This is a genomic window from Neoactinobaculum massilliense (assembly GCF_900604955.1).
Classification (GTDB): domain Bacteria; phylum Actinomycetota; class Actinomycetes; order Actinomycetales; family Actinomycetaceae; genus Neoactinobaculum; species Neoactinobaculum massilliense.
The window spans coordinates 1,093,635-1,324,320 of record NZ_UWPE01000001.1; the positions used below are offsets into that span (position 1 = coordinate 1,093,635).

At 63.0% G+C, this 230,686-nt stretch carries 200 protein-coding genes, 5 tRNA genes, 1 pseudogene and 1 CRISPR repeat array (1 of these 207 running past the window's edge); of the genes and pseudogenes, 77 read left to right on the plus strand and 129 right to left on the minus strand.

Annotated features, from left to right (window positions below):
* The 5 genes from EIH27_RS04715 to EIH27_RS04735 form a co-directional block, all read left to right on the plus strand.
* On the plus strand, positions 1 to 63 hold the end of the coding sequence (locus tag EIH27_RS04715) for a type I-E CRISPR-associated protein Cas6/Cse3/CasE (protein ID WP_124039773.1). Its footprint begins 630 nt before the window's first position; the window shows 63 of its 693 coding nt (coding positions 631-693); the start codon falls outside the window, past its left edge; it ends in the stop codon at positions 61 to 63.
* A 9-nt stretch (positions 64 to 72) separates the two neighbouring features.
* Positions 73 to 2,796 carry a CRISPR-associated helicase Cas3' gene (gene cas3, locus EIH27_RS04720; RefSeq protein ID WP_124039774.1) on the plus strand — a complete coding sequence of 908 codons (2,724 nt, stop codon included), beginning with the start codon at positions 73 to 75 and terminating at the stop codon, positions 2,794 to 2,796.
* Between the two features lie 14 nt (positions 2,797 to 2,810).
* A complete protein-coding gene (cas1e, locus tag EIH27_RS04725; RefSeq protein ID WP_241152970.1) occupies positions 2,811 to 3,749 on the plus strand; it encodes a type I-E CRISPR-associated endonuclease Cas1e in 939 nt (312 codons plus the stop codon).
* Positions 3,749 to 4,108, plus strand: a complete 360-nt coding sequence (gene cas2e, locus EIH27_RS04730) for a type I-E CRISPR-associated endoribonuclease Cas2e (RefSeq protein ID WP_124039775.1) — start codon at positions 3,749 to 3,751, stop codon at positions 4,106 to 4,108. Before cas1e ends, cas2e begins: the two co-directional genes overlap by 1 nt.
* A gap of 103 nt (positions 4,109 to 4,211) precedes the next feature.
* Positions 4,212 to 5,219: a CRISPR direct-repeat array (repeat unit 29 nt; unit sequence CTCTTCCCCGCGCGAGCGGGGGTATTTCC).
* A 193-nt stretch (positions 5,220 to 5,412) separates the two neighbouring features.
* Entirely contained in the window at positions 5,413 to 5,874 is a 462-nt protein-coding gene (locus EIH27_RS04735) for a helix-turn-helix domain-containing protein (RefSeq protein WP_164461598.1), read from the plus strand.
* Positions 5,875 to 5,988: 114 nt separating this feature from the next.
* Here the strand turns inward: EIH27_RS04735 and EIH27_RS04740 are convergent, their stop codons facing one another.
* The 3 genes from EIH27_RS04740 to EIH27_RS04750 all read right to left on the minus strand — a co-directional run bounded on the left by EIH27_RS04740 (position 5,989) and on the right by EIH27_RS04750 (position 9,152).
* Positions 5,989 to 7,515: an MFS transporter gene (locus tag EIH27_RS04740; RefSeq protein WP_124039777.1), complete on the minus strand. Its 1,527-nt coding sequence runs from the start codon at positions 7,513 to 7,515 to the stop codon at positions 5,989 to 5,991.
* A gap of 242 nt (positions 7,516 to 7,757) precedes the next feature.
* On the minus strand, positions 7,758 to 8,189 hold the full coding sequence (locus EIH27_RS04745) for a hypothetical protein (protein WP_124039778.1): 432 nt from the start codon (positions 8,187 to 8,189) through the stop codon (positions 7,758 to 7,760).
* A 159-nt stretch (positions 8,190 to 8,348) separates the two neighbouring features.
* Entirely contained in the window at positions 8,349 to 9,152 is an 804-nt protein-coding gene (locus tag EIH27_RS04750) for an SDR family oxidoreductase (protein ID WP_124039779.1), read from the minus strand.
* A gap of 330 nt (positions 9,153 to 9,482) precedes the next feature.
* On the opposite strand from EIH27_RS04750, the gene EIH27_RS04755 reads away from it, so the two are divergent.
* Positions 9,483 to 10,193 carry a deoxynucleoside kinase gene (locus EIH27_RS04755; protein WP_124039780.1) on the plus strand — a complete coding sequence of 237 codons (711 nt, stop codon included), beginning with the start codon at positions 9,483 to 9,485 and terminating at the stop codon, positions 10,191 to 10,193.
* 60 nt (positions 10,194 to 10,253) lie between these two features.
* Here the strand turns inward: EIH27_RS04755 and gatB are convergent, their stop codons facing one another.
* From gatB to gatC, 3 genes are read right to left on the minus strand one after another with little or no spacing between them, the layout of a single operon-like run.
* On the minus strand, positions 10,254 to 11,750 hold the full coding sequence (gene gatB, locus EIH27_RS04760) for an Asp-tRNA(Asn)/Glu-tRNA(Gln) amidotransferase subunit GatB (RefSeq protein ID WP_124039781.1): 1,497 nt from the start codon (positions 11,748 to 11,750) through the stop codon (positions 10,254 to 10,256).
* On the minus strand, positions 11,750 to 13,270 hold the full coding sequence (gatA, locus tag EIH27_RS04765; protein WP_124039782.1) for an Asp-tRNA(Asn)/Glu-tRNA(Gln) amidotransferase subunit GatA: 1,521 nt from the start codon (positions 13,268 to 13,270) through the stop codon (positions 11,750 to 11,752). Before gatA ends, gatB begins: the two co-directional genes overlap by 1 nt.
* Positions 13,271 to 13,272: 2 nt before the next feature.
* Positions 13,273 to 13,572 carry an Asp-tRNA(Asn)/Glu-tRNA(Gln) amidotransferase subunit GatC gene (gene gatC, locus EIH27_RS04770; protein WP_124039783.1) on the minus strand — a complete coding sequence of 100 codons (300 nt, stop codon included), beginning with the start codon at positions 13,570 to 13,572 and terminating at the stop codon, positions 13,273 to 13,275.
* A 95-nt stretch (positions 13,573 to 13,667) separates the two neighbouring features.
* Here gatC and EIH27_RS04775 point away from each other — a divergent pair, with 95 nt between their 5' ends.
* Positions 13,668 to 14,924, plus strand: coding sequence for a phospholipase D-like domain-containing protein (locus EIH27_RS04775; protein ID WP_124039784.1), 1,257 nt, complete (start codon positions 13,668 to 13,670; stop codon positions 14,922 to 14,924).
* Between the two features lie 130 nt (positions 14,925 to 15,054).
* On the opposite strand, the gene EIH27_RS04780 is transcribed toward EIH27_RS04775, so the two are convergent.
* The 4 genes from EIH27_RS04780 to ligA all read right to left on the minus strand — a co-directional run bounded on the left by EIH27_RS04780 (position 15,055) and on the right by ligA (position 20,765).
* Positions 15,055 to 16,047, minus strand: coding sequence for an NAD(P)-dependent oxidoreductase (locus EIH27_RS04780; RefSeq protein ID WP_124039785.1), 993 nt, complete (start codon positions 16,045 to 16,047; stop codon positions 15,055 to 15,057).
* 7 nt (positions 16,048 to 16,054) lie between these two features.
* On the minus strand, positions 16,055 to 17,194 hold the full coding sequence (locus tag EIH27_RS04785) for a PTS sugar transporter subunit IIC (protein ID WP_124039786.1): 1,140 nt from the start codon (positions 17,192 to 17,194) through the stop codon (positions 16,055 to 16,057).
* Between the two features lie 145 nt (positions 17,195 to 17,339).
* Positions 17,340 to 18,332 (minus strand): NAD(P)-dependent oxidoreductase, encoded by a 993-nt coding sequence (locus EIH27_RS04790; RefSeq protein ID WP_124039787.1) that lies wholly within the window; start codon positions 18,330 to 18,332, stop codon positions 17,340 to 17,342.
* Between the two features lie 72 nt (positions 18,333 to 18,404).
* A complete protein-coding gene (ligA, locus tag EIH27_RS04795) occupies positions 18,405 to 20,765 on the minus strand; it encodes an NAD-dependent DNA ligase LigA (protein ID WP_124039788.1) in 2,361 nt (786 codons plus the stop codon).
* A 157-nt stretch (positions 20,766 to 20,922) separates the two neighbouring features.
* On the opposite strand from ligA, the gene EIH27_RS04800 reads away from it, so the two are divergent.
* A complete protein-coding gene (locus EIH27_RS04800) occupies positions 20,923 to 21,609 on the plus strand; it encodes an SOS response-associated peptidase (RefSeq protein ID WP_124039789.1) in 687 nt (228 codons plus the stop codon).
* Positions 21,610 to 21,835: 226 nt separating this feature from the next.
* The gene (locus EIH27_RS04805; RefSeq protein ID WP_124039790.1) at positions 21,836 to 22,093 is read left to right on the plus strand and encodes a WhiB family transcriptional regulator; all 258 of its coding nucleotides are present in this window, start codon (positions 21,836 to 21,838) and stop codon (positions 22,091 to 22,093) included.
* A 21-nt stretch (positions 22,094 to 22,114) separates the two neighbouring features.
* Here EIH27_RS04805 and EIH27_RS04810 read toward each other — a convergent pair whose 3' ends face one another.
* Positions 22,115 to 23,557: a sensor histidine kinase gene (locus EIH27_RS04810; protein WP_124039791.1), complete on the minus strand. Its 1,443-nt coding sequence runs from the start codon at positions 23,555 to 23,557 to the stop codon at positions 22,115 to 22,117.
* A 144-nt stretch (positions 23,558 to 23,701) separates the two neighbouring features.
* Between EIH27_RS04810 and EIH27_RS04815 the strand changes: the two genes are divergently transcribed.
* Positions 23,702 to 24,160 carry a DUF2505 family protein gene (locus EIH27_RS04815; protein ID WP_124039792.1) on the plus strand — a complete coding sequence of 153 codons (459 nt, stop codon included), beginning with the start codon at positions 23,702 to 23,704 and terminating at the stop codon, positions 24,158 to 24,160.
* Positions 24,161 to 24,177: 17 nt separating this feature from the next.
* Here EIH27_RS04815 and EIH27_RS04820 read toward each other — a convergent pair whose 3' ends face one another.
* Positions 24,178 to 25,656: an FtsX-like permease family protein gene (locus EIH27_RS04820; protein WP_124039793.1), complete on the minus strand. Its 1,479-nt coding sequence runs from the start codon at positions 25,654 to 25,656 to the stop codon at positions 24,178 to 24,180.
* Complete coding sequence (locus EIH27_RS04825) at positions 25,656 to 26,351, minus strand: ABC transporter ATP-binding protein (protein ID WP_124039794.1); 696 nt, start codon at positions 26,349 to 26,351, stop codon at positions 25,656 to 25,658. The genes EIH27_RS04820 and EIH27_RS04825 overlap by 1 nt, the downstream gene beginning before the upstream one ends.
* A 184-nt stretch (positions 26,352 to 26,535) precedes the next feature.
* Between EIH27_RS04825 and EIH27_RS04830 the strand changes: the two genes are divergently transcribed.
* The 4 genes from EIH27_RS04830 to EIH27_RS04845 all read left to right on the plus strand — a co-directional run bounded on the left by EIH27_RS04830 (position 26,536) and on the right by EIH27_RS04845 (position 29,621).
* Positions 26,536 to 27,342 carry a sensor histidine kinase gene (locus tag EIH27_RS04830; RefSeq protein ID WP_124039795.1) on the plus strand — a complete coding sequence of 269 codons (807 nt, stop codon included), beginning with the start codon at positions 26,536 to 26,538 and terminating at the stop codon, positions 27,340 to 27,342.
* On the plus strand, positions 27,335 to 28,021 hold the full coding sequence (locus EIH27_RS04835) for a response regulator transcription factor (protein WP_124039796.1): 687 nt from the start codon (positions 27,335 to 27,337) through the stop codon (positions 28,019 to 28,021). The genes EIH27_RS04830 and EIH27_RS04835 overlap by 8 nt, the downstream gene beginning before the upstream one ends.
* A gap of 137 nt (positions 28,022 to 28,158) precedes the next feature.
* Positions 28,159 to 28,971 carry a thymidylate synthase gene (locus tag EIH27_RS04840; RefSeq protein ID WP_420892138.1) on the plus strand — a complete coding sequence of 271 codons (813 nt, stop codon included), beginning with the start codon at positions 28,159 to 28,161 and terminating at the stop codon, positions 28,969 to 28,971.
* A 71-nt stretch (positions 28,972 to 29,042) separates the two neighbouring features.
* Entirely contained in the window at positions 29,043 to 29,621 is a 579-nt protein-coding gene (locus EIH27_RS04845) for a dihydrofolate reductase (protein WP_124039798.1), read from the plus strand.
* Positions 29,622 to 29,666: 45 nt separating this feature from the next.
* On the opposite strand, the gene EIH27_RS04850 is transcribed toward EIH27_RS04845, so the two are convergent.
* From EIH27_RS04850 to EIH27_RS04860, 3 genes are all read right to left on the minus strand, one after another.
* A complete protein-coding gene (locus EIH27_RS04850; RefSeq protein ID WP_164461599.1) occupies positions 29,667 to 30,341 on the minus strand; it encodes an NAD(P)H-dependent oxidoreductase in 675 nt (224 codons plus the stop codon).
* A gap of 160 nt (positions 30,342 to 30,501) precedes the next feature.
* Complete coding sequence (gene tal, locus EIH27_RS04855) at positions 30,502 to 31,605, minus strand: transaldolase (protein ID WP_124039800.1); 1,104 nt, start codon at positions 31,603 to 31,605, stop codon at positions 30,502 to 30,504.
* Between the two features lie 144 nt (positions 31,606 to 31,749).
* Positions 31,750 to 32,142 carry an OsmC family protein gene (locus EIH27_RS04860; protein ID WP_164461600.1) on the minus strand — a complete coding sequence of 131 codons (393 nt, stop codon included), beginning with the start codon at positions 32,140 to 32,142 and terminating at the stop codon, positions 31,750 to 31,752.
* A gap of 192 nt (positions 32,143 to 32,334) precedes the next feature.
* Here EIH27_RS04860 and EIH27_RS04865 point away from each other — a divergent pair, with 192 nt between their 5' ends.
* Positions 32,335 to 33,975 carry a class I adenylate-forming enzyme family protein gene (locus EIH27_RS04865; protein ID WP_124039802.1) on the plus strand — a complete coding sequence of 547 codons (1,641 nt, stop codon included), beginning with the start codon at positions 32,335 to 32,337 and terminating at the stop codon, positions 33,973 to 33,975.
* 3 nt (positions 33,976 to 33,978) lie between these two features.
* On the opposite strand, the gene lipA is transcribed toward EIH27_RS04865, so the two are convergent.
* Positions 33,979 to 35,031 (minus strand): lipoyl synthase, encoded by a 1,053-nt coding sequence (lipA, locus tag EIH27_RS04870; protein ID WP_124039803.1) that lies wholly within the window; start codon positions 35,029 to 35,031, stop codon positions 33,979 to 33,981.
* Between the two features lie 20 nt (positions 35,032 to 35,051).
* Positions 35,052 to 35,819 (minus strand): lipoyl(octanoyl) transferase LipB, encoded by a 768-nt coding sequence (gene lipB / locus EIH27_RS04875; RefSeq protein ID WP_124039804.1) that lies wholly within the window; start codon positions 35,817 to 35,819, stop codon positions 35,052 to 35,054.
* A 151-nt stretch (positions 35,820 to 35,970) separates the two neighbouring features.
* Between lipB and EIH27_RS04880 the strand changes: the two genes are divergently transcribed.
* Positions 35,971 to 36,963 carry an alpha/beta hydrolase gene (locus EIH27_RS04880; RefSeq protein WP_124039805.1) on the plus strand — a complete coding sequence of 331 codons (993 nt, stop codon included), beginning with the start codon at positions 35,971 to 35,973 and terminating at the stop codon, positions 36,961 to 36,963.
* Between the two features lie 178 nt (positions 36,964 to 37,141).
* Positions 37,142 to 37,921 carry an alpha/beta fold hydrolase gene (locus tag EIH27_RS04885; RefSeq protein ID WP_164461601.1) on the plus strand — a complete coding sequence of 260 codons (780 nt, stop codon included), beginning with the start codon at positions 37,142 to 37,144 and terminating at the stop codon, positions 37,919 to 37,921.
* A gap of 167 nt (positions 37,922 to 38,088) precedes the next feature.
* Here the strand turns inward: EIH27_RS04885 and EIH27_RS04890 are convergent, their stop codons facing one another.
* The 4 genes from EIH27_RS04890 to EIH27_RS04905 all read right to left on the minus strand — a co-directional run bounded on the left by EIH27_RS04890 (position 38,089) and on the right by EIH27_RS04905 (position 44,037).
* The gene (locus tag EIH27_RS04890) at positions 38,089 to 39,600 is read right to left on the minus strand and encodes an MFS transporter (RefSeq protein WP_277424096.1); all 1,512 of its coding nucleotides are present in this window, start codon (positions 39,598 to 39,600) and stop codon (positions 38,089 to 38,091) included.
* A gap of 478 nt (positions 39,601 to 40,078) precedes the next feature.
* The gene (gene nrdG, locus EIH27_RS04895; protein WP_241152971.1) at positions 40,079 to 40,906 is read right to left on the minus strand and encodes an anaerobic ribonucleoside-triphosphate reductase activating protein; all 828 of its coding nucleotides are present in this window, start codon (positions 40,904 to 40,906) and stop codon (positions 40,079 to 40,081) included.
* Entirely contained in the window at positions 40,875 to 43,031 is a 2,157-nt protein-coding gene (nrdD, locus tag EIH27_RS04900; RefSeq protein WP_124039807.1) for an anaerobic ribonucleoside-triphosphate reductase, read from the minus strand. Before nrdD ends, nrdG begins: the two co-directional genes overlap by 32 nt.
* 292 nt (positions 43,032 to 43,323) lie before the next feature.
* Positions 43,324 to 44,037 carry a 2,3-bisphosphoglycerate-dependent phosphoglycerate mutase gene (locus EIH27_RS04905; protein ID WP_124039808.1) on the minus strand — a complete coding sequence of 238 codons (714 nt, stop codon included), beginning with the start codon at positions 44,035 to 44,037 and terminating at the stop codon, positions 43,324 to 43,326.
* Positions 44,038 to 44,192: 155 nt separating this feature from the next.
* Between EIH27_RS04905 and EIH27_RS04910 the strand changes: the two genes are divergently transcribed.
* Positions 44,193 to 45,140, plus strand: a complete 948-nt coding sequence (locus EIH27_RS04910; RefSeq protein WP_124039809.1) for a lactate/malate family dehydrogenase — start codon at positions 44,193 to 44,195, stop codon at positions 45,138 to 45,140.
* 70 nt (positions 45,141 to 45,210) lie between these two features.
* Here the strand turns inward: EIH27_RS04910 and EIH27_RS04915 are convergent, their stop codons facing one another.
* Genes EIH27_RS04915 through EIH27_RS04925 form a run of 3 tightly spaced genes read right to left on the minus strand, consistent with a single transcriptional unit; the run spans position 45,211 to position 48,154 of the window.
* On the minus strand, positions 45,211 to 45,993 hold the full coding sequence (locus tag EIH27_RS04915; protein ID WP_124039810.1) for an ABC transporter ATP-binding protein: 783 nt from the start codon (positions 45,991 to 45,993) through the stop codon (positions 45,211 to 45,213).
* Positions 45,990 to 47,051: a FecCD family ABC transporter permease gene (locus EIH27_RS04920; protein WP_206424883.1), complete on the minus strand. Its 1,062-nt coding sequence runs from the start codon at positions 47,049 to 47,051 to the stop codon at positions 45,990 to 45,992. Before EIH27_RS04920 ends, EIH27_RS04915 begins: the two co-directional genes overlap by 4 nt.
* On the minus strand, positions 47,051 to 48,154 hold the full coding sequence (locus EIH27_RS04925) for an ABC transporter substrate-binding protein (protein WP_124039811.1): 1,104 nt from the start codon (positions 48,152 to 48,154) through the stop codon (positions 47,051 to 47,053). The genes EIH27_RS04920 and EIH27_RS04925 overlap by 1 nt, the downstream gene beginning before the upstream one ends.
* 439 nt (positions 48,155 to 48,593) lie before the next feature.
* Between EIH27_RS04925 and EIH27_RS04930 the strand changes: the two genes are divergently transcribed.
* The gene (locus EIH27_RS04930) at positions 48,594 to 49,817 is read left to right on the plus strand and encodes a gamma-glutamylcyclotransferase family protein (protein WP_164461602.1); all 1,224 of its coding nucleotides are present in this window, start codon (positions 48,594 to 48,596) and stop codon (positions 49,815 to 49,817) included.
* Positions 49,818 to 49,830: 13 nt separating this feature from the next.
* Positions 49,831 to 50,499 (plus strand): hypothetical protein, encoded by a 669-nt coding sequence (locus tag EIH27_RS04935; protein WP_124039813.1) that lies wholly within the window; start codon positions 49,831 to 49,833, stop codon positions 50,497 to 50,499.
* A gap of 125 nt (positions 50,500 to 50,624) precedes the next feature.
* Here the strand turns inward: EIH27_RS04935 and EIH27_RS04940 are convergent, their stop codons facing one another.
* Both EIH27_RS04940 and EIH27_RS04945 read right to left on the minus strand, forming a co-directional pair.
* On the minus strand, positions 50,625 to 51,095 hold the full coding sequence (locus EIH27_RS04940) for a hypothetical protein (RefSeq protein WP_124039814.1): 471 nt from the start codon (positions 51,093 to 51,095) through the stop codon (positions 50,625 to 50,627).
* A 156-nt stretch (positions 51,096 to 51,251) separates the two neighbouring features.
* Entirely contained in the window at positions 51,252 to 52,565 is a 1,314-nt protein-coding gene (locus tag EIH27_RS04945) for an MFS transporter (RefSeq protein ID WP_124039815.1), read from the minus strand.
* 945 nt (positions 52,566 to 53,510) lie between these two features.
* Here EIH27_RS04945 and EIH27_RS04950 point away from each other — a divergent pair.
* Positions 53,511 to 54,752 (plus strand): MFS transporter, encoded by a 1,242-nt coding sequence (locus EIH27_RS04950; RefSeq protein WP_241153003.1) that lies wholly within the window; start codon positions 53,511 to 53,513, stop codon positions 54,750 to 54,752.
* A gap of 156 nt (positions 54,753 to 54,908) precedes the next feature.
* On the opposite strand, the gene EIH27_RS04955 is transcribed toward EIH27_RS04950, so the two are convergent.
* Both EIH27_RS04955 and EIH27_RS08135 read right to left on the minus strand, forming a co-directional pair.
* A complete protein-coding gene (locus EIH27_RS04955) occupies positions 54,909 to 55,475 on the minus strand; it encodes a hypothetical protein (RefSeq protein WP_124039817.1) in 567 nt (188 codons plus the stop codon).
* A 618-nt stretch (positions 55,476 to 56,093) separates the two neighbouring features.
* Positions 56,094 to 56,642 (minus strand): phosphotransferase family protein, encoded by a 549-nt coding sequence (locus EIH27_RS08135; RefSeq protein ID WP_124039818.1) that lies wholly within the window; start codon positions 56,640 to 56,642, stop codon positions 56,094 to 56,096.
* A gap of 934 nt (positions 56,643 to 57,576) precedes the next feature.
* Here EIH27_RS08135 and EIH27_RS04965 point away from each other — a divergent pair.
* The 4 genes from EIH27_RS04965 (at position 57,577) to EIH27_RS04980 (ending at position 61,552) form a co-directional block, all read left to right on the plus strand.
* Entirely contained in the window at positions 57,577 to 58,098 is a 522-nt protein-coding gene (locus EIH27_RS04965) for an NUDIX domain-containing protein (RefSeq protein WP_164461605.1), read from the plus strand.
* Positions 58,099 to 58,320: 222 nt separating this feature from the next.
* Positions 58,321 to 58,641 carry a nucleoside triphosphate pyrophosphohydrolase family protein gene (locus EIH27_RS04970; protein ID WP_124039820.1) on the plus strand — a complete coding sequence of 107 codons (321 nt, stop codon included), beginning with the start codon at positions 58,321 to 58,323 and terminating at the stop codon, positions 58,639 to 58,641.
* A gap of 1,355 nt (positions 58,642 to 59,996) precedes the next feature.
* Positions 59,997 to 60,893, plus strand: coding sequence for a hypothetical protein (locus tag EIH27_RS04975; protein ID WP_124039821.1), 897 nt, complete (start codon positions 59,997 to 59,999; stop codon positions 60,891 to 60,893).
* Positions 60,890 to 61,552: an ABC transporter ATP-binding protein gene (locus EIH27_RS04980; RefSeq protein ID WP_124039822.1), complete on the plus strand. Its 663-nt coding sequence runs from the start codon at positions 60,890 to 60,892 to the stop codon at positions 61,550 to 61,552. Before EIH27_RS04975 ends, EIH27_RS04980 begins: the two co-directional genes overlap by 4 nt.
* Before the next feature lie 344 nt (positions 61,553 to 61,896).
* Here the strand turns inward: EIH27_RS04980 and EIH27_RS04985 are convergent, their stop codons facing one another.
* The 5 genes from EIH27_RS04985 to EIH27_RS05005 all read right to left on the minus strand — a co-directional run bounded on the left by EIH27_RS04985 (position 61,897) and on the right by EIH27_RS05005 (position 68,822).
* A complete protein-coding gene (locus EIH27_RS04985) occupies positions 61,897 to 62,148 on the minus strand; it encodes a hypothetical protein (RefSeq protein ID WP_164461548.1) in 252 nt (83 codons plus the stop codon).
* Between the two features lie 188 nt (positions 62,149 to 62,336).
* Positions 62,337 to 62,410: transfer RNA gene (locus EIH27_RS04990), tRNA-Met, on the minus strand.
* A 75-nt stretch (positions 62,411 to 62,485) separates the two neighbouring features.
* Entirely contained in the window at positions 62,486 to 63,772 is a 1,287-nt protein-coding gene (locus EIH27_RS04995; RefSeq protein ID WP_164461606.1) for an MFS transporter, read from the minus strand.
* Between the two features lie 597 nt (positions 63,773 to 64,369).
* A complete protein-coding gene (locus EIH27_RS05000) occupies positions 64,370 to 67,447 on the minus strand; it encodes a UPF0182 family membrane protein (RefSeq protein ID WP_124039825.1) in 3,078 nt (1,025 codons plus the stop codon).
* Between the two features lie 298 nt (positions 67,448 to 67,745).
* Positions 67,746 to 68,822 carry a YlbL family protein gene (locus EIH27_RS05005; RefSeq protein ID WP_241152972.1) on the minus strand — a complete coding sequence of 359 codons (1,077 nt, stop codon included), beginning with the start codon at positions 68,820 to 68,822 and terminating at the stop codon, positions 67,746 to 67,748.
* A gap of 84 nt (positions 68,823 to 68,906) precedes the next feature.
* Here EIH27_RS05005 and EIH27_RS05010 point away from each other — a divergent pair, with 84 nt between their 5' ends.
* Together EIH27_RS05010 and EIH27_RS05015 are read left to right on the plus strand one after the other, a co-directional pair.
* Complete coding sequence (locus EIH27_RS05010) at positions 68,907 to 70,358, plus strand: zinc-dependent metalloprotease (protein WP_124039826.1); 1,452 nt, start codon at positions 68,907 to 68,909, stop codon at positions 70,356 to 70,358.
* Between the two features lie 69 nt (positions 70,359 to 70,427).
* Positions 70,428 to 71,393, plus strand: coding sequence for a hypothetical protein (locus EIH27_RS05015; protein WP_124039827.1), 966 nt, complete (start codon positions 70,428 to 70,430; stop codon positions 71,391 to 71,393).
* A gap of 9 nt (positions 71,394 to 71,402) precedes the next feature.
* Here EIH27_RS05015 and EIH27_RS05020 read toward each other — a convergent pair whose 3' ends face one another.
* Positions 71,403 to 73,403, minus strand: coding sequence for an ATP-dependent helicase (locus EIH27_RS05020; protein ID WP_124039828.1), 2,001 nt, complete (start codon positions 73,401 to 73,403; stop codon positions 71,403 to 71,405).
* 454 nt (positions 73,404 to 73,857) lie between these two features.
* Positions 73,858 to 74,790, minus strand: a complete 933-nt coding sequence (gene nudC / locus EIH27_RS05030) for an NAD(+) diphosphatase (RefSeq protein WP_164461607.1) — start codon at positions 74,788 to 74,790, stop codon at positions 73,858 to 73,860.
* A gap of 175 nt (positions 74,791 to 74,965) precedes the next feature.
* Between nudC and glgX the strand changes: the two genes are divergently transcribed.
* From glgX to glgB, 6 genes and pseudogenes are all read left to right on the plus strand, one after another.
* Complete coding sequence (gene glgX / locus EIH27_RS05035) at positions 74,966 to 77,167, plus strand: glycogen debranching protein GlgX (RefSeq protein ID WP_241152973.1); 2,202 nt, start codon at positions 74,966 to 74,968, stop codon at positions 77,165 to 77,167.
* 112 nt (positions 77,168 to 77,279) lie between these two features.
* The gene (trpS, locus tag EIH27_RS05040; RefSeq protein WP_124039830.1) at positions 77,280 to 78,377 is read left to right on the plus strand and encodes a tryptophan--tRNA ligase; all 1,098 of its coding nucleotides are present in this window, start codon (positions 77,280 to 77,282) and stop codon (positions 78,375 to 78,377) included.
* Positions 78,378 to 78,839: 462 nt separating this feature from the next.
* Positions 78,840 to 80,828 carry a maltotransferase domain-containing protein gene (locus EIH27_RS05045; protein ID WP_277424091.1) on the plus strand — a complete coding sequence of 663 codons (1,989 nt, stop codon included), beginning with the start codon at positions 78,840 to 78,842 and terminating at the stop codon, positions 80,826 to 80,828.
* Entirely contained in the window at positions 80,828 to 82,645 is a 1,818-nt protein-coding gene (treS, locus tag EIH27_RS05050; protein WP_124039831.1) for a maltose alpha-D-glucosyltransferase, read from the plus strand. The genes EIH27_RS05045 and treS overlap by 1 nt, the downstream gene beginning before the upstream one ends.
* A gap of 552 nt (positions 82,646 to 83,197) precedes the next feature.
* Positions 83,198 to 83,773 (plus strand): annotated as a pseudogene (locus tag EIH27_RS07965) (phosphotransferase); the annotation flags it as partial.
* A gap of 423 nt (positions 83,774 to 84,196) precedes the next feature.
* Complete coding sequence (gene glgB, locus EIH27_RS07970; RefSeq protein WP_241153005.1) at positions 84,197 to 86,368, plus strand: 1,4-alpha-glucan branching protein GlgB; 2,172 nt, start codon at positions 84,197 to 84,199, stop codon at positions 86,366 to 86,368.
* A 165-nt stretch (positions 86,369 to 86,533) separates the two neighbouring features.
* Here glgB and EIH27_RS05060 read toward each other — a convergent pair whose 3' ends face one another.
* The 3 genes from EIH27_RS05060 to EIH27_RS05070 form a co-directional block, all read right to left on the minus strand.
* The gene (locus EIH27_RS05060; RefSeq protein WP_241152974.1) at positions 86,534 to 87,562 is read right to left on the minus strand and encodes a sugar ABC transporter permease; all 1,029 of its coding nucleotides are present in this window, start codon (positions 87,560 to 87,562) and stop codon (positions 86,534 to 86,536) included.
* A complete protein-coding gene (locus EIH27_RS05065) occupies positions 87,562 to 89,061 on the minus strand; it encodes an ABC transporter permease subunit (protein ID WP_124039833.1) in 1,500 nt (499 codons plus the stop codon). The genes EIH27_RS05060 and EIH27_RS05065 overlap by 1 nt, the downstream gene beginning before the upstream one ends.
* Before the next feature lie 153 nt (positions 89,062 to 89,214).
* Positions 89,215 to 90,477: a sugar ABC transporter substrate-binding protein gene (locus EIH27_RS05070; RefSeq protein WP_124039834.1), complete on the minus strand. Its 1,263-nt coding sequence runs from the start codon at positions 90,475 to 90,477 to the stop codon at positions 89,215 to 89,217.
* A gap of 274 nt (positions 90,478 to 90,751) precedes the next feature.
* Between EIH27_RS05070 and EIH27_RS05075 the strand changes: the two genes are divergently transcribed.
* The gene (locus tag EIH27_RS05075) at positions 90,752 to 92,485 is read left to right on the plus strand and encodes a glycoside hydrolase family 13 protein (RefSeq protein ID WP_206424884.1); all 1,734 of its coding nucleotides are present in this window, start codon (positions 90,752 to 90,754) and stop codon (positions 92,483 to 92,485) included.
* A gap of 28 nt (positions 92,486 to 92,513) precedes the next feature.
* Here the strand turns inward: EIH27_RS05075 and EIH27_RS05080 are convergent, their stop codons facing one another.
* The 3 genes from EIH27_RS05080 to EIH27_RS05090 form a co-directional block, all read right to left on the minus strand.
* Positions 92,514 to 93,428, minus strand: a complete 915-nt coding sequence (locus tag EIH27_RS05080) for a tetratricopeptide repeat protein (protein ID WP_124039835.1) — start codon at positions 93,426 to 93,428, stop codon at positions 92,514 to 92,516.
* Positions 93,429 to 93,526: 98 nt separating this feature from the next.
* Positions 93,527 to 94,549 (minus strand): DUF8094 domain-containing protein, encoded by a 1,023-nt coding sequence (locus EIH27_RS05085; RefSeq protein WP_124039836.1) that lies wholly within the window; start codon positions 94,547 to 94,549, stop codon positions 93,527 to 93,529.
* Entirely contained in the window at positions 94,542 to 95,672 is a 1,131-nt protein-coding gene (locus EIH27_RS05090) for a hypothetical protein (protein ID WP_124039837.1), read from the minus strand. The genes EIH27_RS05085 and EIH27_RS05090 overlap by 8 nt, the downstream gene beginning before the upstream one ends.
* A 269-nt stretch (positions 95,673 to 95,941) precedes the next feature.
* On the opposite strand from EIH27_RS05090, the gene EIH27_RS05095 reads away from it, so the two are divergent.
* Entirely contained in the window at positions 95,942 to 97,093 is a 1,152-nt protein-coding gene (locus EIH27_RS05095) for a coiled-coil domain-containing protein (RefSeq protein WP_206424885.1), read from the plus strand.
* A 95-nt stretch (positions 97,094 to 97,188) separates the two neighbouring features.
* Here the strand turns inward: EIH27_RS05095 and EIH27_RS05100 are convergent, their stop codons facing one another.
* The 18 genes from EIH27_RS05100 to argS all read right to left on the minus strand — a co-directional run bounded on the left by EIH27_RS05100 (position 97,189) and on the right by argS (position 113,791).
* Positions 97,189 to 97,470: an ATP/GTP-binding protein gene (locus EIH27_RS05100; RefSeq protein ID WP_124039838.1), complete on the minus strand. Its 282-nt coding sequence runs from the start codon at positions 97,468 to 97,470 to the stop codon at positions 97,189 to 97,191.
* An 86-nt stretch (positions 97,471 to 97,556) separates the two neighbouring features.
* Entirely contained in the window at positions 97,557 to 98,252 is a 696-nt protein-coding gene (nucS, locus tag EIH27_RS05105) for an endonuclease NucS (RefSeq protein WP_124039839.1), read from the minus strand.
* 61 nt (positions 98,253 to 98,313) lie between these two features.
* Positions 98,314 to 98,568 (minus strand): F0F1 ATP synthase subunit delta/epsilon, encoded by a 255-nt coding sequence (locus EIH27_RS05110; RefSeq protein ID WP_124039840.1) that lies wholly within the window; start codon positions 98,566 to 98,568, stop codon positions 98,314 to 98,316.
* On the minus strand, positions 98,568 to 100,022 hold the full coding sequence (gene atpD, locus EIH27_RS05115; RefSeq protein WP_124039841.1) for a F0F1 ATP synthase subunit beta: 1,455 nt from the start codon (positions 100,020 to 100,022) through the stop codon (positions 98,568 to 98,570). The genes EIH27_RS05110 and atpD overlap by 1 nt, the downstream gene beginning before the upstream one ends.
* A 14-nt stretch (positions 100,023 to 100,036) precedes the next feature.
* Positions 100,037 to 100,966, minus strand: a complete 930-nt coding sequence (locus EIH27_RS05120; RefSeq protein ID WP_124039842.1) for a F0F1 ATP synthase subunit gamma — start codon at positions 100,964 to 100,966, stop codon at positions 100,037 to 100,039.
* A gap of 2 nt (positions 100,967 to 100,968) precedes the next feature.
* On the minus strand, positions 100,969 to 102,591 hold the full coding sequence (atpA, locus tag EIH27_RS05125) for a F0F1 ATP synthase subunit alpha (protein WP_124039843.1): 1,623 nt from the start codon (positions 102,589 to 102,591) through the stop codon (positions 100,969 to 100,971).
* A 9-nt stretch (positions 102,592 to 102,600) separates the two neighbouring features.
* Positions 102,601 to 103,440 carry a F0F1 ATP synthase subunit delta gene (locus tag EIH27_RS05130; protein WP_164461609.1) on the minus strand — a complete coding sequence of 280 codons (840 nt, stop codon included), beginning with the start codon at positions 103,438 to 103,440 and terminating at the stop codon, positions 102,601 to 102,603.
* Positions 103,427 to 103,957 carry a F0F1 ATP synthase subunit B gene (atpF, locus tag EIH27_RS05135; RefSeq protein ID WP_124039845.1) on the minus strand — a complete coding sequence of 177 codons (531 nt, stop codon included), beginning with the start codon at positions 103,955 to 103,957 and terminating at the stop codon, positions 103,427 to 103,429. Before atpF ends, EIH27_RS05130 begins: the two co-directional genes overlap by 14 nt.
* A 30-nt stretch (positions 103,958 to 103,987) precedes the next feature.
* The gene (atpE, locus tag EIH27_RS05140) at positions 103,988 to 104,203 is read right to left on the minus strand and encodes an ATP synthase F0 subunit C (RefSeq protein WP_124039846.1); all 216 of its coding nucleotides are present in this window, start codon (positions 104,201 to 104,203) and stop codon (positions 103,988 to 103,990) included.
* A gap of 75 nt (positions 104,204 to 104,278) precedes the next feature.
* Positions 104,279 to 105,097: a F0F1 ATP synthase subunit A gene (gene atpB / locus EIH27_RS05145; protein WP_124039847.1), complete on the minus strand. Its 819-nt coding sequence runs from the start codon at positions 105,095 to 105,097 to the stop codon at positions 104,279 to 104,281.
* Positions 105,098 to 105,209: 112 nt separating this feature from the next.
* Positions 105,210 to 105,575 carry a hypothetical protein gene (locus tag EIH27_RS05150; RefSeq protein WP_124039848.1) on the minus strand — a complete coding sequence of 122 codons (366 nt, stop codon included), beginning with the start codon at positions 105,573 to 105,575 and terminating at the stop codon, positions 105,210 to 105,212.
* The gene (locus tag EIH27_RS05155) at positions 105,572 to 106,723 is read right to left on the minus strand and encodes a glycosyltransferase family 4 protein (RefSeq protein WP_124039849.1); all 1,152 of its coding nucleotides are present in this window, start codon (positions 106,721 to 106,723) and stop codon (positions 105,572 to 105,574) included. Before EIH27_RS05155 ends, EIH27_RS05150 begins: the two co-directional genes overlap by 4 nt.
* On the minus strand, positions 106,723 to 107,325 hold the full coding sequence (locus EIH27_RS05160; protein ID WP_124039850.1) for an L-threonylcarbamoyladenylate synthase: 603 nt from the start codon (positions 107,323 to 107,325) through the stop codon (positions 106,723 to 106,725). The genes EIH27_RS05155 and EIH27_RS05160 overlap by 1 nt, the downstream gene beginning before the upstream one ends.
* A complete protein-coding gene (gene prmC, locus EIH27_RS05165; RefSeq protein ID WP_124039851.1) occupies positions 107,319 to 108,215 on the minus strand; it encodes a peptide chain release factor N(5)-glutamine methyltransferase in 897 nt (298 codons plus the stop codon). Before prmC ends, EIH27_RS05160 begins: the two co-directional genes overlap by 7 nt.
* A complete protein-coding gene (gene prfA, locus EIH27_RS05170; RefSeq protein WP_124040162.1) occupies positions 108,215 to 109,306 on the minus strand; it encodes a peptide chain release factor 1 in 1,092 nt (363 codons plus the stop codon). Before prfA ends, prmC begins: the two co-directional genes overlap by 1 nt.
* A 184-nt stretch (positions 109,307 to 109,490) precedes the next feature.
* Positions 109,491 to 109,703: a 50S ribosomal protein L31 gene (gene rpmE, locus EIH27_RS05175; RefSeq protein ID WP_124039852.1), complete on the minus strand. Its 213-nt coding sequence runs from the start codon at positions 109,701 to 109,703 to the stop codon at positions 109,491 to 109,493.
* Between the two features lie 138 nt (positions 109,704 to 109,841).
* Positions 109,842 to 111,746, minus strand: a complete 1,905-nt coding sequence (rho, locus tag EIH27_RS05180; protein ID WP_124040163.1) for a transcription termination factor Rho — start codon at positions 111,744 to 111,746, stop codon at positions 109,842 to 109,844.
* A gap of 371 nt (positions 111,747 to 112,117) precedes the next feature.
* Positions 112,118 to 113,791, minus strand: coding sequence for an arginine--tRNA ligase (gene argS, locus EIH27_RS05185; RefSeq protein WP_124039853.1), 1,674 nt, complete (start codon positions 113,789 to 113,791; stop codon positions 112,118 to 112,120).
* A 226-nt stretch (positions 113,792 to 114,017) separates the two neighbouring features.
* On the opposite strand from argS, the gene EIH27_RS05190 reads away from it, so the two are divergent.
* Positions 114,018 to 114,090, plus strand: a tRNA-Arg gene (locus EIH27_RS05190).
* A 47-nt stretch (positions 114,091 to 114,137) separates the two neighbouring features.
* On the opposite strand, the gene EIH27_RS05195 is transcribed toward EIH27_RS05190, so the two are convergent.
* From EIH27_RS05195 to EIH27_RS05215, 5 genes are all read right to left on the minus strand, one after another.
* A complete protein-coding gene (locus tag EIH27_RS05195) occupies positions 114,138 to 116,615 on the minus strand; it encodes a phosphoketolase family protein (RefSeq protein ID WP_124039854.1) in 2,478 nt (825 codons plus the stop codon).
* A 224-nt stretch (positions 116,616 to 116,839) separates the two neighbouring features.
* Positions 116,840 to 117,118, minus strand: coding sequence for a metal-sensitive transcriptional regulator (locus tag EIH27_RS05200; protein ID WP_124040164.1), 279 nt, complete (start codon positions 117,116 to 117,118; stop codon positions 116,840 to 116,842).
* A gap of 141 nt (positions 117,119 to 117,259) precedes the next feature.
* A complete protein-coding gene (locus EIH27_RS05205; protein WP_124039855.1) occupies positions 117,260 to 118,030 on the minus strand; it encodes a glycerophosphodiester phosphodiesterase family protein in 771 nt (256 codons plus the stop codon).
* A 77-nt stretch (positions 118,031 to 118,107) separates the two neighbouring features.
* Entirely contained in the window at positions 118,108 to 119,136 is a 1,029-nt protein-coding gene (locus tag EIH27_RS05210) for a CNNM domain-containing protein (RefSeq protein WP_124039856.1), read from the minus strand.
* Complete coding sequence (locus EIH27_RS05215) at positions 119,129 to 120,433, minus strand: hemolysin family protein (RefSeq protein WP_241152975.1); 1,305 nt, start codon at positions 120,431 to 120,433, stop codon at positions 119,129 to 119,131. Before EIH27_RS05215 ends, EIH27_RS05210 begins: the two co-directional genes overlap by 8 nt.
* 292 nt (positions 120,434 to 120,725) lie before the next feature.
* Here EIH27_RS05215 and EIH27_RS05220 point away from each other — a divergent pair, with 292 nt between their 5' ends.
* Positions 120,726 to 121,316 carry a GDSL-type esterase/lipase family protein gene (locus EIH27_RS05220; protein ID WP_124039857.1) on the plus strand — a complete coding sequence of 197 codons (591 nt, stop codon included), beginning with the start codon at positions 120,726 to 120,728 and terminating at the stop codon, positions 121,314 to 121,316.
* A 242-nt stretch (positions 121,317 to 121,558) separates the two neighbouring features.
* Here EIH27_RS05220 and EIH27_RS08140 read toward each other — a convergent pair whose 3' ends face one another.
* The 3 genes from EIH27_RS08140 to EIH27_RS05230 form a co-directional block, all read right to left on the minus strand.
* Positions 121,559 to 121,633 carry a 50S ribosomal protein bL37 gene (locus EIH27_RS08140; protein WP_420892146.1) on the minus strand — a complete coding sequence of 25 codons (75 nt, stop codon included), beginning with the start codon at positions 121,631 to 121,633 and terminating at the stop codon, positions 121,559 to 121,561.
* A 136-nt stretch (positions 121,634 to 121,769) separates the two neighbouring features.
* Positions 121,770 to 122,099: a mycothiol system anti-sigma-R factor gene (rsrA, locus tag EIH27_RS05225; protein WP_124039858.1), complete on the minus strand. Its 330-nt coding sequence runs from the start codon at positions 122,097 to 122,099 to the stop codon at positions 121,770 to 121,772.
* A complete protein-coding gene (locus EIH27_RS05230) occupies positions 122,096 to 122,701 on the minus strand; it encodes a sigma-70 family RNA polymerase sigma factor (protein ID WP_124039859.1) in 606 nt (201 codons plus the stop codon). Before EIH27_RS05230 ends, rsrA begins: the two co-directional genes overlap by 4 nt.
* A 196-nt stretch (positions 122,702 to 122,897) precedes the next feature.
* Between EIH27_RS05230 and EIH27_RS05235 the strand changes: the two genes are divergently transcribed.
* From EIH27_RS05235 to EIH27_RS05255, 5 genes are all read left to right on the plus strand, one after another.
* On the plus strand, positions 122,898 to 123,362 hold the full coding sequence (locus EIH27_RS05235; RefSeq protein ID WP_124039860.1) for a DoxX family membrane protein: 465 nt from the start codon (positions 122,898 to 122,900) through the stop codon (positions 123,360 to 123,362).
* A gap of 12 nt (positions 123,363 to 123,374) precedes the next feature.
* Entirely contained in the window at positions 123,375 to 124,532 is a 1,158-nt protein-coding gene (gene rsgA / locus EIH27_RS05240; protein ID WP_124039861.1) for a ribosome small subunit-dependent GTPase A, read from the plus strand.
* A gap of 135 nt (positions 124,533 to 124,667) precedes the next feature.
* Entirely contained in the window at positions 124,668 to 125,144 is a 477-nt protein-coding gene (locus EIH27_RS05245) for a phosphoribosyltransferase (protein WP_124039862.1), read from the plus strand.
* Between the two features lie 171 nt (positions 125,145 to 125,315).
* Complete coding sequence (locus EIH27_RS05250) at positions 125,316 to 126,506, plus strand: exonuclease SbcCD subunit D (RefSeq protein ID WP_124039863.1); 1,191 nt, start codon at positions 125,316 to 125,318, stop codon at positions 126,504 to 126,506.
* Positions 126,507 to 129,590 (plus strand): AAA family ATPase, encoded by a 3,084-nt coding sequence (locus EIH27_RS05255; RefSeq protein WP_124039864.1) that lies wholly within the window; start codon positions 126,507 to 126,509, stop codon positions 129,588 to 129,590. It begins immediately after the preceding gene.
* Between the two features lie 101 nt (positions 129,591 to 129,691).
* On the opposite strand, the gene EIH27_RS05260 is transcribed toward EIH27_RS05255, so the two are convergent.
* From EIH27_RS05260 to EIH27_RS05275, 4 genes are read right to left on the minus strand one after another with little or no spacing between them, the layout of a single operon-like run.
* Positions 129,692 to 130,177, minus strand: a complete 486-nt coding sequence (locus EIH27_RS05260; RefSeq protein WP_124039865.1) for a DUF6912 family protein — start codon at positions 130,175 to 130,177, stop codon at positions 129,692 to 129,694.
* A 49-nt stretch (positions 130,178 to 130,226) separates the two neighbouring features.
* Entirely contained in the window at positions 130,227 to 131,090 is an 864-nt protein-coding gene (locus EIH27_RS05265; protein WP_124039866.1) for a CpaE/TadZ family protein, read from the minus strand.
* A gap of 53 nt (positions 131,091 to 131,143) precedes the next feature.
* Positions 131,144 to 131,602, minus strand: a complete 459-nt coding sequence (locus EIH27_RS05270) for a hypothetical protein (protein ID WP_124039867.1) — start codon at positions 131,600 to 131,602, stop codon at positions 131,144 to 131,146.
* Positions 131,599 to 132,168, minus strand: coding sequence for a hypothetical protein (locus EIH27_RS05275; RefSeq protein WP_124039868.1), 570 nt, complete (start codon positions 132,166 to 132,168; stop codon positions 131,599 to 131,601). Before EIH27_RS05275 ends, EIH27_RS05270 begins: the two co-directional genes overlap by 4 nt.
* A gap of 108 nt (positions 132,169 to 132,276) precedes the next feature.
* On the opposite strand from EIH27_RS05275, the gene EIH27_RS05280 reads away from it, so the two are divergent.
* On the plus strand, positions 132,277 to 132,486 hold the full coding sequence (locus EIH27_RS05280; protein ID WP_124039869.1) for a helix-turn-helix domain-containing protein: 210 nt from the start codon (positions 132,277 to 132,279) through the stop codon (positions 132,484 to 132,486).
* A gap of 18 nt (positions 132,487 to 132,504) precedes the next feature.
* Here the strand turns inward: EIH27_RS05280 and EIH27_RS05285 are convergent, their stop codons facing one another.
* Positions 132,505 to 133,005, minus strand: a complete 501-nt coding sequence (locus EIH27_RS05285; RefSeq protein WP_124039870.1) for a hypothetical protein — start codon at positions 133,003 to 133,005, stop codon at positions 132,505 to 132,507.
* 150 nt (positions 133,006 to 133,155) lie between these two features.
* Here EIH27_RS05285 and EIH27_RS05290 point away from each other — a divergent pair, with 150 nt between their 5' ends.
* Positions 133,156 to 133,929, plus strand: a complete 774-nt coding sequence (locus EIH27_RS05290) for a LysM peptidoglycan-binding domain-containing protein (protein WP_124039871.1) — start codon at positions 133,156 to 133,158, stop codon at positions 133,927 to 133,929.
* Between the two features lie 9 nt (positions 133,930 to 133,938).
* On the plus strand, positions 133,939 to 134,493 hold the full coding sequence (locus EIH27_RS05295) for an Rv3235 family protein (RefSeq protein WP_124039872.1): 555 nt from the start codon (positions 133,939 to 133,941) through the stop codon (positions 134,491 to 134,493).
* Positions 134,494 to 134,986: 493 nt separating this feature from the next.
* On the opposite strand, the gene secA is transcribed toward EIH27_RS05295, so the two are convergent.
* The 3 genes from secA to ubiE all read right to left on the minus strand — a co-directional run bounded on the left by secA (position 134,987) and on the right by ubiE (position 139,650).
* Positions 134,987 to 137,746, minus strand: a complete 2,760-nt coding sequence (gene secA, locus EIH27_RS05300) for a preprotein translocase subunit SecA (protein ID WP_124039873.1) — start codon at positions 137,744 to 137,746, stop codon at positions 134,987 to 134,989.
* Between the two features lie 204 nt (positions 137,747 to 137,950).
* A complete protein-coding gene (locus tag EIH27_RS05305) occupies positions 137,951 to 138,940 on the minus strand; it encodes a polyprenyl synthetase family protein (RefSeq protein ID WP_241152976.1) in 990 nt (329 codons plus the stop codon).
* Positions 138,937 to 139,650 carry a bifunctional demethylmenaquinone methyltransferase/2-methoxy-6-polyprenyl-1,4-benzoquinol methylase UbiE gene (gene ubiE, locus EIH27_RS05310; RefSeq protein ID WP_124039874.1) on the minus strand — a complete coding sequence of 238 codons (714 nt, stop codon included), beginning with the start codon at positions 139,648 to 139,650 and terminating at the stop codon, positions 138,937 to 138,939. Before ubiE ends, EIH27_RS05305 begins: the two co-directional genes overlap by 4 nt.
* Before the next feature lie 142 nt (positions 139,651 to 139,792).
* On the opposite strand from ubiE, the gene EIH27_RS05315 reads away from it, so the two are divergent.
* Positions 139,793 to 140,689, plus strand: coding sequence for a 1,4-dihydroxy-2-naphthoate polyprenyltransferase (locus tag EIH27_RS05315; RefSeq protein WP_420892139.1), 897 nt, complete (start codon positions 139,793 to 139,795; stop codon positions 140,687 to 140,689).
* A gap of 61 nt (positions 140,690 to 140,750) precedes the next feature.
* Positions 140,751 to 141,086 carry a PLD nuclease N-terminal domain-containing protein gene (locus EIH27_RS05320; protein WP_124039875.1) on the plus strand — a complete coding sequence of 112 codons (336 nt, stop codon included), beginning with the start codon at positions 140,751 to 140,753 and terminating at the stop codon, positions 141,084 to 141,086.
* 66 nt (positions 141,087 to 141,152) lie between these two features.
* On the opposite strand, the gene EIH27_RS05325 is transcribed toward EIH27_RS05320, so the two are convergent.
* The 4 genes from EIH27_RS05325 to EIH27_RS05340 all read right to left on the minus strand — a co-directional run bounded on the left by EIH27_RS05325 (position 141,153) and on the right by EIH27_RS05340 (position 142,790).
* Positions 141,153 to 141,824, minus strand: coding sequence for a histidine phosphatase family protein (locus tag EIH27_RS05325; protein WP_124039876.1), 672 nt, complete (start codon positions 141,822 to 141,824; stop codon positions 141,153 to 141,155).
* Positions 141,821 to 142,285 (minus strand): MarR family winged helix-turn-helix transcriptional regulator, encoded by a 465-nt coding sequence (locus EIH27_RS05330; RefSeq protein WP_124039877.1) that lies wholly within the window; start codon positions 142,283 to 142,285, stop codon positions 141,821 to 141,823. The genes EIH27_RS05325 and EIH27_RS05330 overlap by 4 nt, the downstream gene beginning before the upstream one ends.
* Positions 142,286 to 142,356: 71 nt before the next feature.
* Positions 142,357 to 142,455, minus strand: a complete 99-nt coding sequence (locus EIH27_RS05335; protein WP_005504750.1) for a 30S ribosomal protein bS22 — start codon at positions 142,453 to 142,455, stop codon at positions 142,357 to 142,359.
* 98 nt (positions 142,456 to 142,553) lie between these two features.
* Positions 142,554 to 142,790, minus strand: a complete 237-nt coding sequence (locus EIH27_RS05340) for a helix-turn-helix domain-containing protein (RefSeq protein WP_420892140.1) — start codon at positions 142,788 to 142,790, stop codon at positions 142,554 to 142,556.
* A gap of 124 nt (positions 142,791 to 142,914) precedes the next feature.
* Here EIH27_RS05340 and EIH27_RS05345 point away from each other — a divergent pair, with 124 nt between their 5' ends.
* From EIH27_RS05345 to radA, 3 genes are all read left to right on the plus strand, one after another.
* On the plus strand, positions 142,915 to 144,318 hold the full coding sequence (locus EIH27_RS05345) for a TrkH family potassium uptake protein (protein ID WP_241152977.1): 1,404 nt from the start codon (positions 142,915 to 142,917) through the stop codon (positions 144,316 to 144,318).
* 90 nt (positions 144,319 to 144,408) lie between these two features.
* Positions 144,409 to 145,071 carry a potassium channel family protein gene (locus tag EIH27_RS05350; RefSeq protein WP_124039878.1) on the plus strand — a complete coding sequence of 221 codons (663 nt, stop codon included), beginning with the start codon at positions 144,409 to 144,411 and terminating at the stop codon, positions 145,069 to 145,071.
* 86 nt (positions 145,072 to 145,157) lie between these two features.
* Positions 145,158 to 146,534 (plus strand): DNA repair protein RadA, encoded by a 1,377-nt coding sequence (gene radA / locus EIH27_RS05355; protein ID WP_124039879.1) that lies wholly within the window; start codon positions 145,158 to 145,160, stop codon positions 146,532 to 146,534.
* 118 nt (positions 146,535 to 146,652) lie between these two features.
* Here the strand turns inward: radA and EIH27_RS05360 are convergent, their stop codons facing one another.
* A complete protein-coding gene (locus EIH27_RS05360; RefSeq protein ID WP_124039880.1) occupies positions 146,653 to 147,750 on the minus strand; it encodes a hypothetical protein in 1,098 nt (365 codons plus the stop codon).
* Between the two features lie 152 nt (positions 147,751 to 147,902).
* Between EIH27_RS05360 and EIH27_RS05365 the strand changes: the two genes are divergently transcribed.
* The 5 genes from EIH27_RS05365 (at position 147,903) to EIH27_RS05385 (ending at position 153,833) form a co-directional block, all read left to right on the plus strand.
* Positions 147,903 to 148,757 (plus strand): HhH-GPD family protein, encoded by an 855-nt coding sequence (locus EIH27_RS05365; protein WP_124039881.1) that lies wholly within the window; start codon positions 147,903 to 147,905, stop codon positions 148,755 to 148,757.
* 190 nt (positions 148,758 to 148,947) lie between these two features.
* Positions 148,948 to 150,588, plus strand: coding sequence for an L-lactate permease (locus EIH27_RS05370; protein WP_124039882.1), 1,641 nt, complete (start codon positions 148,948 to 148,950; stop codon positions 150,586 to 150,588).
* Between the two features lie 219 nt (positions 150,589 to 150,807).
* Positions 150,808 to 151,596: a (Fe-S)-binding protein gene (locus EIH27_RS05375; protein WP_124039883.1), complete on the plus strand. Its 789-nt coding sequence runs from the start codon at positions 150,808 to 150,810 to the stop codon at positions 151,594 to 151,596.
* Positions 151,596 to 153,188: a LutB/LldF family L-lactate oxidation iron-sulfur protein gene (locus EIH27_RS05380; protein WP_241152978.1), complete on the plus strand. Its 1,593-nt coding sequence runs from the start codon at positions 151,596 to 151,598 to the stop codon at positions 153,186 to 153,188. Before EIH27_RS05375 ends, EIH27_RS05380 begins: the two co-directional genes overlap by 1 nt.
* A gap of 15 nt (positions 153,189 to 153,203) precedes the next feature.
* Positions 153,204 to 153,833: a LutC/YkgG family protein gene (locus EIH27_RS05385; protein WP_124039884.1), complete on the plus strand. Its 630-nt coding sequence runs from the start codon at positions 153,204 to 153,206 to the stop codon at positions 153,831 to 153,833.
* A gap of 136 nt (positions 153,834 to 153,969) precedes the next feature.
* On the opposite strand, the gene EIH27_RS05390 is transcribed toward EIH27_RS05385, so the two are convergent.
* Complete coding sequence (locus EIH27_RS05390; protein ID WP_124039885.1) at positions 153,970 to 155,175, minus strand: cobalamin-independent methionine synthase II family protein; 1,206 nt, start codon at positions 155,173 to 155,175, stop codon at positions 153,970 to 153,972.
* A gap of 152 nt (positions 155,176 to 155,327) precedes the next feature.
* Between EIH27_RS05390 and EIH27_RS05395 the strand changes: the two genes are divergently transcribed.
* Both EIH27_RS05395 and EIH27_RS05400 read left to right on the plus strand, forming a co-directional pair.
* Positions 155,328 to 156,083 (plus strand): class I SAM-dependent methyltransferase, encoded by a 756-nt coding sequence (locus tag EIH27_RS05395; protein ID WP_206424886.1) that lies wholly within the window; start codon positions 155,328 to 155,330, stop codon positions 156,081 to 156,083.
* Between the two features lie 295 nt (positions 156,084 to 156,378).
* On the plus strand, positions 156,379 to 157,740 hold the full coding sequence (locus EIH27_RS05400) for an amino acid permease (RefSeq protein WP_124039886.1): 1,362 nt from the start codon (positions 156,379 to 156,381) through the stop codon (positions 157,738 to 157,740).
* Between the two features lie 4 nt (positions 157,741 to 157,744).
* On the opposite strand, the gene EIH27_RS05405 is transcribed toward EIH27_RS05400, so the two are convergent.
* From EIH27_RS05405 to EIH27_RS05425, 5 genes are all read right to left on the minus strand, one after another.
* Entirely contained in the window at positions 157,745 to 158,038 is a 294-nt protein-coding gene (locus tag EIH27_RS05405) for a hypothetical protein (protein WP_124039887.1), read from the minus strand.
* Between the two features lie 294 nt (positions 158,039 to 158,332).
* Positions 158,333 to 159,214: an SDR family oxidoreductase gene (locus EIH27_RS05410; protein ID WP_124039888.1), complete on the minus strand. Its 882-nt coding sequence runs from the start codon at positions 159,212 to 159,214 to the stop codon at positions 158,333 to 158,335.
* Between the two features lie 108 nt (positions 159,215 to 159,322).
* On the minus strand, positions 159,323 to 160,015 hold the full coding sequence (locus tag EIH27_RS05415; RefSeq protein ID WP_124039889.1) for an MmyB family transcriptional regulator: 693 nt from the start codon (positions 160,013 to 160,015) through the stop codon (positions 159,323 to 159,325).
* 193 nt (positions 160,016 to 160,208) lie between these two features.
* The gene (locus EIH27_RS05420) at positions 160,209 to 161,063 is read right to left on the minus strand and encodes an HAD family hydrolase (RefSeq protein ID WP_124039890.1); all 855 of its coding nucleotides are present in this window, start codon (positions 161,061 to 161,063) and stop codon (positions 160,209 to 160,211) included.
* 121 nt (positions 161,064 to 161,184) lie between these two features.
* Positions 161,185 to 161,619, minus strand: a complete 435-nt coding sequence (locus EIH27_RS05425; protein ID WP_124039891.1) for an OsmC family peroxiredoxin — start codon at positions 161,617 to 161,619, stop codon at positions 161,185 to 161,187.
* Positions 161,620 to 161,770: 151 nt separating this feature from the next.
* Here EIH27_RS05425 and EIH27_RS05430 point away from each other — a divergent pair, with 151 nt between their 5' ends.
* The 5 genes from EIH27_RS05430 to EIH27_RS05450 all read left to right on the plus strand — a co-directional run bounded on the left by EIH27_RS05430 (position 161,771) and on the right by EIH27_RS05450 (position 167,640).
* The gene (locus EIH27_RS05430) at positions 161,771 to 162,955 is read left to right on the plus strand and encodes a pyridoxal phosphate-dependent aminotransferase (RefSeq protein WP_124039892.1); all 1,185 of its coding nucleotides are present in this window, start codon (positions 161,771 to 161,773) and stop codon (positions 162,953 to 162,955) included.
* A gap of 159 nt (positions 162,956 to 163,114) precedes the next feature.
* Positions 163,115 to 164,056: a carbohydrate ABC transporter permease gene (locus tag EIH27_RS05435; RefSeq protein WP_241152979.1), complete on the plus strand. Its 942-nt coding sequence runs from the start codon at positions 163,115 to 163,117 to the stop codon at positions 164,054 to 164,056.
* Entirely contained in the window at positions 164,053 to 164,916 is an 864-nt protein-coding gene (locus EIH27_RS05440; RefSeq protein ID WP_206424887.1) for a carbohydrate ABC transporter permease, read from the plus strand. The genes EIH27_RS05435 and EIH27_RS05440 overlap by 4 nt, the downstream gene beginning before the upstream one ends.
* A 136-nt stretch (positions 164,917 to 165,052) precedes the next feature.
* Positions 165,053 to 166,357, plus strand: coding sequence for an ABC transporter substrate-binding protein (locus EIH27_RS05445; protein WP_124039893.1), 1,305 nt, complete (start codon positions 165,053 to 165,055; stop codon positions 166,355 to 166,357).
* A 176-nt stretch (positions 166,358 to 166,533) separates the two neighbouring features.
* Positions 166,534 to 167,640 (plus strand): ABC transporter ATP-binding protein, encoded by a 1,107-nt coding sequence (locus EIH27_RS05450; protein WP_124039894.1) that lies wholly within the window; start codon positions 166,534 to 166,536, stop codon positions 167,638 to 167,640.
* Between the two features lie 116 nt (positions 167,641 to 167,756).
* Here EIH27_RS05450 and rbsK read toward each other — a convergent pair whose 3' ends face one another.
* The 12 genes from rbsK to EIH27_RS05510 all read right to left on the minus strand — a co-directional run bounded on the left by rbsK (position 167,757) and on the right by EIH27_RS05510 (position 183,824).
* Complete coding sequence (rbsK, locus tag EIH27_RS05455) at positions 167,757 to 168,671, minus strand: ribokinase (RefSeq protein ID WP_124039895.1); 915 nt, start codon at positions 168,669 to 168,671, stop codon at positions 167,757 to 167,759.
* Positions 168,671 to 169,690 carry an aldose 1-epimerase family protein gene (locus EIH27_RS05460; RefSeq protein WP_124039896.1) on the minus strand — a complete coding sequence of 340 codons (1,020 nt, stop codon included), beginning with the start codon at positions 169,688 to 169,690 and terminating at the stop codon, positions 168,671 to 168,673. The genes rbsK and EIH27_RS05460 overlap by 1 nt, the downstream gene beginning before the upstream one ends.
* 244 nt (positions 169,691 to 169,934) lie before the next feature.
* Positions 169,935 to 171,299, minus strand: a complete 1,365-nt coding sequence (fucP, locus tag EIH27_RS05465; RefSeq protein WP_124039897.1) for an L-fucose:H+ symporter permease — start codon at positions 171,297 to 171,299, stop codon at positions 169,935 to 169,937.
* Positions 171,299 to 171,943: a deoxyribose-phosphate aldolase gene (gene deoC, locus EIH27_RS05470; protein WP_206424888.1), complete on the minus strand. Its 645-nt coding sequence runs from the start codon at positions 171,941 to 171,943 to the stop codon at positions 171,299 to 171,301. The genes fucP and deoC overlap by 1 nt, the downstream gene beginning before the upstream one ends.
* Positions 171,944 to 172,186: 243 nt before the next feature.
* A complete protein-coding gene (locus EIH27_RS05475; RefSeq protein ID WP_241153006.1) occupies positions 172,187 to 173,173 on the minus strand; it encodes a sugar-binding transcriptional regulator in 987 nt (328 codons plus the stop codon).
* A gap of 332 nt (positions 173,174 to 173,505) precedes the next feature.
* Positions 173,506 to 174,954 carry an amino acid permease gene (locus EIH27_RS05480; protein ID WP_241152980.1) on the minus strand — a complete coding sequence of 483 codons (1,449 nt, stop codon included), beginning with the start codon at positions 174,952 to 174,954 and terminating at the stop codon, positions 173,506 to 173,508.
* Positions 174,955 to 175,048: 94 nt separating this feature from the next.
* A complete protein-coding gene (locus EIH27_RS05485; RefSeq protein WP_124039899.1) occupies positions 175,049 to 176,002 on the minus strand; it encodes an alpha/beta fold hydrolase in 954 nt (317 codons plus the stop codon).
* A gap of 430 nt (positions 176,003 to 176,432) precedes the next feature.
* Positions 176,433 to 178,058 carry an ATP-binding protein gene (locus EIH27_RS05490; RefSeq protein WP_124039900.1) on the minus strand — a complete coding sequence of 542 codons (1,626 nt, stop codon included), beginning with the start codon at positions 178,056 to 178,058 and terminating at the stop codon, positions 176,433 to 176,435.
* A gap of 327 nt (positions 178,059 to 178,385) precedes the next feature.
* Positions 178,386 to 181,124, minus strand: coding sequence for an alkaline phosphatase family protein (locus tag EIH27_RS05495; protein WP_206424889.1), 2,739 nt, complete (start codon positions 181,122 to 181,124; stop codon positions 178,386 to 178,388).
* 127 nt (positions 181,125 to 181,251) lie between these two features.
* A tRNA-Ala gene (locus tag EIH27_RS05500) sits at positions 181,252 to 181,324 on the minus strand.
* 68 nt (positions 181,325 to 181,392) lie between these two features.
* A complete protein-coding gene (locus EIH27_RS05505) occupies positions 181,393 to 182,454 on the minus strand; it encodes a hypothetical protein (protein WP_124039901.1) in 1,062 nt (353 codons plus the stop codon).
* Between the two features lie 149 nt (positions 182,455 to 182,603).
* Positions 182,604 to 183,824, minus strand: coding sequence for a molybdopterin molybdotransferase MoeA (locus EIH27_RS05510; protein WP_124039902.1), 1,221 nt, complete (start codon positions 183,822 to 183,824; stop codon positions 182,604 to 182,606).
* A 128-nt stretch (positions 183,825 to 183,952) separates the two neighbouring features.
* Between EIH27_RS05510 and EIH27_RS05515 the strand changes: the two genes are divergently transcribed.
* The 4 genes from EIH27_RS05515 (at position 183,953) to mscL (ending at position 186,198) form a co-directional block, all read left to right on the plus strand.
* On the plus strand, positions 183,953 to 184,570 hold the full coding sequence (locus EIH27_RS05515) for a 5-formyltetrahydrofolate cyclo-ligase (protein ID WP_124039903.1): 618 nt from the start codon (positions 183,953 to 183,955) through the stop codon (positions 184,568 to 184,570).
* Positions 184,571 to 184,790: 220 nt separating this feature from the next.
* The gene (locus EIH27_RS05520; protein ID WP_124039904.1) at positions 184,791 to 184,985 is read left to right on the plus strand and encodes an FmdB family zinc ribbon protein; all 195 of its coding nucleotides are present in this window, start codon (positions 184,791 to 184,793) and stop codon (positions 184,983 to 184,985) included.
* 99 nt (positions 184,986 to 185,084) lie between these two features.
* Positions 185,085 to 185,732: an SAF domain-containing protein gene (locus EIH27_RS05525; protein ID WP_124039905.1), complete on the plus strand. Its 648-nt coding sequence runs from the start codon at positions 185,085 to 185,087 to the stop codon at positions 185,730 to 185,732.
* Between the two features lie 34 nt (positions 185,733 to 185,766).
* The gene (gene mscL, locus EIH27_RS05530) at positions 185,767 to 186,198 is read left to right on the plus strand and encodes a large conductance mechanosensitive channel protein MscL (RefSeq protein ID WP_124039906.1); all 432 of its coding nucleotides are present in this window, start codon (positions 185,767 to 185,769) and stop codon (positions 186,196 to 186,198) included.
* Positions 186,199 to 186,342: 144 nt separating this feature from the next.
* Here the strand turns inward: mscL and EIH27_RS05535 are convergent, their stop codons facing one another.
* The 4 genes from EIH27_RS05535 to EIH27_RS05550 are packed head-to-tail and all read right to left on the minus strand — an operon-like array spanning position 186,343 to position 193,146.
* Positions 186,343 to 186,546: a hypothetical protein gene (locus tag EIH27_RS05535; protein ID WP_124039907.1), complete on the minus strand. Its 204-nt coding sequence runs from the start codon at positions 186,544 to 186,546 to the stop codon at positions 186,343 to 186,345.
* Positions 186,546 to 191,090, minus strand: coding sequence for a hypothetical protein (locus EIH27_RS05540; RefSeq protein WP_124039908.1), 4,545 nt, complete (start codon positions 191,088 to 191,090; stop codon positions 186,546 to 186,548). The genes EIH27_RS05535 and EIH27_RS05540 overlap by 1 nt, the downstream gene beginning before the upstream one ends.
* 50 nt (positions 191,091 to 191,140) lie before the next feature.
* Entirely contained in the window at positions 191,141 to 191,920 is a 780-nt protein-coding gene (locus tag EIH27_RS05545; RefSeq protein ID WP_164461610.1) for a PIG-L family deacetylase, read from the minus strand.
* On the minus strand, positions 191,917 to 193,146 hold the full coding sequence (locus EIH27_RS05550; protein WP_241152981.1) for a glycosyltransferase: 1,230 nt from the start codon (positions 193,144 to 193,146) through the stop codon (positions 191,917 to 191,919). Before EIH27_RS05550 ends, EIH27_RS05545 begins: the two co-directional genes overlap by 4 nt.
* Before the next feature lie 124 nt (positions 193,147 to 193,270).
* On the opposite strand from EIH27_RS05550, the gene EIH27_RS05555 reads away from it, so the two are divergent.
* Positions 193,271 to 194,017 (plus strand): sulfite exporter TauE/SafE family protein, encoded by a 747-nt coding sequence (locus EIH27_RS05555; protein WP_124039910.1) that lies wholly within the window; start codon positions 193,271 to 193,273, stop codon positions 194,015 to 194,017.
* A gap of 25 nt (positions 194,018 to 194,042) precedes the next feature.
* Here the strand turns inward: EIH27_RS05555 and EIH27_RS05560 are convergent, their stop codons facing one another.
* Positions 194,043 to 194,387 carry a hypothetical protein gene (locus tag EIH27_RS05560; protein WP_124039911.1) on the minus strand — a complete coding sequence of 115 codons (345 nt, stop codon included), beginning with the start codon at positions 194,385 to 194,387 and terminating at the stop codon, positions 194,043 to 194,045.
* Between the two features lie 117 nt (positions 194,388 to 194,504).
* On the opposite strand from EIH27_RS05560, the gene EIH27_RS05565 reads away from it, so the two are divergent.
* Together EIH27_RS05565 and EIH27_RS05570 are read left to right on the plus strand one after the other, a co-directional pair.
* Positions 194,505 to 195,812, plus strand: coding sequence for a chloride channel protein (locus tag EIH27_RS05565; RefSeq protein WP_124039912.1), 1,308 nt, complete (start codon positions 194,505 to 194,507; stop codon positions 195,810 to 195,812).
* A gap of 86 nt (positions 195,813 to 195,898) precedes the next feature.
* Positions 195,899 to 196,246 (plus strand): thiamine-binding protein, encoded by a 348-nt coding sequence (locus EIH27_RS05570; protein WP_124039913.1) that lies wholly within the window; start codon positions 195,899 to 195,901, stop codon positions 196,244 to 196,246.
* Positions 196,247 to 196,328: 82 nt separating this feature from the next.
* Here EIH27_RS05570 and EIH27_RS05575 read toward each other — a convergent pair whose 3' ends face one another.
* From EIH27_RS05575 to EIH27_RS05595, 5 genes are all read right to left on the minus strand, one after another.
* A complete protein-coding gene (locus EIH27_RS05575) occupies positions 196,329 to 196,571 on the minus strand; it encodes a hypothetical protein (RefSeq protein ID WP_124039914.1) in 243 nt (80 codons plus the stop codon).
* Positions 196,571 to 197,020, minus strand: coding sequence for a NanQ anomerase/TabA/YiaL family protein (locus EIH27_RS05580; protein ID WP_124039915.1), 450 nt, complete (start codon positions 197,018 to 197,020; stop codon positions 196,571 to 196,573). Before EIH27_RS05580 ends, EIH27_RS05575 begins: the two co-directional genes overlap by 1 nt.
* A gap of 80 nt (positions 197,021 to 197,100) precedes the next feature.
* Positions 197,101 to 198,600: a sodium:solute symporter family protein gene (locus EIH27_RS05585; RefSeq protein ID WP_124039916.1), complete on the minus strand. Its 1,500-nt coding sequence runs from the start codon at positions 198,598 to 198,600 to the stop codon at positions 197,101 to 197,103.
* Between the two features lie 14 nt (positions 198,601 to 198,614).
* Complete coding sequence (locus EIH27_RS05590) at positions 198,615 to 199,541, minus strand: dihydrodipicolinate synthase family protein (protein WP_277424092.1); 927 nt, start codon at positions 199,539 to 199,541, stop codon at positions 198,615 to 198,617.
* Between the two features lie 57 nt (positions 199,542 to 199,598).
* Positions 199,599 to 200,489 (minus strand): alpha/beta hydrolase, encoded by an 891-nt coding sequence (locus tag EIH27_RS05595; protein WP_124039917.1) that lies wholly within the window; start codon positions 200,487 to 200,489, stop codon positions 199,599 to 199,601.
* Between the two features lie 318 nt (positions 200,490 to 200,807).
* On the opposite strand from EIH27_RS05595, the gene EIH27_RS05600 reads away from it, so the two are divergent.
* Entirely contained in the window at positions 200,808 to 201,326 is a 519-nt protein-coding gene (locus EIH27_RS05600; protein WP_124039918.1) for an O-acetyl-ADP-ribose deacetylase, read from the plus strand.
* A gap of 75 nt (positions 201,327 to 201,401) precedes the next feature.
* Here the strand turns inward: EIH27_RS05600 and EIH27_RS05605 are convergent, their stop codons facing one another.
* The 10 genes from EIH27_RS05605 to EIH27_RS05650 form a co-directional block, all read right to left on the minus strand.
* Positions 201,402 to 202,781, minus strand: coding sequence for a threonine/serine exporter family protein (locus EIH27_RS05605; protein ID WP_124039919.1), 1,380 nt, complete (start codon positions 202,779 to 202,781; stop codon positions 201,402 to 201,404).
* A gap of 52 nt (positions 202,782 to 202,833) precedes the next feature.
* Positions 202,834 to 202,905, minus strand: a tRNA-Arg gene (locus tag EIH27_RS05610).
* A gap of 53 nt (positions 202,906 to 202,958) precedes the next feature.
* The gene (locus tag EIH27_RS05615) at positions 202,959 to 203,822 is read right to left on the minus strand and encodes a universal stress protein (RefSeq protein WP_124039920.1); all 864 of its coding nucleotides are present in this window, start codon (positions 203,820 to 203,822) and stop codon (positions 202,959 to 202,961) included.
* Between the two features lie 231 nt (positions 203,823 to 204,053).
* A complete protein-coding gene (locus tag EIH27_RS05620; RefSeq protein WP_124039921.1) occupies positions 204,054 to 204,809 on the minus strand; it encodes a C40 family peptidase in 756 nt (251 codons plus the stop codon).
* A 211-nt stretch (positions 204,810 to 205,020) separates the two neighbouring features.
* A complete protein-coding gene (locus EIH27_RS05625) occupies positions 205,021 to 205,725 on the minus strand; it encodes a metal-dependent transcriptional regulator (RefSeq protein ID WP_124039922.1) in 705 nt (234 codons plus the stop codon).
* Positions 205,726 to 205,889: 164 nt separating this feature from the next.
* Positions 205,890 to 207,350 (minus strand): MFS transporter, encoded by a 1,461-nt coding sequence (locus tag EIH27_RS05630; protein ID WP_124039923.1) that lies wholly within the window; start codon positions 207,348 to 207,350, stop codon positions 205,890 to 205,892.
* Positions 207,351 to 207,564: 214 nt separating this feature from the next.
* Complete coding sequence (locus EIH27_RS05635) at positions 207,565 to 209,019, minus strand: NCS2 family permease (RefSeq protein WP_124040178.1); 1,455 nt, start codon at positions 209,017 to 209,019, stop codon at positions 207,565 to 207,567.
* Positions 209,020 to 209,288: 269 nt separating this feature from the next.
* Complete coding sequence (manA, locus tag EIH27_RS05640; RefSeq protein ID WP_124039924.1) at positions 209,289 to 210,563, minus strand: mannose-6-phosphate isomerase, class I; 1,275 nt, start codon at positions 210,561 to 210,563, stop codon at positions 209,289 to 209,291.
* Positions 210,563 to 211,213: a DUF3027 domain-containing protein gene (locus tag EIH27_RS05645; protein WP_124039925.1), complete on the minus strand. Its 651-nt coding sequence runs from the start codon at positions 211,211 to 211,213 to the stop codon at positions 210,563 to 210,565. The genes manA and EIH27_RS05645 overlap by 1 nt, the downstream gene beginning before the upstream one ends.
* A complete protein-coding gene (locus tag EIH27_RS05650) occupies positions 211,206 to 211,580 on the minus strand; it encodes a cold-shock protein (RefSeq protein ID WP_124039926.1) in 375 nt (124 codons plus the stop codon). Before EIH27_RS05650 ends, EIH27_RS05645 begins: the two co-directional genes overlap by 8 nt.
* A gap of 358 nt (positions 211,581 to 211,938) precedes the next feature.
* Between EIH27_RS05650 and EIH27_RS05655 the strand changes: the two genes are divergently transcribed.
* The 5 genes from EIH27_RS05655 to EIH27_RS05675 all read left to right on the plus strand — a co-directional run bounded on the left by EIH27_RS05655 (position 211,939) and on the right by EIH27_RS05675 (position 218,407).
* Positions 211,939 to 213,204 (plus strand): dicarboxylate/amino acid:cation symporter, encoded by a 1,266-nt coding sequence (locus tag EIH27_RS05655; RefSeq protein WP_124039927.1) that lies wholly within the window; start codon positions 211,939 to 211,941, stop codon positions 213,202 to 213,204.
* Positions 213,205 to 213,315: 111 nt separating this feature from the next.
* The gene (locus tag EIH27_RS08060) at positions 213,316 to 215,289 is read left to right on the plus strand and encodes a TPM domain-containing protein (RefSeq protein WP_124039928.1); all 1,974 of its coding nucleotides are present in this window, start codon (positions 213,316 to 213,318) and stop codon (positions 215,287 to 215,289) included.
* Complete coding sequence (locus tag EIH27_RS05665) at positions 215,282 to 216,037, plus strand: PspA/IM30 family protein (protein ID WP_124039929.1); 756 nt, start codon at positions 215,282 to 215,284, stop codon at positions 216,035 to 216,037. Before EIH27_RS08060 ends, EIH27_RS05665 begins: the two co-directional genes overlap by 8 nt.
* 123 nt (positions 216,038 to 216,160) lie before the next feature.
* Positions 216,161 to 216,898 (plus strand): response regulator transcription factor, encoded by a 738-nt coding sequence (locus EIH27_RS05670; RefSeq protein WP_124039930.1) that lies wholly within the window; start codon positions 216,161 to 216,163, stop codon positions 216,896 to 216,898.
* 3 nt (positions 216,899 to 216,901) lie between these two features.
* Positions 216,902 to 218,407, plus strand: a complete 1,506-nt coding sequence (locus EIH27_RS05675) for a sensor histidine kinase (protein WP_124039931.1) — start codon at positions 216,902 to 216,904, stop codon at positions 218,405 to 218,407.
* A gap of 45 nt (positions 218,408 to 218,452) precedes the next feature.
* On the opposite strand, the gene EIH27_RS05680 is transcribed toward EIH27_RS05675, so the two are convergent.
* Together EIH27_RS05680 and EIH27_RS05685 are read right to left on the minus strand one after the other, a co-directional pair.
* Positions 218,453 to 219,187 carry a lysophospholipid acyltransferase family protein gene (locus tag EIH27_RS05680; RefSeq protein WP_124039932.1) on the minus strand — a complete coding sequence of 245 codons (735 nt, stop codon included), beginning with the start codon at positions 219,185 to 219,187 and terminating at the stop codon, positions 218,453 to 218,455.
* Positions 219,184 to 220,011: an SDR family NAD(P)-dependent oxidoreductase gene (locus tag EIH27_RS05685; RefSeq protein WP_241152982.1), complete on the minus strand. Its 828-nt coding sequence runs from the start codon at positions 220,009 to 220,011 to the stop codon at positions 219,184 to 219,186. Before EIH27_RS05685 ends, EIH27_RS05680 begins: the two co-directional genes overlap by 4 nt.
* Before the next feature lie 232 nt (positions 220,012 to 220,243).
* Between EIH27_RS05685 and EIH27_RS05690 the strand changes: the two genes are divergently transcribed.
* The gene (locus tag EIH27_RS05690) at positions 220,244 to 221,785 is read left to right on the plus strand and encodes an HD domain-containing protein (protein ID WP_124039933.1); all 1,542 of its coding nucleotides are present in this window, start codon (positions 220,244 to 220,246) and stop codon (positions 221,783 to 221,785) included.
* Positions 221,786 to 221,872: 87 nt separating this feature from the next.
* Here the strand turns inward: EIH27_RS05690 and groL are convergent, their stop codons facing one another.
* The 4 genes from groL to EIH27_RS05710 all read right to left on the minus strand — a co-directional run bounded on the left by groL (position 221,873) and on the right by EIH27_RS05710 (position 225,708).
* Entirely contained in the window at positions 221,873 to 223,495 is a 1,623-nt protein-coding gene (gene groL, locus EIH27_RS05695; protein WP_124039934.1) for a chaperonin GroEL, read from the minus strand.
* Positions 223,496 to 223,811: 316 nt separating this feature from the next.
* Positions 223,812 to 224,426 (minus strand): LytR C-terminal domain-containing protein, encoded by a 615-nt coding sequence (locus EIH27_RS05700; protein WP_241152983.1) that lies wholly within the window; start codon positions 224,424 to 224,426, stop codon positions 223,812 to 223,814.
* Positions 224,427 to 224,435: 9 nt separating this feature from the next.
* A complete protein-coding gene (locus EIH27_RS05705; RefSeq protein ID WP_164461611.1) occupies positions 224,436 to 224,714 on the minus strand; it encodes a DUF3263 domain-containing protein in 279 nt (92 codons plus the stop codon).
* A 31-nt stretch (positions 224,715 to 224,745) separates the two neighbouring features.
* Entirely contained in the window at positions 224,746 to 225,708 is a 963-nt protein-coding gene (locus EIH27_RS05710; RefSeq protein WP_124039937.1) for a nucleoside hydrolase, read from the minus strand.
* Positions 225,709 to 225,819: 111 nt separating this feature from the next.
* On the opposite strand from EIH27_RS05710, the gene EIH27_RS05715 reads away from it, so the two are divergent.
* Entirely contained in the window at positions 225,820 to 226,500 is a 681-nt protein-coding gene (locus EIH27_RS05715; protein ID WP_420892147.1) for a uracil-DNA glycosylase, read from the plus strand.
* A 90-nt stretch (positions 226,501 to 226,590) separates the two neighbouring features.
* Here the strand turns inward: EIH27_RS05715 and EIH27_RS05720 are convergent, their stop codons facing one another.
* The 4 genes from EIH27_RS05720 to EIH27_RS05735 form a co-directional block, all read right to left on the minus strand.
* A complete protein-coding gene (locus EIH27_RS05720) occupies positions 226,591 to 227,508 on the minus strand; it encodes a VOC family protein (protein ID WP_206424891.1) in 918 nt (305 codons plus the stop codon).
* Between the two features lie 175 nt (positions 227,509 to 227,683).
* Positions 227,684 to 227,759, minus strand: a tRNA-Thr gene (locus EIH27_RS05725).
* A gap of 43 nt (positions 227,760 to 227,802) precedes the next feature.
* The gene (locus tag EIH27_RS05730; RefSeq protein WP_124039939.1) at positions 227,803 to 228,684 is read right to left on the minus strand and encodes a DsbA family protein; all 882 of its coding nucleotides are present in this window, start codon (positions 228,682 to 228,684) and stop codon (positions 227,803 to 227,805) included.
* A gap of 167 nt (positions 228,685 to 228,851) precedes the next feature.
* Positions 228,852 to 230,594: a serine/threonine protein kinase gene (locus tag EIH27_RS05735; RefSeq protein WP_124039940.1), complete on the minus strand. Its 1,743-nt coding sequence runs from the start codon at positions 230,592 to 230,594 to the stop codon at positions 228,852 to 228,854.
* Positions 230,595 to 230,686 lie beyond the last annotated feature (92 nt).

Below are 230,686 nucleotides of genomic sequence, written 5' to 3' on the forward strand. Positions count from 1 at the left end.
GCGGGCGTGGGCCGCGAGAAGTCGTACGGCTGCGGCCTGCTCTCCGTGATGCCGATTGCCTAGAGGATCCGCATGACGAACGAACCCGGTTCCGAGCAGAAGGTTCATCCGCACCGCGCCATTTGGGCAAAGCAGTCCGGCCTAACCGGTACGTACCCACTGGCCGCACATCTGCTGGATACGGCCACGATTGCGGGCGCGCTCTATGACCTCTGGCTGCGCCCGGGTCTGCGCGCACTCATTAATGCGGGGCTCGGAGGCGCCCACGCCCGCAGCATCGTTCAATGGATAACTGGTACACACGATGTTGGGAAAGCCTCCCCCGTATTCCAGTACCAGCCCCGGCAGAAAGGCGAGCCGTGGCCTGCGGTTCGTGAGCGCATTCTTGCCGAGGAACCGGTGGAGTTCAGCGACCGGACCGAACTACTCGAATGGGCGAACGTTCCTGCTCACCGCCGCCACGAACGAGTCTCGGCACTCACGCTGGCAGGTGATACCGCCGTCCTCAGGAAATCGAATGCACCAGCAGCAGGTCGCTGGCTTACTCTTCCATCTCTTGGGCACCACGGGCGCTTTACGCTCCCGTTTGATGGGACGAGCGGAGTCAAGTTCATCGCCGAGGACTTTGACTACGCCACCACGGAATTGGGCTGGGGGCACGTCCGCCAGGATCTGCTTGACCTGGTGAGCGCGGGATGCGGCATCAGCTCCACTGATCTGCCGGAACGCGTGTCACCCGTCGTCACCGTGCTTCTCTCGGGCCTCACCGTACTGGCGGACCGCATCGCCTCAGGCACCGAGTGGGTAGTGCGTGGTACGGAAATGGTTGACGCGGGCCAGATTTCGCTGGATCGCCCGCGCGAGTGGATTCAAACCCGCGGCCTGGAAGCACCGGCCCGCTTGGAGTCAACCGTCGGCATTTACCATGACTGGGGCTCACCCGCGGCCGCGCAGCATGCCATCCTCCACGATTATTCGCCGCGCCCGCTCCAGGAGGCGGCGCGCACCACCGGAGGTGGGCTGTGGATCGCGATGGCGCCCACCGGCGTCGGAAAAACAGAAGCCGCACTACTCCGCCACTCCACCCGCGCCGAGCGTCTCCTCTTCCTTCTCCCCACCCAAGCCACCACGAACGCCATGATGGCACGCGTCCAGGAGGCCTTCCAGGGCACCCACAACGTGGGCGCGCTAGCACACGGGATGGCGCGAACGGCGTCGTTCTACCAGCAGGCCGTCACTACTGCGAGTACCCAGAGCGCGGATAGGCAGGACGGAACATCGATTAATGACGACGGCGGGCTCTATCCCACCGAGTTCGTGCGTTCGGGTAGTTCGCGGCTGCTGGCGCCGGTATGCGTCGCTACCGTAGATCAGGCGCTCTTCGCGGCCCTGCCCGCGAAGTGGACGCACCTGCGGCTGCTCGCTCTTGCGAACGCGCACGTGGTGGTGGACGAGGCGCACACCCTCGACCAGTACCAGAGCCAGCTCTTTACGGATTTGTTGACCTGGCTCGGCGCGACGGGCACTCGGGTCACCGTGCTGACGGCCACGCTGCCGAGCTGGCAGCGACGCGCGTTCACGGAAGCCTACGCGAATCACGAGCCCGAGGCGCCCACGGAATTCCCTTCCGCAGAGGAAGTCCCGCCCCGAGGACTCCAGGCGCTGCCGCAGCATACAGATCCACCCGCTCACGTTGCAGTGGCGGCAAACCCGCGTATCATCGCGCTCCACCTCGACCACACCCCAATTGACGACATGGTTGCAGGGCACGTGGAATGGATTCGTGCCATGCGAGCTAAGTATCCGCGGGCCCGTATCGGACTTATCTGCAACACCGTGGCACGAGCGCAGCAGGTGGCCGCCGAATGTCCGGACGCTCTGGTGCTTCACTCGCGGATGACGGCCGCGCATCGTAACCGGAGTGCGGCGCAACTTGAGGCGGAACTAGGTAAGAACGGCGACGGCGAGGGCACACTTGTCATCGGCACGCAGGTAATTGAGGCGTCGCTGGATATCGATCTAGATCTACTTCGCACCGAGCTCTGCCCGGCGCCCTCACTTATTCAGCGCGTGGGACGCTCATGGCGGCGCGAGGATCCGAAACGCTCCACGCGTGTACCGGGGCTCAGCCACCCCTCACTGAGTGTTGCCGCTATTACGTCCACAAGTACGAACGGTTGGGAGACAAAACCTTACTTCCGCGCCGAACTCAAGCGCGTGGAGGCCTGGCTGACGGAGCACAGCACGCTGCGGGTGCCGGAGGACTGCCAGGACTTTATCGATAGCTGCGCCGCCACGCTGGAGACGCTGCAGAACGAGGATGACGATGCCCTCGATGAATTCGCGGCACACGCCCTTGCGGCAAGCCGTGGTGAAAACGCGCGGATCGAACTGATGCCCCTACTGGATGACTCTATGACTGAACTGGGCGATTTTGTTGCACTCACACTCAGTGACGTAAATGACGAGGAAGCCTCCACCCGCCTCATTGACGATCCCGCGACACCCGCGATTCTCTGCGGGGATCCGGCCGTTATTCCGGGGGCCTGGGACGGTGATCCGGCGGTGCTCCAGCGCATCGCTGGGAAAGACCAGGCAACGGTCACGCGCGCACTCGAAGGTTCCATCAATATTCCAAGGAGCATCGTCGCCAAGCTAGACGAGTTAGGCAAGACGGTGGCACTCAACGAGTCGCCGTCGTTACTCAGCCGCTACAAGGCCGTATCGAACGCCGAATACCTCTATGACCCACGGCTGGGCCTCATCGCCCCGACCACCGAACGGGAGACCTCCTGACTTACTAGGAGCCAATGAAAGGACTCTCAATGGCCTACTCGCCCGAAGCACTCGCGTTCTCTACCATTCCGGCGAACGAGCAGATACGCGCGGAGGACCGTGTCTCCTACCTGTACCTGGAGCATGCGGTGCTACGTCAGGATCGGACGGGCGTGATTGCATTGCTCGCTGAGGAGGAAATGACTGCGCGCGTGCAGATTCCTGTAGCAGGCATTGCGGCGCTGCTGCTTGGGCCCGGCACATCAATTTCGCACGAGGCGATGGCTTCCTGCGCTCGCTCCGGTGCGACGGTTATTTTCACCGGTGGCGGCGGAGTGAATGCGTATGCGACGGCGACGTCGCTCACCACGTCCGCACGCTGGGCTATTGCGCAGGCGCGGCTGGTCTCGAATGAGGCGCGCCAGCGCGAAGCCGCCCTGATTCTCTACAAGAAGCAGCTGGGTATCGAAAAGATGCCGGGCGGAACTATTGCAGCGATGCGAGGACTCGAGGGCCGAACCATCAGAAACTTGTATCGCGACGAGGCAAAGAAGGCGAAAATCAAATTTCATCGAGACACGGCCGCCACCGATCCAGTCAACGTGGGATTAAACATCGCGAATTCCATCCTGTATGGCTGCGCAGCCTCCGCATGCAGCGTGCTGGGGATTAATCCAGCGCTCGGCATCATTCATCGTGGAGACGGCCGTTCACTCCTTTTTGATCTGGCTGACATGTATAAGCCATCAATCTCAATTCCGCTAGTGTTTTCCGCTTCGCACGACGCCGATCCGGTCACCTCGATCCGGAAAAAGTTGCGTAGCGAGGTTCACCGCCACAAAGTCATCGTCGATATGGTGGCTACACTGCAGGAGATTCTCACTCCACACCTTCCCTCGCGCACTGACGACAGGTTGATCGGTGGCAATAACCGTGAAGTTGCGGGACATACACAGTACGGAGGTAGGGACTGATGTTCGCGGTTATTAGTGTGCGCGCCGTGCCCGACTACCTGCACGGCTATCTCTCGCGTTTCCTCTCCGAGGCAGATACAGGCCTGTACGTTGGCGTACTTTCGGCGCGCGTAGCGGATTATCTGTGGCTTCGCTGCATGGAGGCGACCGGCAATGGAGCCGCGACGATGGTGACTAGCGCGCCGGGTACCGAGCAGGGATTTAGTGTGCGTTCCGTGGGTAAGCAGAGCCGACCGGTATTGACCATCGATGGGCTGCTGCTTATGTCCACAGTAAGTCAAGCGGAAAGCGTGCAGCCCCGAATTGATCCGAACGCAGATAGGCGTACGCGCTGGAATGAGGGCTCGCGGCATGTCTAGCAGCGTGATCACCTCAACATGCTCACTGCATCCTGGGTCCACTTTTGCCCAGATTTTCGTGATTGAATATTCACGGGTGGCTTGATTCCGCGGATTGGTTAGTCTCTTCCCCGCGCGAGCGGGGGTATTTCCCCAAGGCGACGAAGCACAAGCATACCCACCACCCCCTCTTCCCCGCGCGAGCGGGGGTATTTCCTGGGCCGGGCAGGCATCCAGGTGGTGGAGTGGCTCTTCCCCGCGCGAGCGGGGGTATTTCCCACGCAAAAGGAGACACCACCATGAGCACCCCCTCTTCCCCGCGCGAGCGGGGGTATTTCCGTGGATAATTCGGCAGTAGCCAGTAAAGCGCACTCTTCCCCGCGCGAGCGGGGGTATTTCCGGTCAGACTTCGCGTGCGGTTCCACTTTCTTTCTCTTCCCCGCGCGAGCGGGGGTATTTCCCTCAGCCAATTCAGCGTCGGTTGCGGCCTTAACTCTTCCCCGCGCGAGCGGGGGTATTTCCGTTCGGATTGTAACTATTGATAACGAACCGTGCTCTTCCCCGCGCGAGCGGGGGTATTTCCCACATCACACAGGTAACGCTCACTCCGAGCGCCTCTTCCCCGCGCGAGCGGGGGTATTTCCCGGTCTGCAACTCCCGCCCGGCGCCCCGAAATCTCTTCCCCGCGCGAGCGGGGGTATTTCTAGCGGATCGATCAGCGTCGAAACCTGGGACGACTCTTCCCCGCGCGAGCGGGGGTATTTCCGGCCGGGCTTACGGTCTTCGCGGTATCCACTACTCTTCCCCGCGCGAGCGGGGGTATTTCCGGCGAATCCTGATACACCCACAGGCTGACCTTCTCTTTTCCGCGCGAGCGGGGGTATTTCCGCACGAAGTACTCCCCGCAATTCGTACGACGGCTCTTCCCCGCGCGAGCGGGGGTATTTCCAAGCACTCACCCGACTCAGCAACCGCGGCTACCTCTTCCCCGCGCGAGCGGGGGTATTTCCAAGCACTCACCCGACTCAGCAACCGCGGCTACCTCTTCCCCGCGCGAGCGGGGGTATTTCCGTTTAAACAAATGGTGACGAATCTACAGCGTGCTCTTCCCCGCGCGAGCGGGGGTATTTCCGCATCCTGGTCAACCCCGGTCGGGGAGCCGACTCTTCCGGGGCGAGCTGGGAAGAGCACCCACACGTACTCCGGTGGTAACGAACACGCTATCCCGCATACATTCCAGCATCTCGCCACGTGTAATGGCAGAATGTCATGGAAGATATTACTTTCCTACCCAAACAGGGATTCGCGGGAAGAGACCATCCACTATGGATTCGCCTAGAGAGGCCCATATGAACACGAATCAGCCTACAGAGGCCCATCTGGAAGTGGACCAGCCCAGAGAGCTGTACATGGAGAATGCGGAATTGAGGATCAAACGCAGTCTCCTGGGCTTATCGCTCAATGATCTAGCCAGACTCAGTACTGTTCAGCTCCGGACAGCGGCCCGGTGGGAGTCAGGCCGCTACCACGTGCCTAAGGACGTAGCCGAGAACATCAATGATCTCTGGCAAGAGTTGATCGAAGCCGTGGAAGGTATGGCGCGTGCAGCAGATGCGGCACATGAAAAGACCATCCGTGTACCGCTTTATGCGAACGAATGCGCCTATATGGATGCACACGGCGGGAGCACGTTCGAATGGCGCCTCTACACGGCGCAGGTCGCAGCGGCATATCTGCTACTCAATGCCCGCGGCTATCAGGTAGAGCCCTACTATCCCCAAGGCTAGGCACAGGCCACACGCTCTCACCACAGCTACCGCCCCATCAAGACCCTGATTACGAACACCGGTGCCATCCCGGGAACTCCGCCACGGCAACCTACGGACCGCCGCAGCGGCGCCTTACTCTTTCGCGAGCGCCCGCACAGCCTCCGCGTTCTTATCCGACTCACGAATCCACACCAGGATGGCCACGATCGCGAGCAGACACATGATGACCTCGGCACCGAGCGCCCAGATACCCGCCTCGCGCACGGCTACGTTATTTTGCGCGCCCTGGAATGTAATAAACCGGGTGAGAACCGGGGTACCTTTGGCCGCCACCGTTGTGAAGATGGTGCCCGCTACGCCGAGCCCAATCGCAGACCCGAGGGAGGACGCCATCTTAAAGGCCCCCATCCCCGTCCCGGCCATCGCCTGCGGAAGCGGGCGCAGCGCGGCGGTGGTGAGCGGCGTCGCATAGACGGCGATGCCCACCCCATAGATCACGAATGCCACGGCACAGAGCGTCACGTACACCGAAAGTGGCAGGAACGTGGTCATGCGAAGTAGCCCGACCACCAGAATGAGCACGGCACCCAACAGAATCGGCATGCGCACACCCCGTCGCCTCATGATGCGCTCGCCGAGCCGCACAAATAGCAGCACACCGACCGCATATCCCAGCGTCAGCGTGCCCGTGGTGGCCGTACTCAGCCCGCCGGCGAGCTGCAGCACCCACAGCGTGACCGACGTAAGGCCCGCGGTGGAGGTGAGGAAAAAGTTCGCCATAATCGCCCCGGTGTACATGGGAACCCGGAAAACGCGTAGATCAATGAGCGGATTCTTTACGGTGCGCTCGGTGTGAATGAATAGGAGAATCGCCGCGATACATACGACGACGAGCGCCCACGTCCCTGCCGAGGCCGGTCCCATTTTTGGTCCGTAGGTAATAGCGAGCTGGAGCGCCAGCATGCCGACGGCCAAGCTGGTAATCCCCGCGATGTCCAGGTGCTCCTGGCTGGACGTGCGCGATTCGGGAATGTGGCGCACCAGCACGAGGCAGAGCACGGATACGGCAGCGCCAAGCACAAATACGGCCCGCCATGTGAGCGGACTGGACGCTAAGGCGCCAGCTACGAATGATGACACGGCTGCCCCGCCGAAGCTGCCGATAGAGATGCAGGAGATCGCGCGGTCACGGCCGCGGCCCTGCCAGTACAGGTTTACGGTGGCCAGCACGGCCGGCGTGATGGCGCCCTGCGCCAGCCCCTCCAATGCCCGGCCTGCAATCACCAGCGCCGGCCCGGCGGTCCCGGTTGCGGCCGCAATCATTAGGCAGCCCACCACATTGAGCACGTTGCCCAGCACAATCATGCGCATCCGTCCGCGTCTATCGGCCAGGCTGCCCCACCCTACAAGGAGCATGCCCGCGAGGAGCGAGGTGAGCGATACGGCCACATTGGTGAGCGGTGCGGACATACCTGTCGCCTCACCTACAGCCGGACCAATGTTATTAAACGTGTGCCCGAACAGCCATACGGATACGATGCCTGCTACCAGGCCCCATAGGTCTCGATCCGTTCCCTGATAGCCACCGGAGGCCGCCCGGGGCTGAATATCGCCGTCGTTCATTCTTTCGTTTTCCCGCCGTGGTTCTCCGGTACTCATGCCGAGTCCTCCTCGCCGCGCGTATTACTTCCCGCCCTGCGCACCGCATAGCCCACACATACGTGAGCCGGTCTACACGGTGCCCAACGACGCCGTCGCCCACCCTGGCACTCCCCCTCCCGTACTACTGTGCTCCGATACACAATTTGGCCCGGACGATTATGCTTCGTCCGGGCCAAACCGAAAAACGTACCGCCGGAGCAGCTTTCGGGCCATCAAAGCGCATCGGCGGTGAAACGTATCTAGTAGCCTTCCTGAGCCATCCCACCACTAACTACCGCAAGGATAACGATAAGGATCCACAGCACAATGCCCACGATGTAGATGATGCCGAATACCTTGCCGAGGTAGTAGCCCGTCTTCAGGCTTCCATCCCAGAGGTAGGGAGCGCCGGCCTGGATCTCTTTGCGTGCCTTACCGCCCATGTACCAGGCGATAAAGGACAGCAGGCCCATGAAGATTCCGACGATGCCCAGCACCAGTACCGTGGTGGCCCGCGGATGCTCAGCCAGGTACATAGGTGCGCCATACTGCTGATATCCGGCCGGTTGCTGATAGTTACCCTGCTGATATGCGCCCTGCCCCGGGTAGTTTCCACCCGGGTAGTTACCATCCTGCGGCCCCTGAGCCTGGGGAGCACCCGCGGGAAACTGCGGCAGATTTTCCTGTGACATGACATTCCTTTCATGGTGCCTGCCTGCTTCTCCTGTGAGAATACCGGCTCAAAATGTCCATTGGGTAACAATCTTCGTCTCACGGACACGATTGCCGCGCAATTGCCCGCGAGCGGACGCCCTCACGGGCACGTGCCACCGGCGAGGGCGCCCGTGGCCCTAGTCCTCCATGGACTTCGGCGCGTGCCAGATATCCTCGCCGCGGCGCAACGTGTCAAAGCCGGAATCCATGTAGATAATCTGACCGGTCATGGTGCGAAACTCCGCTGAAACAAGGAAGGCGTGCAGCGCCGCGATGTCCTCCGCATGTGAGGCCCCATTGAGTGGTGCGGGCATCGCCGCGAAGGTGGCCTTGCGTCCCTCCTCCGTTGCCAGCAGCTCCTTGGTCATAGGGGTTTCTACCACGCCCGGACCCACCGCGTTGATCGGAATACCCTTGCCCGCGTACTCGTCCGTGGGCGCCTGCCGCCGTACCCACTGGGCGATGGCACGCTTGGACGTGGAGTAGTTAAAGTAGCCCGTCATACCACCCTGGTCGGTCAGCTCCTGCCCACGTGCAATGGCTTCCTCACGCTTCCCCGCCAGCAGCAACTCGAGCAGTTTCGGATCCGAGGGCTGCAGGGACGCCGCCGACGCCGTCACCGAAATACGCGGCGCCTCGGACTTCTCCAGCAGCGCTTTGAACACCTCAATTGTGTCAATCGCGCCGAAATAGTTCACCTTAAGTGCCAGCGGATTCTGCGCGGACACGCCCGCGTTAACCACCAGGCCATCAATGTGATCGTGGGTTTGCGCAATCTGTGCAGCTACCGCCTCGATTGCGCTCCGATCCGAGAGGTCCACCGGGTAGTCCGCGCCCTTGAGATCCAGGCCAATTACTTCTTCCCCACGTACGCGCAGCAGATCCGCCGTCGCTTTGCCGATGCCTGAGCCGGCACCCGTCACAATGATTGTTCGCACCACGTTGCTTCCTTTCCGTCCGCCACGCGCGCCGCACCGTTGCGTGCCCGTGACGTAACAGACGTTAGTTTATCGAAGATTTCTGTCGTGGCACGCCCTTGTCCACCGCCCGTTGGGACGACGCCGTCCGGTCCCGTTTCGCGCAGCTCGCGCTGGTGTGTACTCACGCACCCACTCCGGCGTCGAACAGCACGCCGGTGTGGCCAACCTCTTGCGCCTCAGGCTTGGAACCCAGGCCCGGAGCGACAAAAATTGGCTGAGGCCGCTGGCAAACTTGCCGCGTGACCGGGGAACGGTCACCGAGTGACCGGACCACCTAGTGAAAGGCGCATCGTGATCTACATCCTTGGCAGTATCGGCGCGGGTAAATCCACGCTTACCTCCCTCCTCGCGGAGGATCTGGGTTCTTCGGCCTACTACGAGAACGTGGATGGCAACGGGATGATTCACGACATGCTGGAAAAGTTCTATGCGGCCGGCGCCGAATCGCGTAAACGCGTGGGCGTGATGCTCCAGATCGCCTTCCTCACCTTCCGCTACCAGCAGCTCAAACGTGCCATTACCGAAGAAAATGCGGTACTGGATTCCTCCCTGGAATCCGATTTCGTCATGGCCTCCCAGCTCCACGACAACGGGGAAATTGACGACGCCGATTTCAACGTCTACCTCACGCTCTCACAGGAGATGCAGGCGAATGTGAACGGCAGCCCGTGGAACGGTTTCCCGGATCTGGCCGTCTACCTCAAGATTGACCCGGATCACGAGTTGGCGCAGATCGCCGCCCGTGGACGGGATATGGAGGACGTCCGCGACAAGCCAGAGCTAGTGGCCTATTACCACCGCGTCAATAAGGCCTACCAGAATTGGGCGGCCGGATACACGCACTCGGCGCTGGTCACGGTGGATCGGGACAAACTGGACTTTGTCAACAGCATGGATGACCGCAACACCGCGTTGGATCTCATCGAATCGAAGCTGGTTTCCCTAGGAAAACTCGATCGTTTTGAGTATGAGGAAATTCGCGCCAAGCGGATGGGCAAGTAGAGGTTCAATGCACAGGAGGCGCCGGGCAAGCTGCCCGGCGCCTCCTCCACTGTCAACTAGCTACTGCGCGATACGCTTCTGGATGATCTCCTGAACCTTCCGTGCATCCGCCTTGCCCCGCGTTGCCTTCATAACTGCGCCAACGATGGCCCCAGCGGCCTGCTTCTTTCCACCGCGGATCTTCTCCACGATGTCCGGATTGGCAGCAAGTGCCTCATCCACGGCCTTCTCAATCGCCGAATCATCGGAGACAATTTCCAGCCCGCGCTTGGCCACTACCTCGGAGGGCGTGCCCTCCCCGGCCAGCACGCCGGCGATTGCCTGCCGCGCCAGTTTGTCATTGAGCTTGCCGCTCTGCACCAGCTGGTCCAGCTCGGCCACGTTCGCCGCCGTCACCGGCGCGTCCTCAAGATCCAGCGCATTATCCTTGGCAAACCGGGCGATATCACCCATCCACCATTTGCGGGCACCGGCCGGCGTGGCACCCGCCTTCACCGAATCCTCAATAAGATCCAGTGCGCCGGCGTTGATAACGTCACGCAGTTCTTCGTCGGAGAGCTTCCACTCTTTCTGAACGCGCGTGCGGCGCGCAGCCGGGAGCTCCGGCATATTGGCCCGAATGCCGTCCACGTACTCGGGAGAGCAGATGATGGGCACCAGGTCCGGCTCCGGGAAGTACCGGTAGTCATCGGCGTCGGACTTCACGCGGCCCGCACGCGTGCCGGAGATCGTTTCATCATAATGACGCGTCTCCTGAAGGATGGTGCCGCCACTCGCCAGAATGGCTGCCTGCCGCTGGATCTCGAACCGGATGGTGTTCTCGATTCCCCGGAAGGAGTTGACGTTCTTCGTTTCAGTACGGGTGCCGAGCGGCGCATCTGGGCTCTCGCGGAGGGACACGTTGACATCCGCGCGGATATTACCGCGCTCCATCCGTCCCTCGGAAATACCGAGTGCGCGCACCAGCTCACGGATAGAACGCACGTAGGCACCCGCAACCTCCGGCGCGTGCTTGCCTACGCCCGTGGCGGGATCGGACACGATCTCGATGAGCGGAACACCGGCGCGGTTGTAATCCACCAGGGAATACTTGGCGCCTTCGATGCGGCCCGTCGCCCCACCCACGTGGGTGTTCTTGCCGGCATCCTCTTCCAGGTGCGCATGCTCAATCGGGAAGCGATACGTGAAGCCGTCCTCCAACTCCAGATCCATGTGCCCGCCAATAATAATTGGCTGCGCATTCTGCGTGATCTGGTAGGCCTTCGGAAGGTCCGGGTAGAAGTAGTTCTTCCGCTCGAACCGGGAAAGCCGGGCAATGTCCGCATCCAGGGCCAGGCCCAGGCGCACGGCGTACTCAATGGCACGCTTGTTGGCCACCGGTAGGGACCCCGGCAGGCCCACCGACACCGGTTGAATATCCGTGTTCGGCTCCGCGCCGAACTCTACCGGGGCAGCATCGAACATCTTGGTAGCCGTGGAAAGTTCCACGTGCACCTCAAGGCCAATGACCGGATCGAACCGGGCAACCGCCTCAGAAAAATCCATGAGCTCTTCCATTACTTTTCCTCCCAGCTGGCTGCGGGGCACTGGGAAGCTAGCGAGCCACCCAGGCCTTCCTCAAGCGCCGCCGCCACGCGGTAGGCGCGGGCATCCTCGCCGATTGGCGCAAGGATCTGGAACCCAACGGGCAACCCATCCGAAAGCCCAGACGGCAAGGAAATAGCGGGACTTCCCGCCAGATTCGCCGGAATAGTAGCGATGTCATTGAGATACATGGCCATCGGGTCATTGGTTTTCTCACCAAACTTGAACGCCACCGTAGGCGAGGTGGGAGAAACCACCACATCCACCTGGGAGAACATCTTGGCGAGGTCCTGCTGCACCAGCGTGCGTACCCGCAGCGCCGAGGTGTAGAACTGGTCCGCGTATCCGGCGCTCAGCACGTGCGTGCCAAGGATAATGCGTCGCTTGGCCTCATCACCGAATCCGGCGGCGCGAGAAGCACGCATCACCGTTTCTGCGGTCACCGGACCCTCCGTAGGCTCCACGCGTACGCCGTAGCGCATCCCGTCAAACCGAGCCAGGTTAGAGGAGACCTCAGCCGGCATGATGAGGTAGTAGGCGCCCAGTGCGTACTTGAACGACGGCGCCGAGAGCGTAGTAGTTTCCGCACCCAGCTTTTCCAGCTCGGCAACAGCCTCATGGAAGGACTTAAGCACGCCTTCGGCGTAGCCTTCACCCTCCATCTCCTTGACCAGGCCCACCTTGAGGCCCGCCAACGGCTTGGCCGGGTCCTTTGCCGCGGTGGTGCCGGCGTTGACCGCACCCACCAGATCCGCCACCGGCTGATCGAGCGAGGTGGAATCGTGCACGTCATGGCCGGATATGAGCTCCTGCAGCATGGCCGCATCCCGCACCGTGCGGGTGACCGGCCCGATCTGGTCCAGCGAGGAGGCCATTGCAATAGCCCCGAAGCGGGAGACGTTCCCGTAGGTGGGCTTGAATCCCACCGTGCCGGTCACGGCCGCGGGCTGACGAATAGACCCGCCCGTGTCCGTGCCCAGCGCCAAGGGCACCATGAATGCACCCACGGCCGCCGCACTGCCACCACCGGAGCCGCCCGGGATTCGGTCCGTATCCCACGGATTACGCGTGGGGCCGAAGGCCGAATGCTCCGTGGAGGACCCCATGGCGAACTCATCAAGGTTCGTTTTGCCCACGATGGGCAGGCCCGCCTGCTTAATCTTCACAATGACGGTGGCATCGTAGGGAGGGCGCCACCCTTCAAGAATCTTCGACGCGGCGGTGGTGGGAATCCCCCGTGTCACAATGTTGTCCTTCACCGCAATCGGAATGCCGGCCAGCGGATGCATGGTCTTGCCCGCCGCGCGGTCCTCATCCACCTGCTTGGCGGTGGCTAGCGCGCCCTCGTGATCCACATAGAGGAACGCGTGGAGCTTCGGATTCAGCGCCTCAATCCGGTCCAGGGATGCCTGCGTCAACTCCACCGATGTAATGGTGCCCGCCTGCAGTAACTCGGAGAGTTCCGCCGCGGATTTCAGTAGCAATTCGTTCACCGTTATGCCTCCTCGCCCAAAATCTGCGGAACCAGGAACTTGCCGTCCTCGGCGGCGGGCGCCTGAGCCAGGACCTCCGCCCTATCGAGGAGTTCACCGGGCACATCCTCCCGGACAACGTTCTCCACCGGGAGCGGATTATAGGTGGGCTGAAGCTCCGGGGAGGCCACCTCACTCACCACGGCCACCGCGTTCTCCACAACCACCAGTTCATCCGCGAGTTTCTCCGCTTCCTCCGGTGTCACATCAATGCGCGCAAGATCTGCTAAACGCAGAACCACGTCCTTAGAAAATGTCGACATGCGGCTAGTCTACGCGTGCGTCTTCACCCGCCACGTAGCAGCCCGGTACATGAATCACGCCACGCAGCATTTCCCCAGCCGGATAGTCTAGGGGCATGGCTCTGGGAGAAGGCATGCGCACCCGAGTACGGCGCGCACTGAAGTGGACGGGCGTCGCGGCGACGTCGGCACCCTTTGTGGCAGCTGGTGCCATCACGCTCGTGGATGAGCACCGTAAGCGCCGCACACCCACCACCGGCGATTTTCCCCATCTTCCGCCTATGACCACCGCGGTAGGGGAAAACGCCATCACGCTCTACACCTACGGCATGGATCTCTACAGCGACATGCTCACGGATATTGCACAGGCCCGCCACACTATCTATTTTGAAACGTTCATTATCAAAGATGATGACATGGGGCAGCGCTTCCGGGCCGCCTTCGAAGCCGCCGCCGCACGCGGCGTGGACGTATTTATCATGACCGATACGTTCGGCACTCTCAACCAGAACCCTCGGGTGCGGCGCATGCCCCGTATGGAGCACCTCCACGCGATGGCGTTTCCGCTGGTCCGCACCGGTATTTTTACCGGCCGCAGCCGTGATAAGGGACGCGATCACAGGAAAATCCTCACCATCGATCAATCCGTTGCCTACGTGGGTGGATTTAACATCGGCCTCGAGCACGCCACCAAGTGGCGGGACACGCATATTCGGATTTCCGGCCCCGTTTCCGCCGAATTACGTGACACGTTTGCGGACATGTGGAATTCCTACCGCAAGAAGGAACACCCGGTCATCCGCGCCCGCGAACGCATGCCCTGGGATCCTTCCCTTCGTGCCGTACTCAATTCGCCGGCGTCCAACACATTCCCCATCCAGGCGCTCTACCTTGATGCGCTCAACCGCGCTTCCGAGCGCGCGTGGATTACGATGGCCTATTTCATTCCCGATGCGGCCATGATGGATGCGCTGGTGGATGCCGCCCGCCGCGGGGTGGACGTGCGCATCCTGATTCCCGAATACTCCAACCACGTGTATACGGACTGGGTGGGCCGCCCCCACTACCAGCGGCTCCTAGGGAGCGGAGTACGGATTTTCCTCTACCGCGACGCCATGATTCACGCCAAAACCATGACCATGGACTCTCGCTGGTCCACCGTTGGGACGGCGAATATTGACCGCATTTCCCTGCGCGGGAATTTCGAAATTAATATGTCCATCCTGGATACGGGATTCTCCCACCTCATGGAGCGCGTGTTTGAGCATGACCTCACCAACGCCTACGAATTAACGCGGCAGGCGTGGGAGAGGCGCAGCAGGTTGGCCCAGGTGACCGAAGCCGTCATGCGGCCTCTGGCCCCGCTTCTTTAGTACGACGCCGAAGCGCACCCGTTCCGCGTCACCTAAAAACAACGGCGTGCGCCGCCACACGCCGCGCGCCTCCCGTTGTAGCGACGCCGCCGGGCCCGTACTGGACCACGACGGCGTCGTATGAGCGGAGCTAGAGCTCAATCTCCCCGACCGGGTGACCGCCCTGCGCCGCCTCGATCGCGCCCTCAATTGATTGCGCGATAAGGGCCGCGACCGCCTGCTCCGTATAGAACGCAATGTGCGGCGTGTAGAGAACCCGCGGGTTATCCAGGATCCGCTGCATGAGGGAATCAACCTCGGGCTGATTCTTCTGCACCAGGGAATCCTCAAATTCATACACATCGAGCGCAGCTCCGGCGAGGTGTCCGGAGTCCACGGCGTCGAGCAGCGCCTCCGTGTCAATCAGTGCGCCCCGGCCGGTGTTGACAACGATGGCGCCCTCCGGCATGAGGGCAATGGCGCGCGCGTCAAGGATGTGGTGATTCTCGGCGGTGGCAGGCATGTGGAAGGAGACGATGTCGCTCTGGCGCAGCAGATCATCCAGCGAATCGACGTAGGTGAGTAGCTCGCGCCCAGCGTCACTCGGGTAGAGATCGTAGCCGAGTACCTTGCAGCCGATTCCCGCGAAGAAACGCGCGGTTTCCCGGCCGATACGGCCGGTTCCAGCGATGCCGATCGTCTTTGAGCGAATGGTGCGGCTCATCATGGACGGTTCCCAGGAGAAGTCATGATTCTCCGCCCGCCGCTCAATGAAGGGTGCCGCCTTCCTGCTCACCGTGAGGGCCGTGACGAAGGCGAACTCGGCAATCGACTCCGGGGAGTAGGAGGGGACGTTCACCATCTTGACGCCATGCTTCTTCAGGAGATCAAGCCGGTACATGTCCGTCCCCGCCGAGCGTGTGGCGAGTGCCTTCACGCCCTGCCGCTCCATCTCCGCATACGTTTCCTCACCCATGGGAGCAATCTGCTGGACAACAACGGCATCAATGCCCTTGAGCGTGCCGCGAAGATCCTCGGTAAGAGGCTGGTCGTACACGTCAATCTCAAGATCAGGATGAGCGGCCTTAAACTGCGCGATGGCCGCTCGCTCATCGTCACGCTGCGAATACAGGGCAACATGCATCTGGTGTTTACTCCTCTACAATCGGAAACTTAAAGACCTCGTTGGTGTACAGCTTGAGGACGCGCGTGAATAGGAAGTCTATGAGGAGCGCACCGGCCGCCGTAATCACGAAGAAGGCCAAGAACAGGATACCCAATCGGACCAGCGGCGCCTGATCCAGGAACTTGTAGGCAGCGATGGGGCCCACCAGCCCGGAGAATCCAAAGCCGGCGGACTGCGCCGTTCCCTGCAGGTGGAACGCCCACGCCGTCACGCCCGCGATTGCCGCGTTGAGAATAAGTGGGATATTCATGACCGGCTTGGTAATCCAGTTCGGCATGAACATCTTCATGGACCCGAGGAACACCGCCAGAGTCACCCCGGACTTGTTGTGCTGACGGATGGAACCAACGCAGAGCGTCATGGTGGCCGCAGCGATTCCGATATTCGCCGCACCCGAGGCGAGCCCATCAATTCCGACGGCGAGCGCCACCGCGACCGTGGAGATTGGCGACACGATGATGATCGCAAAGGCGATAGCCAGCAGAATGCACATGAGGAGCGGCTGTAGCTCGGTGAAATGGGCAATAAGGCGGCCAATGCCACCGGTGATTGCACGCGAGTACGGGAGGGTGACCCACCCGATACCGCCCACGGCGGTCACAACAATGAGGGGCAGCACAATAATTGTGACGCTACCAAGCTTGCCGTGAAGCCAACGCAGCGCCAGTGTGCCGAGTGAGGCCACAATGATCGTGTTGATCAAATCGCCGATCCCGGCGATGGTCCAGGCCTCATCCGAAAACGTGAGCACGCCGGAGCCAATGAATGTGGTGGCGGCCAGCACAGCGATTTCCATGCCGTTCATAGCGAACTGCACGCCAACCAGGGCACCAACTAACGCCGGCACCACAAATTGTGCACCAGAAACGATTGCGGCCAGCTGCCCGAACACGGGCGAGACGGAGGCGAGGGCGCGGAACAGCTCCCCAAAAATCGCGTTGGGAATGAGCCCAACAACGATGCCGATGGCCGTACCGTTCAAGACCTTCATCATGAAAGCTTTGAAGCCGAGGCGTGAGGCCGTTTCGATGCCGGCGGATTTCGTTGCGGTAGCACCCTTTTCAGAGGCGCCACCGGTTTGAGTACTGACCGAGTTTTCGGGCATTTTCTCTCCTGTGGGTTGATGGAAATACTCGCCCGAAAATTCGAAGTTGCACCGGTGGGCGGTTCTTCGGGCAGATAGTAGAAAATTTAAAGTAGATTAGCCGCGGGCGGCAGTGCCAAAAGTCCAGCTTCTCCCGAGGCGCGTGTCACAGGTCCACCTCGTTATCCGGCCGGCCACCATTAACGATTTCCACGGCACCCTCGATGGCATCCGCTACCAGGGCCGCCACCGCCTCGTCCGTGTAGAACGCCGTGTGCGGCGTGTAGAGCACTCGCGGATTATCTAGCACCCGCTGCAGCAACTCGTCCACCGGCGGCTGATCGTTCTGAATAATCGGACCCTCAAATTCATACACGTCCAGCGCCGCACCCAGCAGATGTCCCGAATCCACTGCATCCAGCAGCGCCTCCGTATCCACCACCATGCCGCGCGCCGTGTTCACCACCACCGCACCCTCGGGGAGCAGGGCGATCGCAGCGGCGTCGAGCATATGGTGTACCTCAGGACTTGCGGGCACATGGAACGTCACCACATCAGAGTGGCGAAGCAGTTCTTCATACGTGTCCGTGTAGGTGGCGTACCGGGCGACCGCCTCGGTGGGCGCGATGTCATAGGCGAGCACGCGGGCGCCGATCTGGGAGTAGAGCCAGGCCACTCGGCTGCCAATCCGGCCGGCACCCACTACCCCGACCGTCTTGCGGCGCATGGGGCGGCCCATGACGTCTCGCGCCCAGGTGAAGTTGTGTCCCTCCGCGCGACGCTCAATGTAGGGCGCGATCTTACGGCTTGCCATCATCCCCAAGGTGAAGGCGTATTCCGCGATAGAGATAGGGGAATAGGAGGGTACATTGACCAGCCGGATGCCGTACTTGGCGAGAAGATCCTTCCGATACATGTCCACACCGGCGGACCGGGTGGCGAACACCTTAATATCCGCCTCTCCCATGGCCGCGTACACGTGTGTCGGGATTTCCAGCGTCTGGGAGGCCACCAGGGCGTCTACTCCCGCAAAGAGCGGAATGGACGCCTCGGTGATTGGCGCGTCATAGACGTCCAACTGAATATCGGGGTGAGACTGCTGGAACTGTGCGATGGCCGCGTACTCGTCTGCGCGACGGCTGAACAGTGCAAGGTGCATGGCTGGTTCACTTTCTGCAGGCGTCTACCGGCACTGCCGGCTCACCCACCGCACCGACCACCATGACCGGTGCTATGCGGGAAGAGTGCCCGTTTCAAGCAGTGTATCGAAGTCCTCCGCCGCAACGATGGGGATGTCCAATTGCGCCGCCTTCTCCGCTTTGGAGCCCGCATTTTCACCCACCACCACGGCGGTGGTTTTCTTGGAAACAGACCCGGCGGCCTTTCCGCCGCGTGCCCGGATAGCCTCCTTGGCGCCGTCCCGCGTGTAGCCGGGCACCGTACCCGTCACCACGATGGTCATACCCGTGAGGGTTTGTGCCTCGCCGGCCGCAGGCTTCTCATCCGCGAATCTCACGCCCGCCGCGCTCCACCGGTCAATAATTTCGCGGTGCCAATCCACCTCAAACCAGGCGGTGAAGGATTGGGCAATGATGGCACCCACCCCCTCCACCGTGGCCAATTCCTCCGGCCCAGCCGCTAGCATCGCCTCCAGGCTCCCGTACCGCTCCGCGAGCGCTCGCGCGGCCGTGGGGCCCACGTGACGAATGGAGAGCGCCACCAGTTTGCGCCAAAGTTCCTTTCCTTTGGCCGCATCAAGTTCCGCAACAATTTTTGTGATGGCCGCACCGGGCGTGGATGGAGCGGCAAGCACACGGTCCGCACCCCGCCCCCGGTAGCGCGGTTTAGTCCAGGCGGCTCGCACCCGCCGATAATCGCCGGTGGGTTCACCTTTTTCTTTCTTCTCCTGCCAAATCCACACATTGCGGGCGTCCTCCGGGGTGAGGTCAAAAATGCCGGCCTCTGTTTCCAGTAGCGGCGTCTGCGGTGCCGGAATGCCGAGGCTCCGCTGCACCTGCTCGGGGATCACGCCGTCCGCGTCCAGCACGGCACCTTCCTCATCAATGAGGCCGAGTTCCTGGGATTTTTCTTTCGTCAGGTGAATGGTGTGCGTAGTGCCGTCCGCCGCCTCAATGGATACGCGGTGCCCGGTGGCTACCGCCGTCAGGGCGTCCTGCCGCCCGGCCTCCGGGTTGGTCAGCCACAGCGCGGTCTCTTCACCCAGCGCGTCTACGTCCAGACCTCCGCGCGATCCCACGTGTGCCACACGCTCCTGCAATTGGGATGGGCAGGACTTCGTGTTCGGGCAGCGCCAATCGGCGTCGCCCTCTTGCGCCGGGGCTAGTTTCGCCCCGCACGCCGGGCAGGCGGCGGGCATGCGCCACTCGCGTTCCTTGCCCGTGCGCTCGGCAAGCACCGGACCCACAATCTCCGGGATCACGTCGCCCGCCTTCCGAAGGATCACAATGTCCCCGATGCGTACGCCCTTCCGCGCCACCTCCGAGGGGTTATGAAGGGTGGCCTGAGAGACCGTGCTCCCGTCCACCACGGTGGGTTCCATAATCGCGTAGGGCGTAGCGCGGCCGGTGCGGCCCACGTGAACCTGGATATCCACCAGCCGCGTTTCCACTTCCTCCGGCGGATACTTATAGGCGATCGCCCAGCGCGGCACACGGGAGGTTTCCCCGAGCCCCTGCTGGGCGCCGCGATCATTAACCTTGAGCACGGCACCGTCAATACCGTGGAGAAGGGAATGGCGCCGCTTCAGCATATCCGCCACGAACGCCTCAATATCGCTCCACTCATTCACCACCTGCGTATAGGGCGACACGGGGATGCCCCACCCGCGGAATGCCTCGTAGACACCGGCCTGGGTGGCGAGCAGATTCGCCGTCGCATCCGGCACGTCCTGTAGTGCGCCAATACCGTGCGCGATGAAGGAGAGGGGACGTCCGGCGGTGATGGCCGGATCCTTTTGCCGCAGGCTCCCGGCCGCTGCATTCCTTGGGTTGGCGAAAGTTTTCTTGCCCGCCGCCTCCAGGCGCTCGTTGAATGCGGCGAATTCTTTGAGCGGGAAAAATACTTCCCCGCGTACTTCCATGACGGCCGGCCAGCCGCTACCGGCAAGCTCGGTCGGTACGGCTGCGATAGTGCGGGCATTGGCCGTAATATCCTCGCCCGTGACGCCGTCGCCACGCGTGGCCGCCACCGTGAGCCGCCCGCGTTCGTAGCGCAGGTTGAGGGCTAACCCATCGATCTTGGCCTCGGCCGTCACCTCACGCGCGCCCTCGGGCAGCCCGTGGTACCACTCGGCCAGTTCTTCGAGGGAGAACACGTCCTGGAGCGAATAGAGCCGTTCGAGGTGACGGGACGGCGCAAACCCCGTCCGGGCCACCGCGCCGACAGCCTTCGTGGGCGAATCCGCCGCGGCCAACTCCGGATATGTAGCCTCCAGCCGCCGCATCTCATGGATAAGCGCGTCATAGTGCTCATCCGTCATCACCGGTGAATCCCCCGAATGGTAGGCACTCTGGGCCTCCCGTAGTTGCGGGGCAAGTTCTGCTAGACGCTGGCGCGCTTCCTCGATAGTCACGCCCCTATTCTCTCCCACCCTGCGCCGTACTAAACCACGTTCTATCTCACGACGCCGCCCGGTCACGCACTAGGCGCCCCACCGACGTCGTCCCGGACGCGGCCCGCGGGACAATGACCCGCCGCGAGCGCCACCTCTATCGATCTACGCTGGGGACATGTGTGGTAGATACGCGTCCTACATGGCGCCCGACGAGGTGCAGCTTCAGTTTGACCTGGAGCGCATCGACGAACAGACCGAACGCTTCGTCAGCTACAACGTGGCGCCCTCGACGGACATCCCCGTGATTGTGCAGCGGCCGGACACCGGCCGGCGGGAAATGCTCATGGCGCGGTGGGGGCTGGTGCCGCGCTGGGCAAAGGACCTCTCCGGCCCGCTCATGTTCAATGCGCGGCTCGAATCGGTGGCCGAAAAACGCGCCTTCGCACCCTCGCTTGCCACGCGACGCTGTATTGTGCCCATGAGCGGCTATTTCGAATGGCAAGCTGGCGGTGGGCCAAACGGTAGCAAACAGCCATATTTTATTTTTGACGCTTCCCAGCCCGTCACCGCGATGGCGGGGCTCTACAGCTGGTGGCATCAGGAGGACGGCACCTGGCTGCTCTCCGCCACCATTATTACGCGTGCGGCCACCGCGGAGATGGCGGCAATTCATTCGCGTGAGCCCGCCCTCCTCCGCCCAGAGGAATATGCGGCGTGGTTGGACCCGGCGCAGAAGGATCCACTCGCCGCCCTGGCGCTGCTTCAGCGTGAACCGCCAACATACACGTACTTCCCGGTGGGCAACCAGGTGGGCAACGTGGCAAATAACAGCGCGGCGAACGTGGAGAAAATCATTCGGTAGCGATCACGCCGTCCGCCTTCGCGCTCACTGCCACACGTATTTTCCACGTTCGTGAAAATCCGTTCCCTTTCGTCCCGCCCACTCCGCCGTCTCCTCGCTACACATCTGACCACTGGCACACGGCGAAGAAAATTCACATGAATTTCTCTTTACCTACTACCTGACGACTGCGAGCATTAGGGCGTTCGCGCGGGAATTCTTCCGCCGGCAAACACTGGAGGATTATATGGATTGGCGCCGCCGGGCATCCTGCCTGAACGAGGATCCCGAACTATTCTTTCCGGTGGGTTCCACCGGCCAGGCGGCTCATCAAATTGAGCACGCCAAATCTATCTGCGCCGCCTGCCCCGTCATGTCCAACTGCCTCGCCTACGCGCTGGAAACCGGTCAGGAGGCCGGCATCTGGGGTGGCATGTCCGAGGAGGAGCGCCGCTCCACCCGACGCCGTAATGCACGCAGGCGCCGCGCGAATGCCGCCCTGTAGAAGTTCCGTAGGCCGGCCCCGCTAATCCCGCCTACTGGCCTTCGCCAAATCCACGTCCACATGCACGCGGGTGCCCCCGCCTTCGGCGTCGTCCCACGAAATACTGCCGGAGAGTTCCCCCTCCACCATGGTGCGCACAATCTTGGTGCCCAGGCCGCGTGACGTTTTCCCGCCCAACCCCACACCGTTGTCCGTCACATCCACGATGAGGTGATTACCGTCGCGCCGCGGCTCCACAAGGATGGTGCCACCCTCCGGTAGCCCATGCTCCACCGCATTGGAGACCAACTCGTTGAACACGATTGCCAGGGGCGTGGCCACATCCGCATTAATAACGCCGAAGGAGCCTTCCACGTGGGAAACCACCGGCACGCCAACGGAGGCAATATCCGATGCCATGTTGAGAAGCGGATTAAAAATGTCATCAAAATTCACCCGGTCCTCCACGGACTGGGACAGAATCTGATGAACCAGACCGATGGCCGCCACACGCGATTGCGCCTGATGAAGCGCATCCATGGTGGCGGGATCGGTGGCGCGGCGGGACTGCATATTGAGGAGCGCAGAAACAGTCTGCAAATTATTCTTCACGCGATGGTTGATCTCCCGGATGGTGGCATCCTTGGTGACCAGCTCCTGCTCCCGCCGGCGTACCTCCGTCACGTCCCGAGACAGCAGCACTCCCCCGGCGGGCTCACCCTCAACGGTCAGCGGGATAGAACGTAGTGACACGGTGGCCCCGCGTACCTCCAGCTCGGTGAGCATGGGCGCCCGGGCGGCTAGCACCAGCGGCAGGTTCTCATCAATGCTGGCGTGCTCCGGCAGCGCCTCCGTCACCTGCTCGCTGAGTAGCGTGCCCTCAATCCCCGCTTTGACACCCAGACGATTGAAATTTGAGATGGCGTTCGGTGACGAGAACACGATCGCACCGTCCGTATCCAGGTGCGTGAAACCGTCCGTCACGCGCGGGGTGCCGTGACGCAGGCCCGAGGGCGTGTCCTCAATGGGGAATTCTCCGCGTGCCACCATATCCAGCATCTGCTGCGGCACCCGAATGTAGGAAGGATGGTGGCCGTCGCTGTGGAACTTTGTGCGTTCGTTGCGCACCACCGCGAGCACGGCGATAGGCCTGCCCTCGTGCACCACCGGATGGCCCTCATACACCAGGCCGTTGAGCTCAATGGATTCGCCGGCGGGTGCCAAATCTGGGAGGTGGAAGGGCGCCACAATCTTGGGTGCCAGATTCATACCCACCACGTCATTATCAAACGAGGTGGAGGCCGTCGCCGGACGGGCCGACGCCACAATGACAAACCTCCCGGAAGGCTGCTCCACCATGAGCACCAGGTCCGCAAACTCCAGATCCGCGATGGGCTGCCAATCCGCCACTAGGAGGTGAAGCCATTCGCGATCCGACGGACTAAGGGTAGGAATCCGTCCCAGGATGTTGGTCAAACTAGGCATGGTTCGATAGTACGCGGAATTGGCGCCTCCCCTCGCCCGTCCGAGCCTTGCCGGCACCATCGTCCCGCGCCACTACCTGCCCGCACGCCGCTTTCGCCCGTACACTCAGAGAAGGGCCGCCCGGCCCAGCCGAAGGGAGTTTCCATGGAAATACGTCACGAGTACACGGTGAATGTGCCGCGGGATACGGTGATCGCCACCCTTATGTCGCGCAAGCTTATGGCCGCACGGCTGGCTAAGGGAGGCGTCAAGGAATTCGAATTCAGCGGTGACGAATCTAATGCTCTCACGCGGGCCAAGGTACCCACGAATGTACTCCCCGCCGCCATCCGGAAGCTGGTCCCCTCGGGCGCCAGCGCCACGGTCAATCTCACCAAGCATGCCAACACGGTCACTTACAAAGCCACGGCGACGGGCGTACCGGCCACCCTCACGGTTAGTTTCGCGGTAACCGGCGACGCCGTTGCGCACGTGTCCGCCCTCGGGTCACTCAATATTCACGTCCCGCTGGTGGGACGCGCATTAGAGAAGAAGGCGAGCACGTACGTGGATACGATTCTTGATCGCGACGCCGCACTGGTCACCGAGGTAGCCAGCCGGTAGCCCGCAGCCGCCCGCCGCTAATCGTTGCGGCGGCGCTGCAGGCGTGCCACCCGGCGTCGCAGGGGGTTCGAGGCCCACAGCGCCAGCATGGTAAGTACCAGACCAATGGCCAAAATGATGATTGGTTCCTGCGGCGTTGGGTGCAACTGCTCAAATGTATCCGCCGCTGCCCTGTAGGAGGGGTAACCACCCGCGAATCCCAGGCCCACGCCCACCAGCAGGGAGAGCACCAGGGGAATGAGGGTTTCCAGCCATGCCACCCGTGCGGCGAATCCGGGCTGCACCCCCATTTTCAGTAGGCTGCGCGTTTCCGTGGCGCGGTCAAACACATCCGCCGCCTGGGACATGAGCGTGCCCGTGGCCGCCAGCACCAGGCCAATGGCCAGCGTAAGCAGCACACCGTTTTGGATATCCATCGCGGAGTGACGCATAAAGTATGACTCCTGTGCGTTCGCGCCACTGGCGTTGGTGGTGATCGGGAAGAAGGACATCCAGCCGGCAATGAATGCCAGGAAGGCCATGGGGCCCACCCGCCGCCATACGCTGCGCGCATCAGCCTGCACGCGACGGGATGCGAGCATCACGCTGGCTCCACCAAGGTGGGAGCCGAGGCCGGATAGCGCGGAAAACACCCATGTCATGAACAGCGAGAATCCGACAACAAGGCCTACCACCAGGCCAATCAGGACGTACGCGACCTGGGCGTAGTGCACGTGCGTTACCGCGGCCGAATAGACCACAACGGTGCCAATGATGACCGCAACGCCGGCAAGGCCAACCCACCCGGACACGCGCTTGACGCGAGACCCGTGGGCCACGCCCAGCGGCGAGACACGCAGCTTATGAACCCCCACGCCTGCCGCGGCCACGGAGATCACAACCAGGACGGCGTCGAGCAAAACAATGAGCCACCAGGGCAGCACCATCTCGCGGGGCTCAATGGGCATCGCCTCCATGCTGAGGCGGCTCCACGCGGGCAGAGTGGCAAAGTACACCGCCGTACCCAGTAGCACACCAACGATCGACTGAATAAGCGCCTCAATGAGCGTCATGTGGCGCACGTCCCCGCTGGAGAGACCGAGGAGACGGAGCGAGGCCAGGCGTTGCTCGCGTCCCTTGCCACCCAGCACCGTCGCATTCGCCGTGAGCCGCGCGGCTAGGGGCGCCAGAATCACGCACGCCACCAGCGCAAGAATGATGTAGATGCGCAGCATCATCTCGAACTGCGGATCCCCCGCCATGATCTGGGCGTGCAGACCGCGGGGATGCTGCCAGCGCGTATAGAACATGTAGGTGCCACCGGCCACCGTGAGCGTGAGCGCACTCGTGATGAGCGCGGACAGAATTGCACCGGCGAACAGGAACGCACCGCCCTGCTTTGAGGTGAAACGGGCGCGAATAAGGTGCCAGGTGATAGACCACAGTCCGGTGACCCCCGCCCTTTCGGGACGACGCCGCCGCGCCTCCATCACTCCTGCCTGCGTCGTGGTGGTCATTAGAGAGCCTCCTTCACGTCAAGGCGGCGGTCCGAGTGCACAATACCGTCGCGAATTTCAATGATCCGCGAGCACCACCGGGCCACGTTGACATCATGGGTAACGAGCACGAGCGCCGCACCCGTCATGCGCACGGTGGTGGTGAGGAGCTGAATCACCTCGTGGCCCGACGCCTGGTCGAGGGCGCCGGTCGGTTCGTCCGCAAAAATGACCTCGGGATTTCCCGCGAGCGCACGGGCGATAGCCACACGCTGCGCCTGACCGCCGGACATGTTACCGGGCAGACGGCCGGCAAGATCGCCAATGCCGAGGCGACCAAGCGTGCCGTCCGCCGTGAGAAATGCGGTGGAACGCGGGGTACCCGTGAGCATGAGCGGGAGAGCCACGTTTTCGCGGGCGGGGAGTTCTGGGATGAGCTGGCCATCCTGGAACACGAAGCCGAAACGATTAAGGCGGAGATGGGAGCGGTCCTTGTCGCTGAACCGCGATATTGGCTGGCCATGCATATATACCGTGCCCGTATCCGGCACCAGCACGCCGGAAAGGCAGTTGAGGAGAGTGGATTTCCCGGAGCCGGAGGGCCCCATGATGGCCACCGTTTCCCCCGCCGCCACCTGAAGCGTGATGCCGGCGAGGGCCCGGGTGGCCCCGAAGCTGAGCGTGATATCCGTGGTTTCGAGTAGTGGTTTGTCCATGGCTTTATTTCACGAAATTTCGGGGTCTGCCAACAGCGTGCCACCTAGTCAATCCCGAGTGGACCCAGGTCTACGCGAAGGTAGAGCCAGGTCTACCTAATCCTCGCCGCTATAAACTTACTCGCGGCGCATACGGCGTCGTACCTGGGCCCACCGGCCGGACCAGGCCACCTAGGGTAGGAATATGAGTCACATCCACTGGCACCACCGGGCGCAGCCCGAGCAGGCGGCCACCGGCACTCACGAGGAGGCGGCCGCCCGCAAAATCGCGGAGCTCACCGAGTCACGCCGGGCCATCGCCCACGCCTTCGAGATCGAGCGGCGGCGCATTGAGCGCAACCTCCACGACGGTTCCCAGCAGTACCTAGTGGCGGCCATGATGCAGCTGGGTGAGCTCCAGACTCTGCCGCAGGTGGAAGCGGACCCGGAGGTGCGAGACGCGGTGGCACGCGCCCAGGATGCCGTCAGCCGTGGCCTGCGCTCGCTGCGGGAGACCGTGCGCGGTATCCATCCGCACGTGCTCGAGGAGCAGGGCCTGGTGGCAGCCCTTCAGGACGTGGCGACCGAGGCGACCAACCGGGTGCGCGTGGTGGCGCCCAACCCAATTCCACGCCTTTCCGAGGGCGTGCTGGCCGTCGCCTACTTTTTCGCCTCGGAGAGCATCACAAATGCGGCCAAGTACGCCCCGAATGCGGATGTCACCGTGCTGGTGGTGGCCGATGAGACGCTCATTATTAGCGTGGTGGACTCTGGGCCGGGCGGGGCCCAGATCGTCCCCGGTCACGGACTAGCGGGCATGCGCGAACGGCTCGCCGCCGTGGGTGGCACCATGGAGGTGATCTCTCCGCCGGGCGGCCCCACGCAGGTACGCGCGGCGATTCCGCTGTTGCTGCGGCGCGGCGAAACGGGGATCGGCGAGGAAGGCGGCGCCGGTGTGGGAGGCGGCCGCGCGGGCGACACAGGCACCGAGGAAGGGAGTTCCCGTGAGTAGCGAGCAGACCGGACCGTCTATCGTCCTGGCCGACGATTCCGCGATCGTGCGCGAAGGCCTCGCCTCGATCCTCGAGCGGCGCGGCTTCCGCGTGGTGGCCCAGGAGTCACGCGCGGACACCACCGTGGGCACCGTCCGGGCACTTTTCGAGCGGGGCGAAACCGTGGACATCCTGGTAACGGACGTGCGCATGCCGCCCGGCATGGCCAACGACGGCCTCGAGGCCGCGGTCAGCCTCCGCGGTGAATTCCCACGGCTGGGCGTTATGGTGCTCTCCCAGTATGTCTCCCCGCTCTACGCCGAACGCCTCTTTGAGCAGGATTCGGGCCCGGGTGGCACCGGCTACCTGCTCAAAGACCGCGTGGCCCAGGTGGTTGATTTTATCCGCGCCCTCCACGTGGTGGCCGGCGGCGGCGTGGTCATCGACCCGGATGTGACCCGCGCGATGATGCGCACCTCTCGCTCGGGACTCGGTGACCTCACGCGCCGCGAACTTGAGGTGCTTCAGCTCATGGCGGAAGGCGATTCGAACTCACAGATCGCGGAGAAACTCGTACTCTCCCCCGCGGCCGTGTCCAAGCACATTGCGGCCATCTTCTCCAAACTGGGGCTCACCCCCGACGAGGAGAACCGCCGCGTGCGCGCCATCCTCGCCTATCTCTCTTCCTCCCGGAGCTAACACGTCGTGCACAGGTGCCGCGCTGCCCCGCCCACGGCACGACGCCGGCGCTCCGCAAGTACTCGCCCCCGCTCGACGTCGCACCACCGGGCCCGGGCAGTCACCGTGAGCGTTCGGCGTCGGACCGCACCGGTAGGATGCGGAGCATGACGATCAACCGGCAGTACGAGGATCTTTTCCAGGACATCCTGGACAACGGGGCGCGTAAGGGCGACCGCACGGGCACCGGCACGCTCTCCGTGTTTGGGCGCCAGCTGCGCTACAACCTGGCGGACGGTTTCCCGCGCATCACCACCAAGTTCGTGCCCATGAAATCCGTCAAGGGCGAACTGCTGTGGTTCCTTTCGGGCGATACAAATATCGGTTGGCTGAAGGAGCACGGCATCTCCATTTGGGACGAGTGGGCGGATGCGGACGGCAACCTCGGACCGGTGTACGGGTACCAGTGGCGCAGCTGGCCCACCCCGAACGGTGAGCACATCGACCAGATCGCAAAGGTAGTGGAGCAGCTGAAGGAAACTCCGGATTCGCGACGGATCCTCGTGTCCGCGTGGAACGTAGCCGAGCTGGACAAGATGGCGCTCATGCCCTGCCACGTGCTCTTCCAGTTCTATGTGGCGGATGGCAAGCTCTCCTGCCAGCTGTACCAGCGCAGCGCGGACATGTTCCTGGGCGTGCCGTTCAACATCGCCTCCTACGCGCTCCTCACGCACATGGTGGCCCAGCAGGCAGGCCTGGAACCGGGCGAATTCATCTGGACCGGCGGGGACTGCCACATCTATCTCAACCACATCGAGCAGGTGAAAACCCAGCTTTCCCGCGAGGTATTCCCCTTCCCCACGCTCAAGCTGCACAGGGCGCCCTCCATCTTCGATTACCAGATGGATGACATTGACGCCTCCACCGGATACCAGCATGGAGAGAAGATTTCGGCGCCGGTGGCCGTATAGAGCCGGCTTTGGCCCGGTAATCGGGCGGCCGGGGCGATAGGTTCTACTGGAGAGCTCAGCAAGGAGGACGCATGCTCATCGGAATGATTTGGGCGGAGGCACACGATCACGCGATCGCCAAGGGACTTCGGCTTCCCTGGAGCATCCCGGAGGATCACCGTTTCTTCATGGAGACCGTGAAAGGGCGGCCCATTTTTATGGGACGACGCTCCTGGCAGTCCATGCGCGCCAGGCCGCTGCCCGGCTCACTCAATATCGTCATCACGAGCCAGCAGGATTTCGAGGCGCCGGGCGCCACGGTGGTGCATTCCTTCCCCGAGGCCCTAGAACTGGCCATGTCCACGGGTACAGACCTGGCGTGGGCCGGCGGCGGGGCCGGTATTTACACGGAAACACAGCCCATTGCGGACGTGGTGGTGCGCACCCTGATCGACGCCGATGTGGACGCAGACGTATTCGCCCCCGAGCTGGATGCACGTTGGCACCGGGTGACCGCCTACCCCGAGGGAACGGAATGGAACGTGTCCACCGCCGGCTTCCGGTATCGGTATGAGGTGCGAGCACGCGAGGGCGTCAAGCTTCCGAGTCACCTACTAGCCGATCAACCCGATGCGCACTTGACTATCCCTGCGCCCTGGCTGGCGCACTAACCGGGTTGGAACATTAGGCGGGTTGGCACACTGGGCGGTACTGGCTCAGGCACCGAATAGCTTCCGTCTAGCCGCCTCCGCCCCGCCCGCCGCGGGTGGTACGGGGGCTGCGTAGTCCTCGCCCTCCAGATATTCCTCGGGCGCACCGGCCAGCCAGCCGCCGCTAGCCCGCCCCTGAGTCACCGCGACTAATTCCGCTAGTTCGCGCGCTTCCCGGTCAATACGAAGCTCCAGCCGATGCCCAGCCCGCCCCACAAAGGCACCCGGCTCCCCACCCCAATCCGCGCGAGTGGCATAGATCGCCGTGGTGGCGAGCGAGGCACGCAGGAAGGTGAACATGGGGCGCAGGGCGCTTTCCAGCACCAGTGCATGGCGCAGCGATCCGCCCGTGGCGCCCAGGCCCACCGGCTTACCCTGCAGGGTTTCCTTCGGCACCAGATCCATGAAGGTGGTGAAAATGCCCGAGGGCTGCGCATTGTAGATGGGCGCCACCGCCACGATGGCCGCGGCCGCGTCCAGCGCGTCAAATTGCTCCTCCAGCTCGGCGCTAGTTTGTCCCGTCGCGAGGGCGCGGGCCGTCGCCTCCGCCGTGGCGCCGAGGCTGAGAAGGTGCAGTTCGGCATCAAGATAATGCGCCGCCCGCTCACCGAGAGCTCGTGCCAGGTGTGCCGCCTCGGAGTGCTGAGAAAGACCGCCAGAAATTGCCACCAGAGTTGTCATGATGCACGCCACCCTACCGGCCACGTCCCCTGTGCAGAAGCCGAGGTGCAACTGCCGCCCGAATGGCGTCGAACGTGACCCGACCGGCATCGCGACCCAAAGGCGCGGCACAAAAATGCGGCGCCCACATAGGACGCCGCACTCTCAAGCCAGCCGGCTACTAGTCCTGCCCAATGGCCTTGGCCACAGACTCCTGCAGCTCATGCCAGGACACGATGAACTTGTCCACACCCTCGCGCTCGAGCTGGTCGGTGACGTCGGCGAAATCAATGCCCACCTTCTCCAGGCCGTCAAACACGGCGTGCGCGTCGGCAAAGTGCGGAGTCACCTGATCGCCGTCCACCGGGGCGTGATCGAAGGTGGCTTCGAGGGTCTTGCCGGGCATGGTGTTGACCGTGCCGGGAGCCACCAGATCCGTGACATACATGGTGTCCGGGTAGGCCGGGTTCTTCACGCCCGTCGATGCCCACAGCGGCCGCTGCAGGTTCGCGCCCGCGGCAAGCAGCGCCTTTGCGCGGTCCGTGGCGAACTGCTGCTGGTAAAGCTCGTAGGCGAGGCGCGCATTGGCCACACCCGCCTTGCCGCGCAGCTCCAGCGCTTCTGGCGTACCGATCGCCTCGAGACGCTTATCCACCTCCGTGTCCACGCGGGACACAAAGAAGGAGGCAACGGAGTGAATCTTAGAGATATCCACGCCGTAGCCCTGAGCCTTCTCCAGACCGGAAAGGTAGGCGTCGATTACCTCCGCGTAGCGCTCCAGGGAGAAAATGAGCGTCACGTTGACGGAAATACCCTCGGAAATTGCCTGTGTGATGGCCGGGAGGCCTTCTTTTGTAGCCGGAATCTTGATAAGGATGTTCTCCTTATCCACCTGATTCCACAGCTCGTGCGCCTGCGAAGCCGTCGCGTCAGTGTCATGCGCGAGCTCCGGGGAGACCTCAATGGACACGCGGCCATCCTTGCCATTCGTGGCATCGAAGATGGGCTTGAATACGTCCGCCGCGTTCCGCACGTCCTCCGTAATAAACGCAAATGCAGCCGCGTCCCCCTTGGCGCCGCTCGCGATAACCTGGGCGGCCTGCTCCGCGTAGGCCGTGCCGTCCGAAAGCGCCTTGGCAAAAATGGTGGGGTTCGTGGTAACACCGGACACGTTGCGGTCCGAAATGTAGGCGGCGAGGCCACCCGACGTGATGAGATCCCGCGAGAGGTCATCGAGCCAGATGCTCACTCCCTCTTCTACGAGGCGCTCGGTTGGTGTGCTCATCAATTCCCTCTTTCAATCGAATTCGTCCGCGATCGATTTGAGCCTACCCGGTACCCCTGGGCTAAACCTGGGGCGTTCGTTCCGTGAACACCGGCCACGCACGTGACGCTGAGCGCACGTGAAACAGGCCGCTGGGACGCGGAGCTACTTGAGGGTGAAGGTGTGCTCCACGCCGTGATCAAGGGTGCGGCCCACGGTGCACTGCCGTTCAATTGCATGCGCCACGCGATGCTCCAACTTCTCCTGGCGATCCTCCGGCAGCTGCCCCCGGTTCACGTCCAGCGTGATCGCGAGTGCGTCATAGCGATTTTCCGCGGCATTCTTGTCCTCCTGCACCGTTAGTTCCGCGGCGAAGGAATCAGAGAGGAAGTGGCTGAGATTGTGATCCGCGGAGAGCGCCTGGCAGGCTCCGAGGGCTAACTGGAGCAATTCGCCCGGCGTGAACTCGCCCTCGCCGTGACCGATCCGTACTGAAGCGCCGTTTTCGTTTCGCCCGATGTAGGTGCCCTTGCCCGTACGCGTTGCGTGTACCGTCATGTTTTTCTCCTCCTTGACCGTCGATGGCCGTCGACCTCTCATTCTCTCATTGGCCGACGGATTCTGGATGGGTAAAACGCACGTGCTCTCCAATCATTCCCGGTGGCACACATTCCCGGTGGCACACGGCGACACTGCTGGTGAGGTGTTGTCGGCATCGGCTGGACTATTCCGCCGCCTACACTGGCATTCGTGATAACGCCACCACCGCAAAACCTCGGAGAAGCACGCGTGAATCCCGCGGAAACATTGGACCTAGCGGCTATTGCACATCCGGACCGCCCCTCCATCCGTTTCGAGGGCGCTGTGCTCACGGTGGCCGAATCGGCTCGCCTCACCCGCCAGGCGGCCGAAGCACTCGTGGCCGCCGGCGTCCGGGCCGGGGACCGCGTCATGCTGGTAGCGCACAATTCCCCCGCTCACCTGCTCCTCCATGTGGCATGCGCACGCCTCGGCGCTATCTTTACCCCGATTTCCTACCGCTACACGGCGCCCGAACTGGCCCGCCTCCGCGCCTTCCTCGCCCCGCGCGTGGTCATTGCCGATCCCGCATCGGCGCATCTCCTTTCTCCCGCCGGTTTTGTACTGGAGCATTTTTCCGACCGCTCCGCGCCCTTCGACCACTCCGCGCCCTTGGACCACACGGTGCCCTTACCCGGCGTCACATCCTTACCCGGCGCCACACCGTTCGCCCGCGCAACGAAGGCGGGCTGGCGCACACTCGGCGTGGCGCATTACCCGGGCGCCCTGCAGGTGGCGGGCGATGCACCGGATGGGGCGCCCGCATTTACGCATGGGGACGCTGCTCTGCTACTCACCTCGGGATCGGCCGGCACGCCGAAAGCTGCGTTACTCACGCATGAACAACTGTGGTGGGGCTCGCAAAACCTGCGCTGGGGGTTCCACTATTCGCCGGCGGACACCGAGCTGGTGACCGCACCGCTCTCTCACATTGGTGGCCTCAATGGCACCACGCTCGACATCTTTGCCCACGGCGGTTGCGTAGTAGTGGTTCGCGATTTTGATGCCGGCGTGGTGGTGGACCAGTTGGCACGCTCACGTGCAGCGATCATGTTTGCTGTCCCCACCATGTACGAAGCGCTGCTGGCTCGCCCGGACTTCACCGCCGCGTACCTTCCTGCCTTCCGTCTCCCGCTGGTAGGCGGGGCCGCCGTACACCCCCGCCTGCTCGCTGCGCTCACCGAACGGGGTTTTCATCCGATCAACGTGTATGGCATGACGGAGACGTCCTCAAGCATCGCCCTGCTTCCGCCCTCGTTTCCAGCCTCGAAGCGCGGCGCCCTGGGAATTCCGTTCCCCTTCGTTCAGGTGCGTCTCGTGGATCCGGACTCCGGTCAGCCCTCCGACGCCGGTGAGGTCCAGGTGTGCGGCCCCAGCGTGGTGAATGGATACTGGCACGATCCGGCCACCACCGCTAGCTCCTTCATAGACGGCTGGCTGCGCACAGGCGATCTCGCCCACCGGGACATCGATGGGGTGTACTGGTCGGATGGGCGCATGGGCAATCAGATCAATACCGGCGGCGAAAAGGTAAGCCCCGAGGAGGTTGAGGAAGCGCTGGCCGGATTCCCGGGCATGGCGGCGTGCGCCGTGACCGGGATCGACGATCCGCTCTGGGGGCAGCGGGTGGCGCTGGTGGCCGTCATGCAGCCGGGTGCCGCTGCCCCCGCGCTCGGCACCCTCCGCGCCTACGCTGCCCGTACCGTGGCGAACTATAAGCTGCCGCAGGCGTGCGTCGTCGTCGACCACCTACCGCTCAACGCCAACGGTAAGGTGAACCGGAAGGCGCTGCCGGCGCTCTTCTCCCACTAGAGCCTACGCGTTTGCCGGCTTCTTGCCTTCGCGCTCGAGGATGGAGCTAGCCTCCTGCCGAGCAAACCCGGCATTCCGCGCCGCCTGCCCGATGGCCCGCAGGTTCTCCGGAATCTCCAGTCCCTTGTGCTTCATGGCACGTGCCCACAGCCACCCCGACCGGTAGGAGGAACGCACCAGCGGCCCGGCCATGACGCCCGCGAAGCCCATCTCGTAGCCAATCTTGGCGAGCTTAACGAATTCCTCTGGCTTCACCCACCGATCGATGGGGTGGTGAAGCGGGGAGGGGCGCAGGTACTGGGTGATGGTGAGGATGTCGCACTTGTGGTCGCGTAGATCCTGCATGGAATCCACCACCTCATCAAAGGTCTCCCCCATGCCCAGAATGAAATTGGACTTGGTGATGAGGCCGGCCTCAGAGGCCTTCTCAATGAGCTCCAGGGAGCGCTCATAGCGGAAAGCCGGGCGAATCTTCTTGTAGATGCGCGGCACCGTCTCGAGGTTGTGCGCAAGCACCTCGGGGCGCGAATCGAATACCTGCTGCAGCGCCGCATCCCCACCGCGCATATCGTCAATGAGCAGCTCCACGCCCGTGTTGGGCGACTGCTCATGAATGAGACGGCAGGTTTCGGCGTAGAGCCAGGAGGCGCCATCCGGTAGATCATCACGAGTCACGCCCGTGACGGTGACATAGTTGAGGCCCATTTGCTTCACCGAATTAGCCACGCGCCGCGGCTCATCGGTGTCATAGGAGGTGGGCTTACCCGTTTTAATGAAGCAGAAATCGCACCGGCGCGTGCACACGTCCCCGCCCAGCAGATAGGACGCCTCTCGATCCTCCCAGCACTCGTACACGTTCGGGCAGTGCGCCTCCACGCATACCGTGTGCAGGTCCGCGCCGTTCATGCGCGAACGCATATCCAGATACTCCTTGCCCACCGTCATGGTGGTTTTCAGCCAGGCGGGCTTGTCGTGTTCAATCGGTGTTTCAGCGTTGCGCTTCTCCACGCGCAACAGCTTCCGCTTCGAGGGGTCTACGCGTTCCGGAACCGGCATCTTCGCTCCTTTTCTTCCCTTTACTTGTTGCGGCTTACCCACAGGCTGCCCGTGCGCGGTGGGAGTTTGAGTTCCTCGGGGTCTGCTTGGAGGCGCGTCCACAGCGCGTCCGCATCCGCCACGCTGTACGACGCTGCCTCGCTCACGGACTGGTCCGCTCCCGTAAAGGGAAGGTAGGCCCGCACCAGGTGGGGAACCAGCAGCCGGGCCGCCCCGTTAAGAGACATTGTGTGGCCTAGTTCCTCCAGCGAGGTGACACCGGCATCCGGCAGGCCGCAGGGTACGACGGCGCCAAACGCGCTCAGGTTTGTGGTCACGTTGTAGGCCATACCGTGCATGGACGTGTGATCGGCAAACTTCATGCCGATGGCGCATAGTTTGCGGTCCATCTGCCCTGGCTGGCGGTACCACACGCCCACACGGTGCATCACGATTTCCGTGTGGATACCAAGCGTGGCCGTAGCGTCAATGAGGGCATACTCCGTGGCCTTAATCCAGGCCACGATATCCACCTGTCCCGGCACACGCACAATCGGATAGATAATCAGCTGACCTGGACCGTGGTACGTCACGGATCCGCCGCGATCCACGCTCACGGCGGGTACCGAGCGATCCGGGATATCCTCCGGTTCCGTATTGCGCCCCGCCGTGTAAACCGGTTGCGCCTGCCATACCACCAGGGAATCATCCGTACGGCCCGCCGCTACCTCATTGTGAAGAAGCCGCTGGAAATGATCCATCTCCAGGTAGGGCAGGGGCCCGCGTCCAAGAAGATTTACCAACTGCATGTAATAAGGCTAGAAGTCTTACGAACACAAATTACGCAATAATGTTTGCCCGCAATTCGTCACAGGGGCTGTTCCATCGCAGCTGCTGGTACCTATCGCGTTCAATCCCATCGGGCGGGTCGGTACCATTACCCCGTACGAGAGGAGCCTCATGGCACATGTAATCGAGTATCCGGCCGGCACCGATGTGCGGGGCGAGGATATTACCGTTCGGCAGGTAATCTCCTACGGGACGGTCATCTACCGTCAGTTCGTCACCCCGTCCTGGCCCCGGCAACTCCGCATGCACATCGTGGCTCCCAACGAGAAAGGGCCGCACCCCGCCATCATCTATTTCACCGGCGGCTCCTTTATGCGCTCCAACTTCTTTAATTTCACACAGCAGCGCACGGCCCTGGCGCAGGCCGGTTTTGTCACCGCGTCCGCGGAGTACTCCACCGTTCCCCACCCCTTCCCCGCACTGATGGAGGACGCGAAGGCTGCCGTCGCCTACCTGCGCGCACACGCCGCCGAGCTCTACATTGACCCGGACCGTATCGTGGCGGTGGGTGATAGCGCCGGCGGGCTCATTACCCAGCTCCTGGTAACCACCAGTGGGACGGACCGGTTTGTCCCTGCCACTATCGCAGCAGCAGACACGCGCGTTACCGCCGGCGTATCTCTGTTCGGGGTGTCCTACCTGGCGCCACAACAGCTAATCGCCGCTGCACGCGCTCAAAGCAACCTTGATCTGGCGGGCCCCGCGGCACAGTTCCCGGCAGCCCTCGCTGCCATGCCGCCCTCCCTCGCCGCGATCGCGCGGGGGTTCCTCCAGGGTACCGATGAGCCCCGCACCAATGAGGACACCCTGCGGGCGGCATTGGAGGCCTCGGCGATGTACCACGTTCATGCTGGTGAACCGCCGCTCTACCTCCTCCACGGCGGCGAGGATTCACTGGTTCCGCCCGCCCAATCCGTGGACATGTACGCCGCCGGACTCGAGGTTGGCGCGGACGTGCGGCTGCGCATCCTGCCCGGCGCCGAACACGGCACCGTGGACTGGTATCAGCCCGGCGTGATCCGGGAGCTAGTGGAGTGGTGTGCCGCTCAGACCGGGTGGGACACGGCCTACGATCCGGCCCATGCACCCGAGCGAATTCGGTAGGGCGCAGGACGGCACCCCCACCAAGCCGCACCTATTACTCCGCGTGCACGGCGGCGTCGCCCACCCCACCAAACTTGTCAGACGAATCGCACCTTTTGGCGAGAATTCCAGGCTCCCGCCCGGTAGAATTGGGCCGTCAACCAACGATGGTTGGAAAATTCAAAACGTGGGAGCCACAATGCTCAATTTCTCTCTGTGCGGTGAAGGGGATCAATTCCTCGCATTCCTGCACGGTATTTCCGGTAGTTCCATTTGGTGGGCGGACACCATCCGCTCACTCCAGGCAGATTTCCGTATTGCGGCACTGGACTCGCTGGGACACGGCCTCTCTCCTCGCCTGACGGACGAGGACACCAAGGATGTATTCGGCGCCTCCTACCAGGCCGCCCTCACCACCTTGAAACCACTGATCGCAAAATTTGGCCCCGCCCTGCTCGTGGCCCATTCCATGGGCGGCGCCATTGCGTCCTACATTGCCTGGAAGCACCCGGAGCTGGTGCGCGGCCTGGTGCTCGCCGAACCCGCCTGGCTGGATGATGAGCAAAGGCAGCTCTTCCTTGACAGCGTGCCCGATTCGCGCGTGCGCACACAGGAATGGGCGGAAAACATCGAGGGCGCCATCCACGAGAATCAGGCAAAGCGCCCGCACTGGACCCAAAACCAGCACATTACGTGGGCATACGGTCAGGAAAACATTGACCCGCGCATGATCGCCGGCGTGGTGAGCTTTGCGGAGCCGTGGCAGGACGTGGTGGGTGGACTGACGGTTCCCACTACCGTGGTCACCTCCGACGGCGCGGACTGCCTGCTCGGTCCCTCGCGCGCCGCAGAGATCCGCGAGCTTGGAAATCCCAACGTGAAGGTGGCCTTCTTCGAGGGCGGCTCGCATGCGACCGTTCCGGATAACCCGGCTTTCTTTGAAACTCAGGTACGCAATATGGCCGATACGCTGAAGTAGTTTTCTCGCGCATAATGCCCTGCGCGGTTCGTTCCCGAACCGCGCAGGGCATTTTTACATCCCAGCAACTGCGGCACTCCCACCGCAACGTCGCACTACCGCGAGCTCCGGCGTCGTCCCATAAAAATGTGGGGCCCATACGGACCCCACATTTCACCGGAAACTAACTACGCGTTTTCGGCAGCGGCGCGGGCAGCCTGCGCCTTGACCTCCTCGGCCACGTTGGTGATGTCATGGTCAGCCCAATCCTGCTCACGTACTTCCTCGGGCCGCGTCCAGGAGAGCACGCGGGCGGGCAGGTTCACAGCCAGCGAGATCACCACGATAACGGTGAATAGCGTGACGATGGTGAAGATGGTCCAGCCAAGTCCCAGACCCATCGGCTGGAACACGGAGGCCTCGAGAGCCAGCACCAGCACCGGAGCAACAGCACCGCCGAGCGAACCAACGTTGAGCATGAAGCCAACGCCCGCGTTGCGATCCGAGGTCGGGAAGTAGTACCCGAGGTACTTCGGCATCACCGCGTTGGTGGCGATGAACAGTTCGTAAAGCAGCAGGAACACGATGAAGATGAGCATCCACACGCCACCCTGGGCCATGCGGTCATGGTTCACAATGAACACCGGCGCGAACACCACGATAGAGCAGGTGAGGCCAACCAGCGCGGACTTGCGGGAGCCCCAGCGGTCGCCCAGGAAGCCCACCACGATGCAGCCAATTACCTGGCCAATCCAGAACACTGAGGTGAGGTTCGCCATCATGCCCGTATCCACCTTGAGGTCAGTGGTGAGGTACGTGGACCAGAGTGCCTGCATCGGGCCACCGATGAGGTTGCAGCACAGCACCAGGAAGATGATGGCCATGCCCAGCGGCCAGCGACGCTTCATGAACTGAACGGTGAAGGAAATAATGGTGGCAAACACAAACACCCAGAAGAACCCGATCACCCAGCCGTTGAGGCTCGACTGGCCGAGGAACACGGAGATGAGCATCACGATGGATACCAGCGTGCACACCAGGTTGATGATCGCGCGACGCGGGCTCTTGCGGTAAAGCACGGTGAGCATGTCCACCGGCGCCTTGTAGTTCGGATCCTTCTTAGCGATCTCTTCCTGCGCGGCACGCATGGACACGTAGTCATCAGCCTCGGAGATGGAGCGCCGCATCCACAGCGCGAGGATCACCGGAAGAATGCCGATGGCGAAGAAGATGCGCCAGGCGTGCGGCTCAAGCGCGGTGCCCTGCACCAGGTACTCGACCAGCTTGTATACCTGTGCGGTTACCGCACCACCGAAGGAGAAGCCGGCCACCACGAAGGCCACCGCCTTGTTGCGGTACTGCTTGGGCCAGGTCTCCTGAATGTAGGTGGTGGAGGAGGAGTATTCACCGGCCATGCCCAGGCCAATGAAGAGGCGGGCGGCGAATAGCACCCAGAAGGCCGGCGCCAGCGCGCACACGAACGTGCCGACGGCGTACAGCAGAATCGAGGTCACCATGGATACCTTGCGACCCCAGCGATCACCGATGGCACCGAACATCATGCCGCCGAACCAGCGCGTGCAGTAGGCAGCGGAGATGAGGGTGGCGGACAGAATGACCGGGATACCGAAATCTGCGGCGATGGGCACCAGCAGCAGGTTCGCCATATTGAAATCGAAGCCGTCCAGGAAGTAGCCGATAAACGCGGCTCAGAATGACTTCCATTGATCATGATTAATGTTCTTATACCAGGGCTTCGCTGTGCCCGGCGAGGCGACAACCGCTTCCTTCATGGATTCTCTTTCTCTGTACACCGGGGCAACGCCGCCCATCGGTGAGGTTCTTGGTTTTGCGTGAATCACGCTTGGTCCAGCTAGGCCGGACACGCAAGTTTTGTTCGACGCCGAACGCCTCGGGCTTCCCTGCCCGAACTATGCGAGTTGCGCCGCACCACCAATTACCGCGGATGATTGAAAATTGTTACATCGAGGGAGAGGCGGCGGTGCACGGCAAAGGTTCCGGTATACCGGAACCCCTCTGCACACGGCCGCGATTTCATCGTTGAAACCCTCTCCAACCACCTGCTCATCAGTTATCTGATGGACTTACTGGTGTGAGTATACGACGCCGATATGGGAACGCCGCCCCCAAAGGTCCGATGTGTGTGGCGTCACATCGTTAGCGGTACTGACCGTTTTTCCACAGCCGCACGGCACCCGCCGCAAGGGAGGCCGGAACGTCAATAATGCGCTGATTCGACGAGCCGCGGAAGGCCAGGTCCGAATCATAGAGAGCGCGCACAAACGGCCCGTCCACCAGCACGTCGATCATGCCCAGCAGTTCGCGCTTGTCCGCTGTGTCCTCCAGAAGTTGCTCGAACGTGTACCCGGACCACGCCCATACATCCTTGTGCGAGCCAAACTCGTGGCGTAGCCGGCGGGCGAGTGCGAGGCATACATCCGTGTTAAGGAACGGTTCCCCACCCACAAGCGTGAGGCCCTGCACGTAGCTTTGTGCCAGGTCCGCCATGATGCGATCCTCTAGTTCCGCCGTGTAGGGGTGACCGTAGCGGAAGGATTGAGCCGCCTTGTTGTAGCACCCGGGGCACCGGAACGGGCAGCCGGACACGTAGAGGGAGCAGCGCACCCCCTCCCCGTCCACGAAATTAAAGGGTTTGTAGTCCGCCACGAAACGCTGAGTGAGGCTTTGTCCCCACGCGCCCGGTGAAGGCTGGCGAATGCCGGCACGCCGGGTGAAGGTGCGCTGGACCTCCGTGAGGCGCGGTCCATCCGTGTCAGCCCAGCCGGCCAGGGCGCGCCGCCACTCGGCCGCGTCTGGAGCGTCGGCCGGCACGGCATCCGCGCCCGCTGATACCGAGGTTTGATCCGGCCGCGCGTCCGCGGCGATCGCCTCCGCGGTGGCGTCCGGCACGGCCCGTCCGGTCCGGGCTTCTACCTCCAGGCGTTTCACCGCGTTACCGGGTAGGTCCGTCCATATGCTTGACACGCGAGGCAATTTCCACGTGCCGTCCGTGCACCATGGGCCGCTTCATGGGGTTGCCAAGATAGCCGCAGGTGCGCTTGACGCAATCGCAGGTTTCCGGGTCATCGTTGCCGCATTCGGGGCAGCGGAAACCCTCCGCGGTGGCCTCAAATTCGCCCTGGAACCCGCACTTGTAGCAGTGGTCAATCGGGGTGTTCGTGCCAAGGTAGGCGATCTTGTCATACGCGTAGTCCCACACGGCCTCAAGCGCCTTGGTATTGTGCGTCAGCTTGGGATACTCGCAGTAGTGAATGAACCCTCCCTTCGTGTACGGCTCATATTCGCTCTCGAAATCGAGCTTTTCGAAGGGCGTGACCTTCTTCCGAACGTCATAGTGGTAGGAGTTCGTGTAGTAGTCCTTATCCGTGACATCCGGAATGGCACCGAACTTTGCCCGGTCTAGCCGGCAGAAGCGGTCCGTGAGCGATTCCGAGGGGGTGGCGTACACGCTGAACCAGTACGGATATTCCTCGCGCCACTGATCCGCATAGGCGGAAAGCCTGCGCACAATATCCACGGTGAATGCTTTCGCCTCCGGGTTGTGCTCCCAGGCCGGGCCGAAAAAGCAGGTGGCCGCCTCATAAAGGCCAATGTAGCCAATAGACACGGTGGCGCGGTGATCGCGGAAGAATGGGGTGACGTCCTCACTGCCCTCCGGTGCGCGCTTGCCGAAGGCACCGTACTTGTAGAGGATCGGCGCATTCTCGGGGTGGGCATCTTCGCAGCGGCGGGCGCGAAATACCAGCGCTTCCTTGACGATCTGCATGCGCTCATCGAAGATTTTCCAGAAGCGTTCCCGGCTGCCGCGAGCCTCGATGGCGATGCGCGGCACGTTCAGGGTGACGACGCCGAGGTTGTTGCGCCCTGCATTCACGGCCTCGCCCGTTTCCGGATCCACCCATTTTGGCAGGAAGGAGCGGCAGCCCATGGGCGCCTTGTAGTCACCCTCAACTTCGGTGAGGCGATCATAGGAGAGCACGTCCGGGTACATGCGCTTGGTGGAGCATTCAAGAGCGAGCTGCTTGATGTCGTAGTTCGGATCCTCGGGGTCCATGTTGACGCCGCGGCGCAGGCCGAATACCAGCTTCGGGAAAATGGCCGTGTGATGGTCTTTGCCTAGGCCTGCAATGCGTACCTCGAAGATGGCGCGCTGGATCTCGCGCTCGATCGGGCTGGTGCCCATGCCGAAGCCCAGGGTGACGAAGGGGGTTTGACCGTTCGAGGAGTAAAGCGTGTTGATCTCATACTCAAGGGACTGCATGGCATCGTGGATGTCCTTGCGGGTTTTTGCCCACGCGTAGTCCTTACGGCGGGCGGGTTCCACCCACTCCTCGGCGTCCTTCATGTGCTTGCTGTAGTTGATCTCCGCATAGGGGGCCAGCACCTCGTCGGTACGGTCCACCGTGCACCCGCCATATTGGGTGGAGGCCACATTTGCGATGATCTGGGCAATCTGTGCGGTAGCTGTGTTGATAGACCGCGGGGACTCCACGCGCGCGTTACCAATCTGGAAACCATCCCGAAGCATGCCGGCCACGTCAATGAGGCAGCAATTGGTCATGGCCTGGAACGGAGAGTAGTCCAGATCATGGAAGTGAATGTCGCCCTTGAGGTGCGCGTTGGCCACAGCCGGCGGAAGCAAGTTCTTTAGCGCGTAGGCGCGGGCCACGGAGCCGGCGGTCAGGTCACGCTGGGTGTTGAAAACGGTGGAATCCTTGTTCGCGTTCTCATGCACCACGGTCTGATCCCGGCTCATCAGCTTGTCCAAAGCGGCGGACACGTCCATGGCGCGGGCGCGATCCACATCACGGTCGTGCCGGTACTCGATATAGGCACGAGCCACCTCCGGGTGAGAGGACGCCATGAGGGCATTTTCCACCGCCGTTTGAATGGCAGGAATGTCCATTTCCTCCCCATGGAGGCTCTCTACCGCCTGCTGGGTGATGGCGTCCACGAAGTCCTGGTCCTCCAGGCCGCAGTCATTGACAGCGAGGCCAATGGCCGTGCGAATCTTCTGCGCATCGAACGCCGCGCGGTGTCCATCACGCTTAATGACGGTGACAGGAATAGTTGCAACTTCACCCAACATGTTGTGCCTCCCAGAACGACAGACACAACATATAGGGGCGGCGCCGGGGCGCCCCTGGGTCTTTCGTCCCAGCCCGCAGCATGGTCCGCGTACTGACGCCAAAACACCTCGTTCTCTGTGGTGAAGCTATCCGGCGCGTCTCGAAACGCGGCCACGACCGGCGTGTCACCGTCTCGGAACGGGATGATCTCTCCACCGCTTACCCGTCGCTCGCAACCTTTCATTCAACGGCGATCACGTCTAGGCGCTCACTCCCCTCGATAAAAGCGGACAGCCACGTCAATGCCGGCGTCTACTCCAGCCCCGAGTCCGGAACCTCATCCCCCAGAAACGTGACGGACTGGGGACGAAGCGTGGCGTCGTCGAGCGTGAATACCAGCGGCACCCCGGTGGGAACGTTCACGGAACGAATATCCCTATCGGAGATGCGATCGATGTACTTGAGGAGTGCGCGAAGCGAATTGCCGTGACCAACGATCAGCACACGGCGGCCCGCACGGAGACGCGGCTCAATGCTCGTATGCCAGTACGGAATCTCGCGATCATACACATCGACCAGAGCCTCGGAGCGCGGTACATGCTCACCCGCGTAGCGGGCATCATGTGAAGGATCGAAGGGAGAACCGGACTCAATGACCGGTGGCCGCACGGAGTAGGAGCGTCGCCACGTGAAGAACCGCTCCTCCCCGAATTCTCGGCGAATATCCTCCTTATTCTTCCCCTGCAGTGCCCCGTAGTGGCGTTCATTGAGACGCCAGGATCGCTCCACCGGGATCCATAGCCGCCCGGCCTCATCGAGGGCGACATCCGCTGTCTCCGTGGCGCGCCGCAGCAGCGAGGTAAACACAACGTCCGGGAGTACGCCCGCCTCCCGTAGCAGTTGCCCCGCACGGCGCGATTGCTGGAAGCCTCGCCGGGATAGCGGAACATCCACCCAGCCCGTGAAACGGTTCTGGGCACTCCATATGCTCTCGCCATGACGAAGCAGAATCAGCGTGCGGCTCACCGGGCCATTCTTTCACCGCACGGATGGCACTCGGTGGTGCTAGAGGACTACCGCCCCGATGGCCGCCATGTGGACCTATTTCTGACGCCACTACTCAAACGCCGTACCGTGAAACCACTCGCAGCCCGCGAGCGCATAGGAGGAAAGGAATGGACATGGCTGTTGCGCCAAAAATCGGCATTATTGGGCTGGGTCACGTGGGGGCACACGTGGCCAATGCGGTGCTGTGGCAGGGGCTGGCCGCCGAGCTGTACCTCTGCGACGTGCGGGCGGACAAACTAGCCGCGGAGACCAATGATCTTCAGGACGCCATGGCGTTCTATCCCCACAGTGCTCGCGTGTGCTCGGTGGGTGATCGCTACGAGGCGCTGGCCGAATGCGACATTATTGTCAACGCCGCCGGCTTCATTGAGAAGGCCGCGGAGAGCCGTGACGGCGAACTGTTTGCCACCACGGATGCGGCGCGCACCTTCGCCGCGCGCATCGCCCAGGCCGGGTTCGACGGCGTGTGGCTCACCATCTCCAATCCTTGCGACGTGGTGGCCACCGCACTGTGGCACCTGGGCGGTTTTGATCCCGCACGCATCGTCGGAAGCGGCACCGCGCTTGATTCGGCGCGCTTCCAGCACGCGCTGGCCGCCGCCACCGGTTTTGACCCTGATTCCATCACCGCCTACATGCTCGGCGAACACGGTGCTAGCCAGTTCGCGCTGTGGAGCCATGCGCGCTTCGGCGCCCTTACCGCGGCGGAGATTGAGGCGGCCGGCGTCACCACCTTTGATCGCCCCGCGCTGGAGGATGCGGCCCGCGGTGGTGGATACGTGACGATGGCCGGAAAGCACTGTACCGAATACTCCGTTTCCAACGCGGCCGTCACGCTACTGCGCGCGATCGTCTATGACACGAAGACGCTTCTCCCCTGCTCCACGCTTCTCACCGGCCAGTACGGACAAAGCGGGCACTTCATTTCACTGCCCTGCATTGTGGGCAAGAACGGCGTGGAGCGCGTATTTACGCCGGAGCTGGATCCCGGTGAGGCGACGGCGTTCGCAGCTTCCTGCCAGCACGTCCAGGAGAATATCGCCAAGCTCTCCTGGTGGTAGAGCACCGGCCCGTCTACGGCGTAGGTATCTCACACCGGACGCAAGCACGGCGGCGTCGTGCCAGGGCGCGCTACACCACGGGGGTGCAGGAGAGAATGGTGCGGCCGCCGGGACCCATCACACTGGTCATCGCCACGCGCACACCGTAGGCCTCCTCCAGGTGCGCGGGGGTGACGACCTCGCGCGCGCTGCCGACCACCACGCGGTGACCGGGCTTGAGGAGGACACCGCGGGCATCAAGGGCCAGCAGATGGTTGGGGTTGTGCGTGGTCATGAGGATGCCCTTGCCCTCGGCGGCGAGACTGCGCAGGGCCCGCAGTACGCGCACCTGGTTACCGTAGTCGAGCGCGGAGGTGGGCTCGTCCAGTAGCAGATAGCGGGAGGATTGGGCAAGCGCGCGAGCAATAAGGACCATCTGCCATTCTCCACCTGACAGCTGGGTGAGGACACGGTCTCGCAGGGCGCTTACACCCAACCGGGTGAGCGCGGCGTCGGCGAGGCGGTAATCCTCCGCGGAGGGCTGGGATCCGCGTCCCATGTGCACCATCCGGCCCATCACCACCGCGTCCCGCACGGTGAACGCGAAGGGGGCACGCCGATCCTGCGGCACGTAAGCCACGCGGCGCGCGAAGGCACGGGTGGAGAGGTGGCGCGCCGGGGTACCGTCAACGGTGATAGCGCCGCCCAGCGCGGGCAGGCTCCCCAGTACGGTACGAAAAAGCGTAGTTTTTCCGACGCCGTTGGGGCCGAGGAGGCACACAAGCTCGCCGGGGTGGACGGTGAAGGTGATACCGGAGGCGACGGGCGCGCCGTGGTGGTAGCCAACGGCGAGATCTTGAATTTCAATACTCATGCGAGCTCCCGCCTGGATGCGTAGAGCATCCACAGGAATACGGGAGCACCCACCAGCGCGGTGAGCACTGAAATTGGCAGCTCCGTGGGGGCGTTGCGCGCGAAGGCGTCCGCCAGCACCATGAAGGCGGCCCCGGCTACGAAAGAATTGGGCAGCAGGCCACGGAAATTCGCGCCGCCTGCCACGCGCACCAGGTGCGGGATAACCAGGCCCACCCATCCCACCACGCCGCACAGTGCCACGGACACGGAGGTGAGCAGCGTGGCGCAGAAGATGACCGTCCACTTGACGGCCGTTACGTTGACGCCGAGGGAGCGGGCCTGCTCCTCGCCAAAGCTCACCACGTTGAGTTGCCACCGCACGGCCAGCAGCGGCACCATCGCCGCCACCATGATGAGCGCCACCACGCCGAGCGTCCGATAGTCCGAGCTGCGGGCGAATGAGCCCATGAGCCAGTAGGTGATGGCCGGAAGCTGGTCGTCGGTATCCGCAAAATACTTGAGCAGCGTGATGATGGCCTGGAACACGGCCGTCACCACTACGCCGGAGAGCACCAGCACCAGGAGGCGTCCGCTCCCGCCCGCCACCGCGCGGCTAATGCCGGTGACAATGGCGATGGCCACCAGGCCGGCTAGGAATGCCAGCACCTGGGTGACGCCCGTGGACATGTGGAAGAAGATGCCGATCACGGCACCGACGCAGGCACCCGCTGAAACACCCAGAATGTCCGGACTCACCAGGGGGTTGCGGAATAGGCCCTGGTAGGCGGCGCCGGACACCGCCAGGCCCGCCCCCACCAGCGTGGCCAGAATGATGCGCGGCAAACGCACCTGCAGCAGGATGGTGGGTGCGGGTGAGCCGGCCTGACCGGCCACCAGCTGCCTCAACGCATGCCACACCTCACCGGGCGTCATCGCATAGTGCCCGGTCGAAAACGAGAGCAGCAGGGCCGCCACCCACACCGCCACGCACGCCAAGAACACCAGCCGCTCGCGACGGCGGGTGGAAGGCAGGCGACGGCTCTCCGGTTCGGCGTCGGCCCCGGCCTGCGCCTCCACTACTTTGCCGCCTGCTTCACCTGCTGACCGACAAAGATCTGCGCGGCCTCATCATCGGACAGCGTGTAGCCGTACCACCGCTCCCAGAAGTCCTTGACGGCCGCAATCTTGTCATAGCTACCCACGGCCTCCGGATAGATCTCCGCCACCAGCCACATGGGCATGAGGGCACCCTCGCCGGAGCGCACCCGCCACAGGTAGGCGCCGTACGGGGTGACCAGCACGTGGCCCGCACGTACCGCATCCAGTTGCGAAAGCGCCGGATCCGCCTCTACGGCCTTTTTTGAGGCAGGGTCCGAGGCCAAAATCCAGTCCGGGTTCAGCTGGACGATCTTCTCCGTATTAATGGACACGGTTTTCCCGCTGCCGGGTATATCCGCGGCCGCATTGGTGAGGCCGGCCGCCTCAAAGTACTCCTGGCTAATATCCGATTTATTCGTGGTGGCGTATGCGCCCTCCTGGTAGGCCACCACCATGATGGATTGCCGGTCGGTGAGGGAGGCGGTGGCCTTCGTTGCCTGATCCAGCTGTCCCTTCCAGTAGTCCGCGAACTGCTGCGCCCGCTCGGGGGCCTGGCCACCCAGAATATTGCCGATGATGATAGCCGCATTCGCCAGGTCCTTTACCGTACCCATCTTATTAATAGGTACAAAGGAAATACCGGCCGCCTTGAGCTGCGCTTGCTGATCCGCGGAGATCACCGACTCCGGCCCGAACACTACCTGCGTGCCCGAGGCCACCAGGTCCTCCACGTTATCCACCGCGTAGCCCTTTGGGTTGGACTTTTCGTAGGCCGGGAGGAATTTGCGGAAGGCACCATTGATCTGAGCATCCTGCGCCGCGGTGATGACGGGCTGGTCTCCCGCCACAATCTGCGTCAGCTCTGCAAATGCGCCGATCGCGGGCGCCACCCTGGTGACCTGCGCGGGAATCTCTACCGGGTTCCCGTTGCCGTCCTCTACGGTCCGGGTGGCCCCGGCCGCGCTAGTGGACGACGTCGCGTTCGTGGACGACGCCGCCTGCCCCGCCTCCCCCGCGCACGCGGTCACGGTGCCCGCAAGTAGAACCGCTAGAAGCGCCGTTATCAGCCGCTTGATTTTCATACCGCCTCCGTTTACTGCGTGAGGTCACGCGTGGACATGATGAGTCCCCATCCTAGTAGCACGATTCTGCGATTACTATCCGTTATTTTTTCCGCATTATCGAGGATATTTCATCCCCTTTCCCGCACTTTCGACGCCCATGCAATTACGCCGTGGACGGGTTGGGCAACCGCCCGGACGGATTGGCCAGCCATATCCATATCGCATGGCAGCGAGCCTGCACGCGCGGGATAGCCCAACGGCATGCTTGGAGCCACCTGCACGGCATCAAGCGAACCCGCGCGCAGGACAGCCTTCCGCTATCGGTCCGGTATTAGGGCCTATGTTCGGCGCATACTTGTCAGACCAAGCACACCGGACCACGGTTTATCCTCAGAAAATTAAGCTGACCATCAGTACAGTGTGCTATATGCACCGTCCACGGAAAGGTACCTCGGTCATGACAAAGCGACGGGAATACGGCCTCATCGGCATACTTGCTTTTCTTCTAGCGCTACCACTGACCTTGGCGCCGGCCGCTGCTCATGCGGCTGTGTCCTGCACGAGTACGGATTCGTGCCTGTTTTATTTAAATAATTCGTGGCAGGGTGGCAAGGCGGATATTGGGTTCGTGTTTGGCCGGCCCACGGACACGCCCGTGAGCGGTGACTGGAACGGGGACGGGACGGACACGATCGGTGTTCACCGCTCCAACATGTACTACCTCCGCGAAGCAAATAGCGGCGGCACTCCCGCCCATACCTTTGCCTACGGGCGTACCACGGACGCCCCGATTATTGGCGACTGGGATGGGAATAATACGGACACGCTCGCAGTCCGCCGCGGCAACATCTACCACTTCAAAAACTCTCTCGCCGGCGGCCAAGCTGACCACGTCACCGCTTACGGTAAAACCGGTGATGAAGTCTTCGTGGGTGACTGGGACGGGAACGGCAAGGACACCCTCACCGTGCGACGCGGGAACCTGTTCTACGTGAAAAACTCCCTGGCCGGCGGCCAAGCCGACCGCGTCTTCGCCTACGGCAAGCCCGGCGACGAGATCCTCGTGGGTGACTGGGACGGGAACGGCAAGGACACCCTCACCGTGCGACGCGGGAACGCGTGGCATATCCGTAACGATCTCGCCGGAGGTCCGGCCCAGCAGGTCATCGTCTACGGGCGCGCCAAGGACCACGCCCTGGTAGGTGACTGGGACGGGAACGGGACAGACACGCCAGGCGTGTTCCGCGGCTACGTGACCCCGGCCGCCCCGGCGTACCGCACCCCGGTCATGGTGTACGGGACGCTCCGGACCGGCGAACAGGCCTACTACATTGTGTCGGGCACCTACGCTGCGAAGCGTACGGCCCGCGCCCTAGACCTAGACCTGTGGGTCACCAAGCATCCCTTCTACCGGGCCTGGCCCTGGGCAATGCCCGGCAAAGGCGGTCTGACCGGGGAGAACCTCTACTTCTCCAACGCCACCTATAACTACCAGGTATCCCGCATGGACCGGTGGGAAGGCTATGTGCCCGGCGGGAAACCCTCCTCCATGAACTACATCCGCGAACTCCACCCCACCAACCTCGGTAACGCCTACGTGTATGTGGCCACCCCGTGGCGGCAAGCCCAGGTGCGGCAAAACGGCACCCGCGTCCCCTCCGGCGATTTCGCCCGCTACTAAATAAGGAACACCCATGAAGAACACCACTCGCTTCCTCGCAGTCATCCCACTCCTTGCACTTGCCGCCTGCTCCACCAGCGCAGCCGGCGACGCCGAACCCACCCCGCTCCCGGTCGCCTCCGCCGCACCCACCACGGCTACCACTGGAGACGCGACCATCGGAAGCGAAGGGACGCCGGACGCTTCGGCGTCGGCCACCGGTATCCCCACCGCCCCCACCGGCGACGTGGACGCGACCATCGGCCAGCAGGTCGGGCTCGTGGATTCGGAGGGCGCCTCCCAGTTCGGCCTCACCCTCACCGGGATTTCCTTCCCCACCACCTGTGCTTCTCGCCTTGCCGACGGCACCACCCATACCTCGGAAAACGGGCATTTCCTGGTCGCGGATATCGATGCGACCATGGCCACCACCTACACGCACCACACCACCGGGGAGGATCAGCCCTTCCTCACCCTCGACACAGACGCCTGGTACATCGCCGACACCAACGGTGTACTACAGGACAACGTCAACACGGTCAGCGCTTACGGCTGCTACCCCACCGGGCAGCGCATCACCCCATTCATCAACCCCGGCGAACACGTCACCGGGAAAGTAGTCCTCGACACCAACCTCACCCACGGCTACCTCATCTACAACCCCTGGGGCGTCACCGGCTCCGGCTGGCGCTGGACATTCTAAAAACAACGCCACGCGGAGGGCTTGACTGGGACGCTGCTGCACGGACGACGTCGTACGGGGCGTTTCAGCGCGAGGCGCGGGAGCGAGTGGCACCGTCCGGGGTGCGAGCCCGAGCGCGTGCGGTGCTAGATCATGAACTCGAACAGATAGAACATGCCGGTGGCGGAGCTGCGGGCAACCACGAGGTCACCGGCCTCGGAATGTACGGATCGGTAGGAGAAGTGCGCGTTGCCAGCCGCGGCTTCGCGCGCGTCCGCCCCGTCGATCTGAAGGGTGGTGAGCACCCCGCGGATGGTTTCCTGTTCTTGAGCACTGGGGTGCCCCGCGGAAAACTGCGCAGGATCCAGGATGGTTGCTGCACTGTCGGAATCTTTCGGCACCGATACGGCCACATACCGGTAGCCATCACCCATCGGTGAGGACTCGGACGCACTGGATTCAACCTGCGCGCCATCCGGGAACGTTACATCCCATGTATCTGAGGCCACACGCAGCGGAGACCCCGCATTAATAATCGACACCGCGATCGTTACCGCGAGCGCCACGGCGATAACAATCAGCCCCGCAATCAACACGCGTTTCCATGAGACCTTCATCTTGACTCCTCAACAGTGTCTCGAATCAGCTTCCCTTCCGCGAGATCAACGCGGAATAGGTTCCCCGACTATGCTGCCGTGATCCACCACGTAGATGTAATCAGTCTCGCGCAAACTGGATAAAGGAAACGCGCAATCAGTCCTACCCGTCCCGGCCTACACCTCGGATACACCCTCCGCCGGGTCTCCGGGATGAAACTCCAGGAAGGCCACGCCCGCCGCAAGTACGTTGAAGCTGCAGCAGATGAGCATCGTCCAGCCCCACCCGATTGACGCGAGCAGCACACCTGACAACGAGCCGCCCAGGATAGGGTCAGTACCTATAACAAACATGAACGCAGTGCCAACACGTCCCTGCAGGCTGTCAGGAGTCCGGGTCATCTGATACGAGCCGAGAACGGAATTCATTGCGATAACCGGGATGGTGAGGAGCAGGAGGCATACCGCAATACCAAGCCAGGCGCTAGCCATGGACATAGCGATCATGCCGAGCGACTCCCAGGCGAACGTGAGGAGCGTAAGCGCGCGCCGGGAGAGTACTCGCTGGATTGTGGGCGTGAGAAGGCCGCCTAGAATCATCCCCGCCGAGAAACAGGAAAATATCACTCCCAGCACCCAGCCCGGATTGCCGTCGGACTGAACTTTGAGCTCCGTGCTACTAATCATGAGGAAATTCCCGAAGTTCGAGAGTGTCAGCATGACTAGCACGGCGAGTACGTCATGATTGTGAGCCAGCCACGTCAGTCCGCCAAAGAGTTCTCTCCACCGCGGCACGCGATTATCCGGCTTTCCGGTAGATTCGGATGCGCCGTTACCGCATTGGTTCCCTAGCGTTGAATCTTCACTTGCGTCGGAGCTGAGAGTGGCGCGCGGGTCCTCCTGTCCGCGAAGGTGGATTCGAGTGGATGCACAGAAGAGCCCGAAGTATGCGGCAATGTCCGTCACGAATGGGATCACTGGATGAATGCCGAAGAGGACCCCTCCCAGTGGCGAAGCGGCAACACTGATCACCGAGTCACGTGTTTCGTTGAGCGCAAGCGCATCCGTTAGATCCTCGTCCTGGAGGAGGAACGGAAGCATGGCATTCGTGAGTCCACCGAATGTTCCGTTGACCAGTCCAATCAGGACAGCGAAAACAAGTAGCCAGGTAAACGAGAGCGCCTGGAACAGAATGAAACCAGCCAGGAGGGCCATGATTCCCATCATTGATGCCGCGTAAATTCGCATCAGTTGGGTTTTTTCGAATCGGTCGATCACGTGGCCGCCCGGAAGAATAACGAGAAATCTTGCCGCGGCTAATACCGCTCCAACCAGCCCGGCTTGAACAAGATCCCGGGTCACTCCATATGCCAGAAGTGTGAACGCTAGAGACGTTAGTTGGCTACCAATTTCGGCACTGGTGTCTCCAGCGAACCATGCCCGGTAGTTTGAGTTTTGTTGGAATAGAGCTGTAGCTGAGAATGCTTGCATGGAGGTATTTCCATTCGTAGTGGGAGATCTCGCTTTTACCAGTAATCAGCAGCGGTAAAAGCGCGCGTCCTTCTGAAGAGCTGTGTCAAATCGAGCGCGTGGACGCGTATGTACGCAGGACCGAGCGCACACCCGAGTAGCGGCAAACCGACAGTGGTCTGGCGCTCCATGCGGACTCCGTGCTACTCACGCACTAGCGTCTGTAGCACGCACCGCGCGGCCGAGCTACAGAATGAAATCTCCGGGAACTACAGCAATGATCTTCACGTGACCCATCGTCTCATAGGGTTCCTCTACCCGTGGGGCGTGGTCCGAAATCCGGAATAGCACCGAATGGGTACTGGCTTGTTCCAGGCAACCGGTCGCGGGCCCGACCGTTTTTGTCGTTTTGAAGCGTCCTAGACTTCCACAAATACCATCTAGACGCCGAGTCGAGTCCTTGCCGATCCCCTCATGCCTCTCAGCTCCAATTCGAACCTCGTGTTGTGGTCAAGTGGTTTATACAGCAAGCTCGACGGATTATGAGTCGCGGAGACTAACGCCACGGATCAAGAATGACCGTGGCAAGCATTTATGTCCGGAACCGTGCAACCAACCGCCCATCGTTTCAAGGAGCTCTGTGCACCTCAGCAAAACAATGGGGCTTTTAGATTTGGCTTGACACAAGCTGGCACTATTCGTGTAACTTAACTCTCACCTTGATCTGGAACTTTCTAGATCCTCCGACCGATTGGGATTTGCCACAGCGGTACACCGAGGAGGCACACCATGGAAAACAAAGATTTCCCGATCGACGAATCAGATGCCGCGCTAGTTACGCGGAAGACATGGATTGAATGTCATTACAACGGGCCTGCGGTTAATCGCTGTACGTTCATCCCACGATGGCCGATGTAATAAGCGCTTGCACGAATCAAAGCAGGATTGACTGAATGTGAAATAATCATGTCGGCTAGACATATTCTTAGAAACACAGTATTTCGGCGCCTCACGGTAACAACATTTACGAATGAACTATCCCAGGCGATGGCGTACGTTGTGATTCCCTTGCTGGTTCTAGCCCAGGGCGGTTCAGCGACAGCTGCGGGAGGAGTTGTCTTTATATACACCGCGACCGGAATACTAAGTCAGCTTCTGAGTGGAGCTATCGTCGATCGTCGGGACGCGTCCGGAATACTGAGGATAAGTTCGCTCATGCAGGCGCTGTCGTGGACAGTCATAGCTGTGGCACTGATCGGCGACTCCCTCTCCATTGGCCTACTAGCGACTCTCCTGGCAATTTCAAGTGCATGCGCGTCGCTCTCTGCGCCGAGTGAGCATGCTCTTGTCCAACGAGTAGTCCCCGTGACTGAATACGGCGCTGCAAATTCAGTAATGCAGGGCCGGGAAGCTACTGCGAACCTGTTAGGCGGGCCAATCGGGGGTGCATTGTTCGGTATAAATATGGCACTCACCCTCATCATACAGGCGTCACTTCACTTTATTGCCACCGCAGTCTGCCCCCGCGTGGCAACATCCGGCAAGGAAGCTACCCGACAGTCAACATCCTTTTTTACATCAGTATTGGCAGGGTTCCGGCTGGTATGGCGTAACAGAGGACTTCGATCCATCGTCGGCATTGCCGCGCTCATCAACCTTCCATTAGCAATGCAGCCATTAGCGATGATTGCATATTACGAGAGCACAGGGCGTTCCCCGCTGGAGATCGGCATCTATAGCGCCTCCATGGGAGTTGGCGTTCTACTCGGAGCTCCGATCGCCGGACGCATTGCTGATCGGTGGTCGATTGCGAGACTAGGTATCTCCAGTCTCGCAACACTCGCGGTCGCATTTACCGGAATCAGCCTCACATATTCTTCCTTACCCCTAAGTTCACTCATTTCGTGTATCGGCGGCCTAGGCCTGCCCGCGTTCAATGCCGCCCTAGGCGGCTACACCATGGCAGTGACGCCTGATGATCGAATCGGGAGTGTCGTCGCAGCTTCCGGTGTCCCGGGAATGATTCTCATGCCTCTCGGAGCATTACTCGGTGGAATACTCTTTGACGTAATCGGCGTGTGGGCAACATTGACGCTCGTTGCAATACTGGCGGCGATTCCAGCCGCTCTTACTATTGTGCTCCCGTCCTTCAGGCGGTTGTCCACGCTCAGCAACGAGTCCTCAAAAGACACAGGTCACACGACGTAAGGCCCGGTTACGGGGGCTATAAAGAGACATAGACACGGATGCGTATAAACCCAGTACGACTAAGACATTTACCATGCTTGTCGTGGGTGAAGAGCTCGGGCAGCTGCGCTCAAGAAGACATTGAACTGCGAAGAAACATCGATACATTCGCGCGTTTTACATGAATAACCAAGACACGATTGAACGTAATATAGGCTCTTTTAGCAATGTACAGTCAGGCCACGTGGAACACACCTTTGCTAAAAGTCCTCCTATGCGCGGTGCAATTCCATGCAGAGGCGAAAGATCAGACTTACCCGACGAAAGAATGCGCCGCAGCAACCTAATATGAAACATATGGTATGCGGGACTGTTCTCTACGCACAGCCCAGTTTCGTCAAAGGCGGCATCAATAATAGTGAATAACTTTTCTTCCAGCTCTGCGACAACACTGTTCGTCGCAAAGTCAAATGCCGCCAGCGAATACAGCGTCGCCTCGGCGAGCATTAAGCCATGGTTATTGGTTCTTACTGATCCAGGCTTCAGCGCCCACTTAACAATAGATTCCAATAGGTCACGTGCCTGTTGGCGAGGGCCAAAGTCAGGATACGACAGCAGGCAAAGCGTTGACTTCTGAAGCTCCGCAGCCAGATGATCACAGGAGGTAAGTTCCTCAAGTCGGTCCTGACCGTTCTGCGAGAGGAGATACCCAGCAAGGGCTGCATAGATATCATTCGCCCACACCGCACTTCCTCGCCGTCGACTTTCAATGGCAAGATAGTCGGCTGAATAAAGCCACAGAAGCGTACTTTGAAACTCGGTTTCGGGTACTTGCCCGAAGTTTGTCCGCGAACTAACGCTCAGATGAGCGCCATTTGGCGTCACAAGCCGCAGCGTATCTGACGCCCCTGAGTCAACGGTCTAGGTAAGCTGTCGAACATCTTCCCAGTCTTCGCGATACCACTCCCAACTCGCCGTCGTCCGCATTCTCGTTCTCCTTAACACAGTAAAAGACGCCGAGGATCATCCTACTCAGACTATAATTTCTTGTTTACGGTACCAGGCGATTCGCGAGAACCTAGTATTCGGCTAGCTTTCTTCGATGCCGTGATTTCGGAGGTCATCTCCCCTCTCCGAAAATACCCACACTATTACCAAAGTGACTCTTAAACCGAATATCTTGCATCGTATCGAGCGTGGAGCCCGTTTCAACCATCGCCCAGATCAGTGTTCCAGAGCCCTTGTAATCCACGTACTTCGACGACAAAAACGGATGAACCTCCGTCCAACCGGTGGTTTGTGCATCGGTAACCAGCAGAACATCGGGCTTCCTCGTCAGATTAAAGGAGCCCATACTTATTTCTAAAGAATCTTCAAGGCTCTACGTAGCTGGGCGTTATAGTCCTCACTTCGCTCAACACGATGACGCCATAAGACAGCCAACCAGCGGATCGCGACAAGTTCGCAGCATACTTCGAAAAAACGTATGGATGCGGCGTCACGAGAAAACCTCTCACGGTATATAGATCGCAAAGCCTCAGAGTTACGACGCATACTGAAATGCTCCACAATCTCGGCCGCATCAAACTCAGGGTAGCTCCACCCGGCGAATTCAAAATCAACGCACCAAAGTGCGCCCACGCCAACAGAATGCCAATTGAGAGCATTCCCGTCGCCATGCGAAAGCACCCGCTTCCCCCGATGGTGTAGCAACTCCCGGATGTTCGATCCTTCCCACCTTCGTACCCTTTTGAGAAGTTCTTGCGAAAAGGGATCTGGCTCTCGGGCAAGTTCCTTCGGCCATATCATCAGAACTCGTCTAAGCATGTTCGCTAGTCCATGCCCACGGCTTATATATGACAGAGGACGCGGGAGGGTACAAGACTGAATTATCTCGTCCGCTTCCACCATCTGGCTGAGGATACTCAATGGAAGCTCCAGCTCGTTGAGGGCTTCACCCGGAATCTAGGACATAACGATCGCAGGCAACCAGTCTTCGGTATACCGCCGAATTGGAACGGGAGCTATTCTGGTGCCAGCAACGGCATGTAACGCAGTCCATTCCTGGAGCAGTCCGGTTCCATCTGAAGAGGCATAGATTTTGATACACACAGCATCCGGGTCACCATTAAATCGGAAGACATAGTTGTTCCGACCTCCCGAGAGAGCCACCAGGCCTCTCTCCTGTAAGCTAGCGCACGAAGGAACACCATGGGCCGCCGCAATACTTTCTCTAAGCCAACCAACGACTTCCGTTTCATATCCCAATCGACAACCCGCCCTCCCCGTTGTCACCAGCCCCTGCTTCTCCAATTATCGCGCCCTAGAACCCGAGTTCTCGCACTCTAGAACCCGAGCAACCAGCACACCTTCGTATGAATCTCACCTGCCGTCAGTTCCCCGTCCGCCTCGGTGGATAAGAAATGATCATTGTCGCGGCACAATAATCATAGGTGCGCACTAATCGCGCACGCTGGAACGTCGAGACGATGAAAGACCCTCCGCAAGGTTCTCGCGATGTTGAAGACGCTAGGCAACGCGCGCATCGTCTGGTCACTAGGCTCAGGCGCCACTCCTGGGCTTTCACGTTGCTCCCACGCGATCAACCTTTCATACATAAACTCCCCAGTTGGGCGTAGAGGGCATGACGTCGCTCGCCGAGAAGGCGAGGCACCAAGGTCCTAGGGCGTCGTCGGTGCTATCCTGACTTCTTCAAGCGATGCATAGTTTGAGACTCGCTTGCCCAGGATGGCCCACGATGCTCGGCTGTGGCTCAACCTCGCATGAGACGAAGCTTCAGCACTCACATCCAGGGAACTCAGCCTTCCCCTCCTATACGCACCGTTTGGCTCGCACAGAGAATCGCCATCGTGACCGGTCCCGGGAACTTGGAACGTTCGTTATTGAAATGCTGCGACGAGTAGGCTCGGAGAACTTCAATTTTCAGATGGAAAGGCCAGTCGACATGCCTCATTACCTCAAAGACGTGCCCGAGTTACGCCATGTTCAGGTCACCGACCGTGCGGAGGTGTACCAGGGCGCCATATCCAACATGTTCGTCGACACAGTTGAGTTCTCTGGGGAAACAGGTCCGGTACAACGCGAGTGGCTCCAGCGCCATGACTCCGTCGGCATCCTTGCGGTTCGCGGGGAAACGTCCAATCCCGAGGCACTCCTTATCCGCCAGTATCGTCATCCAGTGCGTTCAATGTTGTGGGAGATACCGGCTGGCATGCTCGATATCTCAGGTGAGTCACCCGAGCAAGCTGCACGCCGGGAACTCGAAGAGGAAACAGACCTCACCGCCGACCACTTCGAGCATCTCGTGACCTTCTACCCTCACCTGGAGCTACGTCCAAACGCATGACATGCTTCCTTGCGACGGACGTGCATCCCGCCCAATCCCATTTCACACGCGAGGACGAAGAAGCAGAGATTGAAACCGCCTGGGTGCATCTTGACAAGGTTCAAGAGGGCATCCTCGCCGGCCGGCTCGGATGCCCGCAGCTTATCCTCTGTACTCTTGCCTACACCGCACGGCTTCAGAAGACCCAAGTAACCAGATTCTCGTGACCATACGCTTGCAAGCATGGACTTTCACGACATGGAGACCCGAGCACTCGAAATCCGCCACCACTACGAAGAATTCGAGCAGAGCCACTACGGCCGAACATGGACGGACGAAGAACTCGTTCTTGGCCTTATGGGCGATGTCGGAGACCTCGCAAAGCTAGTGCAGGCCGCCGAAGGCGTACGCAACATCGACGACCACGAGAAGAAACTGGGCCACGAGCTTGCCGACTGTCTCTGGGCCATCATTATCCTCGCCTACAGATACAACATTGATCTTGCTACTGCGTTTGGGGAGAATATGGACGTTCTCCAAGCCTGGCTCATTAAACATAGCTAGTCTGCAACGAGACGTACGACCCGCGCGACACCCCTCGGCTCAGCGGCTCCGATTGGTAGCCACCGCAACGAGGGCCGCTATATTCAATATTTCAACGCGGAGGTGCTTCTACCGTGCAACGTCACATCGCTGACCAAGACTGAAAATGGGTTCACTGACGGGGGCAGCAAATGGCATTGAACCGTTTACGAATTCTGTTAGTCATTCTTAGCGCGGTTTCTGTCATCTCTGTTCTTGCCTGCATTGTTGCGAGTGCTGAGCTGGATTACCGCTCGGCACTCGCAACTGATCGAGGACCGTCTTATGTGGACACACAGAAGGGCGCCTCTGTTGTGTTCCGGATTGACGAAACGGCCCACGCGGGTGAGTTGGTAACTGTTCTCTATGCTGAACCGCTGACCTCTAAGACGCCTCCCCCTCCCGGACTGGCATCCTGGCCCAAGGCTGGTCACGTCGCAGTCTCCGATTCGCTCGAAGCGGAAGCGGATTATGTGAAATCACAGTTCGGGCCCATCGATTCGGTGATCGATCGTTCGCAGGCTCTCGATGGAGAGAATCTTGCGTATGTCGTGCCGCGAGATACGAGCGGTTTTGCGAAGCTTGCCGAGGATGCGAGTAGCGGTGTCTACTATGCGTCTGGGTGGGGCACACCAGGGGCTGCGTTTGGGACTGTCACCTATGAGGGTAATGGGGAACTTCTCATTCTTGCTCTTGTGGGCGGAATAGGGCTTCCCGCGCTTGCACTAGCACTGTATGTACGGAGGGTGGAGCGCCGAGTTTTCGCCGCAACGATGTTTCGACTGGAACTCGTTGGTGCCGACCGGCGTCATCTTGAGCGCTATCTCTTGCGGCGGTGTGCGCCACCTGTCACGGTTGGCGGAGGTATTGCCCTGGTCCTATATGCCGTTGCCTGCGCCACGTCGGTATCATTGCCGATCACTCATTTCAGGCTTCACCCAGTTGTTATTCGTTCTACCTTGCCAACTGGGCTCATCGGGACACTGCTTGTGCTACTTACGCTGTGCGTATTCTTGGCGTGGCCAAGCGTTCACTACTACAGGAATACGCGGAAGTATCACCGCCGTCGACTGCTTACGTCTCATAGCGTTCGCGCCGGGGAGGCGGCCTTTGTGGGGAGCCTTGCCTCTGCTGGTCTCCTGCTACTTGTGAGGATGAGTTCCGTCCCCGACACCGTACTCGACGTATGGATCCCGCTCACTCTCCTTGCCGCGGTGATTGGTTTGCCGTTTGGGGTCGCGATGGTGGTGCGGTGGGTCGCGTCTCGGCTGGCAACGCGTTCAGGTTCGGGGCTTCGGAGAGTCGCGTGGTCATGGACGTCGCGGAACTCGCTGCGGATGACGCAGCTGTCGTCGCTGGTTGGCGTGTTCGTTCTCGTGGGAGGCGTGCTCATATCCTTCTATGGCGTCATGAATTCCTCGAGCTTCGAGCTACACGTCGATGATGCTCGAATAAGCCAGGTGGAATTCGTGTCCTCCGATGCGGACGCCGAATCCTCACTGAGGCAAGCAGTAACATCCATTCACGGTACGGCTCCTACCGCGGCCATCGTCGTCACACCCGAAGGGGGCACCGATAACCTGGTGCTCTACAGTACCCCGGAGCTTGCCCGATCCTTCGACGAATCGTTTGGAACCGTACTTGCACAGGATCCGGTATCGGTGCGGGAGCTCCCGGGTGTATCACGAGCTACGATCTATGTGCTTGATCCCTCGATCTCATCCGCCGGTGAGGCCCAGGCAGAGCGGGAAGCTCTCAGATCACTCGACGTGAATGCCCCACTCCTCACCCTGGTGGAGCCGGCAGGCGAATCCGCACGAATGCTCGACGCGATTGAGTCGCAGCATGCGTCCTGGATCCTTTTTATCCTGATAGTGGCCTTGCTTATCGGCTTCGCCGCGGTAGTGCCCGGTGCTGTTCAAGCCCAGGACGCTGAAGCCCACGAAATCGCCCCGCTCGCGGCCCTACATGGTAGGACGCGCGAACTCGCTGCCATGGTTGCTGAGCGCCACGCTATGGCCGGAGTCCTAGCCGGGCTGATCAGCATCGGAACCTGCACTCTAATTTTGAGCGCGATGTCGGTGGCGGGGTGGGCGTCCCCGCCCGCCACATACGTCTTCACCGCACTCGGCGTCCTCTGCGCTGTCATTATGGGACAGGCGTTCTACGCGGCCCACGCTATTGGTCGCGACGGATCCGCCTGGCTACCCGGTAAAGATTGGGACTACTCATGACTCCTCTCCTCAATGTTTCTGACCTCGTGTGCGGATACGATCGCCCGCTATTCGAACCCCTCAACATCTCGCTCGGCCCGCACGAGTCTGTCGCTATCACAGGCCGATCAGGCGTCGGCAAGTCCACACTCATCGCCACTATTCTCGGAATGCTTGCACCAGTGTCGGGAACTGTCAGCATTGGCGGCACGAACGTGCACACGCTCTCTTTTTCCAGCCTCGCGAAGCTCCGGTCGCAAAAGGTCGGCACGATTTTCCAGGGCGGTGAACTCCTCTCACAATACACCGCCCAGGAGAACGTCGCGCTTCCACGGCTCTTACGTGACCCGCACGATCGACAGGCTAGCGATGAGGCGGCCACGCTTCTCTCACAGTTGGGGATTGAACCCAGCCGGCTTGCGCGCGATCTGTCAGGCGGAGAGCGTCAACGCACAGCCCTTGCCCGCGCTCTTATCGTTCACCCACAACTCATTCTGGCCGACGAACCCACAGGTGCGCTTGACCCCGCAGCCCGAGACTCCGTCGTCGAAGCCATTTTCCATGCCATAGAGAATGCGGACTGCGCACTACTCGTTGTCACACACGACGACGTCGTCGCGGCGCGAGCTGATGCGCGGATCCGCCTTCGCGACGCAAGTGCGCCCACACGAAATATCTGAGCACACTATCGGTCTTAGAACTTCAAGTAGGCACTATTCGTCCTACAGCTAAGCCCCTCGGCATGAGCTGCTCGCTACGAAACGAAGGGGAGAGTCTGCCCGTTTTTCGCATTCGCAATGAGCCGCCTCAGCAGCCTCGCCACCCCCCCTCTTTACAGGCCGTATAAACCTGCTTTTGGACATCATTGATCGTCTTCCCGAAATGCTTATACATGAGTGGCCCAGTCATGGTAGTGGGTGCGGATTCTTTCGCGTTCGGCCGCAAGTAGGCCCAGGTACTGCTCTCGGCCCGGGGCCGCCATGCCACCTACCATCAACCTTTCTCACCCCAAGATGTGGGAAGGTTAGGCGCGAAGTTTTTCGCATACCACCTCGGACACGGTCACGCCGCGTTTACTTGCCTGCTGCTCGATGCGATGCCAAAGGGCTGCCGGGATGCGAATCGTTTTCACCACCATAGGTTCGGTTTGCTTTCCCCACGGGCGTCCCGGAACCCACTCGACAGTCGAGTCGGGGAAGCCTGATTCAGCGTCGGCCGCCCAACGCTCAATATCCTCGTCGGTAAAGTGTTCACCGGTTGCTGCGGTGTATTCCATCCCGATGCTCCTTTCTGTAATGGGGCACATGGACAGTAACGACGGACGGACTCACTCAAGCACTTCGGCAAGTGTAGTAGTCCAAGGCGTCACGGTATATCCGTGGAGCGGTGACACCACTCGGGCATTGGAGACGGCAAAGAAAAAGCTGGCCTCAGAAGCCGAAACTTCCAAGGCCAGCACTGTAGTGGCGGGGGCTGGATTTGAACCAACGACCTCCGGGTTATGAGCCCGGCGAGCTACCGAACTGCTCCACCCCGCGGCGACCCGTCTACTCTAAGGGTCACTACAGAATCCGTCAACCCCCTGTGTCCTGCATCGCCTCGCGGACCGTTCCTCACACGTCATCCCTTTCACTCATGCCGCCTTGTTCACCCACGCCACCCTTTCCACGCAAGCCAGCAATGTAACCGGCCCACTCGTCCGTCGGCGGAATGTTGCGAAGCGCCGGCGTCACAAGAAGCAACACCACCGAAATAAGCATCGGGGCGGCAAGTACAAGAATCGTTCCCGCACCCATACTCGGCAGCAGCGCGGCCGCCACCGGCCCCGTCACCACGCCCGGCAATAGATTCAGTGCAGAGATCAGCGAAATATCACGCCCCTGCCGCTCCGGCGGCACGTAGGCCATGACAAAGGAAAACAGCGGATTCGCCAGGGGCGCAAGCGCAGCAATCAGCGCCACAAGCACCAGGCGCACCGCCCAGGCCGGTATCACCACCATGAGTACGCAAAGCACAGCAATAGCCGCCATCACCACAAGAGTGGAATGCCCGGCGCGCAGCGGGTACTTCTTCAGCACAATCGGCACCACAATGGACCCCGCAATACCACCCAGGCCCACGGCCACCGGAAGGCTCGAAATCAACCACGGCGCCACCTCCGCGTTGGCCAGTCCAAAAGTAAACACATCAAGCACACCATTGAGCGCGAAGGGAACAAAGAAGAAGATCAGCGCGGCCACCAGCAGAACTCGGCTATGCCGCATATCGCTCAACCCACCCAAAATTGCGTCCACCTTCGATTCCGCCGAGCCCTCAATTCTTGCCAGCCGCTCCTCGCGGCGGACAGGAAGCAGAATGAGCATGCCTATAACGCCCGTCACGGCGGTCACCCCGAACGGCAGAGCCGGGTTGATTGACGCCAGCACGCCGCCGGCTACCGGACCAAGGAACGTGCACAGGTAGGCACGAGTTTGGCGCAGCCCCATGATTGCGGCCAGTTCTGCCTCGTCCACCACCAGCCGGAGCGATGTGGATTCAATGCTCCCCTCCGCCGCGTTACAGAAGAACATGAGCGCAATCAGTGGCGCCCACACCGCCGGCGCGAACGCACCCCGCACAATGAGCAACACAAGAGCAATCTCAAAAACCGGATCAGCACACCCGAACACGAACAGGAACACTCTCTTCGAGCGGGCATCCGCGATGAGGCCGCCCACCAGGTTTCCCACGAACATGGCGGCCGCACCCACCCCGGCCAGGAGACCCGCACCGGCCAGATTGTGCGTCTGAGCAATGTACACAATTGGCAGCGCGAACCCGGCCATGGTGCTACCAAATTCGCTAAACGTAAACGCTATGAGAATGATCCGCGCCGTAGACCATCGCTGTAGTAAGCGCATTGTCATTCCTTTCGTGAGTGCCTCACCCATGCGGCCCAGCTCCGCGCGGGACCGGCCTGGCCTGTCGCCCAATACCCCATCGTCGCCTGCCTGCGCCGCCTCGCCGCAGAGTTGTCCGCCTAGTGGACATCACACGTCAACGCTCGGCCAATTTCCAAGCGCTCCGCATTGCCAGGGTCTCGGCACTTCCGGGCACTCCGTACTCCCAAGCCTCCGCACTCCCAGCTCCTCCTCGCTCCTAGGGCCTCGGCACTGCCACCTATCCGCGCCACCGCCCCTCGACACTGCCAGCTATCCGCACTTCCGCCGCTCCATACTTCGGCTCTCAGTGCCCGAATTCCGGCCAATTTCCGGCTCCACCAATGAGATATTCCGGCCAAATGGACGCTATGGCCGCGCCACGCATTCCGCTCCTGAGAGCACATAGAAATGTGGCCACGTGGTTGCCCACGTGGCCACGTCCTCGCAGCGGCTCTCCACCCGCCGCGCTATTTTCCTGCGCCACTTCCGGCGCTATTCTCCCGCGCCTCTTCAGAGCACGCCGCGCAGCGCTCCGCCGCGCTATTCTCACGCGCTCCTTCCCGCGCTATTTCCGCGTTACTTCTTCAGTTCGTCCTGCGCCGCCAGCGCGTCGTTCAGCGCGGTGCTCAGCTTCTGCTGTGCCTCGCCGAGCGCCACCCAGTCGCCCTTCTTCATGGCCGCATCAGCCGCGTCGTTCGCATCGCGCATGGACTGCAGCGCGGTATCCAACCGCGTTTGCGCATCGGAAGCGTTCCCGGACGCACCCGCGCTCGGCGTCGTACTGGGCGCCGCCGCACTCGGGCTGGCCGACGCCTCCGCACTAGCCGAAGCCGTCGCCTCACTACTGGGCGAGGCAGTTGCGCCACTACTCGGCGTCGTACCGGAGGTAACTGGATCCTCCTTCTGCCCCTCCACGTTGGCGTCGCCGGCTGTGGCACCCGAATTACCACCGAAGGTCTGGTTGAGCGCCTCCTCCAGCGTGGGTGCAAACCCGATGGTCTCATCCGTACCGAACGCGGTCAGCACGTACTGCATGAGCGGGAAGGTGGTGCCCTGGGAGGCCTGCACGTACACCGGCTGCACATAGAGCATGCCTCCACCCACCGGGAGCGTAAGCAGGTTACCCATGTTCACTGTGGTGCCGCCCTGACGCAGCAGGTTAATAGCCGTGGACACGCGCTGGTTGGAGACGAAATTGTTCTGTGCCTGGCCAGGTCCGGGCACCGTAAGATCACGCGGCAGCTCAAGGAGTCGCAGTTTTCCGTACCCCTCGCGCACCTTCCCCGCGGCACTTCCCGCATTCGAGTCCACCGCCAGGAAGCCCGTCATGATATTGCGGTTCGTCTGCCCGCCCGGAATGAAGCTGGTGGACAGGGAAAACTCCGCGGATTCCTGACCCGGCATCTGGAGCGTCAGATAGTAGGGCGGTTGCGGAGTGGCCACAGAGGCCTGATCCGTGCCCTGCTCATTGGTGGCCGCGGTGGGCTCGTTGGGGACCGCCCAGAAATCGCCACCCGAGTAGAACGACGCCGCATCGGTCACGTGGTACTTGGTGAGCAGGGACCGCTGCACCTTGAACAGATCCTCCGGGTAGCGCACATGCGCCATGAGATCACCGGACATCTCCGAGACCGGCGTCAGCGAGCCCGGGAACACCTTGGACCAGGCCTTGAGCACCGGATCCTTCGCATCCCACTGGTAGAGGGTGACCTTGCCGTCGTAGGCATCCACGGTTACCTTGACGGAATTACGGATGTAATTGACCTGCTCATTGTCCTGCTGGTAGGGATCAGTGGCCGTCTGCGTATCGGTCGTGGCCGTGTCCAGGGACTGCCGGGCCGAATACGGATAGGAGTTGGACGTGGTGTAGCCATCGATAATCCACACCAGGCGCTTGGGGGTTTTCGGATCGCCATCCGTATCCACCACGGCCGGGTATGCCTTCGAATCCAGCGTCAGGTAGGGGGCCACCTTCTGGGCGCGCACGTGCGGATCCCGGTCAAAGAGGATCTGGGATTCGGAGGTGACACGGTCCGAGAAGAAGATGTCCGTGGAACGGAAATTAATCGCGTACATGAGGCGCTCGAACAGGTTTCCGATGGAGGGACCGCCGTCGCCGTCATAGGTGGAGTAACGCTGGCCCGACGGCGCACCGTCATCCGGGTAGTCCAGCTCCCACGGGTCGCGCGATTCCGGCGCCCCCACAATCGAGTAGGTGGGTGATTCCTGGCCGAAGTACACGCGCGGCTCATATCCGCCCAGCAGCCCGGTAGAGGGGATGCCCTTTTCATAGAAGGCCGGCGCCCCGCCCGAATCCGTGGTGTTGCCGTAGGCCGCCACCACGCCGTAGCCATGGGTGTAGACCGTGTGATCGTTCACCCAGGAGCGCTGGTTCGCACCCAGGCCGTCCAGGTTGAGTTCGCGCACGGCAATCACCGTGTCGCGGTCCTTCCCGTCCAGGTTGTAGCGGTCCACCGTAAGATCCTGCGCGAACTTGTAGAACTGCTTGTTCTGCTGCAGCTGCGAGAACGTGGGAGAGACAATATTCGGATCCAGCAGCCGGATCTGGGCGGTGGATTCCGCATCCCCGCGCAGCGCACCGGCCTCCGCCGTAGTGTTCGCGTTATAGGGAATCGTTTCCACGTTGTCCAGGCCGTACGCCGTACGGGTGGCGTCAATATTGCGCTGAATGTAGGGCGATTCGGTTTCGATGGCGTTCGGGGTAACCCGGAACTGCTGGACCAGCGCCGGCCACGCCCAACTCACCACCAGCGCGGCCACCACCAGCACGGCCACACCCGTCATTGCCAGACGCCAGGAACCGCGGATCGCGGAGACGATAAACAGTGCCGCAATGAATATGCACGCAATCGCCAGCACGGTGATGCCGGGGAGCGAGGCCTTAATGTCCGCATATGATGCGCCGGAGAAATTGGCGTTATCGGAGAGCAGCATTTCATAGCGACGCAGCCAGAAGTACCCGGCCGCCACCAGGGAAAGCAGCGCGGCATACACGCCGAAATCCATGCGCGCCCGCTTCGAGAGGTGCACCGTGGAACCGCTACGCTCAATCCCGCCCCACACCATGTGGGAGGCCACCGCCGCGAGCGCGGAGAGGATAAGGAGCGTCATTACAAAGGAGAGCAGCGCCTGCAGTGCCGGCAGTGAGAATACGTAGAAGGAGATGTCCTTACCGAACTGCGGATCCTCGGTGCCAAACGGGGTCCGGTAGAACCAGGTCACGAAGGTCTGCCAATTACCGGAGAGCGGAGTGCCGAACAGCACACCCGCCACCAGGGGCACGCCCCAGTTCATGAGGAACGGGTGGTGGGTGATTGCCACACGCACACCCGCACCGGCATCCGGTGCGCCTGCCCGCGCCCCGCGCCGACCCAGCCGCAGGCCCCACCAGGTGACCAGCGTTACCAGCACAATGCCGATGGCACCCAGTGCGATGCTCCACCCCCACTGGGTCCAGAACACGCGGACGGCGCCCAGTTGATTAAACCAGGACACCTGCGTGTAAATCCCGGCCACAATCCCCAGCACAATCACGATCGCCGCCAGCACCGCCAGCGTGATGAGGAAGGCGCCCGGGCCGTGACCATTCTTCTTGTTCGCCCTCGCGGGGCTTCGGAAACTGGTTGCGCTCATGGTGTCCTTACGTTTGTTTGCGCCGTCGCTGGCGCACTTTTCCTTCTCTAAGCTAGCCGACTTCCTAGGATTTTCCCACCGTTCCCAGCTACAGGACGACGCCGGGGTGGGTGCGGTTGTAGTGACGTTCAGGTAGGTGCGTGGTCCGGGTAAGCGCGCGAGTGGGCAAGGTTGGGGTGGGTGCGTTTACGGCAAAACTGGGCGGGCGCGATTGAGGCGACGCCGAGCGGGTGCGGTAAAGCGGGCGCGCGCTTCACGCAGGGCCGACGCCGTCCGGCTCGCGCAACCCGGGCCGCAGCTACTGCTGGGCGGCCTGCTGCGCCACCTCACTGCACTGGGGTAGGTCCGGTTCCTTCCCTTCACCGATGGCGCGGGCGGCCGCAAGCGCGTCGTCGATCGTGCGAATGGACCACACCTTCATGCCGGCGGGCGTGTAGCCAACCGTTTCGGCGCAGTTTTCCGCGGGTGCCAGGAAATTACGTGCGCCCTTCCCGTAGGCACCCACCAACTTGTGCTGAATACCACCGATGGCTCCGACGTCGCCGTTATAGGACATGGTGCCCGTACCCGCGAGTGTGGCCGAGCCGGCCAACGAGCCCTTGGTGAGCGAATCGTAGATGCCGAGGGTGAACATGGTGCCGGCCGAAGGGCCGCCGATCCCCTGCACGTCGTAGGTGACGTCCACGGGGAATTTGAGGTCAGAATCGATGAGCGCCACCCCGAGCCTGCTCCCCGGGTGCACCCAGCCGGTGGAGTCCGCCTCATATGCCACTGTGGTGGCCGCAATATCCACGGATTTACCGTCGCGCGTGACGCCCACGTCCACCTTGGTGCCCGCATTCGTGGCGAACAGCTTGCTGGACAGGTCGGAGAACGTGGTGATGGGCGTGGTGGTGCCGTTGATTGTCAGGGACTTGATCACGTCCCCCTTCCGGAAATCACCGTGATCCGCAGCCACCGTCAGCGTCATGGTCACCTTGTAACCGGCCTTTTGCAGGGCCACAACGGCCGCAGCATTCTGGGAGGAATCCATCATGGCCGCATCCTGCTTCTGGGCGCTCTCCAGCGTTTGCGCGGGCGCATACACCGAGCGAACAGGCATCATCTGCAGATCTTTGGAGAACAGCGCCGCCACTGTTTGGGCGCCCGTCACACCCACCTGCGGGGTCCCCCACTGGGTCACCGTGGTCATAAAAAGGTGCGAATCAGAAGGATACGTATCCGCCCCCTTGATGGTGACCAGCTGCTTATCCTGGTAGGAGCCGTGCACGTCCACGGCCGGACCGGCGCTTTCCAACAGATACGGGCCCGGCGCGGCCAGGGTGAGGAAGGCCGCGGCGGCGAACACAAGTGCAGGAATACGGTGTGAAGTCACGCACCCATCATGCCACGGTGCGCCGACGGCGTAGCTGAACCGCTGCGCGCGCAGGCCCGGTACCATGCTGGACAAGGAGGGGCCATGAGTGAGAACGATTGGGAGCGGATGCTCCGGGCCGTATTCGGTGACGAGGCGGCCGAACGCATCATCGCGTCCATGAAAGAACAGGGCATTGACCCGGAGGCGGCACTACCGGCCGGGTTCAATCCGGCGCAGATGCCCCTCATCATTAATCAGATGCGCACCATGCTGGGCAGTGCGGGTGACGGCCCGGTCAACTGGCAGGTGGGCGAGCAGGTGGCACGGCAGCAGGTGGTCCAGCAGGGCTCCACCACGGTGAGCGGGGAGACCGGTCAGGAGGTGCGCGCCGCGCTGCAGACGGCCAGCCTGTGGCTGGATCCGGTGACAGAGATCAGTCCCGTCACCGGCCCCGTACAGGCGTGGAGCAGGCTCGATTGGGTAGCCCACTCCCTCCCCACCTTCCGCAAGCTCACTGATCCGGTGGGCGCGAATATTGGCCGCGCCTTCAGTGAAGCCATGACACACCAGTTGGAGGAGGCGCCCGAGGAGCTGCGCTCCCTGCTGGGCGCGGATCCGGCTCGCATGCTCTCCGGCGTCACCGCGTCGCTCCTGGGCGTGCAGTACGGCGCGGGGCTGGCTGGCCTGGCCGACGTCACCTTCGGAACATCGGATGCAGGACTTCCCCTGGTTGAGGGGGAAACCGCGGCGCTGGTGCCCTCCAACGTTGCCGCCTGGGGCGAGGGACTGGACGTGGAAGAGGGCGAAGTGCTGCTTTACGCGGCCACGCGCGAGCAGGCCGCGGCGCGCCTGTATTCCACCGTTCCCTGGCTGCGCCCCTCCGTGCTCGATTCGGTAGCCGGCTACGCCGCGGACATTACGATCGACACATCCGCCATCGAGGATCAGGTGCGGTCCATGAACCTCGATCCGAGCGCACTAGCACAGGGCGAGGTGCCCGAAATTGATCTCTCCGAGGTGTTTTCACCGGAGCCCACCGAGGAGCAGCAGCGCACTCTGCGCCGGCTCGAACACATGATCTCCATGGTGGAGGGCTGGGTAACGGCCATTAGCGCTCAGGCCGTGGCCGCCCATCTGCCCCACGCGGTGCCGCTGGCAGAAATGTTTACGCGCCGTTCCGTCACCGATGCGCCCGCCACCCGTGTATTTGGGCCGCTGGTGGGCTTCGAGCTGGCGCCGAAGAGTGTGCGCGCGGCCACCGCGTTCTGGAACGAGGCCACCCGCCGGCTTGGCGCTGCCGGCCGCGACGCCCTGTGGCGTCATCCCGACCTGCTTCCCCAGCCCGAGCAGCTGGAAAGCCCGGAGTCATTCTTTACCAAGCCGGAGCCCACGGAGCTGGACCAGGAGTTGGATTCCTTCCTCGACGAATTGCTCAGCGGCAACGGGGAGAATGACGCCCCGCACGAGCCCGGTTTCGGCGAAGCAGGAGATGACAAGCCGGACGGAGAGGCGGACGGCGCGGATAACCAGCCGGACGGCGCGGGGGACCGCTAACAGCGCCCACGGCGTCGTTCCTGTGGATAGCGGATCGCCGGCGCGGGGTGGCCGCTGTAGCCTCGCCGCATGAGAATCGCTCCGCCCCTGCGCATGTTCTGGCGCACCGCCGCAACGGTGCAACTTGGCATTGACCCGCGCATTGCCGTAGTTGTGGATGGGCTCGTGCCCGAAGAGCAGGAGTTCATTGACTTCCTCACCCGCGAGCGCACGGATGTGGAGGTGCGTGCATACGCCAAGCGGCACCGTATCTCGCGAGCGCGGCTGGCGCAGATTCTCAGCATGCTGCGCTCGGCCGGCGTGCTGGCGCCGGACGCGGTGGTGGGCGTGCTGGCCAGTATCCCTGAGCCGCATCCTCGTGCCACCGTGTCCGTGCCGCGCTTGGATTTACCCGGCGTGGCGGTTGCGTTGGCCCTGGCTCGCGTGGGGATTGCCGTGTTTTCCGACGACGCCGCACCCGTCGGCCCTGCCGATCATCCGCTGCTACGCCGCTATGGCGCGGGCCTGTCCCGGGCGCAAGCGTTGCGGGGAGCGGTATCCGCCACCGGTACCGCCACGGCCGGTCAGGCGCCCGGTGAGCCACAGTTGGCCGTGGTAACCGGGCGTTCCCCTCTCGATCCGGAGCGCTGCACCGCCTACATGGATGCGGGCACGCCGCACCTTGCGCTCTATGCGGAGGAGGTGGACATGTGCATGGGGCCGCTGGTGGAGCCGGGGCAGACGGCGTGCGTGCGCTGCTTGGACGCAACCCGCATGGAGGACGATGCGGCGTGGGCACGGTTACGCGCGCAGGTGTGGGAGCAGCCGGGTACGCGGCCGGGCCCGCAGGCGTTGGAAACGGCGGCCGCGCTAGCCACCCGCGCCATCGTGGGCTTTCTGGGCGGGCGCGGCAATGCGCTGCGCAACGCCCAGTGGCGGATCGGACCGGTACCAACGGAGCCGCGGCGGGTGGCGGTGGAGCCTTCACGCGCCTGCGGCTGCACCGCCCCTGAGCTTCGGCTGGTGGCGCTAGAAAGGGAGAATCCCGCGAACTAGCCAGCTACGCTATCCCCGCATGTACTGTGCCACGATGGCCAGTACTTCCTCCCCGAATGCCTGGAGCTTGGCCGAGCCAATACCTCTCACGCGTCCCAGGCGCTGGATGGAGGCCGGCTTGGCCACCGCAATGGCACGTAGCGTGGTGTCATGGAAAATGGTGTAGGGCGCACGCTGAAGCACGCGCGCTTTGTCTAGCCGCCAGGCCTGCAGCGCCTCAAACAGAGGGATATCCTCCGCGTGCTCCGATTCGAAGGCGGCGGCGGCCTCTTTGCGGCGCCTCCGGTAGCTAGTGGTACGGGATTCCTCCTTTTCCGGCCGCGGCCAAATACCGGTCAGGAAGCGGGAGAGTTTCCGATTGGCCCGGTTGCCGTTGCCGGTGGCGTATGAAATTTGCAGCCGGTCCCGTGCGCGCGTAATACCCACGTAGAGCAGCCGCCGTTCCTCCGCCTTGGCCGCCGCATCTTTAGCGAGAGAAATGGGCATGAGTCTTTCGCTCATACCGGCCAGAAATACCGCTTCCCATTCCAGCCCCTTGGCGGCGTGAAGTGAGCACAGCGTGACCCCGTTGACGGCCGGTGCGTTCTGCATCTGTGCCCGTTCCTCCAACTCCCCCACGAATTCAGACAGGCTGGCCTTGCGCGCCTCCTGCATGTGCGTGGCCAGCTCCAGGAGGGCGGAGAGCGCCTCCCAGCGTTCCCGCGCCGCACCGGCATGATCCGGCGCTTCGTCACGCCACCCCATTTGGCGAAGCACGCTGCGCACCTGCGTGACCAAACCGCCCGTCCCCTCGCCCCGCGCGGCCGCGTGGAAGGATGCCATGGCTTCCCGTACTTCCCGCCGGGCAAAGAAACGTTCTGAACCATGCACCGAATAGCTCATGCCGGCCTGGGACAGCGCGGCCTCAAACTGTGCGGATTGGGCGTTCGTGCGGTACAGGATGGCAATATCCGAAAGCGCCATGCCCTCGGATTTCAGCGTGAGAATCTCCCCGACAATTCCGGACGCCTCGTCCTCATCTGACGGGTAGGCCCGGTATTCGATTGGACGTCCGGAGGCCACCTGCGAGTGCAACTCCACCGCACCCTCACTGCGATCATCCTCGATCACGTTGTTCGCGGCGGCCACGATCTGTGGAGTAGAACGGTAATCACGGTTGAGCTCCACCACCTTGGCCCCCTTGAACTCATTCGTGAAATGCGCCAGGTAGGAGGATGAGGCGCCGGTGAAGGAATAGATGGTCTGGGAAACATCCCCCACCACGCACAATTCCTTCCGTTCCCCCAGCCACAATTGCAGCAGCCGGTGCTGCAGCGGCGACACGTCCTGATACTCATCCACCACGAAATAGCGGTACTGGGCGCGAATCTCCCGGGCAATATCCGGCCTATCCAGCAGCATGCCCACGGTGAGTGCCAGCACGTCCTCGAAATCGATGGTGTGCCGGTCTATTTTCACCTCCTCATAGGATTTAGCCAGCCGCGCAATTTCCTCCGGAGGCTGCCCGGCCACCTCCCCACGGCCGGCTGCCACGGCACGCTCCGCATAGTCCTCCGGCGCGATAAGCGACACCTTGGCCCACTCGATTTCTGCGGTTAAATCCCTAATGGACACTTTGTCCGTGGGTAGGCCCAGTTTCCCCGCCGCCTGCGATACCAGTGCATATTTGCTGGGCGTAATAGGCGGGATCCTGCCGCCCACGGCCGTCCCCCAAAAATATGACAGCTGCCGGAGCGCCGCCGCGTGGAACGTGTGCACCGAGACGCCATGAACATTCAGATCACGCAGCCGGGAACGCATTTCCCCCGCCGCACGGGAGGTAAATGTTACCGCCAGCACGTTGGATGGTTGTACGACGCCGGTGGCCACCGCATACGCGATTCGGTAGGTGATGGCACGCGTTTTCCCTGTGCCCGCGCCGGCGCGCACGCACAGCGGCCCCCGCGTGTAGGTGGCCACCTGGCGCTGATCCGGATCGAGATACTCGAGAAGTTCGTCTGCTGAGTCCATGCCCTACCTTTCTGGGCACAGTCTCTCACGCACCTCCGACATTCCCACAGTGCCGCCGCACCGCGAACTACACGCCACCACAAACCGCATGCCCACCCGCCCGCCATAACCACTGGCGCCGGCTGCGCCGCATTTACAATGGCCGCATGGCAGACGTAACGATGTACACCACACCGTGGTGCGGATACTGCAAGAACCTCAAAACCCAAATGAATAAAGCGGGCCTGGACTATAGGGAAGTGAACATCGAGGCCACCCCCGACGCGGCAGCGAAGGTGGCACGCATTAATTTAATGGCGGCAACCAGGTGGTGCCCACCGTGGAGTTCGCGGACGGGACAACGCTCACCAACCCGTCACTTGCTCAGGTGCAGGAGAAACTGGCCGCGCTCGCGGACTAGGCCACACCGCTCCTCGCACAGGCACGTCCATTTCAGGTGCCGGCCGAACAGCCGCTACTCTCGCCGCAACCAGGCGTCAATAAGTGAGGCCGCCACGCTGGTGGGAGTGGGGAGCCCCACTGTGCCCGCCGCCACAGCCTCCCGATACTCGGCCCGGCTGAAGAAGCGTGCCGTGGCAATCTCGTTGCCATCCACGCGAATATCCGCTGTGGTTGCCTCCACACGCGCCTCAAAGGCAAGCATCAGTGAACGCGGGAACGGCCACGGCTGACTGCCCACGTACGTCATATCCTGCACATCGAGGGCTACCTCCTCGCCCACCTCGCGCCGTACGGCCGCCTCAAGCGGCTCACCGGATTCCACGAATCCCGCCAGCACCGAGTAACGGCCATCCTTCCACGCGCGGTTGTGTGCCAGCAGCATCTCATCCGCCTGATTCGTGATGGCCACAATGATGGCCGGGTCCGTACGCGGGAACACAACATGCCCGTTACCGCACCGGGCGTGGAAACCGTCGTCGACGGGGGTGAGAGACGCCCCGCACGTGGCACAGAAACGCTGGGTACGATTATTTGTCACAATCGCCACCGCGGCCGCCGCGAGCGCCGCGTCCAGCCCTCCCCAGAGATGCGCGTGAAGCGTGAGCGCCTCCACCGTCATCCCGTCCAGCTCCCACGTACTGGCCCGGCCCGGCGCCGTGGCGCCCAAACTCTGCGCGTCCACCGCGAAATATCCCAGCTCGCCCACGTGTCCCAGGTACGGGGGTACGACGTCGTCGCCGGCGGCCCGGGGAAAACTCTCACGCAACTGCGCGGCGGTGAAGTACCGGGGGCCCACATCACTCCCCACCACACCGCGGCCATGGACCAGGAGAAAGCGGGCGAGCGAGCCGGCGCGAAACTCGCGGAGTGCGGCGGGGTTTGAGCGCAGCACGGCGTCGCGATCCAGGTAGGAGCGGGCGAGGGAGAGAGCACGGAAATTGGCCATGCCCCGATTATCGGGCGTGAACGGAACGGATGGCGAGAGGCAACAGTGCCACGCCGGCGCGGCCACCCCTTCCCGCCGCCCACCGCTACTCATCTGCCAGCGATTATGCCTACCGCCGGTCGCTCTCCTCTCGATTACCGCTAACCGTGCCCCCACTTCCTGCCATAATGGCTAGGTGGCCAAATTAAACGTGTCCGGGCCTGTGTATCGCCCCGGGGTGGATGGTGCGGTACGTCCGCAACCCGGTACACCTCTCGTTCCCGGCGCCACGCTCACGGATACGGGCACGGCATTTGTGGTGGCCGCCCCCAATGCGGCCTCCGTGGCCGTATGTCTCTTCGATGGCTCGAAAGAGCGCCGGTTTGCGCTGACCCGCGTGGGGCACGTGTGGGCGGGACACGTGGATGGCGTGCGCGCGGGGACCGAATACGGCTACCGCGCGTTGGGACCATGGAACCCTGCCGGCGGCATGTATTTCAACCCAGCCAAACTGCTACTAGACCCCTATGGCCGTGCGGTGACGCGCACCCCCGAATTAACTCCTGCCCTCTACGCGCACACGGTCACCAACCAGCTGGAGCCCGCCACCACGCCCTGGGAGCAGTCTCACCTTGATTCCGCACCCGTTCAGGCGCGCTCGGTGGTGCTGCCGGATCAGCCGGCTCACACCGCTCATCCGTTTACGCCGTGGGCACGCACGGTGGTGTATGAGGCCCACGTGAAGGGGATGACGCGCCTGGCGCCCTGGCTACCGGAGGAACTGCGCGGCACCTACGCGGGTATGGCCCACCCGGATACCATCCGGTATCTCAAGGATCTGGGCGTGACCGCCGTGGAGCTGCTTCCCATCCACGCGAAAATGAGCGAACCCCACCTGGCCAGCAAGGAGCTCACAAACTACTGGGGCTACTCCACACTGGGCTATTTTGCCCCGGAACCTAGCCTCGCCACCGTAGCTGCGCAGGAGGCGGGGCCGGCCGCCGTCGTCGCCGAGGTCAAGCAGATGGTGGACGCTTATCACCGCGCCGGCCTCGAAGTAATCCTGGATGTGGTGTACAACCACACGGCCGAGGGTGGGCCGGAGGGTCCCACGCTCTCCTGGCGTGGCCTCGATGCCTCCGCCTACTACATGAGGGATCCGGGTAACCCCGGGCATTTCGTGGACACCACCGGCACCGGCAACACGCTGGATTTCCGCCGCCAGGATGTGGTGCGCATGGCGCTGGATTCCATGCGCTACTGGGTACGCGTGATGGGCGTGGATGGTTTCCGTTTCGATCTGGCCGTGACGCTTGCCCGGAAGGGCGATCGTTTTGACACCAACCACCCCTTCTACGTGGCCGCGGCCACGGATCCAATACTCGAGCATGTCAAGCTGTTCAACGAGCCCTGGGATGTGGGGCCCAACGGGTGGCAGACGGGTAACTTCCCGGAGCCCACAGCGGATTGGAATGATCGTTTCCGCGATTCGGTGCGAGCGTTCTGGGTGTCTGACCGGGGTGCGATCGCGGCGGGGGGCGCCGGCGGGGGCATGCGGGGTCTGGCCACCCGGCTGGCGGGATCGGCGGACATGTTTGGCCACGGCCACTATCCGGGCGGGCGGGGGCCAAACGCGTCCGTCAACCTGGTCACCGTGCATGACGGCTTCACCCTCCGCGATCTGGTGTCCTACAACTTCAAGCACAATGAGGCGAACGGCGAAGAGGGCCGGGACGGCACCGCAAATAATCGTTCCTGGAACCACGGGGTGGAGGGGGACGCCGGGCCGGACGGCACTTCACTCCCGGGAAACGTGGCCGTGCAGCGCAAGCAGACCATCCGCAACCTACTGGGGACGCTGCTGCTCTCCGCCGGTACACCGCTCCTTCTAGCCGGCGACGAAATCGGCCACACCCAGCACGGCAATAACAACGCCTACTGCCAGGACAATGCGCTCACGTGGACCAATTGGGATCTGGCGCCGTGGCAGAAGGAGCTCCGTGCCACCGTGCGCTATCTCATTGGGCTACGCCGCGAGCACCGCGTGCTGCGTCCCGCCCATTTTTATACGTTCATGTCCGAGGATACGGATGCGCTTCCCGACCTCACCTGGTACGCGGAGAACGGGGAAAGAATGCCCGAGTATCGCTGGTTTGATCGCGCGAACCGGCTGCTGCAAATGCTTCGCTCCGGGCATTCGGACGACGTCGATGCCCTGCTGGTGTTGAACGGTGCCCCCACCCGGGTGGTCACCTCACTGCCTCAGGGGCGGGGCGTGCCATTCCGGCTGGTGTGGGATTCCACGTGGCAGGTGCCGCGCGGGCGTAACCGGGTGTACCGCGCGGGTGCGACGACGTCGATGGCGCCCTTCTCCATGAGGCTCTACCTGGCCGGATAGGTGTTGCCCGCCGAAACGGCACGCGGCCAAGCGCGGGTGCCCGATACGCGAACGGTGAGACGGGCGGGGTGCTCCGGCGTCGTACACTACCCCCAGAGCGAAAGGACAACGAATGAGCCAGCCAATCGAGGACACGGAGATCACCTCCGCCACCCTCCAGCATGCCGAAGCGATTAGCGCCAAGATCGACGCCGCTATTAAGCGTGACCCCTCGGAGTTCCGCGTGCTGACCGGGGACCGCCCCACGGGGAACCTGCATCTGGGGCACTATTTTGGTTCCCTACGCAACCGCGTCAAGCTTCAGCGTGAGGGCGTGGAAACCTGGCTGGTGATCGCGGACTTCCAGGTAATCACAGATCGAGATGGTACGGGCCCCATCAAGGAGCGCGTACATTCCCTCGCCACGGACTACATCGCGGTAGGTATCGACCCGGACAAGGCGGTCATTTTCCCACACTCCCAGGTGCCGGGCCTCAATGAACTGATGCTCCCATTCCTGTCCGTGGTGACCGATGCGGAACTGCGCCGCAACCCCACGGTTAAGGCGGAACTGGAGGCCACGAATGGGCGGCCCATGTCCGGCCTCATGCTCACCTACCCCGTGCACCAGGCGGCGGACATTCTGTTCTGCAAGGCGAACGTAGTGCCGGTGGGCAAGGATCAGCTTCCGCACCTGGAGCAGGCACGCGTGATCGCGGACCGCTTCGAAGCGCGCTACGGCCATCCGGCGGGGCAGGACCACCCGGTGTTCCCGCGGCCCCAGGCGCTCCTTTCCGAGGCGCCGTCAATCCTGGGGCTGGATGGCACCAAGATGTCTAAATCCAAGGGCAACACCATTGAGATCGGCATGAGCGCGGACGAAACCGCCAAGCGCATCAAGAAGGCCGTCACGGACTCGGATCGCCACATCACCTACGACCCCGAGCACCGGCCGGAGGTATCCAACCTGGTGCTCCTCACCGCGCTGGCCTCGGACCGCGATCCGGTGGAGGTGGCCGAGGAGATCGGTGATGGCGGCGCGGGCACGCTCAAGAAGGTGGCCACCGAGGCGATCAATGAGCACATGGCCCCCATCCGCGCCCGCCGCGCGGAATTGGAGGCGGACCCCTCCTACGTGGACGGCGTGATTCGTCGCGGCATCGAGCGCGCGAATGAGCAGGCGAACGCCACGCTCCATGAGGTACTCGAGTCCCTCCAGATGAGTTACTAGAGCAGAAGGTCAGCGGGGCGCCTAGGACCGAGCGCCCCCATTGGTACGCGCGGGCATGGTCCCACTGAAATTCCGCGAAATCACCCGCATACCAACACGTGACCTCGGATACATTGAGTGCACATTTCCGGATAGGGTAAAGGAGTGAACGCGAAATCTTCCAAGGCCTCATCCTCCCGGCGGTCGTCTGCCGCTCAGCGTCAAACGGCCGCTTCCGGCACCTCAATGACGAGCGTGCAGGCGGCCGCCGCAGCTAGTACATCCGCCAGGCCCGCTACCGATACTCAACGTCGCGTCAAGAAGCCGACCACCAGGACCGGCAAGGCCACAGCTGCAAAACCGGCCCCCGCAACCGCTGCGAAAAAGACCGCGGCGGCAAATACCGCCGGGACCACTGCGGCGTCGGCGAAGAAAACCGCCACAAAGCGTTCCCGCACCACAAAAAAGCGCACTTCCCTGCCCGTGATACCCACACCGGCACCCGTGGCCACACTGGGCCGCATCCCCATCATGCACGTGACACCGCAAATCGAGGGCGGTTCCATCCCCGCGAAGGGAACCGAACATGAAGCCTTCCCCGTACAGGCCACCGTCTGGCGTGAAGGCCATGATCTGTTCGGCTGCGAGGCCGTCCTGGTAGATCCGAAGGGAGCCGAAGCACAGCGGGCGCCAATGAAGCTAGTAGGCGAGGGCGTAGGCCGCTACGAAGGCTGGCTCACCCCCGACTATCCGGGCGATTGGCAGTTCTTTGTACGCTCGTGGAGCGATCCCGTGGCCACCTGGCGGCGCAACGCGGAGGCGCGGATGAGCGCGAACCAGGATACTGAACTCGCCATGCTGGAGGCCCGCCAACTCCTTGAACGCGTATCAAAACTGGTGGAAAAGGGCAGCGAGGATGCGGCCATCCTGGAGGACACTCTGGCCGTGGTGGACCGCCAGCACATCTCCTCTCAGGTCCGCTTCGAAGCGGTCATAGCGCCGGCTATCCAGGATATTTTCGCGCGGCATCCGCTCCGCGAGCTGGTGACGGAATCGGGCAGATTCCCGGTCCGGGTCGAGCGACTCCGCGCCCTTGAGGGCGCCTGGTATGAGATTTTCCCGCGTTCGGCCGGCGCCCGCCTCAGTGCGGACGGCACGCCCATCCCTGGCACCCTGCATACGGCCGCCAAGGAGCTGGATCGTATTGCCGGCATGGGATTTGACGTGGTGTACCTGACCCCGGTGAACCCCATCGGCACCACGGCGCGAAAAGGCAAGAACAACGCGCTCACCGCGGGCCCGGGCGATCCCGGCTCCCCCTACGCTATTGGCTCGGCGGACGGCGGGCACGATGCCATTGATCCGGGCTTGGGCACGGTGGCGGATTTTGAGGCGTTCACTGCCCGCGCCCACGAACTGGGGCTGGAGGTAGCCCTTGATTTCGCCCTCCAGTGCTCCCCCGATCATCCCTGGCTCACCGAGCACCCGGACTGGTTTGTGCACCGCGCGGACGGCACTATCGCCTACGCGGAAAATCCGCCAAAGAAATATCAGGATATCTACCCGCTGTACTTCGATAAGGACCCGGAGGGGCTCTACCGGGAGATTGTGCGCATCCTTGAGGTGTGGATTGACCGCGGCGTAACAATTTTTCGCGTGGATAACCCGCACACGAAGCCGGTCCCCTTCTGGCAGCGCCTCATCGATGAATTCCACCGTACCCACCCGAACATCGTGTTCCTCGCCGAGGCCCTCTCCTCCCCACAGATGCTGCTGGGCCTGGGTGCGGCCGGCTTCTCCCTCTCCTACTGCTACTTCCCCTGGCGCACCGAGAAGAAGGAGCTGGAGGACTACCTGTGGGAGGTCAGCCGGGAAACAGATGACCGCATGCGTCCCATGTTTTGGCCCGTCACCCCGGATGTCCTCACGCCCTACATGACGGATGGTGGGGCTCCCGCCTACCGGATTCGGGCCGTACTCGCGGCCACCGGCGCTCCCACCTTCGGTATTTACTCCGGCTTCGAACTGGTGGAAAATACCCCGCGCCCCGGATTTGAAGAGCCAAATGACAACGAAAAATATGAGATCAAGGTCCGCGATTTTAGTAGGGACCCCTACGGTCTAACCGCTCTTCTCACACGGCTCAATGCTATCCGCAAGGCTCACCCCGCACTGCGCCGACTGCGCGGCCTACACATCAACCCCACCACGAATCCGTCCATCATCTCCTACACGCGGCTCGCGCGCCCCGAGGAGAGCCCGGACGGGAAGCCGGACGCGGTCATCGTCGTCGTGAACCTGGATCCTCATAACGTTCAGGAGGCCTCCATTGAGCTGGACACGGCGGCACTGGGCGTGAGTGAGTTTACTGTCCGCGATGCCCTCACCGGCTCCACGTACCGGTGGAACGCCACGCCGTTTGTGCGCCTGGATCCCACTCGTCCCGCGCACATCATGGAGGTATCCGCCTAGTGTCCACCCCATCCCTTCATCCCGCGCGGTCTCTCCCCGAGGTTGAGCCCGCCACCCGCTCGGGGCTCAACAATGACCCCGAGTGGTACCGGCACGCCGTGTTCTACGAGGTGCTGCTGCGTGCCTTCGGCGATACGGATGCCAGCGGGAGCGGGGATTTGCGCGGCCTCACCACCCACCTTGACTACCTGCAGTGGCTGGGAGTGGACGCACTGTGGATTCCGCCGTTCTACCCCTCCCCCATGAAAGACGGCGGGTATGACGTTGCCGACTACACGGCGGTGGATCCCCGCTACGGGACAATGGATGATTTCCGCGCCATGGTGACAGAGGCTCACGCACGCGGTATTCGCATCATCATTGACCTGGTGGTTAACCACACCTCCGTGGACCATCCATGGTTCCAGTCTTCCCGCGCACACCCGGAAGGGCCCTACGGGGATTTCTACGTCTGGGCGGATGACGATGCCGGCTACCCGGACGCCCGCATTATTTTCGTAGATACGGAAACATCCAACTGGACCTTTGATCCGGTACGCAGGCAGTACTACTGGCACCGCTTCTTCTCCCACCAACCGGACCTCAACTATGAAAACCCGGCCGTGCGCGCCGCGATATTGGACGTGTTCCGCTTCTGGTGCGATCTGGGCGTGGATGGGCTGCGCCTGGACGCCGTCCCCTACCTCTTTGAGGAGGAGGGGACCAATTGCGAAAACCTCCCCCGCACGCACCGGTTCATCGCCGAAATCCGGGCCATGCTGGACGCCGAATACCCGGGCACGGTGCTGGTGGCGGAAGCAAACCAGCCGCCGAAGGATGTGGTGGCCTACTTCGGCACCGAGGATGCGCCCGAGTGCCACATGTGCTTCCATTTCCCCGTCATGCCGCGGATTTTCTACGCGCTCCGAGATCAACGCGCCACCGCCATCAAGCAGGTGCTGAGGGAAACACCCACCATTCCAGTGCAATCCGGCCAGTGGGGCACCTTCCTGCGCAATCATGATGAGCTCACCCTGGAAATGGTGAGCACGGAGGAGCGCGCCCACATGTACGGCTGGTACGCGGAGGATCCGCGCATGCGCGCCAATGTGGGGATTCGGCGGCGCCTCGCCCCGCTGCTGGGAAATTCACGCGCGGAACTGGAACTTGCCCACGCCCTCCTGCTTTCCCTGCCCGGCTCCCCCTACCTCTACTACGGCGATGAGATAGGGATGGGCGATAATATTTGGCTGCCGGACCGGGACGGCGTGCGCACCCCCATGCAGTGGACTCCGGATCGTAACGCCGGTTTTTCCACCGCGGATCCGGGCAAGCTCTATCTTCCGCTTATCTCCTCGCTGGCGTTCAACTACCAGGCCATTAACGTGGAATCGCAGCTCTCCCAGCCGGCCTCCCTACTCCATTGGGTGCGCGGCATTTTGGAGGTGCGCGCCCAGCACCCGGTGATGGGCGACGGCGCCTTTGCCCTGCGCGAAACGGATAATGAGGCGCTCCTGGCATTCACCCGCGCGAATGCCAGCGAAGTCATGCTGTGCGTATTCAACCTGGCGAATACACCGCGCGCCGGGCGGGTCACCGTGTCCGAATACGCCGGCTGGCATGCCCAGGATGTATTTGGCGGTGCCGGCTTCCCCAGCATTCTTCGGGATGGCACCACCACGCTGACGCTCGGCTCGCGAGACTTTTTCTGGCTAAAACTCACTCCGCCGGTCACCTCCACGGTGGCGCCACCCGAGGGGGTGGCCGCCGAACCACGCGACGCGGACACGGAGCATCTGGTTGCCCCCTATCGTTCGGCAACCGAAAGGGAGGCATAAATGCGCGATTTGCCCGAGGATATCGGCACCTGGATCCAGGGTGCCCGCTGGTACCGAGGTGAGGGTGGGCCGCTTGCGCTCACCGCCGCCTGGGACGTGTCCGCCCTCCTGGGGGCCGCCGAAGCGCCCGCCGCCGAGGTATCCGGCAGCGATGCATTTGTGGGTGCCGACGCCGAAGGTGGCACGTCAGATAGCAACGCCCGCGTTGCCGATGGGATGCCGCCAGCCGACGCCGCCGCGGGCGGGGTGCTAACCGACGCCGTCGTCGCGGGCGGGGTGCTACCGGCCGATGCCCCGCCGGTGACCGAGGGCGGCGAACGCATGCTGTGGCTGGTGGTATCCGGGGATGGGCTCGCCTACAACGTACCGCTCATTATCAGCGGCGCCGAGGTGCCCACCGGCGTGACACCCGTGGGCACCTGGGACACGCTGAACGCGTTTGACGCCACGGATCACCCGGCGGGCCAGCGCGCCATACTGCGGCTGGCCACCACCCCGGTTACGCTCGCGCTGGGCGGCGCCACGCTCTCCGGCCACCCGGCCCAGGACGGCATGTTCCGCCCCGCCCGTGCGCGCCGGCTCGCCTCGGAGCAGTCCAATACGTCCATCATCTACACGCCCTCCTCCGGCCCGCGCATGATTATCAAACTGTTCCGTGTACTCACGGAGGGTGCCAATCCGGACGTGGAGCTCACCAGGGCACTCTCGGGTAGCGGAACGGTTCCCACCCAATTCGGCGCTGCCCGCCTCACCCAGGATGGCCGTGTACCCGCCGATGTGCTGGCCGCCGCCGAATTCCTTGAGGGCGCCCGGGATGCCTGGCAGGTGCTCACGGCTTCGCTTCCCACCTCCACCGGTGTGCTGAGCGAGGCGGATAACGCCTCCCTCGAGGAACTCGGCGCCCTCACCCGGCGCTTCCACACGGCACTGGCCAGCGCCTTCCCCACCCGCCCAGCCACGGAACAGGATCGCACCAGGCTGCGCGCCTCATGGGATGCGCGTGCACGCGCCGCCGCTCAGCATGCGCCAGCCCTCACGCCGTACCTGGAACGCATCGCCGCCATATTCGATGAAGCTCGCCGCGCACCCTGGCCGAATCTGCAGCGTATCCATGGTGACTACCACCTGGGGCAGGTGGTCGACGTGCCCGAACGCGGATGGTCCGCACTGGACTTTGAGGGCGAGCCGCTGCGTCCGCTGGCTGAACGACGTCGTCCAGACCTCGCGCTCCGGGACGTGGCCGGCATGCTCCGCTCCTTTGATTATGCGGGCGGTCAAGGTGAACGCGACGGCGGCGCCCCCGAAACCATGCGCGCCTGGACCCAGGCGGCGTCCTCCGCATTTCTTCGCGGTTACGGGGAAATTCCCGCCGCCTATCAGCCTCTCCTGCGCGCCCTCATCCTTGATAAAGCTCTGTACGAAATCACCTACGAGGCGGTATCCCGCCCCACCTGGCTGAACATCCCGCTCACCGGACTACGACGGACACTGGAGCCCGCCAGCCCACAAACCGAGGCTGCTACCGCCGCCCCGCTCACAGAAGGAGAACTCATGTCCAACTACGTTGAGGTGGATCCGAACGTCCTCGACGCCGTGTCCAATGGCTGGTACTACGCACCGCATGACGTGCTGGGGCCGCATTCAAACGGGGAGACGGTAACGATTCGCACCATCCGCCGCCTCGCCGATCAGGTGTGGATTAAAACAAAAGAGGGCCTCACCGAGGCCGTCCACGAGTTCAACGGAGTATGGCGCGCCGTACTCCCCACCTCGGAGGTGCCGGACTATCGCGTGGTAGCGCGCTACGGGGAACACGAGGACGTCAGTGATGACCCGTATCGTTTCCTCCCCACCCTCGGAGAAATGGACATCTATCTCATTGGCGAGGGCCGGCATGAGGAATTGTGGAAGGTGCTCGGTGCACACGTGTTCCACTACCCCTCTGAGCTGGGGACGGTCACCGGCACCGCGTTCTCCGTGTGGGCACCGGATGCGAAGGCCGTGCGCGTGGTGGGTGATTTCAATGGCTGGGACGGTTCGCTGGACGCCATGCGCTCACTCGGCAGCTCCGGGCTGTGGGAACTGTTCGTCCCGGGTGCCCTCGCCGGTGCCCGCTACAAGTTCGAGATTCAGTACCAGGACCTCTCCTGGCATCAGAAGGCGGACCCGATGGCGCGGAGCTCCGAGTTGCCGCCGGCGACGGCGTCGATCGTTACCGAATCTCACTACGAATGGGGTGATGAGGACTGGCTGGAAACGCGCCGCGACGTCCAGGATGGCCCCATCTCCATCTATGAAATGCACCTGGGCTCCTGGCGGCCGGGCCTCGACTACCGGCAGCTCGCGGACCAGCTGATCGGGCACATCAAGTATCTCGGCTTCACCCACGTGGAATTTATGCCGCTCTCCGAGCACCCGTACACACCGTCGTGGGGCTACCAAGTGACGGGGTATTACGCCCCCACCACCCGCTATGGCAGCCCGGATGATCTGCGCTACCTCGTTGATCGGCTTCACCAGGCTGGCATCGGGGTGATCATGGACTGGGTGCCCGCCCACTTCGCCACGGATGACTGGGCACTCGCCAATTTTGACGGCCAGCCCCTCTACGAGGATCCGAACCCCAAGCGTGGCAGCCAGCCGGACTGGGGCACCCTCGTATTTAACTACGGGCGCCGTGAGGTGAAGAATTTCCTGGTGGCCAACGCCCTGTACTGGCTCGAGGAGTTCCACCTGGATGGTATCCGCGTGGATGCCGTGGCCTCCATGCTGTACCTGGATTATTCGCGCGAAAACGGCGAGTGGGAACCGAATGTGTACGGCGGGCGCGAGAACCTGGAGGCGATCACCTTCCTCCAGGAGGTCAATGCCACGGCCTACCGCCGCAACCCCGGCATCCTCATGATTGCCGAAGAGTCCACCTCCTGGCCGGGTGTCACGGACATGACGGACGCGGGCGGGCTGGGTTTCGGCCTCAAGTGGAACATGGGATGGATGAATGACACGCTCCACTACCTTGAGGAGAAGCCCGTCAACCGCTCCTGGCACCACGGGGAGATCACATTCTCCATGGTGTACGCCTACTCGGAGAACTTCCTCCTGCCCATCTCCCACGATGAGGTGGTGCACGGCAAAGGCTCCCTCTACACGAAGATGCCGGGTGATGACTGGCAAAAACTTGCGGGCGTACGCGAACTATTCGCCTACCAGTGGGCCCACCCCGGTAAGCAGCTCATTTTCATGGGCCAGGAGTTTGCGCAGGTGGGCGAATGGAACGAATCGGACGGCCTGGAGTGGTGGCGGACGGATGAACCCACCCACGATGGCGTCATGAGCCTGGTGTGCCGTCTCAACGAGGTGTATCTATCTCACCCGGCCCTGTGGAGCGATGATTTTACGCCCCACGGTTTTGAGTGGATTGATGGATCCGACGCCGATAACAATGTGCTCACGTTCCTGCGCCGTTCCAAGAATGACGACGACGTTGTGGTGGTCGCGGTGAACTTCGCCGGGATCCCCCACAACGACTACCGGGTGGGCTTCCCGGAACCCGGCCGGTGGGATGAGATCCTCAATACCGACGCCGTTGAATATGGCGGCAGCGGTGTAGGCAATCTCGGTGCGGTTGAGACGGAGGCGGTGGCCTGGAACGGACGCGAACAGTCCGCGCAGATTCAGCTGCCACCCTTCGGCGTGGTGTACTTCGCCAGGCACGCCGAGTAGGCGGGGGCTTCGGAGTCCGGGCGCTAGTCGAGCAGATACGCCCGGCTAGCCATCCGCCGGCCGGTCTGATACCTGCTCGGGCAATGAACTGAATATGGCAGGGCGAGCGTAGGCCAGCGGCCGGGGCAAAGCCCCGGCCGCTGCGGCGTCGTACTACCTAAACAACTATCCCTTCACGGAACCGCCGGTCAGGCCGGCCACAATATAGCGCTGCAGGAACAGGAACAGCAGGAGGATTGGGATGGCCGCAATTACCGCGCCGGCCGTGAACCAGCCCCACTGTTTTTCGTTGCCGCCCACCCAGTTCTGCATGCCGATGGCGAGCGTCCAGTTGTCCTGCGAGGTGAGGACGGTGGAGGCGATCACGTAATCATTGAAGGCGCCGATGAAGCTCAGCAACGCCACCACGGCAAGCATGGGCACCACGAGCGGCATCACGATGGTCCAGAACACCTGAGCGTGGGTGGCGCCGTCAATCTTGGCCGCCTCATCCAGCTCGCGCGGAATCGAATTAAACGTACCGTAGAGCAGAAACGTGTTTGCGCCCAGAGCGCCACCCAGATACACGCAGATGAGCGACAGCTTCGAATCCAGGCCCAGAATCGGCACCACCTGACCCAGCTGGTTGAGCAGCAGGAAAATGGCGATAAAGGCAAGAAGTTGCGGAAACATCTGGACCACCAGAAGGGCGAGCAGTCCTCCCTTGCGGCCGGCAAAACGGTAGCGCGAGAACGCGTAGGCGGCCGTGGTGGCCATGAGGGTGGAAGCGATCGAGGTGATAATACCGATCTCCAGCGTGTTGCCAAACCAGGTCCAGAACATGGTGTCCTGGCCGAGCGCCTGGAAATTCGAGAGCGAAAACGCCGAAAACATGGAGTTCGCCGAGTTCAGGGTGGTGCGCGTGCTCGGATTCAGGGCGGCCGAGAGCACGTAGAGGATCGGGAAGGCCGCATAGATGACGGCGAGGATTCCCACCACATGGCGCCAGCCGACCACACGCCACCATTTACCGGCGGACTCGTGATTCTCGGAGAGCCCACGGCGCTGTGACCCGCCGATGGAGCCGATGCGGACCGAGCTGGTTTGGGCGGCCACACTCGTGCCGGAGCGGGCTGCCGCACGGCCCGGAATCCGGTCCGAATCGGGCCGGCCAGAACTCATCTGTGCGGAGCCGGAATACGTAGCTGCGGACATTACACCGACACCTCCTGGGACTTCTGCGTGCGCGCGAAGCTAATCATCGAAACGGTCCCCACAATGATGAAAATCAGCAGAGACATGGCCGAGGCCAGCCCGTAATCGCGGGTAGCACGGCCGGACATACCCGAAATCTGGTACACCATCGAGATCATGATGTCCGTGGCGCCCACCGGAACAGAGGCGTCGTCGAACTGCGGGCCGCCATTGGTCAACATGTAGATCAGATTGAAATTGTTGAAGTTGAAGGCGAAGGAGGAGATGAGCAGCGGTGTTACCTGGATAAGTAACTGGGGCAGCGTAATGAACCGCCACGCCTGGAATCCGGAGGCACCGTCGATTTCTGCGGCCTCGTTAAGGTCCGCCGGGATGGATTGCAGCGCGCCAATGCAGATAAGCATCATGTACGGGAAGCCCATCCACAGGTTCACGCCGATCACGGAGAGGCGCGCCAACCACGGATCCGAGAGCCACGGTATCTCCGCTCCCCCGAACAGTACCTGGTTGATGAAGCCATACTTCGGATTGAGCATGCCGGCGAAGAGGAAGGCCGTCATAAACGACGGAAATGCATACGGTAACAACAGTAGCGTGCGATATATCTTCCGCCCGCGTACGCGCTCATGGTTAAGCGCCATGGCCAGGAACATACCAAGCAGAAACGTGGTGGCCACACTGAGGAAAGCAAAAGCGAATGTCCAGGCGAGCACACGGAGGAACGGGGTGGCGTAGCGTGGATCAGCGAAGGCTTTCTTAAAGTTATCGAAGCCCACATTCACGCGCCAGCCGATCTTCTGTGAATCGCCGGATGCAGACACATAGGAACCGGACTTTTCATCCGCCTTGTAAATTTCGCCCGTTTTATTGTCGATGATCGCGTCCTGCGCCTCGTCATACCTGACGGTCGACTTGAACACGTAGCCCATGGTGGCCGTCTGCGTACCGATAGCTCCTTCGCTCGCATCCTGGGAGATTGGTACCTTGAGCTGCTGGATGGCCTGCTGGTTGGCGATGATCTGCTGCTGGGTAAGAACCGTGTATCCGGGCACGTCCGTAATGGACGTACCGGAGATCGTGGCGCCTGGGACGTCCTCGAGCGGCGAGGTTGCAGTGCCTGCCTGAACGATGCCGTCATTGTTGATTGCGAAACCCAGATCCGCACCCTTTTGGACGACGACGAGCGGGTAGGTAGGTGATCCCTTCACGCGTTCAGAGGAATTGAGCAGGATAGCGTTTGTGGCGGCTTCCTTGCTCAGCATGTGCTGATTGCCGTAGTTAGTGAACGCAATGTAGCCCGTATACAAAATGACGAAAACTTGGAATATCAGCAGGAAGACCAGCCCCGGCGTGAGATATTTTGCAGGAATCGACCAGTGGGTGAAGTAAATAATGTTCACCACGATCAGAACCACCAGGGTGATCCCGAAAATAACCCACGAGTGTGCGTTAAAAGTCTGCGAGAGGATGTAAAGGCCCAGCGCATCCACCAGTGCCATGAGAATCAGCTTGAAAATGAAGACAAAGGACCAGTTTTTTTGATTGCGCGTCCCGGATTCGTGGCGTGGTGCGCACTTCGGCGCGCGTGTTCGTGTGCCTGCTCATAACGCTCCTTACGGTGGCGCAGCACTGCTGCCGCGCCACCGGTTGTATTACTTGCTAGAGGAGCCGGTGGCACCCTTATTAATCGTGGTGGTCAGATCCCCCACCATCTTGGTCCATGTGCTGGAGGCATCCGCGCCGCCGATAATCTGCGCCTCAGCCACTCCCCATGGCGTCCACACGGAACCCATCTCCGGGATGGACGGCATCGGCTTGGCGTTCTCCGCTGCCTTCGCAAAGCCGGCCGTGAGGGGATCGGACTTGGCCTTGTCTGCCGCGGCTGTTAGCGCCGGGAGACGGTTACCCGCCTTATAGATGGCCGTCTGGGCCTCTTCCGTGGCCATGTAGTCCACAAGGAACTGAGAGGCCACGATGGAGTTCTTCGAGGCGGAGGAAACGTAGAAGCCCTGGACACCCACGAACGGTGCGGCATCCTTACCGCCGGCGGACGGCACCGGATCCACGGCCACGTCAATGCCGGCTTTCTGGAAATCGGAGATCATCCACGGGCCGCCCAGAATATAGGGAGACTCTCCCTTGGAGAACGCGTCCACCGCGATGTCATAGGTCATGGCTGTATCCAGCACGCCCGTACCATTCTTGCCATTGTCCGCAAGGAACTGGGCGAACTTTGTACCGGCGTCACCGCCCATTCCAAGCTCCGTGGTGTAACTGCCATCAGCGTTCTGATTGAACACGGGCGCGCCGAACGAGGTCTGCAGCGCGTAGTAGGTGTAGGGATCACCCTGGTCACTGGTCTGGATGAGGAACGGATACTTGGTGCCCGCAGCCTTACCCTTGGCGATCATCTCATCCCATGTGGACGGCGTAGAATCCGCCAACGCCGCGTTCCGGATGATGGCCGTATTCTCAATCGCGTACGGCAAGCCGTACACCTGACCGTCGTAGGTGAAAGCGGAGGTGGCCACCGGGTTGAAGTCCGAGGCCTTATCGCCCAGCTCGATCGGCACCACAGCGCCATTCGCCGCAAATTCGCCGAGCCAGTCATTGGCACCCACCGTGATGTCCGGGCCCTGGCCGTTGGAGACCTGGGAAAGGAAATCTGCACGAATATCGTTGAATTCCTTGACCACAATGTTCACTTTGTTGCCGGTCTCGGACTCAAATTTGGTGGCCGCATCCTTGAGCGCCGCTTCACGGTTTGAATCCGACCACACGGTAATCGTGGCACCGCCGCCGGCGCCAGCAGATGTCGTGTCGGCACTTGATGCGCTGCCTGCTGTCCCCGAGGAGCAGGCCGCGAGGCCCAGCCCAAGCGTGGTTACAAAAACGAGAGCAATAGATTTACGCATGTCGCTTCCCCTGACTAACGCTCGGAACGCCTATGTGCCGAGCTCTAGTAAATAATAACGGCCAGCCTTCATCTCGCCAGACGCGGAAGTCCCTTGAACTTTGCACGGTAGTGCCGGGGTAGTAGTCCGCGAGTCGCGGCAAAACGGAGGTACGACGCCGCCTGCACCCGTTTTCGTAGGCAGGCTCAAGCGGACGCGCCACGCCGACGTCGTTTCCCGTAGGCTACCCGGTTACACTGGCAGGCCGCGGCGAAAAGCCCATAGGCTGGGAAACATGACCGATCAAGGACGATCCATCCATTCCCCGTGCACCCGCGACCAGTGGTGGCGTGACGCCGTCATCTATCAGATTTATCCGCGTTCTTTCGCCTCCTCGCGGGGGCCGGTGGGCGATCTCCCCGGTATCACGAGCCGCCTTGACTACCTGCGTGACCTCGGGGTAGACGCGGTGTGGCTTTCGCCGTTCTATGGCTCGCCCCAGCACGACGCCGGGTACGACGTTGCCGATTACCGCGCCGTTGATCCGCGCTTCGGCACGCTGGCAGACGCGGAAGCACTCATTGCCCGGGCGCACGAACTGGACCTGCGCGTCGTCGTCGATCTGGTGCCGAACCACACCTCCTGGGACCACCGATGGTTTCGCGAGGCAATCAAGGCAGGCCCGGGTAGCGCCGAGCGTAACCGCTACATGTTCCGGGACGGGAAGAACGGTGGCACGGAACCGCCCAACAACTGGACTTCGGTATTCGGCGGGCCGGCGTGGACACGCGTGGCCGATATTCCGTGGGTGGCCGGCACGCCCGCCGCTGCGGACCGGCAGTACTACCTGAATCTCTTCGACTCCTCGCAACCCGATCTCAACTGGGACAACCCTGAGGTGCACGCCGAGTTCCGCTCCATCCTACGGTTTTGGTTGGATCGCGGAGTGGACGGCTTCCGTATTGACGTGGCCCACGGTCTCGTGAAGGATCCCGCGCTCCCCGACTGGACCGAGCGCACGGAGATGCTCGACGCCGGCACGGACCCGGACCATACCGCCAGCCACCCTGTCGCCCCGGAGCGTCCACCCATGTGGGACCAGGATGGCGTCCATGAGATTTACCGGGAGTGGCGCTCCGTACTCGATGAATACGGACCCGACCGGTTGCTGGTGGCCGAGGCCTGGGTGCAGCCGGAAGAACGCCTAGCCCGTTACGTCCGCGACGATGAGATGAACCAGGCTTTCAATTTTGCCTACCTTACCTGCCCATGGGATCGGGAGGCGTTGCGCCGCGTGGTGGAGGAATCATTGTCGGCCATGGATGCCGGGGGTGCCCCCACCACCTGGGTGCTCTCGAATCATGATGTGGTGCGGGCCGCCTCGCGTTTGGGCCTCACGGTGACCGGTAAGGGACCGAACGGTATTGGTCCGCGTGATCCGCAGCCGGACGCCGAGAAGGGCCGACGCCGCGCCCGCGCCTGGCATATGCTCACGGCCGCACTACCGGGCAGCTATTACATCTATCAGGGCGAAGAACGCGACCTTCCCGAGGCCACCATGCTGCCGGATGATGTGCGTCAGGATCCCGCATTTTTCCGCACAAACGGAGCCGAGTTAGGCCGCGACGGCTGCCGCGTACCCCTCCCCTGGGAGGCGGGTAAGCCAGGCCTGGGCTTCTCGCCAACGGGTGACACATGGCTGCCGCAGCCCGCCGATTGGGAGCGCTTCACGGTGACCCGTGAGGAGGCGGATCCGGATTCGGGGCTCCACTTTTTCCGCCGGCTACTAGCGCGCCGGCGCGCACTCGGCCTGGGCATAGGCGGACTCAAGGATGTATCCCCTGAGGTGGGCGGCCTCGCCTACATCAATTCTGCCGCCAATCACTCACACCCCGACCTGCTTACCGTTACTGCATGTGCACAGCCGGTGCCTTTCCCCGCGGGGTGGCGGCGCCGCGCCTCCTCGGTGCCCTTCGACGCCGCAGCGGCTGTCATACCGCCGGACACCACCGTGTGGTTCACCCGGTAAGTGCCGCCCGTGGGAAAGTTGGGAACCCCTAGAACAGTACGGTGGCCAGCTTGCGCCGAGCGGCCATCACCTCCGGCGCCGTGGTACCCACGGCCTCAAACAATTCGAGCAGGTGCTCACGCGCGCGGTCACGATCGTCGTCGTGCGTAGCGGCAACGGTAGCGATAAGACGGTCAAAAGCGTGCGGGGCCAGGTGTGCGGCAACCTCGGCGTCGGCGGCCGCAATCGCGGCGTCCACATCCGCGGGACCGGCGGCGTCGGCAGCACTTACCGCTTCTGCGGCGTTCGTTTGACCCGCCCGACGGTCCAGGTTAACCCGCGCCAGGCCGGCCTTCGCGGCGTCGTTCCCAGGATTCTGGGTGATCTCTTCCTCATAGATCTGCGCGGCACGCTCCAGGTCCCCCGCACCCAGCGCCTCGCGCGCTGCCAACTCATAGGCGGGCGCCGTAGGCACCGGCTGGTCACCTCCGCCGCTCACCTGCCCGGTGAGACCGTACTGTGCCCCAGCCGTCACCACCTGGTTCACCACGGACTCCAATTGCGCCTGATCCGGGATGCCCTGGAACATGGGCACGGGCTGTGCCTGAATGAGCGCGACCGCTGCCGGTACCCCGCTCACCCCGAACGCCTGCGCCAGTTCGGGCTCCGCCTGCCCATCCGCCACGGCCAGTTGGAAGCGGCCATCATTCTTGGCGGCCAGATCCTCCAGCTTGACGGCCAAATCCTCGCCCGTATCACCGGCCACGAACAGAACCACGATGGGAAGCTGCGTGGAGCGCTGAGCAATCTCGCGGAGGGTTTCGCGGGTGAGATCCACCCGGTAGGGCGCATCAATCATGCCATCCTGCGCCTTTCCGGCCCCGGATCCCCCTGCCGTACCCGGCTTCTGCTTTGCGCCACCGAGCGAACTAAGATCCACCGCACCGCTGAAACTATTCATCATGTTCCTTCCACGCTTTGACTCTTATTCTCTGCGCACACAAAGCAGCCACCCAGAATGTTCGGCCGCCAGCCGAATTAACGCGCAGGTTTTCGCCTGCGCTACTGGTTTTGCACCCCGGTGATAATGGGCGAGGTGGCGGCCACCAGGGTGATCGTGGTGTCCTTAGCTCCCGCCGCCGGCACGTGGAAGGCCACCAGTGTCTCGTAGTTAGTGGTCAGCGTGCCTTTAATATTTACTGTGCCACCGGCCTTATTGGACGCCATGGCGCCGATTTCGCCGCCCACGGTCACCGTGCGGCTGGTATCAGAAACGCTCATGGAGGTGGAGTAGTTGAGGGCGCCGACGATGATGGCACCACCATCCTCGGTACGGAGCGCCAGCGGTCCATCCTCACCCACGGTGAAGGAATGAGTTACGCTGCCTACGCCATCCATTGCTTTCTGCGCCGTATTAATCGTCTCCACCACCTGTGTGCGCAGCGGATCATCCGAGCCACTCGAGGCGTTGTCACCAAACTTCAGCCCCTTGGTATCCCCGGACTGCATGAGCGAGGCGTAGCCGGCAAGAGCCGCCGCGGGCGAGGCCACCATGCCATTGCCGTCATCCTTCCCCACCACCGTGGCGCCGCCCTCTCCCGCCGGAACGGCCGGGACCGTGGCGCCGGGCATGAGCGCAAGAGAACTCCACAGCGCCCAGTTGGTGCGCGCATTCGTCTGCACGTAGAAGTTCAGTGACTGTAGATTCGCATCCTTCTGAAAACCGCTCACCACCATGCCCACACGCGGGTAGCTCCCCGCGTCACTTACCACGGACTCCTGAATCGAATCCGTGACGGCCGGGACCGTATAGGCGTCGCCGAGCACCTTGTGGTAGTTGTACTGCGCTGGCCGCAGCGCCAGGAATGGACAGGTGGCCCTTCCCCCCATCATGGTGGCGTCCTGCGCCTTATCAGCGGCGGTGACGGCCGCACTGATCCGGCTCACCACCGCGGTGAGCTGTTCCTCGGAGAGCGCGGGGCGCGCGGTTGCTGTTGCGGGTGCAGGCTCCGGGAGACCTTTCGATGTGGAGCAGCCGGCCAGGGCGAGTGCCGCAGCGGCCAGTAGCATCAGTCCTTTACGCATTCTCTCCACCCTTCTTTCCCCACAGCTTCCACCAGGTAGAGCTGTGCGTGCTCTTCTTAATCGGCGCATCAATGGCTGCCCGCTCCGCGGAATCGGTGACATCCGCCTGCTCCGCGGGACCGTCCGTATCCGCCGGCGTGGTATCCGCCGCGTTCGGTTCCGAGGCCTGTCCAGATGCGGCTTCCTGCTCATTGATGACCAACCGCGCGGCGGGGTCCAGCGGACGCTGCCGGAAGTCATCGGAGCGTGAGGAGGCGGGGAGAATTTCTGCTCCGAGCCCGCCGGCGGTCATGGCTACTGCCCGGTTTCGGCTTACCGTGCTATCCGCTCCGTCCGCGGCTTCATCGGCAGGTTTTGCCCGGTCCGAATTTTCCTCAACCGAGTAAGCGCGCTCTTCTGTTTCTTCAGCCGGTTCGTCCTTCGGGGCGGCCTCCGTATTCTGCCCCACCTTGGGCATGACGGTGGTCTGGGCGTCAGCACCGTCCACGCGCGCCCGATGCCGTGCCCGTGCCGCCGAGATGGTGCGTGCTGAATCCGCCGCAGCCTGTGCGTCCAGTAGAAGGAGCAGCAGGCCCACCAGTAGCACCACAATGCCAACTACGCTTACCGGCAGGGCCAGCGACGGGCCCGTGGACCGCTGCCAGGTGAGCGTCACGGTGGGCATCGCACCGGACTTGGTGGAGGCAATGAGCGCTTCCTCCCCCGGCAGCGTCACGTTGTAGTCCACGTCCAGCTGGCCGGTATCCGTCTTGGTCACCAACCACATGTCCGAGGCGTTCGCGTTGCCCGTGGGTGCCTTGCCGGCCTCACTGCTTACCTTGAGCTTGTCCACGGCGCTCACACCCTGAATGGTTTGGTGGGCGTAACCGCTGGTGTAGGCGGCCACATCATCCGCGTAGCCTGTTGCCAGGCGTACTTCCTCACCATCCGCCGCCACCCGAATATGAACTGTTTTTCCGCTGAGGTTCATCACCCCGGGTGCGGTGATGACATAACCGTCCCCGGAGGGCCGAGTTTCCCCAGAAATTTCAGTGGATGGACGCCACACGGTGCCCAGCAGAATTCCAATGATGAGGACCACCAACCCCACCACGCTGAGGCCGATACCAGCCGCCTTGCGCATAACCCCTCCGTTCACGGCCTTCGCGAGATAACCTATTCAGCCTAAACCGTAGTGCGTCCCTCCCACATGTTTCTTGATGTCCCTCACCAGATCTGACGCATCTCTCCTTCCGCGAACGTGGTCTTGCTAACCCCCGCGTCACTACTACCGCTGGTTTCGTAGTACTCGCGGCGAACGACGTCGAACACGAACGTAAAACGTGCGGGCTTCGGATTACGTTCCAAGGCGGCGCCGACCGGTAGAATTTGGCAGGCACTAGAGGAGGATTCATGGCGGATCAAGAGCTGTTTTCCGTTGTCCGGCGCGGCTACGACCGGGCACAGGTGGATGAGTACACACACAATCTCAATGAGGCACTAGCCGAAACCCGGGCGCAGGTGGCGAACCTCGACGCTCGCATTCTGCGCCTCTCCGGCGAACTCTCTGAGGCGCGCACGCAGTTACAGGAACAGGAGCGCCCCTCCTACTCGGGGCTCGGCTCCCGCGTGGAGCGGCTACTCCGCTCTACCGAGCAGCAGGCCATGGACGTCATGAACCGTGCAAATGCGGACGCGAAGGCGCTGCTTGAACGTTCCCAACAGCGCGCCGATGAACTCACGCGATCCTCTAGGCAGGAGGCAACCTCCACTCTGGAATCCGCCCGCAGCGAAGCCGAACAGACGCGCACGAAGGCGCGCAACGAGGCCGCGGAGTTGGAGCAGACATCCCGCCGCACAGCCGAAGAACTGGTTTCCTCCGCCGAACGGGAGGCCAGCCGCCTCAGCGCCCAGGCGGCGAATGAAGCCAGTTCGCTTCGTTCCCAGGTGGATCACGAGGTAGCCACCAAGCGCGCCCAGGCGGAGAAAGAAGCCACGGATTTGCGCACGCGTACCGAGGATGACATGCAGCAACTCCGCGCGGAAACAGAACGCGAAATGGCGGATCTGCGCGCCGCATCTGCCAAGGAGCGCGAAGAGGCCGCCACTGCCGCCCAGGAAAAGAGCGATGCCGCCGTCAAGGATGCCGAAGAGCGTCTGGCTAAGGCGGAGGCCAACCTGGTCGAGGTAACCAAGCGCGCCAATGAACTCACGAAGTCCTCAAAGTCCGAGGCCTCCGAAACGCTCACGAACGCGCAGCAGGAGGCCACCCGCATCCTTGAGGAAGCTCGCTTACAGGCCACCGCCCTGCGTCAGCACGCCGAAGAGGATGCGGCCACCGCTACCGCAACAGCGCAGCGTTCAGTGGATGCGCTCACCGAACAGCGCAATACGCTTGCCGCCTACATTGAGGATGTCCGCTCCCTGCTTGCCAATAGCGACAAGTCTCTGGCGCTCACGGAAATTACCGAGGCCGGCGAAGCGGCCAAGCAGGTGCGCAATGACGGCGTGGACAGTAGCCATAACGCCTCGGCGCAGGACGGTGAAAACACACCGGAAGCCTAGTCGCCTCCCGGCACTATTCTGATCCGCACCGATCGGGCCCGGAACCAGTTGGTCCCGGGCCCGTGCTATTTAGCGCCCACCTCGGCGTCGTCCCACTAGTGTGGGCGCCGCGCCCAGCACCCCGAATGCCAGTGCCGCCGCCCATCAATGCCGGCTTGAGTGCCCCAGATGGTGTCCTCTGTCCACACCACCACGTTGGCCTCACCCACGCGAATCACGGTGTTGCATGCCGGGCAGCGATACTCCTTCTCCGCGGCCTTCTGGTGCACCACGTTATATACCGTGCCGTCCCGCCCCCGCGTTAATGTGCGCCCACCCATAGCCGCACGCACATTAAGCGGGCGGAAGGGGCGTGAGTATTTACGAGAACGGCGCATACGGTCAGCGTAGTAACCCGCTCCCGGTCCCGCCACCGACGCCGCACCGCCGCGGCTGCCGCCAGCTCACCGCACTAGCCGGCCCGCTAGAACAGCCGATCTTCCGGATGATCCATACCGCGCATGGCGTCATAGTCCAGCACCAAACACTCGATGCCCCGGTCCTCGGCGAGCGTGCGCGCCTGCGGCTTGATCTCCTGGGCCGCGAACACGCCGTGCAGTGGCTGCAACCTGGCGTCCCGCCCCAGCAGGTCCAGATAGCGGGTGAGTTGTTCAACACCGTCGATCCCACCGCGCCGCTTGATCTCCACGGCAATGTACCCGCCGTTCCCATCGCGAACCATGAGATCCACCGGGCCGATCGGGGTGGGATACTCGCGGCGCACCAGCGTGGCGCCCTCTCCCAGACGTTCTACCTGCTCGGCCAGCAGCTTCTGCAGGTCCGCCTCCACACCATCCTTGATGAGCCCCGGTTCCTCGCCCAGGTTTTCCGTGTAGTCCGCGCTGATAGAGAAGACGCGTATGACTAACTGGTCATCGGATTTAGTAGCCGATACCTCCCATACCTCGGTGACCCCAGCCTCGGCGTCGACCCCTTCGGGCGCGCGCACGCGCATGGTGGCCGGCGGGCTCATCCAGTTGAGCGGCTTGTAGGAACCACCGTCCGCATGCACCAGCACGGAACCGTCCGCCTTCACCATGATGAGCCGGTGGGCGCGTTCCAAGTGAGCGTCCAGGCGCCCCGAATAGTCCACCGAGCAGTCCGCGAATACCACGCGCATAAATCCTCCAGACACGCGAATGCCGGCACCCCCGGGGGCACCGGCACCCAAACCTGCGTTGCTACGCCGCTACCGTAGCGGATTCCACCACGATGTAGATGAGATCCGAATCCACCGTCACAAAGCTATTGCCCGCAACCTTGAACTCGTGGGTCTCCACATCGTTTGCCACGCGCACCGTGCCCTCTGCGAGAAGCGCGAGCATGGGGGTGTGGCCGGGCAGAATACCCACCTCGCCCTCCTGGGAGGGAACCACCACGGAGGAGGCGTCCCCTTCCCATTCAACGCCGGCGCGGCTCACAATCTGGACGCGCATTAGTTCTCCTTCTGGTACTTCGCGTAGGCGGCCTCGAGATCATCGATGCCACCGATATTGAAGAACAGCTGCTCAGGCACGGAATCGTAATGGCCGTTGACAATACGCTTGAACGCCTCAACCGTCTCGGATACCGGTACCGTGGAGCCCTCCACGCCCGTGAACTTGACGGCCGTGTAGGTGTTCTGGGAGAGGAATTGCTGGATCTTGCGGGCGCGGGAAACGATCATGCGATCCTCCTGCGAGAGCTCGTCCACACCCAGGATGGAGATGATGTCCTGGAGTTCCTTGTTGCGCTGCAGGATGGCCTTCACATCCGTGGCGACGTCGTAGTGCTCCTGGCCCACGATCTGCGGGTCGAGGATACGGGACGTTGATGTCAGCGGATCGATAGCAGGGTAGAGGCCACGCGAAGCAATCTCACGGGAGAGCTGCGTGGTGGCGTCCAGGTGCGCAAACGTGGTGGCCGGGGCCGGGTCCGTGTAATCGTCAGCGGGCACGTAAATGGCCTGCATGGACGTGATGGAGTGGCCCTTTGTCGAGGTAATACGCTCCTGGAGAGCACCCATCTCATCCGCCAGGGTGGGCTGATAACCCACGGCGGACGGCATGCGGCCCAGCAGGGTGGATACCTCGGAGCCGGCCTGGGTGAACCGGAAAATGTTGTCAATAAACAGCAACACATCCTGGTTCTTCACGTCACGGAAATACTCGGACATGGTCAGGCCGGTGAGCGCCACGCGCAGACGCACCCCCGGCGGCTCATCCATCTGGCCGAATACCAGCGCCGTTTTATCCAGCACGCCCGAATCCGCCATCTCGTGAATCAGATCATTACCCTCACGGGTACGCTCGCCCACACCGGCGAATACGGACACGCCCTCGTGGTCCTGAGCTACGCGGTAGATCATCTCCTGGATCAGAACCGTCTTGCCCACACCGGCACCACCGAACAGACCGATCTTGCCGCCCTGTACGTAGGGGGTGAGGAGGTCAATGGACTTGATGCCCGTTTCGAACATCGTGGTTTCCGGCTCCAAATCCTGGAACGCCGGAGGATCACGGTGAATCGGCCACCGATCCTCTACCTCAAGCTGCTCACCGTCCTCGAGGTTGAGCGGCTGGCCCAGCACGTTGAACACGCGGCCCAGCGTGCCTTCGCCCACCGGCACGGTAATGGGGGCACCGGTATCGCGCACCTCGGCACCACGCACCAGGCCATCCGTGGGTGCCATGGCAATAGCACGAATAACAGAATCGCCCAGGTGCTGTGCCACCTCAAGCGTGATCTGCTTGGTGCCCGTGGAATCCTCGGTGTCCCCCACCTGGATGTCCGTCACCAGAGCGTTATTGAGCTCCGGCATGGCATCCGAGGGGAACTCGACGTCCACCACGGCGCCGATCACCTGGACAACCCGCCCGGTACGGGCGGGAGCCTCAACTACCTGTGACATGTACTTCCTCCGTTTCAAGAATTCTTCAGGGCGTCCGCGCCGGACACGATCTCAGTGATTTCCGTGGTGATCTCCGCCTGACGCGCCTCATTCGCCCGCCGGGTGTACTCATCCACCAGCTGGTGGGCGTTATCGGTTGCCGAATGCATAGCCTGCTGGCGGGCCGCCAATTCTGACGCCGCCGCCATGAGCAGCACATTGGCAATGCGCTGCTTGACATAGAGCGGTAGCAACGCACCGAACACCTCGTGGGCGGACGGCTCAAACTCGTAGAGCGGGAGCGCATCGCCCGTGCCGGGCGTGAAGAGCGCCTCCTCATCATCCAACAGTGGGCCAGATTCAGCCTCCACCACGGCCAGCGGAAGCATGTGACGCACCTCCACGGTCTGCTTCACCATGGACTTGAAGCGCGTGGATATTACCAGTACCTGATCCACGCCCTGCTTGCCCGGGGTGAGGAACGCATCCACCAGCGCCTGCGCCACCTCGTCCATGCGTTCTTCGGCGGGCTGATCGGAGCCTCCCTCCCAGAAGCGCTCAATCACCGCGTCGCGGAACTTAAAGTAGGCGATACCGCGCCGGCCGGTCACAAACAGCACCGGCTCTTTGCCCTCGCCGCGCAGACGGTTCATCACCTCCACCGCCTCCCGCTCCACATTTGCGGAGTAGGAGCCGGCTAGACCGCGATCCGAGGTGACCACAAGAATGGCCACTCGCCCGGAATCGCTGCGCTCCCGGAGGAGCGGATGGGAAGCATCGAAATCGTGGTGAGCCACCAGGGAGAGCGCCGAAGTGATCGCACGCGTGTACGGATCAGCACCCTGTGCCGCGCGGCGTGCCCGACCGATCCGCGAGGAGGCGATGAGCTCCATTGCGCGGAACACCTTCTCCAGGGTGGAGGTGGCCTGGATCTTCTGCTTGAATCTCCTCTGATCTCCCGCCAACGCTAACCCCGCTTCGGCTGGTTAATGGTTTCGGTGGTGTGCTCGGCGCTCGCTTCACCCTGTTCCGTTTCAATACCCTTCGAGGTGATGAACTGCTGGGTAAAGGCGGCCACGGCTTCCTTCAGCGCGGTCTCGGTCTCATCCGTGAGCTTGCCCGTTTCACGGATCGCAGCCGGCACGGTGGAGTTAGAGCGCACGTAATCGAGCAGTCCCGCCTCGTACTCGTGGACATCCTCAACGGGAATGTCGTCAAGGTAGCCGTGCGTGCCGGCCCAGATGGATACCACCTGGTCCTCCTGCTCGTACGGCGTGTACTGCGGCTGCTTGAGGAGTTCCATGAGCCGGGCGCCGCGCGTGAGCTGCTGGCGCGTGGCCGCATCGAGATCCGAGGCGAACATGGCGAAGGCCGCCTGCGCACGGTACTGCGCGAGCGAAATCTTCAGCGTGCCCGCCACCTTCTTCATAGCCTTGATCTGCGCGTCGCCACCCACACGGGACACGGAAATGCCCACGTCCACAGCCGGACGCTGGTTCGCGTTGAACAGATCGGACTGGAGGAAGATCTGGCCGTCCGTAATGGAAATGACGTTGGTGGGAATGTAGGCCGAGACGTCGTTCGCCTTGGTTTCCACGATCGGCAGGCCCGTCATGGACCCGCCGCCCAGCTCGTCAGACAGCTTGGCACAACGCTCCAGCAGGCGAGAGTGCAGGTAGAACACGTCGCCCGGGTAGGCCTCACGCCCCGGCGGACGGCGCAGTAGAAGGGAGAGCGATCGGTACGCTTCAGCCTGCTTGGACAGATCATCAAACACGATGAGCACGTGCTTGCCGTGGTACATCCAGTGCTGCCCAATGGCCGAACCGGTGTAGGGCGCCAGGTACTTGAAACCGGCCGAATCGGAGGCCGGGGCCGCCACGATGGTGGTGTACTCCATGGCGCCGAAGCGCTCCAGGGTGCCACGCACCGAGGCAATGGTGGTGCCCTTCTGGCCGATGGCCACGTAGATGCAGCGCACCTGCCGCGTGGGATCGCCCGTCTCCCATTCCTTGCGCTGGTTCAAAATGGCGTCCACGGCCAGAGCGGTTTTGCCCGTCTGGCGATCGCCAATGATGAGCTGACGCTGACCGCGCCCGATCGGGATCATGGCGTCAATGGCCTTGATACCCGTCTGGAGCGGTTCCTTCACGGACTGGCGGTCCATCACGCCGGGGGCCTGCGCCTCCAGGGCACGGCGCCCGTCCAGATTTTCAATGGGTCCCAGGCCATCAATTGGGTGGCCCAGCGGGTCCACCGTACGGCCGAGGTATCCGTCACCCACAGGAACGGATAGCACCTCACCGGTACGGTGAACTTCCTGGCCCTCCTCGATCTTCGAGAAGTCGCCCAGCACCACAACGCCGATCTCGCGTTCCTCAAGGTTCATTGCAAGGCCCAGCGTGCCGTCCTCAAAGGTGAGGAGTTCGTTCGCCATGGCGCCCGGCAATCCCTCAACGCGCGCGATGCCGTCGGCTGTCATCGTGACGTGCCCGACTTCCTGCCCCATTGCCTTCTCAGGCTCATAGGAGCGCACGAAGGAATCGAGCGCCGCCCGAATCTGGTCGGGCTGGATTGAAAGTTCAGCCATTCTACTTCCTTACTGCGCCGGCGCGGACTGAGGCGCCTTCGCAATCATTTCCCGAACGCTCTTGAGACGAGACGCAAGGGTCGAATCAATCACGTCATTTCCGATAGCCACGCGAATGCCGCCCACCACGGCCGGATCGACGGTGACGTGGACGGAAACATCCGTCCCGTAACGCTTCTTAAGGCCTTCGCTAAGGCGCCGTTCCTGCTCCACCGTCAGCGGCGTCGCGACGGTGACTGCGGCCACCTCGTGATTACCTCGCCCGGCCGCCTGGTCCGTAAAGCGAAGCAGCGAGGACACCAGCCGCACACCGTTCTCTGTACGCTGGACCGCCGCCGCGATCAGTACCTGCGATTCCCGGTGATCCGCCGCGAAGGCCCGATCCACCAGCTGCACGCGCGCCGCCATCGGGTAGGCCCGATCGAGCACCGCCAACCTGAGTGGGCGATTCTTATGGAACTGGTCGATGGCCTCAAACACTTCGGCCTCGACCTCCGGGAGATAGCCCTTCTCCTGCGCGCTCGAGATCACGCCTTCCACGGCCACTTCGCGCACGCCCTGCACCAGATCCTTAGGCTGGGACCACGGCAGAGAGGCCATGTAGCTCAGGAGCTCAACGACGCCGCTGTCCGCGCCGCCGGCGAAACCGTTACGTAGTAGTGTGGCGCGTTCTTCCCCGGCGCGAGAGAGGTCCGTGAGCCCACCCGTGAACGCCGCGGAGCTGGCCAGCACTTCGCCCGCGCTGAGCAACTGCTCCGCGAACGCGAGCGTGGAAAGCCCACTGCCCGAAACGGCGCCCGGCAATTTCGCCTTCGCCATTCCGAGGGATCGTTCACTAGTGATGCGCATTGACGGCTCCCTCATCCAGGTCCGTGAGGAACTGGTCAACTACGGACTGACTGACGGTGGAATCAAGTTGGACCTGCTGGCCCACAATCTTCCCCGCCAGGTTCGTGGCGAGTGCACCCATTTGATCCCGGAGCACGCGCTGAGCGGCCTCGGCATCCGCGGCAATCTGACGCTGCGCGGAGGCGGAAATCCGCCGCGCTTCCTCGTTTGCCTGTTCCTGTGCCCGTGCCACGATGGCCTTCGCGTTCTCCTGCGCCTGGGAGCGGATCTCCGCGGCCTCACGCGTAGCAGCGGCGCGTTCGTCAGCCATCTTGGCGCGCTCGGCTTCCACCTCGGCCTTCGCGGCGTCGGCAGCATGGAGCCCCTTTTCGATCTTCTCCCCACGCTCATCGAGCATTTTCATGAAGGTGGGCCAGGCCAGGTAGTAAATGGCAACGGCCACGATGATGAAGGAAACGGTGCCCCACAGGAAGTCAGGGAGCGAGGGGAAAATAACCGACTGCTCTGCAACAACCATGATTGTGCCTTCTTCCTGCTTGACCGCGATTTACTTGAAGATGAAGCCTGCCACGAAGCCGATGAGGCCAAGAGCTTCGGTAAACGCAATGGCGAGGAACATGTTCACGCGGAGGTAGCCGCGGATTTCGGGCTGGCGAGCCGTGGCCTCCTGATTCTTCGCACCGATCAGACCAATACCAATGCCGGGGCCAATTGCCGCAAGGCCGTAGCCGATGGTTGCAAGAACCGCTGCTGATCCAGTCATTTAATTCTTCCTTTTCTTATGTGGGTTGGTGACCCCGGAGGGCCAAGTCAAATGCCGGCCCGGAGGGCCGGTGCCCTAGTGGGCCGAGATGGAAAGCTGAATATAGGAGGCCGTGAGCATCGCGAAGATGTAGGCCTGCAGGCATGCAATGAACGCTTCAAAGCAGGTAAAGAGAATGCCACCGGCCAGCGTGACCGTACCGAGGGCGATACCGGTGCCGCCGGACATCGAGAAGTACAGGAAATGTGTACCCAAGAAGCACAGCGCAAGAAGCATGTGCCCAGACACCATGTTCGCCAGAAGACGGACCGTCAGCGTAATCGGCCGAATCGCGAAGGTGGAGAGGAACTCAATGGGCGTCATGATGAAGTAGATGGGCCACGGCACCCCCGGCGGGAAGAGCTGTTCGCGGAAGAATTTGAGCCCGCCGCGCTCCTTGATACCCGCAATGATGAATGCCAGGTAGGTGACGATCGTGTAAACAAGCGGCATGCCAACAACGGATGTTCCCGCTAGCTGAAGCCCCGGGATAATACCCGTGAGGTTCATAAAGAGCGTGCCGAGGAAGATAGCGGCAATGAGCGGCTGATACTTCCTCGCCTTATCCTCAAGAAGTTCCTCACCGATCTGCACCTTCGAGAACTCCAGGAGCATCTCGAAGCTGGCCTGCCACCGGCCCGGCACCAGCTTGGCGCGACTGTGGTAAATCCACGCGCACACCAGGATGAATAGTGCGGAAATAAGGCGGATGAGCATCACGCGATTCAACGCGAAAGGCGTGCCCTGAAGCAGCATCGGATCCGGGAAGAACTCCTCGATCCCGGGACCCTTGAATCCGCCGTCCGCGGCCAAAACCACGGGAGACGCAATAACAGCCAGCAGACCTGACGACATGCATTCACCCTTCATCTACGCGTTCTCGGAGAGCGCTATTCCCAATGATACATACAGAATCAATCGGACCGGGAAAGCCCGCCGAAAAACCTGAACAACTTTACACGCCCGGCTACCCCTCAACGCGGGACCTTAGGACGATGACACTTGCGATCACCAGGGACACGACCACCAGCACCGCCATAGTGAGAGCCGCGTACCGGGCACTCACGCCGGGTATGTAGGCAATGATTGCAAAACCCACCACCACAATGCCCAGCCGTAGGCCGTAGGCGCCCAGCACGTCCCGGCGCCCACTGCGCCGATAGAGCCATGGCGCGGAAACAAACAGCAGGGCCCCCACCACAGCACCGGCGAACATGCCCCAGGCGCGCCCACCGCCCCCGGCGCACGCCCATACCAGGCCACCCAGGCCCATCACCGCCGCCACGCTCGCATTCCACTTGGCCACACGCGCTAGTACCTGACCATCCGTCATGCCGCGCCTCCCGTGACAAAGGGATCCGACGTCGTCGCATCCACCCGCCTGTGATACACCCGGGCGGCGCCCCGGAACACGGCCACGGTAATGCCCGTGCCCACCAGAACCGCACCCGCACCGATCATTAGGACGTCGCGGGACGGCAACGCCACCAGTAGCACACAGGTAAAGGAGAAGATAACCGCCCACATGTAAAGAATGAGCACCGCTACCACGTGGGATTGGGCGCGGTGAAGCACACGGTGGTGGAGGTGACCGGCGTCGGCATGGAAGGGCGACTGCCCACGTGCCAGCCGGCGCAGCACAGCCCACACAAAATCCACCAGCGGCAGCAGAATGACAGCAACGGCCAGCAGCAGGGGCAGGTAGGCCGGGATGGCGTGTCCCACCGACGTGTTCGCGGGATCCGTCTGTCCCGTGACCTGGATACCGGCCCCGGCAATGATGAGCCCCAGGGTGAGCGAGCCCGAGTCCCCCATAAAGATGCGGGCGGGGTGGAAATTATGGGGCAGAAAGCCCGCGCAGGCACCCACCAGTGCCGCGGCCACCGCGCAACCTACCGAGGTGTAGTCCCCCGGCGTGTTATTGCGCGTGAGAATGTAGCAGTACACGAAGAAGGAAAACCCCGCGATCCCCACAATCCCGGTGGCCAGCCCATCCAGGCCATCCATGAAGTTCACGGCGTTGGCCACCACAACTACCACCAGGATGGAACCGACCGCCGCCAGCCGCGAGGAACCCACCGTCAAGCCCATAAACGGCACAGTGATGAATTGGACGCCGGCCCAGGCCATAACACCGGCGGCCAGGATCTCGCCAGCCAGCTTCGTGTACCAGTCAAGCTCCCAGATGTCGTCCGCCACGCCCACCAGGCACATGACTGCCGCGCCCGCCAGAATCGCCCACGCCTGGGAATTCGGCCCCAGCACGGCGTGAAGATAGGGGATACGGGAGGCCACGGCCAGTGTGGCCGCGAATGCCACAAACATGGCCAACCCGCCCAGACGCGGGATGGGTACCGTGTGCACATCCCGCTTCCGCACCTGCGTCATGGCGCCCCACCGCAGCGCCAGGCGAAGCACCACCGGCACCAGCAGGAATGTGATGCTCGCGGCGATGAGCATCATGAGCAGGTAGACACGCACTAGGCCGGCTCCCCGAATTCCGCGATGCGGGCATCCGGAATGGCGCCGTGCCGCAGGATTTCGATGCGCTCACCGATCCGTACGATGGTGGAGGGCACCCCACCGGTCACCGCGCCGCCATCCAGGTAGACGGCCACCTTCTCCCCCAGCTGCTCGCGTGCATCCGCCGCAGTGAGTGCCGGTGCATGTCCCGTCAAGTTCGCCGAGCTGACCGCCATCGGCCCCGCGGCGCTCAAAAGTGCCAGTGCATCGGCACTATCCGGCATGCGCAGCGCCACCGTGCCGTTCGTTTCGCCTAGGTCCCAGCCGATGGTGGGCTGCGCCGGGAGCACGATGGTGAGGGCGCCGGGCCACAGCTGCTCCATCATGGCGCGTGCCACCGGCGGGATCGCCACCGCCAGCCGCTCCGCTGCCGCCACGGAATCCACCAGCACCGGGGAGGGCTTGTCCCGCCCGCGCCCCTTGGCCGTGAGCAACCTGTCCACCGCGCTGGGAGAAAACGCATCCGCCCCCACGCCGTACACGGTATCCGTGGGAAGCACCACCAGCGTGCCCGCGCGAACGGCCGCCACCGCCTCCGCAATATCCTTCTCGCTTAGCATCCCTCGCCTTTCTGCGTGTCCCCGGGCCAGGTGGCCTCCAGCCAGCGGTCCCGAGCGGTGAGATCCTGCCGCGTGACGATATCCGTATATCCGGCCGTTTTCGCCACCGCGCGCAACGCCGCACCCTGACGCTCATCGTGTTCAACAATGAGCCTACCGCCCGCCACCAGTAGTGCCCGTGCCGCTCGCACCAGCGCGGCGGGAAATTCCATCCCACCCGCACTACCGCCCCAGAGTGCCAGCGCGGGATCATGCGTGGCTTCCGGCGCGATTGCGCTGCCGGGAGGAACGTAGGGCGGATTGGATACGACGACGTCGTAGCGCCCCAGCTTCGTTGCCAGTGCGGGGTCTAGTGCGTCACCCTCCACAAAATGTACCGGGGTGCCGTAGGCGGCGTTATTGCGCTGGGCCAGCTGCAACGCGGGGGCCGAAATGTCCACACCCGTCACACTGGCGGGTGGCACCTCGGTGGCGATGGCAAGTGCAATGGCGCCCGAGCCGGTCCCCAGGTCCAGCGCCGTGGGGTGCGGATGGGCTCCGCTAACGCGTTCGCGTACGGCCGCGATGGCAGCGCCGGCCACCATCTCCGTTTCCGGGCGCACCACAAGCGCGGCGGGGGTGGACGCGAGCGTGAGATAGCGGAAGTACATGCGGCCGGTGAGGTGCTGGAGCGGGATGCGCTGAGCACGGCGACCGATCAGCGACAGGAAACGCCGGGCTGCCTCCCCCGGGCGGGCAGTCGGATTCGGGCGCTCACCGGCTACAAATTCGGCCAGCGCGCGGGCGTCCACGGTGGGCGAGGGCACCCCGGCCTCAGAGAGAATATAGGAGCCCTCGCGAATGAGCGTGGCCCAGGTGGGTGATTGACCGCCGCGCGGACCGTCGACCATTACTGCTTATCCGCGTTGGCGGCCTGCTGGGCCTCTTCAAGCCGGGCGCGCTCATCAATCTGGCGCGCGGAGTCAATGACCGCATCCAGATCGCCGTCCATCACCTGGTCCAGGTTGTGCGCCTTGTACCCGGTACGGTGATCCGCGATGCGATTCTCCGGGAAATTGTAGGTGCGAATACGCTCGGAGCGATCCATGGTGCGAACCTGCGAATGCCGCATGGCCGCATTCTTCTCCGCCTGCTCATCCAATTGGCGCTGGCGGAGCCGGGCACGCAGCACGCGCATGGCAGATTCGCGGTTCTGAATCTGGGATTTTTCGTCCTGCATGGACACCACAATTCCGGTGGGAATGTGCGTGATACGTACGGCCGAATCGGTGGTGTTCACGGACTGCCCACCCGGGCCGGAGGAGCGATACACGTCAATACGAATGTCATTTGGGGCGATCTCTACTTCGCCCGGATCATCCACTTCAGCGAACACCAGCACGCCGGCGGTGGACGTTTGGATGCGCCCCTGAGATTCGGTCACGGGTACACGCTGAACGCGGTGCACACCGCCCTCATATTTGAGATGCGCCCACACGCCCTCGGACGGATCCTCAAGCGTGCCCTTGGAGCGAATGGCGAACTGGCCGTCCTTTACGCCGCCCAGCTCGGTCTGGTTGAGGGAGAGCACCTCCCACGTCCATCCCATCTTCTCCGCATAACGCTGGTACATGCGGGCCAGATCACCGGCAAACAGGGCGGATTCTTCACCACCGGCACCACCCTTAATTTCCATGATGACATCACGATCATCGTCATCATCCCGAGGCAGTAGCGCGTCCGTCAGCTGCTCAGAGAGTTCATCGGTTTTGGCTCGCAGTGCGGGCACCTCGTCGCGAAACAGTTCGGCATCCTCGCCGCCGCCCGCCACAATCTCCTGGACCTCCGCCAGATCCTTCGCCGCCTTCGCGTAGGCACGGTAAATCTTGACCACGCGCCCCAGCTTGGAATACCGCCGGCCGAGCGAGCGGAGCTTATCGGGGTGCGCCAGCACCTCAGGGGATGCCATCTGCTTCTCGATGTCCAGATACTCCCGCTCCATTTGCTGGGCGATATCGACGCGATTGTCCTCAGCCACGCTTCACCTTTCTGTTGCAGCGATTCTTCGCCATTCTAGCCGGCGTTCCACTTAATCTGCCGAGTTGCGATGGTCCTGGCACACAGCAGCAAATGCCCGGGACGAAAAAGGAGCGCCGGACAATGCCGACGCTCCCCACCAAATTCCGCTACTTCTTGCGCTTGCCGTAGCGAGCCTCGAAGCGAGCCACACGGCCGCCCGTATCGAGGATCTTCTGCTTGCCCGTGTAGAACGGATGGCAGGCGTTGCACACGTCCAGGCGCATGGAGTCACCGGGATAGGTGGAACGCGTATCGAATTCGTTGCCGCACGTGCAGGTCACATGCACGGTGTGGTAATCGGGATGGATTCCCTGCTTCATTATTTTCTCCTTGGATCGTTAGCCGCTCCGGGTCCGCTGGGCGGTGAACCGGAAGCCGATAGGACGTTGCTAAAAGCAACTGGCAAACTATAGCGCCGTAGCCGGTGAGCCCGCAAGGAGCCCACCGGCGGGCGGGCACTACTTTGAGGACGTGCGTGCCTGATTCTGCAGACTCCGCATGATGGACACGAGGAATTCACCGTTATTCTCCGTGGCCTTGAGGCGTTTGAGGAAGAAATCGCTGGCGTCCTCGGTGGACAGCGAGCCGAGACCGCGCCGCAGCTGCCAAATAACCTTGAGTTCCTCAGCCGAGTAGAGCAGCTCCTCGCGGCGAGTACCGGAGGCATTAACGTCAATGGCCGGGAAGATACGGCGGTCCGCCAGCTGGCGGGAGAGGCGCAGTTCCATATTGCCGGTACCCTTGAACTCCTCGAAGATCACCTCATCCATCTTGGAGCCGGTTTCCACCAGCGCCGTGGCGATGATGGTGAGCGAGCCGCCATTCTCAATGTTGCGGGCGGCGCCGAAGAAGCGCTTGGGCGGGTAGAGCGCACCGGCGTCCACACCGCCGGAAAGAATGCGCCCCGAGGCGGGCTGGGCCAGGTTGTAGGCGCGGGAGAGACGGGTGAGCGAATCGAGCAGCACCACCACGTCCTGGCCGAGTTCCACCAGGCGCTTTGCACGCGCAATGGCCAGCTCCGCCACCTGGGCGTGATCGGAGGCCGGGCGGTCGAAGGTGGAGGCAATGACCTCGCCCTTAACCACGCGGCGCATATCCGTGACTTCCTCGGGCCGCTCATCCACCAGCACCACCATGAGGTGAACGTCCGGATTATTGGCGGCCACGGAGTTCGCGATCTGCTGGAGCACCATCGTTTTGCCGGCCTTCGGGGGCGCCACGATGAGGCCGCGCTGCCCCTTGCCGATCGGTGCCACCAGATCAATGGCGCGCGCCGTCACGGCCTTGGAGGTGGTCTCCATACGCAGAAGCTCGTTCGGGTAGAGCGGCGTGAGGCGCGTGAACTCCGGGCGCTTGGCGGACTGCTCGGGGGTGAGCGAATTAATGGCACTCACGCGCACCAGCTGGTTGAACGGCTTGCGGGCGGCGGGCTTGCGGCGCCCGCGTCCACGGCCGCGGCCATGCTGGTTGTTAGGCTGCGCGTTTCCCTCCTCCTTGGGACGCACCACACCGGTCACGGCGTCGCCACGGCGCAGCCCGTACTCCTTCATGATCTGCGGGGAAATCTGCGCATCGTTCGGGCCGGGCAGGTAGCCGCCCGCACGCAGGTAGGCCTGCTTGCCCGCAATATCCACGATGCCGGCCACGGGGAGGAGCGCCTCCTCACCACGGTGATCATTGCGCGCATCGTTGTTAGTGCGGTCCTGGTTGTTGCGCGCATCCCGGTTGCGGCCGTCCTGACCGTTTTGCTGCCGGGAACCGTGGTCCTCACGGCGAGCATCCTGGTTACGGTTGCCGCGCGAGCGATTCTCTTCGCGCGCGTTTTCGCTGCCGGATTCGGTTTCATGGTGATTCCGACGCCGCCGACGACGCGTACGACGAGAGGTCTCTTCACCCTCGCCCTCCGCATTATCACTGCCGGCGTGGCGCTCAGCCGCGTCACCGATGGCTTCCAACGCCGCCTGACGCTCCTCATCGGACATGCTGGCCTGGCGCGTACCACCTCGCCGCGAGCCCTCCTTAGGCTGGGGCAGCTCAATGACGGCGTGATTTTCTTCTTCTGTCACCTCTTGAGCGCGCGGACGACGCTGCCGCACGCGACGCTGGGGCGCCGATTCGTTCTCGGTGTGGGAAGCAGCCGATGCCGTATTTTCCTCCGCCGCACCGGCAGCTTTGTCCGCCGGTGTAGACGTCTGATTACCAGCAGAGGCGGCCTCCACCGCCTGCTTGGCGGCCTTTGAGGGCCGACCACGCCGGGCCGGCACCACCTTCCGGATCTCCTCTAGTAATTCGGCCTTGCGAGCCTTGGGATCCACATCAAGATTGAGTTCCTTCGCAAGTTCGCGAAGTTCAGCGACGCGCATTGCAGAAATGGCGCCAAAGTTCGGGGTATCTGCCACGAGGTTCCTTCCTCGGATATGACGCGGACGTACGCGCCTACTGGAAATAAAATGCCCATCCCACGGGGCACATGCCCACGTTCTCACAGGGAGGCTACGGATTGGGGACCGGCCTACTACCGGTACAACCTCGAATCCTCCCCGTAGCTTACTACACCGCGGCGCCACTTACCCGTTCTGTTTAGTTGCGCATATCCAACGGCGAACAAATATGGCGGCGTTAACCGGCTCTATGCACTTGATCGTGCAGTGGGGCGGCGGACAACCGTCCGCCGCCCCACTCTTCCAGTCCGGCTAAAAACCGAGTACCACGAGCCTCACATACGAAAGACTCGCTACATGTGTTCGGGCGCCGAGACTCCCAGCAATCCCAGGCCGTTCGCGAACACCTGGCGAGCGGCGTCGTTCACCCAGAGACGCGTGCGATGCAGATCCGAAACCGGCTCATCCGCACGTGGCGTCACGCGCGCCTTGCCGTACCAGCCGTGATAGGCAGCGGCGAGCTCCTCCAGGTACCGGGCCACCCGGTGGGGCGCACGGAGTTCCGCGGCCTCGTTCACCACCCGCGGGAAGCGCGCCAGCTCGCTGAGCAGCGCAGCATCGGCCTCCTCCAGCAGCGCCGGCTCGAAGGCGTCCTCCCGGCGCACGCCATGCTCGGTGGCATTACGGTCAACCGCGACAGTACGTGCGTGCGCGTACTGCACGTAGTAGACAGGGTTGTCATTCGTGTGGGAAGCAATCAAATCCAGGTCCAGATCCAGCGCGGAATCCACCGACGCACGCACCAGGGAGTAGCGCGCCGCATCCACGCCCACAGCATCCACCAGGTCCTCAAGCGTCACCACGGTACCCGCGCGCTTCGACATGCGCACCGGAGTGCCATTGCGCATGAGATTCACCAGCTGGCCGATGAGGATTTCCATGCCCTCACCGCGGCCCGTCTTGTCGCCAAAGGCAGCGGCCATCGCATACATACGGCCGATGTACCCATGATGATCCGCACCCAGCATGTAGATTGCCTTATCCGCGCGCCTCCGCTTGTCACGGAAGTAGGCGATATCCGCGGCGAAGTAGGCGTAATTGCCATCCTTCTTAATAATGACGCGGTCCTTATCATCCCCAAAGGCGGTGGTACGGACCCAGGTGGCGCCGTCGGCCTCGAAGATCACCCCGCGCTCCCGCAGGGCAGCAATGGCCTCATCTACCGCGCCCGAATCGTAGAGGGACTGCTCATGGAAGAACACATCGAAATCCGAGCCAAATTCGTGAAGAGAGCGCTGGATCTCGGCGAACATTAGCTTGACGCCGCGAGCACGAAATACCTCGCGCCCCTCCTCGCGGGGCAGTGTGCGCGGATCCGGGCGGCCGGCGGCTACCTCGTCCGCGATCACCTGATTGGCGATGTCCTCGATGTAGCTCCCGCCGTAGCCGTCCTCCGGCAGTTCCTCACCCAGCGCGCGGGCCTGTAGCGAGGCCGAAAAACGATCAATCTGCGTGCCGTGATCATTGAAGTAGTACTCGCGAATCACCGTGGAGCCCGTGGCCGCGAGGATACGAGCCAGGGAATCGCCGACGGCCGCCCAGCGCGCCCCGCCAATGTGGATGGGGCCGGTGGGATTTGCAGAAACATACTCCAGATCGAGCGTCACGCCGCTACCGGAGTCCGAGCGCCCATAATTCACGCCCGCACCCACGATGGTCTTTGCCAGCTCCCCCGCCGCACCGGCAGACAGCCGAATGTTGATGAAGCCGGGGCCGGCCACCTCCACGGAGTCAATGCCCGCGTTCTTCTCAATTTCCGGGGCCAGCAGGGCGGCCAGCTGTCGGGGCGCCATGCCCGCACGCTTCGCCAGCTGCATCGCCGCGTTCGTCGACCAGTCGCCATGCTCCCTGCTGCGAGGCCGTTCCACACGTACGGCGGGGAGGTCGCCAGAAATTGTGATGGTGCCGGCCGCCACCAGGCGCTCCAGCACACTCGCGATTAGTGCACTCAAATCTTCGGGAGTCATGGGAACGAGCATACCGGGAACTTGGTGGCGCCTAGCGCGGGTGCGGCCGAAAACTCGCTTGTATCCCGCCACACCGGTGGGTGGGCACTCACTTGCCGCTGCGCGACGACGCCGCACGGTACGTACGCGGTCCGGTACCTGCCCACACCGGCGTCGTACTCATCTCATAACCGCGGTGTCCGCCACACCGGCGTCGCCTCAAATTCGGTGTAAAGTAGATACGTGCGCCCCGATAGCTCAGGGGATAGAGCGTTCGCCTCCGGAGCGAAAGGCCGCAGGTTCGAATCCTGTTCGGGGCACAAAGAAATCCCGGGACCATTCGGCCCCGGGATTTTTGTATCCGCGCTTACTTGGCGGCCTTCTCGGCCTCTAGCTCAGCGTTGGACTTGAACTCCCAGTTACGCACCTCAGGCATATCCTGCAGGTAGGTAACCTTGTATTCCTCGTGCTTGGCCAGCTGCTTCTGGCACCAGCGCTTGAGGTCAGCGGCCCCGCGGATAGTGCGCTTGCAGTTGTTGATGGCATCAATCACCAGGTGGAAGCGATCCACGCGGTTGCGGACCACCATGTCGAACGGCGTGGTGGTGGTGCCTTCCTCGATATACCCGCGGGCGTGGAAACGATCCGCATCCGGACGACCATGCAGCAGCTGGTGCACCGTGCCCGGGTAGCCGTGGAAGGTAAATACGCAATCCACGTGATCCGTGAAGGCCTCGCGGAACTCACCCTGAGAGAGCCCCGTCGGGTGATCCTTGTGGCGGAGCAGCACCTGCGGCCGTACCACGTTGACCACGCGAACGGTCATCTCCGGCAGCTTCTCGCGGATGATCTGGGCGGCTGCCACGGCCTCGGCCGTCACAATGTCGCCTGCGCATCCGAAGATCATGTCCGGATCCTTCTCAGAGCCGGGCACCTCATTGCCGGCCCAATCCCAAATGGCGTAGCCGCGGTCGCCTTCCTCGGCGGCCTCCTCCGGCGTGAGCCACTGGAACTGGAACTGCTTATCCTGAACGATGAGGTTCACCCGATCACGCGAGTTGAACACGTGGGTGGCCGCATCAAGCAGCGAGTTCGCATCGACAGGCAGGTAGACGCGCACCACGTCACCACGCAGGTTGAGCACGCTGGAAAGCACGCCCGGGCCCTGGTGGGAGAAGCCGTTGTGATCGTTGCGCCACGCGGTGGAGGTGAGCAGGAGATTGAGGGACGGCACCGGAACGCGCCAATCCACTCGCGTGCCCTCCTCCAGCCACTTGCCGTGCTGGATGGTCTGGGAGAGGGACACCATGCCGAACGCCTCATAGGAGGCGAACAGGCCGTGGCGGCCCGTCAGCGTGTAGCCCTCAAGCCAGCCGTGCGTGTTGTGCTCGGAAAGCACCTCCATAACGCGGCCGGAGCGGCCCAGCTTGACATCCTCGTCCGTGATGTTCTCCATGAAGGCGCGGTCCGATACATCGAACACGGCACCGAGACGGTTGGAGTTTGTCTCATCAGGGCAGAACAGACGGAACGCGGTGGGGTTGCGGCGGTAGAGCTCGGCCATGAATTCGCCCAGGTAGCGGGTGGATTCCTTCTGGTTCTTGAGCTTGCCGCGCTCCTCCTGCGGGAAGTTGAACGCCAGCGATTCGCGCCAATCCGGCATATCCAACGGGGTGTACTTGCCGCCGCCATTGGCCACCGGGTTCGCGGAAAGGCGCTTGTCACCCTCAGGATTGTTAGCCAGCACGATGTCGCGCGGGTAGCCGTTCTCATCGAACAGCTCCTCCGGGTGGTAGCTTTCCATCCACTCCTGGAGCTGCTTGAGGTGATCCGCATTCTCCTTGACGCCAGCCAGCGGCACCTGGTGAGCACGCCAGGTGCCCTCCACCTGCACGCCGTCCACCTTGCTCGGGCCCGTCCAGCCCTTCGGGGTACGCAGGATGATCATGGGCCAGCGCGGGGACTTGCCGTCCAGGTAGCTGTTCTTCTCACCCTTCATCACGCCATCAGCGTCCAGCTCACGCGCATCGGCCTGGATCTGCTTGATCTTGGCGTAGGCGGTGGCGAGCGCCTCGTCGAAGCGACGATGCATGCCCGGAATATCAGATCCAGACACCTCGATCACTTCGTACCCGTGGCCTTCGTAAAGCTTGCGCAGCTCTGCCGGATCCTTGCGCGCCTGGACGGTCGGCGAAGAAATCTTCGCGCCGTTGAGGTGCAGGATCGGAAGCACAGCGCCGTCGTGCGAGGGGCTCAGGTAGGAGATACCCTTCCAGGAACCCTCGAGGGGTGCGGTTTCCGCCTCGCCGTCGCCTACCACCGCAACGGTGATGAGGTCCGGGTTATCGAATACGGAACCGAAGGCGTGCACCAGCGCGTAGCCGAGCTCGCCGCCCTCGTTGATGGAGCCCGGAGTGGTCACGGCCACGTGGGAGGGGATACCGCCCGGCTGGGAGAACTGGCGGAACAGGCGCAGCAGGCCCGGTTCATCACGCGTGATCTTCGGGAAGGCCTCCGTGTAAGAGCCTTCCAGGTAGGTGGCGCCCACGATGGCCGGCCCGCCATGGCCCGGACCCGTAATGTAGATCATGTTCTGCCCGGTCAGTCGGATCAGACGAGAAACATGCGCATAGATGAACGAAAGCCCCGGGGAGGTGCCCCAGTGCCCCAGCAGACGAGGCTTAATGTCATCCGGAGTGAGGTCACGCTTAAGTAGCGGGTTGGACTGCAGATAGATCTGGCCGACCGTCAGATAGTTATCGGCACGCCACCACGCATCCATCACCTTGACCTCATCATCCGTTGGATGCTTGAGGTGGTCAATCAGTTCAGGAGAGATTCCCATTGAGTGTCCTTATCTGGCGAGCACACCCGCCGTTGCGAAACAGACGCTCTTATTCTCCCTGCCCGCCAGACCTCCCGCCAGGTCAAGAGTCCCCTATTTCAAGTGAAAACAGGGAATCATCTGATGTCTTCTGGGAAGTGTGCCATTATGCCCTCAGCGAAAAATGCACGTTTGTTCATGATATGACGACGTCGTTGCGTTCCGCGCATTTTCCGGTCACGAAACTAGCTCTTCACCATGCGACGAACCGCCTGCATGGCCTCCGCGATCTTGTCCGTACTGCCACCGCCCTGCGCCACGGCATCCGCAACACAGTGGCGTAGATGATCGTCCATCAGCCCCAGAGCCACGTTCTCCAGCGCGGAGGTAGCGGCCGAAATCTGGGTGAGGATGTCGATGCAATAGGCGCCCTCGTCCACCATGCGGTTGATGCCACGTACCTGCCCCTCAATACGCTTGAGGCGGCGCAGGTAGGCGTCCCGATGCTGCTCATAACCATGCATGTGGGCGAGCGAGCCGCATTGTGCATCCTCCGCCGCCGCGTTTTCCCTCATCTCCGCCATCGATTCCTCCATCGCTTCTACACCGCCCAGAATACTTATATACCGGGAGGGGGTATATTGCTTCGACTCCGTCGCCCTCACCTACAACTCGGGCGTCACGCCCATGTTCACTAGGTGGTCACGCAGTGCGCCCGGACGGTCGGTGATAATGCCGTCCACGCCCAATTCGAGGAGCCGATCCGCCTCCGCAAAGTCATTAATGGTCCAGGCATGCACGGCCAGACCGCGGGCGTGAGCGCCTTCCACGAATCGCCGCGTGATAATCGGGATACCCCGTATACCCACCGGAACCTGGACGGCGTCGTAGGGACCGAGGGACAGCGGAAGACGCCGCCCCACCCGACCGGCATGAGTGGCCGCCAAGAGTGCAGCCACCCCGCTGCTGCCCAGCGTTTGACGCAGATGCGGCATGTACCGGTGAATGCGCCGCAGCCGGCGCTGCGAGAAGCTCGCGATCACCACGCGGTCTACCGCGCCAGTACGGCGGATCGCGTCCACCAGGGGCGCCACCACCGCATCATCTTTTGCATCCACGTTGAATATCGCATCCGGGAAAGCATCAAGTACGGCATCGAGGCGGGGCGGATGCTGCCCGGTCGCGTCACGCAAAGCGGATACCTGAGCCCACGAATACCGCAGGAGAGCACCCCGCCCATTCGTGGTCCTCTCCAGGTCCGAATCATGAAGGACTACGGCCACACCGTCACGGGTGGCATGAACGTCCGTCTCGATATGAAAAAAGCCATCCGCAACTACCTGCTCGAAAGCACGCATGGAGTTTTCGGGATACCCGGTGCCGCCGCCCCGATGAGCAATGATGAGCGGTCCACCCACGCGGTAAATATGCCTCACACCCCCAGAATACGTGCGGATGCGGGCACGCCGATGCGGCGCCGAACATCCCAGCGCCGCCCCACACCACAGCGGCCCTACCGCTGCTGTAGATCGCGAATCTCCCCCACCAGCTCCTCAATGAGGTCCTCGAGGAAGACAGCACCCACACGCTGGCCATCCCGGGCCACCGCTACCACGTGCGCACCGGAGCGCTGCATGACGCGCAGGGCGTCCTCCGCTTCGGCGTCGGCATCTACCACCTCAAGCTGACGGATCCGATCCTCAGGAACCGGGATGAAGCGTTCGGCGTCGTCCACGGAGAGCGTGTCCTTAATGTGGATGTACCCGGCGGGCAGGCCGGACTCATCGAACACGATGTAGCGGGAAAAACCGCGCTCCCCCACCATTTCTTCCACCTGCGCCGGGGTAAAGGGGATACGGAAACCCACCAGATCCGCGGCCGGTACCGCCGCCACGCCGGCCTTGCGATCCGTGAACTCCAGCGTGCCCGAAATGAGACCGGTGGAATCCTTGAGCACACCCGCTTTCTCCGAGGCCTCAATGATCGAGGCCACCTCGCCGGCCGTGAACGCAGAGCCCACGTCGTCCTTCGAGTGCTTACCGAGCAGACGCACCGCGTGCAGTGACAGCCAGTTGAGCGCGGCGATGGCGGGGCGAAAAATGCGATCAAATACCAAAAGCGGGGTGATAAACCACATGCCAGCACGTTCCGGGTGCGTGACGGCTAGGTTCTTCGGAACCATCTCCCCCAGCACCACGTGCAGCCCCACCACCAGCAGGAGGGCAATAAGAAGAGCCACCGTGTGTGCCACGGCCGGACTCCAGCCCCACGCGGTGAACGGGCCCTCAAGCAGGTGCGCCACCGCCGGCTCCGCGAGTGCGCCCAACGCCACGGAGGCGAGCGTGACGCCCAACTGGCACGCCGCCAACATTTCCGAGAGGTGATTGATCGCCCACAGCAGCCTGCGCGCGTGCTTATTGCGCGCCGCCAGAGGCACCAGCCGTGAGGAGCGCGAACCCGTCAGCGTGAACTCGCACGCCACAAAAAACGCGTTGAGTGCCAGAAGCAGCACCGTCACGAGGAGCGCCATCCAATCATTCATGCTTACTCACCTCCACGGTGCGAATCCGGCGGGCATCCGCCACGGTAACCGTGATATCCACGCCACCAACACGCACCCTGTCGCCCACGCGCGCCAGCCGCCCAAGCCGGTAAACCACCAGGCCCGCGATGGTCTCAAACGGACCATCCGCCGGGAGATCAAACCCGGTAAGCCGCGTGGCCTCATCCGGCCGCAGCAGAGCAGAGAGCACCCAGGAGCCCGACGCCGTGTGCCGCGCGCTCGCTCGGCGCGGATCGTGTTCATCCGCGATGTTTCCCACGATCTCTTCTACGGCATCCTCAACGGTCACCACGCCCGAGGTGCCACCGTATTCATCCACCACCAGCGCCATCTCAATACCCGTGTCGCGCAGCTCCACGAGTAGTTGCGAGAGGGACATGGTTTCCGGGACGCGCGGTGCCTCCCACATGATGGACGACGACGTGACGGGCACGTCCGCCCGACGCTCATACGGAATGGCCACGGCGCGGCGCAATTGGACAATGCCGCGCACCGCATCTAGATCATCGGCCACCACCGGGAAGCGGGAATAGCCGGTGGCGACAGCCAAATTGACAACGTCCTCCGCCGTGGCATCCTCCGAGATGGAGGCCACCCGCGTGCGGTTGGTCATAACATCCACCGCGGTCAGTTTGCCGACACCCAGGGAACGCGTCAGCAGCGTGGCCGTGGACGCCTCAAGCGTGCCCGCCTCCGCGCTCTGGCGCACCAGGGCGCCTAATTCGCTGGCCGAGCGCGCTCCGCTTAGCTCCTCCACCGGCTCCACGCCGAGCTGCCGCAGAATCCAGTTCGCACTGTCATTGAGCACCACAATGAGCGGCTTAAACACAGCGGAGAATGCGTGGAGAATCGGCGCCATGCGGTACGCCGCCCCCATCATGTCCGCAAGCGCCAGGTTTTTCGGCACCAATTCGCCGAACAGCATGGAGAAAAAATTCACCAGCACAAACGCGAGGGTGGCCGAAACGCCGATTGCCGCCGCGCGGGCCATTCCTGCACTTTCAAACAGGAGCGTAAACAGATCCGTCAGCGGCTGCTGGCCCACGTACCCCAGCAGAATCGTGGTGAGGGTAATTCCCACCTGGCAGGCAGATAGGTGCAGGGAGAGATCATGCAGAGACCGGGAGACAATCCTGGCCCGCGGATCCGTCTTTGCCCGTGCTGCCGTAGCCGCAGGGTCCAACGCCACCATGGAAAATTCAGCTGCCACAAACACGCCGTTTCCGGCAATTAATAGCACCGCGAAAAGCAAATAAAGGTAATCAAGACCGCTCACGCGAGCATCCCCGCCTCATTCGTTTGTTCGCGGGGCATAAATAATCGGTAGCCGTTCACGCGAAACATTCTACGAAAATCCACGCCGGCCACGCAGCCCGTGTCCACCGCAACGCCGGGCGCGAACACCATTGCCCTTCCCGCCCTGCCGCCGGGCACACCGCGCTGTATCAGGGTGTGTATCCGCGGGCGTTCTTTTCCCTGCCGCCGGGCACACACCATCTCCGCGCCGTCACGCGGGTAGGCTTGCCAAATGATACGCGTGGCCGCGCGCCACGCCGGGAAGGAGTCCAATGACGCGGGTGATTTTCCTCGGAGATGAGCTGGTAGCAGGTTACGGCGATCCCCGGGCACTGGGATGGACGGGGCGCGTGATGGCGCGCACCATCACCGAACCACCCATCATGGCGCTTCAGCTGGCCGTTCCCGGCCAAACGATCGCGCAGTTGGCCGGCCGCTGGGAGGGCGAAGTCAAGCAGCGTCTCAGCCGAGATGAAGATACTCGCCTGGTGATCGGGCTGGGCAGCCATGACGTTGATGGGACTGAATCCCTCGCTCGTTGCCGCCTGCACCTGGCAAATATCCTCGATGGGGCGGACCGTATCCACACCACCTCGTTTGTGGTGGGCCCGCCGCCCCGGCAGGATGCGGATAACCGCAAGGTGGCTCGGCTCGCGGAGGCCTATCGAGATGTCACCGAACGGCGTCACATCCCCTTTGTGGATACCTTTGGGCCCCTCCACGCGCACGCGCAATGGAATACGGACATGTCCACGTCAGCGGACGGTTACACCCCGCGGCAAGCGGGCTACGGCCTCATTGCCTGGCTGGTACTGCACTCCGGATGGAATTCCTGGCTGGGGATTCGCACCCACGCCGAATAACGACGCCGCTGCCCGCGGCTATAGTGTCCGGGGTTGCCAATGCCTACGGCTGTGAGCCGTAGGCATTGGCAACCCCGGACGTACGAACGCCCCACGCGCGGATACAACTCCGTCTTCCCGGCGGGTGACCCGGCGGGCACGAAGCGAGCGAGGCGGCGTCGAAACACACCTACAAAAAACGGGAGCAGAGCCGCGTAGCCCCACTCCCGTTTTCGCATAGCCCTGTGGCTACGTTCCGCCTTTTAGGCGTTTGGACGCTTTCCGTGGTTCGCCTTCTTCTTGGCGCGCGCACGGCGCATACGGCCTCGCTGGCTCATGATTCCCCTCCGCTCAATTGTTCGCCCCGCCGGGCTATCTTCACCCCGTCAAGCCCATAGAGCCTACCGGGTATTCTGCACCCCGCCGGCACGGTTGCTCCACCGGGGCTCACGCAACGCCTCACTCTAGCAAAACCTAAGCGATCCCACCGAGCGTGGTGCGGAAGGCCTCAATCTGGTGCGAAATACGCACACGCAGAGTGGCTGGCGCAACCTCGGCGCAGCTGCGCTTGAGCAGAACGCGAACGTGTTCTTCCGCGGACGCGCGATCCTGGCACTCCGGGCAGTGCGCAATATGCGCCGCGAGCCGCTTGAACTCACCGTCAGAGACTTGCCGGTCAAGGAATTCGAACAGATGCTCCGTCAGTTCTTCGCAGGAACACTGACGCGAATCCTCTTCGCTGTCCAAATCCATACCTCTACGCTCCAGACCGGCCTCCATCCGGCGCTGCAGATCGTCGCTCATTCCGAATCCTTCCCGTATCCAAGTTCGTGGGCGTAATCCGCGAGAAGCTCACGCAATTGGCGCCTCCCGCGGTGCAGACGAGACATAACGGTTCCGATCGGCGTATTCATAATGCTGGCGATCTCCTGGTAGGAGAACCCCTCCACGTCCGCGAGGTACACCGCCATGCGGCGTTCCTCGGACAGTTCGCTGAGCGCATCCCGAATTTCTGAAGCCGGCAGGTTGTCCAACGCCTCCGCCTCCGCGGACATCATGCCCGTGGACTGGTGCGATTGCGCCCGGTATTCCTGCCAATCTTCCACATCCGCGGCATCCGCCTGCTTGGGGCGGCGCTGCGCCTTGCGGTAGTGGGAGATGAAGGTGTTGTTCAGGATTCGGTAGAGCCACGCCTTGAGATTGGTACCCGGCCGGTACTGGTGGAACGCCGCGAACGCTTTCGCGTACGTTTCCTGGACCAGATCCTCGGCGTCCGCGGCATTGCGCGTTAAGCGCATGGCGGCACCGTAGAGCTGGTCAATATAAGGAAGGGCATCTTTCTCAAACCGGGCAGAGCGCTCTTCGGCGCTCTCCTCGGGAGCTCTGCTCACTGTCTCTGAAGCCATCACGTCTAGATTAGCCGCCCCTTTCGAGCTTCACCCTGAAGCTCACCTGGTGGTTCAACGCATTTTCGGTGTTCACATTCCCGCTTCACGGTGTCTGCGGGCACGGTTCGGGGTATTCGGCATGATCCCGCTCGAATACCTAACTCTCACCGTGTGAGATCTCACATATGGGTGCCTTCCGTGCCACAATGCTCTCATGAACATTTTCCGCGTGATTGCCCGCCCACTCCTGGCAGCCCCGTTTGTGTTGGGTGGATTGAATGCCGCCACGCAACCGGAAGGCCACCGCGCTGCGGCGGAGCGTGCACTTGACACCGCCCGCCGCATCGGCATCAGCGTAGATACCGGGAAAGAGGACACGATTATTCGCGCCAGCGGCGCCGTGCAGGTAGCCGCCGGAGCATTGCTGGCCCTCGGCAAGTGTCCGCGCCTGTCCGCCGCCGTGCTAGCACTGACGGATGCGCCCGCCGCGCTCGCATCCTTTGCGGTAGGCGATAAGTCCACGCATGCGCTCCACGAGGCCGCCGCCCGAGCCGGGCTCATTGGCGGCGTGATGCTTGCCGCCTTCGACCGGCAGGGCCGCCCTTCGCTCGGGTATCGTGTATCTGCGCGGAAGGGAGGCGCGCGTCTCCGCGGCACCAAGCAAATTAAGCGCGCGTAGCGGGAGGCGTGCATGCGCGATATCGGAACGGATGATCCGCGCGTTCGCGTACGCCCGAGCCGTCGTTCGCGTCCCCGCACCAAAATCCGCCCCGATTATTCGAACCGGCCCGCCGGTACCGTGACGGCCGTTGACCGCGGCCGCTATGTGGTGGTACTCGATTCAGGCACGCAGGTGAGCGCGGTGAAGGCACGCGAATTAGGACGCGGCGCCGTAGTGGTTGGGGATCACGTTCATCTCACGGGGGATTTGTCCGGCCGCAAGGACACACTGGCCCGTATTGCACTTATTGACCCCCGCACTTCTGCCCTCACCCGCTCCACGGACGAGGGCGGGGGCCGCGAACGCACCATTGTTGCCAACGCGGACACCATGGCCATCGTGGTGGCGGCCGCCCAGCCGGAGGCAAAGCCCGGCATGATTGACCGCTGCCTGGTTGCCGCGCACGACGCCGGCATGCGCCCCCTCCTTCTTATTACGAAAACGGATCTCGCCTCCCCCGCACCGCTTGTGGCCCGATACGCGCCGCTGGGGCTGCAGATTTTTCTGGTATCCGCTCTTCCATCATCGCTTCCCGCTGCACCAACCTCGGTTCCCACCCCCACCGCCGCGGGAACCTCGACATGCACCCCGTCCCTGCAAAACGCCGCAGGCATTCAAACATCGGGTGCTACAGCCGCCCAGGTGGAGCAGGCCAACGCCGCCTCGCCTGACCTGTCCGCCCGGGCGTTCATTGGCGATTTTTCCGATCTGCTGGAAGCAATCGCGGGCCGTACCACCGTGCTAGTGGGCCACTCCGGCGTCGGAAAGTCCACGCTCCTCAACCGTCTGGTACCGGGTGCCGCGCGAAACACCGGGCACGTCAACACGGTGACCGGCAAGGGACGCCACACCTCCATTTCAGCGGTGGCTTTCGCGCTACCGGGTGGCGGAAACGTGGTGGACACGCCGGGGGTGCGCAGTTTCGGCCTCGCACACGTATCAGAGGCGGACATTCTGGCCGGTTTTACGGACCTCGCACCCGTAGCCGCGCTGTGTCCACGCGGCTGCACCCACCACGCCGAGGAACCCGAGTGCGCCCTGGACCTGCTCTCCTCCCCGCGCCTTGTGGCGCGCGTGCAGTCCTTCCGTCGTGTGCTTACCGGCGTAGCCAAAGAGGAGTGGGAGTAGTACCGCTCGGGCATGGCGGCGTCGTCCGGGTGCCGGAACCAAGCACGGCGCGGTAACCCGTGAGGAACTTTATGCCGGATTCAGGTGACACAGGAGGCTCGAGCGGCCAAAATGAGAACATCGGAAGGAGCATGCATGGACGAGCGCGAGATTCTCACCTGGGACCAATTTGGGCAGGCGGCCCGCGAACTGGCAAGCAACGTGTGGGAATCAGGATATCGCCCGGACATGATTGTGTCCGTGGCGCGAGGCGGGCTGTTGCCGGCCGGTGCGATCGGGTACGCGCTGGACATTAAGAGCCTCCTGGTGCTGAACGTGGAGTTTTACACGGGTATTGGCACCACACTCCTTGATCCGCGTCTGGTGGACCCGGTGCCGGACAATTCCGGCATGGAGGGACGCAATGTGCTCATTGTGGACGACGTTGCCGATTCCGGACGCACCCTCGAGTTCGTGCGCGGGATTTGCGCTCATTACGCGAAGGACATCCGCGTGGCCGTGCTCTACGAGAAGTCACGCAGCGTGATTAAGCCGGACTACGTGTGGCATCACACGGATAAGTGGATCGCGTTCCCGTGGTCCGCGCAGGATCCGGTAAACGCAGAGAAGTAGGATTCTGCTTTGACCCTGACGCGCTCGTTTAACGGGCGCGTTTTTGTACGACGCCGTGCGGGCACGTTTCATGGCGCGTTGAGTTGTACCGAGAATGACACGGCGATGCTCGCTCGCCGCACGCGAGAGCGGGACACGAACTTTGTCGGAGGCCTGCTTTAGCCTAAAGGCATGCTCATTCTCCACACCTCGGACTGGCACCTGGGACGCACGTTCCACGGCGCCTCACTTAGTGATGCCTTCCACACCTGGTGCACCTACGTGGTGGACCTGGTGCGTGAACGGAACATTGATGCGGTGCTTATCTCCGGCGATGTCTATGACCGCAGCGTGCCCCCAGCCGACATGGTGGAGCTATTCAACAGCACGCTTGAAGCACTGGCCGCACTCACCACCGTGGTGTTTACCGCAGGAAACCATGATTCGTCCACGCGGTTGGGATTTGGACGCAGTTTGTTCCGCCGCGAGGTGGTGGCGCGCACGGAGTCGTTGGAGGCCGCCACCCCTATTCCCGTGAGGGATCGGGCGGGGCACGTAGGCGCCATCGTGTACGGAATTCCCTACCTCGATCCAAACCGGGAGCGGGTACGTCTGGGAAGCATCGACGAACCATTGGAACGCAGTCATCCGGCCGTCATGGCTGCGGTACTGGAACGGATTGCCGCGGATATCCGAGAGGGCGAATTTGCGGGCAAAAACGCCGCTCGCATCGTTATGGCACACGCTTTTGTTACCGGCGGTGAACGCTCAGATTCAGAGCAGGATATAACGGTGGGCGGCGTGGATTCCGTGCCGGCCAGCCTGTTCCGGCTTGGCGGGACACAGCGGGCCGACACTACCGAACACGGGATGCTGGACTATGTGGCCCTGGGGCACCTGCACTCGCCGCAACGCATCGCGTTGGAGAACGGCCCGATCATTCGCTACTCCGGATCCCCCATCGCATTCTCCTTCTCCGAAACCACACCCAAATCCTCCGCTCCACTGCACGTGGAAAACGGCGTCGTCGAGGAGGTGGAGGAACTCTCCGCACCGGTGGAACGTGGGCTCATCACTATCGAAGGCACGCTGGAGGAAATCCTCTCCGAAGCACACACCGCGGATCGGGACAAGTATGTGCGCGCGCTCGTGACGGATCCGGCACGGCCCAGAGATCTGGTGGCCCGCATCAAGGCGGTATTCCCGCACGCCATGGAGGTGCTCCATCTTGCGGAGGGCAGCGTCCACCACGGTGTACCCGAAATTAAGCATCGGGATGGGCTGGAGATCCTGACGGATTTCTTCGCGGACGCCGGCGGACGCAGTCTGAGCGCAGAAGAAAAGGCACTCATTCAGAGCGCCTGGGAAGAATCGAGGGAGTAAATGCGGCTACATCGGCTAGAGCTACGCGGCATTGGGCCGTTTGGCGGCACCGAAACCATTGATTTCGACCGTCTTTCCGCATCCGGCCTGTTTCTCATGGAGGGCCCCACCGGAGCCGGCAAATCCACCCTTATTGACGCCATCGTGTGGGCACTCTTCGGGAGCGTGGCCGGTGGTTCGGATTCCACGGTGGACCGCATGCGTTCGCTCTACGCGAATCCACGCGAGGCCTCCTACGTGGATCTCGTATTCAGCGTCAACGCCGGCACCTACCGGGTACGCCGAGAACCACGCTACTTCAAGGCCGGTAACAAGAACGCGACGGCTCCGCGCGCAACGCTATGGCGGCTCTCCCCCGCCGCCATAGAATCCGGGAACCTCGATGATGGGGAGGTCCTTGCCACCCAGGTGCGGGATGTTTCCACGGAGGTTGAGCGGCTGGTGGGCCTCAACGCAGAACAATTCACCCAAACCGTCGTGCTCCCGCAGGGTAAATTTGCCCAGTTCCTGGGCCTCAATTCACAGGATCGCGCTGCACTGCTCACACAAATTTTCAACACCGGCCGCTTTGACAAGGTAGCGCAGTGGTTCGAGGACCGCGCGAAGAGCGCCCAGCAGAAGGTGCGTGCCGCGCAGGAGGTGTTTATTCGCGCTGTCTCCAACGTGGGTGTGGCCCTGGGGAAGGCGGACGAATGGACGGATGCGGCCAGCGCTCTCGCGCTCACCGAGGGAGGAAATGCTCTCCTCACCGAGATTACCGAGGCCGTCGGCTCGGCGGAAACGGCGGCCAACGCAGCGGAGGAGGCGGCCGCGATAGCCGAGCAGCAGCGGGAGGCACGCCGCGCGGACGTGACAGCCGCCGAAGCACTTGAACAGCGGTTGGCTCAGCGTGCGGAGCTCATCGCCCGGCACGCGGAATTGACCGCCGCCTCAGCCAGCGTTGCGGCGCAGAAGGCCGAACTGGAGCGGCACCGGGCTACGCTCCCCCTCATGCCGGTGCTGGCTGCGGAAGTCAGCGCTCGCGAAGCGGTGGAAGGCGCCCAGGACACCACAGCCCAGGCCCGTGAGAAACTAAGAGACACCGGCTCCGAGCTACCCGCCGCCGGAGAAGAGAGCAGCGCGGATCTCCGCGCCGGTGAAGCTGAGTTGGATCGCCTGCGCACGCTCGTCGGTCAACTCACCGAACTGGTGAACACGGAAAAGCAGATTGCCGCGGATACGGGCACGCAGCATCGAGAGCAATCTACCCTTGAGGGCGCTCGCGTGGCCCTAACGGAGACCACCATTGCCGGCGCCGAACTCCCCGATCACATCACCGCGGTAGAGGAGGAACTGGACGCCACGCGTGTCTCCGCCGCCGGGCGTGAGGCGGCCCGCGCCGGCGTCGTCGCGGCAGAGGAACAGCAGCGTAACCTTAAGAAGCTCGCGGCCGCGGAAGCCACACTCACCCAGGCGACGGCGGACCGCCACGATGCGTTTGCCGCCTACCAGGCTGCCGCTACCGCGCTGTCAGATACCACGCGGCGGTGGGCGGCGTCGATGGCAGCGGACCTGGCACAGCAATTGGAGGAGAACACGGCCTGCCCGGTGTGCGGCTCCACCTCACATCCCGCGCCGGCCACGCCCACCGAGGAGAGCGCCACCCGGCAGCAGGTGAACGCCGCGAAACGGCAGGAAAACGAAGCTAGCGTGCAGCTATCCGCGGCCGGGGATACGGTTGCTGCCGCGGAGGCTGCCCGCGCCGCCCTCGCGGAAACGCTCAAAGGGGCCGATGCGGAGACCGTCGCGGCAGATCTGGCCGCGGCCAAGAAACGGGAAGCCATCGCGGAGGCCGCGGAGGAGCATATACCAGAACTGGAACAGCGTCTGGCAAAGCTGCGCACCCAGCGTGAACACCTCCGCTCCCGGGCGGAGGAACTCACCGCCCAGATAGCCGGCCTGGAGGCCTCCACGCGTGACCGCGCCACACGCATTGCCACCGCCCGCGAGCGCGTAGCGAGCGAACGTGGAGCGTATGCGTCCGTCGCCCAACGGCAGGCCGCCGTATCGGAACGGGCCGGGCGCCAGAATGAATGGAATAGCGCCCTGCGCACCCTACTTGACGCACGTGAAAGGCTCCGCCAGGCGCAGACGGCTACCGCTACCGCGCTGGCCGATTCGCTCTTCGATTCGGAGGCTGAGGTGCGCGCGGCCCATCTGTCACCGGAGCGGGCCGCTGGGCTCGAGGCCACGGTGACGGACCACGACCAGCAGCTCCACGACGTTGAACGGGATCTCGCGCGCCCGGACATTGCCGCGCTCACGGGGGATGAGGATCCGCACCTGGAACAGAAACAGGCGGCATTCGTGGCGCAGACAGCCGCCGCAAACGCCGCGCGGAATATGGCCACCGCGCAACGAAAGACGGCCACCGATGCGCGCCGCCAACTCCGCGCAGCATGCGAAGCGCTGGACGGATGGAAGCGGGCTGACCGGGACCAGGGCCCGATTGCGCGCCTTGCCTCCATTGCCAAGGCCGGTGACGCCTCGCTGTCCCGCGTGCCGCTTACCACCTACGTGCTCATCGAGCGTTTCAACGCCGTGGTGGAGGTAGCGAACCAGCAGTTACAGGAGATTTCGCGCGGGCGGTACGCGCTGGAGCGCACTGAAGATAAGGAGGAGGGCTCACGCCAGAAGCGCGTGGGATTAGGGCTTGCTATCGCGGATTATTCACCGGAGGCGGCAACCCGGGTCAATCCTCACCAGCGCACGACGCCGGATGGCTCCACCCCGGAGCGCTCCACGAAGTCGCTGTCCGGCGGTGAAAAATTCTATGTGTCCCTCGCGCTGGCACTGGGCCTGGTGGAGGTGGTGCGAGCCGAGAACGGCAGCATCGGGCTGGACACGCTGCTTATCGATGAGGGCTTCGGTTCGTTAGATGGCAACACCCTGGATCTGGTGATGGCCACGCTTCACGGATTGGGCCGCGGCGGGCGCACGGTGGGCGTGGTGTCCCACGTGGCGGATATGCGCAACCGCATTAGTGAACGCATCACGGTGGTGCCGCGGGAAGGCGGCGGATCAACGCTGAAAATAACCGCCTAGGGCGGATGCGGCCTCCCAGAGTGACGAGCTCGGTATCGATGCGGGTAAAAATGCTAGGGCGTCGCCATGCAATGACGCATCACGGCGCCGGGCTGATCGAACTACGCCCGGGCGGCAACGCCCAGTTCTACAGCTAGGTCCACGCGCTCGGAGACGTCGAACCACAGGAGCTTGGCTTCACCGGCGGCGTCCGCAGCCTCGGCGCTATCCGGGTGCGCAATCGCGGTGCGCAGCACGGGTTCGGACAACTCGTGGTCCACGTGGATGGATACCACGCGATCCCAGCCCACCGCCTCCCTGAGCTCGACGGCGGTCACCAGTTCGTCATCCGCTGCCGCTACCGCCGCATCATCCACGTCCGCCGCAATCACCACGCGCCGCACCGGCAGCCCGGCATCCTCCGGCAGCGCGGCCGCGATCAACTCCAGTGAATCGTCAGTAGCCGCATCAAACGCCACCGATTCCAGATACTCCTGTGATTCGCCGTCCAGTTCGCGGGCGAGCACCGGCGTGACCGCATGCACCAGCCGAGGCGAAAGTGTTGCCGCCACCAGATCACGAGCCGTCGCCGGAATGTAAATTCTCATGCGCCCATTCTAGAGTCCGCTACCTGGTTGCCCCGGCAGCTGCTCGTAACTAAAGCTCCGCCGCCAATCGCCTCATGTCCGCCCGCGCCCCGGATCGCGGTGCCACCTCCCGTAGCGTGGTCCCACGATATTCGGCCTCCACGTATGCTTTATCAGCACGCACGAAGGTTACGTCTGTGAATCCGCGCTGTTCCAGAATCCGCTGCACAGCCGGCCGATCCTGCGTGGGTGCTCGAGTGATCACTATTTTCCCGACGACTACGCCCAGCGCCCCGGCGATCTCCAGTTGCGTGAGGAGCCGCCTCACCCCCACCGGTCCGCCGCGGCCAACAACAACTACTTTATCGGCTGCACCAACCGCGGAAAGTGTCAGGGCATCACGCTCCAGCACGGAATCCTCGTGTTCCGCTTCGGCCGCGCAATCCACCACGACGATACTGGCTTCACACCGTAGCAGTGGCCACATCGCATCCGCCACCGCACCGGGGATCTCCCGCCAGCGACTGCCCGTGTTCATACCCGCGAGAAGCCGAAACCCGTGTGTCTCCTCCAGGAGGTTTCCAGCCTGGGTGTCTGTACGCCCGGTATTGATTCGCCGGGCCAAAGCAATGAGCGCCGAGCTTTCCTGCCCGACGCCGAGGAGCTGCGCCTGGCATGGGTGGCGCGTATCGGCATCCACCAGCAGCGCCCGCCCCTGCCATTCGGCCGCAAGATCACGTGCTATAACGCTGCGTCCGGGCGCTCCCGCGCTGCCCCACACGCAGATCATGCGCCCGGGCGCGATTTCACTAAATTCGGCCGGTTCTCCCGCGGCACCCAACCTGTGCCCACCGTTCGTGCCAGTACGTGCAGTGGTACCGCCCGGGGTGGGATCCGCGGTGGCCCCAACGGTCCCGCCTGCATCATCATTCACTCGCCGGGCCCGCCGCCCGTGTCGGCCCGGCCCATCGCCGCTGGCTCCAGCCGTCACAACCACTGGCGCAACGGTCGGTGAGCCACCAGACGTATCGATTGCGCTACCGCCGGGCACACTGCCCTCACCGCTGTGCGAACCCGCCTCACCGCCACGCGAGCCCACCCCCCCAGCTCCCCGTCCACCGGCGAACCACTACCGCCAGGCTCATTCTGGGCACCTAGCGCGCGCACCTCCGCAACAATCTCGGTGGGCACGGGCGTGGCTACGGCGTCGTACGCGGGGCCGGGGGCCACCCCCACACCCAGTATTCGCACACCGTAGCGCCGCAGCGCTCCGGCACTGGCCACGTCAAGGCGCGCAACAACCGCCACGCGCCCCAGACCAGCGGCGGCTGTAGCCAGGAGCTCCACTGTGTCCGCGCAGCGTCGCGCCACCTGAATTTCGGCGGCCGTGAGCCCCTGCAGAACGGCTACTTCAAGTTCGCCTTCGAGGCATAGCAGTACGGTCATTGCTGCGCACCAACCAGGACAAACTGGGCGCCCTCGCTGAGCAGCGGCAGCACCGTGTACACGTCCGCATCTGCTAGCCGAACCTCGGCGGTGGGGTGGCTAAGCGAATCCGCGGTGCCCACGCCACGCAGTGTGGCCGCATGCGCCACCACCTGTGCCGCAGCGGAGTGCTCCACGCTATTGAGAACCACGGCCCACACGTCCACCGCCGCGCCCGGCCCGAGTGAGTCGGGTGCCTCCGAGAGTAGCGGCAGCACCAGGTCCGCGCCCTCCGTTCGCTCCGCCACCGCACTTTTCGGCACCAGCTCGCCCTCATGAACAGTCACGGATACAGCGCGTTCACCCGCCTCCGCGGGGCCTACGTACTGGTCGGCAAGATTCGGCGCCACTTCCACCAGCTCCAGTGGTGCATCCGCGAGCGCGGTTCCGGGCACCACGGCACTACGCGCGCGATACACCGGCACCGTGTCAGGCCCGGCGAATAGATAGGCGCCACCGGCGGCGCTCACGGCCACCAGCGCAATCCCGGCAAATAGCCGCGGATCTTTCCAACGTGGACGGGACATGGGACCTCCTTCACCGCCCAGACTGCCAAAGGGCGGTGGCGGGATGCAGACCATATCCACCGCTGTGGAAAACTTCGAGGGGAGAGCAAAACGTGCGAGGATAGCGGCATGTCAAAGTTCCTGACCATCGCAGACGTTGCCGAGATTCTCAACGTCTCCGCCGGCCAGATCCGCACGCTCATCCATAAGGGCGAACTCCCGGCCATCCAGGTGGGTGGCCGCGGCCAGTGGCGCATCGAGGAGGCGGCGTTGGATCAGTACGTGGCGGAGCGCTACCAGCACACACGGGACCTGATCGCAGATTCCGAGCGCCACTAGGCGCCCCACGGCGCTCTACTATCGCATCCGGACGGCGCTGATCGCTTCGAAGGCGATGACGCGGCCGGCCACCTCGCACCAGTCCTGCCCCGCCCTCCTGAGTACCCCGCGGCGTAGGACTCCCGAATTCGTAGTGACGACGACGTCATTACCCACGTACCTGCGCAGTACCGCGCCAAGCCCCAGCGCCCTCGATGAGGACTGAGCCGCCACGGCATAGCGTGGCGTCGAACCAATTTCCATAATTGCCCGGGCGGGCACGGCAATGGCGCTAAAGCCCGGCTCCGCGGGGCGGCCAACCACCACGGTGTCACTCACGGCTTCGATGCTTAAATGAACCACTCCACCGCACGTCAATAGCTCCAGTTGCTGCCCGATGGCAGCGCGTAGCAGCATCACGAGGCTCACCGCGCCAGCTTCGGCGGCGCCCAATTCGCCCGCCTCGCCCATGCCGGCCTGAAATTCTTCGGCCTCAATGCGGGAGGCTACGTCGTCAAACAGGGCATCGAGATCATCCATGCGCTCACGCTACGGGCCATTTCTTGCCCGCGCGCCAAATTCACGAACTGTTCACTTTGGCAACGGGTGTGCCCGGCTGAATCACATTAAGTGCAGCCCAGACAATCACAACGTAACGAAAAGCATCAAACGGGATGAAAAGAGAAGGTCATGGAAAATTCGCGTGGTGCCGGCGTACTAGCCGCCCTGTGCGGATGCGGCGCGATCATGGCTGGATTCGCCGCAATTCACGCCGGAAAAGATCTCGATTTTTATGCCGCCGCCACGGGCGCGGGCCTCGCGTTGGGTGGCGCCACCGTGGCGCTGGCCATAGCCGCGCTCTGCCTGGCCTGGGTGAGCGCCTCATACCTGGCGCTGGCTCGGGCAAGGCAAGGTAGCCGCGGGGCGCTCGTACGCTGGGCGGCCCGCCGAGGCATCCGGCGGGTGCGAGTGGCGCTCGCCGTGGGGGTCCTCTCCGTCGGCGTCGCCACACCGGCCATGGCCGCACCAGCCTTGCCCGCCCCGCCTGCAAGCATGTCCGTTCTCACCGATTTACCCGCACCATCCACACCGGTACCGGATCTCGGCTGGGGTTCGGCAAGTGCGGCCGGCGTAACTGACAAATCAGCCAGCACGACTGACAAATCGGCGGACGTGACTCGCGAATCAGCCAGTATGACCGGCGAATCAGCCGGTGGGAGCCATTCTGGCACCGCGCCCGGCGCGGCCACGTCCACCCGGCCGGCTCCCCCGGTCTCCACCTACACGGTGCTCCCCGGCGAATCCCTCTGGAATATCGCCGCTTCGCTGCTGCCCGCCGGCGCCTCGGACGCCGTCATCGCCCGCACCATCCACGCATTGGTGCAAGCCAACAACATCACTAACCCCAGTCTCATTCACCCGGGTGACGTGCTTAGCGTCCCCGCACTGAGCGTCCAGAAGTAAGGAATTGCCATGACCGCCGCCGCGCAACCCGCGTTCGCTATCCACGCCAGCCGCCCGCCACGCTCCCGCCTGGTATCGGCACCGCCCATCGCGGATCACCCTGAACCGCCACCGCCGCCCATTCCCATTACCTCACCCGAGAAGCCGTGGGACCGCTGCAAAATCGCCACCTCTCCCTATCGGGATGTGTGGCGGGACGAGTCAATGACGCTCGATGATCCCCTACCGGCTGACGCGCCCAATCCCGTACGCACGGCCGGTGCCGCCATTATCTATGCACTCCAGATTCTCCTTGGGCACCGCCCGGCCTCAAGTCTCCGCAACTGGGTGGTACCGGAGGTATACGGCGCACTCTCACGCCGCGCCGGCCTGGCCATGCGCCTCCACGGGCGCGCGGAGCGCAGCACGCCGCCCCGAATTCACCGCCTCCACGTGTCCCGTCCGCGCTGCCGGGTTGCGGAGATCACCGCCGTCGCGGACGACGGCGCCCAGGTTCGCGCCGCAGCCTTACGACTCGAGTTCCTGCGCCATCGCTGGCGCATCGTCGCCCTGGAGATCGGCTGAGCCACCATGAGAGGCGGCGCCCCGCCCGTCGGGCGCCGCCTCGCTTTAGGGGGCGCCGCCTCGCTTCCGACCACTTCAGCCGATCTGATTGCCAGGCCAGCGACCCGGCCGGGCCAGCCCCTACTTCCTCCGCGCCGCGCGATTGGGGTGGGCGAATCGGCAAATCCTACTGCGACCGCGATTTTCAAGGCGCCGGTGCCTACCACTGCGCCGGTCCGGAGGGCTGAGCTGATGGTTTTCTCCCGAGTTGATGGAAAATGCCCGGTCTGAGGCCAATATCAGGGCTGAAACCGGAAGTTTTCCGTCAAGTGACGAAATATCCGTCAACTCAAAAGTTTTCCATCAACTCAGCGGCGCCCCACACGCCGCAGCTCACCCAACCATCGGCTAACTCCCACACATACAGAACGGCGCCCCACACATTGCGGGGCGCCGCTTCACTTCCGTCTACCTCAGCCGGCCCCGTTATCGGACCAGCCAACCCGGCCCGCCGCTACTTCTTCCGTGCCGCCTTCTTCGCGGCGCGGCGCTGCGCCCGGTTCCCACCGGATGCCGCTACCTTTGCACCCGCGGAGGCGCCCGCGTTACTGGAGCTACCGGCGTCGTCCGAACTTGAGGAGTAGGAAACGTTCTCCTGCCGGCTTCGCCGCGCAATACCCAGCTGCTCCGGCGTCACCTTCAGCCCGGCGGTGGCAGCCTGGAAGCCCTGCGCCTCCGCCTGCCGCTCCCCGGCCTCCCGGGCCTCGCGGGCGGCGCGCTCACTGGGCAGTTCAAAGTTGAACAGGTAGCGGACCGTCTCCTCCATAATGTTCGAGTTCATCGCCTGGAACATCTGGAAGCCCTCGTTCTTGTACTCCACTAGCGGATCCCGCTGTGCCATGGCACGCAGGCCGATGCCCTCCTTGAGATAGTCCATCTCATAGAGATGCTCGCGCCACTTGCGATCCAGCACCGAAAGGAGCACCTGGCGCTCCAACTCGCGCATGGTGTCTCCGCCAACCTCGGCTTCGCGCTCCTCGTAGTTCGCGTGAATATCCGCCTTGAGTTCCTTGACCAGTGTCTCCTGGTCCAGGCGCCCCAACCCGCCGCGGTCATCCGCCAACTCGGCGGGCGTAAATCCGGGCGTGTAGTAGCCCTTGAGGTCCGTCCACAGGGCGTCCAGATCCCAGTCGTCAGCGGCGTCGCCGGAAATGTGCGCGTGCACCAGATCTTCGATAACAAAGTCCAGGAAGCCGTCCACCAGCTCCTGAACCTCCTCACCCTCCAGGATGGACCGCCGCTCGCTGTACACCTGCTTGCGCTGGTCGTTCATCACGTCGTCATACTTAAGCACGTTCTTACGCATCTCGGCATTGCGTGCCTCGATCGCCGTCTGCGCACGCTCCACGATCTTGGCTATGCGCTTATCCTCCAGCGGCGCGTCATCATCCGTGGCGCGGTAGAGCAGCTTGCCGGTGAGCCCCGACGCGAATAGACGCAGCAGGTCATCTTCAAGGGAGAGATAGAAGCGGGATTCACCCGGGTCACCCTGGCGCCCGGAACGCCCGCGCAGCTGATTATCGATACGGCGGGACTCATGCCGCTCCGAGCCCAGCACGTAAAGGCCGCCGGCCTCCACCACTTCCTGGTGTTCCTTCTTGACCGCCTCACGCTGCTTGGCCAGTTCCTCCGGCCAGGCCTCCTCGTATTCCTCCGGCGTTTCCTCCGAGGAAAGCCCGCGAGCGGCCAGCGCAGCCTGTGCGCGATGCTCGGGATTACCGCCCAGCATGATGTCCGTACCACGGCCGGCCATGTTGGTAGCCACCGTGACCGTTCCCTTGCGGCCGGCTTCCGCCACTACCTTGGCTTCGCGCTCATGTTGCTTGGCGTTCAGCACCTGGTGCTCAATGCCCGCCTTCGTGAGGAGGGCGGAAACTTCTTCGGAGGATTCCACGGAGGAGGTGCCCAGCAGCACAGGCTGACCCTTCGCCACACGCTCCTGCACATCCTCCACGATGGCGCGCAACTTGCCCGCCTTCGTGGGGTAGACGAGGTCCGTCTGGTCCTTACGAATCATGGGCTTGTTCGTGGGGATCGGGACCACACCCAGCTCGTAGGTGGACTGGAATTCCTGCGCCTCGGTTTCCGCCGTACCGGTCATACCGGCCAACTTGTCGTACATGCGGAAGTAGTTCTGCAGCGTGATGGTGGCCAGCGTTTGGTTTTCGGCCTTGATTTCCACGCCTTCTTTTGCCTCGATGGCCTGGTGCATGCCCTCGTTGTAGCGGCGCCCGGGCAGCACGCGCCCGGTGTGCTCATCCACAATGAGCACCTGCCCGTCCAACACCACGTAATCGCGATCGCGCTCAAATAGTTCCTTCGCCTTAATGGCGTTGTTGAGGTAGCCAATCAGCGGGGTGTTGAGGGATTCGTAGAGGTTATTGATGCCCAGCGTGTCCTCTACCTTGTCAATGCCGGGCTCGAGGATGCCTACCGTGCGCTTTTTCTCATCCACCTCGTAATCAATATCGCGGTTGAGCCGGAGCACGATGCGCGCGAATTCCCGGTACCACTTGTTCGCGTCACCTTCGGCGGGGCCGGAGATGATAAGCGGTGTACGCGCCTCGTCAATCAGAATCGAATCAACCTCATCGACGATCGCATAGTGGTGACCGCGCTGCACCAGCTCATCCGGGGTCCACGCCATGTTGTCACGCAGGTAATCAAAGCCGAATTCGTTATTGGTGCCGTAGGTGATGTCCGCGTTGTACTGCTTGCGGCGCTCCTCAGGCTTCTGCCCGGTGAGTACCACGCCCGTGCTCATGCCAAGGAAACGGTAAACGCGCCCCATGAGCTCGGACTGGTAGGAAGCCAGGTAATCATTCACGGTGACGATGTGAACACCCTTGCCGTCAAGCGCATTGAGGTAGGCGGGCAGTGTGGCCACCAGCGTTTTTCCTTCACCGGTTTTCATCTCGGCAATATTGCCCATGTGGAGTGCGGCGCCGCCCATGATCTGCACATCAAAATGGCGCTGCCCGAGGGTGCGCTTGGCCGCCTCACGCACGGTAGCGAATGCCTCCGGCAGAAGCGCATCGAGTGTTTCGCCGTCCGCGAGGCGCTCCTTGAACTGATCCGTTTGTTCCCGCAGTTCAGCGTCCGTGAGTTGAGAAATGGAGTCCTCAAGCGCGTTGACCTGAGTGGTGATCTTCTTCAGCTTTTTAAGCGTCCGGCCTTCGCCGGCGCGGAGAATCTTGTCGACTAAGCGTGCCACTGGTTAAAGCTCCTATCGTTGCCCTGCGGGCATACCGTTCCTAGTGTAAACGCACGGTCCGTTTCCCGCCGCCGCGTTCCACACATCAGCCATACCCGACGACGGCGTACCTGCCCGCCAGACGCTGTCCTGGGTCACGTTCAACGTCTGGCTAGCCTGGCTAGCCTGGCCAGCCCGCACCGCCAGCCGTGCCGGCACAGGACCCTAGGCACTTCGTTCTACAGAGTGGCGCGCAAATTCAACCAGCGCCTCACGCACAGGCTGATTGCGCAACCCATCCAATGCGTCTATGCCCTCGCGTGCCCACTCTTTCGCGAGCGCGAGCGTTTCGTCCATGACAGCGGATTGCCGCAAGGCATCCACCACCTCCGCCAGCGCCGCATCCTCCTGTACGCCGGCGGCAATCCCGGCGAGGGCGTGCTGACCCGCGGCATCCAGCGTGCCATCCGCCTCATGTTCCCGAAGCAGAATTGTGGGCATGGTATCCACACCCTCACGCAGATCCGTTCCGGGCGTTTTACCCGTATTTGCGCCGTCGAACATAATGTCCAGGTAGTCGTCAGCCAGTTGGAAGGCCACCCCGACCTTTTCACCGTAGCGCGCCACCTGCGCGGCATCCTCCGCGCTGCCGCCCGCCGCATACACGCCCTCCTGGGCGGATTCGGCGATGAGCGAGGCCGTCTTGTCCGAAAGCACGGAAAGATAATGGTCCCGCCTCGACTCGCCCGCGGCCGGCCCCATGCCCTCATGTAATTGCCCCATGCAGAGCCGCACAAACGTGAGCGCGTGTGAACGTACAGCGCGCGGCCCCAACTCGGCCACCAACTCGGAGGCGGTGGCGAACAGGATGTCCCCCGCCATAATTGCCACCCGGTTTCCAAATACTTCCTGGGCGGCGGGTACGCCGCGCCTCATGGTCGCGTCATCCATGACGTCGTCGTGATAGAGGGACGCAACGTGAGTGAGCTCCATGACGGCGCCTGTTGTCACCACGTCATCGCACTCGGGATTCGGACCCAGTAGCGCGGTCACCATGACCAGCGTGGGGCGCAGGCGCTTCCCCCCGGCCGCGAGGAGGTGCGTGGTGGCACGGCCGGCGCGCACGTCAGGGTTACTGGCCACGCGGCGAAGCAGAGCCTCAACCTTTGCGCGGCCAGATTCAACGTGGGCCTCCAGGGCGGTTTGATCTGTCACAATGCTCCCATGGTACCGGGGTTCACCGCTCGGTGGATGGCCATGATGCCGTTGAAAAGATTGCGGTAGGAAACGCGGCGCCACCCCGCCTCCTGTATCCGGCGCGCGAGGGTGTCCTGGTCCGGCCAGGCAAGGATTGATTCGGTGAGGTAGTAGTAGCCCTCCGGGTCCGACGACGTCCGCCGCGCCACCCGTGGTAGCACACTCTCGAGGTAGAAGTGGTAAAGCGCGCGGAACAGGGCGAAGGTGGGCGTGGAGAATTCGGCGATCACCAGGGATCCGCCCGGTCGCGTCACGCGCCGCATCTCGCGCAGCGCCTTCGCCGGGTTCTCAATGTTTCGTAGGCCGTACGAAACCGTAACGGCGTCGAAGGAATGAGTCGGAAAATCCAACGCGGTGGCGTCTCCCTGCCGGAAATCCAGACCGGTATGGCGCGTGCGCGCCACACTCAGCATTCCCTCGGAGAAGTCCACCCCGGTCACATCTGCGCCCGCGCGCGCATAGGCCGCCGTGGACGTGCCCGTACCGCAGGCCACATCTAAAATTCGTTTGCCCGGCGTAATTTCCAGCGCGCTCACCATCGCCGCACGCCACACGCGCACCTGCCCGAGGGTAAGCACGTCGTTCGTCATGTCATAGTGGGCGGCGATCTGGTCAAACATCGAGGAGACATCCCCGGACCGCTTCTCCAACGTAGCGCGTGCAATCATGGACACATTCAATCACGCCGGGGCCACGGTGGCGCGGGCGAATTTGGACCGGTTAGAGGCAGGGCGGCCACGCCGCCGCCGCGCGAACAAATAGTGCAGGCTCGCCCAAGATTGTGTCGGAGGGGTGACCTACGATAAACCCGTGAGTGCAACAATGAGTGACTGGCTGGAGGGCGCCCGCGCGCGCACGCTCCCCGCGTCCGTATCCCCGGTGTTTGCAGGCACCGGCGTAGCCATTTCCATGGGCGGCGTTAACTGGGGCCGGGCGGCCCTGGCGCTGCTCATTGCCCTGTGCTTCCAGGTGGGCGTGAATTTCGCCAATGATTATTCCGACGGTATTCGCGGCACCGACGACGTCCGGATGGGTCCGCCCCGACTCACCGGCGGCGGTCTGGTACCCCCGGACGTGGTGCGCAGCGTGGCGTTTGCTTTCTTCGCGCTCGGATGCGTGTTCGGCCTCTGGCTCGTTGCACTGTGCGGCCACTGGTGGCTCATTGTTATTGGCATTCTGTGTTTGCCCGCCGCCTGGTACTACACGGGCGGTGAGCACCCCTACGGCTATATGGGGCTCGGCGAAGTGTTTGTATTTATTTTCTTCGGCCTGGTAGCCACCGCCGGCACCACCTACACGCAGGCGGACGGCGTGGCATGGACGGGATGGCTTATGGCCTGCGCGATGGGGCTCATCGCCTGCGCCATTCTCATGGTTAACAATATCCGCGATATTCCGGGGGATTCGCAGTCCGGTAAACACACGCTCGCCGTACGCCTAGGAGACCGGCGTGCGCGGGCCTCCTACGGCCTGGCGATCGGCACTGCATTCATACTCTCCGCGTGCTGCATTGGCGTGATCGGCTGGTGGTGGATACTGTTTGTTGTTTCCCTCGCCCTGGCGGTCAGCTGCGTGCGTGACGTGCTCGGAAACGGCGGCCGCGCACTCACCGGCAAGGCGCTCATCCCGGTGCTGCGCAACACCGGCTTCGTGGAATTAGGCTTCGGGCTTGCCGCACTGGCGACCTTCGGGCTTGCCACCCTGTAGCAGGCCGGCCCTGCGCGAACCGCATGGTTCGTCGGTTCGCGCAGCTGAGTAGACTAGCACCATGGTACGCGCCGCTATATTTCTCCTCGCCCTGGCCGTGTGGCTCTACGGCATAGTGGATTGCGCCCGCACGGACGGCGCCGAAATGCCCGGACACCTGGGCAAAACCGCCTGGCTCCTACTGGTTATTTTCCTGCCCGTAGTTGGCACGATCATCTGGATTACGGTCATGTGGCCCTACCGGCACCCGCAGCGCACCATCACGTTTGGTGGCCGTTCCCCGCAGCAGCCGGTCGCACCGAATGATGACACCGATTTTCTCGACCGGTTGGATAACCAGCTCAAGTTCCAGGAATGGGAGCGGGAGCAGCGTAACGACGACGGCGACGCCAAGTAACGAACCCCGCCACGCTGGAGCCGCGCCATTCGGCGTCGAACCTAGCCGCTAGCGCCCGGCGCCGAACTACTTGCCTTCGTTCAGAGACGCCGCGGATTGGCCGGGACTCACATCCCGCGCGCTGGCAAGCAAATCCGCTACCGGCTCCGCATAATCGACGGCAATGAGCCGTCGCCCCTCGAACGTCAGCGAGGTGACCGAGCAGAGGGAGCACTGCCGATGGCGCGGATCATGCGAGACGGAACGTCGCTCCACGAATAGCCGCTCCACCCAGATGGGAAGCTGATGGCTGACCAGGACAGCCTCACCGCCGCGCGCGGCCGTAATCCCGGCGCGCACCGCCCCGCTCATGCGCTCCGCAATCTCCCGGTAGGGCTCACCCCAACCCGGCAGGAACGGGTCCAGATACCAGGACCAGTACTTCGGCCGGGCCAGCACCCAGCGGTTGCGATTGACGTTAACGCCCTCGAACCGGTTACCGGCCTCCAGCAGGCGCGCATCCGTGCGCACCTCTAGTCCGTGTCGGCGCGCGGTAGGCGCGGCTGTTTCCATGGCACGTTCCAGCGGAGACGCGATAACGGCCCGCACATCTCGATCCGCGAAGTAGCGGCCAACACCCTCAGCCATGGCATGCCCCAGTGCGGTCAGATGGAAACCATCCCGACGCCCATAGATAATGCCGTCCGGGTTATCCACCTCTCCGTGGCGAACCAGGTGCACCGTGGTCAGTTGGGTCATCGAATATCCTCCGGGTCCACCACCACCTGCTCCATGAGGTGGCCCAGCTCGAGCATCTGATCATGCCCCAACCGGTCAACTAGCACGCGCCGCACGGAGGCGACGTGCACCTTCGCCATATCTTCTACGAGATCCATGCCCGTATCCGTGAGCTTGCAGTCCACGCCTCGCCGGTCCTCGGCATTGGTGTGCCGAGAAACATACCCGGCTTTCTCCAGCCGACGCACGGTGTGGGTGAGGCGGGAACGCGAGTGCACCATACGGTCCGCCAGTTCGGACATGCGCAATGTGCGCCCCTCTGCCTCCGAGAGCCGGGACAGCACGTCATATTCGTTTAGAGAAATATTGAAGTGATCCAACAGGTCCCGATTGAGCGCTTCGGTAACCTGAGCAACGCCTCGGAGATATGCCCTCCAGGCGTACTGTTCATCCTGGCTCAACCAATGCGGTTCCTTAGTCATATCTCCACCCCTCTCCGAGTTGAACAGGAACCAAAAAGGCACCCGCCGCTATCGACAGGTGCCCTCCTCGCCTACTTCTTATTGCGGCGCTGGTGACGAGTCTTGCGAAGAAGCTTGCGATGCTTCTTCTTGGACATGCGCTTACGACGCTTCTTAATAACGGAACCCATCCGTTACCTCCAAACTCTCGAAAAATAGGGGTATCCCCTAAAGAACACCAGGCTATTGTACAGATCTACGCCACACCCATGGGATGCTGTGCGCGGCATTACTTTGCCAGCCGGCGCTCCTCACCGCCTTGATCCCCCATGGCGCCGCCCAATAGTTGCTCTACCGCCGAAGCGGGCACACGATAGGAGCCGCCTACGCGCACCGCCGGCAGCTCCCCAGAATGCACCATCCGGTACACCGTCATGCGGGAGACGCGCGCAAATTCAGCAACTTCCGCCACGGTGTAGAACCGGGGGCCATGAGATGAGACTTCGGGCATCACTGTTCCTGACATGAAACTAAATCCGTGGTTATGCTATCTCACCCCGGCCGCTTTCACAGAGCGTTTTCAGGAATATCACTCGAACCGGGCCACACGGCTAGGATTTCCAGGGACACTGGCGCTTGAGGGGAGGACCATGCGGCGGGACGCGCTACCACGTGAAACACGTGACACCGGCGTAGCCGAGATGCGCGCACGCATCCGGGAGAGTGTCAATGCCGTAGCACGGGATTCCCCGGCCCGCCTGGCACTCATGGTGTTTGCCGGGATCATCCTCATGCTAACGGGATTGCTCTGTCTGCCGGCGGCCACCTCCTCCGGCACCTCGGCGGGGTTCGTTGACGCACTGTTCACGGCCACCTCTGCGGTGTGCGTCACGGGACTGACGGTGGTGGATACGGCCACGTTTTGGTCCCCGCTCGGCCAATTCCTCATCTCGCTAGGACTCATTGTGGGCGGCCTGGGGGTGATGACACTGGCATCGATCCTGGGTATGGCCGTCTCCCGGCATGTCGGACTCACGCAGCGCATGCTCACAGCCAGTGAGAATCAGTCTTCCCTCGGTGAGGTGTATACGCTACTCTCCACGGTGGTCGTGGTGTCCCTTTCCGCCCAGGGCATTCTTTTTGTCTCGCTGCTGCCCTTCTTCCTGAGCGGCGGTAACGCCCTGGTGCGTTCCCTGTGGGACGCCTACTTTATGGCCGTCTCCATTTTTAATAATGGTGGATTCGTGGTGATGCCGGAGGGCATGGCACCGTATGTAGGCAGCCCGGCGCTCTCCATCCCGATCATTGTGGGCACGGTGGTGGGCGCACTCGGGTTCCCCGTCATCCTGGATATTTGGCGGCATCGGCGCCATCCGGCACGCTGGTCCGTCACCACCAAAATCACCCTGGTCACCTACGTCACCCTGTTCCTGCTGGGATTTTTGGCGATCGTGCTCGTCGAGTGGGATAACGCAAACACGCTGGGCACGCTGAACATTGCGGACCGGGTTAACGCAGCGGCCGTGCTCTCGTCCTCGGCGCGCTCCACCGGGCTGACGGGCGTGGATATTAGCGGCATGACGCCCTCGGGTCAGTTCATCATCGACTCGCTCATGTTCATCGGCGGCGGCTCCGCTTCCACCGCCGGCGGCATTAAAGTGACCACACTGGGCGTCATGGTGCTGGCCGTGCGCGCCGAGGCCCGCGGTGACCGTGACACGGAGGCGTTCGGGAAGCGGCTCCCACCGCAGGTACTCCGCCTGGCTATCGCCGTGGCACTGGCCGGCGCACTCATCGTGGGGCTGGGTATTATCGCGCTCCTCATTATTACGGGCCTGCCGCTATCCGAAGTAATGCTCGAAGTCATTTCCGCCTTCGCCACCTGCGGTTTCTCCACGGGCATCACAGGGAGCCTACCCATTGCCGCGCAGCTGCTCCTGGTCCTCCTTATGTTCCTCGGCCGCACTGGCACCATGACCATCGCCGCGGCCCTCTCTCTCCGCGAGCGCCGCACACAGATTCGCTTCCCCGAGGAGCGGCCGGTGATTGGGTGACGACGCCGAAGCCACCGGTAGAACGTCGGGTCCCGCAAGCCGGCATTCCCCAAGCCCGCCCGGTTATGCTAAACCTCAACAGAAGGGAGCATGATGGCGGCAAAGAGTGAGGACCAGTCCGTCCTGGTGATCGGCCTGGGCCGTTTCGGATCCGCCATTGCCACCACCCTCGATGAGCTGGGCCGTGACGTACTGGTGCTGGAACAGAACCCGGATCTGGTGGCAAAATGGTCTCATCGTCTCCGCGTGGTAGAGGCCGATGCCACCAATCCCGAGGCGCTCGAGCAGGTGGGCGCGCAGGATTTCCCGATCGCCGTCGTGGGCGTTTCTACCTCCCTTGAGGCGAGCGTACTCATTACGGCGAATCTGTCCGATGTCCACGTGCCACAGATCTGGGCGAAGGCCATCTCCCGCGCCCACGGGCGAATTCTGCGGAGAATTGGGGCCCACCACGTGGTGTATCCAGAATTCGATGCCGGCATGCGCGTGGCCCACATGCTTTCCGGACGCATGCTGGACTATATCGAGATTGAAGATGGCTTCTCCATTGTCAAAATGCGTCCGCCCAAGGAGATCACCGGCTTCACCATCGCCCAGTCACGTATTCGCGAGCGCTTCGGTGTGCGCATCATCGGCGTGAAGGCACCGGATCATCCCTTCGAGTACGCCACGCCGGACGCGCGCATTGGCGCCGAGGACACCATCATCGTGTCCGGGGACTCCGAACTACTCGAAGAGTTCGCCAACCGTTAGCCCGCTCGGATCGCCGATGATGGCAAGCCGGCACGATGGCTAGCGGACCGGTTCGTCGTGTCGGAGCACGTAGCTAGGCTGATCTCATGGCAAAGGCACCCGCGCAAACATTTCAATGCACCAACTGCGGCTACGTAACGCACAAATGGGTGGGCCAGTGCCCCGAATGCGGAGAGTGGGCCACCCTCCAGGAAGTTGCGGCGCCCGTCTCCTCCGCCCAGCGGCCGGCATTAGCGCCCTCCAGCCCAGCGTTGCCCATCACGGAGGTGGCCGCCACCGCCTCCACGAAACGCCCCACCGGCGTGCCGGAACTCGACCGGGTGCTGGGCGGCGGCCTGGTGCCCGGCGCGGTGATCCTACTGGCCGGAGAACCCGGTGTTGGAAAGTCCACCCTGCTGCTGGATGTAGCGGCACGGGCGGCGGAACAGGCGACCGCGAACGGTGAACCGCCGGTGCTCTATGTGACGGGTGAGGAATCCGCTTCCCAGGTGCGCTCTCGGGCCGAGCGTATCGGCGCGATGGTGCCTGCCCTGCGCCTGGCCGCAGAATCGGATCTGTCCCGGGTGATCGGGCACGTGGAATCCACCCGCCCGTCACTTCTGGTGGTGGATTCCGTACAAACGATTGTTGATCCCACCGCGGAGGGCGGTGCCGGTGGTACCACCCAGGTCAAGGCTGTAACCGCCGCCCTCGTCAATGTAGCCAAAACGCGCAATCTTCCCGTGTTGCTGGTGGGGCACGTAACGAAGGACGGCTCCATTGCCGGCCCGCGCATGCTGGAGCACCTGGTGGACGTGGTGTGCCAGTTTGAGGGTGATAGGCATTCGCGGCTGCGGATGGTGCGCGCCGTCAAGAACCGCTACGGCGCTACGGATGAGGTGGGCTGCTTTGAGCTTACGGATACGGGAATTGTGGGCCTTCCGGATCCATCCGGACTATTTTTGTCCTCCCGCAATCTCACCGTGCCGGGCACCTGCGTCACGATGACGCTGGAGGGCCGGCGTCCCATGCCGGTGGAGGTCCAGGGCCTGGTGGTCCCCACCTCCGGCCGGCCGCAACGCACCACCAATGGTGTGGCCTACCCGCGCGTGGCACTCACTATTGCCGTACTGCAATCGCGGCTGGGTTTTCCCCTTGATCAGCGGGATGTTTTCGTCTCCACGGTGGGTGGCGCCCATGCGACCGAGCCGGCCGCGGATGTTGCCGTGGCGCTGGCGCTGGCCTCCGCCGCCATGGATCTGCCACTAGCGCCGGGCGTGATCGCAATTGGCGAGGTGGCGCTCACGGGTGAACTGCGGCCCGTCAGCGGGCTGGCTCACCGGCTCTCCGAGGCAGCACGGCTCGGTTTCACTACGGCCGTAGTGCCCGCCAGCTCCGAGATTCCATCGAAGGCGTCCATTCGTACACGCCCCTGCACCGACATCAAGGAGGCGATGCAGGCTGTGCTCCCCACACAGGCGTAGGTACTCATGCTGGCGTCCTCGACGCGGCGGGCACACGCGGTGGCAGCGTCGTGGATAGCGGACCAGGGCCAGCGTCCTCGGCGCGCCCGGCCTTCCTTTCGGCCCGGGCCCGGCCCGACTACTGGGCCTCCGAGGGGCCGGTGGCCGGCGCGGTTGCCACCTCATCCGCGGGTGCGGTACCGGCGGCATCGGCACCTTCAGGGTGCGTATCCGGCGTCACCGTGAGCGTGGGCTCCGGGGTGGTGCTGGGCGTGGCGGTAGGAATCTCGGCTGCGCGCCCATTGCCCAACGCGAACGTAACCGTCGTGGCCTTAGCGGAGGAATCGGTGAAACTGTAGGTGGCCGCGTAGGTGCCGGTACCGGCGGAGCGGCCACCGGATGGGCACCCTTCCGCCGCAATCTTCCCCGACCAGGCAACGGTTACCGTGGTGCTCATTTTCCGGTCAAGAAGTAACCGTTTGGACTCGGAGCCCGGTTTGCAGGCCAGCGGATCGGCCATGTGCTGTCCACCGGAGGTAATCTCCAGCCGCGTATTTCCCCACCCGACGTCCACCACACACGGGTTTGTTTCCGAACGGTTCGTGAGCGTGGCCGTGAAAGCCACGGTGCCGCCCGCGCTACTCCCGTCCACCGCCAGGCTGACGTCCAGCATGTCCGGAGAACACGCCGTCGGCGTGTAAAGGGCCTGTGTGGGTGCGGACTGGGCCTCGGAATGGCTAGCCACCTTGCCCATCACGTAATACAGCACCGCGGAGACAACGATAATGAGCACCACAGCCACCGCCATGATGCCTAGCAGCCGTCGATTAACGGCGCGTGTGGTGGCCGGATGCTCCCGGACCTGCCTTGCTCGCGCGCGGTCCCGTGGCGTCCGAGAGGCATCGCCGCGCCGCCCGGCACCCTGCCGCTGCGTACGTTCGCCCCGCTGACTGAGCGCCGATCGAGTTCCCGCCGCGGCGGACGTTCGCCCGGTACCGGTAGAGCGCCTACCGCCGGTAGCACGGTCGCTACCCGACGCCGATCGCCGCGGCCGACGCTTCGTGTTTTGCCCGGCGTCCCGCTGCCGTGCCGAGTTACCGTGGCCACCACGTTTCCCCGTGGCGGATTGCCGCGACGCGCTGGCACGGCGGGCCGGGGAGCCGGCCGGGCGCGAGCCCTTGCCACGCGAACGAGACTCCCGCGGGCGCCCCGGCTTGTTCGGCTGCTCATCCTTCATGCCCGCCACGCTACCAGTGCCGCACGGTGGACGTGCGCCTGCGCCACTATCGCCCCGGTCCGCACCCCCAAAAGCCCCGCACCGCGAGCGCCGGAACGTCTGCGAATACCGCCGCCTGCACCCCGCGCACGCCGCCGTGCCACACTGGACAGGTGTATTTCGAGGTCATTGAATGGTTCGCTAAGCACGGCCGCCCGCTTCCCTGGCGCGAACCCGGCACGCCGCCGTGGGCCATCCTCGTCTGCGAAGTCATGAGTCAGCAGACGCCCGTTTCCCGCGTACTACCCGCCTGGACCGCCTGGATGAAACGCTGGCCGACCCCCAAAGATTTGGCGGCCGCGCGCGCTGCCGACGTCCTGGTGGCGTGGGGCCGGCTCGGCTACCCGCGGCGGGCATTGCGCCTGCAGGAGTGCGCGGGCGTCGTCGTCGAAAAGTTCGGAGGTGAACTACCACGCAACCGGGCTGATCTGCTCTCCCTACCGGGCGTGGGCCCCTACACCGCCGACGCCGTCATCGCCTTCGCGTACCGGGAACGTTCCGTTGTGCTCGATACAAATATTCGACGCGTGCTGGCCCGACAACATGGCACCGAACTGCCTCCGCCCAGCCCGCGCAAGTTCGAACTGGAACGTGCGGACAAGCTGGTGCCGGACGACGGCGAGGCCGCGGCACAGTGGAACGCGGCAATTATGGAGCTCGGGGCGCTTGTATGCACCGCCACGAACCCGGCGTGCGAGCAGTGCCCCATTGCCGGAACCTGCCGCTGGGTGCAGGCCGGGAAGCCGCATAACGCCGCACCGCGCACCACCCAGAAGTTCACCGGCACCCAGCGGGAAGCCCGCGGCAAAATCATGGCGGTACTTCGCGCTGCCCGGCACCCTGTGTCCCTGGAACGCCTCCAACACGAGGCCGGCCTGCCTGACGTCCGCTTCACGCCGGCGCTCGACGCGCTTCTCGAGGATGGTCTGGCACGCCGCGAAGCTGGCGCCGTCGCGCTACCGGACTAGCAACTAACCGACTCGAGCTGTCGGCCCGACGCTGCCCGTCTCGTCGCGTTATTGTCGCCCTTTACGTCACGCTCTTGTTGCAAAATTAGTCACACACCGTGGCAAGCGGCACACTTTTTTACGCTAAGGGCAACGGTCGCCCAATGAAGGACGGCCACCACGCGGCATTTTTCCTATTGAGGAGGCCAATATGACATTTACACCGTCTGCCACAGCTGTGGGCGGCTCACTGGTGGGTAGCGCACTACTGGGACTTCTTCCCCTTGCACTTTTCTTCGTACTTCTCGGCGTATTCAAGATGAAAACGCACTGGTGCTCACTCATCTGTCTGGTAGCCGCCATCCTCGTAGCTGTCTTCGGCTTCAAGATGCCCGTTGGCCTCTCCATCATGTCCGGCCTCCAGGGTGCCGCCTTCGGCCTCATTCCTATTCTCTACATCGTGATCATGGCCGTATGGCTCTACAACCTCACCGAAGCCTCAGGCCGCTCGGAGGACGTGCGTGCCGTGTTCTCCACGGTGGGCAAGGGCGATATGCGCGTGCAGGCGCTCCTCATCGGCTTCTGCTTCTGCGGCCTCTTGGAAGGCCTGGCCGGCTTCGGCGCCCCGGTGGCCATCGCCACCGCCATGCTCTTCGCACTGGGCGCACCGCCCATCCGCGCGGCCGTAGCCGTCATGGTGGGCAACGCACTCTCCGTGGGATTTGGCGCTATCGCCATTCCAATGACCACGGTGGCCGCCCAGGGCGGTCAGGATCCCACCCTGGTGGGTGGCACGGCCGGCCGTATTGCCCCCATTCTTGTCGTCTTCGTGCCCTTCCTCATGCTCGCCATCCTGGATGGCAGGCGCGGGCTCAAGCAGACGTGGCCGGCAGCCCTCACGGCCGGGGTCACCATGGCCCTCTTCCAGTTCATCGGCTCCAATTTCATCTCCTATGAACTCACGGCCGTTATTGCCTCGCTGCTCTCCTTCGCGGCCGTCGTGGTGCTTATGCGGTTCTGGACTCCCACCGCGGCCGAGGGTATGTCTACGCAAACGCCAGCCGAGAAACTCTCCGGCGGCCGCGTCACACTGGGTCTGCTGCCCTACTGGCTGGTTGTCATCGTGTTCGGCATTGCCAAATTGGGCGGCGCTATTCCCGATTGGCTCTCCTCCACGGATATCAAGATTCACTGGCCGGGCCTCTACGGGCAGCTGCTAGACGCCACCGGAAAGGTCAATGAACAGGCCGTCTTCAACTTCTCCTGGCTCTCCAGCCCCGGCACCATGCTGCTTATTACGGGCCTCATTGTCTCCCTCGTGTACGGCCTTGCCTCCTCCGGTGGGCGCTACCCGTTCTCCTTCGGACGCGGCATCTCCACGCTGGGCCACACCATCGTCAATCTGCGCCTCACCATCCTGACCATCATGGCGATCATGGCCCTGGCCTACGTCATGAACTTTTCCGGCCAGACCATGGCTATCGGCACCTGGATGGCAGGCGCGGGCGCTACCTTCGCGTTCCTCTCCCCGATCCTCGGCTGGATTGGAACCGCCGTCACGGGTTCCGCCACCTCCACCGGCGCGCTATTCGGCGGTATGCAGTACGCGGCCGCAAACACGCTCCATATTGATCCGAACCTGCTCCTCGCCGTCAACGAGGTGGGCGGCGGTATTGGCAAGATCGTGTCGCCGCAGAACCTGGCCATCGCCGCCTCCGCAATCGACAAGCCAGGCTCCGAACCCGAGCTGCTCAAGAAGGCCGCCCCGTGGTCCGTGGGTCTCGTGGTGGTCCTCGGCCTCATCACCCTGCTGGCTTCTCAGGGCGCCCTGAGCTTCGTGATCGCCGGCTAGCACCCGACGCCGTCGTATTCGCCGGTTCGTACGCGGCCCCGCCCATACGCGGTCCCGCCCGTAGCCGGCGACATCGGCGTCGCCACCCGAATTAAGTAAACAAATCGTTGCGTAAGGGGCGGAGCAGCCACCCGCCCCTTAGCATTTTTTCAACGGCTCGTAGCGGAAAACCCGCGCGGGCAGCGCCGCCGTCGCGGCGCACAAAGGAAGGAGCAAGCCGTGAAGGTTGCGCTATTCGCCACCTGCGTTGTGGACGCCATGTTCCCGCAGGCCGCGCAAGCCACCGTGCACCTCCTGGAGCGGCTGGGACACGAAGTTGTGTTCCCAGAAAGCCAGGGATGCTGCGGACAGATGCATATCAACACCGGGTTCTATCCGGAGGCAATCCCACTCATTGAGAACCACGTTCGAACCTTTGAACCCGTGCTGGATGGGGAATGGGACGCGATCGTGGTGCCCTCCGGCTCCTGCACGGGCAGCATCCGCCACCAGCAGGCCATGGTGGCCGAATCCGAGGGGCACATGGCACTGGCCAAGCAGGCCGAACGCATCGCCGCCAAAACCTATGATCTGCCGGAATTCCTCATTGACGTGATGGGGACGGATGATGTGGGCGCCTACTTCCCGCACCGCGTCACCTACCACACCACGTGCCACTCCCTTCGCATCACCCGCGAGGGGGATAAGCCGATCCGCCTCCTCAAGAAGATCGGCGGTATTGACTACGTGCCGCTCCCCGATGCAAATATCTGCTGCGGCTTTGGCGGTACCTTCTCGGTGAAGAACGGGGCCACCTCGGCCTCGATGCTCTCGGACAAGATGGCCGCCATCAAGTCCACGGGTGCCGAAATCGTGGCGGCGGGTGACTATTCCTGCCTCATGAACATTGCGGGCGGCCTATCCCGCACCCGCTCCGGCATTCGCGCCATGCACCTCGCGGAGCTACTGGCCGGCACCGAGGATGAGCCCTGGACCGCTCCCGCTTCTACAACTAAGGCTGGTGTGTAATGAGCAACGTATTGCAGATGGGCACACGAATCGCCCACAACGCCACGGATGCCTTCCACAAGTTCCGTGAGCGTGTCACCGGCTCCTGGCAGGCCGAGGATCAGGCACAGGAGCACCTGGGGTGGACACCGGGTGTGCCGCTCCCCAAGGATCCGCTCCGCTGGGGAGAATCGTTTACCCAGGGCGCGAAGAAAACGCTGCAGAACACGCAGATGCGCCGCAACCTGGGTTATGCCACCGGAAAGATTCGCTCCAAGCGTGACACCCGGGTATCCGAAATGCCCGATTGGGAGCAGCTCCGCGAGGCGATGAGCCAGATCAAGCGGAATGTGGTAGCCAACTGGGTGGACCTCCTGGAGGAGTTCGAAGCCAACGTCACCAAGCACGGCGGCATTGTGCACTGGGCGCGTGACGGCGAGGAAGCGAACCAGATCATTTACTCCCTTATCAAGGAGAAGAACGCCACCAACGTGGTCAAGGTGAAGTCCATGGCCACCCAGGAAACGAATCTCAATGTCTACCTGGGTGAACGCGGAATCTCCTGCCGTGAGACGGACCTGGCGGAAATGATTGTGCAGCTTTCCGATGACATGCCCTCGCACATCGTGGTGCCGGCCATTCACCGCAATCGCTCCGAGGTCAAGGCCATTTTTGAGGCGCGCATGGAGAACCCGGGCAAACTCTCCGATGATCCGCGCGTACTCACCATGGCGGCCCGCGCTGAGCTGCGTAAGCGTTTCCTCTCGGCCACGGTTGCCGTATCCGGCGCCAACGTTGGCGTAGCCGAAACCGGCACGGTGGGTATCTTCGAATCCGAGGGCAACGGCCGCATGTGCCTCACCCTCCCGCACACGCTCATCACGCTGATGGGTATCGAAAAGCTGGTACCCAAGTACGAGGATCTCGAGGTACTCACCCAGCTGCTGCCCCGTTCCGCCACCGGCGAGCGCATGAATCCGTACACGTCCTTCTGGACGGGCGTGACGAAGGGCGATGGCCCGCAGGAGTTCCACATCATCCTCATGGATAACGGCCGTACCCGCGTGCTTTCGGATCCGATCGGGCGCGAGGCACTCAAGTGCATCCGCTGCGGCGCCTGCATGAACATCTGCCCCGTATACCGGAACACCGGCGGCCACGCCTACAACTCTGTGTATCCCGGGCCGATCGGCGCGATTCTCACGCCGCAACTGCTGGGTGCCACGGCTCACGACGATCCGGCGGCCACGCTGCCCTTCGCCTCCTCGCTGTGCGGGGCGTGCGGGGATGCCTGCCCGGTGAAGATCGATATCCCCACCATCCTGGTGCATCTCCGCCACAAGTACTACGAGGCGAACCGTGGTGTGCCGGATGTGTGGTCTACCGGCATGAAGGCGGCCACCACCATCATGAAGTCCGGTAAGAATATGGCTCGCTTTGAGAAGGCCCTTATGAAGCCCGGGCGGCTGACGGCCGGACCGAAGCGTCATATCGGCTATATCCCGCTTCCGATTGCAAAGGAGTGGACGCGGGTGCGCGATATCCCGGCCCCGCCCGCCACTTCCTTCCGCGAGTGGTGGAAGCAGCGTGAATCCGGTCAGGCGTCGAGGTAGGAAAGGCTGAAAGCAATGGATGCGAAAACTGAAATTCTCGATCGGATCCGCGCCGTGGGCCCCATCCCCTCCAGGGAGGTACCCCGCAACTATCGGCTCCACGGTGACGGGCATGATGTCATTGCCGAAATGGTGGAGATGCTGGAGGACTACAGCGCCGAAGTAGTGCGCGTGCAGTCCGCCGGTATCCCGGACGCGGTGGCGGACTACATGGCCAAGGATGATGTGAAGTCCGTGGTGGTAGCCGCAGGTGTTCCAGCGGCGTGGAAGGAAGCCGCCGGCCGTGATAACCGCGTGGTGAAGGAGGACAACCCGCCGCTCTCCAATCAGGAGCTCAATGAGACAGACGCCGTTCTGGTGGCCTCTCGCTGCGGTATCTCCCTTTCCGGCACCATCGTGTTGGATCACCAGGCTGATCAGGGCCGTCGCGCTATCTCGCTAGTGCCGGACACACTCATCGTGGTGCTGCGTGCTTCCACCGTGTTTGCCACGGTGCCGGAAGCGGTGGCGCTCCTCAGCGAGCACCCGGAGCGGCCCACCACGTGGATCGCGGGTCCATCCGCCACATCGGATATTGAGCTGGTGCGCGTCAACGGCGTGCATGGCCCTCGTAATCTCCGCGTGGTGATTGTGGAGGATGAGTAGTAGCTAGAACGACGCCGGAGGGTGGAGCGGGATACCCGCTCCACCCTCTTGCGTATTAAGCCCGGGTGCCGCGGCACGCGAAGGACTATGCCCGGTTCGGCAGCCTCAGGCTGCCGAACCGAAACGCCCAGCAGCCCTAGAGCCGCTCGGAGGCGATCCGAGCACCCTGCACGAGAGCATCCAGCTTCGCCCAGGCAATATCGGGGTGCACGCGGCCACCCAACCCGCAGTCCGTGGAGGCAATAACGTTTTCTGCTCCCACCCGGCGGGCAAAGCGCTCGATGCGCTGGGCCACCAGTTCTGGGTGCTCAACCACGTTAGTCGAGTGGGCCACCACACCGGGAGCGATGCGCTTGCCGTCCGGCAGTTCGACGTCGTCCCAAATCCGGTACTCATGTTCGTGACGCGCCCCGGCCGCCTCGAATGAATAGATCCCCGCATTCACCTGCAGCACCTTGTCCACAATGGCCTGGAAGGGCAGATCCGTGGTGTGGGGACCGTGCCAGGAACCCCAGCACACGTGGAGACGCACCTGCTCCGGTGGAATACCCTCGAGGGCCCGATTAATGGCGTCCACGCGGACCTGAATGTAGGTGCGGTAATCCTCGATCGATGGAGCCGGGTTGATCTGATCCCAGGATTCCGCGAGGGAGGGATCATCAATCTGGACGGTGAGGCCGGCATCCGTGATGGCCTTGTACTCCTCGTGGAGGGCGTCCGCGCAGGCCATGACCACGTCCGTATCCGTCTCGTAGTAAGCGTTGGCGATGCGCGCGGCACTGCCCGGGGCCACCGAGGCGATGAAACCACAGGAGGGATCTAGACCCTGCTCCTTGAGGCCGCGCAGCACATTCGTGATGTCCTGCTCCACCTGGTCCGCCCCGATGTAGGTAATAGGCCCTTCAATCACCGGTTCCGGCACCACTTCCGCCGCCGGATTGCCGATATGAATGCCGGAGTTCGGATCCGCGTAGGCGGCCTTGAAACGCTGCCAATCGCGCCGTTCCTCGAAGGTAGCCAGCGTCACGCGGGTGGCGGACTTCGTGTGGAATGCCCGCGCCTCCGCTGAGGGATGCAGTGTCAGCCCGCCCAGCCGGGTGAACGAATACCACCACCAGGAACCGAAGTTAATCTGCTCCCTCATGATGTGGCCGTATTCGCCGTCATTGATCAGCTTGAGGCCGAGCGAGCGTTGGCGCCGCATGACCGCATCCACTTCGCGCTCCAGCACCGTATGGAATTGCTCATCATCCATGGTGCCGGCGGCATGCTGCGCATTGGCATCCAATAGTTCCTGCGATCGCGGCAGGGACCCCACATGCGTGGTGAGGATTCGGGTCATAGCGTTCCTCCGTTCTTCGCAACGGCGCAAAATGAGGCCGTTAACGGCATCCTATGCGGCTCCGAACGAAGGATTCGTGCCACCCACCACCTCGGATGTGTGGCACAGCGCGCACTCGTGAGCAGAATGTGCACCGCGGTTAGGCTGGCCGCATGGATTCTCGTTTCACGCTCACTCCCAACCCGCGCCGTGGCTCCCGACCGCACCAGCGAGGTCACTCTAATTCGCACCGCGAGTCCGCTCCGACGGCGGACGGTGGCACGCCTACCCCGCATGGCCGGGGAGATGCGGCTGATAGCACCGCCACCCCGGACACCAATCGCTGGCTCCAGGCCATGGCCGCTAATCCCAACCATTCGCGCTGGTACGCGGAACGGTGGGTGAAGATTCAGGCTACCGGGCGCGACATTTTCGGCGAGGCGCGTTTAGCGGATGCCATGGCGCCGCGTCAGGCCGACATCCTGGATCTTGGCTCGGGTACCGGCCGCGTAGGCGGCTACCTTGCGCGGGCCGGGCATCGGGTGGTCGGCGTCGACCTGGACCCGTACCTGGTGAACGTGGCGCGCCATGATTGGCCCGAAGCCGAGTGGATAGTAGGCAACATTGCGACGGCGTCGCTGACGGATGCGTCCGGTAATCCGCGCCTTTTTGACCTGGCGATCTCGAGTGGCAACGTGTTCACATTCCTCGCCCGCTCCGAACGCCGTCCAGCGCTGCGCAACCTCGCGCTCCATCTCAAGCCGAACGGTGTGGGACTGGTTGGTTTTGGTGCCGGCCGCGGTTACGCGTTCTCCGATTTCTTCGACGACGCCGCTGCCACCGGCCTGGCCCCACGGTTCCGTTTCGGTACGTGGCAGTTGGGCGCACCCGGTGATGACTTTTTGGTTGCCGTGCTGGTTCGCGCATAAAAGATTTTCTTCGGCCCTCGACTTGCGGGGCCACGTGCCAACCACGCTAGAGTTAGCAGCATGACAATTCGGTGCGCGGCAGACTCCCCGGCGTGCGGTACTCCGCAGGCCGGCCGTCGCGCACATGGTGGCACCGGCATGACGTCCACCTGCACCGTGCACCACCTACCGGTGCCCGGTACGCGATGGCATTGGGGCCGCTAACCCAGCGGACCCAACGAGGAGTCCCCCGGCCTAGCCGGTACGAGGTTAGTAGCCCGCCCTCGATCCTCGCCCTCAGAGAGAAAGCATTGTCATGTCATCCAGTCCCACCAATGACGCCGGCCTGAAGCGCGGGCTCGCCAACCGTCATATCCAGCTCATCGCGCTCGGCGGCGCCATCGGCACCGGCCTGTTTTATGGCTCGGCGGATTCCATTCAGCTGGCGGGACCAGCCATCCTGCTTGTGTACCTGTGCGGTGGCGGCATTATCTACCTGGTCATGCGCGCGCTCGGCGAAATGAGCGTATATAACCCCGTGGCCGGCGCCTTCGCCGAATATGCCTACCGCTACTGGTCACCACGCGCCGGATTCGTGTCCGGATGGAACTACTGGTTTAATTACATCTTCGTGGCCATGGCCGAATTATCGGTGGTGGGGATCTATATCAATTATTGGTTCCCCTCGGTCCCCACCTGGCTAACGGCCGCCTTCTGCCTGGTATTTATCACCGCCATCAACCTCATGAGCGTGCGCGCTTTTGGAGAATTCGAATTCTGGTTTGCACTCATTAAAGTGGTGGCCATTATCGGCATGATCGTGCTGGGCCTGGCCGTCCTGGTCACGGGCCTCCAGGCGCCGCACCCGCAGACCACCGCCGGTTTCCTCACCGCGTTCTTCCCGAACGGGTGGAGCGGCACGGTCACCTCTTTTGTGGTGGTGATGTTCAGCTTCGGCGGTATCGAACTCATCGGCATCACGGCCGGGGAGGCACAGGATCCGCACCGCTCCATTCCGCGCGCAATCCACCTGGTCATCCAACGTATTCTGATCTTCTACGTGCTTTCACTCGCCATCATTATGGCCGTCATTCCCTGGCAGTCCATTGACGGCAATATGAGCCCATTCGTACAGATTTTCGACGGCGTGGGCATCACGTTCGCGGCCCATATTCTCAACTTCGTGGTACTCACGGCGGCACTGTCCGTGTATAACTCGGGTTTGTATTCAAATGGCCGCATGCTTTACGCGCTGGCCGAGCAGGGTAATGCGCCCCGTTTCTTCAGCCGTACGAGCGCTCGAGGGGTCCCCTACCGCGGGGTCATGGTCAGTTCCGCGATCACGGTCATCGCCGTGGTCGTGGTGTTCCTATTCCCCGATTTTGCGTTTAACTACCTCATGTCTATTGCGCTGGTGGCGGGCATTATTAACTGGACGATGGTGATTATCACCCAGTTGAAGTTCCGCCAGCATCTCTCCGCAAAGGAGGCCGATGCGCTGGCGTTCCCCATGCCGGGCGGAAAGTTCTCCAGCGCGCTGGTACTTATCATGCTTGCCGCCTGCGTGGTGCTCATGGCGGTGCTGCCGCAGTATCGGGTGGCCGTCATAGTTGGACCGCTGTGGCTACTGGTGCTGCTGGGCGTCTATCAGCTCAAGGAAAAACTGGGGCGGAAGTAACCGTCTACTTCCGGTATCCCAGCATGTAAGCGATAATCCAGGCGGCCGCCAGCACGCCGAGCATGAGGCCGATCGCCCACCCCACCTGCATGCCAAGTACCAGGAGCACCAGGAAGTACACGAGGGAGCCGACGCTGAAAAGGCTCTGCTGCCAGTATGGCGTGGGTGCGGGATCGGTGCGCTTGGCGCGCGCGGTCCGCGCCGTCGGCCCGCCACGCCGCATGAGCACCTCCACCAGCACAGCCGCGTACACGATTGACAGCGCCACGATGATGATGGTGGCAATTCCGTTGCTCATGCTTTCAGTCTAACGACGCCGCCCCGGCGCGGTTCGCATCCGCGGCGTCGCTGAGTTGACGGAAAACTGTTCAAGTGACGGAAACGTTCGGTTTCAACCCTGATTCCGAACCCGAACCGGACGTTTTCCATCAACTCATCAACAACCATCATTTGTGCCCCGATACCGGCCACCCACACGGCCGGTGGCGATGATAGGGGTATCCGGCCGGTTCCCGGTATTTGCCGATGTACCGCGCACCAGGTGATCTGGTGCGCGGTCAAGCCGGCGTCGCCTTCCCGGCCGCCCGTGGCCCTACGGGAGAAGCTTACCGCCGGTTACGCTCAGGGTTTCGCCCGAGATGTAGGAGGCATCCTCAGAGGCCAGGAACACGTAGGGCCCGGCCAGTTCTGCCGGCTGACCGGAGCGGCCCAGCGGCGCTGACTGCCCGAAGGTGGGGAGCTGATCGAGAGGCTTGCCGTGCGAGTTCTGCATGGGTGTCCACACGGGCCCCGGCGCCACGGAATTGACGCGGATCCCCTCGGGGCCGAGCAGCTGCGCCAGTCCCTTGGCCAGGTTGTTCACGGCGGCCTTGGTCATCGCGTAGTCGATGATGTCCGGCGAGGGCTGATAGGCCTGAATGGAGGTGGTGATGATGATCGAAGAACCAGGCTTGAGATGCGGAATGGCCGCGCGCACGGTGTAGAAGGTGCCGTACACGTTGAGTTTCATGGTCTGGTCAAAATCCTCATCCGAAATATCCACGATGGATGGATGAGTAATCTGGCGGCCGGCGTTTGCTACCACCAGATCCAGTCCGCCCAGCTCCTTCGCTGCGCGGTCTACGCTCGCGGCCATGAAGTGTGGATCCTTCTGTTCGCCGGGGAGGAGCACAATTTTGCGACCGGCAGCCGTCACCTGCGCCGCTACCCGGTCCGCATCCTCCTGCTCCTCCGGCTGGTAGGTGATGGCTACGTCCGCGCCCTCGCGCGCGAAGGCCACGGCCACGGCGGAACCGATACCGGAATCACCACCGGTAACGATCGCACGCCGGCCCTCCAGCCGCCCGTGCCCCCGGTAGGTGTCAAACCCGTGTTCTGCGCGGGGGTTGAGCCCGGATTCCAGCCCGGGCTCCTCTTGATTAACGGCCTCGGGAGAAATCCGAGGATACTTTGTGCGCGGATCGATGAGCGCCATAACTATCCTTCCGTTCGTCCTCATTCGAGGGTAACGGAGCCGGGCCGCCGCAGGGCCGCGTATCCGCGCCGGACATAGCACCGCGTACCCACCGCTCACCGGCAGGTCCTAGCAGTTGCAGGAGCCCCCGCACCCACACGCCCCATCGGCGTCGTGCCCGGCGCCTTCACCGCCGCAGCCGCAGGCGGCCTCCCCCTGCCCGGCACCTTCACCGCCGCACCCGCAGGAGCCACCGCACCCGCAGCCGCCCTGCTGGCCGTTTTCGACGATAGCCTGCCAGTTCGCTACGAAGCCCAGCCGGGAATCCTGGTCCGCATCGGTACCGTGCCACATCATGAGCATGGCATCCATGGACTCGTCCAGCATGACCTCACGGAGCACGGACACCTCGCCGATCAGCGGATGCTGGTAGGCGGACGTACCGCCCGCAGATGTCCCCGCCGCGGCAGCGAAATAACGTTCGAACTCATCCGTGGACCGGAGGCCGTCTACTACCGCGGTGAGGTCGGCGTCGTCGGGATGAACCTGAAGCGCGGAGATAAGCAGGGCGGCAATGTCCGTTGCCACCGCATCCCAATCACCGAAGAATCCGCGCGCCCGCTCGTCAGCGAACACGTACTGCGCGAGCGACGGCTCCGCGGGCGCTGATTCGTCGAATAGGTCGAAGAGAAGTCCGCGCCCATACACGTTGGACAGCGCGATGCGGCCGTATCGGTCCAGCACAATCGCTGGCCCGGTGACGTTGGAAATGGCAGTTGTCAGCGCCTCGGAGAGTGCCGGCGCCTCGTCCTCAATAGTCATGCCGCCAATGTACCGGCCCGGGGTTGCAGCGGCGCCACCATTTACGTTACATAAATATCATGTAATCCCGGCGACGCCGCCCATACGCGTCCGTTCACAGACCGGCACGTTCGCGGACCGCAGGCACGGGCATCTCAGCAGCCATCCGGGCAGGTTTGCGGCAAGCTTGCCGACTGCAGGCACGGGCATCTCCCTAACGCCCCGCCAGATCCAGCAGCCCGTTGACGGTGCGGACTACGCCGGCCTCGGAGTTCATGGGGGCTATGTAGCGCGCGGCCGCCAGCACATCGGGATGCGCGTTGGCCATCGCAAACGATAAATCGGCGCGAGAAAACATCGAGATGTCATTGTGAAAATCACCGAAAGCCACCGTTTGCGCGGGCGTAATGCCAAAATGCTCCTGCACGACGGCGATCGCGCGCCCCTTGGAGGCATCACGGGGATTAATGTCCACCCAGTGCTGGCCGGACTGGGTGACATCCGCGAGGCCGCGCAGTTCCTCCAGCGCCGGCAGAATATGGGTGGCCGGGTCCGCAAAATCATAGGCCGCTATCTTGAATGCGCCACCCGGCAGCGCCAGCAGGTCATCCACCACACGATTCGCGTGATAGTAGGCCAGGCTCTCCTTCACGAATTCCGGATTGTTTAGTTCCGCATAGGCGGCGTCCTCGCCGCAATAGATAATGCCCACCGGAGCCGCGCGGGTATTGAGCGTGCGCAGAATGCTCACGGCCCGGTACGCCACCCGCGCGGGGAGGAACGTGGTGGCAATGCTGGTGCCATCAATCCCCACGTTGGCCCCATTTTCCGCGATGATAGGCATGGACGCGCCCCAGGGGCCAAACATGTCTTCCAGCGTTTGGAGCTGCCTGCCCGAGCCCGGCACGAAACGGACGCCCGCCGCGGCCATGCGCTCCATGAGCGCCGCGAAACCGGCCGGAAGCGTCTTGTCCGGCAGTAGCAGCGTGCCATCCAGATCCGCCACCACCAGCTGAATATCCGCCGCCCGCTGGGCAAGAGAATTGAGATCCGTGGGATTCGGCCGCATTGCTCCTCCTTCCGCCCAATTATAAAGGCCACCCGCCGCAAAGCAGGTGGCCCATAGGCGGTCCACACCGGCCCCGAAACGCCTCGGAACTCTAGCGCCAACAGCCAGACAGCTAGCCCCTCTAGGCGAGCGCTGCGTCCAGCGTAATCTCCACGCCGGCCAGGGCGCGCGATACCGGGCAGCCCTTGATTGTGTCAGCAGCAATCTTCTGGAATGCCGCGTCATCGAGCCCCGGAACGGTCACGCGCGCCGTGAGCTCGGACTTGGTGATGGTGGGGACGCCCTCCACGTTCACGAAGTGAACAGTAGCGGTGGTCTCCACGGCGGTGGAGGGGGTGCCGTTATCAGCCAGCGCACCCGCCAGCGCCATGGAGAAGCATGATGCGTGAGCCGCCGCGATGAGTTCCTCCGGGCTGGTATTGCCGGCGGGCTCGCCCGTGCGGGAGGCCCAGGTCACCTGCTGGTTGTTGAGAGAACCGGACGGGGAATCCAGGATGGTGCCGCTGCCCGCGCCAAGATCGCCCTTCCAAACAACGGATACATCGCGCTCTGCCATGATTTCTCCTCTCGCTTTTCCTGCGCCGAGTGGCGCCGAACACTCTCACGCTAATGCTCGCGCGGCCCACAGTCATGAGCACGGCGCTCAGGGCGAACGCAACCGCGGACTGAACCATTACAGCCGGTGCCGGGGCCGGTACGGTGGAACCATGCGTTTTTCCGCTCGGATCCCCAACGCCACTCTGAATGCGCCCGCCCGTACCGCCCGGAAGGCTGCCGCCAGCGGGCACCCACCGTTTAACCTGGCCGATTCCAACCCCACTCGTCACGGTCTAGGCACGCCGATACTCAATAATCCGTGGGCCTCGGATCCACGCGGACCACTTGCCTCCCGGCGGCTGCTGGCGGATTTTCTCGCCACCTCCGGGCACCGCGCAGTGGACCCGGACAATCTTTACCTTCTCTCCTCCACCTCGCAGGGGTACGCCTGGCTATTTAAATTGCTCTGCGATCCGGGCAGCGCCGTACTCTCCCCCACGCCTGGCTATCCGCTGGTGTCCACTCTGGCCGGCCTAGAGAACGTTGAGGAAATCCCCTATCCGTTGCACTTTGACGGCACCTGGTATGTGGACGTGGCTGAGGTGGAGCGCATCCTGCGAGCCACCAACCGGGTGCGGGCGCTGGTGCTTATCAGCCCGAATAATCCCACCGGCTCCTATCTGCACGCGGAGGACATTGCGGCGCTCACCCGCCTCTGCACCCGTTTCAACATACCAATCATTGCGGACGAGGTATTTTTCGATTTTCGCTTCGCTTCTGGCAATGGTTACACCCACGCAAGCGGGCCAGTCGGTCAGCGCCTCGCCGGCCGGCCGGAGGTGCTCACCTTTGCCCTCGACGGTCTCTCCAAGAAGCTTGCGGCGCCGCAGGCAAAGGTGGGATGGATCGAGGTTTCCGGACCGGACGCGGACGTACGTGAAGCCAAAGCGCGCCTCGACGTCGTCGCCGACGCCTACCTTCCCGTCAGCTCACTCACCGTGGAACGTCTTCCCGAGTTGCTGGCCGGCGTACCCGAGCGGCTCGAAGCCGTGGGCGCCCGTACCGCGCGTAATCTCACCGCACTCGAGCGGGCCGTGAGTGCAGACGCCTCCGGCCTGACCACCGTACTCATTCCCGAAGCCGGGTGGAACGCGCTCATTCGTTTTCCCGCCACCGTGGACGAGGACGCACTGGTCACCACGCTCATCCGCGAGCGCGGCTACACCGTGCAGCCCGGTTACTTCTTTGATATGGCCTCACCGGGGTACGTGTCCGTGTCGCTGCTGCTAGAGCCCACGGTGTTCGACGCCGGTGTGGCCGCGATTCTGGAGACCGTTGCGAGGCTTGCAGGGTAGCGTGAGGCGATTGGGCGCTTTCGCAAGTCGCCTTACCGGGACTAAAACCACTGTTTTTACCCTGTCACACGTGGGATACGCCACTGGTTACCGTTTTGTAACCATTCCTTAAGCATCCCGACACATCGCGTTTTCCTTGGCTCCGTACTTTCGATCCACGTGGAAATCAAAGACAGTGCGAAGCCCGCGCGGCGAAAGCTGTCCACCTACTTCAAACGATCGGACCGGCCGGATCGATCCGAAGCGTGGCTGGCAGCAGTATTCCTTATACCTAACATCATCCTGCTTATCGTTTTTACCTACCGGCCTCTGATCGATAATCTTCGCCTCTCCTTCACGGACTGGAATATTTCGGCCACCTCCTATACCTGGGTGGGACTGAAAAACTACGCGGAGTGGTTTACCTCCCCGGGCACGGCCACGGTAGTGATGAACACGCTCATCTTTACGGTGGCAACGGTGGTGGGTTCCCTACTACTGGGACTCGGCCTGGCGCTGGTACTGGACCGCAGGCTCCATGGTCGCTCGTTTGTACGCGCCGTGGTGTTTATGCCCTACGTCATTTCCGGTGCGGCCATCGGCGTGGCCTTCCAGTTTGTATTCGACCCGAGCTTCGGTCTCATCTCCGATCTCATGGCGCGCATCGGTAAGGTGGCCCCCGATTTCTATCAGGTGCCCGAATGGGCGCTGTTCATGGTGACCGTCACCTACATTTGGAAGAACCTGGGCTACACGTTCGTCATCTATTTGGCGGCGCTGCAGGGCCGGCGTACAGACCTGGACGAGGCAGCCGAAATTGATGGCGCCTCCCGCTGGCGTCATCTCACCCGGGTGCTTCTTCCCCAACTGCGCCCCACCACGTTCTTCCTTTCCATCACGGTGCTGCTCAATTCCATGCAGGTGTTCGACATCATCAACGTGATGACCAAGGGCGGGCCGGAGGGCAACGGCACGAGCACCATGGTCTACCAGGTGTACCAGGAAACCTTCATGAACCAGCGCGCGGGGTATGGCGCCGCGGTGGCCACCATCATGTTCATCATTCTTCTCATCATCACGCTGGTGCAGGTGCGCTACATGCAGAAGGGAGAGCAGAAGTGAGCAAAAAACACACCGCGCTCGAAGCCCCCTCCATCCGGGATTCCCGGGGGATGACTATTTTCGGGTACGTAGCCATGGCCGTTGCGCTCATCGTCATCCTCTTCCCTATGTTCTGGATTCTGGTGGCCTCCTTCAAAACACAACCGGACATCTACCAGGTGCCGGCCACCTACTGGCCAAATCCGTTCACGATGGACAACTACAAAGAAGTGGGCACCAAGATCCCCTTCCTCACCTACTTCCGCAATTCGGTCATCATCACGGCCATTCTCTCCACCGTGAAAATTGTGATCGGCGTGCTGAGTGCCTACGCACTCTCCCTCCTTCGCTTCCCCGGCCGAAACTTTGTATTTATTTTCGTCATCGCCTCGCTCATGGTGCCCCAGCAGGTGACCCTTATTTCCAATTACGCGCTTATTGCCCAATTGAATATGCGCAACACGTTCGCGGGCATCATTCTGCCGCTGGCCGGCACGGCCTTTGGCACATTCCTCATGCGCAACCACTTCCTCTCCCTCCCCCAGGAGGTCATCGAGGCGGCGCGTATGGACGCGGCCGGGCCACTCAAGCTACTCAACCGCGTGGTGCTCCCCATGTCCTGGCCCACGCTCTCAGCCTTCGCTCTCATCACCATCGTCAATGACTGGAACGAATATCTCTGGCCGTTCATGATGTCCGACGACGAGCGGACGGCTCCCCTCCAGATCGGCCTCACCTTCCTGAAGAATTCGGACGGCCTCACCGATTGGGGACCGGTCATGGCCGGCACGGTGCTTACGGTTCTCCCCGTTGTCATCGTGTTCGCCCTGCTGCAGAAGAACATGATCAAGGGCCTCACCTCGGGTGCCGTCAAGGGATAGGTTCCACCGACGCCGGACACCCCGCAACCACCGGGACCGGCAGGTTTCAAAAACAACAGAAAACGGGCACGCAACGTACAGACTTCGGGAGCCGGCGGCCCCCGAGAAACACCGCAATTTTCGCGAAAGGTAGAAAATGAAGAAGCTCAAGTTCGTCTCGCTGCTTGCCGCGGCGAGCATGGCCCTCACCGCTTGCGCCGGTATGGGTGGCGGCTCCAACTCCGGCGCCAGTGCTTCGGACGATGGCGGCAAAGTCACCATCGACTTCTGGACCAATCACCCGGGTGGGTCAAAGGACATTGAGAATCAGATCATCAAGGACTTCGAGGCTCAGAACCCGAACATTGAGGTGAAGCTGACGGACGCCGGCTCCAACTACGAGGAAGTACAGCAGAAGCTGAACGCGGCCCTCGCCGGCGGCCAGGTGCCGGACCTCGCCGTCGTTTCGGATGTCACCTGGTTCAATTTCGCTCTCAATAAGCAGCTCGCTCCACTTGATGAGCTGCTGGACAAGAACGACGGCAACAAGGCCGATTACGTGCAGAGCCTCTACGACGAGTACGGGTACGACGGCTCCCACTACGCGGTCCCCTACGGCCGTTCCACCCAGCTGTTCTATTACAACAAGGACATGTTCAAGGCCGCCGGCCTGCCCGACCGCGCCCCCTACACGTGGGACGAGTGGAACAACGATTTCGCTCCGAAGCTGAAGGCCTCCGTGGACAGCAAGGTGACCCCGATGTCCGTGCCGAGCGGCGCCAACTACCTGGACTGGTACTTCCAGTCCATCCTCTGGTCCATGGGCGGCTCCTACTCCAAGGACTGGACGATGAACATGACCGCACCAGAGACCATCAAGGCCGGCCAGTACCTCCAGGATCAGTTCAAGAACGGCTACATGAAGTCCACCGCTGACGCCGCCTCCACCTTCTCCGCCGGCCTGGCCGCCACCATGCTCGAATCCACCGGCTCTCTTGGCACGGTGAAGGATGCGGCGAAGTTCAACGTGGGCACCGGCTTCCTGCCCGGTACGGGCGAGGGCGAGCCCAAGGTTGCCACCGGCGGGTGCGGCGTGGCCGTACTTGAGAAGTCTGAGCACAAGGATGCGGCCGCCAAGTTTGCCGCTTTCCTCACCAATGCTGAGAACACCGTGACCTTCACCCAGGCCACCGGCTATATGCCGGTGCGCACCTCCGCCCTGGATCTCCCAGCCGAGAAGTCCTTCATCCAGAAGAACCCGAACTTCGAGACCGCCGTCAAGCAGCTGCCGCTTACCACCAAGCAGGATAACGGCCGCGTGTTCGTGCCCGGTGGCGGGCAGACCATCGGCGCCGCGCTGGACAAGATCACCACCGGCGGCGAGGACGTCACCTCCGTGTTCACCGATCTGAACTCCACGATGCAGGACACGATCGACTCCCAGATCAAGCCGAAGCTGTAAAACTCCGGGCCGTGGCCGGCCCGTTCGCGGCGGGCCGGCCCACCATCACCAACGCGCTTAGCGCGGGCGGGGCGCTCACGTCAATCAACAGCGTGAGCGCCCCGCGAAACAAATCTTCCCGTTCGGCGTGAGCACTGCACCCACCAGGAACGGGCCCAAGTAGAATCCGGAGAAACATGGCAAGCGTCACTCTCGATGAAGCAACCCGACTGTTCTCGGGCTCCGAGGTCCCCGCAGTCAACAAACTCTCAATGGACATACAGGACGGCGAATGCGTGGTCATCGTTGGTCCGTCCGGCTGCGGGAAGTCCACCACCCTCCGCATGGTGGCCGGCCTTGAACCCACCACCGACGGCCGTATTTTAATTGGCGGCAAGGACATGACACACGTGCGCCCAAGAAACCGCGGCGTGGCCATGGTGTTTCAGTCCTACGCCCTCTACCCGAACATGACCGTAGCCGGCAATATGGCCTTCGCACTGGAAAACCTCAAGGTGCCCAAATCAGAGATCAGGGAACGTGTTACCTGGGCCGCGAAGCTCCTTCAGCTTGATGACCTGCTGGACCGCAAGCCCGCGCAAATGTCGGGCGGTCAGCGTCAGCGCGTGGCCATGGGCCGGGCGATCGTGCGCAAGCCTGAAGTGTTCTGCATGGATGAGCCCCTCTCCAACCTGGACGCCAAGCTGCGCGTCACCATGCGCGGGGAAATTGCTCACCTGCAGCGCCAGCTGCACACCACCACGGTGTACGTGACTCACGATCAAACGGAAGCCATGACGATGGGGGATCGCGTGGCCGTCATGAAGGCCGGCGTACTCCAGCAGATTGATACGCCAGTGCGTCTATACCGGCACCCGGTTAATACCTTCGTCGCCTCCTTTATTGGCTCCCCGCAGATCAACCTGTTTACCGCGGACATCGATTCGGACGGCATCGCCTACCTTGGCAACTACCCGGTCCGTATCCCCGCGGCGATCGCCCAGCAGGTGGCCGGCCGCGTAATTATCGGCGTGCGCCCGGAGAGCTGGGAACCCGCCACCGAGAACGAACCACACGTAGCCCTCACCACGGGGATGCTGGAGATACTGGGTGCCCAATCCTTCCTCTACGGCCCGCTCGTAGAGGGCCAGCACAGTACCGGGCATCTCAGCGCAAATCCGGAGCGTGTCACCGTACTACTCAATCGGGCCAGCCAGCCACGCCTCGGTAGCGTGGTACGCGTAAAGCCCATGCTTAAAGAGCTCTACTTCTTTGACCCGGAGTCCCAGCAGGCCATCGGATAGCGGATAGGCCGCCATAGCCCCACCGCCATGGTTCATCCCGCTGCGCGGAAACGTGCAGCGGGACGGAGCCACGCAGCGTCGCGGCGTACTACTACCGGCAACGACGTCGTCGTCTTTTACTCACCGAGGTAGTTCAGGAACGCATCCTTCGTGGCATAGGACGTCTGCGTACCCAAAGCGGTAACCGAGAGCCCTGCATAGGCATTCGCGTACTTCATGGCGGCCCGTACATCCCCGGTTTGTACCAGGTAGTGAGCAAAGCAGCCGATGAAGGCGTCCCCGGCACCCGTGGTATCGCGGGCCTCCACTTTCGTGGCATCAATGCGGACGGGTTCATGCCCCGGCGCCAGCCACAAGACACCGCGCTCACCCATCGTGACAATGACATTTTTCATGCCGGCATCCAGCAGTGCTCCCGCGGCATTCTCGATGTCGGCCAGCGTGTCCACCGGCATTCCCGTGAGCATCGAGAGCTCACTCTCATTGGGCACAAAGTAGTCCACGCTCTTCACCTTCTCCAGCACCAGCTCGGGTTCGGCGGGTGCTGGATTAAGCAGCACGGGGATGCCGTGGTCCCGGCCAAAGTCGATCGCCGCATACACGGTTTCCAGAGAGATCTCGAGCTGAAGAATAATCAGCTGGCACTTCTCAATATCGGCCGCCGCGTTCTCAATATCCGCCGGACTCAGCTTCGCGTTGGCACCCTTCACCACAATGATCGAATTGTGCGATTCCTTGTCCACGAAAATCGGCGCTACCCCGGAGGTGGCCTCGGTGCGGGACACATACCGCGTATCCACTCCGTTCTCCGCGAGGTTCTCGATAGTCCGGTCCGCGAACATGTCATTGCCAACCCGCGAGACCATGAGCACCCGAGAGCCCAGACGCGCGGCCGCAACGGCCTGGTTGGCACCCTTTCCGCCACAGCCCATGCGGAAATCAGGGGCTTCTACCGTTTCGCCCTCATTCGGCATGCGCGTGATGTAGGAGATCAGGTCCACCATATTGGATCCGATAACAGCGATATCCATTACTTATCCTCGATTCCGGTGTCGACGTGGAAGGTACGGGTTTCGCCCGGCTTGAGATAGATCAGTGTCCCCGCTTTCTTTGCCGCGAGGAAACCCTCCGGCCGTGAGGTGCCGGGCAGCACGAATGCGGCCACCTGCTGATCCGGGTTAAAGAGGATCCACCGGGTGGCAACCGGGAACTCTACGGTGGAGAAGTGCGTCATGAACGTGACTCCATCCGGCCGGACTAACCGGCACTCCGCGGCCTCACCATACTGCGGCAAATCATCGGCCATGTAGACGATTTCCGGGTCAAAACTGGTGGCGGAGGCCAAAGAATTCTTATCCACCTTGCCATCCAGAATGTCCTGGTTGAGCTTGGTCCACGCCGGCGTGGGGTGTACATGGGCCGGGATGGTGCGTCGAAGCCCAAACGCCTCATCCGGGAATGATTGCGACATAACCCCGCCCGGCACAAACGCATAGTTCATGTGGCACATATACTGCAGCGGCATGGGCTGATATTCAGACAGATTGGTGACGGACATACCGATGGTGAAGCGTCCTGCGCCGCGCGTGAGCGTCACGGACGGGCGAGCCACATAATGGTCACCGAAGCCCTTCACGTACTCGTACTCGGACACCACTCGGAGCGTATCGCCATCCACCTCAATCCACGCACGATCCATGCGGGAGGTGGGAAACTCGCCGTGCATCTGATGCGTATCCTCCGGCGCCGGAGTCCCGGCCGCAAGCAAGCCGGAGTGGAAGGCGAAACACCCGTATGTTTCCGTGATCTCCTTGGCGGGATGCGGCTGGGTGAACATGTTCTTCATCCGCAGTGACACGCCGTCGAATTCTGCGTTCCAAATAATCTGCCCCATAAACGGCAGGACCTCAACGAACCCGCGTGCATTCATCAGTTTGAGCGACTCGATACCGGTGTGGTATCGCGATGCCTCCACGCGGAGTTCGCCATCGTCGAGCAGTAGCGCGCCTTCCTTGCCGAACTGAGCCGGCGTCACATAAACCTTAAACATTTCCATCACTCTTTCTTTAGATTTGCTTTGCCCCGGGGCGTGGCTATAGGAGCAGCTGGGGCCGCGAGGGTTGGGGACCCGGAGTACCGGGGCCGCAGGTGTGGGCCGTGGTGCTGCTGGGACGGTGTTCACGGCGGGCGGCCGCCAAGCCGGGGCCGCCACCAAGCCACCAAGCCACCAAGCCACCAAGCCACCAAGCCACCAAGCCACCAAGCCGGACCTACCACCCGGCCGGACGACGTCGTTACCTCTGCGCCCTTGCCACACGATTCCGGAAGAAGAAATACACGAACACAATCGCGAAGCACACGCCATCAACCAGGAAGCTGGTTTGCATAGAGCCCGTGGTATCGGATACCCACCCCTGAATCGCCGGGATAACGGCACCGCCCACAATCGACATGACGATCACGGCACCGGCGGTCTCTGTATGCCGCTTGTCCGTCACGGCGTCCAGCGTGCTCGCATAGATCGTTGCCCAGCACGGCCCAAATAGTCCGCTGGCCAGCACGCACCCGTATACGGCCGTTAGCGACGGTACGGTCACCACGTAAATGATTGTCAGCACGCCGAACGCGGTGAAGCCCATGAGCACATGGTTTTCGGAGAACCTCGTCATGAGTACGTTTGCGATTACTTTGCCCAGGAAGAAGGCAATGTATGCCCAAATCATGTAGTCCGACGCCGATCGCTCGTTGAGGTTCGGGTCCAGGGTGAGTGCCAACCGGATAGTGAATGACCACAGCGCGGTTTGCATACCGACGTAGAAGAACTCGGTGACAATGCCCTGACGGAAGCGAGCATTATGTGCGAGGTAGCGGACGGTCTCCCCGAGCTTCGCCCTCACCTCCGTTGTGCCGCGATACGGCTTCCCATGGGGCATCTGGGTGAGCGCCACGAGTAGTAGGAGCACCGCGAGGATAATAATAATGACCCGGTACGGGCCCAGCGTCCGCTGCAATAGTTCCTCGGCGAGCGCCTGCTTTTCCGCTCCCGATACGGCGCCCAATTGATCCTTGAGGGGATCCCCGCCCGTAAAGATGAGGAATTTGCCGAGCAGTACGCCGAATATAGAGCCGAGCGGATAGAAGGTTTGCGAAATATTAAGGCGTAGGGTGGCAAGCCGCTTGGGGCCCAGCATCGTCGAATACGTATTACACGATGTTTCAAGGAAGGACAGCCCAATGGCAACGGCAAACAGAGCGGCCAGGAACACCGAGTAGGTGGCCATCCGGGAGGCCGGGAAGAACATTGTGCATCCCACAATGTAGAACGTCAGCCCGATGAGAATGCCGGACTTGTAGCTCCACCGGCCGATAATCCGTGATGCCGGAATCGCGAGGAAGAAGTAGCCCCCGTAGAATGCGGACTGCACAAATGCCGAGGCCAGGTCGGAGAGTTCAAAAATCGATTTGAACTGGGTAATGAGAATATCGTTGAGGGACGCCGCCGCTCCCCACATGGGGAAGCAAATGGATACCAGAAGATACTGGATCAGCGGCGTTTTCGAGAGGTAGCCGTCAGAGAGCTGCCGCGACGAATTCTTGATGAACCCAAAGGCGGTGTTCTTTAGTCCGGGTTCAGACTGGGTGATCGGTGCCGTGCTCATTAGGATTCCTCAACCAGTGCCCGGGTGGATGAGGCGCCAATACGGTTTGCGCCCGCTTCGATGAGGGACTCGACCTGAGCGCGAGTATGGATCCCGCCGGCCGCCTTCACGCCAAACGAAGGGCCCACCGTTTTTCGCATTAGTCGGACCGCCGCGACGGTTGCGCCGCCCGTTGAAAAACCCGTGGAGGTCTTGACGAACTGGGCGCCTGCGGCCACCACTGCCCGACAGGCACGAACAATCTCCTCCTCGGAGAGCAGCACCGTTTCGAGAATTACTTTGACCAGCGCCCCCGATGCCGCCTCAACCACGCCTCGAATATCGGATTCGACGGCCTCCCAATTGCCATCCTTAACGAAACCAATGTTGATAACCATATCGATCTCATCAGCACCCGCTTCCACTGCCGCACGCGTTTCAAACGCTTTAGCCTTCGGCATCATGGCGCCCAGTGGGAACCCCACCACCGTACACACTTTGATACCGGTTCCCGCGAGGAGGGTGGCCGCCTGAGCAACGCGGCACCCATTGACGCAGACGGACCAGGTGCCCAGTTCCTGCGCCTCGCGGCACAGCTGTTTAATCTCGTCTGCGGATGCTTCGGGCTTCAAGAGCGTGTGATCAATCATCTTTGCGATACTCACCTGTAACTCCTTTGTTCGAAGGTGACGGAGTCAATGTATTCCGTACATCACTTCGCCGCCCGCAGCATTCCTCGACAAATGTTCACTCGATATGCCGCGCTTTTCCGCATCGCAGCGCCATTTTCATCAAATTAATTGAAAATGGCCGGAAACTCCGTAGCGGAGCGGAACATTTGTAAACGGTTAGCTCCGCCGCAACCGCGGCCTCGAGGAGTCGCCCGCGTGCTCAAGCATCAGCGGGGGTTAGTTCCACCGCGACCGGAGCCTCGCCGCAAGGTATTCGAGGGTGCCAAAATCCGTTACCAGGCGATTCGCGTAGCCGTGCGCCAATGTTGCGTAGATGGCCGCGCGTTTTTCGGACCCAGCCGCCACCAGAAGACGCTGCTCCATGTGCCGCAGTTCCGGAAGGGAGATACCCAGTGTCCGATTATTGAGGTCCGGCAGGCATACCCGCCCGCGCGCATCGATAAACCGCGCCCCAATATCACCAACGGCGCGCTGCACCAACTCCTCGAACTCTGCCGCGGACAATCCTGCTCCTAGCAAGCCACCGTCCCCGATGCCGCCCACAGTGAATACGGCCAGCCGGCACTGTGCTGCCGCCGCCAGAGCCCGATGCACGCGGGGCTCCTGCTCCACCGCATTTTTCTGCGCAGCGGTGCCGTAGAAGGTCGGGCACCCGAGTTCAAATGCATTGCCACCCAGACGCGCAGCCAGCATACGCACGGTGAGTTGGGCAGCATGGGCGGGGCTCAGCCCAGGGGCAAGTTCCACCACTCTTACCGAATGAGCCACGTCCGCATCCAGGCGGTGGGCAAGCGCGGAGACGGTTCGAGAGCCCATCAGGCCAATGGTGTCACCGTCTCGAATCACGGCGGCAATCGCCTCGGCTCCCGCCGCCGCCAGGCTTTCACGAAGTATCTGCGGGGAGCTACCCACCGTGCTCACCACCCGTAGATCCAGGAGATGAAAAGCGGACCGCACAAGCTTCATAGCGGATTCATCCGTCTCCCGTGGATCATGAATAACCACCTGAACGAACCCGCGCCGTTTGGCGAAAGCGAGCAACTTGGACACCGTCGGCCTGGAAAGATGAAGTTCGCGCGCCACCTGCTCCTGAGTGCGGCCACAGTAATAGAGCTTCGCGACGTCGAGGGCCTGCTCATCACGCTCGGTGAGGGTGGCTTCCGCGCGGCGCGTGCCGCGTTCAAGCCGCGTGGGTTTCGACATACTCACTGCCTCTCCCCACGCCGGCTACCAACTGAAACAGATACACGCTCAACCTCACCCCGATGAGTCCCTCAAACCACGCAACAGCGCGGAACGTACCCGGTACCAGAGCCCAGAGCACCGGGGCACCACCGGTACCACCACGGCCAGGGAGGCGCCGGCATGGCGAATAGAAGCGAACACGTCTCTTAGACCCGCCGCCCGCCCGGTGTGCCGGATCCGCATCTTCACGGCCCAATCAAGCACCCTCGAGCTCTAGGAGCCTATCATCGCCGGTATTTGCTTTCCCCGGACCCTTGCGCGGAGGAGTGACATACGGCCGCCGATGCCGGTTACTTGTGCACGTATTCTCCACGTCCGGCCCGCTCCTCCGCACGTCCAGCCCGCTCCTCCGTCAGCAAATCGCGCGGCGGTGGCAGCTGCCGTACGCGCCGCAGCACGCAGTAGGCCAATGAAAGCGTCAGAATATACGGGATACCCGCATACCACACGATCGGCATGAGCCAGAGCTGGGCGATGAAAATTGCTACCACGGCCACCAGGCACACGATCTCGGTGACGGGGCTCCAGAGGAGCCGATGCGCAGCGGGTGGAAGACCGGCCGCGGCGCGCTTCCGGCGAAATGCCAGGTGCGTGAGCATGATGATTGTCCAGGTGACCAGAATGCCGAGCGTAGCCATCCCATACAGCCACATAAAGGCCTGCCCCGGGCTCACCAGGGAGAGCACGGCCGCCACCACCATGCCCACCATCGCCAGCAGCACGGCACCGCGCGGGGACCCATTGGCGGCCGTTCGGCCGGCGAAACGTGGCGCCTCCCGGTCCACGGCCAGGGCGTGAATCATGCGGCTCGAGGAGTAGAGGCAGCCGTTTGCCGCGGAGAGAGCCGCCACAATGAGCACCGCGTTCATCACGTGGGAGGCACCGCGCACGCCCGAAAGCGCCAGCGCGGCCACAAAGGGTGATTCCTCCACCGTTCCGTTCGACGCCGCCGTGGTAGTCCACGGCTGCAGCATGAGTACCACCAGCACCGCCCCCACGTAGAAGATGAGCAGGCGCCAAATCATTGCCGACGCCGCACGCGGTACGTCCCTGCCCGGGTGCTCGGACTCGGCCGCGCCCACGGACACGTTTTCAATCCCGCCGAAGGCGAATACCGCCATACACGCGGCCGCAAGCACGCCCACGCCACCGCGCGGGAAAAAGCCACCATGCTCGGTCAGGTTGGTTATTCCGATGGCTTCCACACCGGGCACCGCGCCGAACACCACCGCGATGCCGAGCACGATGAAGGCCAGGATGGCCACCACTTTGATCATGGAGAACCAGTACTCGGAGGAGCCGTAGAGGTGCACCGAGAAGATGTTGAGCGCGCCGATCACCACTGAGCACAGCACCGTGCCCAGCCAGATCGGGAGCGAGGGGAACCAGAAACGCAGGTAGGTGGCCGTGGCCGTCACCTCCGCACCCACCGCCGTCACCATGGTGAGGGCAAAGTTCCAGCGCGCCACGAAACCGCCAAAACGTCCGAGGTAAGCGGCCGCCACGGTCCCGTGCCCGCCCGGCACCGGGTGAACCGTCACCATTTCTGCCAGCGCCCACACCACCGCGAGCGCCAGCGTGCCCGCCAGCATATAGGAGATGACCGTTGCGGGACCCGCATAGGCGATGACCGAACCCGAGCCCAAAAAGAGTCCGGTACCAAGTGCGCCGGACAGTCCAATCATTGCGACCTGACCGGAAGTCAGGCCGTGCTTCAGCCTCGTGTTCGTTGTTGCCATAGCACTAAGCGTACGGTGGGCACGCACCGAGAATCGATGCGTGCCCACATAGCGGCTACTATGACGTCCACTTCACGCAACTAAATGCGTGCCGCTACGCTTCGACGTCGGGAAGATGTCCCTCAAGGAACGTGACCAGTTCGTGCTCGACATCCCCACGGGACTCCGGCTCGTTGTGCACCTCATGACGCAGCCCCGGGTACAGCTTCGTGCGCACATCCCGCATGCCGTGCTTCCACATGAGGTTAGCCAGGTGATACGTACCCTCGCCGAAGTTGCCGGCCGGATCCTGATCGCCACCCACGATGAGCACCGGCAGGTCCACGGGCAGCTTCTCGGCGTAATCGTCGCTGGCAACGAACTGGTAGAGCTTGCAGAAGTCCAGTTCGAACCGACCGCTCACCGTGGCGCCGGGATTATTCATTGGATCGCCCGCATGGTCGAGCACCACGGGCAGGTAGGAGGCAATCCACGAATTCGGATGCACGCCCTCGCCGTAGCGGTAATTCCAACTGGCGAATGCGCGGAACAGCGGTGCATCCAAACCGATGGCCTTCTCCCCGTTGTCGGCGTTCACCGTCGCCTCAACCTCGCTGATCATATCCGCGGAAATGCCCGGTGTTTGCTCCACAACGCCGCACAGCATGAGGCCGGCCAGCTCGCTCGCATATTTCGCCGCGTAGGCACGGGCAATCATCGACCCCCAGGAATGGCCAAATACGAAGAACGGCAGATCCGCGTGGTCCTTACGCACAATATCGGTGAGCGAGCGCTCATCGTAAATATAGGTTTCCCAGCCAGTCTCGCCCGTGTCCATGCTTGTGTGGTTCATCTGGGCCGTCTTGCCATGTCCCACGTGATCATCCGCCGCCACGATGAAGCCGGCGCCCGTTAGCGCCTGAATCATGTGAAGGTAGCGCCGTGAATGCTCACCGAATCCGTGCATCACCTGAACGATGCCCACCGGTTCATCCACCGGGTAGTAAATCCACCCGTACACCGTGTCCCGCTTGTTAAACGAAGGGAACGTTACTTCTTGCAGTGCCATAGTTGTACTCCTTGGTGCAGCTGCCGGCACGCCCATGTGCCGACATACGCGTTCGAGTGACGCCCGCCACTCTCCTGCACTGTGACAACCCTAACACCGAAGGTAAAAGCTCACACCGTTCTACACCCCGTCCTTCGCTGCACGTTCGTGCAAGGTGCGGCCCGCTGGTACCGGGTGCGGCCGATACACCTTGGTACGACGCCTAAGCCCGCGTAGGTAGTCAGGTCCCGTAGGTTCGCGGTGGACGGATCCGAGAGCCTGCGCGCCCGATCTGCGCGGCAACCATGCCTACCGGCTAAATCCACAATCAAATAGACACATTAATAGACAATTCTTGTCTATTTATTAGCGATTTATTGTCTATTTGCCATTACTTCATCGATCAGCGGTTGTGGCGCGCAGGCCCGCACTTCGTTGCCTCGCGGAAACGCTACTCGCCGTCGCATTGAGATCCAGAACTGGACCGCGATGCCAAACGATAGGTGGTACGAGGATAACCACGCCCACCAAACATCTCCACATACCCAGCCTGACGAAGTGTATTGAGGGCGTACCTTGCCTGCGCAATCGACAGTCCAGTATATTGCGACACTTCATCAAGGGTCGACTCGCCGTGTTGAAGCAGAGCCACGCCTACCTCAGCGCCATGGCTCGTGATGCCTCTGAATCGCGCTTGGATTCTCTCCGGTACGGAAACGTCACGGCTACCCGAAGAATTCATGTCAGCGTTGCTCGGTTCAGGGACCGCCACCATTTCTGGAGGCGCCACAGAGGTTTGTTTCGGCGATCCAACATCATCGGTGGGTCTAAATAGGATGGCCCTAAACTCCACACCCGTGTCTACGAGAAGTGGGCGCTGCAACCCCGCTTCGCGGCACGATTCAAAAACCTCCTGGATTCCGCCACCCTCTCCTTCAATGATCGAGTCATGCGAACTTGTCTGGAGAAGCTGGGCGATGGCGTAGAGGCGCTGATTGACGGCCGCCTGAGCGTGATCCCGCGGGCTCTCAATCTGCTCACGAGTGACACCACGCAGGCCGCCCGGATTCTGGATGACCAGGCGATCCGGAAGCAACCTGACGTGAACGAACTTTCCGTTCCCCAAGGTCTCAGGGCTGAGATCACGGTGTACTAGAGCATTCGCAAGGAGTTCACGCACTGCGTTCATGGGGATCTCGGGCTCCACAACCATGTCACCGCTCGCGCGATATCTGCGCACCGTGGACAGGTTTTCACGCACCCAATCAAGGAGGTCAGCAAAGACGGTAGGAAGCGGACCTTCAAATACCTCCAGATTCTTGATTGTGCGTCCCTCCTCCCCTCGCGGCAGGTTGACGGCAGCATCCACGCGAAGTGCCGGAATGAACCCCTGCGGATAGATTCCCATGGCATAGAGCCCAGCAACGGTCGGAACGCCATCCGCGTCGATCACGCCAGTAAGGCGAAGGAGGTCCTCCATGTCGATCGCACTCGCGCGGGCAGAATGCCTTCGCATTCGGTTGGAGCGGAATGCAGTCACATACTCATCAACAATTGAGTCATTTAGGTCCTTGCGTGCGGTACCGGACACCGGCTGCGCATCGAATAGCTTTTGTTCATCAAGGCCCAGCTTCGCCGCCTCGATCATTCGCAATTCGTACGGAGCCATCTTGTAGTCTCCGTCAGCCTGCCTGAGATACGCTTCGCCGCGATAGCAAGCCGGTTTCTCACTCATCGGCAGCCCGCGCACGGTTCCGACCACAACTTGCTTGGAGTCAATCTCTAGAGTCTGCGTCTCCACATAGGGAGGAGGGTCAATTGCATCTCGCGCCTGAGCCGCGAATGCAGCCTCGCATTTCGCTGCGTTGTAAACACCCACAACCGAGAAGTCCGTGCGCTCGTCAACACCGAAAATGACAGTTCCACCGCCCGGCATATTCGCGAACGCACAGATTGTCTGGGCAGCATTCTCGGGATATCCGCCAGCGGCCGCCTTGACCTCAATGTCGGTGGTATCACCACGATGCCGCCGAAGCGCGGTCACTGTGTCACGCAGCCATGGTTCGTCAATCCCCATGGTAAAAGAATAGATAAATTGACAATTCTTGTCTATTTATTAGCGATTTATTGTCCATTTACATTGAGCTGGACGCGTCTGTCACGGCACGGGGCCGCATCCGAAGGATGCGGCCCCGCCTGGGTTGCCACCGGGCTGCGCTACTTTCCCGCAGGATTAGCCACGCGAGAGGCTACGCTCGGCACGGTCCCTATGCCTGGGAGCTAGACGCTCTCGCGTTGATTCCCACCGCCGGAACCATCGCCCCGATGATTACCCATTGTTGATTACTTATTGCTTGGCATTTCGAGCAGCGCCCAGACACGGCGCTCAAGCGCAACACGCGGACTAGGCGTTCCCGTTGCCATGCCCGTGGATGTGCGCATGACCATGCTCGGCAGCATGACCGTGGGCATGTCCCCTCCCATTGCCGCGGCCAGCACCCCGACCGGCGTCCGTAGACGTCACGGGGCAGCTATTCACACCCGCACTTGGATCAAATAGGTTGCCGGCCGAAACATCCGGCCGCCACACCCCAACGCCATCGCTAGCAGCGCTGTAGACACCAGGATCGGGCGCGTCCGCTTCATCGTCGTCCTCATCCACCTGAACACCAGATTGAATGACATTCGCAACCGGGGCCGGCATCACAGCATCCGCGCCGCGCACAGCCTTCCAAATGGCCGTGTTGAACAACTGCTCGTCAATGGCATCCTCCTGGGACAGATCCTGCGTGGCAACCTGGGCCGCCAGTGGAGCATTCGCGCCGTTCTTCAGGGTCATGTCGTAGGAGGGACGCAGCGCCGTGTAGGGCGAAAGATCCGGCGAGGCGGAGAAGGCAGCATTCATCGGCGTCGAATAGGAATCAAACTGGGTAAGCGGCCCAACCCCCACGATCAGTTCCATCGTGTGCAGCATGGACACCGTGGAGTAGAAGTTCGAATCCACCATGCCCGTGCGCGTGTAGGGGCTGATAACCAGGCCGATCGTGCGGTGCGAGTCCACGTGGTCGGGGCCGTTTTGCGAATCATCCTCCGTCACAAAAATGGCCGTATCCTTCCAGATCGGCGAGTGGGAGACGGTCTCCACCAGCTGGCCGAGCGCCTGATCATTGTCCGCCACGTAGGCCTGCGGGGTGGGCTTACCCACCTTCGTGGCCTGCGTGTGGTCATTGCCAAACCGGACCAGCTGCACCTGCGGCACCGAGTTGGTGGCCACCATCTGGTTGAACTCGTCTTTCCACACCTCCACCGTGGGTTTGGGGCCACAGTTGCCGGTGAGGGGCGCGAAGGAATCCGCCGACTCCGGGCAGTTCAAATCCCAGCCGATGAAATCGTGATTGGTATTCGGGTCCAGCACCTCAGTATCCTGCGCGTGATTCTGGCCATCCGCCGCGTGCTTCGTGAAGAAGCCGTAATTACGGAAGCTCACATTGTTCGAAGCGAGGTGCTCCCAGAAGTAGGAGTCCCCGACCTGCGCGCGATTCTCAGGATCATTGCTTTCGCTGGGATAGGGACCCTTGCGACCCGAGTAATTGGAGGGCCACATCTGCTCCGCGTACGGATTCGAATTGGCCTGCGTTACCCAATTCCACCCGTTGGCGGACACCTCGGCGTCCGCGTAGAAGTTATCAAATGTGACAAAAACGCGGGCAAGCTTACGGGTATTCGGAGCGGATTCGTCGCCGAAAAGGTTGAGGGAGGGATCGGCGTTACCGCGCCCGTTAGAACCCAGCTCCTGATCAAAGGTGCGGTTCTCGCGCACCACATAGATGACGTGCTTGATCTTGGAGTCCTGGCCCACCGCATTGGGCACCACCGTGTTCGACGCCGTAGCGGCCGGCGTATTGTTCGCCTTCACCTGTGCCGTGTAGCGGGCGAGGGTTTTGGCGTTCGGCACGGCAATCTGCGTGACGATCCCCTTCATCATCGAACCGGAGTACTGATCCTCCGCCACCGGTCCCGGGTTCGTGGGATCCGGGTGATGAAGTCCGTTATTCGGGCCGGCACCCAGCCCCTTGGCGCTGGTCACCAGCAGCTTGTCACAGTGGAGCAGCACCTGCGTGGGGTACCAGCCGGTAGGGATGGTGCCCTTGACCTTGCCGTTGGCGGCGTTGATAACCGCTACCTCGTTATGACCCGAGTTGGTCACGTAGAGGGTCTTGTTGTCCCTGGCGATGGCCAGACCGGTGGGGTTGGCGCCCACTAGCGAGGTTTTCTCCGCGTTCACCGAAATGGTCTTGATGGTCTTGTGCGGGGCCAGGTTCACCACGGAGATGGTGTCCGCGTCCCCATTGGCCACGTAGAGCCGCTTACCATCATGGGAAAGCACGGACTTATTGGGGTGGAAGCCCACGTCAATCTTGTGGGTGGCCACCGGATGGGCGCCGCTGATATCCACCTCGGCCACGTCCGATCCGCCCTGCGAGCTCACGTAGGCGGTGCGGGAATCCTTGCTGAGCGTCACCCACACGGGCCGGTGCCCCACCGGTGCGGTATCCACGGTGTTCGTAGCCAGGTCAATAACGGAGACGGCATCGGCAAGCTGATCGGCCACCACCAGTCGCTTGGAATCACGCGTCACGGCCAGTCCAGCTGGATACATGGTGATGCTCCCACCCTTGGGGCCCTTGGTAGGCAGCAGGATTGGGTTAGTTTCCACCAATTTGCCACAGTCAAAGTAATAGGTACGGATCTTGGCATTGGCCGCCGCGGAAGCAAAGAGATGTTTACCGTCCGGAGAAATCGCCAGGCCCATGTAGAGGCTCTCCGGCGACTTGTAGGTCAGGGTTTGCACCACTTTCTTGGTGGCAAGCTCAATCACCTGGAGTGATTGGGTGCCCTGCCCATTGTTGGAGACGATGAGGTACTTGCCATCCGGGGAGACCACCTCATTGAGAGGTAGATCACCCACCTCGGTCAAATCACCCGCGGGGGTGAGCTCTTGCCCAATCGAGTTGCGCCCGGTGGTGGCGCTATTGGGGCCCGCAACGGGGGCCGCGAGGGCAGGAGTAGAAGCGAACGAAAGCGAAGCAATGGCGGTGGCGAGAGCCAGCAGCCAGCTGCGTGAATTCTTCTTAGCGTTCACGAACGTTACGCTACGGCGTCCATGTAAATACCGTCACCCATTTTGGTTACAAACGGGTACTGAGATGGTGTCACCTGTTTGTACGACGCCGCCCGGCGGTTCCACCTACCGGTCCAATAAATAAATGTGGAGCTAGGGGGATTCGAACCCCCGACCTCTTCATTGCGAACGAAGCGCGCTACCAACTGCGCCATAGCCCCTTGCGGAACTTGTTCAGTATAGCGCCGCGGGTGGGGAGAAATTCAAGATGCAGTACTGTGACCTACACCTAAGCCTGACGACGCCGCAGCGTGTCGTCGAGTGCCCGCCCGCCGGCCAGCCCGCCTCGGCTTGGTACCCGGCGCTCTGTATCCAGAGACTCCCCCACTCGCTTGGGGCGATAGGGCACCGGGGCCGAATCTACTTCGGGCGGAATATAGGGCGAGACCGCCCGGCGCACCACCCGCTGAGGTGCCGGCTTAGCCTGGCCCGACCGCGCCGGCCGCTGCCCCGCGGAAGCTGACACGGAACGGTTCGGCCGCCGCTCCTCCACACGAGCCCGCACCTTCGTCGCGCTCGGATGGGCCGTGCGCGCGGTATGAGCCCGCCCGCGCTCCGTCTCGGCCGCGCCGGACGCGACCTTCCGGTTGCGCGTGCGGGCGCTAGTTTTTGGGGACGCGGATTCCTCCGCCTCGGCGCTGTTGTCAGTACGTTCAGCGGAACCACCCGCCCGCTCAGATTTTTGCGAACCACGCTCCATGAGCGCCGCCGCCGAGTGCTGCCGCGCCGCGGGCGGACGCCGGGACGCGGACGTACCACCACGTAGGGCAGCCAGATCCGCATTGATATCCGCGATCGCGTCCCGGTCCGAAATATCCGCATCATTCATTTGCCGCAGCAGGTAGGCAAAAAACCCGCCCGCTCCGGCCGCAAGTACGGCAACCACGATGCCGGGAACCCAGCTAAAGGAACTGACAGCGGCCACAATCAGCAGAACAAGGGCGAGAACCGTCAGTACGCCCACGCCCATTCGGCCCCGCTGCCGGTTCACCGCGCGCGTGGAGATACGGGCCTTGCGCCGGCTCCGCTTGCGGACCAGCTCACCCACCTCTCCCGTGGTTCGATTCTCATCCATGATGACCTCCGGCCTGCGAAAGAGAACGGCTCCGGTGGGGCCATTCTCAGAAACTCCGTTGGGTTTCTCTGGTACGCGAAGTAACCTCAAGTTCTCCGAATATCGATCGTCAAGACTCACCTGAGCGAGCACACGGCGTCGTGAATAGAGATACGGCAGTACGTAAGCGGCGACTAGCACCACCACGACGAACAGCGCGTACCCTTCGATCCCCATGCTCGTAAGCATAGGGGCGGACCCGGGAGAGTTCCCCTCCCAGGCGGCGTGTTTTCCACCCCAGTCCACCACTCTGTGACAGGTGTGAATATTGATAACGGTGAGGGAGGGGACGTGCCGTACCTACACGGCCACGCTTCTCCCCACCTCTACCCGTTAAGGATCATGCACTCCAGTTCGTCGCCCACACTCACCTGATCCACGCCCGCCGGCACAATAGCCAAGCCGTTGGACGCGGCCAGGGCGGCCAACGAGGATTGCGCAGCATCCCCGACAGCCTCAAATTCGTAACCGCGGCGCGGATCTCCGTACACGTTCACGCGAACGAACTGTTCCCGATCCTCCGGGGACAGGAATCCCGAGGCCGCCGCGGCGCGGATGGAGCGCGGGGTGACGTGCCGATACCCGGACATATTACGCAGGGCCGGGCGCACGAACGCCTCAAAGGCCACCATGGCGGCAACCGGATTCCCGGGCAGACAGATGATGATGGCCTTCTCCGGTTCCTCCCCCACCGTGCCGACGCCGATCTGGTTCCCAGGCTCCATCGCGACGGCGTCGAACCGAACCGATCCAAGCGGCGCCAGCACCTCCTTCACCGTGTCACCGCCACCGTAGGACAGCCCGCCGGTGGTAATAATGACGTCCGCGCGCACCAGCTGATCCTGAATGGCGTCCCGTAGCGCGTTCTTCTCATCGCTCACGGCACCCACGCGGTACACCACCGCTCCCGCGGATCGCGCGGCGCAGGCAAGCGCGTGCGAATTGGCGTCATAGACATCCCCGGCCGCCAGAGCACCGCCGGGCTCCACCAGCTCATCCCCGATGGCCATGCCCCCCACGCGCGGCGCCGGACGCACACCCACGTTGGCGCGGCCCGCCGCCGCAAGCGCAGCAATGTGGCGGGAGGATAAACGGGGGCCGGCCCTGAGAATGACCGCACCCGCCTCCAGGTCCGAAGCGCGCGTGCTCACGTTATCCCCCGGCGCCACCCGGCTAAACACCGTGACCGTCACGTTGTCCTGGTCCGTATCCGCCAGCGGTACCACAGCGTCGGCACCGCGCGGCAAACGGCTTCCCGAAGCCACCCGAATAGCCGTGCCGGGGGTCAGCGCTACCACATCGCGCGTGGAGGCAAACACCTCTTCCGTGACGGGCAGCGTGACCGGAGCCGTATCCGCACCAAAGGTGGCATCCGCCTCCACCGCGTAGCCGTCCATGAGCGCCAGGTCCGCCGGCGGCACATCCACCGTGGATCTCACATCCTCGGCCAGGATGCATCCCACGGCCTCCGATAGCGTGACGCTGAACCGGTCCAGCGGCTGGGCCACATCCAATGTTTCCTTAAGCTGTTGAGCAACGGTGCGCATACCTACCTCCTGCGCGTTAGCCTACCGGCGCGCTGCGCCCGCTGCGTACGACGCGACGTGACGGTGCACATCTGGCGCACTCATCCACAGCCCAACCCAACGCGCGTCGGCGGTGAAAGAATGACCCCATGGACACCGAGTACCCTGACGTCAGCGATCTTCCAGTAGAGGACGCGAAACAGATTCTCCGGTCCCTGTGCCGCGGCCGGCGCAGCGAACTACCCGAGGGGAAGCGGCTCCTCACCGCTCAGCGTCTGGCCGATCTGGGGATGGACTTCTGCCGTGGCGCGGACACGGCGGCGGTGTATGTAAACGTGAATGCGGAGCCGCCCACGGATCTGCTTATTGATCGGCTGGCGGAGGCGAAGATTCGCGTGCTGGTCCCGAAGCTTGGTCCGGGTCTCACTCGGGAGTGGGCGGAGTATGTTTCTCGGGCGGATCTGTCCGACCAGGCACCGGGGCGGCCGCCGTCTCCCTCCGGCCCCGCCATGGATTCCCGCGTGCTGCGGGACGTGGACGTGGTGCTGGTGCCGGCGCTGCTAGTGAACACACGTGGCGAGCGCATCGGACAGGGCGGCGGCTGGTATGACCGCGTGCTCAAGGAGGTGGGCGGCGATACACGCGTGGCGGCCGTCGTCTATAGCGAGGAGTTCGTTGACTTTTCGCTCCCGCAGGAGGAGATGGATGTACGCGTGCCCTGGGCACTAACGCCGGACGGTGTGCGGCACATGAACGCCACGGAGTAGTACGGCCGCCACTCTTAGGCTTGCCAGCACGACGCCGTTCGGTCGCGGCGCCACACGCCGGGCTGGAATGACGGGGGAGCGAGCGAACACCACACTGTGACCAGGAACGCCGCGGTTGCGCGGTAGGCGAATCGAGGGGTGGGCGAGGGGCGCACGTTCGGGCGTAGAGTTAGCACTCGTTGGCGCCGAGTGCCGATTTCCCCGGCGCGGAGGAGGATTTGTGCCCACCTATTCGTATCGTTGCCCCGATTGCGGCTATGCATTTGACGCGCACCAGCACATGTCGGACCCTCCGATCACCACCTGCCCCAACTGCGGGAAGAATAATGTACGTAAGTCCTTCGGTCCCACCGGCGTGGTGTTCAAGGGCTCGGGCTTCTATCACACGGATTCGCGCGCGGCGGCGAAAAAGTAGGAGCTGCGCTGATGGTCCACAGATTTTAGTAAGTGGGCCGCATCCACAGGCACGGCCCACCCGCCACGAAGCGCACTACCAGCTCCATAGCGTGGAGCCATGCAGAAACTTCATGCCGCACTGTGGCGGTGGCGCTACTTTCTTATAGCCCTCGCCACGTTCGCCGCACTCACCACGGGGCTGGCCGGGCTCAACGGTCTCACACCCGCCACCCGCACGGTGGTGGTGACCGCCGCCGAGGTGTCAGCGGGTACACGCTTAGATACCAACACGGTGGCGCTTGCGGAGGTGCCGGAAAACCTCATACCTACCGGCGCCATTACTGATCGCAGCGAAGCCGTGGGACACGTGGTGACAGCAGCTCTCCCCGCGGGCATGCCCATTTCCACCGGCGTACTCCTGGGCGAGGAATTTCTCAGCGCTGCACCACCCGGGCGCGTTGTGGTGCCCATCAGTATTCAGGCGGACGGCACCGAACGCGTAGCTATCCCCGGCGCCACGGTGGCCCTGTATGCCACGCCCGATAATCTTGCGGATAGCAAGGAAGCAGTGGAAGTCACACGGAATGCACTGGTGGTAGGTCGCGGAGAGAATGTTGAATCCGGCAGCATTGTGACGGGAGAGCACACCAGCACGTTGCAAATCTACGTGGCAGTAGAGCAGAATCGCGCTAACCTTGTCATTGGTTATGGGGCGACGGCGCTATTGCGGGCTGTGCTCATTGCCCCGCCATCGTCATCCCCCTAATCCACGTACCGGTTGATTAGCAGGGAGGAAAACCATGCTCAATGGCTTCAAGAAGTTCATCATGCAGGGCAACCCGATTGATGTGGCGGTCGGCTTCATCATCGGCGCCGCGTTCAGCGGAATTGTCACGGCACTCACGGAGAAGGTGCTCATGCCAATCCTGGCCGGACTGTTCGGCCAGCCGAACTTCGATTCCGTACTCCAGTTCCACATTCACGATTCACTGGTGCAGCCCGGCGCCATTATCACGGCACTCATTAATTTCCTGCTGGTGGCCGCGGCGCTGTACTTCTGCCTGGTGGCGCCGATGAACGCATACAAGGAGCGCCATGCAAAGCCGGCGGAAGCTCCGGCCGATTCCGCCGAGGTGGCCGTTCTCAAGGAGATTCGCGATCGGCTCTCCTCCGCGCACGTAACCGCTCCAACCGCCGCACACGGCGCCGATGGTGCGCACGCGGCAAACTAGCGCGATAACGGTGGCGGCCTGCGGGCCGCCACTTTTGTATACAGCGATCTTTTGTCTGCAACCAACAGCGAAATCGCTGCGCGGAGAATCAGCGGTGCGGCGCTAGTACCGTTCGCGTGACCCTTCCCCGGCTCCTCTATCCGGCTACAGCTTCCCGAAGTGCGGTGGGCGCTCTGCCAGCAAGGCTGCCTCGGCGGCATTGCGCGGCGTTACCGTGCGCTGCCTCCGGCGCACCTCTTTCCCCTCCGATTCGCCAAGGGCCTCCTCCGGCGTGGCAATCTCCCCGCGGTCCAGCCGCGCCTGATCCACGGTGGAGAGCCGGATGGCCGGCTTATGCTGGCGCCCCATCAGTTCCGCGCCAATCCGGACCGGCGCACCACGTTGCGCAGGATCGCATCCACCTGGGTACCGCGCCGCCGAATATCCAGCTCCGCGCGCAGGGCATCCATGAGTTGCTCCTCCGTGCGCGGTAACTCGTCCGAAGCAATCCAGGCCGTCATCTCATCCAGTTCGTCATCCGAATAGGCGGCCAACGGCAGGCCAGCCGTGATGCGGGGAGCCGGCCCACGATCCTTCGCCACCGGAGCGGGAACCACCGGGGCCTCCTCAGCCACGGCCGGCTCCGCGGCGTTGTCGTTGGACGGCGTGTACGTTTCCCACGAATCCGCGTGGAAATCCTCCGGCTGCGGCACAGGACCACGCGCCAGAGCGGGCTCCTCACCGGTCACCAGGCGCGCAATCTTATTCACTTCGGCCTGCGGGTCCAGGAACACCGAGGTGGAGTAGGTCCGGTAGGCCTGCCAACCGTGCGCCTCAAGCACCTCCGGCCAGTAGCGATCCCGGCGGCGGAGCGAGGACTCGGCGGCGTAGGCGTCGTCGTCCCAGAGGACAGCCACGCTGAACACGCCATCCTTCCCCACGGCCAGCGGCACCCGGGGCCCGTTCTCATACCCGTACTGCAGCGCCACCGAGAAGCCCGCCAGCGTCAACCGCTTCGCCAAGTCGCGCAGCAGCGCATCGGAATCCTCCGGGTGGGCGGTGGCCGTGGAGGCGCTCTCCCCACCGGCCGCAGCCGTGAGCAACGCGGCCAATAGGCGGGTGCCGGGCGAGGTGACACCTTCCAACCCCAGCTCCTCCGGGGCGATCGAGGAGATCACCGTGAGGCGTTCCCGCGCCGAGGCCAGACCGGCCACCAGCCCCTCCACGCCATCGTTGGAACCCAAATCACCAAACGTGTGCAGCACGCGCCCCGTGGTGGTCTTCCCGAGGCCAACGGTGAGAATCACGCGATCCCGGTGCAGATTCGCGGCACCATCCAGGGTGACCACCTCGAAGGGCTCATTGGGGGAGGCAGCCAGAGCACGCGCCAGCACCGAGTTCGCGGACGCCATCTCCCGTACCGCCTGCGCCACCTTCTCCGCGTGACCCCGGGAAATCGAGACAACACCGAGGGTGCGATCCGGGTGGGTGAGGTAGTGCTCCACCACCGCGTCGACGACGGCGTTCACTTCGGCCGCCGGACCCTCCACCATTCCCGAAATTGGCGAGGGCACGCCGCGGCCATCCACCACCGTGAGACGCGACTCCTGCTGCCGCCCCACCCCGGGAATCGGGGTAAGGCCATCGGCGAGCCCGTGCGCGGTGAGGAATTCGGTGGCGAAATCGTCATAGAAGCCGCGGAAGGTAGGCAGGGTGGCCATTGGGAGCGCCGCGGAAATCCGCGCGAAGGCGGAATCCTCCTCGCAGCGAGCGCTATCCCCCGCCACCACCAGCTGACTGCCACGCGTCATCACCGACACGGCCGTGGCCAGATCCGAATGCCCCAGGCCGTCCATGATAACCAGGTCTGCCCAGGGGCGGTGGGGCACGTAGCGGGCCACCATGAGCGCCGGCATGATCCACACCGGGCGGGACAGCTGCACCAGATCACGGTGGCTGGCCATGACGCCCGCCAGGGCCGCCGGGCCCCGGTCACGTAGCTCGGCATCCAGCGCCAGGGTTTCGTCGCGGCGCTTCCGGGCCCCGTCGCGCATACGCGCCACCACCGCCCGGTGAACCGGCGCGGGAAGCGTGGAGGTGTGCTGCTTGTCCAGTGCGCGCACATCCCGCGCCAGCACGGATAGTTCATCCGCCGAAACGGCCGCCAAATCCGGATTCTTAGCCACCAGCTGCTCGAAGAGCGCGTTCGCCTGCGCCAGGTCCAATTCGCTGACCACGCGGTCAACGGTCACCTCGCGAGCCGCCAAATCATCAATCAACTCCCCGAAGCCGGCCCGCCGCAGATCACCGGTCACCCGGTTGCGCCGCACCAGCGTATCCAGCTCCTCGCTCTGAGAGGCGAGGTCCCGGGTGAGGGCCAGCAGGTCCTCAAACGGGAGCGTGGCCAGGTCATCACGGTCCAGGTAGCCCGCGAGCGCGCTCACGTCCTCGGACACCTCGTCCGCGGTGGCCCGGATCCGCGGCATGCCGGCCGGAACCTTGGGCCATCCACCCTCGGAGTTGTAGCGCCGCCAAATATCGCGCTGCGTCTGCACTTCCTCGAGGGCCGCGTGGAGGTTCCCCACCCGCACGCCGGGCCGGAGGTAATCCTGTGCCCGCTTGGTGAGAGCGCGGCGCTGAGAGCGTTTCATCTCCTCACCATGGTCGCGTCGCCACTGCTCGGTGGCTGTGGCCACCACCATGTCCTGGGCGGACCGTTCGTAGATAGCGGGCTGGAATACATCCAGCGTGGCCGCCACACCCTCCAGCATGCCCACCTGCTCAAACCAGGCGTCCAGCGTGGCGGGCCGGGCCAAGCCGGTTTCCCCGGCGGCGCGCTGTGATTGGGACATGACCAGCGGGATGGATTCGGCCGCCAGCCGCTGCGCGAGGCTGAGTGCCCGGGCGGCATCATTCTTATGGTCCAGCGGGCTGCCGCTCCACGCACCGGCCGCACCCCCGGCGAAGGCATCCAGCCGGGCTGCCTCCTCCAGGCTGGCCGCCACGCCGGCGTGATCCTCCACCACCATTCGGGCCGCGTCATGCGGGAGCCGGATGCGGGTGGCGGGGCCATTCGCATGCTCGGTGAGTTCCGCCAGCTTCTCCAGCACCGCATAGAGGGAGGTGCGCCATTCCGGATCTATCGTATGGAGCGCCCGCACGTAGGTTTCCAGCCGCTCCCGTGCTTCCCGCAGCCGGCTTCGCAGCGCCTTAGTGCCCTCCAGGTCAACCTCGGGGAGCGCCTGGCGCAGTCCGGTGCGCAGCCGGTAGGGTGCCCCCTCCACGTCCGTGAGGTCCAGCACCAGGTCACCCACACCCAGCCGGTCCAGTTCGGCCTTGAGGGCCGCACCGCTGGCCCCATTCCCCGGCACGTACAGCACCGAGCGGCCGGAGGCGGCAGCGTCGGCCACAACGCCGGCCAGCGTTTCAATGGCGTGGGAGCCCGGCGGGGTATTGACCGCAATATTCCTACCCGTTGCCACCGCCTCAATGACGGCCAGCTCCCGCACGTCGTGATCGCCAACGCCGCGCTCCGCCTCGGGTGCCCGGTCGGCGAGATTCGCGGGCGGGAGCGGCGCGGCAGAAAGCTTCCGCGTCGCCGCATCCCCCTCTACCGCGGCCACCAGTCCCGAATCCGCAATGTAGGGACGCATCGCTTCGACGTCGTCCAGCATGGTCCGCGCGGCGTCCGTAAACGTACCGAGGAGCACGCGCGGCCGGTAGGAGGCGCCCGGCAGGTAGATGTGCCCGAGCCGGCGCACGGCGTCCAGAATGTCGTCGGCGCTGGTGGCCGCACTCACCGTATCGGCGAGGCGCCGCAGTTCGCGCACCGGTGTGCCGTGGGCGCGTAGGGCGCGCTGAATGGCGGGATTAACCTCGAACGCGAAAGTCTGGGTGATGCGCGCGTCCACGCCCGCATCCTCCATGCGCACCGCCTCGTAGACGATGGGTTCAGAGATTTCGCGGACCGTACCCGTAGCACGGGCGGGCCGTCCCGCACCGCCTGGAGTTGCTGCCGAAGCGCCCCCGCTTGACGTCGACGCCTCCCGTCCCGCATCCGTTACGGAACTACCTTCCGCACCGCCCCGCGCAATCGAGCCGGGCCGGCGCATCCCGCTCCCCACGTCCACCCCCGACGTGGCCGAGCGAAGCCGCTGCTCCGCCTCCTGCTGCGCACGCGCAATAATCTCGGGACTGAGCTTCAGTTCACCCGTGTCCTCGTAGGAGGAAGAGAGCTCATCGGCCGGCTCGCGCTCCGGCAACTCCGTCCAGGTGAGGGAGCCGATGGCCAGTTGTGTGGGCGCGTACCCGTTCTCGGTGGACATCCGCTCAATCTTGGCGCGCAGAGCCGCAAGCGCGTTGAAGGCCGCCTGCTGCGCCTTTTCCTCCCGGATCAGGGAGGAAAGCAGGGTGGGTGATCCCGCCGCGAAAGCCGCCCCACCGCTGGGATGCCGGTGCGTAAGATCCACGACGGCCACGGTGTCCACCGCCGAACCGGCGTGCTCGCGCAGGTAGGCGCGGTAGCCGTCAATGGCGCGCAGCATCCGCTCCTCCCGCGATATCGCCGTGTCCGGCACCGGCGCCGTGTGTTTTCCGCGCCGGGGCTCAGCTTCTCCGCCGCGTTCTGCCGGGGCGTTCTCCGCGCCCTGTGTATCAGCCGGCTGTGCACCTCCCGCATGTGTGCCGGTCGTGTCCGCCGTACCGGTGGCAAGCTGTTCGCGCGGATTCACATCGCCGGCCTGTGCGGCAGGTCCGGCGGCGCTATCCGCCGTGTTCTTTCCTTGAGGCGGCACCGATGTGGCGCCACTTACCTGTTCCGCGGCGCTCGCTGCGGGGACCTCGGCCTGCGGTTCGACGCTGGCTCCGCGGCGATCCGCACCGTTCTTCTTGCGCTGGGAAAAGAAAGGACTCACCTAACCAAACTACCGAGAATCGCGCCCGATTGCTCTAGCCGCGCCGGATGTCACTTGAGCACCACGCGCAGTGGAAGCGCCTGCGTATTGCCGCCCACGTGGCGAATATAGGCATTATTCACCACTTCCAGCTGGGAGCCGTAGCAATTCAGTGCCGCAATAACGGCCTCACGCTGTTCCGGTGTTTCGACGACGACGCCCGCCTCCGTCCTGCCCTCTCCAGGGGCGGGTGGTACGTCACCACCGGAGACAATCTGAATAAATGGGATACCGGCGCGCTGAGCCGCACCCTCCGCCACCGTGTGGGCGCGGACGTGATCCGGGTGGCCGTAGGAGCCCCCGGCGTCGTACCCGATGAGAACGGTGGCACCGACCGCGGAGGCAAACGCGGCGGCGTCGGCAATTTCCTCCGCAAGTGGGCCACGCGTGAAAGCCGCAGGTGAGGCGTGCGGAGCCGGGCCAGCCACCCCGGGGCGGACCCACGCCATGCCGGAATCCTCGTATCTCCGCGGCGCGGCGGTGGCACGGGCGGGGCGAACGCCGAGGAAACAGAAGGCGCCCACCCCCAGAATGGCGCGGGCACGCGCGGACTCCTGCGTCCGGAGCTCCACCAGCTGAGCGGGGGTGAAACCGGGCGGAAGCGTGCCGGGGCGTGCCTCACCCTGTTCACCGCGCGTGGCCGTGAGGACAAGAGGCGCCCGGCCCGCGGCGGCGAGTGCGGCGGTGAGGCCACCCGCCTGCAGCACCTCGTCATCCGGATGGGCGTGAAGGAATAACGGCCGGGCAAAGACGGGTCCGAATGCGGCCTCCAGCCGGGATAGCAGGCTCATAGCACCTCCCGGTATGCGGCGAGATACTCGGCCGCCGTTGTGCTCCACGTACGGGTGAGCGCCCATCGACGCCCTGCTCCACCGTGGGCCGCGCGCAAAGCCGGGTCAGTGGCGTAGCGGGCGATGGCCGCGCCCCAGTCCTCTGGATCGCGCGTATCAATGAGCGTCCCGGTCACGCCATCCCGCACGGATTCCCGCATGCCGGAGGCCCGCCAGGCCACCACCGGGATACCGGAGGCGGAGGCCTCCAGGTTGATGATGCCGAATGTTTCGGAGAAGGATGGGGTGGCCAGAAGGAGTGCATGCCGGAGCGCTGCTGCCAGATCTTCCCGCGAGAGCGAGCCGATGAAGCGCACATCCCTCTCCAGTCCAAGCGCTGCCACCAGCTCGCGTAGCTCCCCCTCATAGCCGGCGAAATCCGGTGACGCTGCACCGGCAATGACGGCCACCGGGCGGCGATCGGAGGGGAGGGTGGCCATCGCGCGCAGTAGCAGATCCGGCGCCTTGAGGGGCTGGAGCCGGGCCGCGAAGAATACGTAGGGGCGGTCGTCGGTGAGACTGGCGAGCCATGCCGGTCGCGCCTCCGCCGCGGGCCGAAACTGGTGCGTATCCACACCGGGCTGTGCCACGCGCACCGGCTCACGCACCGTGTAGGTATCCCGAATCAGGCGTTCCTCCACCCCGGACACGGCAATAATGAGGTCCGACTCCGCCGCCGCACGCGCCTCGCCGGCCGCACGCCCGGGCGATTCGGGAGGCTCCCCGCCCGCCAGTCCCGTGCCCGGGCGGGCAGCTAGGGAATGGAAGGAGACCGCGTGAGGCAGTCCCGCCGCGTGCGCGGCCGGCAGTGCTGCCACGGCCGCAAACCAGTGGTGGGCGTGCACAATATCCACCGGATGGTCGGCAAGCCAGCCGGCGAACTGGCTCGCAAACGGGGCAATAAGCGCCTCCGCCGCCGATTTCGCCACCGCGCGTGCCGGACCCGCAGGAAGGTAGAACACCCGCACGCCATCAGCCACGTCCGCCATAGCCGGCTGATCGGGTGCGCTCCGCCGCGTCACCAGGTCCACCCGGTGCCCGGCTCGCCCCAACGCCAGGGCAACGTTGGTCACCACCACGTTGAGCCCACCGGCGTCGCCCTCACCGGGCGTGGCCAGGGGCGAGGTGTGGAGCACCGGCATGGCAATCCGAAGCCGTCCGGCGTCATTCAGGCGTTGTTCTCTCACAATTCCTTACCCTATCCTGCCCCGCCGGCGGGCTTGGCGCCCGGCCCAGCAGCCCCGCGCGGCACAATGGAACCTGCGCGGTAGCTTGCCCGCGCGCCAAGAAGGAGGAGCCCGAAGGAGGAACATGGTGCAGGTACTCATTGTGCTGGCCGGCGTGGGAGCGGGTGCGGTGAACACGATGGTGGGTTCCGGTTCGCTCATCTCCTACCCGATCATGGTGGCGCTGGGCATCCCACCGGTCACCGCAAACGTGGCGAATTCCGTGGGATTGACGCCGGGCTCAATCGCGGGCGCGTGGGGATATCGAAGCGAACTGCGGGGTGTTCCTCCCCGTCCACTGTGGATGCTGGCCGGGCTCAGCGCCGCGGGCGGTGCAATCGGTGCCGCCCTACTCACGGTAGCGCCGGAAACGGCCTTCGAATTTGTGGTGCCGGTGCTTATCCTCGCGGCCACCGTCCTCATGGCACTCCAGCCACGTATCGCTACTCACGACGACGCCGGCCGCACCCATCCCGTTGCCCTCGCTATCCTGGTACTTGCGGCCGGTATTTACGGTGGGTATTTTTCCGCCGCACAGGGCATTGTGCTGCTGGGGATCCTGGGGCTCTGCACCACCGGCGGCATTCAGCGGCACAACGCGATAAAGAACCTGCTGCAGGCCATCGTCAATCTGGTGGCCTCCGTGTATTTCGTGGTAACCGGTGCGGTGGCATGGGACATTGCCGGCTTACTCGCCGCCGGCGCCATCGTGGGCGCCATCGGCGGGGCCGCCGTGGGCAAGCGGATACCCGAGCGGCCGCTACGCATCGCAGTTGTTATCTTCGGCCTGGTGGTCACCGGAGTCCTGGGCTACCAGGCGCTTTTCCGCTAGTAACGCGGCGCAATCCGCCGGGTTACTAGCGCCGCCGGCGCAGCACCCGCACCTCCGCTGTACCGGCCGCAACAAGCGCCACCACAATCGCCGGATACATCACGTTGGTCCACCCGGGCGGCGCGGCCCCGGCCGCAACCGCGTTCTCCGTGGCCGCGTAGGCACTGAACACCACGAAGGCGCCCACCAGTGTGACAAGCCAGCACCCGACAATTAACCAGCGGTTCTTTACCGTCAACGCCGAATCACGGCTGGCCGCCACAATACCTACCAGCAGCGCGATGAGCGTGAGCAGCATGCCCGCAGCCCCAAACGGAGACAGCACCAGCAGCAGTATCGGGGTGGCAATCTCAATGCCGTGCGAACTCATAGGGCTCCTTCTACCGCACCAACAGAAGCGTCCTACTTACCCTAGCGCCGGCGTCGAACGATCCGAAGCCGCCGTATCCACCCGGCGTCGCTCCGCCTGCCGTGGCAACATGGGACCATGACAACATCGCGCCCCACCCCTCTCCCGCGCTGGCTCGCGGCGCTGGCGCTCGCGGGGCTGGCCACCGGCGTGGGCGGGCTGGCCTGCAACCTGCTTCTTTACGGCGTGCAGCTGGCGGTGTTCGGGCGACAGGTGTTCAGCGGGTACGGCTCCCTTGAGGCGGTGCCCACCGCGCGGCGAATCCTGGGGCCACTGATTCTTTTCGCGCTGGGTGGGCTCGCCTGGTGGTACCTGCGCGCCCACGCGAGCCGGCAGCGCACCCTCTCAATGAACGCAGGTATTCGCGGACAGCGCATGTCCCATTTTACCCCGCTCGACGTGGCCACCCAGGTGTCCGTGGTGGGCGCCGGACTCTCGATCGGCCGCGAAGCCGCACCACGTCAGCTGGCCGTATGGGCCTCGCAGTACCTGGAACGCTGGCTGCGTATTTCCGGGCGCGACGCCGTTATCCTCTCCGCCGCCGCGGCCGGCGCGGGATTGGCAGCCGTCTACAACACGCCGCTCGCCGGTGTGGCCATGGCCTGGGCGTTGCTAGCCCCGCGTGAGGTGCGCAGCTGGCGGCTGTTTCTCTCCTCGCTGCCCGTAAGCGCTTTAGCCACGGTGGTGCCCTGGGTGATGACGGGCAACCGGCCCTACTACCTGCTGCCACACATGGATCTGGGCGCACTGAACAGCGGGCAACTCTTCGGCGACAACGTATTCGGCCCGCGGACCGCCGCCGGAGCTCTCGCGCTGCTGTGCGCGATCGCGGTGGGGCTCATGCTTCTGGGTGGGGCCGGCGGAGAATTGTTCGCCCGCTTCCTCGTGTTCGCTCAACACCGTGTCCACCACGGCCCGCTCCGGGCGCGAGCCGTACTCTGGACTGTTCCGTTTGCCGGCCTCGCCGCCGTGGCACTCGCCTTTGTACTTCCAAAAGTGGGAAGTAACGGCGCGGTGCAGGTCCAATTCATGGTCGGAGCGGCACCGGCGATTCCGCTTCTGGTGGCCTACGGACTGGCAAAACCGGCGCTCACCTGGCTGGCCGTGCGCGCGGGCGCGTCCGGGGGCCGCATCGCCCCCGCGCTGGCCACCGGCGCCACGTTGGGCGCACTGGTGGCCGCCCTCCTCGGCGCGGAGTACACAGCACTTATACTGCTGGTCCTCGTGACCATGGCGGCATTTTTCGCCGCTTCCCAGCGCTCCGGTGTGTTTGGTGGGCTGTTTGTTATTGAGCTCCTCCGCCCACCGCTTTCCGTGGCCGGAGCGGTATTGCTCGCGGGCTTGGCCGGTTACGGCACCGCTCGGCTGTTCTTCCGCCGGCGTTAGCGGCACCGGTTACCGGAGCCGCCTAGGACCGGTTATCGGGGTCGCCTAGGATTGTGGCACACGGTCACTGCACAGAGGAGTCCATCATGATGCTCGCGTTTTCTATTCAGCCCACGGGGACCAGCCGCGCCGACGGCCTGGTGACGGAGGCGGTAGCCGAGGCCGTCAAAGTAGTGCGAGCCTCGGGCCTGCCCAACCGCACCACCGCCATGTTCACCGAGATCGAGGGATCCTGGGATGAAGTATTCGGCGTGGTCAAGCGCGCCACCGAGGCCGTGGCGCCCTTTGGTTCCCGGATCGGCCTGGTGATCAAGGCGGATATTCGTCCGGGCGCCACCGGCGAAATCGACGCAAAGTTGGACCGCATGGAGCAGGCGATCAAGGAATCGGAGGCCGGCGACGCCGATAGCGCTTCCGGCGTACAAGAGTGCTAGAGCACTAAAGAGGCACCCATGCGGGTGCCTCTCCCGGTTGACTTACCGAGTGGTCTGTTTGCCGCCGTGCTGCACGGCTCGCTTACTGCGACCGGCGCTCCTTAGCCACATACCAGACCACCATGGACGTCACGCCCGCCACCACGCCGACGGCGCCGCACAGCCTCCGGTCCACCCCGGAGAGTAGCGGCGTCCAAGCGTTGAGTGCGAATGCAGCCAGCATCATGAGGAGCGGCCACACCCCGCCGCGGCCCTTCCCAAAGAGGTAGGCACCCCCGATGAGTAGCGCCGCGGTAACAATGGCCAGCATGACAAAAACAGGCACTAAACCCGCACCTTAAACACAGCCTTGCGAATGGGCTGGGCATGGTCCGCGATCAGCGCCGTTTCGTGGGCATCATTCGGATCCAGCAGGAGAATCTCCCCCGGTTCCAGCACCACGTGGAACAGCGGCTCACCCGTCATCTGCTGCCAATCGACGTCGGCCACATAGTCCCCCAGGTTCATCGCGGAGACATGATTGAACGCGATCTTCTCACGCCCCTGGAAAATCACGTGTACGTCATAGAAATCGCGGTGGGACTCCCAGGCGCGATTCTCCGGCGTGGTGGTCTCAAGCTCCAGGATGTTGTAGGAGAAATCCTCGGAGACCTGATGAATCCCCGCCTCCTCGCCCGAGATATCATGCTCGGCCAGGAAATCCACTACCCGCTTCAAAATCGGGTTTGCTACCGGACGCGCAATCTTCGCTCCCCGGTACTCAATGAGCTCCATTACTCCTGCCCTTTCTAGTAGTCCGTGGACGACGTCGTACCCCGCGACGTACGAGAGTCACCGACGTCGTCCGGAACCTACTACTTCTTGTATTCCTCATTAATGGTGTGAATGGTTAGGCCGCGAATATTCTTCGTGGCCCCGGGGAAGAACAGCGAGGCCACATACCCCAGCACGATGGCCGCGATGAACGCCACGGTTGCAACGAGGAGGGAAGAAATGGCCATGCTATTGACCCACAGCGAGATCACGATGGCGGCGATAAAACCGATGAGTACACCGGGCGTATTCGCACGCTTCGTGAAAATACCCAGGAAGAACAGCGCCGCCACGGGTACGCCGAACAGGCCGGACACCGTGAGGAACACGTTCCAGGTGGAGGAGGTATTGCCGGCGGTGAAGTAGATCGCCACGCCCGTGCCCAGCAGGCCCGCCACGATGATGGTGAGGCGAGCGAAGGCCACGTCCGTCAGCCGGTGCTGCTTGTGAGCGAAGAAGCGCTGGCGGAAGTCCGTCACCACGCACGCCGAAATCGCGTTGAGCGAGGAGGCAATGGTGGACTGCGCCGCCGCGAAAATACCGGCGATCACAAATCCGGCAATGCCCGCCGGCAGTTCCGTAATCACAAAGTACGGGATGAGAGCGGAGGTGTTGAAGTCCGCCGGAAGCTCACCCGCGTGCTGATAGAAGGAGTACAGGATGGTACCCATGCCGAAGAACACCGGGATGGTGAGCACGCCCAGCGCACCCGTGGTCCACAGGGACTTAATGGTGTCCCTGAGAGACTTGGTGGTCTGGTAGCGCTGCACCACATCCTGCGAACCCGTGTACTGGAACAGCGAATTCGCGAACTGACCCACGAAGATCAGCGGAACGAACAGCGCCAGGTTGGACGGATCGAAATCTGCCGCGGAGAGGAACTTGGAGTTCGCGGTCGCATCCGCAACCACGGTGCCAAAGTTACCCTCGATAGAGAACGCGCCGATAAAGATAATGAGCAGCGCGCCACCGATGAGCACGAAGGCCTGGATAACGTCGCTCCACACCACGCCCTCGATGCCACCCAGGAACGTGTAAATAATGCAGAGCACGCCCACAATCGCCGCGATGAGCAGCGGATTCACGCTGGTCACGGATGCGATCGCCAGCACCGGCAGATAGGTAACCACTGCGATGCGGCCAATGTGGTAGATGACGAACAGCAGGCTGGAAAGCGTCCGCAGCACCGTGTTGAAGCGCGCCTCCAGGTACTCGTAGGCGGTCGTCACCTTGAGCTTGCGGAAGAAGGGCACATAGAAGCGGTTGAGCAGCGGGATGATCGGGATGATCACCAGCGAGCCGATCGCATAGGCCCAGTCCGTGTTGAAGGCCTGCTCCGGGACGGACATGAACGTGATCGAGGAAAGCGTTGTGGCAAAGATACTGAACCCTGCCGCCCAGGCGGGGATTTTTCCGCCCGCCTTGAAGAAGGAGTCCGTGTCCTTACCGGAGCGCTTGGAGAAATAAATCCCCACACCCAGCATGCCGCCCAGGTAGATAAGAAGGATGACCCAGTTAAGGGCGCCGAATCCGGGTTTCATAGCAACCTTTCTCGCTAGGCCAGGAACTTCGCCCGCGCGTCCTGAATCATCTGAGCGGCCTCCTTGGCGATCACCTCATCACCTTCAGCCAGCGGCTCAAGCGGTGCACGAACGGAACCCAGATCCAGGTTCTCGTTGATGCGCAGGATTTCCTTAATCACGGCGTACATGTTGCCGTGAGCCTCCACCATCTTGTAAATAACGGAGTCCACCGCCCACTGCAGTTCACGTGCCGTATCCATGTCATGGGCGTTGACCAGCTCATTGAGCTTGACGAACAGATCGGGCATGGCGCCATACGTGCCGCCAATAGCGCCCTTCGCGCCGATGGTGCGGCCGGCGATGAACTGCTCATCCGGGCCGTTGAACACGATGTGGTCATCCCCACCGTCCGCGGCGAACATCTGGATGTCCTGAACGGGCATGGAGGAGTTCTTCACGCCAATCACGCGCGGGTTCTTGCGCATCTCCGCGTAGAGCGCCGGGGTAAGAGCCGTGCCGGCCAGCTGCGGAATGTTGTAAATGATGAAGTCCGTGTTCGGGGCGGCCACGCTGATCGTGTTCCAGTAGTTGGCCACCGAGTAGTCCGGGAGACGGAAGTAGATGGGAGGAATGGAGGCGATAGCGTCCACGCCCTGCTCCTCCGCATGCTTCGCCAGCTCCGCCGAGTCCCGCGTGTTATTGCAGGCAACGTGCGCAATGACGGTGATCTTGCCCTTGGCCACCTTCATCACGTTCTCCAGGATGATCTTGCGCTCCGGCACGCTCAGGTAGATGCACTCCCCCGAGGAGCCGTTCACATAGACGCCCTTCACGCCGTGTGCAATGTGGTATTCCGTGAGCGCCTGCACGCGCTCCGGGCTCACCTCACCGTTCTCGTCATAGCACGCGTAGAAAGCAGGGAACACACCCTCATACTTCTGAAGCTTCGCGATGGTCATTATTTCCTCTCCATTTTCTCCAGCACCCTCGCCGGTTCTCCGCCGCGGTGGCCAGTCCTAGTTGAAAAATTCCTTCAAGCGCTCGCTGATTAGGCGCCGCGCACGTTGCGATACCGCCGGCCCAAACAGGCCGACCGCCCCGTGACATGTACGGGGAAGCATGATGATTTCTGCGGGCACGTTGCTTTCGGTGAGTGTGCGCCCGAAACGCATATCCTCGTCTCGCAGTGGATCGCACTGATTTGCCAGCAGAAGGGTGGGTGGGAAACCGGATAGATCCGCGGCCCGACCGGGCGCTGCATAGATATCCGCCTCGCGTCCCGCCAGATAGGCCTTCCAGCCGGCCTGCGCATTAGGCAGGTTCCACACGGGGGTGTTTGCGCCCGCCCGCATAGAATCCGTCTCTAGCCGATCATCCAGCACCGGCTCCACCAGCACGAGCATGCCGGGCATCCGTTCCGCGTGATCCCGCAGCCAGAGCGTGAGCCCGGCCGCCAGATCCCCACCGGCAGAATCTCCGTAGAGCGCGGCCTTCTCACCCGGCCGCTGCGCCAGCGCCCACTTCCACGCCGCCAGGCAATCTTCGAGGGGTACGGGATAGGGGTACTCCGGCGCCAGGCGGTAGTCCGGGCTCACCACCATCGCCCCGGTGCTCAGTGCCAGGAGAGCATTCCAGGCGTCGTCGTAACGCGCCTCGCCCGCAACTAAACCGCCGCCGTGAATGTTGAGGATCACGCCGCGCGCACCTTCGGTGGGTGTGAATACGCGGACCGTTTCCCCGACGACGTCGATTTGGGTCACCTCACGCGTCACGCCCTCGGGAAGCGTGGGCTCGGTGTAGAGCTCGCGCGCAGCCGCGCGCATGGGCACGGGGTCCCACGCTGTCTGCGGGGGCATGGTGGGCAGATAGGGGTGAAGTTCCGGGTCAAGAAGAATTGCGGGATCCAAGGGGCCTCTATTCGTGTATGGGACGCGCGACCCCGCATGAATGCGTGGTCATGTGCGGTGAGGTGTATGCGGGCCGAATGCGTGCGTCCCCGCGGTGGACACCTGATATCTGATGTGCCATGACACTCAGCATCCGCGCACTCCAGTCCTCATTGATCTGCGGCTATCGGTTCAACAGCACCGTTGGTTATCGAACCTGTCTGACAACCACTATATAGCACCGCATCACGATAGCTACGGGTTGAGGTCCCGGGTGGTCCGGCAGAACCACCCCGCCCCTCCTGCCCGCCGCCATACAACGGCTGTAAATTGGCTCACATGGCACAGATTGAATTAATCGAGGGCGATATCACCACGCTGAACGTCGACGCCATCGTCAATGCGGCAAACAGTGCACTGGCCGGTGGCGGCGGGGTGGACGGCGCCATTCATGATGCCGCCGGCCCGGAGCTAGACGCTGCCTGTCAGCAGCTCCGACGCACCACACTGCCGGCAGGGCTCCCCGTGGGCCAGGCCGTGGCCACCCCCGGATTCCGTCTCCCCGCTCGCCTCATCATTCACACGGTGGGTCCAAACGTCCACCGCGGACAACGTAATCCGGCGGATCTGCGCAGCGCCTTCACCGAATCCCTACGCGTAGCGGAAAAGTCCGGCGCCGTCTCCCTTGCCTTCCCGGCAATTTCCGGCGGCGTATACGGCTGGCCCATGGCGGAGGTGGCCCGTATCGGGCTTGAGGTGGCACGCGCGTACAGCGGCCCGGTCGAACGAATCGTGTTCTGCCTCTACTCGGCTTCGGATCTCGCGGTGTGGCAGCAGGTCGCGGCGGCCGGGGAATAGTGCACCAGCGGCGTCGTACGACGCCGAAGTACGCACCACGTGCGCCCCGGTACCGTACACGCCGGTACCGCGCTACTACCGACGCTCCCCACCTTCCGTATGCTTAACCCTCACCGCCGCGCGCACCTTCGCCTGAATGCGCGGCGTGAGCGTGACACGCGAATCACCGAAGTACGGCACGGCGTCGCACGGCTTCTCAATACCCCAGTGCGGATCCGTAAGCATCCGCGCGGCCGCAAGGCCCGCACCAATCGCCAGAATCACCAGCGCACAGTTGAAAAGCGGCTGGACGGCGGCAACGGCGTCGCCGGCATTGATTGAGCTCACCGCGCGGAAGAAACTCACGCCCGGGATCATCACCACCACGGCCGGAACGGAGAGTGACACGCGAGAGTGCGGAGACACGCGCGCAAGAAAGTGCGCGATAACGCCCGCCGCGAGCGCCGCAAGACCGCACACCACCACGTTGTAGGCACCGGCATCCTGCAGTGTCAGGCGCAGAGAATTAATGATGGCGCCGTTCACACCGGCCATCAAGGCGGCCGAGGGCGCGGCCGTGAACAGCATGGCAAAACCACCGGACGCCAGGAAGGTGGCCCCCACGCGCAGCAGGAATAGCCACGGCTCGGGAATCACGTAGGTGGGGCCCTCGAACATATCCGCTCCCACTAGCCAGGCGCTGGCCCACACGGCCATACCCGCCGCCAGGAACAGGAATCCCGCGTAGAAACCGCGCGTGAGGCCCGCCAGCATATCCAACCGCAGCACATCAAGTAGAGCGGTGACCAGCGGAAAACCGGGAATCAGGAACAGAATCGAGGACACCACACCCGCCTGATGAATGGTGGCGTCCCCCGTGGCCATCTCCCACAGCACAACCAGGCCAAGGTAGGCGGCCGAGGCAATCATGCCCGCCAGGAATGCCACACCGATTGTGTTCCAGTTCCATTTGGCCATGAGTAACCGGCATACCTGCCCAAGGATGGAGCCCAGAAACACCGCGCCGCACTCCACCCAACCGCCGTGATTAAGGAAGCAGAATCCCGCGCACGCGATACCCGTCACCAGGGCCAGGAGCCAGCGCGGATAGGTCCGGGTGGTGCGCTCAATTCGCGTGAGGGCCGCATCCGCATCCTCCACCAGCACGGCCTTTGGAAGATTCACCGTAAAACGGTTGAGACGATCCAGCTTGGCCGCGTTGACGCCCATGGAGCGCTCCTCAGCCGTCTGGGTGGTGGATTCCGAATTCGTGCGAGCGGTAAGCGTGATGCTCTGTGATGTCACCACCGCGGATACCTGCGCCAGCCCCACCGCATGGGCCAGCCGACTCATTGCCACCTTCACCCGGTACGCCGAGGCTCCCGCCCCTAGAATGAGCGTGCCGAGGCGCAGTACCACGCGGGTTTGATAGGCGAGACGGGATCCGGCCGAATTACCGGGTTGAGTTGCAGGCATACGGCAATTCTAGGCACGGCAATTACCGCCCCGTAGCTTCCGTGACGTACGGTGCCCCCGGGAGGATTCGAACCTCTGACCTACCGCTTAGGAGGCGGTCGCTCTTCCCCTGAGCTACGAGGGCAACGCCTTTAGTGTAGCGGGCACTGGCGGCTCGCTACACACGCGTGAGATCCACTACGCCGCACCTTCCTCGCCAGCATAGTGATTGCTGTCCGCACGGCGCGGCACAATCATGATTGGTCCGCGCGCTTGATCAAGCAAGTTGGACGCGGTGGACCCCAGGATCATGCCCCGGATGCCGCCCCACCCGGACGTGCCTACCACAATCAGGTCCACCGCCCCGGAGAATTTCGCCAGTACCTTGGACGGCACACCTTCTATCGCGTGGTATTCCTGCTCCACACCCTCGGCGTCGGCAAAGGGCGATAGCTTGAGCGCCACCTCGTTGCGGGTGTCCTCCAGAATGTCCCGGGCCACGTTCTCCCCCGTCAGTGGCCCCGTTGCTTGGATACGAACGACGTCGACGGCGGACAGGCGCGCCCCCATCGACGCCGCCTCCTTGACGGCCACCGAGTAGGCGTAGGTGGAGGCTTGCGAACCGTCCACACCCGCGATGATGTGGCGAATGGGGAGGACGGAGCGATCCAGGGGCGGAATCACCACCACCGTGCAGTAGGCGCGGGATGCCACGGTACGGGCCACCCGGCCCACTCCGTTCGTTGCACCGCTGCCAGCACCACGCGTACCCACCACAATGCGACGTGCCACCTTCGAACGCTCCAGAAGCACGCCGGCCGCGTCACCGGGCTCAGCGGACACCGTGACCTCAAGGCCACTCACCGTGCGGGCGGCATCCCGAGCAATGCTCAGGGCACCCTGGTGCGCCGCGTCATCGTGGTCACCGGGCGTGTACACCGTTAGCACTTCCAAGCGCGCACCACGCGGCCGCGCGTCCTCCGCCGCCCACGCCAATGCGCGCAGCGACAACTCCGAGCCGTCCACCCCGCACACCACAAGATTCTCGTGCTGGTAGCCCATGCAGCCTCCTCAGCTAGGCCCGCCACTATGCGGGACTTCTCTAGAGCATAATTCACGGGCGCCGGCTCCGACCCCGTTAGTCGATATACAACCGCTTGTTCCACCCACCGGACCGGCCAGAATTTACCGTTTCTGGCCCTTCTTCGCCCGCGGGGAAAATGGAGTGGCCCAGTTGACTGGAGGCACAAAAATGGCGCCCCGAAGGGCGCCATTGAGCAACAGTGTCAGAAACTAGTTGAGAACGCGAATGTAGGTGGGCGAACCGTAAACCGGGCCCTCGTAGGTGCCAGCAGAGGGGTTGCGGGCCGCAATGTGCTGCCCATTACCCGTATAGATGCCGACGTGCCCCGGCCAGTACACCAGATCGCCCGGCTGAGCCTCAGCCGCCGAAATCCGTACGCCGGAGGCAGCCTGCGCGCCAGAGGTGCGCGGCAGGCTGATACCCGCAGCAGCGAATACGTAGGCGGTGAAGCCGGAGCAATCAAAGCCGGCCGGCGTGGTGCCGCCGTGGACGTACGGCGAGCCGGAGAGCGAGCGCGCAATCGCCACAATCTGCGCGCGAATGCCGGAAGCAGCCACCGTGGTGGTGGGAGCGGCGGCAGTCGCGGTCTCCGTGGACTGCGTATCAGCCGTCGTGTCCGCGGCAGTTGCGCGTGCGGTGGTGGCGGTTGCCGTATTCGCGGTGGCCGGGGTCTGCACCGCGGTGGTGACCGGCTCGGAGACCTTAATGTCCACCGAGGCAAGCTTCCACTCCGTGGACTGCGCCTTGACGGCAGAAGAGCCATTCGATTCTGCCGTGGCGGAAGCCGGCACCTGGGACGCCGTGGGAGTGGGCGCCTGCGCCTTATCAAGTTCAGTTGCGCTGGCATTCGGCACTACCGTGCCAACCAGGGTTCCCAGAGCTAGCGCAGCGAAAAAGCTACGCCCAGCGGGAGATGAGATGGCGCTCTTCAACGCGTCTTTCTCAGCGGCGCGACGTCCCGTCATGGATCTACTCCTGTTGCTCTACGTATCCGACCTATGTGAGCATAACGGACCGTTACCCGAATGTCACGATTTTGTAACAATATGTGGACAGCCGTGACCTGCCGCCTTTTGTTGATATCTCGGCGCCCTGCTTCGCTCGCACACAAACCGTGATGTTCTACACAGAAAGAGCGAACCTGTCACGCCGCCGATTCACCCGCCGGCGCCAAACCTACGCATGCACGAAAAGGTGCGCGGTCATCCAGTCACCGATCCGTACGCCTTCGGAGTGATATGCGTCGCCCTCCCGCACGCACAGCGTCACCACATCGCCGTCGCTACGTATTTCTATACGTGCACCCGGGATCACCCCGGCGGCGGCCAACGCGCGGAGTATGTGGCCGTCCGTCTGGAGCACCTCCCCGATGCGCGCCAGTGTCGCTTCGCCGCCATCCGGCGTCCGCTTAAGAAATCCACGCACGCTGTCTAGCTGCATCGCCCGCGCCGCCTGCGCTCCCGGACCGGCCGAATCCGCCGCCGGAATCGGATTCCCATATGGGTCCACACCCGTCTTCACCAGCAAAGCCAGCCGCTCTTCAACGGCCCGGCTCATCACGTGCTCCCATCGGCACGCCTCATCGTGCACCTGATCCCAGGGCAGTCCCACCACATCAAGCAGCAGCCGCTCCGCCAACCGATGCTTACGCATCACCTCGGTGGCCTCACGCCGCCCCACCGGAGTAAGCCGAATGGTCCGCGCCCCGTCGAGGGCCACCAGTCCATCACGTTCCATACGCGCCACCGTTTCGGAGACCGTGGGCTTGGACTGATCCAACCGCTCTACCAGCCGCGCGCGAATTGGGCGGATACCCTCCTCTTCGAGCTCATACACAGCTTTGAGGTACATCTCGGTTGTATCCACAAGGTCCGTGCTCATCCGCCCTCCTCCAACGACGCCGTCCGCAGCGCGGCACTAGCTTCCGTCACGTTGTGCGCACGGCGTCGTGGGACCGCATACGCCTGACCGCACCCGCTCACCGTAGCAATTACGGCACAAAATCTGTTGCTAAAACGCTGGACTGTTGCGAGCTATTCCTCGGGTTAGCTACGCGAGGCCGCACCACCGGAACCATCGTCAGGATGCGGCCGGGCGGCGTCGTCCGGACCGCCCTGCCCACTCCCACGCGAGGTATCCATCCCGGCGCCATCACCATGCCCGGCACCTGTCCCAGTACCCGTTCCATCGTTGCCGCGCCCCGCAGCGTGAACTTCGTGATGCTCGAGGGGCCCCAGAATTTCCACCTCGAAGGGGTGCCGGATACGGTAATGAATCTCGAGATTCCACATGCTGCGGCCCAGAATGTAGGAAACACCCACGGCCAGGAACGCGGCAAATGCACCCAGCGCTGTCCCCCAGCGCGCGCCGCACGCCTGCGACACCCAGCCGATGAGGAGCGAGCCGAGCGGCGTAACCCCCTGAAGCACCGTCTGGTAGAGGGAGACCACGCGGCCGCGTACCTCCGGCCCCACACTCATCTGAATCCCCGTATTCGCGGACGTGAGTGCCAGCACCATGAAGAAGCCGATGGGCACCACGGTCACGCAGTAGGCGATAAATGTTGGAGCAATGGCGGACAGCCCGGTGGCGATACCCAGGCCCAAGCATGCCCACACCACGGCGCGCACGCGCGGCTGCTTAGTCACGCGCGCACTCACCACGGCGCCGGAGAACGAACCGATGGCCACAATGGAGCCAACCGCACCGAATTGTCCCGCATTCTGCCCAAACACGGCACGCGACATGTTGGCGGTAGTGAGCGGCGTGTTCATGGCGAGCATTGAGGTGAGGCCCACCACAAAGAAGATGATCATGAGGTCCCCACGCCGATTCACGTAGCGAACGCCATCCATAATGCCCTGCAGCGTGGACACCTTTTTTTCGGGCTTCTTCCCGGCTAGGCCGGTGGGATAGTACTCGTCGGCACGGAGGATGAACAGCGCGGACATGGTCACCAGGAACACGGCCCCGGTGAGCATGAATACCCACCCGGTACCGATCTCCGCAATGAGGAGGCCGGCCAGTCCCGGGCCCACCAGGCGCGCCAGATTGAAGGACATGGAGTTGAGCCCCACCGCGTTCGGCAGGTAGCGCGCCGGCACCAGTTCCGTGATGAATACGAGCCGGGGCGGATTATCAATCGAGGCAACCGCGCCCAGCAGCAGCGCGAATACACACACCCAGGCGATCGACGCCAGATTAAAGAGCACCAGAAGGCCCAGCCCCACCCCCAGGAGCAACTGGGCCAGCTGGGTGAGAATGAGGAGCTTGCGTTTATCCACCCGATCCGCGAGGGATCCGCCCAACGGCATAAGAAATATGGTGGGAAGGAATTGAAGCGCCGTTACCAGCCCCACCCAGAACTGGTTATTATTCGTGAGGTCCGCCAGCACCAGCCAATTCTGCGCAATTCGCTGCATCCATAGGCCCGTATTTGCGACCAGAGCAGAGAAGAACCAGACTCTATAGTTAAAGTACTTCAGGCTGGCGAATGTGCGCCCCACGAGACTCCCTTTCAGAGGACTACGCGCCGGCACTGGCCGGTATGTGCGCTCAGCCTATCAAGGGCTTCGGGCTCCGATTGCGAGATGTCCAGATTGCGTACGAACGAATTCTCGACGACGCCGAAGGTCCGCGTCGCATCGAGCGGCGGCACACTGCGTGGTAAAGGGGAAGCGCAAGCGGGCGCGCCTTCCGGCGCGCCCGGTCACCCCGCTACTAGCCCACCAGTGCATGCTGGATCGGATCCAGCATGAAGTAGACAACAAAGAACGCGGCGGTAATCCAGAACAGTGGATGCACCCGCTTCGCCTTACCGGTGATCGCCGCCAGAATGACGTGCATGATGAAGCCCACACCGATGCCCACGGTGATTGAGTAAGCGAAGGGCATGAAGGCAATGGTGAGGAAGGCCGGAACGGCCGCGGCAATATCCTGCCAGTCAATATCCACAACGGACCGCATCATGAGGAAGCCGACCGTCACCAGGGCGGGCGCAGCCGCCTCATTGGGCACCAGGCCCACGATGGGCGCCAGGAACATGGACAGAAGGAAGAAGATACCCGTAAACACGGAGGCGAGGCCGGTGCGGGCGCCGTCGGCCACGCCGGTGGAGGATTCCACAAACGCGGTGTTGGAGGATACGCCGCCCATGCCACCGGCCAGCGCGGAGAGCGAATCAACCAGCAGAATGCGGCCCGTGTTCTCAGGATTGCCGTTCTTATCGAAGATGTTTCTCTCGCGGGCCACGCCCACCATTGTTCCCATGGTGTCGAAGAAGTCCGCGAGCATGACGGAGAAGGTCAGCACAACCACGGCCACCACACCGAGGCGCTGGAACGGACCCACAATGGAGAACTGACCGAGCGTAGAGAAATGGGGGAGCTGAACCGGGCTGCCCTGAATTGCCGGCGCATTGGACGCCCAGCCGGCGGGGTTATCGTCACTGATCGGAGAGAGGTGTGCCACGGCCTGCACAATCACGGCCAGCACGGTGCCGGTGGCGATGCCAATGAGAATGCCGCCGGGAATATTACGGGCGAAGCACATGACGGTCACGATGAACGCGATGACGAATACCAGCAGTGGCCAGGACCCGAGCGAACCGTTAATGCCGAAGCTGAGCGGGGTACCGCCGCCGGTACGCACCAGTCCAGAATTGACCAGGCCCACCAGGGTGACGAACAGTCCAATGCCCACGGAAATGGCCGTGCGCAGGTATTTGGGAACGGCGCGGAAAATGGCCTCGCGCAGGCCGGTCAGTACCAGCAGGGTAATGACAATGCCCTCGAGGACGATGATGCCCATGCCGTCCGCCCACGTCATTCCGGGCAGCTTGACGATGGTGTAGGCCACCACGGAGTTGAGGCCCAGGCCCGCGGCCATGACCAGCGGGAAGTTTGCGTAGGCACCCATAAAAATTGTCATGACGCCGGCTACCAGGGCCGTGCCCGCCGCCACCGCTGGAATATTCGGGCCGCTGGTGCCGCCGCCCAGGTAGGCGCCGGTGGAATCCGTACCGGACAGGATGATCGGGTTAAGAACCAGAATGTAGGCCACGGAGAGGAAGGAGACGAATCCGCCGCGCAGTTCCCGCGCCACGGTGGTGCCCCGCTCCTCAAGTTTGAAATACCGCGCGAGCCGCGATGGGCTCGAAGTGGACGTACTCAACATGCCTCCAGTACGGCCTCCCCGACCCTCGGGGAGCACCAGCGTGGACTCTCGGACGCGTGGAACGCCCAGGCGCCGAAGAATCGGCTCGCCCACTCTGCAAGTTTCAAGCTTCATCCGCGTCACGGCAAGTTAATGTCCACCATTTGACACGCACACGCTCACATTTGGGTCACATAGCGAGATTCCCGCGGTTTTGCGCAGTGGGGGTGGGTATTTTCACAACCGTCGACGCCGCGGCCCAAACGTACCCGCACCGACGTCGTTACAGACTACGGCACCGTCGCAACCACCACGCGCGCCACCCCGCGCAACGCGGCCACGCCGTCAGCATCGGGGATGAATAACGCCTGCCCCGCGTTGAGGTAAACACGCTCACCGCCGGCAAATACCTGGGTGGCACCCTCAAGACACACGAGCGTGCGCGGACCACGGGAACGCAGCCGCACCGTGGCGGTGGCATCCGTAAGCACAACGGACGAAAGCTCAAACTCATCCACCGGCGCGTAGAACGTGGACACCTCGGGGCTCATACGCTCGGGCGCAATGCGGATTGGCGGAGCCGCGGAATCATCCATAATGCGAAGCAGCTCGGGCACGTCGATGTGTTTTGCCGTGAGGCCCGCGCGCAGCACATTGTCCGACGTCGCCATGATCTCCACAGCTATGCCACGCAGATAGGCGTGCACCGTTCCCTCGGGAATAAACAGCGCCTCGCCGGGCCGGAGGGACACGGGGTTAAGCAGCAGGGAAGCAATAACACCCGGATCATTCGGATAGCGCCCGGCAATGTCAATGGCGATGCGGTCCGCACGCGGGGAGGGCGAATCACCGCGGGCAAGCCGGCGCTCGCACGCCGTCACCACCTGCGCAATCTCGGAGGCTTGAGGGCGGGTGGCCGCGGAGAGCAGGTGACGGAAAATGCCCGCCACCCCCACTTCGGCCAGGAGGCCGTGCAGCCGATCCGCCACGGGAACATGGAGCGTACCGAGGATCTCGGCAATCCGGTGCACCGTGCGGAAACCCGCGAGCGCCTCGAACGGCGCCAGCGCGAAAGCCAGTTCCGGCTTGTGATTGCGATCCCTGTAGGAGCGTTCTCGGGCCGTCCGCGGAATGCCCGCCGCCTCTTCTCGGGCAAAGCCCGCTTCCGCCTGTGCCACGCTGGGATGCACCTGGAGTGAAAGCGGCTGGGCCGGCGCGATGAGCTTGAGGAGATACGGCAGGGCACCGCCGCGCTCCGCCGCTACCGTGCCGCCCAGTGCCTCGGTCGGGTGGGCGGCTACGTAGTCAATGAGAAGCGCAGCGCCCGTGACGGAACCGGCCGCATCCGGAGTGACCGGTTCCGTTCCGGCACGCGACGGATAAAGCTGGGCGGGCTCAAAAAGGGGCGCGTCCGCCCCCACCCCGATGAGCGCCGAGCAATCGGGGTGGGCACCGAACCACACCTCGGCCACCGGCCCCTCCGCCGGCGCATACCCGAAAAGGCCCGGAATCGCCTCCGGGCTTCCCCACGCATACGGCCGGATACGGCCCTGGAGGCGGAACACTAGGCTGACTCAACCACCGGATACGTACGCTTCCTCGAACCGCGCACCACCTGCCGCCGGCGCGCCTGCAGGGTGCGCGTGGGCGTGGCGCTCAAACGATTGTGCTCGCGCCGCTTGACATGATGTCCGCTCTCCGCCGCCGAACGCGATGAGAGGCGTGTGGCACCGTCCCGCCGCGTCACGGTCCGCACACGGTCACGCTGTTTGTGCGTGCGGCGCCGCGCTGGACGCACCACCTCAGTATTTGTCTCCGCAGCTTCCGCTTCCTTGCGCTCCTCAATTTCGGCTTTAGCGGCCTCTAGGCGCACGTCCCAGGGGATCCATTGCGGCGCCAGGAGCGAATCATCACCGGGCAGCAGTGAGACTTCATCCACGGTAGGCTTGCGGGAGCGCGGCGCGCGCGCCATCGTCACCGTCCAGTACCAGCCCCGGTACCCCGGCCGCAGGCAGTGCCAGGCCTGGGTGAGTACGCGAGGCTCCTCCTCAATGTAGCCCGCGTGCTCACCGATGTATTCAGGGTGATGCACGTAGGCCAACAGGGCGTCATACGCCTCTTCCTGCGCCCCCACCAGCGCAGTTTCAGTTTCCGGCGCCGGGCCGGGATGTATACGCGCCTCAACTTCCGGGCGCACGGTCAATGTTTCAGGCATCAAATTCATCCGCTAGTTTGCGGAGCGCCGCGGCGAGGGGCGCCCCATTTTCGGGATAGTGGCCACGATGCAGTTGATTGGAGGCATGGTCCAAGAGCTTGACGAGATCCTCCACCAGCGCCGCCATATCCTCCGGCGAGCGCCGGTTGCGGGCCATCAGGGATTCCACTTTGCGCTCCACCTCTACCTGGAGCGCCTGGGGGCCGCGGCGCGTATCAGCAACGCCGTAGCTCACTCGGCTACCGGCCTTGACGCGCACACCAGCCGGCAGGGCCGCGGCAGGAAGGTACACCGAAACGCCGTCGTCCCCGGTAATAAAACCGAAGCCTTTTTTCTCATCGAAGAATTTTACTTTCCCGCTGGGCATGTCCCCTCCTTTGTCATCGCACCACAAGCGCCCGGCGAGGCCGGGCGCACTGTTCCCCTCATTGTACCCAGCCTGCACCCGCCCCGCCGATTTCCTCGGATGCGCACTCCGCGGCCGCGGTTCCGCCTGAGTTTTTGAGTGAGTGGCAGCACAATGCTCGATGCGCACTCCGCGGCCGCGGTTCCGCCCGGTATCTCACTCGGACGCCGGCCACCCTGCGGCCATCGCCCCGTCACAAGCGGCCTACCGCGGAACCGCCCCGGCGCGAATATCACACGCCCACATTCCGGACGATGCCTTCAGCCCCGCGAAAATCTCGCTAGCCTCGGTTTGTATTGCTGTCGATCAAGGAGTAACTATGAAGCGCGTTTTTCACTCCCTGCTATTTTGGGTGCTGATCGCGATTCTACTTGGCATCGCCTGCAGCTTCTTCCTCCCCGTGCCTCTGGCGCGGGTTTTTGCTACCTATAACTCTCTGTTCGGGAACTTCCTCAACTTCTTCGTTCCCGTATTGATCTTCGCACTCATTACACCGGCTATCGCGGGGCTTGGACGCGGTGCCGGTAAGTGGCTCGCCCTCACCACCGACATTGCCTACATTTCAACGATTTTGGCCGGTTTCCTTGCGTATACCGTGGCGCGTGGCCTCTATCCGCGCCTTCTGCCACGTTCCGAGGTGGCAGGCGCAAAGGATATCGCGGCCGGCCAGCTACAGCCCTATTTCACCATCGAGATGCCCGCCCCGGTGGACGTCATGACATCCCTGCTCCTGGCTTTCTGCATGGGCGTGGCAATGACCGCCGTCAATGCCAACCGTCTCTATCACCTGCTCACCGAATTCCAGGATGTGGTAATGAAGGTGATCACCAGCTTCGTCATTCCACTGCTTCCGCCCTTCATTTTCGGCATGTTCCTTGACCTGGGCATGAACGGCAACCTCGCGCAGGTACTCGTTAGCTTCGGCGAGGTGCTCCTTATTTCCGTGGTTCTCACGGTTATATACCTGCTGTTCCAGTATCTGGTGGCCGGTTCGATCACCCACAAGAATCCCTTCACGGCGCTTGGCCATATGCTGCCCGCCTACGCGATGGCGCTTGGCACCTCCTCCTCCGCCGCCACCATTCCGGTCACCTACCGCTGCGCGCTCACCAACGGGGTGGATAAGAACGTTGCCGGCTTCACCATTCCGCTGTGCGCCACCATTCACCTGGCCGGTTCAATGACTAAGATCACGCTGTACGCCTTCGCCGTGGTGTGGATGACGGGTCTGCAGGTGAGCCCCGCCCAGGCGGTAGGTTTCATCCTCATGCTGGGTATCACCATGGTGGCGGCGCCGGGCGTACCGGGTGGCGCCATTATGGCCGCTACCGGTCTTCTCACCTCCATGCTGGGCTTCAACGATTCAGCCATTGCCCTCATGATCGCCGCCTACATCGCCGTGGATTCCTTCGGCACAGCGGCAAACGTCACCGGCGACGGCGCCATCGCCCTGGTCATGGATCGTCTCGCCCGCGGCAGGATCAACGTGAGCAACGAGGATGAAATCAACAACGCGCTGCGAGGCCGCGGCACATCCATTGATCGCGACGCCGTAGTGTCCAGCAGTCCTCTTCCCCGCGAGTAGTGGCGCAGCGTTGGCTTCGTGGAGTGTGAGCTGAGTTTTACGGCTACAGAACCACAATCCTGTTGGAGCCGGTACATTGGCTGCTAGCGACGTCGCCGCGAAGGAGGAACCGTGAAGATTCGCCGGATTTTCAGTGCTTTGGCGCTGGCGTGTGGGGTGCTTCTGGGGCTGGTTTCCGCTCCGCCCGCTATGGCCGAAACGCCCGGCCAGGTTGCTATCTCTGGGACGGTTTCAGATGCGGCGGGCGTTCTCACCAGCGCTGAGCTCACCGCGCTGGAAAACCGTGCAGCGAGTGTCCGAACAGCCACCGGATACGAGGTGTACGTGGTATTCGTGGATCGTTTTGATTCCGCGGATTCTTCCTCCTGGGCCACGCAGGCCGCACGGAATGCCAGCTTGCCATCCACGGCTTCGCTCATCGCCATTGCTACGGGCACCCGTGAGTACTCCTATGTTTCCGGCTCGGCCAGCTTCGGCCAGTCGGCGGTGGGGAACGCCTTTGACGGTTCGGCGATCAGCAATTTTAGCTCCGGGCGGTGGGCCGACGGAGCAAACGCGGTCCTGCGCAACCTTGAAGCGCGAACCGGGAGCACAAACAACTCTGCGTCTCCCGCCGGCGCCATCTGGGTTGCGATCATCGGGGTGCTTATCTGCTGCGCGATGGTGATCTACCTGAAGCGCCGGAAGTCCCAGAGCGCCAAGCAGGATGCAGCGGACCTCAAAGCGCTTGCCGAGCGGGCCTCCCGCGCCCTGGTTACTACGGATGACGGCGTGCGCCAGGCCGGCGCGGAGTTGGAGTTCGCCCGCGCCCAGTTCGGCCTCGCCACGGTGGAAACATACGCGAACACGCTGCAGCAGGCGCAACAGCGCGTGGCTGCCGCATTTGAGATCCGCAAGCAGCTGGATGACGACGTGCCCGAAACGCCCGCGCAACAGCGCCAGATGAACCAGCAAATCCTGACTCTCACCGAGCAGGCGCAGACGGTTATCAAGGCGCAGGCGGCCGATTTTGGCAAGCTGCGCGACCTCTCCTCCCACGTAACGGACCGGCTCACAACGCTTGAAACCCAAATCCGGGAGATTCGGGAGGGTCTGCCCGGTGCGAAGGGCCAACTGGATGCGTTGGCGGGCACGTATTCGCCGGCCGCCGTCGCCTCACTCCGCCGCTACCCGGAGGAAATTGAGGGACTGCTGAGCGGTGCGGACGACGCCGTTGCCCGCGCGCGTGAGCAGATATCCGCACAAAATAACAACGGCGCTGTCCCCTACGTGCGGATCGTGGAGCAGGCCGTGAACAACGTGCTCCTCAAGTACCGCGCTATTGCGAACGCACAGAGCACGCTCAATGACGCCGCGGCGAAGCTCACAGAGCACATCGCCTCGATTTCCTCGGATATTCAGGACGCACGCCGGCTGGGCGGCACGGATAGTGAGATTGCCACAGCCCGCGCGGCCGCGGAACAGGCCGTTGCACAATACAGCGCCCAGGGCGCGGATCCGCTGGCCGGGATTGCGCTCCTCACCTCGCGTGAAGCGGATCTGGATGCGGCCCTGGTGGGGGTGCGCTCCGCGGCTGATACGCGTCAGCGGCAGGTGGAATCCGGCCGTGCCCTGCGCGCCCAGGCTGCGGCGATCATTGAGCAAACGGACCACTACATCAATCAGTACCAGCGGCTCATCTCAAATGCGGCCCGCACCAGTCTGGCTACGGCCAAGCGGAATCTAGCCGCTGGGGATTCGCGCACGGATCCGACTGCCGCCATTGGCGATTATCAAAACGCCTCCGCAAACGCGAACGCGGCTTTTGCCAGCGCCCAGGAGGACGTAACGGGTGCACACAATTCCTGGTCCCGTGGCCAGCGTGGAGGTGGCGGAAACGGCTGGGGCGGATTCCTCGCCGGTATGCTCCTCTCCGATCTACTAAATGATCACCACTCCTCCTGGGGTGGCGGATTTGGCGGTTTCTCCGGTGGCGGAGGCAGTTTCGGTGGAGGCGGCGGTGCTTTGGTGGAGGCGGTTTCTCCGGTGGCGGAGGCTCGTTCTAAGCCAGTTAACCAGTACCAAAGAAAGGACAATCATGGCTGAGAAGCAAACCATCCTGGGGCGTATCGCCCAGCTCGCCAAGGCAAACATCAACTCTCTCCTGGACCGCGCCGAGGATCCGCAGAAGATGCTGGATCAGATGGTGCGGGACTACACGAACTCGATCGCGGAAGCGGAGGACGCCGTTGCGGTGACCATCGGCAACCTGCGGCTCGCGGAGGCGGACTATAAAGAGGACGTGCGCACCGCACAGGATTGGGGCCAGACGGCTATTGCGTCCTCACAGGCCGCGGACAAGGCCTCAGCCGCAGGCAACCAGGGCGAAGCCGACCACTGGAACGATCTGGCCAAGGTGGCCATCTCCAAGCAGCTCCAGTACGAGCAGGAGGCCAAGAGCGCCGAGCCGATGATTCAGTCCCAGGAGCAGGTGGTGTCCCAGCTCAAGAGCGGGCTCGCACAGATGCGGGACAAGCTGGGCGAATTGAAGAATAAGCGGGATCAGCTGGTGGCCCGTCAGCGTTCCGCCGAAGCCCAGAGCCAGGTGCAGGACGCCATCGCTTCCGTCAACGTCATGGATCCCACCTCAGAACTCGCCCGCTTCGAGGATCGCGTACGGCATCAGGAGGCGCTGGCACAGGGGAAGGCAGAAGTAGCCGCCTCCTCTCTCGCTTCTCAGTTCGCCGCGCTTGAGGACCATTCCAACGACGCCGAAGTTGAGGCCCGTCTTGCCGCCCTCAAGAACGGCGAGAAGCCGGCTCAGATCGAAGCGAAGGACTTTACCGCGTACTAAACCACGCTACGGGGCCACTCCGGCGTCGTACAAAGAACACCGGCGCCAGCGGCCCCGAAATTTCCCATAACACCCCAGCTCCCTTCCAGTAAACTCACAGGAAGATAGACTGGGGTGTTACTTATGAGCGCGGAAAAAGACACCGAAACAATTCTGGTAGTGGATGACGAACCCTCGATCCGAGAACTGCTGTCAGCCTCCCTGCATTTCGCGGGATTCAACGTGCTGACTGCGGCGGACGGCCAGGAGGCGCTGGCCCATCAGGCTAATTCGCACGTGGACCTCGCCGTCCTGGACGTGATGATGCCCGGCATGGACGGTTTTGAGGTGCTCCGGCGCATGCGCGAGCGGAACGCGGACCTCCCCGTCCTCTTCCTCACCGCCCGCGATGACGTGGAGGATAAGGTGCAGGGCCTCACCGTTGGCGGTGACGATTACATCACTAAGCCGTTCTCACTGGAAGAAGTGGTGGCGCGCATCCGTGCCGTGCTGCGCCGCACGCATCCGACGGCGGACGAATCCCCCGTACTGCGCTACGCGGACCTGGAGCTCAACGAGGATTCCTACGAGGTCCAGCGTGCCGGCCACCCGGTGGAGCTCTCCCCCACCGAATTCAAGCTTCTGCGCTACCTCATGATCAACGCCGAGCGCGTGGTATCCAAATCCCAGATCCTGGACCACGTGTGGGATTACAACTGGCAGGGCGAAATGTCCATCGTGGAATCCTATATTTCCTATCTGCGCCGCAAAATCGATTCAGCGGACGGGCTGGGTATCACTGATCCGGAGGAGGCCAAGCACCTCCAACCGCTCATCCATACCCGCCGCGGCATCGGCTACGTACTGCGGACCGAAAAGTAGTTCATGGCCATCACGCGCAGGGGGCGGCGGCAGCGTGTCTCCACGCTCTCGAACCAGCTCACGTGGATCTTTGTGGCACTCCTAGCCGGCAGTTTCCTGCTGCTCGGCTGTGTGTCCACGGTTCTCATGTACCGTTATTTCACTCAGACGGTAGATGAGCAGTTGCGCTCCTCGGGCGTCACCGTCGGCGAACAGATTCTCTCGGATCTGGCGGCCGGCAACCCCGCGGAGGTGGGCGAGGCGGGCGCGTCCAATTACAACATCTCCAACTACTACATTTTCATCGACTACACGGATCCCACCACCGGCCGGCGCGCCTCCGCGGAGCAAATTTCCACGATGACCCAGGCGGAATTCGGGCGCCCCACCAATATCACCGCGCTACTTAACAGCGCCACCAACCGCCCGGTCACCGTGGATGGCACGCAGGGTAAAGACTGGCGCGTGCTGGTGCAGTCCGTGGTCACCTCCGGCAGCGGCACCCACCTGGAGGTGGGCAAGGTGGTGATTGGCCAACCGTTCTCCCCCGTGCAGCGCAACGTCACCCGGCTGTTCACCGTGTTCCTGTTCACCGCGCTAGCCCTCGCCGTGCTGGGCGCCATTCTCGTGTGGGCGTCCGTGCGCCGCACGCTTCGGTCGCTTCACGATATCGAGGTGTCCACCCATTCCATCGCCGCCGGCAACCTGGCCATGCGTGTACCGCACGGGCACGATGAAGATGAGGTGGGGCAGCTGGCCACCTCAATCAACATGATGCTCAGCCACATTGAGCAGGCCTTCAATAAGAAGGAGGCCTCGGAGCGGCGCATGCGCCAATTCGTCTCGGATGCTTCACATGAGTTGCGCACGCCCCTGGCCACCGTACGCGGTTACGCGGAGTTGTACCGACTGGGCGGCATTCCGGTGGACAAGATGGACCAGTCAATCGGCCGCATCGAGAGCGAAGCAAATCGCATGTCCGGCCTGGTGCAGGATCTCCTCCAGCTGGCGCGGCTGGATGAGGGCCGTCCGCTCTCGCTTTCCAGGGTGAACCTGCGCGCCGTGGCGGAGGACGCCGTGTCTGATCTACGCGTGCGCGATGATTCGCACCCCGCGGCGGTGACAGGCCCGAATGGCTCGGAGCCGCCGGCCATCATTGTCACCGCGGACCAGAACCGGGTGACCCAGATGATCACAAACCTGCTTTCCAATGTGCTCACCCACACGCCAGCCGGTACTCCCGTCGAGGTGGTGCTCAGTACGGCAGGAAACCAGGCCTTTGTGGACGTACAGGACCACGGCCCGGGGGTTCCGGCCGACAAGGCGGACCGCATATTCGAGCGCTTCTACCGCACGGACACCTCACGCTCCCGACAGTCCGGCGGCTCGGGACTGGGCCTCGCCATTGTCGCGGCGGTGATGGCAGCGCACGGAGGATCGGCGCACGCGCTCCAAACGCCCGGCGGCGGGCTCACCATTCGTCTTGCCTTCCCGCTCGGCACGGAAAAGGAGAATACGTCCGCACAGTAAAGCCACGGGCGCAGGACACGGCGCAGGCCAGCAACCGCCGTGCGGCTACGGCGTCGAACTAAACGGGTTGGAACCATCCTCGTCCACGGGGTGGGCGCTCTTCTGCTCGAGCATGAGCTCGATGGCGTGGAATACACGCTCCATATACGAGTCCGCCGATTCGTCCTCACGCCCGTACATGGGGCGGCCGATGAACAATTGCACCTCGGAACCGAGTTTCGGGAATGCGGAACCTACGGGCATGGCTTCGTGCCCACCTGACATAGCAATGGGCACGATTGGCACATCGTACTTCTGAGCGAGTGCCGCCGCGCCGGCCTTCGGGGTGCCCAGCTTACCGGTTCGTGAGCGGGTGCCCTCCGGGAAAATCAGGATGGGGACGCCGGCGCCGAGGAGACGGCCCGTCATGCCGCGAGCGCGCGCCTGCTTTTTCGCGTTCCCGCCGCTGGACCGGCGCACCACCGGGTAGGTGTTAAAAAATGCGGAGGTGAGCCGGGCGATGGCTGGGCGGCGATAAAAATAGTCCGCGGCGGCACCGGTGGCCAGGTGCTCGGTCAGTTTGTCCGGCAGCAGCGAAAACACCATGGGCGCGTCCAGGTGGGAAGAATGGTTGGGGACCAGGATGAAAGCACCCTCGAGATCCTCGACGTTCTCCTCACCAAGCACCGTCGGGCGCACCACCGTGGACATGATCGGGCGCGTCACCAATTTCCGCAGGCGGTGCCGATGCCGTTCCTTGCCTTCATCGAAATATGGGTCGAGAGGTACCAGATCGCTCACCGTACGGCTCCTTCACCGTTTCTTTCACCGTTTTGTACAGGGGACGCACCGTTGATGCGCCGGCTTACCGCGGCCACAATGCCGCGCGGTGCATGTTCCGCAAACCATCCAATCACCTTGTAGCGGATCGACGGCGTGCACCGGAGCCTACCCTCTTTCGCCGCCGCCAGTCCTTCCCGTGCTACCACGTCCGGTTCCAGCCACAGTGCATCGGGAATATTGGACCGCTTGCCACCCGCGTTCTTATGAAAATTGGAATGCACCCAGCCGGGCAGCACGGCCGTGCATGACACACCGGTACCCGTAAGCTCCACGGCCAGAGATTCACTCCATACCCGTACTAGTGCCTTGATCGCTGAATACAGGCCGAAGGGCACGAAGCTGTTGATAGAGGAGATGTTGATAATCATGCCTCCCCCACGCTGCTTCATGGCCGCCGCCGCGTGGGCACCCAGTTTCACCGGTACCGTCGCCATGAGGCTGATACCGCGCTCCAGTGCCGCCGTATCCCGCGACGCCAGGGATGCGTAGAGGCCCTGGCCCGCGTTATTCACCAGCACATCAACGGGGCGATCCGGCGAATCAAGCCGTGCCAGCACCGCGTCCACACCCTTCGGGTCCGTGAGATCCGCGGGAATGGTTTCCACGTGGACGCCGGGGAACCGCGCTGCGGTACGGGCCAGCGCATCCGCGTGCCGGGCTACCAGAACCAGATCGCATCCCTCCGCGGCCAATAGGTCCGCAAAAGCGAGCCCAATCCCTGAGGTACCGCCCGTGATGAGCGCTACCCGCGGGCGGGGGCGCACGGCTTGCTGGAAAGTCACCCCCTTACGGTAGTTCAATCGGAGCGGTTGGCGCCGCATCAACGCGGGACGCCAGTACCCCGTCCCGCCTCCCCGCCGTCTTACGAACCACCTCTCACTTTTTTTCCCCCCCCGGGGCCGTCCCAGCGCCGGTCCTTCTACGCGCCATTGTCAAGCCGGCGGCAGAGCAACACCACTCCACCACGGAATGTGCCGAGAGTAGCTAGACTCGTCGCGTTCTGAAAGGAGAGCGATGGCTGATCTGCCGGTGTGGCTGCGCAAGTCATACATCAGCGCGGTCCAGGAGGCCGGATGCCAGCTGCCACAGGAGCAGTTGAGCGTGGTTTATGACCGCCTGATTGCCCGCTGGAGTGCACCCGAGCGTGCGTTCCACGGGTTGCACCACCTCATCACGTGCCTCTCAAAGCTGGAGTCCTTCATGCCGGAGGTGCGTCATCCGGAGTTGGTCACGCTCGCCATGTGGTACCACGGGGTCGAATTCTCCACGGAACCGGAGGCCGCACTTTCGGGCCGCGGCGGTGAGGATGAGGGCGCCTCAGCCGGTTTCGCCCGGCGCGAACTCATTGGTCTGGGGGTGCCAGAGAATCGCGCCACAGCCGTATCTTCACTGATCCTTGGTATGCGCTACGCCATGGGATCAACCATGAAGCCGGGCGCATTCACGGTCGGTGCCGCCCCGGGGAGCGATCCCGCTACGCACCATCATCGCGACGCCGCGGGCGGGGATCTGCTGGGCGTTATTGCCCTTCGCGACGCCCACCTGGCCGTACTTGCCTCCACCCCGCAGGCCTACAAGAAATACACGGCGGAGATTCGTCAGGAGTACGCCGCCATTCCGCCCAGCGTATTCGTTCGCGCCCGCCTCCGTATTGTCGAGCGTTTCCTGGCACGCAAGCACCTTTTCGCGGGTCCGGGCACGAAACCGTGGGAGGACCGCGCACGCCAGAACCTCGAGGCCGAAGCACAGCGTTTGCGCCGCAGCATTTCGCGTATGGACGCTGAGGCCGCCACCCGCGTACCTTCCGCCGACGACGTCGCCGCGTCCACCCCGGGGCCCGATACTGCGACGGCGCCAAGTACCACGGTGGTGCCGCTCGCCCGCGTGCTACCCACACCGGTGGCTCATCCTGGAGTGCACGCAACGATATCCACGCCGAGCGGAACCCGCGTTCCCAAACGGGTATCCGCGTTCGCCACGCTTCGGCAGTCCGCGCCCGCACTGCCGGATCCCATGAATCCGCTCGAACGCGTCATGGCACGTGCCGCAGAAACCACTACCGGCATCACGCCCGTAGGCGTGAATACAGCAGGCGATACAGGTAACCGCACCGGCATTATCGCAGCGGGTGGCGATAACGTGGCGCAGACGGGCACGGAGCGCACCACGCTCGAGACGCCGGCGGACACTACTGCCGGGCGTTCCACCCTGGAAACCAGCGTGGACCAACTCTCAAACGAGAGGGCTCCGGTTCGCGCCACGACGTCGGCACCCGGGAGCTCCGTACCGGACACCGCACAGAGGTCGGCCGCGCGCCAGCACCGCAAAGAGGTGGCCACCCGCGCACTCGAAGCAATTGAGCGCCGCTCTAAGGCCGCCCGGGAGGCGCGCGAACAGCGGGACGCCGCAGAATGCAATGCGAACTCCCCGCTGGCAGATAAGCAGCGTACCCAGGAATTTCGCGCGGTCACCAGCGAGCTGATGCGAGAGATTGAGGAGGTGCGCCGCAGCCAGGATCCGACTACTCCCGCCGGCGAACAGACGGAGGGGCGCTAAGGCGCTTATTACCGCAGACAAAAGTGGAGGCCCGGCACACGTGCCGGGCCTCCACCTGTTACCTATCGCCGGAAACCAGCGTGGGCTTTAGTACATTCCAGCGCCCGCGGCGTCGGCGCCAGCGGCCGGTGCCGGCGGCTCAGGCTTGTCAGCCACAACAGCTTCGGTGGTGAGGAACAGGCCCGCGATGGACGCGGCGTTCTGGAGCGCCGAACGCGTCACCTTGACCGGGTCAATAACGCCGGCTTCCACCAGGTTCTCGTAGGTGTCCGTGGCGGCGTTGAAGCCCTCATTGTTCGGGAGCGTGCGCACCTTCTCCGCTACCACGCCGCCTTCGAGGCCGGCGTTGATGGCGATCTGCTTGAGCGGAGCCTCAATGGCCACCTTGACGATGTTCGCACCGACGGCCTCGTCACCCTCCAGGTGAAGGGTCGGGAAGGCACGCTCGCCGGCCTGGACCAGAGCCACGCCGCCACCGGCGACGATGCCCTCGGCCACGGCGGCCTGAGCGTTACGCACAGCATCTTCGATGCGGTGCTTGCGCTCCTTGAGCTCAACCTCGGTAGCAGCGCCCGCCTTGATGACGGCCACGCCGCCGGCCAACTTGGCCAGGCGCTCCTGCAGCTTCTCCGTGTCATATTCGGAGGTGGAGTTCTCAATCTGGCCGCGGATCTGCTTGACGCGAGCGTCGATTGCTTCCTGATCGCCGGAGCCATCCACGATGGTGGTGGAATCCTTGGTGATGGTCACGGAGCGGGCCTGGCCCAGCAGGTCCAGCGTGGTGTTCTCCAGCTTGAGGCCCACCGTGTCAGAAATAACCTGGCCACCGGTCAGGATGGCCATATCCTGCAGCATCTCCTTGCGGCGATCGCCGAAGCCCGGGGCCTTAACGGCGGCGGACTTGAACGTGCCACGGATCTTGTTGACAACCAGGGTGGCCAGCGGCTCACCCTCAACGTCCTCAGCCACGATGAGGAGCGGCTTGCCGGACTGCATAACCTTTTCCAGCACCGGGAGCAGATCCTTCACGTTGGAGATCTTGTGATCCACCAGGAGGATGTAGGGGTTATCGAGCACGGCCTCCTGACGGTCAGCATCCGTCACGAAGTAAGGAGAGAGGTAGCCCTTATCGAAGGACATGCCTTCGGTCAGCTCCAGCTCCAGCTCCAGACCGTTGGACTCCTCAACGGTGATGACGCCTTCCTTGCCGGCCTTGCTCATGGCCTCGGCAATCTTCTTGCCGATTTCCTCATCGCCCGCGGAAATGGCGGCGGCGGAAGCAATCTGCTCCTGGGTCTCCACCTCGGTGGCGCCCTTCAGCAGCTCATCCACAACGGCCTTCACAGCCTTATCGATGCCCTTCTTCACGCCCACCGGGTTCGCGCCGGCCGCCACGTTGCGGAGGCCTTCGTGAACCAGCGCCTGCGCCAGCACCGTAGCGGTGGTGGTGCCGTCACCGGCAACGTCGTCCGTCTTCTTGGCAACTTCCTTGACCAGTTCCGCACCGATACGCTCGTACGGATCCTCAAGGTCAATTTCCTTGGCGATGGACACGCCGTCATTAGTAATGGTGGGGGCGCCGTACTTCTTGTCCAGCACCACATTGCGGCCCTTGGGCCCCAGCGTCACCTTGACGGTGTTCGCCAGCTGGTTGAGGCCGCGCTCCATGGAGCGGCGCGCCTCCTCATCGAAAGCGATGGTCTTTGCCATTGCATCTCCTTAGCACTATTCCCGGCACGCGCCCGCGACGGCCGAACTGGTGGGTGACGATCCTGTTTCGCCACCCACCACCTCTCACGAGCCGGCAAGAATTATCACTCGAACCCTCCGAGTGCCAACTAAGATTCTGGCACTCGCAGCCAGAGAGTGCAAGCTCGAAATAGGCTGGGATCGCACGCATACTTTTCGGAAGATTCGCGCGCAATGACGCCATTTTCTACGTCCGCAAGTAATTCCGCCTTGAGCCGATTCCGCTCAACTTCTGCGCATTGGTGCACTCGCGCCGGCAGGCTGGACCGCCGGCAGGCTAGTGCGCCAGCACCACCACAATCTGGTCACCGCCGGTGGCCTGCGCGTTCTGACGGAAATCCGAGATCCCCAGCTGGCTACCAAGCGCCGTCACCGTGTCCGCATCCGTGGCAGCCGGATAGTAGATCTGCGACTGCGAGGGCCGCGCATACTTATAGGTGCCGATACTCACGTTGGTCCACCCGGCGTTCTGAAGCTGCCCCTGAATCTGCGCCGCGTAGCCGTTGATACCGGTGGCATTAAGAACCAGTACCGGCCGGCTCAGTACCGCCGCCGTAGACGGCGTGGCCGACGGGCTCTCCGTGGCGGGTGCAGCGGTTGTTTCCGTCGTGGGTGTGGTGGCCGGCTCCGTTGCTTGTTCCGTTGCCTGCTCCGCGGCCGGAGCCGTACTGGCCGCCGTTGCGCTCGGGAGTGTCGACGCCGTCCCGGTCGTATAGCGGTTCCCAACCGCCTGCACCGCACCCCACCCAATGAGGGGTGCAGCAATGAGGATTACCACCAGGGCAATCCACCAGGCCTTATTGGAGTGATGCTGCCGATGCGCACCAGCCACACCGGCACCGCGACGTTCATCCGCAAGGCGGTCAAATTCATCTTCGGGAAACTCGCTCACGCGCATACCCTATCCGTCCACGCGGCCGCCGCGCTCGCGCACGCGCCGATCTCTTAAACGTCGCAGCCGGCGGATAAGCTCCGGCTCCTCAAGCTCGGCCGCCGGTGCTTCGAGGAGACTCCGCAGCACCAGGTAGTAGTGCGTTGGTTTAAAACCGGCCGCTCGGATGGCCGCGGCTTTCGTGGAGTACCGCCCGGACCATTCTTTTTCGAGCTGCAGCACGGCCCGCTGCTCCCCGGTCAGCGCCGGCGCCATGCCTTTCCAGCGCGATGCGGCCCCAGAATCCATGCCGGTTCCTTCGTCCCGCTCCCCAAACTCTTTATCCACGGCTAATCACGCGCAGGGTGCGCTCCATAAACATGTCAATGAATTGGTCCACGCGGACGGTGCGTGCCACATTGACCACGCCGCCCAGACCCTCGCCAGGAGCAACCGCTCGCGTACGGCCCCGTTGTTCACCCTCGGTTTCGGCGGTTAGCGCTACCACCTCAGTCCCCACGAGGGCAGGTGTCAGGGCCACGGCAGCCGCCAGCGGGTCATGAAGGCCACACCCGCCTAATTTCGGCGAGTTCACCGCGTATGCGCCGATGTAGTGCAGCACCATATCCGCAAAGAAGCGCCCAGCCGCGGTGCCTGCGGCACGCCACCGTTCCGCCTGCTGGGCAGTGAGGACCGTTTGATGGGTGACATCCAGCCCCACCAGCGTGAGATCTGCTCCGCTGGCAAACACCTCCGCGGCGGCCTCCGGATCCTGGGAGATATTGGCTTCCGCCCATGGGGACACATTGCCCGGTACCGCATAGGCGCCACCCATGGCCACCACCCGTATCATGCCGGCTAGATCGGGATGCCGCCGCAGCACCGCGGCAAGGTTGGTGAATGTCCCGGTAGGAACGTAAACCAGCGGCACACCGGCAGCCGCATGCGCCCGAATTTCGCGCTCAATGAACGCAAGCCCATCGGCTTTCACCTCCCGCGAGGAGGCCGGGAGATCCGCATTCCCCACCCCATTTTCGCCATGAATGAACGCGGCCGATGAGGAAACCGTGAAGCTACTCCGCTCCTGCGGATGGGTAAGCCCATGGTAAACGGGCACGTCGCGAGCACCCAGGAGATCCAGCACCGCCAAGCTGTTGCGCGCACCCACCGCCTCGGTCACGTTTCCATAGGTGCTCACCACACCGATGAGCCGCCCTTCCGGCGCTCCAAGCGTGTACGCAATGGCCAGGGAATCATCGATTCCCGTGTCCACATCCAAAATGATGTCCACTCTCCCACCCATGCCCCAGAGTCTAGAGGCAGCCGCCGACAATCCGCGCCGGCTCCTCCGCGCCCATCATCTAGCCCAAGCGAGCTGGCAAGTTCACTCCCCCGCCCGTTTGCCGCAGCTAGGCTGGGTGGCGTGACTCCGCTCTCTGAACTGATTGATCCGGATTGGGCCGAGGCCCTCGCGCCCGTAGAACCCGTGATCCACCAAATGGGCGCCTTCCTGCGCGCCGAGGTGGATGCCGGCCGCGGGTACCAGCCCGCCGGCCGCAACGTGTTGCGCGCGTTCACCTATCCGCTGAAAAAGGTGCGCGTGCTCATCGTGGGCCAGGATCCCTACCCCACTCCCGGTCACCCCGTGGGGCTTTCCTTCTCCGTCGCTCCCACGGTGCGTCCAGTGCCGCGCTCACTACAGAACATTTTCCAGGAACTTCACGACGACGTCGGCGCGCCCGCCCCCAGTAGTGGAGACCTCACGCCGTGGTGCGACCGTGGGGTGATGCTGCTCAACAGAGTGCTCACCGTGCAACCCGGCAAGCCCGCGTCCCACCGCGGAAAGGGGTGGGAACAGGTGACGGATCGCGCCATTCACGTTCTGGCCGAACGCGATCAGCCACTGGTGGCCATTCTGTGGGGCCGTCAGGCGCAGGAGTTGCGCCGGCTTATGCCTAAGGTGCCCGCCATTGAGTCGGCGCACCCTTCTCCACTGTCCGCCTCGCGCGGCTTCTTCGGCTCCCGCCCGTTCAGCCGCGCCAATACGCTCTTGGAACAGCAGGGCTGCCAACCGATCGACTGGCAGCTCCCCTAGTGCCGCGGCCCGCAGGGCGCGCTTCGCAGGCCGGTTTCCTTGCGGCGGCTATGCCCCGGAGCAGGCCGCGCGCCAGCAGCGGCGTCGTACTTAAGCTGCGGGTACGAAACGCAGCGTATTCGCCCAGGGGTCGGCAACCGTGACGGTGGCGCCGTCGTCGGAGAGCAGTGCCTTTCCTGCCGCGTCACGGATACGCTCCGCTTCCGCACGGGTGGGCACCACCACGTCCACGCGTCCGAGTCCCAGCGACGGCACACGTAATCCGGCACCCGCCGTGCCCCACGTATTCATTGCCATGTGGTGGTGATAGCCGCCGGCGGATACAAACAGGGCCGAATGGCCCATCTGCATGGTTTGATCAAAGCCCAGCGTGTCCACGTAGAACGCCTTGGCCGTCGCTACGTCGCCCACTTGGAGATGCACGTGCCCCACCGTCGTGCTGTCAGGACGGCCGAGCGCCTCCTCGGAGAGGTGACGGTTGACGAACGCCTGCGGGTCCACATATTCCGTGCCCATGAGCACCTGGCCGTTACGCCACGTCCACTCCTCGCGCGGGCGATCCACGTACAGCTCCACGCCGTTACCTTCCGGATCATCCAAATAAAAGGCCTGGGACACGTAGTGATCGCCCGAACCCGTGTACAGCTGCGGCACGTAACGTGCGATCCGGACCACGGCAGCGGCCAGGTGCGCGGGAGACTGGAACAGGATGGCCGTGTGGAACAGGCCTGCGCTACCCTCCGGCCGCAGCGGGAGCGTACGGTCCTCGTGCAGCGCGACGATCGGAGCACCGCCGGCACGGCCCAGCATTACGCCGTCCGCATTATCGGCCAGGACATCCAGTCCCACCACCTTCGTGTAGAAGTTGCGCATGGTGTTGATGTTGCGCACATCCAGTGTGACGTAGCCCATGTGGGTGTCCGCGGCCATACGTTCCTCGGCCGGGCGGTGTACCGCCGGTCCATTCGACGTCGTTTGCGTCCCGCGGGTGTTTTCGTTCTGTTGCATGGTGGCAGCCATGTTGCTCCGTTCGGGTTAATTAAAGATTCAAGAGCATAAACGGTGAATGAGCCCCGCTATTCCCGGACGCGTACGGCTCACAGCCACGGGCCGCCATCCGCGTGAGTTACGGCGAGAAACCCGATATGTGCGGGGAGCACAAAGCCCCGACGCCGGGGCTACTTGGAGCCGCCTACAGGGTTCGAACCTGCGACCTGCTGTTTACAAGACAGCCGCTCTACCAACTGAGCTAAGGCGGCGGACCGGCTCATTCTACGGGCCGGTGGAAGATGAAACAAATACCTACTTGGCCATTGCTTGATTAATCGCCGTCAGCAGCACGCCACCCGGCCAATTGCTCAGCTGCTGCTCATTAATAAGCACGGTGGGAGTGCCGGTGAAGCCGTCCGCCTGGAACTGCTTGCCCTGAGCGGTGAGGAAACTGGCATAGGCATCATCATCCAGCGCCTTCTGCAACGCGCTGGTGTCCTTGACACCCACTTCCTTCGCCACACGGGTGAGCTCGGAATTCTCCGGCGTGGTACTGGGCTCACCATTTTCAAACATGGGCCACATAACCTCGGAGAACATCTGATTGTGGAACTTGAGGAACAGATCCGGCTGGTTCTCAGCCATCCAGTACTCCGCCTGCGCGGCCTTCGAGGAGAACTCATCCTGGAAAATCCGGACGGGCGCGTAGGTGAGCGTGATCTTGCCTTCCTTAGCGAGCTCCGTCAGCTGATCCGCGTACTGGTGCTCCAACTGGTTGCAGTAGATGCACATGAAGTCGTAGTAAACCGTCACGTTTGGTACGCCCTCATTGGAGGTGCCGGCCTTAAGGCTGGAACCCACGGGGATGCCGCCGTACTGATCCGTATTCTGAGGAAGATTAGCGAGGTTATCGGTGCCGCGCTTCGTGGCGGTGAGTTGCGGATCCCCGCTCGCTGACTGCGACGTGGTACTGCCCTGCGAAGCTGACTGCTTGCTGCCCTCACTCACGATGTACCAAACGAGGCCGCCAACGAGCGCCACCACCACAATGCCCACAATCCAGCTGATGATGATGTTCCGTCGCTTGCGCGCCGCCTCCTCAGCAGCCATGCGTTTGGCTACCTCGCGGGCACGCGCACGCCGCTGCTCCTTAGTGAGCCCGGCGCCATTTCCCGGATTCTGCTTCCCTGACATGTATGCCCTTTCGCTGCGCACTTCTACGTCTCAATGATGCCGGAATTAGTTCACGGCGTAAAAGTCTCTGGCGCAACGCTACCGCACGGGTAGAACAGTTCACCTCCCGCCCATCGCGAACAAGCCGGGATTAGGACCGCCCTAGCGTGCCCTGGGAAGGAGTGGCCCTACCCGGGGAACCAGCCGGGCACAGGGAACGGCGCCCACGCCACGCTTGTTGCCTCCAGCGCTGCACCCACGCACCCCACCGCCAATGCCGCAAGCACCAGGCACCAGAACACCCGGAAACCCGTGGATGGCGCGACCAGTTCCCCCACCTCGCGAGCGCCCCGACGCACACGGGCACCACCGGGGAGGAACCAGGCGACCAGTAGCATCACCGCGGCACTCACCGCCATGACCGTAGATACGGGAGGAACCGGACTGGTCCGAAAGGCCACGTACATGGTGAGGAGTCCCGCTGCCCCTCCAACACCGAGCAATACGGCCGCCACCACCGCCGAGCTGAGGAGCCCCCACACGAAGGAGAACACCGCACTTACATGTTCGCCGCGAAAGTGCCCACCGTGTTCCCATCGACGCCGCCGCAGCACACTCGCGGTTCTGCCCACTCCACCCAGCACGGTGAGGACGACGCCGAGGACCGTCGTCATGGGACCGGGCTGGTGCATCATGGTGGCGCCTACGGCCACACCGGCCAAGAGAACGCCCAGGCGGACCGGCCGCGGCGGGCGCGCCCAATCGGGCACGACCGCCGCGGAATAGGCGTACGGCTGTGGAACCACGTACTGTGGTGCTGGCGGTTGCGGGGCGGGGGGCCTCACGGCCGCCCGCCCCGGGTATGGCGCAGGGGCTGCGGAAACCGGTGGGACCAGTCTGGCTGTAGGCACGTTTCCGGCCGCCGCCTCACCTGCAGGCACGTTGCCCACCGCGCCGGGCGCTCGATTGAGCACCTGCGTCGGCGCGGGTGCCTCATTCGCATCCGGATTGCCGAGCACCCGTGTTGCTGTTTCCATATCGGCCGGGCCAGCTTCATCCGCCCATCCCAACTGTGGGAGCGGGTACCTCACCGTGGGAGCCGGCACGTCCTGGATTGCGACCGGCTGCGTCGCATCTCCCGGTCCCGGTTCCCCGGCGGCAATGCGCTCCTCAAGCGTGGCAAAACTCAGCCTGCCCTCCAGTTCCGGAGCTAACGCGGTGCCGAGCGCACGCGCCAGCCATACGGGTAGCCCGGTGAGGTCGGCGTCGCCGTCGAGCACCCGGCGCATCACCACCGGCACACTTCCCTCCCCAAACGGATGCCGCCCCGTCGCCGCGAAGGCCAGTACAGCCGCAAGCGCCCACCAGTCCGCCGCCTCATCGGGGGCGGCGCCGCGGAGCACGCGCGGATCCAGGTAGCCGGGCGTGTGGGTGACGGCGCCCACCTGCGTAAGCCGCGCATCCGCCTGCCCCTGCGCAATACCAAAATCAATGAGCACCGGCCCCTGAGCAGCCAGCATGACGTTGGAGGGCTTGAGATCACGATGCAGCACACCCACGTGGTGCACGGAGCTAAGCGCCGCCCGCAGCCCGGCAGCCAGCTCAGCCAGTTCGCCCGGCTCATACGGACCACCCTGTGCCACATCCTCAGCCAGGGTGGGCCCATCAATCAGTTCCGTGACAATAAATGGTTCTGGACCGTCCACCTCGGCGTCGAGCACCTCCGCCACGAATGGTCCACGCACTCGCTGCAGCACGCGAATCTCTCGCTCTACCCGCTCGCGCCCACCTGCCTCCCGCAGCCGATCCGGACGCAGTAGCTTGAGCGCGACTCGGCGCCCGCCGCCGTCCTCAGCTTCCCACACGGTCGACATGCCGCCGTAGCCGAGCTGGCGCAGCAGGTGGTAGCCGCCAACGTCACGTGAGCTCATAGGGCTACCGTAATCTACCTATCCGACACCAACACGCCCGATCGGTCCATGCGCTCCGCATCGCCCCAATCACCCGTCCGTATGTGCACCCG

Bases quoted from the DNA above. Each gene is read 5' to 3' on its own strand.
- cas3 (WP_124039774.1), top strand. From the start codon at position 73: ATGACGAACGAACCCGGTTCCGAGCAGAAGGTTCATCCGCACCGCGCC.
- cas1e (WP_241152970.1), top strand. From the start codon at position 2,811: ATGAAAGGACTCTCAATGGCCTACTCGCCCGAAGCACTCGCGTTCTCT.
- cas2e (WP_124039775.1), top strand. From the start codon at position 3,749: ATGTTCGCGGTTATTAGTGTGCGCGCCGTGCCCGACTACCTGCACGGC.
- EIH27_RS04735 (WP_164461598.1), top strand. From the start codon at position 5,413: ATGGATTCGCCTAGAGAGGCCCATATGAACACGAATCAGCCTACAGAG.
- EIH27_RS04740 (WP_124039777.1), bottom strand. From the start codon at position 7,515: ATGAGTACCGGAGAACCACGGCGGGAAAACGAAAGAATGAACGACGGC.
- EIH27_RS04745 (WP_124039778.1), bottom strand. From the start codon at position 8,189: ATGTCACAGGAAAATCTGCCGCAGTTTCCCGCGGGTGCTCCCCAGGCT.
- gatB (WP_124039781.1), bottom strand. From the start codon at position 11,750: ATGGAAGAGCTCATGGATTTTTCTGAGGCGGTTGCCCGGTTCGATCCG.
- gatC (WP_124039783.1), bottom strand. From the start codon at position 13,572: ATGTCGACATTTTCTAAGGACGTGGTTCTGCGTTTAGCAGATCTTGCG.
- EIH27_RS04775 (WP_124039784.1), top strand. From the start codon at position 13,668: ATGGCTCTGGGAGAAGGCATGCGCACCCGAGTACGGCGCGCACTGAAG.
- EIH27_RS04780 (WP_124039785.1), bottom strand. From the start codon at position 16,047: ATGCATGTTGCCCTGTATTCGCAGCGTGACGATGAGCGAGCGGCCATC.
- EIH27_RS04785 (WP_124039786.1), bottom strand. From the start codon at position 17,194: ATGCCCGAAAACTCGGTCAGTACTCAAACCGGTGGCGCCTCTGAAAAG.
- EIH27_RS04790 (WP_124039787.1), bottom strand. From the start codon at position 18,332: ATGCACCTTGCACTGTTCAGCCGTCGCGCAGACGAGTACGCGGCCATC.
- EIH27_RS04800 (WP_124039789.1), top strand. From the start codon at position 20,923: ATGTGTGGTAGATACGCGTCCTACATGGCGCCCGACGAGGTGCAGCTT.
- EIH27_RS04805 (WP_124039790.1), top strand. From the start codon at position 21,836: ATGGATTGGCGCCGCCGGGCATCCTGCCTGAACGAGGATCCCGAACTA.
- EIH27_RS04810 (WP_124039791.1), bottom strand. From the start codon at position 23,557: ATGCCTAGTTTGACCAACATCCTGGGACGGATTCCTACCCTTAGTCCG.
- EIH27_RS04815 (WP_124039792.1), top strand. From the start codon at position 23,702: ATGGAAATACGTCACGAGTACACGGTGAATGTGCCGCGGGATACGGTG.
- EIH27_RS04820 (WP_124039793.1), bottom strand. From the start codon at position 25,656: ATGACCACCACGACGCAGGCAGGAGTGATGGAGGCGCGGCGGCGTCGT.
- EIH27_RS04825 (WP_124039794.1), bottom strand. From the start codon at position 26,351: ATGGACAAACCACTACTCGAAACCACGGATATCACGCTCAGCTTCGGG.
- EIH27_RS04830 (WP_124039795.1), top strand. From the start codon at position 26,536: ATGAGTCACATCCACTGGCACCACCGGGCGCAGCCCGAGCAGGCGGCC.
- EIH27_RS04840 (WP_420892138.1), top strand. From the start codon at position 28,159: ATGCGGAGCATGACGATCAACCGGCAGTACGAGGATCTTTTCCAGGAC.
- EIH27_RS04845 (WP_124039798.1), top strand. From the start codon at position 29,043: ATGCTCATCGGAATGATTTGGGCGGAGGCACACGATCACGCGATCGCC.
- EIH27_RS04850 (WP_164461599.1), bottom strand. From the start codon at position 30,341: ATGACAACTCTGGTGGCAATTTCTGGCGGTCTTTCTCAGCACTCCGAG.
- tal (WP_124039800.1), bottom strand. From the start codon at position 31,605: ATGAGCACACCAACCGAGCGCCTCGTAGAAGAGGGAGTGAGCATCTGG.
- EIH27_RS04860 (WP_164461600.1), bottom strand. From the start codon at position 32,142: ATGACGGTACACGCAACGCGTACGGGCAAGGGCACCTACATCGGGCGA.
- lipA (WP_124039803.1), bottom strand. From the start codon at position 35,031: ATGCCGGTTCCGGAACGCGTAGACCCCTCGAAGCGGAAGCTGTTGCGC.
- lipB (WP_124039804.1), bottom strand. From the start codon at position 35,819: ATGCAGTTGGTAAATCTTCTTGGACGCGGGCCCCTGCCCTACCTGGAG.
- EIH27_RS04880 (WP_124039805.1), top strand. From the start codon at position 35,971: ATGGCACATGTAATCGAGTATCCGGCCGGCACCGATGTGCGGGGCGAG.
- EIH27_RS04885 (WP_164461601.1), top strand. From the start codon at position 37,142: ATGCTCAATTTCTCTCTGTGCGGTGAAGGGGATCAATTCCTCGCATTC.
- nrdD (WP_124039807.1), bottom strand. From the start codon at position 43,031: ATGTTGGGTGAAGTTGCAACTATTCCTGTCACCGTCATTAAGCGTGAT.
- EIH27_RS04910 (WP_124039809.1), top strand. From the start codon at position 44,193: ATGGCTGTTGCGCCAAAAATCGGCATTATTGGGCTGGGTCACGTGGGG.
- EIH27_RS04915 (WP_124039810.1), bottom strand. From the start codon at position 45,993: ATGAGTATTGAAATTCAAGATCTCGCCGTTGGCTACCACCACGGCGCG.
- EIH27_RS04925 (WP_124039811.1), bottom strand. From the start codon at position 48,154: ATGAAAATCAAGCGGCTGATAACGGCGCTTCTAGCGGTTCTACTTGCG.
- EIH27_RS04930 (WP_164461602.1), top strand. From the start codon at position 48,594: ATGACAAAGCGACGGGAATACGGCCTCATCGGCATACTTGCTTTTCTT.
- EIH27_RS04935 (WP_124039813.1), top strand. From the start codon at position 49,831: ATGAAGAACACCACTCGCTTCCTCGCAGTCATCCCACTCCTTGCACTT.
- EIH27_RS04940 (WP_124039814.1), bottom strand. From the start codon at position 51,095: ATGAAGGTCTCATGGAAACGCGTGTTGATTGCGGGGCTGATTGTTATC.
- EIH27_RS04945 (WP_124039815.1), bottom strand. From the start codon at position 52,565: ATGCAAGCATTCTCAGCTACAGCTCTATTCCAACAAAACTCAAACTAC.
- EIH27_RS04950 (WP_241153003.1), top strand. From the start codon at position 53,511: ATGTCGGCTAGACATATTCTTAGAAACACAGTATTTCGGCGCCTCACG.
- EIH27_RS08135 (WP_124039818.1), bottom strand. From the start codon at position 56,642: ATGGTGGAAGCGGACGAGATAATTCAGTCTTGTACCCTCCCGCGTCCT.
- EIH27_RS04970 (WP_124039820.1), top strand. From the start codon at position 58,321: ATGGACTTTCACGACATGGAGACCCGAGCACTCGAAATCCGCCACCAC.
- EIH27_RS04975 (WP_124039821.1), top strand. From the start codon at position 59,997: ATGACGCAGCTGTCGTCGCTGGTTGGCGTGTTCGTTCTCGTGGGAGGC.
- EIH27_RS04980 (WP_124039822.1), top strand. From the start codon at position 60,890: ATGACTCCTCTCCTCAATGTTTCTGACCTCGTGTGCGGATACGATCGC.
- EIH27_RS04985 (WP_164461548.1), bottom strand. From the start codon at position 62,148: ATGGAATACACCGCAGCAACCGGTGAACACTTTACCGACGAGGATATT.
- EIH27_RS04995 (WP_164461606.1), bottom strand. From the start codon at position 63,772: ATGCGCTTACTACAGCGATGGTCTACGGCGCGGATCATTCTCATAGCG.
- EIH27_RS05000 (WP_124039825.1), bottom strand. From the start codon at position 67,447: ATGAGCGCAACCAGTTTCCGAAGCCCCGCGAGGGCGAACAAGAAGAAT.
- EIH27_RS05010 (WP_124039826.1), top strand. From the start codon at position 68,907: ATGAGTGAGAACGATTGGGAGCGGATGCTCCGGGCCGTATTCGGTGAC.
- EIH27_RS05015 (WP_124039827.1), top strand. From the start codon at position 70,428: ATGAGAATCGCTCCGCCCCTGCGCATGTTCTGGCGCACCGCCGCAACG.
- EIH27_RS05020 (WP_124039828.1), bottom strand. From the start codon at position 73,403: ATGGACTCAGCAGACGAACTTCTCGAGTATCTCGATCCGGATCAGCGC.
- nudC (WP_164461607.1), bottom strand. From the start codon at position 74,790: ATGGCCAATTTCCGTGCTCTCTCCCTCGCCCGCTCCTACCTGGATCGC.
- trpS (WP_124039830.1), top strand. From the start codon at position 77,280: ATGAGCCAGCCAATCGAGGACACGGAGATCACCTCCGCCACCCTCCAG.
- glgB (WP_241153005.1), top strand. From the start codon at position 84,197: ATGTCCAACTACGTTGAGGTGGATCCGAACGTCCTCGACGCCGTGTCC.
- EIH27_RS05060 (WP_241152974.1), bottom strand. From the start codon at position 87,562: ATGTCCGCAGCTACGTATTCCGGCTCCGCACAGATGAGTTCTGGCCGG.
- EIH27_RS05065 (WP_124039833.1), bottom strand. From the start codon at position 89,061: ATGGCACTGGTGGATGCGCTGGGCCTTTACATCCTCTCGCAGACTTTT.
- EIH27_RS05070 (WP_124039834.1), bottom strand. From the start codon at position 90,477: ATGCGTAAATCTATTGCTCTCGTTTTTGTAACCACGCTTGGGCTGGGC.
- EIH27_RS05075 (WP_206424884.1), top strand. From the start codon at position 90,752: ATGACCGATCAAGGACGATCCATCCATTCCCCGTGCACCCGCGACCAG.
- EIH27_RS05080 (WP_124039835.1), bottom strand. From the start codon at position 93,428: ATGATGAATAGTTTCAGCGGTGCGGTGGATCTTAGTTCGCTCGGTGGC.
- EIH27_RS05085 (WP_124039836.1), bottom strand. From the start codon at position 94,549: ATGCGTAAAGGACTGATGCTACTGGCCGCTGCGGCACTCGCCCTGGCC.
- EIH27_RS05090 (WP_124039837.1), bottom strand. From the start codon at position 95,672: ATGCGCAAGGCGGCTGGTATCGGCCTCAGCGTGGTGGGGTTGGTGGTC.
- EIH27_RS05095 (WP_206424885.1), top strand. From the start codon at position 95,942: ATGGCGGATCAAGAGCTGTTTTCCGTTGTCCGGCGCGGCTACGACCGG.
- EIH27_RS05100 (WP_124039838.1), bottom strand. From the start codon at position 97,470: ATGCGCCGTTCTCGTAAATACTCACGCCCCTTCCGCCCGCTTAATGTG.
- nucS (WP_124039839.1), bottom strand. From the start codon at position 98,252: ATGCGCGTGGTATTCGCGGACTGCTCGGTGGACTATTCGGGGCGCCTG.
- EIH27_RS05110 (WP_124039840.1), bottom strand. From the start codon at position 98,568: ATGCGCGTCCAGATTGTGAGCCGCGCCGGCGTTGAATGGGAAGGGGAC.
- atpD (WP_124039841.1), bottom strand. From the start codon at position 100,022: ATGTCACAGGTAGTTGAGGCTCCCGCCCGTACCGGGCGGGTTGTCCAG.
- atpA (WP_124039843.1), bottom strand. From the start codon at position 102,591: ATGGCTGAACTTTCAATCCAGCCCGACCAGATTCGGGCGGCGCTCGAT.
- EIH27_RS05130 (WP_164461609.1), bottom strand. From the start codon at position 103,440: ATGCGCATCACTAGTGAACGATCCCTCGGAATGGCGAAGGCGAAATTG.
- atpF (WP_124039845.1), bottom strand. From the start codon at position 103,957: ATGGTTGTTGCAGAGCAGTCGGTTATTTTCCCCTCGCTCCCTGACTTC.
- atpE (WP_124039846.1), bottom strand. From the start codon at position 104,203: ATGACTGGATCAGCAGCGGTTCTTGCAACCATCGGCTACGGCCTTGCG.
- atpB (WP_124039847.1), bottom strand. From the start codon at position 105,097: ATGTCGTCAGGTCTGCTGGCTGTTATTGCGTCTCCCGTGGTTTTGGCC.
- EIH27_RS05150 (WP_124039848.1), bottom strand. From the start codon at position 105,575: ATGACGGATGGTCAGGTACTAGCGCGTGTGGCCAAGTGGAATGCGAGC.
- EIH27_RS05160 (WP_124039850.1), bottom strand. From the start codon at position 107,325: ATGCTAAGCGAGAAGGATATTGCGGAGGCGGTGGCGGCCGTTCGCGCG.
- prmC (WP_124039851.1), bottom strand. From the start codon at position 108,215: ATGGTCGACGGTCCGCGCGGCGGTCAATCACCCACCTGGGCCACGCTC.
- prfA (WP_124040162.1), bottom strand. From the start codon at position 109,306: ATGGAGCGGGAGTATCTGGACATCGAGAAGCAGATGGCATCCCCTGAG.
- rpmE (WP_124039852.1), bottom strand. From the start codon at position 109,703: ATGAAGCAGGGAATCCATCCCGATTACCACACCGTGCATGTGACCTGC.
- rho (WP_124040163.1), bottom strand. From the start codon at position 111,746: ATGCGCGTCGCTGAACTTCGCGAACTTGCGAAGGAACTCAATCTTGAT.
- argS (WP_124039853.1), bottom strand. From the start codon at position 113,791: ATGACTCCCGAAGATTTGAGTGCACTAATCGCGAGTGTGCTGGAGCGC.
- EIH27_RS05195 (WP_124039854.1), bottom strand. From the start codon at position 116,615: ATGGGAATCTCTCCTGAACTGATTGACCACCTCAAGCATCCAACGGAT.
- EIH27_RS05200 (WP_124040164.1), bottom strand. From the start codon at position 117,118: ATGCATGGTTATGAGCAGCATCGGGACGCCTACCTGCGCCGCCTCAAG.
- EIH27_RS05210 (WP_124039856.1), bottom strand. From the start codon at position 119,136: ATGAATGATTGGATGGCGCTCCTCGTGACGGTGCTGCTTCTGGCACTC.
- EIH27_RS05220 (WP_124039857.1), top strand. From the start codon at position 120,726: ATGACGCGGGTGATTTTCCTCGGAGATGAGCTGGTAGCAGGTTACGGC.
- rsrA (WP_124039858.1), bottom strand. From the start codon at position 122,099: ATGAGCGACGATCTGCAGCGCCGGATGGAGGCCGGTCTGGAGCGTAGA.
- EIH27_RS05230 (WP_124039859.1), bottom strand. From the start codon at position 122,701: ATGGCTTCAGAGACAGTGAGCAGAGCTCCCGAGGAGAGCGCCGAAGAG.
- EIH27_RS05235 (WP_124039860.1), top strand. From the start codon at position 122,898: ATGAACATTTTCCGCGTGATTGCCCGCCCACTCCTGGCAGCCCCGTTT.
- rsgA (WP_124039861.1), top strand. From the start codon at position 123,375: ATGCGCGATATCGGAACGGATGATCCGCGCGTTCGCGTACGCCCGAGC.
- EIH27_RS05245 (WP_124039862.1), top strand. From the start codon at position 124,668: ATGGACGAGCGCGAGATTCTCACCTGGGACCAATTTGGGCAGGCGGCC.
- EIH27_RS05250 (WP_124039863.1), top strand. From the start codon at position 125,316: ATGCTCATTCTCCACACCTCGGACTGGCACCTGGGACGCACGTTCCAC.
- EIH27_RS05255 (WP_124039864.1), top strand. From the start codon at position 126,507: ATGCGGCTACATCGGCTAGAGCTACGCGGCATTGGGCCGTTTGGCGGC.
- EIH27_RS05260 (WP_124039865.1), bottom strand. From the start codon at position 130,177: ATGAGAATTTACATTCCGGCGACGGCTCGTGATCTGGTGGCGGCAACA.
- EIH27_RS05270 (WP_124039867.1), bottom strand. From the start codon at position 131,602: ATGACCGTACTGCTATGCCTCGAAGGCGAACTTGAAGTAGCCGTTCTG.
- EIH27_RS05275 (WP_124039868.1), bottom strand. From the start codon at position 132,168: ATGTCCCGTCCACGTTGGAAAGATCCGCGGCTATTTGCCGGGATTGCG.
- EIH27_RS05280 (WP_124039869.1), top strand. From the start codon at position 132,277: ATGTCAAAGTTCCTGACCATCGCAGACGTTGCCGAGATTCTCAACGTC.
- EIH27_RS05285 (WP_124039870.1), bottom strand. From the start codon at position 133,005: ATGGATGATCTCGATGCCCTGTTTGACGACGTAGCCTCCCGCATTGAG.
- EIH27_RS05290 (WP_124039871.1), top strand. From the start codon at position 133,156: ATGGAAAATTCGCGTGGTGCCGGCGTACTAGCCGCCCTGTGCGGATGC.
- EIH27_RS05295 (WP_124039872.1), top strand. From the start codon at position 133,939: ATGACCGCCGCCGCGCAACCCGCGTTCGCTATCCACGCCAGCCGCCCG.
- ubiE (WP_124039874.1), bottom strand. From the start codon at position 139,650: ATGATTGCACGCGCTACGTTGGAGAAGCGGTCCGGGGATGTCTCCTCG.
- EIH27_RS05320 (WP_124039875.1), top strand. From the start codon at position 140,751: ATGGTACGCGCCGCTATATTTCTCCTCGCCCTGGCCGTGTGGCTCTAC.
- EIH27_RS05325 (WP_124039876.1), bottom strand. From the start codon at position 141,824: ATGACCCAACTGACCACGGTGCACCTGGTTCGCCACGGAGAGGTGGAT.
- EIH27_RS05330 (WP_124039877.1), bottom strand. From the start codon at position 142,285: ATGACTAAGGAACCGCATTGGTTGAGCCAGGATGAACAGTACGCCTGG.
- EIH27_RS05335 (WP_005504750.1), bottom strand. From the start codon at position 142,455: ATGGGTTCCGTTATTAAGAAGCGTCGTAAGCGCATGTCCAAGAAGAAG.
- EIH27_RS05340 (WP_420892140.1), bottom strand. From the start codon at position 142,790: ATGTCAGGAACAGTGATGCCCGAAGTCTCATCTCATGGCCCCCGGTTC.
- EIH27_RS05345 (WP_241152977.1), top strand. From the start codon at position 142,915: ATGCGGCGGGACGCGCTACCACGTGAAACACGTGACACCGGCGTAGCC.
- EIH27_RS05350 (WP_124039878.1), top strand. From the start codon at position 144,409: ATGATGGCGGCAAAGAGTGAGGACCAGTCCGTCCTGGTGATCGGCCTG.
- radA (WP_124039879.1), top strand. From the start codon at position 145,158: ATGGCAAAGGCACCCGCGCAAACATTTCAATGCACCAACTGCGGCTAC.
- EIH27_RS05360 (WP_124039880.1), bottom strand. From the start codon at position 147,750: ATGAAGGATGAGCAGCCGAACAAGCCGGGGCGCCCGCGGGAGTCTCGT.
- EIH27_RS05370 (WP_124039882.1), top strand. From the start codon at position 148,948: ATGACATTTACACCGTCTGCCACAGCTGTGGGCGGCTCACTGGTGGGT.
- EIH27_RS05380 (WP_241152978.1), top strand. From the start codon at position 151,596: ATGAGCAACGTATTGCAGATGGGCACACGAATCGCCCACAACGCCACG.
- EIH27_RS05385 (WP_124039884.1), top strand. From the start codon at position 153,204: ATGGATGCGAAAACTGAAATTCTCGATCGGATCCGCGCCGTGGGCCCC.
- EIH27_RS05390 (WP_124039885.1), bottom strand. From the start codon at position 155,175: ATGACCCGAATCCTCACCACGCATGTGGGGTCCCTGCCGCGATCGCAG.
- EIH27_RS05395 (WP_206424886.1), top strand. From the start codon at position 155,328: ATGGATTCTCGTTTCACGCTCACTCCCAACCCGCGCCGTGGCTCCCGA.
- EIH27_RS05400 (WP_124039886.1), top strand. From the start codon at position 156,379: ATGTCATCCAGTCCCACCAATGACGCCGGCCTGAAGCGCGGGCTCGCC.
- EIH27_RS05405 (WP_124039887.1), bottom strand. From the start codon at position 158,038: ATGAGCAACGGAATTGCCACCATCATCATCGTGGCGCTGTCAATCGTG.
- EIH27_RS05410 (WP_124039888.1), bottom strand. From the start codon at position 159,214: ATGGCGCTCATCGATCCGCGCACAAAGTATCCTCGGATTTCTCCCGAG.
- EIH27_RS05415 (WP_124039889.1), bottom strand. From the start codon at position 160,015: ATGACTATTGAGGACGAGGCGCCGGCACTCTCCGAGGCGCTGACAACT.
- EIH27_RS05420 (WP_124039890.1), bottom strand. From the start codon at position 161,063: ATGCGGCCGAATCCCACGGATCTCAATTCTCTTGCCCAGCGGGCGGCG.
- EIH27_RS05425 (WP_124039891.1), bottom strand. From the start codon at position 161,619: ATGGCAGAGCGCGATGTATCCGTTGTTTGGAAGGGCGATCTTGGCGCG.
- EIH27_RS05430 (WP_124039892.1), top strand. From the start codon at position 161,771: ATGCGTTTTTCCGCTCGGATCCCCAACGCCACTCTGAATGCGCCCGCC.
- EIH27_RS05445 (WP_124039893.1), top strand. From the start codon at position 165,053: ATGAAGAAGCTCAAGTTCGTCTCGCTGCTTGCCGCGGCGAGCATGGCC.
- EIH27_RS05450 (WP_124039894.1), top strand. From the start codon at position 166,534: ATGGCAAGCGTCACTCTCGATGAAGCAACCCGACTGTTCTCGGGCTCC.
- rbsK (WP_124039895.1), bottom strand. From the start codon at position 168,671: ATGGATATCGCTGTTATCGGATCCAATATGGTGGACCTGATCTCCTAC.
- EIH27_RS05460 (WP_124039896.1), bottom strand. From the start codon at position 169,690: ATGTTTAAGGTTTATGTGACGCCGGCTCAGTTCGGCAAGGAAGGCGCG.
- fucP (WP_124039897.1), bottom strand. From the start codon at position 171,299: ATGAGCACGGCACCGATCACCCAGTCTGAACCCGGACTAAAGAACACC.
- EIH27_RS05475 (WP_241153006.1), bottom strand. From the start codon at position 173,173: ATGTCGAAACCCACGCGGCTTGAACGCGGCACGCGCCGCGCGGAAGCC.
- EIH27_RS05480 (WP_241152980.1), bottom strand. From the start codon at position 174,954: ATGGCAACAACGAACACGAGGCTGAAGCACGGCCTGACTTCCGGTCAG.
- EIH27_RS05485 (WP_124039899.1), bottom strand. From the start codon at position 176,002: ATGGCACTGCAAGAAGTAACGTTCCCTTCGTTTAACAAGCGGGACACG.
- EIH27_RS05490 (WP_124039900.1), bottom strand. From the start codon at position 178,058: ATGGGGATTGACGAACCATGGCTGCGTGACACAGTGACCGCGCTTCGG.
- EIH27_RS05505 (WP_124039901.1), bottom strand. From the start codon at position 182,454: ATGGGGATCGAAGGGTACGCGCTGTTCGTCGTGGTGGTGCTAGTCGCC.
- EIH27_RS05510 (WP_124039902.1), bottom strand. From the start codon at position 183,824: ATGCGCACCGTTGCTCAACAGCTTAAGGAAACATTGGATGTGGCCCAG.
- EIH27_RS05515 (WP_124039903.1), top strand. From the start codon at position 183,953: ATGGACACCGAGTACCCTGACGTCAGCGATCTTCCAGTAGAGGACGCG.
- EIH27_RS05525 (WP_124039905.1), top strand. From the start codon at position 185,085: ATGCAGAAACTTCATGCCGCACTGTGGCGGTGGCGCTACTTTCTTATA.
- mscL (WP_124039906.1), top strand. From the start codon at position 185,767: ATGCTCAATGGCTTCAAGAAGTTCATCATGCAGGGCAACCCGATTGAT.
- EIH27_RS05535 (WP_124039907.1), bottom strand. From the start codon at position 186,546: ATGGGGCGCCAGCATAAGCCGGCCATCCGGCTCTCCACCGTGGATCAG.
- EIH27_RS05545 (WP_164461610.1), bottom strand. From the start codon at position 191,920: ATGAGCCTGCTATCCCGGCTGGAGGCCGCATTCGGACCCGTCTTTGCC.
- EIH27_RS05555 (WP_124039910.1), top strand. From the start codon at position 193,271: ATGGTGCAGGTACTCATTGTGCTGGCCGGCGTGGGAGCGGGTGCGGTG.
- EIH27_RS05560 (WP_124039911.1), bottom strand. From the start codon at position 194,387: ATGAGTTCGCACGGCATTGAGATTGCCACCCCGATACTGCTGCTGGTG.
- EIH27_RS05565 (WP_124039912.1), top strand. From the start codon at position 194,505: ATGACAACATCGCGCCCCACCCCTCTCCCGCGCTGGCTCGCGGCGCTG.
- EIH27_RS05570 (WP_124039913.1), top strand. From the start codon at position 195,899: ATGATGCTCGCGTTTTCTATTCAGCCCACGGGGACCAGCCGCGCCGAC.
- EIH27_RS05580 (WP_124039915.1), bottom strand. From the start codon at position 197,020: ATGGAGCTCATTGAGTACCGGGGAGCGAAGATTGCGCGTCCGGTAGCA.
- EIH27_RS05585 (WP_124039916.1), bottom strand. From the start codon at position 198,600: ATGAAACCCGGATTCGGCGCCCTTAACTGGGTCATCCTTCTTATCTAC.
- EIH27_RS05590 (WP_277424092.1), bottom strand. From the start codon at position 199,541: ATGACCATCGCGAAGCTTCAGAAGTATGAGGGTGTGTTCCCTGCTTTC.
- EIH27_RS05600 (WP_124039918.1), top strand. From the start codon at position 200,808: ATGGCACAGATTGAATTAATCGAGGGCGATATCACCACGCTGAACGTC.
- EIH27_RS05605 (WP_124039919.1), bottom strand. From the start codon at position 202,781: ATGCCTGCAACTCAACCCGGTAATTCGGCCGGATCCCGTCTCGCCTAT.
- EIH27_RS05615 (WP_124039920.1), bottom strand. From the start codon at position 203,822: ATGGGCTACCAGCACGAGAATCTTGTGGTGTGCGGGGTGGACGGCTCG.
- EIH27_RS05620 (WP_124039921.1), bottom strand. From the start codon at position 204,809: ATGACGGGACGTCGCGCCGCTGAGAAAGACGCGTTGAAGAGCGCCATC.
- EIH27_RS05625 (WP_124039922.1), bottom strand. From the start codon at position 205,725: ATGAGCACGGACCTTGTGGATACAACCGAGATGTACCTCAAAGCTGTG.
- EIH27_RS05635 (WP_124040178.1), bottom strand. From the start codon at position 209,019: ATGTTGAGTACGTCCACTTCGAGCCCATCGCGGCTCGCGCGGTATTTC.
- EIH27_RS05645 (WP_124039925.1), bottom strand. From the start codon at position 211,213: ATGCCTGAAACATTGACCGTGCGCCCGGAAGTTGAGGCGCGTATACAT.
- EIH27_RS05650 (WP_124039926.1), bottom strand. From the start codon at position 211,580: ATGCCCAGCGGGAAAGTAAAATTCTTCGATGAGAAAAAAGGCTTCGGT.
- EIH27_RS05655 (WP_124039927.1), top strand. From the start codon at position 211,939: ATGAAGCGCGTTTTTCACTCCCTGCTATTTTGGGTGCTGATCGCGATT.
- EIH27_RS05665 (WP_124039929.1), top strand. From the start codon at position 215,282: ATGGCTGAGAAGCAAACCATCCTGGGGCGTATCGCCCAGCTCGCCAAG.
- EIH27_RS05670 (WP_124039930.1), top strand. From the start codon at position 216,161: ATGAGCGCGGAAAAAGACACCGAAACAATTCTGGTAGTGGATGACGAA.
- EIH27_RS05675 (WP_124039931.1), top strand. From the start codon at position 216,902: ATGGCCATCACGCGCAGGGGGCGGCGGCAGCGTGTCTCCACGCTCTCG.
- EIH27_RS05690 (WP_124039933.1), top strand. From the start codon at position 220,244: ATGGCTGATCTGCCGGTGTGGCTGCGCAAGTCATACATCAGCGCGGTC.
- groL (WP_124039934.1), bottom strand. From the start codon at position 223,495: ATGGCAAAGACCATCGCTTTCGATGAGGAGGCGCGCCGCTCCATGGAG.
- EIH27_RS05705 (WP_164461611.1), bottom strand. From the start codon at position 224,714: ATGGATTCTGGGGCCGCATCGCGCTGGAAAGGCATGGCGCCGGCGCTG.
- EIH27_RS05710 (WP_124039937.1), bottom strand. From the start codon at position 225,708: ATGGGTGGGAGAGTGGACATCATTTTGGATGTGGACACGGGAATCGAT.
- EIH27_RS05720 (WP_206424891.1), bottom strand. From the start codon at position 227,508: ATGCAACAGAACGAAAACACCCGCGGGACGCAAACGACGTCGAATGGA.
- EIH27_RS05730 (WP_124039939.1), bottom strand. From the start codon at position 228,684: ATGTCAGGGAAGCAGAATCCGGGAAATGGCGCCGGGCTCACTAAGGAG.
- EIH27_RS05735 (WP_124039940.1), bottom strand. From the start codon at position 230,594: ATGAGCTCACGTGACGTTGGCGGCTACCACCTGCTGCGCCAGCTCGGC.